General features: G+C 70.2%; 225 protein-coding genes, 3 tRNA genes and 1 pseudogene (2 of these 229 only partly in view). 114 read left to right on the forward strand and 115 right to left on the reverse strand.

The features are described from left to right. The 17 genes from KAF39_RS03695 to KAF39_RS03775 form a co-directional block, all read right to left on the reverse strand. Window positions 1-109, reverse strand: the start of a protein-coding gene (locus KAF39_RS03695; RefSeq protein WP_210676018.1) for a cytochrome c oxidase assembly protein. It extends 1,904 nt beyond the left edge of the window; only the first 109 of its 2,013 coding nucleotides appear in the window; it begins with the start codon at window positions 107-109; its stop codon lies beyond the left edge, outside the window. An 83-nt stretch (window positions 110-192) separates the two neighbouring features. Continuing rightward, window positions 193-480: an HU family DNA-binding protein gene (locus KAF39_RS03700; RefSeq protein WP_017203554.1), complete on the reverse strand. Its 288-nt coding sequence runs from the start codon at window positions 478-480 to the stop codon at window positions 193-195. Window positions 481-806: 326 nt separating this feature from the next. Beyond that, window positions 807-1,112, reverse strand: coding sequence for a 30S ribosomal protein S14 (gene rpsN, locus KAF39_RS03705; protein WP_017829734.1), 306 nt, complete (start codon window positions 1,110-1,112; stop codon window positions 807-809). 3 nt (window positions 1,113-1,115) lie between these two features. After that, the gene (gene rpmG, locus KAF39_RS03710; protein ID WP_017203558.1) at window positions 1,116-1,286 is read right to left on the reverse strand and encodes a 50S ribosomal protein L33; all 171 of its coding nucleotides are present in this window, start codon (window positions 1,284-1,286) and stop codon (window positions 1,116-1,118) included. After that, a complete protein-coding gene (gene rpmB / locus KAF39_RS03715; protein WP_017203559.1) occupies window positions 1,286-1,522 on the reverse strand; it encodes a 50S ribosomal protein L28 in 237 nt (78 codons plus the stop codon). The genes rpmG and rpmB overlap by 1 nt, the downstream gene beginning before the upstream one ends. Before the next feature lie 204 nt (window positions 1,523-1,726). Beyond that, the gene (locus KAF39_RS03720) at window positions 1,727-2,449 is read right to left on the reverse strand and encodes a DNA-3-methyladenine glycosylase (RefSeq protein ID WP_210676019.1); all 723 of its coding nucleotides are present in this window, start codon (window positions 2,447-2,449) and stop codon (window positions 1,727-1,729) included. A 1-nt stretch (window position 2,450) separates the two neighbouring features. Then, complete coding sequence (locus KAF39_RS03725; protein WP_246878219.1) at window positions 2,451-4,298, reverse strand: Ig-like domain-containing protein; 1,848 nt, start codon at window positions 4,296-4,298, stop codon at window positions 2,451-2,453. After that, on the reverse strand, window positions 4,288-5,094 hold the full coding sequence (locus tag KAF39_RS03730; RefSeq protein ID WP_210676020.1) for a TIGR03943 family protein: 807 nt from the start codon (window positions 5,092-5,094) through the stop codon (window positions 4,288-4,290). The genes KAF39_RS03725 and KAF39_RS03730 overlap by 11 nt, the downstream gene beginning before the upstream one ends. Next, complete coding sequence (locus tag KAF39_RS03735) at window positions 5,087-6,127, reverse strand: permease (protein WP_210676021.1); 1,041 nt, start codon at window positions 6,125-6,127, stop codon at window positions 5,087-5,089. Before KAF39_RS03735 ends, KAF39_RS03730 begins: the two co-directional genes overlap by 8 nt. After that, complete coding sequence (locus KAF39_RS03740; protein ID WP_210676022.1) at window positions 6,124-6,540, reverse strand: Fur family transcriptional regulator; 417 nt, start codon at window positions 6,538-6,540, stop codon at window positions 6,124-6,126. The genes KAF39_RS03735 and KAF39_RS03740 overlap by 4 nt, the downstream gene beginning before the upstream one ends. Window positions 6,541-6,658: 118 nt before the next feature. Continuing rightward, window positions 6,659-7,531, reverse strand: coding sequence for a metal ABC transporter permease (locus KAF39_RS03745; RefSeq protein WP_246878220.1), 873 nt, complete (start codon window positions 7,529-7,531; stop codon window positions 6,659-6,661). Further along, on the reverse strand, window positions 7,528-8,373 hold the full coding sequence (locus KAF39_RS03750) for a metal ABC transporter ATP-binding protein (RefSeq protein ID WP_374093331.1): 846 nt from the start codon (window positions 8,371-8,373) through the stop codon (window positions 7,528-7,530). Before KAF39_RS03750 ends, KAF39_RS03745 begins: the two co-directional genes overlap by 4 nt. Next, window positions 8,370-9,386, reverse strand: a complete 1,017-nt coding sequence (locus KAF39_RS03755) for a metal ABC transporter solute-binding protein, Zn/Mn family (protein WP_210676023.1) — start codon at window positions 9,384-9,386, stop codon at window positions 8,370-8,372. The genes KAF39_RS03750 and KAF39_RS03755 overlap by 4 nt, the downstream gene beginning before the upstream one ends. A 64-nt stretch (window positions 9,387-9,450) precedes the next feature. After that, window positions 9,451-11,142 (reverse strand): glycoside hydrolase family 13 protein, encoded by a 1,692-nt coding sequence (locus tag KAF39_RS03760; protein ID WP_210676024.1) that lies wholly within the window; start codon window positions 11,140-11,142, stop codon window positions 9,451-9,453. A gap of 37 nt (window positions 11,143-11,179) precedes the next feature. Continuing rightward, entirely contained in the window at window positions 11,180-12,058 is an 879-nt protein-coding gene (locus KAF39_RS03765; RefSeq protein WP_210676025.1) for a carbohydrate ABC transporter permease, read from the reverse strand. Then, window positions 12,058-12,990 (reverse strand): carbohydrate ABC transporter permease, encoded by a 933-nt coding sequence (locus tag KAF39_RS03770; RefSeq protein WP_210676026.1) that lies wholly within the window; start codon window positions 12,988-12,990, stop codon window positions 12,058-12,060. The genes KAF39_RS03765 and KAF39_RS03770 overlap by 1 nt, the downstream gene beginning before the upstream one ends. Next, window positions 12,987-14,312, reverse strand: a complete 1,326-nt coding sequence (locus KAF39_RS03775) for an ABC transporter substrate-binding protein (protein WP_210676027.1) — start codon at window positions 14,310-14,312, stop codon at window positions 12,987-12,989. The genes KAF39_RS03770 and KAF39_RS03775 overlap by 4 nt, the downstream gene beginning before the upstream one ends. A gap of 96 nt (window positions 14,313-14,408) precedes the next feature. Here KAF39_RS03775 and KAF39_RS03780 point away from each other — a divergent pair, with 96 nt between their 5' ends. Next, the gene (locus tag KAF39_RS03780; RefSeq protein ID WP_210676028.1) at window positions 14,409-15,623 is read left to right on the forward strand and encodes an ROK family protein; all 1,215 of its coding nucleotides are present in this window, start codon (window positions 14,409-14,411) and stop codon (window positions 15,621-15,623) included. Between the two features lie 477 nt (window positions 15,624-16,100). On the opposite strand, the gene KAF39_RS03785 is transcribed toward KAF39_RS03780, so the two are convergent. The 4 genes from KAF39_RS03785 to KAF39_RS03800 form a co-directional block, all read right to left on the reverse strand. After that, on the reverse strand, window positions 16,101-17,465 hold the full coding sequence (locus KAF39_RS03785; RefSeq protein ID WP_210676029.1) for a dihydrolipoamide acetyltransferase family protein: 1,365 nt from the start codon (window positions 17,463-17,465) through the stop codon (window positions 16,101-16,103). Between the two features lie 122 nt (window positions 17,466-17,587). Further along, window positions 17,588-18,553 (reverse strand): alpha-ketoacid dehydrogenase subunit beta, encoded by a 966-nt coding sequence (locus KAF39_RS03790; RefSeq protein ID WP_210677936.1) that lies wholly within the window; start codon window positions 18,551-18,553, stop codon window positions 17,588-17,590. 11 nt (window positions 18,554-18,564) lie between these two features. Further along, window positions 18,565-19,692: a thiamine pyrophosphate-dependent dehydrogenase E1 component subunit alpha gene (locus tag KAF39_RS03795; RefSeq protein ID WP_247641564.1), complete on the reverse strand. Its 1,128-nt coding sequence runs from the start codon at window positions 19,690-19,692 to the stop codon at window positions 18,565-18,567. A 105-nt stretch (window positions 19,693-19,797) separates the two neighbouring features. Next, window positions 19,798-20,865, reverse strand: a complete 1,068-nt coding sequence (locus KAF39_RS03800; protein WP_210676030.1) for a histidinol-phosphate transaminase — start codon at window positions 20,863-20,865, stop codon at window positions 19,798-19,800. A 67-nt stretch (window positions 20,866-20,932) separates the two neighbouring features. Here KAF39_RS03800 and KAF39_RS03805 point away from each other — a divergent pair, with 67 nt between their 5' ends. The 3 genes from KAF39_RS03805 to KAF39_RS03815 are packed head-to-tail and all read left to right on the forward strand — an operon-like array spanning window position 20,933 to window position 21,965. After that, window positions 20,933-21,139 carry a ribbon-helix-helix protein, CopG family gene (locus KAF39_RS03805; protein WP_029989149.1) on the forward strand — a complete coding sequence of 69 codons (207 nt, stop codon included), beginning with the start codon at window positions 20,933-20,935 and terminating at the stop codon, window positions 21,137-21,139. 3 nt (window positions 21,140-21,142) lie between these two features. Next, window positions 21,143-21,526 (forward strand): type II toxin-antitoxin system death-on-curing family toxin, encoded by a 384-nt coding sequence (locus KAF39_RS03810; RefSeq protein WP_082750084.1) that lies wholly within the window; start codon window positions 21,143-21,145, stop codon window positions 21,524-21,526. A gap of 34 nt (window positions 21,527-21,560) precedes the next feature. Then, window positions 21,561-21,965 (forward strand): phage holin family protein, encoded by a 405-nt coding sequence (locus KAF39_RS03815; protein WP_210676031.1) that lies wholly within the window; start codon window positions 21,561-21,563, stop codon window positions 21,963-21,965. Window positions 21,966-21,970: 5 nt separating this feature from the next. On the opposite strand, the gene KAF39_RS03820 is transcribed toward KAF39_RS03815, so the two are convergent. Together KAF39_RS03820 and KAF39_RS03825 are read right to left on the reverse strand one after the other, a co-directional pair. Further along, window positions 21,971-23,266 (reverse strand): hypothetical protein, encoded by a 1,296-nt coding sequence (locus KAF39_RS03820; protein ID WP_210676032.1) that lies wholly within the window; start codon window positions 23,264-23,266, stop codon window positions 21,971-21,973. Further along, the gene (locus KAF39_RS03825; RefSeq protein ID WP_210676033.1) at window positions 23,263-23,517 is read right to left on the reverse strand and encodes a hypothetical protein; all 255 of its coding nucleotides are present in this window, start codon (window positions 23,515-23,517) and stop codon (window positions 23,263-23,265) included. The genes KAF39_RS03820 and KAF39_RS03825 overlap by 4 nt, the downstream gene beginning before the upstream one ends. Before the next feature lie 165 nt (window positions 23,518-23,682). Here KAF39_RS03825 and KAF39_RS03830 point away from each other — a divergent pair, with 165 nt between their 5' ends. After that, entirely contained in the window at window positions 23,683-24,222 is a 540-nt protein-coding gene (locus KAF39_RS03830; protein WP_210676034.1) for a low molecular weight protein-tyrosine-phosphatase, read from the forward strand. Then, window positions 24,219-25,601, forward strand: coding sequence for an adenylosuccinate lyase (gene purB / locus KAF39_RS03835; RefSeq protein ID WP_210677938.1), 1,383 nt, complete (start codon window positions 24,219-24,221; stop codon window positions 25,599-25,601). The genes KAF39_RS03830 and purB overlap by 4 nt, the downstream gene beginning before the upstream one ends. A 13-nt stretch (window positions 25,602-25,614) precedes the next feature. Here the strand turns inward: purB and KAF39_RS03840 are convergent, their stop codons facing one another. Then, the gene (locus tag KAF39_RS03840) at window positions 25,615-26,943 is read right to left on the reverse strand and encodes an alkaline phosphatase family protein (protein WP_210676035.1); all 1,329 of its coding nucleotides are present in this window, start codon (window positions 26,941-26,943) and stop codon (window positions 25,615-25,617) included. A gap of 319 nt (window positions 26,944-27,262) precedes the next feature. Here KAF39_RS03840 and KAF39_RS03845 point away from each other — a divergent pair, with 319 nt between their 5' ends. Further along, window positions 27,263-29,449 (forward strand): PQQ-binding-like beta-propeller repeat protein, encoded by a 2,187-nt coding sequence (locus KAF39_RS03845; RefSeq protein ID WP_210676036.1) that lies wholly within the window; start codon window positions 27,263-27,265, stop codon window positions 29,447-29,449. Window positions 29,450-29,468: 19 nt separating this feature from the next. Here KAF39_RS03845 and KAF39_RS03850 read toward each other — a convergent pair whose 3' ends face one another. After that, window positions 29,469-30,443, reverse strand: coding sequence for an Lrp/AsnC family transcriptional regulator (locus KAF39_RS03850; RefSeq protein ID WP_210676037.1), 975 nt, complete (start codon window positions 30,441-30,443; stop codon window positions 29,469-29,471). 167 nt (window positions 30,444-30,610) lie between these two features. On the opposite strand from KAF39_RS03850, the gene KAF39_RS03855 reads away from it, so the two are divergent. The 5 genes from KAF39_RS03855 to KAF39_RS03875 are packed head-to-tail and all read left to right on the forward strand — an operon-like array spanning window position 30,611 to window position 37,377. After that, the gene (locus KAF39_RS03855) at window positions 30,611-31,987 is read left to right on the forward strand and encodes an ABC transporter substrate-binding protein (RefSeq protein ID WP_210676038.1); all 1,377 of its coding nucleotides are present in this window, start codon (window positions 30,611-30,613) and stop codon (window positions 31,985-31,987) included. Then, window positions 31,984-32,946, forward strand: coding sequence for a carbohydrate ABC transporter permease (locus KAF39_RS03860; protein ID WP_210676039.1), 963 nt, complete (start codon window positions 31,984-31,986; stop codon window positions 32,944-32,946). Before KAF39_RS03855 ends, KAF39_RS03860 begins: the two co-directional genes overlap by 4 nt. Continuing rightward, a complete protein-coding gene (locus tag KAF39_RS03865; protein ID WP_210676040.1) occupies window positions 32,943-33,812 on the forward strand; it encodes a carbohydrate ABC transporter permease in 870 nt (289 codons plus the stop codon). The genes KAF39_RS03860 and KAF39_RS03865 overlap by 4 nt, the downstream gene beginning before the upstream one ends. Beyond that, entirely contained in the window at window positions 33,809-35,197 is a 1,389-nt protein-coding gene (locus KAF39_RS03870; protein ID WP_210676041.1) for a Gfo/Idh/MocA family protein, read from the forward strand. The genes KAF39_RS03865 and KAF39_RS03870 overlap by 4 nt, the downstream gene beginning before the upstream one ends. Next, window positions 35,194-37,377, forward strand: a complete 2,184-nt coding sequence (locus tag KAF39_RS03875; RefSeq protein WP_210676042.1) for an alpha-N-acetylglucosaminidase — start codon at window positions 35,194-35,196, stop codon at window positions 37,375-37,377. The genes KAF39_RS03870 and KAF39_RS03875 overlap by 4 nt, the downstream gene beginning before the upstream one ends. Here KAF39_RS03875 and KAF39_RS03880 read toward each other — a convergent pair. From KAF39_RS03880 to KAF39_RS03890, 3 genes are read right to left on the reverse strand one after another with little or no spacing between them, the layout of a single operon-like run. Beyond that, complete coding sequence (locus KAF39_RS03880) at window positions 37,340-38,761, reverse strand: MDR family MFS transporter (RefSeq protein WP_210676043.1); 1,422 nt, start codon at window positions 38,759-38,761, stop codon at window positions 37,340-37,342. The two genes, KAF39_RS03875 and KAF39_RS03880, sit on opposite strands and share 38 nt — an antisense overlap. A gap of 49 nt (window positions 38,762-38,810) precedes the next feature. Then, on the reverse strand, window positions 38,811-39,170 hold the full coding sequence (locus tag KAF39_RS03885; protein WP_210676044.1) for a hypothetical protein: 360 nt from the start codon (window positions 39,168-39,170) through the stop codon (window positions 38,811-38,813). Further along, a complete protein-coding gene (locus tag KAF39_RS03890) occupies window positions 39,167-39,817 on the reverse strand; it encodes an acyl-CoA synthetase (protein WP_210676045.1) in 651 nt (216 codons plus the stop codon). Before KAF39_RS03890 ends, KAF39_RS03885 begins: the two co-directional genes overlap by 4 nt. Window positions 39,818-40,105: 288 nt before the next feature. Between KAF39_RS03890 and KAF39_RS03895 the strand changes: the two genes are divergently transcribed. Beyond that, window positions 40,106-41,032: a hypothetical protein gene (locus KAF39_RS03895; protein WP_210676046.1), complete on the forward strand. Its 927-nt coding sequence runs from the start codon at window positions 40,106-40,108 to the stop codon at window positions 41,030-41,032. On the opposite strand, the gene KAF39_RS03900 is transcribed toward KAF39_RS03895, so the two are convergent. Further along, window positions 41,020-41,859: a sulfurtransferase gene (locus KAF39_RS03900; protein ID WP_210676047.1), complete on the reverse strand. Its 840-nt coding sequence runs from the start codon at window positions 41,857-41,859 to the stop codon at window positions 41,020-41,022. The genes KAF39_RS03895 and KAF39_RS03900 overlap by 13 nt on opposite strands. Window positions 41,860-41,975: 116 nt before the next feature. Here KAF39_RS03900 and ribA point away from each other — a divergent pair, with 116 nt between their 5' ends. The 3 genes from ribA (at window position 41,976) to KAF39_RS03915 (ending at window position 43,526) form a co-directional block, all read left to right on the forward strand. Then, window positions 41,976-42,626, forward strand: coding sequence for a GTP cyclohydrolase II (gene ribA / locus KAF39_RS03905; protein ID WP_210676048.1), 651 nt, complete (start codon window positions 41,976-41,978; stop codon window positions 42,624-42,626). A gap of 17 nt (window positions 42,627-42,643) precedes the next feature. After that, window positions 42,644-43,114 carry a MarR family winged helix-turn-helix transcriptional regulator gene (locus KAF39_RS03910; protein ID WP_210676049.1) on the forward strand — a complete coding sequence of 157 codons (471 nt, stop codon included), beginning with the start codon at window positions 42,644-42,646 and terminating at the stop codon, window positions 43,112-43,114. A gap of 61 nt (window positions 43,115-43,175) precedes the next feature. After that, on the forward strand, window positions 43,176-43,526 hold the full coding sequence (locus KAF39_RS03915; RefSeq protein ID WP_210676050.1) for a helix-turn-helix domain-containing protein: 351 nt from the start codon (window positions 43,176-43,178) through the stop codon (window positions 43,524-43,526). Between the two features lie 115 nt (window positions 43,527-43,641). Here the strand turns inward: KAF39_RS03915 and KAF39_RS03920 are convergent, their stop codons facing one another. Next, window positions 43,642-44,244, reverse strand: a complete 603-nt coding sequence (locus tag KAF39_RS03920; RefSeq protein WP_210676051.1) for a ClpP family protease — start codon at window positions 44,242-44,244, stop codon at window positions 43,642-43,644. Next, complete coding sequence (locus KAF39_RS03925; protein ID WP_210676052.1) at window positions 44,241-44,855, reverse strand: ClpP family protease; 615 nt, start codon at window positions 44,853-44,855, stop codon at window positions 44,241-44,243. Before KAF39_RS03925 ends, KAF39_RS03920 begins: the two co-directional genes overlap by 4 nt. A gap of 138 nt (window positions 44,856-44,993) precedes the next feature. Here KAF39_RS03925 and KAF39_RS03930 point away from each other — a divergent pair, with 138 nt between their 5' ends. Next, window positions 44,994-45,464: an acyl-CoA thioesterase gene (locus KAF39_RS03930; RefSeq protein WP_210676053.1), complete on the forward strand. Its 471-nt coding sequence runs from the start codon at window positions 44,994-44,996 to the stop codon at window positions 45,462-45,464. A gap of 98 nt (window positions 45,465-45,562) precedes the next feature. Here the strand turns inward: KAF39_RS03930 and KAF39_RS03935 are convergent, their stop codons facing one another. Further along, complete coding sequence (locus KAF39_RS03935; protein ID WP_210676054.1) at window positions 45,563-46,969, reverse strand: hypothetical protein; 1,407 nt, start codon at window positions 46,967-46,969, stop codon at window positions 45,563-45,565. Between the two features lie 150 nt (window positions 46,970-47,119). After that, complete coding sequence (locus tag KAF39_RS03940; protein WP_210676055.1) at window positions 47,120-48,358, reverse strand: PLP-dependent aspartate aminotransferase family protein; 1,239 nt, start codon at window positions 48,356-48,358, stop codon at window positions 47,120-47,122. 112 nt (window positions 48,359-48,470) lie between these two features. Between KAF39_RS03940 and KAF39_RS03945 the strand changes: the two genes are divergently transcribed. Next, window positions 48,471-48,938, forward strand: a complete 468-nt coding sequence (locus KAF39_RS03945; protein ID WP_210676056.1) for an Lrp/AsnC family transcriptional regulator — start codon at window positions 48,471-48,473, stop codon at window positions 48,936-48,938. Window positions 48,939-48,980: 42 nt separating this feature from the next. Further along, window positions 48,981-50,690 carry an AMP-binding protein gene (locus tag KAF39_RS03950; RefSeq protein ID WP_210676057.1) on the forward strand — a complete coding sequence of 570 codons (1,710 nt, stop codon included), beginning with the start codon at window positions 48,981-48,983 and terminating at the stop codon, window positions 50,688-50,690. 3 nt (window positions 50,691-50,693) lie between these two features. Here the strand turns inward: KAF39_RS03950 and KAF39_RS03955 are convergent, their stop codons facing one another. Together KAF39_RS03955 and KAF39_RS03960 are read right to left on the reverse strand one after the other, a co-directional pair. After that, window positions 50,694-51,101, reverse strand: a complete 408-nt coding sequence (locus tag KAF39_RS03955; RefSeq protein WP_210676058.1) for a hypothetical protein — start codon at window positions 51,099-51,101, stop codon at window positions 50,694-50,696. A gap of 114 nt (window positions 51,102-51,215) precedes the next feature. Beyond that, on the reverse strand, window positions 51,216-52,688 hold the full coding sequence (locus KAF39_RS03960; RefSeq protein ID WP_210676059.1) for an MATE family efflux transporter: 1,473 nt from the start codon (window positions 52,686-52,688) through the stop codon (window positions 51,216-51,218). A 203-nt stretch (window positions 52,689-52,891) separates the two neighbouring features. On the opposite strand from KAF39_RS03960, the gene cycA reads away from it, so the two are divergent. Further along, window positions 52,892-54,355 carry a D-serine/D-alanine/glycine transporter gene (gene cycA / locus KAF39_RS03965; protein ID WP_307805054.1) on the forward strand — a complete coding sequence of 488 codons (1,464 nt, stop codon included), beginning with the start codon at window positions 52,892-52,894 and terminating at the stop codon, window positions 54,353-54,355. Between the two features lie 6 nt (window positions 54,356-54,361). Here cycA and KAF39_RS03970 read toward each other — a convergent pair whose 3' ends face one another. The 3 genes from KAF39_RS03970 to KAF39_RS03980 form a co-directional block, all read right to left on the reverse strand. Then, window positions 54,362-54,814: a DUF2871 domain-containing protein gene (locus KAF39_RS03970; protein ID WP_210676060.1), complete on the reverse strand. Its 453-nt coding sequence runs from the start codon at window positions 54,812-54,814 to the stop codon at window positions 54,362-54,364. Window positions 54,815-54,891: 77 nt separating this feature from the next. Then, window positions 54,892-55,515, reverse strand: coding sequence for a response regulator transcription factor (locus KAF39_RS03975; protein WP_210676061.1), 624 nt, complete (start codon window positions 55,513-55,515; stop codon window positions 54,892-54,894). Then, window positions 55,512-56,756 carry a sensor histidine kinase gene (locus KAF39_RS03980; RefSeq protein WP_210676062.1) on the reverse strand — a complete coding sequence of 415 codons (1,245 nt, stop codon included), beginning with the start codon at window positions 56,754-56,756 and terminating at the stop codon, window positions 55,512-55,514. The genes KAF39_RS03975 and KAF39_RS03980 overlap by 4 nt, the downstream gene beginning before the upstream one ends. Window positions 56,757-56,832: 76 nt before the next feature. Here KAF39_RS03980 and KAF39_RS03985 point away from each other — a divergent pair, with 76 nt between their 5' ends. From KAF39_RS03985 to KAF39_RS04010, 6 genes are all read left to right on the forward strand, one after another. Continuing rightward, window positions 56,833-57,486 (forward strand): YigZ family protein, encoded by a 654-nt coding sequence (locus tag KAF39_RS03985; RefSeq protein WP_210676063.1) that lies wholly within the window; start codon window positions 56,833-56,835, stop codon window positions 57,484-57,486. A gap of 66 nt (window positions 57,487-57,552) precedes the next feature. Beyond that, a complete protein-coding gene (locus KAF39_RS03990; RefSeq protein ID WP_210676064.1) occupies window positions 57,553-58,470 on the forward strand; it encodes a DnaJ domain-containing protein in 918 nt (305 codons plus the stop codon). A 63-nt stretch (window positions 58,471-58,533) separates the two neighbouring features. Then, complete coding sequence (locus KAF39_RS03995; RefSeq protein WP_025102779.1) at window positions 58,534-58,953, forward strand: Fur family transcriptional regulator; 420 nt, start codon at window positions 58,534-58,536, stop codon at window positions 58,951-58,953. A 66-nt stretch (window positions 58,954-59,019) separates the two neighbouring features. After that, the gene (locus tag KAF39_RS04000) at window positions 59,020-60,489 is read left to right on the forward strand and encodes a catalase (protein WP_210676065.1); all 1,470 of its coding nucleotides are present in this window, start codon (window positions 59,020-59,022) and stop codon (window positions 60,487-60,489) included. Between the two features lie 232 nt (window positions 60,490-60,721). Then, window positions 60,722-61,339 (forward strand): helix-turn-helix domain-containing protein, encoded by a 618-nt coding sequence (locus KAF39_RS04005; RefSeq protein WP_210676066.1) that lies wholly within the window; start codon window positions 60,722-60,724, stop codon window positions 61,337-61,339. A gap of 38 nt (window positions 61,340-61,377) precedes the next feature. Continuing rightward, the gene (locus KAF39_RS04010; protein ID WP_210676067.1) at window positions 61,378-62,178 is read left to right on the forward strand and encodes an alpha/beta fold hydrolase; all 801 of its coding nucleotides are present in this window, start codon (window positions 61,378-61,380) and stop codon (window positions 62,176-62,178) included. An 87-nt stretch (window positions 62,179-62,265) separates the two neighbouring features. Here KAF39_RS04010 and msrA read toward each other — a convergent pair whose 3' ends face one another. Both msrA and msrB read right to left on the reverse strand, forming a co-directional pair. Continuing rightward, window positions 62,266-62,808, reverse strand: a complete 543-nt coding sequence (gene msrA / locus KAF39_RS04015) for a peptide-methionine (S)-S-oxide reductase MsrA (RefSeq protein ID WP_025102782.1) — start codon at window positions 62,806-62,808, stop codon at window positions 62,266-62,268. Further along, complete coding sequence (msrB, locus tag KAF39_RS04020; protein ID WP_210676068.1) at window positions 62,805-63,272, reverse strand: peptide-methionine (R)-S-oxide reductase MsrB; 468 nt, start codon at window positions 63,270-63,272, stop codon at window positions 62,805-62,807. The genes msrA and msrB overlap by 4 nt, the downstream gene beginning before the upstream one ends. Window positions 63,273-63,424: 152 nt before the next feature. Between msrB and KAF39_RS04025 the strand changes: the two genes are divergently transcribed. The 4 genes from KAF39_RS04025 (at window position 63,425) to KAF39_RS04040 (ending at window position 67,021) form a co-directional block, all read left to right on the forward strand. Then, window positions 63,425-64,342, forward strand: a complete 918-nt coding sequence (locus KAF39_RS04025; RefSeq protein ID WP_210676069.1) for a DUF808 domain-containing protein — start codon at window positions 63,425-63,427, stop codon at window positions 64,340-64,342. A 2-nt stretch (window positions 64,343-64,344) separates the two neighbouring features. Further along, the gene (locus KAF39_RS04030) at window positions 64,345-64,872 is read left to right on the forward strand and encodes a GNAT family N-acetyltransferase (protein WP_210676070.1); all 528 of its coding nucleotides are present in this window, start codon (window positions 64,345-64,347) and stop codon (window positions 64,870-64,872) included. A gap of 2 nt (window positions 64,873-64,874) precedes the next feature. After that, a complete protein-coding gene (gene pnuC / locus KAF39_RS04035; RefSeq protein WP_210676071.1) occupies window positions 64,875-65,582 on the forward strand; it encodes a nicotinamide riboside transporter PnuC in 708 nt (235 codons plus the stop codon). Window positions 65,583-65,656: 74 nt separating this feature from the next. Then, on the forward strand, window positions 65,657-67,021 hold the full coding sequence (locus KAF39_RS04040) for an LLM class flavin-dependent oxidoreductase (RefSeq protein ID WP_210676072.1): 1,365 nt from the start codon (window positions 65,657-65,659) through the stop codon (window positions 67,019-67,021). Between the two features lie 66 nt (window positions 67,022-67,087). Here KAF39_RS04040 and KAF39_RS04045 read toward each other — a convergent pair whose 3' ends face one another. Then, window positions 67,088-67,264: a hypothetical protein gene (locus KAF39_RS04045; protein WP_025102796.1), complete on the reverse strand. Its 177-nt coding sequence runs from the start codon at window positions 67,262-67,264 to the stop codon at window positions 67,088-67,090. A gap of 9 nt (window positions 67,265-67,273) precedes the next feature. Continuing rightward, complete coding sequence (locus KAF39_RS04050; RefSeq protein WP_210676073.1) at window positions 67,274-67,639, reverse strand: DUF4406 domain-containing protein; 366 nt, start codon at window positions 67,637-67,639, stop codon at window positions 67,274-67,276. Between the two features lie 54 nt (window positions 67,640-67,693). Here KAF39_RS04050 and KAF39_RS04055 point away from each other — a divergent pair, with 54 nt between their 5' ends. The 6 genes from KAF39_RS04055 (at window position 67,694) to KAF39_RS04080 (ending at window position 72,367) form a co-directional block, all read left to right on the forward strand. Beyond that, complete coding sequence (locus tag KAF39_RS04055; protein ID WP_210676074.1) at window positions 67,694-68,443, forward strand: DeoR/GlpR family DNA-binding transcription regulator; 750 nt, start codon at window positions 67,694-67,696, stop codon at window positions 68,441-68,443. 9 nt (window positions 68,444-68,452) lie between these two features. After that, window positions 68,453-68,983: a putative immunity protein gene (locus tag KAF39_RS04060; RefSeq protein ID WP_210676075.1), complete on the forward strand. Its 531-nt coding sequence runs from the start codon at window positions 68,453-68,455 to the stop codon at window positions 68,981-68,983. Between the two features lie 57 nt (window positions 68,984-69,040). Continuing rightward, complete coding sequence (locus KAF39_RS04065) at window positions 69,041-69,718, forward strand: response regulator transcription factor (RefSeq protein ID WP_210676076.1); 678 nt, start codon at window positions 69,041-69,043, stop codon at window positions 69,716-69,718. Next, window positions 69,711-71,036: a HAMP domain-containing sensor histidine kinase gene (locus KAF39_RS04070; protein WP_307805056.1), complete on the forward strand. Its 1,326-nt coding sequence runs from the start codon at window positions 69,711-69,713 to the stop codon at window positions 71,034-71,036. The genes KAF39_RS04065 and KAF39_RS04070 overlap by 8 nt, the downstream gene beginning before the upstream one ends. A gap of 169 nt (window positions 71,037-71,205) precedes the next feature. Further along, a complete protein-coding gene (locus tag KAF39_RS04075) occupies window positions 71,206-72,111 on the forward strand; it encodes a hypothetical protein (RefSeq protein WP_246878221.1) in 906 nt (301 codons plus the stop codon). A gap of 28 nt (window positions 72,112-72,139) precedes the next feature. Then, on the forward strand, window positions 72,140-72,367 hold the full coding sequence (locus KAF39_RS04080; protein WP_025102805.1) for an RNA-binding S4 domain-containing protein: 228 nt from the start codon (window positions 72,140-72,142) through the stop codon (window positions 72,365-72,367). Here the strand turns inward: KAF39_RS04080 and KAF39_RS04085 are convergent. Next, window positions 72,307-73,305 (reverse strand): DMT family transporter, encoded by a 999-nt coding sequence (locus KAF39_RS04085; RefSeq protein WP_246878222.1) that lies wholly within the window; start codon window positions 73,303-73,305, stop codon window positions 72,307-72,309. The two genes, KAF39_RS04080 and KAF39_RS04085, sit on opposite strands and share 61 nt — an antisense overlap. 32 nt (window positions 73,306-73,337) lie before the next feature. Here KAF39_RS04085 and KAF39_RS04090 point away from each other — a divergent pair, with 32 nt between their 5' ends. After that, entirely contained in the window at window positions 73,338-73,943 is a 606-nt protein-coding gene (locus tag KAF39_RS04090; RefSeq protein WP_210676077.1) for a TetR/AcrR family transcriptional regulator, read from the forward strand. Window positions 73,944-74,014: 71 nt separating this feature from the next. Further along, a complete protein-coding gene (locus KAF39_RS04095; RefSeq protein ID WP_210676078.1) occupies window positions 74,015-74,662 on the forward strand; it encodes a helix-turn-helix domain-containing protein in 648 nt (215 codons plus the stop codon). On the opposite strand, the gene dnaB is transcribed toward KAF39_RS04095, so the two are convergent. After that, on the reverse strand, window positions 74,655-76,028 hold the full coding sequence (dnaB, locus tag KAF39_RS04100) for a replicative DNA helicase (protein WP_062637804.1): 1,374 nt from the start codon (window positions 76,026-76,028) through the stop codon (window positions 74,655-74,657). The two genes, KAF39_RS04095 and dnaB, sit on opposite strands and share 8 nt — an antisense overlap. A gap of 529 nt (window positions 76,029-76,557) precedes the next feature. Here dnaB and KAF39_RS04105 point away from each other — a divergent pair. Further along, window positions 76,558-77,619, forward strand: a complete 1,062-nt coding sequence (locus KAF39_RS04105; RefSeq protein ID WP_210676079.1) for a hypothetical protein — start codon at window positions 76,558-76,560, stop codon at window positions 77,617-77,619. Between the two features lie 99 nt (window positions 77,620-77,718). Next, window positions 77,719-79,431 carry a hypothetical protein gene (locus KAF39_RS04110; RefSeq protein WP_210676080.1) on the forward strand — a complete coding sequence of 571 codons (1,713 nt, stop codon included), beginning with the start codon at window positions 77,719-77,721 and terminating at the stop codon, window positions 79,429-79,431. Between the two features lie 190 nt (window positions 79,432-79,621). Here KAF39_RS04110 and KAF39_RS04115 read toward each other — a convergent pair whose 3' ends face one another. From KAF39_RS04115 to rpsF, 5 genes are all read right to left on the reverse strand, one after another. Further along, window positions 79,622-79,987: a cupin domain-containing protein gene (locus KAF39_RS04115; RefSeq protein WP_210676081.1), complete on the reverse strand. Its 366-nt coding sequence runs from the start codon at window positions 79,985-79,987 to the stop codon at window positions 79,622-79,624. 67 nt (window positions 79,988-80,054) lie between these two features. Then, on the reverse strand, window positions 80,055-80,507 hold the full coding sequence (gene rplI / locus KAF39_RS04120) for a 50S ribosomal protein L9 (RefSeq protein WP_210676082.1): 453 nt from the start codon (window positions 80,505-80,507) through the stop codon (window positions 80,055-80,057). Window positions 80,508-80,518: 11 nt separating this feature from the next. Then, window positions 80,519-80,773, reverse strand: coding sequence for a 30S ribosomal protein S18 (rpsR, locus tag KAF39_RS04125; RefSeq protein WP_017829850.1), 255 nt, complete (start codon window positions 80,771-80,773; stop codon window positions 80,519-80,521). A 71-nt stretch (window positions 80,774-80,844) separates the two neighbouring features. Continuing rightward, window positions 80,845-81,345 carry a single-stranded DNA-binding protein gene (locus tag KAF39_RS04130; RefSeq protein ID WP_149083942.1) on the reverse strand — a complete coding sequence of 167 codons (501 nt, stop codon included), beginning with the start codon at window positions 81,343-81,345 and terminating at the stop codon, window positions 80,845-80,847. Between the two features lie 5 nt (window positions 81,346-81,350). Beyond that, complete coding sequence (gene rpsF, locus KAF39_RS04135; RefSeq protein WP_021201450.1) at window positions 81,351-81,719, reverse strand: 30S ribosomal protein S6; 369 nt, start codon at window positions 81,717-81,719, stop codon at window positions 81,351-81,353. A 225-nt stretch (window positions 81,720-81,944) separates the two neighbouring features. On the opposite strand from rpsF, the gene KAF39_RS04140 reads away from it, so the two are divergent. Continuing rightward, complete coding sequence (locus tag KAF39_RS04140) at window positions 81,945-82,649, forward strand: hypothetical protein (protein ID WP_210676083.1); 705 nt, start codon at window positions 81,945-81,947, stop codon at window positions 82,647-82,649. Window positions 82,650-82,707: 58 nt separating this feature from the next. On the opposite strand, the gene KAF39_RS04145 is transcribed toward KAF39_RS04140, so the two are convergent. The 5 genes from KAF39_RS04145 to KAF39_RS04165 are packed head-to-tail and all read right to left on the reverse strand — an operon-like array spanning window position 82,708 to window position 87,915. Continuing rightward, window positions 82,708-83,547, reverse strand: coding sequence for an ABC transporter ATP-binding protein (locus KAF39_RS04145; RefSeq protein ID WP_210676084.1), 840 nt, complete (start codon window positions 83,545-83,547; stop codon window positions 82,708-82,710). Further along, entirely contained in the window at window positions 83,540-84,355 is an 816-nt protein-coding gene (locus KAF39_RS04150) for an ABC transporter ATP-binding protein (protein ID WP_210676085.1), read from the reverse strand. Before KAF39_RS04150 ends, KAF39_RS04145 begins: the two co-directional genes overlap by 8 nt. Next, window positions 84,352-85,263: an ABC transporter permease gene (locus KAF39_RS04155; RefSeq protein ID WP_210676086.1), complete on the reverse strand. Its 912-nt coding sequence runs from the start codon at window positions 85,261-85,263 to the stop codon at window positions 84,352-84,354. Before KAF39_RS04155 ends, KAF39_RS04150 begins: the two co-directional genes overlap by 4 nt. After that, complete coding sequence (locus tag KAF39_RS04160; RefSeq protein WP_210676087.1) at window positions 85,260-86,321, reverse strand: ABC transporter permease; 1,062 nt, start codon at window positions 86,319-86,321, stop codon at window positions 85,260-85,262. Before KAF39_RS04160 ends, KAF39_RS04155 begins: the two co-directional genes overlap by 4 nt. 10 nt (window positions 86,322-86,331) lie before the next feature. Next, complete coding sequence (locus tag KAF39_RS04165; protein ID WP_210676088.1) at window positions 86,332-87,915, reverse strand: ABC transporter substrate-binding protein; 1,584 nt, start codon at window positions 87,913-87,915, stop codon at window positions 86,332-86,334. Window positions 87,916-88,066: 151 nt separating this feature from the next. On the opposite strand from KAF39_RS04165, the gene KAF39_RS04170 reads away from it, so the two are divergent. Next, the gene (locus KAF39_RS04170; RefSeq protein WP_246878223.1) at window positions 88,067-88,654 is read left to right on the forward strand and encodes an Lrp/AsnC family transcriptional regulator; all 588 of its coding nucleotides are present in this window, start codon (window positions 88,067-88,069) and stop codon (window positions 88,652-88,654) included. A 130-nt stretch (window positions 88,655-88,784) separates the two neighbouring features. After that, on the forward strand, window positions 88,785-89,105 hold the full coding sequence (locus KAF39_RS16220) for a LuxR C-terminal-related transcriptional regulator (RefSeq protein ID WP_307805061.1): 321 nt from the start codon (window positions 88,785-88,787) through the stop codon (window positions 89,103-89,105). 16 nt (window positions 89,106-89,121) lie between these two features. Here KAF39_RS16220 and KAF39_RS04180 read toward each other — a convergent pair whose 3' ends face one another. Further along, entirely contained in the window at window positions 89,122-89,481 is a 360-nt protein-coding gene (locus KAF39_RS04180; RefSeq protein WP_307805062.1) for a hypothetical protein, read from the reverse strand. Between the two features lie 109 nt (window positions 89,482-89,590). On the opposite strand from KAF39_RS04180, the gene KAF39_RS04185 reads away from it, so the two are divergent. The 4 genes from KAF39_RS04185 (at window position 89,591) to KAF39_RS04200 (ending at window position 93,216) form a co-directional block, all read left to right on the forward strand. Continuing rightward, entirely contained in the window at window positions 89,591-90,367 is a 777-nt protein-coding gene (locus KAF39_RS04185) for a VOC family protein (RefSeq protein ID WP_210676090.1), read from the forward strand. A 79-nt stretch (window positions 90,368-90,446) separates the two neighbouring features. Next, on the forward strand, window positions 90,447-91,349 hold the full coding sequence (locus tag KAF39_RS04190) for a hypothetical protein (protein ID WP_210676091.1): 903 nt from the start codon (window positions 90,447-90,449) through the stop codon (window positions 91,347-91,349). Next, window positions 91,346-92,449, forward strand: coding sequence for a hypothetical protein (locus KAF39_RS04195; RefSeq protein ID WP_210676092.1), 1,104 nt, complete (start codon window positions 91,346-91,348; stop codon window positions 92,447-92,449). Before KAF39_RS04190 ends, KAF39_RS04195 begins: the two co-directional genes overlap by 4 nt. Window positions 92,450-92,754: 305 nt before the next feature. Next, window positions 92,755-93,216 carry a hypothetical protein gene (locus tag KAF39_RS04200; protein WP_210676093.1) on the forward strand — a complete coding sequence of 154 codons (462 nt, stop codon included), beginning with the start codon at window positions 92,755-92,757 and terminating at the stop codon, window positions 93,214-93,216. A 41-nt stretch (window positions 93,217-93,257) separates the two neighbouring features. On the opposite strand, the gene KAF39_RS04205 is transcribed toward KAF39_RS04200, so the two are convergent. Beyond that, on the reverse strand, window positions 93,258-94,583 hold the full coding sequence (locus KAF39_RS04205; RefSeq protein WP_210676094.1) for a glycosyltransferase: 1,326 nt from the start codon (window positions 94,581-94,583) through the stop codon (window positions 93,258-93,260). Between the two features lie 63 nt (window positions 94,584-94,646). Here KAF39_RS04205 and KAF39_RS04210 point away from each other — a divergent pair, with 63 nt between their 5' ends. Next, entirely contained in the window at window positions 94,647-95,285 is a 639-nt protein-coding gene (locus KAF39_RS04210; RefSeq protein WP_210676095.1) for a TetR/AcrR family transcriptional regulator, read from the forward strand. 4 nt (window positions 95,286-95,289) lie between these two features. Here KAF39_RS04210 and KAF39_RS04215 read toward each other — a convergent pair whose 3' ends face one another. After that, entirely contained in the window at window positions 95,290-96,036 is a 747-nt protein-coding gene (locus KAF39_RS04215) for a 3-hydroxybutyrate dehydrogenase (protein WP_210676096.1), read from the reverse strand. Continuing rightward, window positions 96,033-97,415, reverse strand: coding sequence for an MFS transporter (locus KAF39_RS04220; RefSeq protein WP_210676097.1), 1,383 nt, complete (start codon window positions 97,413-97,415; stop codon window positions 96,033-96,035). Before KAF39_RS04220 ends, KAF39_RS04215 begins: the two co-directional genes overlap by 4 nt. Before the next feature lie 103 nt (window positions 97,416-97,518). On the opposite strand from KAF39_RS04220, the gene KAF39_RS04225 reads away from it, so the two are divergent. Continuing rightward, a complete protein-coding gene (locus KAF39_RS04225) occupies window positions 97,519-98,430 on the forward strand; it encodes a LysR family transcriptional regulator (RefSeq protein WP_210676098.1) in 912 nt (303 codons plus the stop codon). Window positions 98,431-98,437: 7 nt separating this feature from the next. On the opposite strand, the gene KAF39_RS04230 is transcribed toward KAF39_RS04225, so the two are convergent. The 6 genes from KAF39_RS04230 to KAF39_RS04255 form a co-directional block, all read right to left on the reverse strand. Then, entirely contained in the window at window positions 98,438-98,842 is a 405-nt protein-coding gene (locus tag KAF39_RS04230; protein ID WP_374093332.1) for an arsenate reductase ArsC, read from the reverse strand. An 82-nt stretch (window positions 98,843-98,924) separates the two neighbouring features. Further along, window positions 98,925-99,314 (reverse strand): DUF779 domain-containing protein, encoded by a 390-nt coding sequence (locus KAF39_RS04235; protein WP_210676099.1) that lies wholly within the window; start codon window positions 99,312-99,314, stop codon window positions 98,925-98,927. A 74-nt stretch (window positions 99,315-99,388) separates the two neighbouring features. After that, window positions 99,389-100,939 (reverse strand): aldehyde dehydrogenase family protein, encoded by a 1,551-nt coding sequence (locus KAF39_RS04240; protein ID WP_210676100.1) that lies wholly within the window; start codon window positions 100,937-100,939, stop codon window positions 99,389-99,391. Window positions 100,940-101,109: 170 nt separating this feature from the next. Then, window positions 101,110-102,432, reverse strand: a complete 1,323-nt coding sequence (locus KAF39_RS04245) for a GAF domain-containing protein (RefSeq protein WP_210676101.1) — start codon at window positions 102,430-102,432, stop codon at window positions 101,110-101,112. Window positions 102,433-103,163: 731 nt separating this feature from the next. Further along, window positions 103,164-104,348, reverse strand: coding sequence for an AAA family ATPase (locus tag KAF39_RS04250; RefSeq protein WP_210676102.1), 1,185 nt, complete (start codon window positions 104,346-104,348; stop codon window positions 103,164-103,166). Between the two features lie 25 nt (window positions 104,349-104,373). Next, on the reverse strand, window positions 104,374-104,940 hold the full coding sequence (locus KAF39_RS04255) for a TetR/AcrR family transcriptional regulator (RefSeq protein ID WP_210676103.1): 567 nt from the start codon (window positions 104,938-104,940) through the stop codon (window positions 104,374-104,376). A gap of 72 nt (window positions 104,941-105,012) precedes the next feature. On the opposite strand from KAF39_RS04255, the gene KAF39_RS04260 reads away from it, so the two are divergent. From KAF39_RS04260 to treZ, 5 genes are all read left to right on the forward strand, one after another. Next, window positions 105,013-105,582, forward strand: a complete 570-nt coding sequence (locus KAF39_RS04260) for a dihydrofolate reductase family protein (protein ID WP_210676104.1) — start codon at window positions 105,013-105,015, stop codon at window positions 105,580-105,582. Window positions 105,583-105,687: 105 nt separating this feature from the next. Then, a complete protein-coding gene (locus KAF39_RS04265) occupies window positions 105,688-105,972 on the forward strand; it encodes a hypothetical protein (RefSeq protein ID WP_210676105.1) in 285 nt (94 codons plus the stop codon). Further along, entirely contained in the window at window positions 105,969-108,143 is a 2,175-nt protein-coding gene (gene glgX / locus KAF39_RS04270; protein WP_210676106.1) for a glycogen debranching protein GlgX, read from the forward strand. The genes KAF39_RS04265 and glgX overlap by 4 nt, the downstream gene beginning before the upstream one ends. After that, complete coding sequence (gene treY, locus KAF39_RS04275) at window positions 108,140-110,488, forward strand: malto-oligosyltrehalose synthase (protein WP_210676107.1); 2,349 nt, start codon at window positions 108,140-108,142, stop codon at window positions 110,486-110,488. Before glgX ends, treY begins: the two co-directional genes overlap by 4 nt. Next, a complete protein-coding gene (gene treZ, locus KAF39_RS04280; RefSeq protein WP_210676108.1) occupies window positions 110,485-112,242 on the forward strand; it encodes a malto-oligosyltrehalose trehalohydrolase in 1,758 nt (585 codons plus the stop codon). Before treY ends, treZ begins: the two co-directional genes overlap by 4 nt. Window positions 112,243-112,330: 88 nt before the next feature. Here treZ and KAF39_RS04285 read toward each other — a convergent pair whose 3' ends face one another. Then, window positions 112,331-113,758, reverse strand: a complete 1,428-nt coding sequence (locus KAF39_RS04285; RefSeq protein ID WP_210676109.1) for a CCA tRNA nucleotidyltransferase — start codon at window positions 113,756-113,758, stop codon at window positions 112,331-112,333. Window positions 113,759-113,904: 146 nt separating this feature from the next. On the opposite strand from KAF39_RS04285, the gene KAF39_RS04290 reads away from it, so the two are divergent. From KAF39_RS04290 to KAF39_RS04330, 9 genes are all read left to right on the forward strand, one after another. Beyond that, window positions 113,905-116,466: a metallophosphoesterase family protein gene (locus tag KAF39_RS04290; protein WP_210676110.1), complete on the forward strand. Its 2,562-nt coding sequence runs from the start codon at window positions 113,905-113,907 to the stop codon at window positions 116,464-116,466. A gap of 202 nt (window positions 116,467-116,668) precedes the next feature. Beyond that, the gene (locus KAF39_RS04295; RefSeq protein ID WP_149083971.1) at window positions 116,669-117,694 is read left to right on the forward strand and encodes an Lrp/AsnC family transcriptional regulator; all 1,026 of its coding nucleotides are present in this window, start codon (window positions 116,669-116,671) and stop codon (window positions 117,692-117,694) included. Window positions 117,695-117,803: 109 nt separating this feature from the next. After that, the gene (locus KAF39_RS04300) at window positions 117,804-119,300 is read left to right on the forward strand and encodes an aldehyde dehydrogenase family protein (RefSeq protein WP_246878224.1); all 1,497 of its coding nucleotides are present in this window, start codon (window positions 117,804-117,806) and stop codon (window positions 119,298-119,300) included. Then, window positions 119,297-120,055, forward strand: coding sequence for a gamma-glutamyl-gamma-aminobutyrate hydrolase family protein (locus tag KAF39_RS04305; protein ID WP_210676112.1), 759 nt, complete (start codon window positions 119,297-119,299; stop codon window positions 120,053-120,055). Before KAF39_RS04300 ends, KAF39_RS04305 begins: the two co-directional genes overlap by 4 nt. Then, window positions 120,052-120,522 (forward strand): DUF3830 family protein, encoded by a 471-nt coding sequence (locus KAF39_RS04310; protein WP_149083974.1) that lies wholly within the window; start codon window positions 120,052-120,054, stop codon window positions 120,520-120,522. Before KAF39_RS04305 ends, KAF39_RS04310 begins: the two co-directional genes overlap by 4 nt. A 42-nt stretch (window positions 120,523-120,564) precedes the next feature. After that, window positions 120,565-121,647, forward strand: coding sequence for a polyamine ABC transporter substrate-binding protein (locus KAF39_RS04315; protein WP_210676113.1), 1,083 nt, complete (start codon window positions 120,565-120,567; stop codon window positions 121,645-121,647). Beyond that, window positions 121,644-122,471, forward strand: coding sequence for an ABC transporter permease (locus KAF39_RS04320; RefSeq protein ID WP_149083976.1), 828 nt, complete (start codon window positions 121,644-121,646; stop codon window positions 122,469-122,471). The genes KAF39_RS04315 and KAF39_RS04320 overlap by 4 nt, the downstream gene beginning before the upstream one ends. A gap of 2 nt (window positions 122,472-122,473) precedes the next feature. Continuing rightward, the gene (locus tag KAF39_RS04325) at window positions 122,474-123,274 is read left to right on the forward strand and encodes an ABC transporter permease (protein WP_246878225.1); all 801 of its coding nucleotides are present in this window, start codon (window positions 122,474-122,476) and stop codon (window positions 123,272-123,274) included. Beyond that, window positions 123,274-124,317 carry an ABC transporter ATP-binding protein gene (locus KAF39_RS04330; protein WP_210676114.1) on the forward strand — a complete coding sequence of 348 codons (1,044 nt, stop codon included), beginning with the start codon at window positions 123,274-123,276 and terminating at the stop codon, window positions 124,315-124,317. Before KAF39_RS04325 ends, KAF39_RS04330 begins: the two co-directional genes overlap by 1 nt. A gap of 50 nt (window positions 124,318-124,367) precedes the next feature. Here KAF39_RS04330 and KAF39_RS04335 read toward each other — a convergent pair whose 3' ends face one another. Continuing rightward, complete coding sequence (locus KAF39_RS04335; protein ID WP_210676115.1) at window positions 124,368-124,826, reverse strand: hypothetical protein; 459 nt, start codon at window positions 124,824-124,826, stop codon at window positions 124,368-124,370. 102 nt (window positions 124,827-124,928) lie between these two features. After that, complete coding sequence (locus KAF39_RS04340) at window positions 124,929-125,645, reverse strand: Crp/Fnr family transcriptional regulator (protein ID WP_210676116.1); 717 nt, start codon at window positions 125,643-125,645, stop codon at window positions 124,929-124,931. Window positions 125,646-125,771: 126 nt separating this feature from the next. On the opposite strand from KAF39_RS04340, the gene KAF39_RS04345 reads away from it, so the two are divergent. After that, the gene (locus tag KAF39_RS04345) at window positions 125,772-127,535 is read left to right on the forward strand and encodes an alkaline phosphatase family protein (RefSeq protein WP_210676117.1); all 1,764 of its coding nucleotides are present in this window, start codon (window positions 125,772-125,774) and stop codon (window positions 127,533-127,535) included. An 8-nt stretch (window positions 127,536-127,543) separates the two neighbouring features. Here the strand turns inward: KAF39_RS04345 and KAF39_RS04350 are convergent, their stop codons facing one another. The 3 genes from KAF39_RS04350 to KAF39_RS04360 form a co-directional block, all read right to left on the reverse strand. After that, complete coding sequence (locus KAF39_RS04350; RefSeq protein WP_210676118.1) at window positions 127,544-128,194, reverse strand: dihydrofolate reductase family protein; 651 nt, start codon at window positions 128,192-128,194, stop codon at window positions 127,544-127,546. A gap of 108 nt (window positions 128,195-128,302) precedes the next feature. Continuing rightward, a complete protein-coding gene (locus KAF39_RS04355; RefSeq protein ID WP_210676119.1) occupies window positions 128,303-129,361 on the reverse strand; it encodes an LLM class flavin-dependent oxidoreductase in 1,059 nt (352 codons plus the stop codon). Window positions 129,362-129,389: 28 nt separating this feature from the next. Continuing rightward, a complete protein-coding gene (locus KAF39_RS04360) occupies window positions 129,390-130,898 on the reverse strand; it encodes a methyltransferase (protein WP_210676120.1) in 1,509 nt (502 codons plus the stop codon). 97 nt (window positions 130,899-130,995) lie between these two features. On the opposite strand from KAF39_RS04360, the gene KAF39_RS04365 reads away from it, so the two are divergent. The 4 genes from KAF39_RS04365 to trxA all read left to right on the forward strand — a co-directional run bounded on the left by KAF39_RS04365 (window position 130,996) and on the right by trxA (window position 136,245). Continuing rightward, on the forward strand, window positions 130,996-133,191 hold the full coding sequence (locus tag KAF39_RS04365; protein WP_210676121.1) for a DUF6049 family protein: 2,196 nt from the start codon (window positions 130,996-130,998) through the stop codon (window positions 133,189-133,191). Continuing rightward, window positions 133,184-134,800 (forward strand): murein biosynthesis integral membrane protein MurJ, encoded by a 1,617-nt coding sequence (murJ, locus tag KAF39_RS04370; RefSeq protein WP_210676122.1) that lies wholly within the window; start codon window positions 133,184-133,186, stop codon window positions 134,798-134,800. The genes KAF39_RS04365 and murJ overlap by 8 nt, the downstream gene beginning before the upstream one ends. Before the next feature lie 79 nt (window positions 134,801-134,879). After that, the gene (trxB, locus tag KAF39_RS04375) at window positions 134,880-135,854 is read left to right on the forward strand and encodes a thioredoxin-disulfide reductase (protein WP_210676123.1); all 975 of its coding nucleotides are present in this window, start codon (window positions 134,880-134,882) and stop codon (window positions 135,852-135,854) included. Window positions 135,855-135,921: 67 nt separating this feature from the next. Then, the gene (gene trxA, locus KAF39_RS04380) at window positions 135,922-136,245 is read left to right on the forward strand and encodes a thioredoxin (protein WP_025102859.1); all 324 of its coding nucleotides are present in this window, start codon (window positions 135,922-135,924) and stop codon (window positions 136,243-136,245) included. A gap of 52 nt (window positions 136,246-136,297) precedes the next feature. Here the strand turns inward: trxA and KAF39_RS04385 are convergent, their stop codons facing one another. From KAF39_RS04385 to rpmH, 12 genes are all read right to left on the reverse strand, one after another. After that, entirely contained in the window at window positions 136,298-136,843 is a 546-nt protein-coding gene (locus KAF39_RS04385) for a GrpB family protein (protein ID WP_210676124.1), read from the reverse strand. Between the two features lie 5 nt (window positions 136,844-136,848). Then, a complete protein-coding gene (locus KAF39_RS04390) occupies window positions 136,849-137,184 on the reverse strand; it encodes a tryptophan synthase subunit alpha (protein ID WP_210676125.1) in 336 nt (111 codons plus the stop codon). 9 nt (window positions 137,185-137,193) lie between these two features. Next, window positions 137,194-138,642, reverse strand: a complete 1,449-nt coding sequence (locus tag KAF39_RS04395; RefSeq protein WP_210676126.1) for a sugar porter family MFS transporter — start codon at window positions 138,640-138,642, stop codon at window positions 137,194-137,196. A gap of 58 nt (window positions 138,643-138,700) precedes the next feature. Continuing rightward, entirely contained in the window at window positions 138,701-139,675 is a 975-nt protein-coding gene (locus KAF39_RS04400) for a ParB/RepB/Spo0J family partition protein (protein ID WP_210676127.1), read from the reverse strand. Further along, on the reverse strand, window positions 139,675-140,547 hold the full coding sequence (locus KAF39_RS04405; protein ID WP_282595483.1) for a ParA family protein: 873 nt from the start codon (window positions 140,545-140,547) through the stop codon (window positions 139,675-139,677). Before KAF39_RS04405 ends, KAF39_RS04400 begins: the two co-directional genes overlap by 1 nt. Window positions 140,548-141,357: 810 nt before the next feature. Beyond that, the gene (locus KAF39_RS04410) at window positions 141,358-141,699 is read right to left on the reverse strand and encodes a hypothetical protein (RefSeq protein WP_210676128.1); all 342 of its coding nucleotides are present in this window, start codon (window positions 141,697-141,699) and stop codon (window positions 141,358-141,360) included. A 1,928-nt stretch (window positions 141,700-143,627) separates the two neighbouring features. Next, window positions 143,628-144,275, reverse strand: a complete 648-nt coding sequence (gene rsmG / locus KAF39_RS04415; protein ID WP_307805066.1) for a 16S rRNA (guanine(527)-N(7))-methyltransferase RsmG — start codon at window positions 144,273-144,275, stop codon at window positions 143,628-143,630. Window positions 144,276-144,292: 17 nt separating this feature from the next. Next, window positions 144,293-144,784, reverse strand: a complete 492-nt coding sequence (locus KAF39_RS04420) for a R3H domain-containing nucleic acid-binding protein (RefSeq protein ID WP_210676129.1) — start codon at window positions 144,782-144,784, stop codon at window positions 144,293-144,295. Further along, window positions 144,781-145,851, reverse strand: coding sequence for a membrane protein insertase YidC (gene yidC, locus KAF39_RS04425; RefSeq protein ID WP_210676130.1), 1,071 nt, complete (start codon window positions 145,849-145,851; stop codon window positions 144,781-144,783). Before yidC ends, KAF39_RS04420 begins: the two co-directional genes overlap by 4 nt. A 3-nt stretch (window positions 145,852-145,854) precedes the next feature. Then, complete coding sequence (gene yidD / locus KAF39_RS04430; protein ID WP_210676131.1) at window positions 145,855-146,205, reverse strand: membrane protein insertion efficiency factor YidD; 351 nt, start codon at window positions 146,203-146,205, stop codon at window positions 145,855-145,857. Next, complete coding sequence (gene rnpA / locus KAF39_RS04435) at window positions 146,202-146,552, reverse strand: ribonuclease P protein component (protein ID WP_210676132.1); 351 nt, start codon at window positions 146,550-146,552, stop codon at window positions 146,202-146,204. Before rnpA ends, yidD begins: the two co-directional genes overlap by 4 nt. A 6-nt stretch (window positions 146,553-146,558) precedes the next feature. Next, complete coding sequence (gene rpmH / locus KAF39_RS04440) at window positions 146,559-146,696, reverse strand: 50S ribosomal protein L34 (RefSeq protein ID WP_022879826.1); 138 nt, start codon at window positions 146,694-146,696, stop codon at window positions 146,559-146,561. Between the two features lie 313 nt (window positions 146,697-147,009). Between rpmH and dnaA the strand changes: the two genes are divergently transcribed. The 7 genes from dnaA to KAF39_RS04475 all read left to right on the forward strand — a co-directional run bounded on the left by dnaA (window position 147,010) and on the right by KAF39_RS04475 (window position 157,024). Beyond that, window positions 147,010-148,401: a chromosomal replication initiator protein DnaA gene (gene dnaA, locus KAF39_RS04445; RefSeq protein ID WP_210676133.1), complete on the forward strand. Its 1,392-nt coding sequence runs from the start codon at window positions 147,010-147,012 to the stop codon at window positions 148,399-148,401. 485 nt (window positions 148,402-148,886) lie between these two features. After that, window positions 148,887-150,029 carry a DNA polymerase III subunit beta gene (gene dnaN / locus KAF39_RS04450; protein ID WP_210677947.1) on the forward strand — a complete coding sequence of 381 codons (1,143 nt, stop codon included), beginning with the start codon at window positions 148,887-148,889 and terminating at the stop codon, window positions 150,027-150,029. Between the two features lie 52 nt (window positions 150,030-150,081). Continuing rightward, window positions 150,082-151,293, forward strand: a complete 1,212-nt coding sequence (gene recF, locus KAF39_RS04455) for a DNA replication/repair protein RecF (protein WP_210676134.1) — start codon at window positions 150,082-150,084, stop codon at window positions 151,291-151,293. Next, window positions 151,286-151,795 (forward strand): DUF721 domain-containing protein, encoded by a 510-nt coding sequence (locus KAF39_RS04460; RefSeq protein WP_210676135.1) that lies wholly within the window; start codon window positions 151,286-151,288, stop codon window positions 151,793-151,795. Before recF ends, KAF39_RS04460 begins: the two co-directional genes overlap by 8 nt. Before the next feature lie 118 nt (window positions 151,796-151,913). Then, window positions 151,914-153,995, forward strand: coding sequence for a DNA topoisomerase (ATP-hydrolyzing) subunit B (gene gyrB, locus KAF39_RS04465; RefSeq protein ID WP_210676136.1), 2,082 nt, complete (start codon window positions 151,914-151,916; stop codon window positions 153,993-153,995). Between the two features lie 72 nt (window positions 153,996-154,067). Further along, window positions 154,068-156,623 (forward strand): DNA gyrase subunit A, encoded by a 2,556-nt coding sequence (gene gyrA, locus KAF39_RS04470; protein WP_210676137.1) that lies wholly within the window; start codon window positions 154,068-154,070, stop codon window positions 156,621-156,623. Continuing rightward, window positions 156,620-157,024 (forward strand): DUF3566 domain-containing protein, encoded by a 405-nt coding sequence (locus KAF39_RS04475; RefSeq protein WP_025102877.1) that lies wholly within the window; start codon window positions 156,620-156,622, stop codon window positions 157,022-157,024. The genes gyrA and KAF39_RS04475 overlap by 4 nt, the downstream gene beginning before the upstream one ends. A 58-nt stretch (window positions 157,025-157,082) precedes the next feature. Here the strand turns inward: KAF39_RS04475 and KAF39_RS04480 are convergent. Beyond that, window positions 157,083-157,649 (reverse strand): annotated as a pseudogene (locus KAF39_RS04480) (VIT family protein); the annotation flags it as partial. A gap of 77 nt (window positions 157,650-157,726) precedes the next feature. Here KAF39_RS04480 and KAF39_RS04485 point away from each other — a divergent pair. From KAF39_RS04485 to KAF39_RS04505, 5 genes are all read left to right on the forward strand, one after another. After that, the gene (locus tag KAF39_RS04485; protein ID WP_210676138.1) at window positions 157,727-159,004 is read left to right on the forward strand and encodes a histidine kinase; all 1,278 of its coding nucleotides are present in this window, start codon (window positions 157,727-157,729) and stop codon (window positions 159,002-159,004) included. Next, window positions 158,992-159,681, forward strand: a complete 690-nt coding sequence (locus KAF39_RS04490; RefSeq protein ID WP_210676139.1) for a response regulator transcription factor — start codon at window positions 158,992-158,994, stop codon at window positions 159,679-159,681. Before KAF39_RS04485 ends, KAF39_RS04490 begins: the two co-directional genes overlap by 13 nt. After that, complete coding sequence (locus KAF39_RS04495; protein ID WP_210676140.1) at window positions 159,678-160,580, forward strand: DUF4097 family beta strand repeat-containing protein; 903 nt, start codon at window positions 159,678-159,680, stop codon at window positions 160,578-160,580. Before KAF39_RS04490 ends, KAF39_RS04495 begins: the two co-directional genes overlap by 4 nt. A gap of 85 nt (window positions 160,581-160,665) precedes the next feature. Further along, a tRNA-Ile gene (locus KAF39_RS04500) sits at window positions 160,666-160,739 on the forward strand. Window positions 160,740-160,765: 26 nt separating this feature from the next. Further along, window positions 160,766-160,841: transfer RNA gene (locus tag KAF39_RS04505), tRNA-Ala, on the forward strand. Window positions 160,842-160,860: 19 nt separating this feature from the next. On the opposite strand, the gene KAF39_RS16225 is transcribed toward KAF39_RS04505, so the two are convergent. Both KAF39_RS16225 and KAF39_RS04515 read right to left on the reverse strand, forming a co-directional pair. Next, on the reverse strand, window positions 160,861-161,982 hold the full coding sequence (locus tag KAF39_RS16225) for a Xaa-Pro peptidase family protein (protein WP_210676141.1): 1,122 nt from the start codon (window positions 161,980-161,982) through the stop codon (window positions 160,861-160,863). A 51-nt stretch (window positions 161,983-162,033) separates the two neighbouring features. Then, a complete protein-coding gene (locus KAF39_RS04515) occupies window positions 162,034-162,480 on the reverse strand; it encodes an iron chaperone (RefSeq protein ID WP_210676142.1) in 447 nt (148 codons plus the stop codon). 136 nt (window positions 162,481-162,616) lie between these two features. Between KAF39_RS04515 and KAF39_RS04520 the strand changes: the two genes are divergently transcribed. Continuing rightward, entirely contained in the window at window positions 162,617-163,039 is a 423-nt protein-coding gene (locus KAF39_RS04520; RefSeq protein WP_210676143.1) for an NUDIX hydrolase, read from the forward strand. 18 nt (window positions 163,040-163,057) lie between these two features. Here KAF39_RS04520 and KAF39_RS04525 read toward each other — a convergent pair whose 3' ends face one another. Further along, complete coding sequence (locus KAF39_RS04525) at window positions 163,058-163,540, reverse strand: YbaK/EbsC family protein (protein ID WP_307805071.1); 483 nt, start codon at window positions 163,538-163,540, stop codon at window positions 163,058-163,060. Then, on the reverse strand, window positions 163,537-164,034 hold the full coding sequence (locus KAF39_RS04530; RefSeq protein WP_210676144.1) for a DNA helicase: 498 nt from the start codon (window positions 164,032-164,034) through the stop codon (window positions 163,537-163,539). The genes KAF39_RS04525 and KAF39_RS04530 overlap by 4 nt, the downstream gene beginning before the upstream one ends. Before the next feature lie 146 nt (window positions 164,035-164,180). Between KAF39_RS04530 and KAF39_RS04535 the strand changes: the two genes are divergently transcribed. Both KAF39_RS04535 and KAF39_RS04540 read left to right on the forward strand, forming a co-directional pair. Then, the gene (locus KAF39_RS04535; RefSeq protein WP_210676145.1) at window positions 164,181-164,738 is read left to right on the forward strand and encodes a peptidylprolyl isomerase; all 558 of its coding nucleotides are present in this window, start codon (window positions 164,181-164,183) and stop codon (window positions 164,736-164,738) included. A gap of 21 nt (window positions 164,739-164,759) precedes the next feature. After that, on the forward strand, window positions 164,760-165,653 hold the full coding sequence (locus KAF39_RS04540) for a rhomboid family intramembrane serine protease (protein WP_210676146.1): 894 nt from the start codon (window positions 164,760-164,762) through the stop codon (window positions 165,651-165,653). A gap of 155 nt (window positions 165,654-165,808) precedes the next feature. Here KAF39_RS04540 and KAF39_RS04545 read toward each other — a convergent pair whose 3' ends face one another. Beyond that, window positions 165,809-166,048 (reverse strand): cell division protein CrgA, encoded by a 240-nt coding sequence (locus tag KAF39_RS04545; protein ID WP_025102888.1) that lies wholly within the window; start codon window positions 166,046-166,048, stop codon window positions 165,809-165,811. A 103-nt stretch (window positions 166,049-166,151) separates the two neighbouring features. On the opposite strand from KAF39_RS04545, the gene KAF39_RS04550 reads away from it, so the two are divergent. Genes KAF39_RS04550 through KAF39_RS04560 form a run of 3 tightly spaced genes read left to right on the forward strand, consistent with a single transcriptional unit; the run spans window position 166,152 to window position 167,756 of the window. Beyond that, the gene (locus tag KAF39_RS04550; RefSeq protein WP_210676147.1) at window positions 166,152-166,946 is read left to right on the forward strand and encodes a class E sortase; all 795 of its coding nucleotides are present in this window, start codon (window positions 166,152-166,154) and stop codon (window positions 166,944-166,946) included. Window positions 166,947-166,971: 25 nt separating this feature from the next. Then, window positions 166,972-167,127, forward strand: a complete 156-nt coding sequence (locus tag KAF39_RS04555) for a hypothetical protein (RefSeq protein WP_210676148.1) — start codon at window positions 166,972-166,974, stop codon at window positions 167,125-167,127. Beyond that, a complete protein-coding gene (locus KAF39_RS04560; protein WP_210676149.1) occupies window positions 167,124-167,756 on the forward strand; it encodes an aminodeoxychorismate/anthranilate synthase component II in 633 nt (210 codons plus the stop codon). The genes KAF39_RS04555 and KAF39_RS04560 overlap by 4 nt, the downstream gene beginning before the upstream one ends. Before the next feature lie 18 nt (window positions 167,757-167,774). On the opposite strand, the gene pknB is transcribed toward KAF39_RS04560, so the two are convergent. The 7 genes from pknB to KAF39_RS04595 are packed head-to-tail and all read right to left on the reverse strand — an operon-like array spanning window position 167,775 to window position 176,647. Continuing rightward, complete coding sequence (gene pknB / locus KAF39_RS04565; protein ID WP_210676150.1) at window positions 167,775-169,466, reverse strand: Stk1 family PASTA domain-containing Ser/Thr kinase; 1,692 nt, start codon at window positions 169,464-169,466, stop codon at window positions 167,775-167,777. Window positions 169,467-169,511: 45 nt separating this feature from the next. Continuing rightward, the gene (locus KAF39_RS04570; protein WP_246878230.1) at window positions 169,512-171,263 is read right to left on the reverse strand and encodes a serine/threonine-protein kinase; all 1,752 of its coding nucleotides are present in this window, start codon (window positions 171,261-171,263) and stop codon (window positions 169,512-169,514) included. Further along, entirely contained in the window at window positions 171,260-172,714 is a 1,455-nt protein-coding gene (locus KAF39_RS04575; protein ID WP_210676151.1) for a penicillin-binding protein 2, read from the reverse strand. Before KAF39_RS04575 ends, KAF39_RS04570 begins: the two co-directional genes overlap by 4 nt. A gap of 1 nt (window position 172,715) precedes the next feature. Beyond that, window positions 172,716-174,101, reverse strand: a complete 1,386-nt coding sequence (locus KAF39_RS04580) for an FtsW/RodA/SpoVE family cell cycle protein (protein ID WP_210676152.1) — start codon at window positions 174,099-174,101, stop codon at window positions 172,716-172,718. Continuing rightward, window positions 174,098-175,402, reverse strand: a complete 1,305-nt coding sequence (locus KAF39_RS04585) for a PP2C family serine/threonine-protein phosphatase (RefSeq protein ID WP_210676153.1) — start codon at window positions 175,400-175,402, stop codon at window positions 174,098-174,100. The genes KAF39_RS04580 and KAF39_RS04585 overlap by 4 nt, the downstream gene beginning before the upstream one ends. 7 nt (window positions 175,403-175,409) lie before the next feature. Continuing rightward, window positions 175,410-175,925: an FHA domain-containing protein gene (locus KAF39_RS04590; protein WP_210676154.1), complete on the reverse strand. Its 516-nt coding sequence runs from the start codon at window positions 175,923-175,925 to the stop codon at window positions 175,410-175,412. Next, window positions 175,922-176,647: a DUF3662 and FHA domain-containing protein gene (locus KAF39_RS04595; RefSeq protein WP_210676155.1), complete on the reverse strand. Its 726-nt coding sequence runs from the start codon at window positions 176,645-176,647 to the stop codon at window positions 175,922-175,924. The genes KAF39_RS04590 and KAF39_RS04595 overlap by 4 nt, the downstream gene beginning before the upstream one ends. Before the next feature lie 144 nt (window positions 176,648-176,791). Here KAF39_RS04595 and KAF39_RS04600 point away from each other — a divergent pair. The 12 genes from KAF39_RS04600 to KAF39_RS04655 all read left to right on the forward strand — a co-directional run bounded on the left by KAF39_RS04600 (window position 176,792) and on the right by KAF39_RS04655 (window position 190,756). Next, window positions 176,792-176,874: transfer RNA gene (locus KAF39_RS04600), tRNA-Leu, on the forward strand. Window positions 176,875-177,257: 383 nt separating this feature from the next. After that, entirely contained in the window at window positions 177,258-177,536 is a 279-nt protein-coding gene (locus KAF39_RS04605) for a hypothetical protein (RefSeq protein ID WP_210676156.1), read from the forward strand. After that, a complete protein-coding gene (locus tag KAF39_RS04610) occupies window positions 177,533-178,165 on the forward strand; it encodes a hypothetical protein (RefSeq protein ID WP_210676157.1) in 633 nt (210 codons plus the stop codon). The genes KAF39_RS04605 and KAF39_RS04610 overlap by 4 nt, the downstream gene beginning before the upstream one ends. Window positions 178,166-178,182: 17 nt before the next feature. Next, window positions 178,183-178,611, forward strand: coding sequence for a hypothetical protein (locus tag KAF39_RS04615; protein WP_210676158.1), 429 nt, complete (start codon window positions 178,183-178,185; stop codon window positions 178,609-178,611). Between the two features lie 68 nt (window positions 178,612-178,679). Then, window positions 178,680-179,714 carry a hypothetical protein gene (locus tag KAF39_RS04620; RefSeq protein ID WP_210676159.1) on the forward strand — a complete coding sequence of 345 codons (1,035 nt, stop codon included), beginning with the start codon at window positions 178,680-178,682 and terminating at the stop codon, window positions 179,712-179,714. Window positions 179,715-179,725: 11 nt separating this feature from the next. Further along, complete coding sequence (locus KAF39_RS04625) at window positions 179,726-180,319, forward strand: ABC transporter ATP-binding protein (RefSeq protein ID WP_210676160.1); 594 nt, start codon at window positions 179,726-179,728, stop codon at window positions 180,317-180,319. A 13-nt stretch (window positions 180,320-180,332) separates the two neighbouring features. Continuing rightward, window positions 180,333-181,367, forward strand: coding sequence for a hypothetical protein (locus KAF39_RS04630; RefSeq protein WP_210676161.1), 1,035 nt, complete (start codon window positions 180,333-180,335; stop codon window positions 181,365-181,367). A gap of 491 nt (window positions 181,368-181,858) precedes the next feature. Then, a complete protein-coding gene (locus KAF39_RS04635) occupies window positions 181,859-182,467 on the forward strand; it encodes an RNA polymerase sigma factor (RefSeq protein WP_210676162.1) in 609 nt (202 codons plus the stop codon). Continuing rightward, complete coding sequence (locus KAF39_RS04640; protein ID WP_210676163.1) at window positions 182,464-183,438, forward strand: hypothetical protein; 975 nt, start codon at window positions 182,464-182,466, stop codon at window positions 183,436-183,438. The genes KAF39_RS04635 and KAF39_RS04640 overlap by 4 nt, the downstream gene beginning before the upstream one ends. A gap of 31 nt (window positions 183,439-183,469) precedes the next feature. Continuing rightward, window positions 183,470-183,619 carry an LPXTG cell wall anchor domain-containing protein gene (locus tag KAF39_RS04645; protein ID WP_210676164.1) on the forward strand — a complete coding sequence of 50 codons (150 nt, stop codon included), beginning with the start codon at window positions 183,470-183,472 and terminating at the stop codon, window positions 183,617-183,619. Window positions 183,620-183,935: 316 nt separating this feature from the next. Further along, the gene (locus tag KAF39_RS04650; protein ID WP_210676165.1) at window positions 183,936-190,220 is read left to right on the forward strand and encodes a GEVED domain-containing protein; all 6,285 of its coding nucleotides are present in this window, start codon (window positions 183,936-183,938) and stop codon (window positions 190,218-190,220) included. 65 nt (window positions 190,221-190,285) lie between these two features. Next, on the forward strand, window positions 190,286-190,756 hold the full coding sequence (locus KAF39_RS04655; RefSeq protein WP_210676166.1) for a hypothetical protein: 471 nt from the start codon (window positions 190,286-190,288) through the stop codon (window positions 190,754-190,756). 6 nt (window positions 190,757-190,762) lie between these two features. Here KAF39_RS04655 and KAF39_RS04660 read toward each other — a convergent pair whose 3' ends face one another. The 4 genes from KAF39_RS04660 to KAF39_RS04675 form a co-directional block, all read right to left on the reverse strand. Further along, window positions 190,763-191,902 carry a calcium:proton antiporter gene (locus KAF39_RS04660; RefSeq protein ID WP_246878231.1) on the reverse strand — a complete coding sequence of 380 codons (1,140 nt, stop codon included), beginning with the start codon at window positions 191,900-191,902 and terminating at the stop codon, window positions 190,763-190,765. 123 nt (window positions 191,903-192,025) lie between these two features. Beyond that, the gene (locus KAF39_RS04665) at window positions 192,026-192,829 is read right to left on the reverse strand and encodes an SDR family oxidoreductase (RefSeq protein WP_210676168.1); all 804 of its coding nucleotides are present in this window, start codon (window positions 192,827-192,829) and stop codon (window positions 192,026-192,028) included. Next, window positions 192,826-193,299, reverse strand: coding sequence for a MarR family winged helix-turn-helix transcriptional regulator (locus tag KAF39_RS04670; RefSeq protein WP_210676169.1), 474 nt, complete (start codon window positions 193,297-193,299; stop codon window positions 192,826-192,828). Before KAF39_RS04670 ends, KAF39_RS04665 begins: the two co-directional genes overlap by 4 nt. A gap of 46 nt (window positions 193,300-193,345) precedes the next feature. Continuing rightward, window positions 193,346-193,675: a hypothetical protein gene (locus KAF39_RS04675; protein ID WP_210676170.1), complete on the reverse strand. Its 330-nt coding sequence runs from the start codon at window positions 193,673-193,675 to the stop codon at window positions 193,346-193,348. A gap of 393 nt (window positions 193,676-194,068) precedes the next feature. Here KAF39_RS04675 and KAF39_RS16105 point away from each other — a divergent pair, with 393 nt between their 5' ends. Continuing rightward, a complete protein-coding gene (locus KAF39_RS16105) occupies window positions 194,069-194,203 on the forward strand; it encodes a hypothetical protein (protein WP_256209374.1) in 135 nt (44 codons plus the stop codon). Between the two features lie 146 nt (window positions 194,204-194,349). Then, the gene (locus KAF39_RS04680; RefSeq protein ID WP_210676171.1) at window positions 194,350-194,643 is read left to right on the forward strand and encodes a hypothetical protein; all 294 of its coding nucleotides are present in this window, start codon (window positions 194,350-194,352) and stop codon (window positions 194,641-194,643) included. A gap of 8 nt (window positions 194,644-194,651) precedes the next feature. On the opposite strand, the gene KAF39_RS04685 is transcribed toward KAF39_RS04680, so the two are convergent. The 3 genes from KAF39_RS04685 to KAF39_RS04695 form a co-directional block, all read right to left on the reverse strand. Next, entirely contained in the window at window positions 194,652-195,629 is a 978-nt protein-coding gene (locus KAF39_RS04685; protein WP_210676172.1) for an SRPBCC family protein, read from the reverse strand. Beyond that, entirely contained in the window at window positions 195,626-195,871 is a 246-nt protein-coding gene (locus tag KAF39_RS04690) for a hypothetical protein (protein WP_210676173.1), read from the reverse strand. Before KAF39_RS04690 ends, KAF39_RS04685 begins: the two co-directional genes overlap by 4 nt. A gap of 82 nt (window positions 195,872-195,953) precedes the next feature. Then, window positions 195,954-197,273, reverse strand: coding sequence for a cytochrome P450 (locus KAF39_RS04695; protein ID WP_210676174.1), 1,320 nt, complete (start codon window positions 197,271-197,273; stop codon window positions 195,954-195,956). A 147-nt stretch (window positions 197,274-197,420) separates the two neighbouring features. Between KAF39_RS04695 and KAF39_RS04700 the strand changes: the two genes are divergently transcribed. Further along, entirely contained in the window at window positions 197,421-197,858 is a 438-nt protein-coding gene (locus tag KAF39_RS04700; RefSeq protein ID WP_210676175.1) for an SRPBCC family protein, read from the forward strand. A 9-nt stretch (window positions 197,859-197,867) separates the two neighbouring features. On the opposite strand, the gene KAF39_RS04705 is transcribed toward KAF39_RS04700, so the two are convergent. Both KAF39_RS04705 and KAF39_RS04710 read right to left on the reverse strand, forming a co-directional pair. Beyond that, window positions 197,868-198,566: an aspartate/glutamate racemase family protein gene (locus KAF39_RS04705; protein WP_210676176.1), complete on the reverse strand. Its 699-nt coding sequence runs from the start codon at window positions 198,564-198,566 to the stop codon at window positions 197,868-197,870. Between the two features lie 4 nt (window positions 198,567-198,570). After that, window positions 198,571-199,392, reverse strand: coding sequence for a shikimate 5-dehydrogenase (locus KAF39_RS04710; protein ID WP_210676177.1), 822 nt, complete (start codon window positions 199,390-199,392; stop codon window positions 198,571-198,573). A gap of 480 nt (window positions 199,393-199,872) precedes the next feature. Between KAF39_RS04710 and KAF39_RS04715 the strand changes: the two genes are divergently transcribed. Beyond that, window positions 199,873-200,079, forward strand: a complete 207-nt coding sequence (locus KAF39_RS04715; RefSeq protein ID WP_017203899.1) for a cold-shock protein — start codon at window positions 199,873-199,875, stop codon at window positions 200,077-200,079. A 92-nt stretch (window positions 200,080-200,171) separates the two neighbouring features. Here KAF39_RS04715 and KAF39_RS04720 read toward each other — a convergent pair whose 3' ends face one another. Then, on the reverse strand, window positions 200,172-200,837 hold the full coding sequence (locus KAF39_RS04720) for an HAD hydrolase-like protein (RefSeq protein ID WP_210676178.1): 666 nt from the start codon (window positions 200,835-200,837) through the stop codon (window positions 200,172-200,174). Between the two features lie 144 nt (window positions 200,838-200,981). On the opposite strand from KAF39_RS04720, the gene KAF39_RS04725 reads away from it, so the two are divergent. Then, window positions 200,982-201,230 carry a response regulator gene (locus KAF39_RS04725; RefSeq protein ID WP_210676179.1) on the forward strand — a complete coding sequence of 83 codons (249 nt, stop codon included), beginning with the start codon at window positions 200,982-200,984 and terminating at the stop codon, window positions 201,228-201,230. A 2-nt stretch (window positions 201,231-201,232) separates the two neighbouring features. Here KAF39_RS04725 and nucS read toward each other — a convergent pair whose 3' ends face one another. After that, entirely contained in the window at window positions 201,233-201,928 is a 696-nt protein-coding gene (gene nucS / locus KAF39_RS04730) for an endonuclease NucS (RefSeq protein ID WP_149084039.1), read from the reverse strand. Between the two features lie 35 nt (window positions 201,929-201,963). Further along, complete coding sequence (locus tag KAF39_RS04735) at window positions 201,964-202,794, reverse strand: GAP family protein (protein ID WP_210676180.1); 831 nt, start codon at window positions 202,792-202,794, stop codon at window positions 201,964-201,966. A 116-nt stretch (window positions 202,795-202,910) separates the two neighbouring features. Here KAF39_RS04735 and KAF39_RS04740 point away from each other — a divergent pair, with 116 nt between their 5' ends. Together KAF39_RS04740 and KAF39_RS04745 are read left to right on the forward strand one after the other, a co-directional pair. Continuing rightward, window positions 202,911-204,107 (forward strand): sensor histidine kinase, encoded by a 1,197-nt coding sequence (locus KAF39_RS04740; RefSeq protein ID WP_210676181.1) that lies wholly within the window; start codon window positions 202,911-202,913, stop codon window positions 204,105-204,107. Further along, window positions 204,104-204,748: a response regulator transcription factor gene (locus KAF39_RS04745; protein ID WP_210676182.1), complete on the forward strand. Its 645-nt coding sequence runs from the start codon at window positions 204,104-204,106 to the stop codon at window positions 204,746-204,748. Before KAF39_RS04740 ends, KAF39_RS04745 begins: the two co-directional genes overlap by 4 nt. A gap of 3 nt (window positions 204,749-204,751) precedes the next feature. Here KAF39_RS04745 and KAF39_RS04750 read toward each other — a convergent pair whose 3' ends face one another. Beyond that, the gene (locus tag KAF39_RS04750; protein ID WP_210676183.1) at window positions 204,752-205,990 is read right to left on the reverse strand and encodes an MFS transporter; all 1,239 of its coding nucleotides are present in this window, start codon (window positions 205,988-205,990) and stop codon (window positions 204,752-204,754) included. Between the two features lie 60 nt (window positions 205,991-206,050). On the opposite strand from KAF39_RS04750, the gene KAF39_RS04755 reads away from it, so the two are divergent. After that, on the forward strand, window positions 206,051-207,115 hold the full coding sequence (locus KAF39_RS04755; RefSeq protein WP_210676184.1) for a LacI family DNA-binding transcriptional regulator: 1,065 nt from the start codon (window positions 206,051-206,053) through the stop codon (window positions 207,113-207,115). A gap of 15 nt (window positions 207,116-207,130) precedes the next feature. On the opposite strand, the gene KAF39_RS04760 is transcribed toward KAF39_RS04755, so the two are convergent. Continuing rightward, entirely contained in the window at window positions 207,131-208,633 is a 1,503-nt protein-coding gene (locus KAF39_RS04760; protein ID WP_210676185.1) for a hypothetical protein, read from the reverse strand. Window positions 208,634-208,753: 120 nt separating this feature from the next. Between KAF39_RS04760 and KAF39_RS04765 the strand changes: the two genes are divergently transcribed. The 7 genes from KAF39_RS04765 to KAF39_RS04795 all read left to right on the forward strand — a co-directional run bounded on the left by KAF39_RS04765 (window position 208,754) and on the right by KAF39_RS04795 (window position 216,293). Beyond that, on the forward strand, window positions 208,754-211,726 hold the full coding sequence (locus KAF39_RS04765; RefSeq protein WP_210676186.1) for a Na+/H+ antiporter subunit A: 2,973 nt from the start codon (window positions 208,754-208,756) through the stop codon (window positions 211,724-211,726). After that, window positions 211,726-212,313: a Na(+)/H(+) antiporter subunit C gene (locus KAF39_RS04770; RefSeq protein ID WP_210676187.1), complete on the forward strand. Its 588-nt coding sequence runs from the start codon at window positions 211,726-211,728 to the stop codon at window positions 212,311-212,313. Before KAF39_RS04765 ends, KAF39_RS04770 begins: the two co-directional genes overlap by 1 nt. Continuing rightward, a complete protein-coding gene (locus tag KAF39_RS04775; protein WP_210676188.1) occupies window positions 212,310-213,863 on the forward strand; it encodes a Na+/H+ antiporter subunit D in 1,554 nt (517 codons plus the stop codon). The genes KAF39_RS04770 and KAF39_RS04775 overlap by 4 nt, the downstream gene beginning before the upstream one ends. Next, complete coding sequence (locus tag KAF39_RS04780; protein WP_210676189.1) at window positions 213,860-214,453, forward strand: Na+/H+ antiporter subunit E; 594 nt, start codon at window positions 213,860-213,862, stop codon at window positions 214,451-214,453. Before KAF39_RS04775 ends, KAF39_RS04780 begins: the two co-directional genes overlap by 4 nt. Further along, window positions 214,450-214,719, forward strand: coding sequence for a monovalent cation/H+ antiporter complex subunit F (locus tag KAF39_RS04785; protein ID WP_210676190.1), 270 nt, complete (start codon window positions 214,450-214,452; stop codon window positions 214,717-214,719). Before KAF39_RS04780 ends, KAF39_RS04785 begins: the two co-directional genes overlap by 4 nt. Further along, the gene (gene mnhG / locus KAF39_RS04790; RefSeq protein WP_210676191.1) at window positions 214,716-215,105 is read left to right on the forward strand and encodes a monovalent cation/H(+) antiporter subunit G; all 390 of its coding nucleotides are present in this window, start codon (window positions 214,716-214,718) and stop codon (window positions 215,103-215,105) included. Before KAF39_RS04785 ends, mnhG begins: the two co-directional genes overlap by 4 nt. Before the next feature lie 240 nt (window positions 215,106-215,345). Further along, window positions 215,346-216,293, forward strand: coding sequence for an endonuclease domain-containing protein (locus KAF39_RS04795; protein ID WP_210676192.1), 948 nt, complete (start codon window positions 215,346-215,348; stop codon window positions 216,291-216,293). Between the two features lie 14 nt (window positions 216,294-216,307). Here KAF39_RS04795 and KAF39_RS04800 read toward each other — a convergent pair whose 3' ends face one another. From KAF39_RS04800 to KAF39_RS04820, 5 genes are all read right to left on the reverse strand, one after another. Further along, complete coding sequence (locus tag KAF39_RS04800; RefSeq protein WP_210676193.1) at window positions 216,308-217,069, reverse strand: alpha/beta fold hydrolase; 762 nt, start codon at window positions 217,067-217,069, stop codon at window positions 216,308-216,310. A 35-nt stretch (window positions 217,070-217,104) separates the two neighbouring features. After that, window positions 217,105-219,744, reverse strand: coding sequence for a penicillin acylase family protein (locus KAF39_RS04805; protein WP_374093865.1), 2,640 nt, complete (start codon window positions 219,742-219,744; stop codon window positions 217,105-217,107). 136 nt (window positions 219,745-219,880) lie between these two features. Further along, window positions 219,881-221,716, reverse strand: coding sequence for a YhgE/Pip family protein (locus KAF39_RS04810; RefSeq protein ID WP_210676195.1), 1,836 nt, complete (start codon window positions 221,714-221,716; stop codon window positions 219,881-219,883). Beyond that, window positions 221,713-222,471, reverse strand: a complete 759-nt coding sequence (locus tag KAF39_RS04815; protein ID WP_210676196.1) for a hypothetical protein — start codon at window positions 222,469-222,471, stop codon at window positions 221,713-221,715. The genes KAF39_RS04810 and KAF39_RS04815 overlap by 4 nt, the downstream gene beginning before the upstream one ends. Then, window positions 222,468-223,094, reverse strand: coding sequence for a TetR/AcrR family transcriptional regulator (locus KAF39_RS04820; RefSeq protein WP_210676197.1), 627 nt, complete (start codon window positions 223,092-223,094; stop codon window positions 222,468-222,470). The genes KAF39_RS04815 and KAF39_RS04820 overlap by 4 nt, the downstream gene beginning before the upstream one ends. Before the next feature lie 178 nt (window positions 223,095-223,272). Here KAF39_RS04820 and KAF39_RS04825 point away from each other — a divergent pair, with 178 nt between their 5' ends. Continuing rightward, window positions 223,273-223,971: a GntR family transcriptional regulator gene (locus tag KAF39_RS04825; protein ID WP_210676198.1), complete on the forward strand. Its 699-nt coding sequence runs from the start codon at window positions 223,273-223,275 to the stop codon at window positions 223,969-223,971. A 54-nt stretch (window positions 223,972-224,025) separates the two neighbouring features. On the opposite strand, the gene argG is transcribed toward KAF39_RS04825, so the two are convergent. Continuing rightward, window positions 224,026-224,897, reverse strand: the 3' portion of a protein-coding gene (argG, locus tag KAF39_RS04830) for an argininosuccinate synthase (protein WP_210676199.1). It continues 574 nt past the right edge of the window; the window shows 872 of its 1,446 coding nt (coding positions 575-1,446); the start codon falls outside the window, past its right edge; it ends in the stop codon at window positions 224,026-224,028.

Genomic DNA, 224,897 nt, shown 5'->3' on the forward strand with positions numbered 1-224,897 from the left:
CGACCAGGAGCGCCCAGACGAGGGCGGCGCCGGCGGCGACGAGGAGGATCACGATGCCGGCGAGACGATACGCCGACGTCGAACGCGGCGTCTCGGTGCGGGAACTCACCCCTCCAGCCTAGGCGCGCGCGGCAGGGAGAACGCACGAAGGCCGCCCCCCGTGCGGGGAGCGGCCTTCGAAAGGGTGCGGTCTTACTTGACGGCAGCCTTGAGCTTGGAACCGGCGGTCACCTTGACGCGCTTGCCGGCCGGGATCTTGATCTCGGCGCCGGTCTGCGGGTTGCGGCCCGTGCGGGCGGCCGTGTCGACCTGCTCGAACGAGATCCAGCCCGGGATGGAGACCTTGCTGCCCTTGGCGACGGCGTCAGAGACCGTGGCGAACAGCGAGTCGAGGACACCGGAGACGGTGGCCTGGCTCTGGCCGGTGGCGGAAGCGATGCTCGCGACGAGCTCGGTCTTGGTGATGGACTTGTCAGCCATGTCATCCTCCAGCGACGACGGACCGTCGCATCGTGTGTGTGGGTCCGAGGAGCGGGTGCTCCCCGTTGGTCGTATGACCGCCTCGAATGTACCAACGGCCACCCGGATTTCCGCGTCATTTCGCGGGTTTCGACCGATTTGACGGCGTGTCGCGCCACATTGGCCACTCGTGTCACAGGATTTCGGGTGCGCGTTCGCGCCGTCAGGCGCTCGCGCGACATCAGGCACCCCCTGGCATACGCGCCTGATCCGGCGTGATCGCCTGCCTTCCCGGACATGCAGAAGGGGCGAGGATCCGAAGATCCTCGCCCCTTCTCGCTCGGTGCTTACCAGCTCGACTTGGTCACGCCGGGCAGCTCGCCACGGTGCGCCATGTCACGGAAGCGGACACGCGAGATGCCGAACTTCGTGAGGACGCCACGGGGGCGGCCGTCGATGACGTCGCGCGAACGCACGCGCGCCGGCGACGCGTTGCGCGGCAGCTTCTGCAGGCCGACGCGGGCGGCCTCGCGGGCCTCGTCGGTGGCGTTCGGGTCGACCAGGGTCTTCTTCAGCTCGGCACGACGCTCGGCGTAGCGCTCGACGATGACCTTGCGCTGCTCGTTGCGCGCGATCTTGCTCTTCTTAGCCATGGATCAACGCTCCTCTCGGAATTCGACGTGCTGACGGATGACCGGGTCGTACTTCTTGAGCACGAGGCGGTCGGGGGTGTTGCGGCGGTTCTTCTTGGTCACGTACGTGTAACCCGTACCCGCCGTCGAACGCAGCTTGATGATCGGACGGACGTCCTGAGCCTTCTTGGCCATTAGAGCTTCACACCCTTCGCCTGGAGGTCCTTGACGACGTTCTCGATGCCGCGCACGTCGATCACCTTGATGCCCTTGGCGGACACGTTGAGCGTGATCTTACGACCGAGCGAGGGCACGAAATAGGTCTTCTTCTGCACGTTCGGGTCGAAGCGACGCTTCGTCCGGCGGTGCGAGTGCGAGACGTTGTGACCGAAGCCGGGAACAGCTCCGGTCACCTGGCACACTGCTGCCATGATGATGACTCCTTCATTACCGTGAGACCGGACGGCCTCACCCAAGATCCCTTGTCTGCACACGACCACGACCCGCCGCCCATCGACAAGCTCAGGGACCGATTGGAGGGGAAGCATGCGAACTGCGCACAGGAGCGTGCGCAGACAAAGAGTCAGTCTAGCACGGCCTCGGTCCGCCCTTCGAATCGCGCACCCGGCTCCCTCTCAGCCCGAGACGCCGCCATTCGCGCGACTCGAAGCGTCGGCAGCACCCCGCCCCCACCGGAAGGCGGACACCGTGGGGTCCCCGGGGATCCAGAAGCGCCAGGGGAACGCGTCCGTGCCGGCGACGCCCGCCACACCGACCCGTGGGCCCTGCGCCACGTCGACCACGGGCGGGCCGAGCCACAGCTGGGCGCGGGCGTCGTGCTGCTCCTCCCCCGTGATCGCGTCGAGACCGTCGTGCAGCGGATGCCGCAGCCCCGCGGCCTGCCCCAGCCGCCCCGGGCCACGCGCGAGGTCGCGGAGCGCCGTACGACCCAACGGCAGGACAGCGCGCCGTCTCCGCGCCGCCGCCTCCACCCCCGACACCACCTCTCCGGCCCGCAGCAGGACGCCGTCGCCCTGTCCTTCCGGGCCGCAGGCCACGTTGACGCAGGAATGGATGCCGTGACTCAGGTACACGTACAGATGCCCGGGCTCGCCCCACATGGTCGCGTTCCGCGCCGTCCGGCCCATGCGCGCGTGCGACCCCGGGTCCGCGACGGTTCCCGTGCCCTGGCCGTGATACGCCTCCACCTCGGTGATCCGCACGCGGACCTCGACCGGGACGCCGTCCTCGAGGACCACCGTCCGCAGCTCGGCACCCAACAAAGTGGGCGCGACCTCCACGGCCGAGCGCTGCACGTCGTCGCGGGTCGCGCGCCGCAGGGCGCCCGGATCCGTCATGTCAGAACCGCGGTGCCGTCTGGCACCAGGACGCGTCGAACCCGGTCAGCGCCACGATCTCGTCGCCGGTGCGCATGTCGATCAGGTGCGTCTCCAGCTTCTCCGGCAGCGGCAGCAGCATGCCGTCGTAGGGGTTGTCGGCCATGTCCGGGGCGATCACGACGGCGGCGTACTGTCCGCTCGGCGAGGCGCACGCCTGGAGGATCGAGTCGGACGAGCTCACCTCCACGAGCGGCGTGGCCTTCCCGGAATCGTCGACGCGGATGACGGCCTGCCCCACCGGGAGGCCGCCCTCGTCACGCGCGACGACATGGCGGAGGGTCCCCCCGGGGAACGGGGTGATGGAGGTGGCGGCACCGTAGTCGGGCTCGGACGCGGCGAGCGGCTGCTCCGACCCGTCGGCGAGGTCGAGCTCCACCACCGACCCGTCGAGCCGCTCCACGATCGCGGTGTAGGTGCCGCGGGAGATGCCCTGGATGGTGGTCGCCAGACCGAGGGACTGCACGCCGGTGTCGGTGGACTGATCGACGAGCGAGAGCGCGCCGTCGAAGTCGATGAAGAGGACGGCCGCGCTGTCGGGCACGAACTGCCACACGAAGACGCTCGCCTCCTTGTCGCCGACCTCGATGATGCGGGGCTTGCTGTCGCCGCTCAGCGACTGGGTGACGAGCACGCTCGCGCGGCCCTCGGTGTCGCTGAGCTCGCGGTCGGAGTAGCTGTAGCCGACGAGGTTGCCGCGCTCGGACACCTGGATCGCCCCCACGTAGCCCTCGCCGGGGAGTTCGAGCTCGCGCTCGTCGGTGCCGTCGCGGTCCATCACCAGCAGTCGCGACCCGTCGTCCTCCTCCACCGAGGCCACGAGCTGCGAGGACGTGGCACGGAAGTCGTTGATGCGGGGGTGGGAGAACACCGGCTGCGCGTTCTCCCCGCTCAGATCGGTGCGGAAGATGATGTCGTCGCCGTCCGGGTCGCGCCGCAGGAGGAAGATGGACGACGCCGGAGTGCGGAACGAGGTGGTCAGGTCGGCGGCGGGGCCACCCCCCGCGCCGGTCACCCCGTCGACGGTGATCGTGTACTTCGTGTCGTCGTCGAGCGGCACGGTGAAGCGCACGCCGACACCTCGCCCGGCGGCGTCGACTGTGAACGGCACCGAGGGCTCGACCGTGACCTGCTCCGGGTCGATCGCCGACAGCGGCTGATTCGTCGTGAGGATCACGCGGCTGCCGGACGACTCGATGGCCTGCTCCGCGTCGACCTGCACGTCGGTGATCCGGGGCCCCTGCAGGAGGCTGACGATTCCGAGGCCCGTGCCGACGAGCACGAGTACGCCGATGACGGCACCGATCGTGACGAGGAAGCGGCGGCGCGACCACGGGGCGGGCCGCGTCGCCTCGTCGTCGGCGGGAACGTCGGTGGTGGGCGTCCAGCCGGGCTCCGACGCGCCTCCCCCGTCGCTGTCCGTCGAGGGAGGAGAGGCCGGCCCTGCCGGGGCGAACACCGGCTCGGGGGCCTGGGGGATCGCGGGAATCCGCGCGGCCGACTTGGCCGCCTCCCGCTCGGCGGCTTCACGTTCGGCGGCCTCGCGCTCGGCAGCCTCACGTTCCGCGGCCTCACGTTCCGCGGCGGCCTCGCGATCGACCGCGGCCTGCTCGGCGGCGACCTCGGCGGCCATCCGTTCCACAGCCGCACGCTCCGCGGCGACCTGCTCCGCCTCCGCCTGCTCGGCTGCCGCGCGCTCTGCCGCGGTCTGCTCCTCGGCCGCGCGCTCCTCGGCCTCCCGGGCGGCGCGCAGCTCGGCGCGGGTCCGCGGGACGGCGGGCGGCTCGGGCCGCTCGTCGTCAGTACTCATACGGATCCTTCGGCTCGTCGATCGCGACGACATCCGTCGGCTCGATGTGCAGGGAGCCGTCGTCGTCCGCCCGGACCTTCCCCGTGACCTCGACCCACTGACCGGTCTTATAGGCGTCCTCGTCGACGCTCACCGGCAGGGCCGCCGTCTGCGCGTCGATGACGCAGTGCGTGATGACGAGGCGGGTGAGGTTGACGCCGTCCCCGTCGCCGGGGGTGACGAAGCCGGTGAGGGTGACGTCCGCGCCGTCGTAGGCGGTGGTGTTGGTCGCGGCGGCGAACACGCTCGCCCAGTCGCCCACACCGAAGGTCGAGGTGTCGGCGACGCCGAGGGCGACGGTGTCGGCCCCGGCGAACAGGGCGGTGTCCTCCCCGGCCCGGGACATCGCGAGCTCCACCGAGAGCGAGGCGGGCGGCAGCACGAGCGCCGCGGCGACGACCCCGGTGGCCACGACGCCGCCGGCGAGCGCGCCGACCCCCGCGAGGGTGCGTCGCGACGGGCGCGCGGACTCCCCGTCGCCGACGGCCGGCTCCTCGTCTGCGCCCCGGGAGGCCGCGGGACCGTGATCGTGCCCGTGGTCCTCCTCGGCACCCAGCGGCAGGGCGCACGACCAGATCGCCCCGGCGAGCGTCACGACGGCGGCGGCACACGCGAACCACACCGACTCCGGGCTGATGTAGAGCGTCAGGCGGTCGGTCACCGCGAGGCCGAGGGTGACGACCGCGACGATGGCGGCGAGGCCGACCCCCAGCCAGCGGGTGGCGAGGGCGCGGGAGCGGGCGGAGAGCTCAGGCAAGGACGTTCACCCCGATCCCGATCGCGAACGCCGCGGCCAGCACGACCCCGGTGATACCGACGAGCGTGCGGGTGGTGAACGTCGTCCGCATGAGGGCCAGCATCTTGATGTCGACGAGCGGCCCCACCAGGAGGAACGCCACGAGGGCACCCGACGAGAACGTGGACGCGAACGAGAGCGCGAAGAACGCGTCGACGTTGGAGCAGATGGCCACGACGATCGCGAGCAGCATCATCGCGACGATGGACAGCACGGGGTTGGCGCCGATCGTGAGCAGCACGTCACGCGGGATGAGCACCTGCACGGCTCCCGCGAGCGCCGAGCCGATCACCAGCGCCGGCATCACGGCCCGCAGCTCGACCAGGAACTGGGTCAGGCTCCGGCGCACCGGGGTGCCGGGTTCGTGCGTGACGCGCTCGCACGTGTCGACGAAGCGCTGCGTCAGCAGGGAGTCCGGCGCCGGGTGGCGGCTGTAGATCCAGCCGATCAGGTTCGCGATGAGGTAGCCGCCCACGAGGCGTGCGACGAGGATCCCGCCGTCCCAGCCGAACGCGGCATGGGTGGTGAGGATCACGATCGGGTTGACGATCGGCGCGGCGATGAGGAAGGTGAGCGCCTCCGCCGGGGCGAGGCCGCGCATCATGAGACCGCGGGCGAACGGCACGTTGCCGCACTCGCAGACCGGGATGAGCATGCCCAGGAGGGAGAGCACCGCACGGCGTGCCCACGCGCGCCGCGGCAGCCAGCGATGGATGACGCCGGCGGGCAGCCACACCTGCACGACGATCGACAGCAGCACGCCCAGCACCACGAACGGCAGCGCCTCGATCAGCACGCTGAGCGCGAGCGTCAGTCCGTCCTGCGCGCGGGTCGGCAGCGAGGCCGGGAAGAGGGTGGGCAGGAACGCATCGATGAGGAACAGCGCCACGACGATCGCTGCGCCGATGCCGACGGCGATCCCCGTCGAGCGCGGCGAGGGCGCTCGACGGTGCGTGTGGCCCGGACGGGTGGCCGTTCGTGCCGGGGCGGTCACGCTGTCGCGGCCCTCTCGGCGTCGCGCTTGTTCGCGCAGGGGGTGCAGAGACCGAAGATGTCGACGACGTGCGCCGCCTCGGTGAAGCCGTGCAGCGCCGCCGTCCGCTGCGCCCACTGCTCCACGTCCTTCGCCTCGATCTCGACGGTGAGGCCGCAGGAGCGGCAGATCAGGTGATGGTGGTGACCCTGGGTCGTGCACGCGCGGTAGAGCGCCTCGCCTTCGGGGCTCTGCAGCGAGTCGGCGTCGCCGGCGGCCGCGAGGCCGGCGAGCGCGCGGTAGACGGTGGCCAGGCCGATCCCGGTGTTCTCGTCGCGGAGGGTCGCGTGCAGGCTCTGCGCGCTCACGAAACCGCGCGCGTCGGCGAGTGCTTCGCGCACGCGTTCGCGCTGCCAGGTGTTCCGCTGAGCCATGCGTTCGATTCTAGGCCGCCGGGATCAGCGAGGGCTGGGAGCCCCCACCCCGCTTCGAATCGCGCATATGGCGGCATCCCCGGGGGAGATGGGACGAAGGGCGCGATTCGACACGGGGTCAGACACGGGTGACCCGGGATCGGACGCGCTGCACGATCCAGCACACGACATAGATCGTGAAGGACAGGGTCGTGATGTACGGACTCACCGGGAGGGTTCCGGCGAGCGCGAGCAGGATCCCGCCGACCGCCGAGACGAAGCCGAACAGCGCCGCCAGCAGCGGCACCGCCACCGGGCCGGCCGTGAGCCGCATCGCCGCGGCCGCCGGGGTCACCAGCAGCGCCATCACCAGCAGCGCGCCGATGATGTGCACACTGACGGCGACGATGAGGCCCAGCAGCACCATGAACAGCAGGCTCACGGTCCGCGTGGGCACCCCGCGGGCGGCCGCCGACTCCGGATCGAGCGAGTCGAAGCGCAGCGGATTCCACATCACGAGCAGGCCGAGCAGCACCACGAGGCTGATGCCGATGAGCCAGCCGAGGTCGGGGCTCGACACCGACACGATCTGCCCCGTCAGGAGGCTGAATCGATTGGCACTCCGGCCGTCGTAGAGCGACAGGAACAGGATGCCGAGGCCGAGACCGAACGGCATGAGCACACCGACGATCGAGTTGCGATCCCTGGCCTTGGCCCCGAGGACCCCGATGAGGATCGCCGCGACGAGCGCCCCGCCGAGCGAGCCGGCCACGACGCTGCCGCCGAACAGCAGCGCGGCGGCGGCGCCGGCGAACGACAGCTCGCTCACCCCGTGCACGGCGAACGCCAGGTCGCGCTGCATGACGAAGACCCCGATGAGACCGCCGACGATGCCGAGCACGGCACCCGCGATGATCGAGTTCGCCAGCAGGGCGACGAGCTCGCCGTAGTCCTGGAACGAGAAGACGTCGTCCCAGCCGACCGCGGGGACGAGGGCGGACACCCCGGTCATGCGGCTCCTCCGTGGTCGTGGTCGTGGTGGGGCTCCGCATCGGGGACGCCGACGACGACGAGCCGGTCGCCGGCGCGCAGCACGAACACCGGCGTGCCGTAGAGGTCGGTCAGCACCCGGCTCTGCAGCACCTCCTCCGGGGTTCCGAGGACGAAGCGTCCGCCGGCGATGTAGAGGATGCGGTCGACGCGGTTCAGGATCGGGTTGACGTCGTGGGTGACGAAGAGCACGGCGGCTCCGCGCTCGCGGCGCTGCCGATCGATGATGTCGGTGACGGCGACCTGATTGGCGAGGTCGAGGTTCGACAGGGGCTCGTCGCAGAGGAGCAGCGCGGGTTCGTCGGCCAGAGCCTGCCCGACCCGGAGGCGCTGCTGCTCCCCGCCGGAGAGCAGGCCCGCCCGGCGGTCCGCGTACGAGGTCGCCCCGACCGCGGCCAGCAGTGCGTCGACCTTCGCCCGGTCGCCGCGGTGCGGGACGGGGAAGCCGAAGCGGCTGCCCTGCACGCCGAGGGCGACGAGATCACGGGCCCGCATGCTCGTGTCGGGCGCGAGCGAGCGCTGCTGCGGGATGTACCCGATGCGGGCGTTGCCGCGGTGGACGGGCTCGCCGGCCACGCGGATGCTGCCGCGGGAGAGGGGCTGCAAGCCGAGGATGCTGCGCAGGAGCGTCGTCTTCCCGGAACCCGACGGCCCGAGCACGGCGATGAACTCGCCGGGCTGCACCGTGAGGTCGAGTCCCGACCAGAGCTCCCGGTCGCCCCGCTGGAGGGCGCCGTCGACGATCTCGAGGACGGGACCGGTCTCGCTCGTGGAGCCGCGCGCCTGTCGGCGGGCTCCGCTCACGACCGGACGGCGGCGGCGAGGCTCTGGATCGCGTCACTCATCCACTCAGAGTACGACGATCCGTCCTCGAGCAGCTCCGTGAAGGCGACCACCGGCACACCGGCGTCCTCCGCGGCCTTCTCGACGCGCTCCGTCTCCGCTCCGCCGGTCTGAGCGTTGGTGAGGACGGCGGTCACCTGACCGGAGGCCACCACCTGCAGTGCTTCGAGCAGCACGGCCGGCGCGACGTCGCTGCCCTCCTCGACCGACTCCGCGAAGCCGTCGGGGGTGACGTCGGTGAGGCCGGCGGCGGTGGCGAGGTAGCCCGGCAGCGGCTCGGTCATGAACACCGTCGCACCGGCGGCATCCGCCTTGATCGCCTCGAGGTCGCCCTCGAAGCCCTCCAGCTCCGCGACGAGCTCGTCCGCGTTCGTGCGGAACGTGTCGGCGCCGTCGGGGTCGATCTCGGTGAGCTCGTCGGCGATCGCCTCGACGACATGGATCATCGTGTGCGGGTCGAACCAGACGTGCTCGTTGAAGCCCTCGATGTGGTCGTGACCGGCGTGCTCGTCCTCGCCCTCGGCGTGCTCATGATCGTGCGGCTCGTCGGTCGCGGCCTCGTCCTCGGCGTGGTCGTGGGCGTCGCCCTCCTCCTCGTGCCCCGCGTTGCCGGGGTAGTCGTGCGAGAACTCCACGGCCGTGACGACGTGCGGGTCCTGCGCATCCTGCAGGAGGCTGTCGATGAACGCGTCGTAGCCGCCGCCGTTCTCGACCACGAGGTCGGCCTTCTGCAGCGTGAGGCGGTCGCGGGCGCTCGCCTCGTAGGAGTGCGGGTCCTGCGTGACGGAGTCGATGATCGAGGTGACGTCGACCCGGTCGCCCCCGACCTGCGCCGCGATGTCGCCGTAGACGTTGGTGCTCGCGACGACCGTCACCGCGCCGTCGTCCTCCGCCGCACCGGAGGTCGACGAGCATCCGGCCAGCGAGAGGGCGGCGACGGAGGCGAGGGCGAGGGCGACAGCGGGCTTCTTCATGGCTCCACTCTAAACGCTAATGAGAACCATTATCAAACTGGGCGCCCCCGCCCGTCGTCCACGGTCAGCTCGCCAAGGACGCCGGAGCCAGCCAGGCCGTGGCCTCGCCCGGCAGGAGGGAGCCGTCGAGGGCCACCGTCGACAGCACGGCGTCGTCCGCCGCCGCACCCAGATCGAACGGCGCGGTGCCGAAGTTCGTCACGACCTCCCAGCCGTTCGGACGACGGAACCGCAGCACGTCCTCCCGTCCGGTGTCGACCCACTCGAGCGTCTCCTCCGTCTGCAGCAGCCGTCGCAGCCGCAGCGCCTCGCGGTACAGGTTGAGGGTCGAGTCGGGGTCGGCGTCCTCCACCTCGACCGCGTGCCGGGCGAACCAGGCGGGCTGCGGCAGATGCGCGCCCGCCGCGCCGAAGCCGTACGAGCTCCCCGACGCCGTCCACGGCAGCGGCACGCGGCAGCCGTCGCGGCCGAGGCCGTCGAAGTCGGCACCGCGGAAGAACCCGGGGTCCTGACGCTGGTCGGGGGCGATCTCCGCGACCTCGTGCAGGCCCAGCTCCTCACCCTGGTAGAGGTAGGCGCTGCCGGGGAGGCCGAGCAGCAGCAGGGTCGCGGCGTGCGCCCGGCGCAGGCCGCCCTCGCGGTCGAGGCCCTCCTCCGGGCCGCCGGCGCGCACCCACTCGGTGCCCTGCTTGACCGCGCGACCGCGCAGCGGGGGCAGGCCGTACCGGGTCGCGTGTCGCGTGACGTCGTGGTTCGAGAGCACCCAGGTCGTCGACGATCCCGCGGCCTGCGCCTGGGCGAGGTTGTCGGCGATGATGCGCTGGAAATCCGCCGCATCGAAGTCGGCGACGAGCAGGTCGAAGTTGAACGCCTGCCCGAGCCCCTCCGCCGAGGCGTACTTCGCACGGCGCTCCGGGGTCTCCACCCACGCCTCGGCGACCGCGGTGCGCGGCGGGTCGTACTCGTTGAAGACCGCGCGCCACTGGGCGTAGATCTCATGCACGTCGTCGCGGTCGATCATCGGGTGCGTGCCGGAGGTGCGGTCCATCGCGTCGAGCTCGGCGCGGGACGGCAGCGGCTCGGTGAGGTCCTTCGTCAGCATGTGGGCCACATCGATGCGGAATCCGTCCACGCCACGGTCCGACCAGAAGCGGAGCGTGGTCAGGAAGTCCTCGCGCACCTCCGGGTGGTCCCAGTTCAGGTCGGGCTGCTCGACGGCGAAGTTGTGCAGGTACCACTGGCCGTCCGCGACGCGCTCCCAGGCGCTGCCGCCGAAGACCGAGACCCAGTCGGTGGGCGGCTCGGTGCCGTCGGGACCGGTGCCCTCGCGGAAGATGTAGCGCTCCCGGGCGGCGGATCCGCGGCCGGCGGCCAGCGCCTCCTGGAACCAGGCGTGCTGGTCGGAGGTGTGGTTCGGGACGATGTCGACGACCACGCGGATGCCCCGCGCGTGCAGCGCCTCGACCATGGCGTCGAAGTCGTCGAGGGTGCCGAGACGGGGGTCGACGTTCCGGTAGTCCGCCACGTCGTAGCCGCCGTCGGCCAGTTCCGACGGATAGAACGGGCTCAGCCACACCGCGTCGATGCCGAGCTCGGCGAGGTAGTCGGCGCGCGAGACGATGCCGGGGATGTCACCCAGGCCGTCGCCGTCGGCGTCCGCGAAGCTCCGCGGATAGATCTGGTACACGGCGGCCTGGCGCCACCAGGTCGCGGTCTTGTCGTCTTCGCGGGTCGCGGTGAGCAGCGAATCGGTCATGAGGAAGAGGCTCTCCTTGTTTCTTGCGGGGGTCGGGTCAGCCCTTGACGGCACCCTGCGTGACGCCCTCCATCACCCAGCGCTGAGTGAAGAGGTAGGCGACGATCGCGGGCGCCATGGCCATCAGGTACGAGGCGAAGGCGACGTTGTAGTTGTTGCTGAACTGGTTCTGGAAGAGGTTCTGCCGCACCGGGAGCGTCTGCAGCGCCGGGTCGGAGATGATGAGCGACGGCATCATGAAGTCGTTCCAGGCGTAGAGGAAGGCGAAGATGCCGACCGTGGCACTCATCGGCGCGAGCAGCGGGAAGATGAGCCGCCAGAACGTCTGCCAGGTGGTCGCGCCGTCGATCCGCGCGCTCTCCTCCAGCTCGATCGGGATCGAGCGCAGGAACGCCGTGAACAGCAGCACGCTGAAGCTGAGCTGGAACATCGTGGCGAGGATGATCACGCCGAACGGGTTGTCGAGGCCGACGCGTCCGGTGAGCTGGATCTGCGGGAGCGCGACGACGGGGAACGGGATGAACATCGCCGCGAGCAGGTAGAAGAACGAGTAGCGGAACAGGCGGCGGTCCCAGTTGCGCACGATCGCGTACGACGCGAAGGCGGCGAGGACGATGGTCGCGATGACGGTGCCCGCCGTGACGAGCAGCGAGATCGCGGCGCCCACCGGGAACTTCGTCAACGTCCACGCCTGCACGAAGCCGTCGATGCTGAACGGTGCCGGCAGCGAGAACGCGTTGCCGTCGACCGCCTGCCCGGTGGTCTTGAACGCCATCGAGATCGTCACGTACAGCGGGATGAGGATCGTCGCCGTGCACAGGATCAGGATGATGGTGCCCGACCAGTTGACGCGCTCCATCCTCTGCCGCTTCCGGCGTCCGTCCGCGGGGATGGTGGTGAGGGTCTCCGTCGACATCAGAACGTGTTCCTTCCGCGGGTCAGCGAGAGCTGGAGGACGGAGATGAGCACGGCGACGATGAAGAAGATCGTGGCGTTGGCCATCTGGTAGGCGTAGTCGCCGCCGTTGAAGCCCGCGATGATCGTCATCGCGACGCTGCGGGTGGCGGTGCCGGGGCCGCCGTTGGTGAGGCCGACGATGATGTCGTAGGCGTTGAGGAAGCCCTTGAAGCCGAGGATCACGTTGATGACGACGTATCCGGCGACCAGGGGGATCGTGATGCGGGTGAGCTGCTGGGTGCGGCTGGCGCCGTCGATGCTCGCCGCCTCGTACACCTCACCCGGCACCGACAGGAGCCCGGCGATGTAGATGAGGAGCGTGCCGGGGACCGCCTGCCAGGCGGTGACGATGACGATCGCGACCCAGGCGAGGTCGGGATTGGCGAGCAGGCTCGTCTCCAGCCACGGGATGCCGGTGGCCGCGCCCGCCGCGGGGATCGAGTTCGAGAACAGGAAGTTGAAGACGTAGGCGATGATGATGCCCGAGATCACCATCGGGATCACGAAGATCGTCCGCAGCCCCGTCTTGAACCGGATGCGGGAGGTGAGGCCGACCGCCAGCAGGAACGCGATGACGTTGACGACGATCACGGTCGCGATGGAGAACCCGAAGGTGAAGAGGTAGCTCTGCAGGATCGCCGGGTCGCTGAACAGCGCGATGTAGTTCGTCAGCCCGTTGAAGCTCCATTCGCCGATGCCGATGGAGTCGGTGAAGCTGAAGAAGATGCCGATGACGCCGGGGACGGTGATGGCGAGCGTGAAGATCACCAGGGTCGGCAGCAGGAACAGGTAGTAGATCGGCTCGACGCGGCGCGTATGGCGGCGGATCTTCCGCCCCTCGCCCGTGAGGATCGCGGTGGTGCTGGTGTCGGTGGTCGTGCTGGTGCTCATGGCGCGGACTCCTCCGTCTCGCCCGATGCGGAATCGTCGGAGCGCGGGATGGGGGCGCGGAAGGCGATGCGCGCCCAGTCCGCGTCCATCGTGCGCAGGACGGACGACGGATCGGCCCCGAGCACCATGGCCTGCGCGTAGTTGTTCATCGGCAACGTCTTCGGGACGAGCACCGACGGGCCCTGATAGATGCGTCCCTCGTCGTAGTACTCGATCATCCCCTCGACGCGCGGGTCGTCCGGCGGGGTCGCGTCGGTCGTCGGGGTGAAGCCGAGCTGCGAGGCGTTGTACTCCTCGATGTTCTCCGGAAGGTAGAGGTACTCGAGGAAGTCGCGGGCGGCGTCCTGGTGCTGCGACTCCTCGGGGATCATGACCGCGAGGTCCATGTTCACCCGGACGGCGAGGTCGTCCGGGTCGTCCGTCATCGGCAGCGGGAAGGTGCCGAGGTCGAGGTCGGGATCGGTCTTGGCGATCTCGCTGAACGCCCACGGGCCCTGCAGGTACATCGCCGCCTCCCCCTTCGCGAAGGCGAGGTTGCCGTCTCCGTACGCGCGGCTCGCGGCGTCCTCGTTCGTGTAGGTGCTCGCGAGCTGCATCATCCTGTCCATCGGCTCCGCGAAGTCCTTCTCGAACGAGACCTCGGAGTCGGGGCCCACCTCGGCGCCCTCCGTGGCGAGCGCGTCGAAGAAGGCCAGCACGTCGAGCGAGCCGCCGACCGCGTAGTCGTACCAGCCCTGGGCGACGGTCCAGTCATCCTTGAACGTGGCGTAGAACGGGTCGATCCCCGCCTCGCGGAGGCTGTCGCTGACGGCGATGAGCTCGTCCCAGGTCTGCGGCACCTCGAGCCCCTGCTCCTCGAAGATCTGCTTGTTGTAGATGACCGAGGCAGCCATGACCGAGTACGGCAGCGCGCTGGTGCGGCCGGCGCAGGAGCCGTACTGATCCATCAGCGGCTGCAGGTCGTCGCGGATGCCGGCAGCTGCCGCGGTGTCGGCGAGGTCGGTGAGCGCGCAGCGCTGGACGAACCGGGCGACCTCGTAGTTGTAGTTGGCGAGCATGATGTCGGGTGGATTGCCGCGGACGAAGCTCGCGGAGACGACATCGACGCCGGACGTGTCGATCTCCACCCTGACGTCGTCCTGCGAGGCGTTGTACTCCGCGACGAGCTCCGTCATGAAGGGGATGGCCTCGCGTTTGCTGAACGTGAAGCGGATCGTCTCCGCGCCCCCGCCGGCGGCGCAGCTGGCGAGCGCCGCGCCGGTCAGCGCGAGGCCGAGCGCTCCGGCGGTCCAGCGCACCGCCCGTGATCGTGTGGCAGACACCGTTGTCCTTTCGTAGATGCGCGGAGTAAATCTAGTGAGCGAATTTAGTCCGTCTAGAGGTACTGTCTCATCTGGGCGACAGAAAGGTCAAGGGGAGTGACAGAGGTCTCGACGGGACTCGGCACCGGCCGCGCGAGCGTGAGCGCGGTGCTCGACTTCGCCTGGACGGCGGGCGAGTTCACCGCCACCGAGGCCATGGCCGGCACCTCGCTCACCCGCTCCACGGCCATCGACGCGATCGACACCCTCGTCACCGCCGAGGTGCTGCGCGAGCTGCCGAACGCCCGTGCCATCGGCGAATACCGCTCCGGACGTCCCGCCCGTCGCTTCGCCCTCGCCGCGGATCTCGGCGTGGTGCTGGGCATCGACGCCGGCGACACCCACCTCGCGGTGACCGTCGCCGACCTCCTCGACCGCACACTCGTCCACCACCGCGTCGAGCTCGACCCCGCCCAGAGCGCCGGCGACCGCCGCGCGACGATCCTGCGGCACCTCGCCGCCGCGCGCGACGAGGCCGGGGTGCCCCCGGAGCGCGTGCTCGCCGTGTGTGCCGGCGTCGCCGCCCCCGTCAACCGTGACGGCATCTCACCCCCGCACCCCGAGGGGTTCTGGGAGCGCACGAACCCCGGCCTCGCCGAAGCCCTGCGCGACTGGGCTCCGGTGGTCGAGGTCAAGAACGACGCCCAGCTCGCCGCGATCGCCGAGGGGACGCTCGGGGTGGCCGTCGACTGCCGCGACTACGTGGCCCTGCTCGCCAGCGAGCGCTTCGGCGGCGGGGTCGTCGTCGACGGTCACGTGCTGCACGGGGCGCACGGCGGCGTCGGCGAGGGCGTGGTGTTCGACCACATCGTCGGCGTCGGCTCGGCGTTCGGACTCCGCTACGCGCTGGAGGAGCAGGCCCGCGGTGCCGTCGAGGACGGCGAGGTCGCCCCCGACGGAACCATCGCCCGCCTCGTGGCGGACGGGCCGGTCGATCCCCGGCTGGTGCTGACCCTCGCCGCCTCCGGAGACGCCGACGCCCTCCGCGTCACCGAGCGCGTGGGCGCCACCCTCGCCCGGGTCGTCGGCGTGCTCGGCAGCATGTACGACCCGGCCCGCGTGATCATCTGCGGCGCCGTGGCGGAGAGCATCGAGCCGGTGCTGGCCGCCGCCCGCCGCATCCTCCCCGACGAGCTGCACCTGCCCGCACCCGAGATCCTCGCCTCCACCCTCGGCGCGGAAGTCGTCTCGGCCGGGGCCGTCGCGACCGCCCGGAAGGCCGCCAGGGAACGTGCCGTCCCGCGCCTCGCGGAACAGCGCCTCACCGCCTGACCCCGCTCCCCCGCGCCTCCTCTCCCCGCCCTCGCCCGCGCCCGCGGCCGCGCCCGCGAGAACAGGCAAGCGCGCAGGTCCAGGCCCTCCCACCCCTGACAGCCTGTCCTCGCGCGAACGCCTGTCGCCCGGCCCCACACCGCGAGAACAGGCACCCACGCAGAGACAGGCCAACACGCGAGCACAGGCCTTCCCACCCCTGACAGCCTGTCCACGCGCGAACGCCTGTCGCCCGGCCCCACACCGCGAGAACAGGCCCCCACGCAGAGACAGGCCAACACGCGAGCACAGGCCCTCCCACCCCTGACAGCCTGTCCTCGCGCGAACGCCTGTCGCGCTGCCGCGCACCGCGAGAACAGGCCCCCACACAGAGACAGGCCCCCAGGCACCATCAGGCCAAGATCGGAGTTCAGGCTTTCCCACACCCCGGCGCATGTCGTCGCGCGGGTGCCTGTGGGGGCGCAGGGGGCTCGCGGGTCAGTCCACCAGGAGCGCGGGCTCCTCGAGGATGGAGGCGACGTCGGCGATGAAGCGGCTCATGCCGTCGCCGTCGATCACGCGGTGGTCGAACGAGCCGGCGACCGTGGTCACCCAGCGCGGGCGCACCTCGCCGTCGACGACCCAGGGCTTCTGGCTGATCGTGCCCATGGCGACGATGCCGGCCTCCCCCGGGTTGATGATCGGAGTACCCGCGTCCATCCCGAACACGCCGATGTTCGTGATGGTGATCGTGCCGTTCTGCTGATCGGCCGGCGGAGTCTTGCCCTCGCGTGCCGTGAGCGTGAGACGGTTCAGGGCGCGGGCGAGGTCCTTCATGCTGAGGTCCTGCGCGTCCTTGATGTTCGGCACGAGAAGGCCGCGGGGCGTGGCGGCCGCGATGCCGAGGTTCACGTAGTGGCGCACGGCGATCTCGGCCCCGGCCTCCGTGTCGATCCAGGCCGCGTTGACCATCGGCGTCCGGCGGACCGCCCAGATCACCGCGCGGGCCATGATGAGCAGCGGCGAGACCTTGATGTCGGCGTAGTCGGGCGAGGCCTTGAGGCGCTTGACGAGCTCCATCGTGCGGGTGGCGTCGATCTCCTTCCACACCGTCACGTGCGGAGCGGAGTACGCGCTCTGCACCATCGCCGACGACGTCGCCTTGCGCACGCCCTTCACGGGGATGGACTCGGTGCGGTCGTCGCCGGCCGCTGACGGGCGCACCGGCGCGAGGCCGCGGGCCAGGCCGGACGGGGCCTGCGGTGCAGGCACCGTCTCCTCGCGCACGCTCCCCCACTCCGGGGTCTCGATGTTGCGGAAGACGCTGGCCTGGGACGCGTGCTTCATCACGTCGTCGCGGGTGACCTCGCCGTCGGCGCCCGTGGGCGTCACGCTCGTGAGGTCGACGCCGAGGTCGCGGGCGAGCTTGCGGATCGGCGGCTTCGCGATCACGCCGACCGACGACCGCACGGGACGCTCGGCCGGCCGCTTGCGCCGCGAGGTCGCGCCGCTTCCGGAGCCGTAGCCGACGAGCACCGACCCGCCGCCCTCCTCAGGCGCTGGCGCCTCGGCCGTCGCGACGGTGCCGGGTGCGACCGAACCGGTCCCCGAGCCCGCCGCAGGGTCGGTCACGAAGGTGATGATCGGGGTGCCGACCTCGACCGTCGCCCCCTCCTCGACGAGCAGCTCGCCGACGACGCCCGCATGTGGAGAGGGCAGCTCGACCAGGGACTTCGCTGTCTCGATCTCGCAGATGACGTCGTTGATGGCGACCCGGTCGCCCGGCGCCACCTTCCACACGACGATCTCGGCCTCGGTCAGCCCTTCGCCGACGTCCGGAAGGGGGAAGTTCTGCGTGCTCATGCGGAGTCCTTTCGTGGGCCGCGTTCATAACTCAGGAGACTCGAACTGTTGCGCGCCCCTGCGCCCGCGCTGGACGGGTGAAGGGGGCGGTTGTCCTGAGTTGTGAACATGGAACGTCGGTGTCAGTAGGCCAGGGAGCGGTCGACGGCTTCGAGGATGCGGTCGGCATCCGGCAGGTAGGCGCCTTCGAGCTTCGCGGGCGGGAACGGGGTGTCGTAGCCGGAGACGCGCAGCACCGGAGCCTCGAGGGCGTAGAACGCGCGCTCCATGACGGTCGCGGCGATCTCGCTGCCGAGGCTCGTGAATCCCGGCGCCTCCTGCGCGTAGACCATGCGACCGGTCTTGCGCACCGACCCGAGGATCGGCTCGTAGTCCACCGGCGACAGCGAACGCACGTCGACGACCTCGCAGCTCGTGCCCTCGGCCTCGGCGAGCGCGGCCGCCTGGAGCAGCGTCGTGACCATCGCGCCGTGCCCGACCAGCGTCACGTCGGTCCCGGTCCGCACCACCCGGGAGGAGTGCAGCGGCACGGCGGGCGCGTCGAGCTCGACCTCGCCCTTCGGCCAGTACCGGCTCTTCGGCTCCAGGAAGATCACCGGGTCGTCCGACGCGATGGCCTCCTGGATCATCCAGTAGGCGTCGTTCGCGGTGGACGGCGACACCACCCGCAGACCGGGGGTGTGCGTGAAGTACGCCTCCGGGCTCTCCTGGTGGTGCTCGACCGCCCCGATGTGCCCGCCGTACGGGATGCGGATCACGACGGGCAACCGCAGCGACCCCTCGTGCCGGTTGGTGAGCTTGGCGAGCTGGGTGGTGATCTGGTCGAACGCGGGGAAGACGAAGCCGTCGAACTGGATCTCGACGACGGGACGGAACCCCGCCATCGCGAGGCCGATCGCGGTTCCCACGAGGGCCGACTCCGCGAGCGGGGTGTCCAGCACACGCTTCTCGCCGAAGTCGCGCTGCAGGTGCTCGGTGATGCGGAAGACGCCGCCGAGCTTGCCGATGTCCTCGCCCATGAGGAGGACCTTCGGGTCGTCCTCCATCGCCTTGCGCATACCGGCGTTCAGCGCCTTGCCGAGCGGCATGGTCTCCCGGGTCACTGGCCCTCTCCTTCGAACGACGCCTCGTAGCGGGCGCGCCAGGCTTTCTGCTCCTCGATCAGCGGATGCGGCTCGCTGTACACGTGGTCGAACATGAGGTCGGCACGGGGCGGGCCGAGCTGCACCGTCCGGGCACGGAGGTCTTCCGCGGCGTCGGCGGCCTCGGCGTCGACCTCGGCGAAGAAGCTCTCCTCGGCGCCGCGGTTCTCCAGGAAGGCGCGCATGCGGACGATCGGGTCGCGCCCCGCCCACGCGAGCTCCTCATCGTCGCCGCGGTACTTCGTCGGGTCGTCGCTGGTCGTGTGCGCGCCGAGCCGGTAGGTCACGGCCTCGATCGCGCGCGGGCCGCCGCCGGCGCGCGCCTCGTCGAGGGCGACGCGGGACACCGCGTAGCTGGCGAGCACGTCGTTGCCGTCCACGCGGACGCTCGGGATGCCGTACCCGGCGCTGCGCTGCACGAGCGGCACCCGCGACTGCGTGGTGACGGGGACCGAGATCGCCCAGTGGTTGTTCTGCAGGAAGAACAGCGTCGGGGCCTGGTAGCTCGCAGCGAACACCATGGCCTCGTGCACGTCGCCCTGGCTGGAGGCGCCGTCGCCGTAGTAGACGACGACGGCCTCGTCGCGCTCGGGGTCGCCCGTACCGGTGCGTCCGTCGAAGGTGAGCCCCATCGCGTAGCCGGCGGCGTGCAGCACCTGGGAGCCGAGCACGAGCGTATACAGCCGGGTGTTGCCGTTCTTCGGGTCGGTCGGGTCCCAGCCGCCGTGCGAGACGCCGCGCATGAGCTTGATGATGTCGACCGGGTCCACGCCCCGAATGCGGGTGACGGCGTGCTCGCGGTAGGAGGGGAAGATCGTGTCCTGCGCGCGGGCGGCCCGACCGGAGCCGACCTGCGCCGCCTCCTGTCCGCGGCTCGGCGGCCACAGGGCCAGCTGCCCCTGCCGCTGCAGGTTGGTGGCCTGGGTGTCGATCGCGCGGATGCCCACCATGTCGCGGTAGAACTGCGCGAGCTCGGCATCGGGAATGGCCTCGATGAGCGGCAGGTACTGCTCCGCGGCCGGCGTCGGGGCGACCTTTCCGGTCTCGTCCAGAACGCGCACGAGGGGGGTCTCAGAGGTGCTCACCGCCCCCACGCTACCCGCGTCGGCATGCCCGGTCACGCATACCTAGGACACCCTCGTATCTCCCCGGAACCCCGAGATTACGCGGTTCCCGGGGTGTCGCCGCCGTCAGCGGAGGGCCGCGGCGACCTCCAGCACGCGAGCGACGGCCGCCTCCTCGCCGACGGAGATCCGGATGCCGTCGCCGGAGAACGGACGCACGATCAGGTCGGCGTCGACGAAGGCCGTCGCCACCTCGTCGGTGCGCGCTCCCGTCGGCAGCCACACGAAGTTGCCCTGAGCGTCCGGCACGTCCCAGCCCTGCGCGCGGAGCCCCTCGACGAGGAGCGCACGCCGCTCGACGATCACGGCGACGCGCTCCAGGAGCTCGGCTTCGGCGTCGAGGCTCGCGATGGCGGCGTTCTCGGCGGCGGACGTGACCGACAGCGGGATGCCGGTGGTCCGCGCCGCGTCGAGCACCTTCTCGTGACCGATCGCGTAGCCGACCCGGAGCCCGGCGAGACCGTAGGCCTTGGAGAACGTGCGGAGGACGACCACGTTCGGGTGCGCCTCGAAGACGCGCTCGGCAAGGCCGTCGACGGCGTCGGGGGCGGTGACGAACTCGGCGTAGGCCTCGTCGAGGATGATGAGCACGTCGGACGGCACGCGATCAACGAACGCCGCGAACTCGGCGGACGTGATGATCGGACCGGTCGGGTTGTTCGGCGTGCAGACGATGATCGCCCGGGTGCGGTCGGTCACCGCGTCGGCCATCGCGTCGAGGTCGTGACGGGAGTCGGCGGTCAGCGGCACCTGCACCCCGGTCGCACCGGCGACCAGCGGCAGGCTCGGGTACGCCTCGAACGACCGCCAGGCGTACACGACCTCGTCGCCGACGGAAGCCGTGGCGAGCACGAGCTGGTGCAGGATCGCGACGCTGCCGGAGGCGACGTGGACCTGCTCGGGCTCGACCCCGTAGCGCGCCCCGAGCCGCGCACGCAGGCGGCCGGCAGTGGCATCGGGATACCGGTTCATCGGCGTCGTGTGCTGCAGCGCGTCGAGGACCGACGGCAGCGGATCGAACGGGTTCTCGTTGCTGGAGAGCTTGAAGGCTTCGGGACCGGCCTGCTTGCCCTGGCGGTACGGGGCGAGGGAGGCGATGGCGGGACGGATGCGGGGCAGGGTCGGCTCGGTCACGCGTCGAGTCTAGGACGTGGGCGCGGCCGCCCTTCCGAGGCCGCGGGTGCGGTGGTACCATTCTGGTATGGCTATGACGGTGCGACTCCCTGAGGAACTCGATGCGCGGCTCGAAGACATCGCACGAGCCCGGCACGTCTCCAAGCACGCCGTGATCATCGAGGCGGCCACCCGGTTCGCGAACAGCGAGTCCAAGACCGATCGAGTTCTGGCGCTCGCGGACGAGGTGACCGAACGCTACGGCGACGCCATCACGCGCCTCGAAGACGCCTGATCGATGGCCACCGAGTACATCGAGCCCGAGCAGGCCCTCGCGCTGATCGCGAAGCTCGGCCTGCATGTGCGCGACGAGGGGCTGCTCTTCTCCGCTCTGGCGCGACCCGCCGCCGGCATGTTCGGCGTCGATGCGTATCCGACGTTCGCGGAGAAGGCGGCGGCCCTGATGAGCTCCGTCGCCCAGAATCACGCACTGTTCGACGGGAACAAGCGCACAGCGCTCTATCTCACCTTCATCTTCATCCGGCTGAACGGCTACGACATCACCTTCACGAACGACGAAGCCTTCGAGTTCGTGATCGATGTCGCGCAGAGCCGGATGGATCTCGGGGAGATCGCCCAGGTTCTCGCCGCCCACATCCGTCCCGTGGACGACCGCGGCTGACACCGCGAGCCGCGCATGGGAGACTGAACGCATCATGCGCTTCATCATCCGGGTCGTCGTCAACGCGTTCGCCATCTGGGTCGTCACGCTCATCCCCGTGCTCCAGGTCACGGTGCGGGCCTTCCCTCCCGGGGAGACGCTGCAGCTCGTCCTGACGCTTCTGGCGGTCGGCGCCATCTTCGCGCTGGTGAACACGATCATCGGGACGGTCGTGAAGATCGTGGCCTTCCCGCTGTACATCATCACCTTCGGCCTCATCGGCTTCCTCATCAACGGCTTCCTGCTCTGGCTGACCGCCTGGATCACCAGCAGCTTCGGCTGGGGCCTGGCGGTCGAGTCGTTCTGGTGGGGTGTGCTCGCGGCCCTGATCATCTCGATCATCAACGGCATCTTCGGCTTCATCCTGCGCCCGCAGAGCAAGCGCTCCCGCCGCGACTGACACGCTCACGGCGCCGACGCCACGCGCTCAGCGCGGTACTCGGTGCGCTCCACGGCGACCGCGCGATCGAGCTCCGTCCAATAGGCGTCGAGCGCGACGGCGCGAGGATCGTCGGACGCGTCCACCTGTTCCGCGGTCTCGATGTACGTCTCGAGCGCATGGGTCTGCAGCGCGAAGTCCTGCGGGCCGGGGTCGGGGTCGCCCACCCGGCTCGCGATGAAGCTGTCGGGCGCTCCCGTCCCCTCCGGCGAGCCGCCGGCGGCGAGCGCGGAGACGACGTCGTCGGTGTGCCGGAGCTGCACGAGGGTCTGGTCGGTCGAGAGCACGGGCTCGACCGGGCTCCCGGCGGTCAGCTGCGTCGTCACCGCGAACCCGCTCTCCCGCGCGAGGTGCGCCGCGATCATCCCGCCCTGCGAATGGGCGACGACGTCCACCCGGTCCCCGGGTCGCGCACCGGCGGCGGCCAGCGCGTCCAGCGTCGCCTGATACGACGCGGACCGACCTCCGGTGTAGAGCTCGACGTTGGACTTCATGTCCCAGGGCTCCGTCCCACCCGCGTCCCCCGGCGCCATCGACCGACTCCCGCCCAGGTACGCGACGTACCTCGTCGCCCCGCCGGGCATCGTGTACCTCTCCACCGCCACCTGCGCGCCCGCGGACGCCGGCATCCGCCGGAGCGCGCCCGCCAGCCCGCTCGGCGCCGAATTCGGCCGCGAGCTCGCCACCACCCCGACGCGCACCGGATCCGCCGTCCCGCTGAGCGTCATCCCCGGTCGCACGCGTCCGAGGCCCGAGGTCATGCCGACGACGGCACCGGCCGAGAAGAGCGGGGGAAGGAGCCCGCCGGCGTCGAACTGATCGTCCAGGCCCCGGAATCGTCGATCCTGGGCCCGCCGTTCCAGGGCGTCGGCGAGAGGACCCAGCCTCTCATCGGCGGCGAGGAGCCGGCGCAGTCGCGCCTCCCGTGCGGCGGCCGCCGCGGCGTCGGTCTGCGCCAGCACCTGCGCCTGCGCGCGCAGCTCGACCACGTCGTACACCTCCGCGGTGAGGAGGAGATCGGCGGCCGCGGCCTCGATGTCGGTCACGAGCTCTCCCAGCGCGGCCACCGCCGCCCGGAGTGACCACGCGATCGGGAAGAGATCGGACCAGGCGCCGGCGGAGAGCACCGCCTCGGCCCGCGCGACGGCGTCCTCCGCCGCCGTGGACGATGGCAGGAGGCCCCGTACGCGGGTCGCGAGGTCGCGGAGCTGCCCGGTGTCCACCGCGATCGCGCCGCCGTGATCGATGCTCAGACCGCTCACGCCGCCTCCGTCCTCATCCGGCACTCGGCCACCATCGCCCGCGCCCCGGCGGCATCGTCCGCCAGCCGCGCCAGGGCCAGTCGCAGCGCGCGCGCCCCTTCGGACTCCCAGGAGCCCGCCTCGCGCAGCGGTCCCAGCGCACCGACCACCTCGTCGAGCCGCGCGAGGGCGGCATCCAGCTCCGCCAGACCGGCGGCCCGCAGCGCGGGGTCGACGCCGGGCGAGGGGGAGGTGAGCGGGGAGAAGGACATGCCCCACAGCCTTCCCTCGTCCTCGTCTCGCCCCGGTCGGAGGGGTCGCGAGCGACGCGTCCGGTGGACAGCCGGACCGTCGGAACCACGGTGCAGGAAGACCGGCGGTCGCCTCCGCTCCGACGGCCGCTGTGCAGGAACGGCATCGACCGGCAGAATGGACCCGTGACAGCCCGAGATCCCTTCCGCGTGATCTTCGTCTGCACGGGCAACATCTGCCGCTCCCCCATGGCGGAGGTCGTGTTCCGCGATCTCGCCGAGCGCCAGGGACTCGGGTCCCGGATCGTGTCGCGGAGCGCCGGCACCGGCGACTGGCATCTCGGCGAGCGCGCCGACCACCGCACCATCGACTCACTGGCCCGGCGAGGGTACGACGGGTCGCAGCACCGCGCCCGGCAGTTCACCGCGGCGTCGTTCGCCGAGAACGACCTCGTGGTGGCACTGGACCGCACCCACGAGCGCATCCTCCGCGAGTGGGCCAGGGACGAGGACGAGGACGGCAAGGTCACGCTGCTGCTCGCCTTCGACCCGGAGGCCTCGACGCAGGACGTGCCCGATCCCTACTACGCGGGCCCCGAGATGTTCGATTCGGTGCTCGGTATGATCGAGACGGCGACTCGTGGCTTGTTCCGCCAGCTCGAACCCGCCCTGCGCCCGCCCCGCTCGCCCCGAACCTTCGGGGCCTCATCAGGAGGACTCCCCTGACTTTCCAGCCCTCGCTCCCGCCGCAGCCGCTCAGCCCCCTCGACGGTCGGTACCGTGCCGCCGTCACCGGGCTCGCCGACTTCCTCTCCGAGGCCGGACTCAACCGTGCGCGGGTCGAGGTGGAGGTCGAATGGCTCATCGCCCTCACCGACCGGTCGTTGTTCGAGACGTCGCCGCTGGCCGATACGGACAAGGAGCGCCTGCGCGCGCTGTACCGCGACTTCGGACAGGCCGAGATCGACTGGCTCGCCGAGAAGGAAGCCGTCACGCAGCACGATGTGAAGGCCATCGAGTACCTCGTGCGCGACCGACTGTCGACGCTGGGCCTCGACCGCATCGCCGAGCTGACCCACTTCGCCTGCACGAGCGAGGACATCAACTCCACCTCCTACGCCCTGACCGTCAAGCGCGCGGTCGAAGAGGTCTGGCTCCCGGCCCTCGACACCGTGATCGCGAAGCTGCGCGAGCTCGCGGGCGAGCACGCCGACGCCGCGATGCTCTCCCGCACCCATGGCCAACCCGCGACCCCGTCGACCATGGGCAAGGAGCTCGCCGTGTTCGCGTGGCGTCTGGAGCGGGTGCGCGCGCAGATCGCCGGCTCCGAGTACCTGGCGAAGTTCTCCGGCGCGACCGGCACCTGGTCCGCTCACCTCGCCGCCGACCCGGACGCCGACTGGCCGACCATCGCGCGCGAGTACATCGAGGGGCTCGGACTGGGGTTCAACCCGCTGACCACCCAGATCGAGTCGCACGACTGGCAGGTGGAGCTGTACGACCGGGTGCGTCACGCCGGCGGCATCCTGCACAACCTCGCGACCGACATCTGGACCTACATCTCGCTCGGCTACTTCGCGCAGATCCCGGTGGCCGGCGCCACCGGCTCGTCGACGATGCCGCACAAGATCAACCCGATCCGCTTCGAGAACGCCGAGGCCAACCTCGAGATCTCCGGCGCCCTGCTCGCGTCGCTCGGGCAGACTCTCGTCACGAGCCGTCTGCAGCGCGACCTCACCGACTCCACCACGCAGCGCAACATCGGCGTCGCGTTCGGGCATTCGCTGCTCGCCCTCGACAACCTGCGTCGCGGCCTGAACGCGATCTCCCTGTCGCGCGACGTGCTGCTCGCCGACCTCGACGTGAACTGGGAGGTGCTCGCCGAGGCGATCCAGACGGTCATCCGCGCCGAGGTCGTCGCCGGCCGGTCGAGCATCCAGGACCCGTATGCGCTGCTCAAGGAGCTCACGCGCGGGCACCGCGTCGGCGCCGCCGACCTCGCCTCCTTCGTGGAGGGCCTGGAGATCGGCGACGCCGCCAAGCAGCGCCTTCTCGCTCTGACGCCGGCGACCTACACCGGCATCGCGGAGCGCCTCGCCCGCTGACGCGCCCGCGTGGTCAGTGCGGTCGGAGCGCCTCGACGAGCACGCGCCCTTCCGCAGCGGAGGGCGCGTCGAAGCCCAGCAGCGCGGAGATCGTGGGGGCGATGTCGATGTGCCGCGGGTCCTGTGCGCTGTGGTGCGGACGCACGCCGGAACCGGCGAGCGTGAGCACGGTGGACATGGTGCGGGACACCCCGTGCACCCCGGACACACCGTCCGACGGTGCGGCGCCGAGGCTCCACCCCTCCTCGGGCTCGATCACCAGCTCGCCGTACTTCTCCGACATGTGCATCGCCTGCTGATCGGCCTCGTCGTACACGGCAGCGACGTGGGGAAGAGCGGAGACCGCGGCCTCGATCGCGGCAACGGCTGCCGGGTCTCCCGCCGCGTCGCCGACGAGGTGCAGGGAGCCCACCCCGCCGACGACGATCACCGCATCCGTCGCGGCTTGCGGTGACTGTCCGGCCGTCAGCATCTCCGCCTGATACCCGGCTCCGGCGATCGCGGCGAGCAGCTCGTTCCGCATGCCCTGGGTGAAGGTCTCCATGCCGTGGTCACCGGTCACCACGAATGCCGTACGCCCGAAGATCCCGGCATCCTTGGTCGCCTGCACCAGACGCCCGATCTGCGCGTCGACCTCGGCGATCGCCGCCGGCATGTCCGGCGCGTCCTTGCCGTCGGCATGGCCCAGGGCGTCGAGACGGTCGCAGTAGACCGCGATGAGGTCGGGGATGCCGGCCATCTGCACCGGGGTGCCCGCACTCATGACCGGCTGCCCCTGCAACACCGCGACGGCGTCGTCCGTGCGGCGTGCGCAGTCCCCGCCGGGCTGCGTGTACAGGCCGGCGGGGTCGCCGAACGCGGTGCCGTGGTTCTGCACGATGAACCACTGGGACGACAGCACGGTTCCCCCCTGGGCCCTGATCGACTCGGCGATGGTCGGCACCGCCAGATCGCGCTGCTGTCCGACCGCCGTCCCCGTCGCGGGGTCGAAGAAGTAGGCCGCGTTGTCGTGGGTCTCCGGCCATGCTCCCGTCGCGATCGACGACCAGGACGGGTTCGTGATCGACGTCATAACCCCCGTGGACTCGCTGATCGCGCCGCGGGTGGCGAGAGCGCGGAGGTTCGGCATCGCACCCCCGGCCAGATAGTCCGGGTCGAAGCCGTCCAGCGCGATGAGCACCACGTGATCGGCGAGCGGCGGGCGCTCCCCCGGTCCGCCCCCGGGAGCTCCCGGTGCCGCGACCGCCGGCCCGGCCACCGCCGCTGCTCCCACGGTCACCGCCGCGGCGAGCAGCCCGAGCCCGCCCACCGTCCGCGTTCTTCTCCTCGTCGCGAATCCCATGCTGATCCTCCTCACGTCGCCGGGCCGGCGTCCGTCGCCGCCCGTGCGACCGACGGTGTCCGGTTCCCCGGCGGGGGATCAAGCGACGGACGTCCGGGCGCAAGAGATCGTCCATGCCACCGGCTCCGGTGAGCGAATCGGGCACGATGCCGGCCGCGCGGATGGCCGATTTCTTGCGAGCCGCCCCGCCTCGATGTCGATCCATCGCATTCCCCTCCGCACGGAGACCGGCCGGGACGCGGTCCCGCTTGGGTGCTGCGGAGACGCCCACGACGAGGAGGAGCGGACAGTGGAGAGAACGGCAGGAACGAGACCCCCGGTGCAGACGCCCCTGACCAGGCGGGGATTCCTCGGCCTGTCCGCGGCCGGGATCATGCTCGGAGCAGCGGGCGGCTGGGGACCGTGGCCCGGCGGGAGCGTCGGTGCCGCCGCCGCGGATGACGAGACCGCGGGCACCCTCCGGTTCGCGGTCCTGACGGACACGCACGCCAACGAGGACGAGACCGAGCGGATGGCGAACCTCCGCCGCATCTTCGGCGCGATCCAGGCGGAGGATCCCGCCTTCGTCCTGCACTGCGGAGACATCACCGACTACGGCAGCGACGGCTCGTTCGCGGCCTACCGCGACCTCATCCCGGCCGCGCTCTGGGAACGCCTGCGCCACGTCCCCGGCAACCACGAGATCCGCTGGGACACCAGCGCGCGCCGCCGTTTCCAGCACTGGTTCGGCCCCACCAGTTACGGTTTCGACGCCGGCGGCGTGCACTTCCTCGCCCTGGACCCCACCCAGCTGCTGCAGGAGCCGGGGCTCTTCGGCGATGAGCTCGCCGTGCTCGAGGAGGAGCTGCGCGCGGTCGGCGACCGTCCGTCCGTCCTCTTCCTGCACTATCCGCTGGGCGGGGCGAACTACTACGTGAACGATACGGACGCGCTGCTGCGCACCCTCGCGCCCTTCCCCGTGCGCGCGATCTTCGCCGGCCACCGGCACCTCAACGAGATCGATCGCTTCAACGGCCTCACCCAGGTCACGACCAACGCCGCGCGCCCCGGCCCGTTCTATCTGCGGGTCACCGAACGACGCGGGCAGACGGGGCGCACGCTGCTCGTCGAGCACGTGACGCTCGGCGCGACCGATGCCGCCGCACCGACGGTCGAGACACTCACCGAGATCCCCCTGGACGCGCCGTCCGCTCCCACCGCGCCGATCCGCATCGCACCCCGGCCCGGTTCGACGGGGATCGCCCTCACCGCGGTCACCACCGGCGCGGCCGTCGCCGTCGATGCGCGGCTGCACCCGCAGGACGTCTTCGGCGCACGCGATGAGAGCGCCTGGACGCCGCTCACGGCCCGAGGGCGCTCCTGGCATGGCACCGTCGACCGCGCGGGGGTCGCACCCGGACGCCACCGCGTGCAGGTCCGCGCCGTCGACGACACGGGAGCGCGACGAGAGGAATGGGCGGAGGTGGAACTGCCCGGTCCCACGCGGGCCCGGGCAGCCTGGGAACTCGAGATCGGCGGTCAGATCCAGGGCGCGCTCGCGGCGCGAGGGGGGACCGTCGTCGCGTGCTCCACGTCGGGCCGGGTGGTGGCCGTCGACGCCGGCGGACGCGGCCGGCCCCGACCGCGGTGGACCGCCGACACCGGCCCGATCCATCGCGGCGCCGCGTTCACACCCGACGGACGACTCGTGCTCGTGCCCAGCGCCGACGGCCTACTGCTCGCCCTGGACGCCCGCACCGGACGCACCGTCTGGACCAGCCGGTTCCCGAAGCCCGTGCTCACCACACCTCTCGTCGCCGCCTCCGACGGCGCGACCCGCATCCTCGTCTCCGCCGAGGACACGCTGCGCTGCCTCGACCGGGACGGCACCACCCTGTGGGAGGCGCCGGTGCCGGTCCGCACCGCCGGACGGGCCGCCTGCGACGGCGAGCGTGTGTTCGTCGGGGCGGGCGACGGCCGCGGCTACGCCTACGACCTGCGCACGGGCGCCGTCCTCTGGTCGGTGCTCACGACCGACCGCCCCGATCGCTACCGCCAGCTCATCTACGGTCCGTGGGACGACTGGGTCGAGGTGCTCCCGACGGGGGCCGTGCTGTTCAGCACCGTCGTGGATGCGATCGCCGTCGACCCGCGCACCGGTGGGGTGATCTGGCGCACGCCCGGCAGCTACATCTTCGCCCCCGCGCTGTCGCTCCCCGACGGCGGGCTCCTGCTCACATCGGAATGGGGAGTCGTCGCCGTCGTCGATCAGGCCTCCGGGGCGGTGCGATGGAGCGCGCCGGCCGTGCCCCGCGCCGTGAACGCCGGCCCGGTGATCGACCCCCGCACGGGGACGGCCTGGCTCGTCTCGGTCGGCGGGCTGCTGGCCGGGATCCGCCCGGCGGATCGCACCGTCGCGGTCGATCGTCAGCTCTTCACGGCGAACACGTTCTCGACCCCGGTCCTCGCCGCCGACCGGCTGGTGGTCGGCGCGCAGGACGGCGTGCTCCGCGCGTACTCCCTGTGAGCTCGTCGCGGTCCCGCCGTCACGCGGCGGGACCGCGGACGAGCCCGGCGCGTTTGACGGATCGCAGCGCGACGGCCACGTCGGCGTGCTGGAGTCCCGGCAGGCCGCCGATCGTCGCGGAGATGAACTCGTAGAGCGCCGCGTCCGACGCGAGAGCGACCTCGCCGCAGAGATTCCGATCGCCGGTCGTCGCCGAGATCATCAGCACGGACGGGTGCTGCGCCAGCATCTCGCCCACGCGCCCCAGCTGCGTCGGGTTCACGCTCAGGGAGACGAAGGCGTTCACGGGGAGACCCACCGTCTCGGGATCGACGACAGCGCGCATGCGCAGCGCCCCCGACGCCAGCATCGCCTCGGTGCGCCGCCGGACCGTCACCGGGCTCGCCTCGCATCGCACGGCGAGCTGCTGCCACCCGAGCCGCCCGTCGGCGCCGAGCGCCTCGGCGATCCGCAGGTCGAGCGCATCGAGCCGCACCGGGTCGCCGGGGAGCGGGTCCTGCCAGGGGTCCAGACGCTGGGAGCGCAGCTGCGCGGCGATCTCCTCGGGCAGCAGCTCGGGCAGCCAGCTGTGGGGCGTCGCGAACCGGCGCACCACCTGGTTGCTCCACACCGCCAGCACGCCGTCCAGCGACGGCAGCTGTTCGAGCGTGATCGCCAGCAGGTGGTCGTTGGAGGTGTAGTTGATCTCCGCGATGCAGTCGACGCTGCCGGTGACGAGCTTCACGGATCCGCACTCCGGCCAGGCCGCTAGCCGCAGCGCCGACCGGTTGCCGTCGCCGGGACGGCAGCGGAGCCGCACGAACAGGGACCGCGAACGCGCGGTGGCCTCGCCGTCCAGCACACCGATCACCCGCACGGCACCCTCGCCGATGAGCCGGACCACGCGACGCGACACCGTCGCCTCCGACGTGAACACCGCGTCGCTGATCTGCGCGTTCGTGGCACGAGGATTCGCCATCAGGGCACCGATGATGCGGCGGTCGAGGTCATCCACGAACCGTACGTTACCTTCACGCTGACCATTCCAGAAGACGATTTCTTGCATCACGGTCGGGTATCTCACCCGAATCGCTCGCACTACGGGAGGATCGCAGCATCGCCGCGGCACCGCCGCCCGGCGATTCTCCCGGCGCCTGGCGCCACGACCCGAGGAGTGTTGACGTGACCCGTTCGTCAGCGCCGCGCATCGCGGCTCCCCTTGCGGCTCTCGCCGCACTGTCCCTGCTCGCCGGTTGCTCCGCCGCGACCGACGACGCATCGTCCGACGACCGAAGCATCGTCTTCTGGACGCCGCAGACCACGCCCGAACGACTCGCCGCGCAGGAGGCGGTGGCCGACGCCTTCACGGAGAAGACCGGCATCGCCGTGGAAGTCGTGCCGATGGCCGGCGCGGACCAGGACCAGGCGCTCGTGACCGGAGCCGCGAGCGGCGACGTGCCCGATGTGATCCTGCACGCCTCCACACAGACCGGCGCCTGGACGTCGCAGGGCCTGCTCGACACCGCGGCGGCGAGCGCCGTCGTCGATGCTCTGGACCGCACGACCTTCAACGAGAACGCCCTCTCCGCCGTCACCATCGACGGCGAGGTCTCCGCCGTGCCCAGCGACGGCTGGTCGCACGTGATCGCCTACCGCACGGATCTGCTCGAGGAGGCCGGCGTCGAGGTGCCGACGTCGGTCGAGGAGCTGGCCGCCGCTGCGACCACGATCAAGGAGGAACTGGGGATCACCGGTCTCGCGTTCGGCACCCAGGCGGGGACCGCGTCGGCGACCGAGGGCATCCAGTCGCTGTTCCAGAGTGCCGGCTGCGAGCTCGTGGAAGACGGCGAGGTCACCGTCGACTCGGCTGCGTGCACCGCCGCCGCCGAGCAGTTCCTCGCGCTGCGCAACTCCTCCACGGCGGGGGACTTCGACGTCACCAGCGCGCGGGCGGCCTACCTCAACGGCGACGCGGCCATGCTCCTGTTCTCCACGCACATCCTGGACGAGCTGGCGGGCCTGGATCCCGCGACACCGGCGACCTGCCCCGAGTGCACCGACACCCCTGACTTCCTGGCGCAGAACACCGGGTTCGTGACCGCGCTCGGCGACGAACCGCGCCAGTACGGTGCCGTCCTGAGCTACGGCATCCCCACCGGCGCCGACGCGGAGGCCGCGCAGGAGTACATCGAGTTCGTGCTCGACGAGGGCTATGCCGACACGCTGGGCGTCGCCACCGAGGGACGCATCCCGCTGCGCAACGGTACCGCCGACGACCCCGAGGCCTTCGCCGCCGCCTGGGGCGGGCTGGGGATCGGGCCCGCCCACGACCGGACGTCGGCCGAGATCTACGGCGACGAATTCGTCGAGGGTATGAGCGAGGGCATCAACTCCATCTACCTGTGGGGCATGGGAACGGACGACGCCACCCTCGCCGGGCTCGTGTCCAGCCAGGGCGTGCTGGCGAACCAGATCGAGGCGCTGTACAACGGCACCCCCGCCGCGGAGGTCACCGCCGCGATGAAGGCGGCCGTCGAGGAGGTCAAGGCGGGCCTGTGAGCACGACACCTCTGGATCATCGCCGGGAGCGGGAGCGTCATTCCCGCTCCCGGCGGGACGCCCGCAACGGCCTCCTGCTCACCGCCCCGACATTCCTCGTCATCCTGCTGGCGTCGATCATCCCGCTGCTGCTGGTGATCGTCTTCGCGTTCAGCGAGGTCCGCCTCGTCGACATCCCCCGCCTCGGCTCCGAGCCGATCGAATGGACGCTCGACAACTTCCGCCGTGCACTCGCGAATCCCTCGTTCTGGCAGGCGCTCGGCACGACGCTGCTCTACTCCACACTCACCATGGTGGGGTCGGTGGGGGTCGGCCTGATGCTCGCCCTCGCTCTGCGCCGACCGTTCCGCGGTCGGGGCCTCGTACGGGCGCTGCTCCTCGTGCCCTACGTGCTCCCCCTCATCGCCGCCGTCACGATCTGGCAGACGATGCTCAACCCGCAGTACGGCCTCGTCAACGCGTTCGGCCGGGAGGTGCTGGGCTGGGATCAGGCGATCGGCTTCCTCAACACGTCGTCCGCGCAGGTCTTCGGCGTCGCGGTGCCGCTGTCGCTGCTCGTCGTGGTGGCGTTCGAGATCTGGACGTCCGCGCCCCTCGCATTCCTCTTCCTCACCGCGCGGCTGCAGGGCGTCTCGCCCAGCATCGAGGAGGCTGCCGCCCTGGACGGGGCCACGCCCCGACAGGTCCTGTGGAGCATCGTGATGCCACAGCTCAAGGGCGTCATCCTGCTGCTCTGCCTCCTGCGCTTCATCTGGACCTTCCAGAGCTTCAGCGAGGTGTACCTGCTCACGGAAGGAGCCGGGGGCACGCAGCTCATGGCCCTCAAGGTGTACACCGAGCTGGTCACGCGCGCCGACATCGGCAGCGCCTCCGCGTACGGCCTCCTCATGTCGGTGGTCCTCGTCGCCCTGCTGACCGTGTACGTCATCGCCACCCGCAGAAAGGTCGACACCGAATGACCCGCCGTCGCTCCCCGCTGCGCCCGAGCCGTGCCGCGACCGTGGCCCGGGTCGTGCTCATCGCCGTCGCGCTCATCGTCGCGATCGGACCGGTGCTGTACGGGTTCATCCTGTCCGTCCGGCCGTACTCGTCGATCGTCCAGGCGCCGCTCGATCTGATCCCCGCGCTCGACGAGCTCGACTTCTCCGGCTACACCACGGCCATGCTCGACCCCGACCAGGGCGGATTCGGCCTCGGCCGTTTCGTGCTCAACTCGCTGCTCGTCGGGCTGGGAACGGTGGTCCTGTCGGTCCTCGTCTCGATCCTCGGCGCCTACGCGGCCGCCCGGTTGCGCTACCGCGGTCGTCGAGGGATGAACGCGATCATCCTCGCGGTGTACCTCTTCCCGGGGATCGTGCTGTCGGTCCCGCTGTTCGTACTGCTCGCCCGTGCCGGACTGACCGGATCACTGCTCGGCCTCTTCCTCGTCTACGTGGCGACCACCGTGCCCGTGTCGATCTACATGCTGCGCAACTACTTCCAGGCGCTGCCGGAGAGCGTGGAGGAGGCGGCGATCGTGGACGGCGCCTCCCTGCCGCAGATGCTGCGGAGCGTGGTGCTGCCGATCGCCCTTCCCGGTGTGGTCGCCACCTCGATCTACGTCTTCATGATCGCGTGGAACGAGTACTTCTACGCGCTGCTCTTCCTCGTGCGCGACCGCACGCTGTGGACCGCTCCGCTCGGCATCTCGCAGCTCGCCGACTTCAACGTGCCCGTCACGGTCCTGCTCTCCGGCTCGATCGCGGTCACCGTCCCCATCGTCATCCTCTTCTTCCTCGCGCAGCGCTATCTCGTCGAGGGACTCACGGCAGGAGCCGAGAAATGAGCGCACCAGCCCGACCGCAGCGGATCGTCATCATCGGCGCCGGCGGCCGCGGACGCGACGCCTACGGCCGCTGGGCGATCGCCCACCCCGACCGTGCGACGGTGGTCGCCGTCGCCGACCCGTCGCCCGAGCGCCGGGAGGCGCTGGCAAACGAGGCCGGCGGAGCGCGCACCTATGACGACTGGCGCGCCGTCGTCGCCGATCTCGCCGTGCTCGACGCCGACGCCGTCGTGATCGCCGTGCCCGACCGGCTGCACGTGGATGTGGCGATCGCCGTGGCGGACGCGGGCCTGCCGTTCCTGCTGGAGAAGCCCGCCGCCCCGGATCTGGAGGAGCTGCGCCGGCTCGCACAGCACATGCGGCGGACGTCGTCGTCCCTCGCGATCGGTCACGTGCTGCGCTTCACCCCGTTCTGGCGCTCGGTCAAGGCGCTCCTCGACTCCGGCGCGATCGGCCGGATGATGACCCTCGAGATCCGCGAGAACGTCGGCTACTGGCACTTCGCGCACTCGTACGTGCGCGGCAACTGGCGCAGCAGCCTCACCTCGGGGCCGATGGCACTGACGAAGACCTCGCACGACCTCGACCTCATCCGCTGGCTGGTGGGTGCACCGCCCGAGAGCGTCTACAGCGTCGGCGAGCTCAGCTGGTTCCGCGCGGAGAACGCTCCCGCCGGCGCGCCGGATCACTGCGTCGAGGGATGCCCTGTGGCACAGAGCTGCCCGTTCTTCGCCCCCCGCTACTACGTCGACGCCCTCGCCGGTGTCACGGGGCACCCGGTGCATCTGCTCGGCCCTGACACCTCTCCCGAGGGACGGATGCGCGCGCTCCGCGACGGCGACTACGGACGATGCGTGTATCGCAGCGACAACGACGTGGCCGACCATCAGCAGACGACGATGCGCTTCCCCGCCGGGGTCACGGCGACACTAACCGCCTCGGCCTTCACCGCGGAGAACACGCGTCACCTGACCATCACCGGATCGGCGGGCCAGCTCTCCGGGCACATGGAGGACGGCGAGATCGTGGTCGACCTCTTCTCCCCGACGGCGCGGATCCCGGAGGGGCTGCCGCTGGACTCCCACGTGGTGCGGCCGAAGTCGCCGCTCGCGCACGAGCGCCACACGCTGCGGGTGACGCTCCCGAACCCCGATCTCGGCGACCACGCCGGGCACGGGGGCGGGGATGCCGGGCTGATGGCGGCGTTCGTGGAGGCGGTGCGCCTCGGCACGGTCGGCACCGGCGAGCTCTCGTTCGAGACGGCCCTGGACAGTCACCTGATGGCGTTCTGCGCGGAGGAGTCGCGGCGCTCAGGCGCCCCCGTCGACTTCCCCGCGTGGAGTGCCGACGTCGCGGTGCGGCCCGGTGATCGGCAGCGCGCATGAGTCATGCGGCGGCGATGCGCCGGCTGATCGCCCGTATCGGGGGTGACGCGTCGTCGGTGCGGATCGAGGACGACCCGGGAGGGGAACCGGGCACGGCGACCTTCCACGCACGGGACGGCGTGCTGACGCTGCGGGGGACGGACGTCCCCGCCCTGGCGAGCGCCTTCGCCCGGGCGCTGCACGCACGCGGAGAGCGGGTCACGTGGGACACGCCGCGTATGGCGGGCGCGCTCGCACCGTGGCCGGACGCGGACACGACCACGCTGCGCACGCCGTTCGGCATCCGCTACTACCTGAACGTGGTGACCCACGGGTATTCGATGCCGTACTGGGACTGGGCGCGCTGGGAGCAGGAGCTCGACGGCATGGCGCTGCACGGCGTGACCCATCCGCTCATCCTCACCGGATACGAGGCGGTCCTCGCCGAGACGCTGCGACGGGCGGGTGTCGATGAAGATGAGGTGCGGGACTGGATCGGCAGCGCCGCACACCTGCCGTGGCTCTCGATGGGAGGGCTGCACGGCTTCGGCGGCCCCCTGCCCGCACGCTGGAATGAACGGCGGATCGACCTCGCCCGTCGGATCCTCGCGCGAGCACGAGAGCTGGGGATGACGCCCGTGCTCCCGCTTCCGGGCGGACACGTCCCGCCGACGATCGCAGGAGCGGACGCCGCGGAGATCGAGTGGCAGGGATGGCGCACTCCGATGCTCGACCCGGCCTCCCCCGCGTTCTCGCGCTTCCTCCGGTTGTTCCTCGAAGTTCAGCGCGAGATGCTCGGCGACCCGGGATCAGAGCCCGTCTTCGCGGTCGATCCGTACATCGAGTCGCTTCCCCCGTCCGCCGATCCGGACGACCTGGCGGCGGCCGGCGCCGGAGTGCACGCGGCGATCTCCGGCGTCCACCCCACGGCGACCTGGCTGCTGCAGGGCTGGCCCTTCCACTATCACCGGGCGTTCTGGACACCGGCGCGGGTGGCCGCCTACCTCTCGCGCGTCCCGCACGAGCGCCTGCTGCTGATCGACCTGTGGGGCGAGCACGCGCCGATGTGGCGGGACGGCATGCACGGGCGGCGCTGGCTGTGGACGGCGGTGCACAACTTCGGCGGCCGGTTCGCGCTCTTCGGCGATCTCCGCGGTCTGGCCCGGGACATCGCCGAGCTCCGCCGCGAGCAGCCGGACCGCCTGGAGGGCATCGGCGTGGCACCGGAGGCGATCGAGAACAACACGGTCTTCTACGAGCTCGCTGCCGATCTCGTGTGGGACGACATCGCTGTCGACTCCTGGCTCGACGCGTTCGCCGCGCAGCGTTACGGCGTGGACGACCCTGCTGCGCGCGAAGCCTGGCGACTGCTCGGGTCCACCCTCTACGGACGAGGGCGCACCCGTTCCATCCCGTCGCCGGTGTTCGCGCGGCCGTGGAGCGCGGCACTGCCGTTCGCCGCGCAGCGCCTGGCGGGCGAAGCGCTGCCCGTCGCCCCCGCGCGCGTGTCGGCGAACATCGACGCGGAGAACGACCCGTCGGTCCTCGGCGACCTTCCGACCATCGCCCGCGCCGCCCGGCTGCTGCTCGCACTCGACGTTCCGCCGCCGCACCGCTCCGTGCGCGCGCACGATGCCGTCGAGCTCACCGGTCATGTGATCGCCCAGGGCACGCGACGACGGATCCGGGGGGCGCTCCGGGCCTTCACGGCCGGCGACGCGGCGGCACTGCGGCGCGAGGGAGCCGCGCTGCACGCCGACCTGCTCGCCCTCGACCGGCTGGCCGCCACCCGCCCCGAGTCCCGGGTGTCGACCTGGATCGCGCAGGCCCGCGCCTGGGGCGACACCCCGTCGGAGCGCGACCGGATGGAACGGGACGCCCGCAGCCTCGTCTCGGTGTGGGGGTACCAGGACAGCGGCCTGCACGACTATTCCGGGCGACACTGGTCCGGACTGATCCGCGACCTGTACGCCCCGCGCTGGGCGGCCTGGGTGTCGTGGCTGGCCGATGCGGTCGACCGCGGCGTCGAGCCGGACGACGAACGCCTGCACCGGACCATCGTGGAGATCGAGGAACGCTGGCGGAACGGGCATGACGCCGACGACGGCACCCCGGAGGACCCGCTCGCCGTCGCGGCGGAGCTGCTCGCCCGCGACGGCTCCCTCAGCCCGAGTGGTCCTCCACCCGGTCCTTCGGCATGAACGACGCCGCCAGCAGGGTGAGGAGGGCCGTCGCGGCGACCGCGATGAACACCCCGACTGAGGCGTGCACGATGGTGGCGGGGTCGTCGGCACCCGCACCCTGGGCGATGAGGGCGTTGGAGATCGCTCCGAACACGGCGACGCCGACCGCGCTCCCCGCCGAGCGGGCGAACGCGTTCATCCCGGTGACGACTCCGCGCTCCCCCCACTCCACCGAGGACTGCGCGGCGATCAGGGTGGGCGCGGCGGTCCAGCCCAGCCCGAAGCCGAGCACGAAGGCGATCACGCTGAGGACGTAGGGGTTCGGCCAGGAGGCCACCGAGGCCAGGACGATCGCGGAGACCGAGGCGATGCTCATGCCGATGAGCGTGGTCCGCCGGAATCCGATCCGCAGGTAGAGGCGCCCCACGTTGGCGGCGGCGATGGGCCACCCGAGCGTGAGGGCGGCGACCGCGAGTCCGGACAGCAGCGGGGCGATGCCCAGCGAGCCCTCCAGATAGGCGGGCGCGAAGCTGGTCACGCCGATCATGAGCGCCCCGACTCCCAGGGAGACGAGGGTCGTGGTGAGGATGAGACGGCGACCGATGAGGCGGAGATCGATGATCGGCTCCGGGGCGCGGCGCTCGACGACGACGAACAGCGCGAGGGCGATCGCCCCGATCCCGAAGCACGCCGCGCTGGGGAGCGACAGCCACTCCCAGGCGTTGCCGCCCTCGAGCATGCCGAGGATCAGGCCGGTGAGGCCCACCGTCAGCAGCACCGCTCCGGCGTAGTCGATGCGGTGCCGCTGGGTCTGCTTCTGCTCGCGGTAGCGGCGCAGCAGCATCCACCCGGCGATGAGGCACAGCGGGATGTTGACCCAGAAGATCCAGCGCCAGGCGTCGAGCTGCGCGAACACCCCGCCGAGAGCGGGCCCGACGACGGAGGAGACCGCCCAGACGCTGGCGATGTACCCCTGCACCTTGGCGCGTTCCGCCACGGTGTAGATGTCACCGACGATCGTCATCGCCATGGGTGCAACCGCCCCCGCGCCGAGGCCCTGGACGACCCGGAAGGCGATGAGGGCCGGCATGCTCCAGGCGATGCCGCAGAGGACAGACCCGAGCAGGAACAGCGCGATGCCCAGGAGAATGATCGGCTTGCGCCCCACGGTGTCGGCGAACCGCGAGTAGATGGGCACGCTCACCGCCTGCGCGAGCAGGTACACCGAGAACAGCCAGGGGAACTGCTGGTAGCTGCCGAGATCGCGCACGATGCTCGGCACCGCGGTCGCGAGGATCGTCGCGTCGATCGCGATGAGTCCCGTCGCAAGCATGAGGGCCCCGAGCACGGGGCCCCTCTCGGAGCGGAGTCCGATGGTGGCGCGATCGACGGGGGAGCTCACGTGAGGCACAAGCCGATCGGCCGCCGCTTCATTCCGTCCGCGCCCCGCGTCATGTCGAGGAGGGGCGTCCGGGCTCCTCCGCCGTACCGTCGGCGTCCCCGTCGTCCTCCGCGTCGTACAGCACGGGGCGGTCGACGGTCTTGGTGACGTCGGCGGGGTCGACCGCGAGCATCAGCATCGCGAGGATGAGGAGGGTCGCGATGAAGGCGCCCCCGCCCACGACGAGGCTCAGCGCGAACGGGGTGAGCCCTTCATAGGTGCCGTTCGCGATGGCCGTGTTCACGCGGAGGGTGAAGGCCCCGGTGGAGACGAGGGTGACCACGAGAGCGAACACGCCGCAGCCCAGGGCGATGCCGAGCAGGTGGAGGGGACGCAGGATGTCCCGTCGGGTGGGCTTGTCGTCGCTCATCGCTCTCCTCCGTGCTCCACAGGAGCCGCATCGTGCTCGGGGGCGGCAGCGACGTCTTCGGCGTCCGCACGCTTCGGTGTGAGGCCCGCGATGCCGAGGAACACGGCGACGATGGCCGCGTACCCTCCGAACATCCCGACGCCGAGGATGATGCCGGACAGCTCGAACGTGCCCGCCTTCTCGATGGTGTACTCCTGCACGAAGCCCGAGGGGATCAGGAGCAGGACGACGGCGAGGAGGATTCCCAGTGCGCCGACGGTGATGGCGTCGGTCGCGAGCGCTCCCCCGGCCCGGCGGGCACGGATGCCGGCGAGCAGCTCGATCCCGCCGCTGAGCACGCCCCACGCGATGAGGACGATGAAGAACATGTCCTCCGTGCGCCAGGCGGGGACCCCGCTGGCCATCCCGGCGATCGCGCTCACGACGGCGAGGAGGATCGCCGACCAGCGCGACCCGGCGGGCAGAACGAGCCAGGCGGCCAGCACGTGGACGAGTGCGGTGACGAGCGCGAAGCCGCTGAAGACGGCCAGCCCGATGGGCGCGGAGTGGTCCGACGAGAAGGTGATCATCAGGGCGGCGACGGCCGCGAACAGCGCGCGCAGCAATTGCACGTGGCGCAGAGTGAACGCGCGAGCAGGGGCAGACATGACGGCCAGATCCTCCGGGGTTTCCCGACCAGTCTACGCGGGGGCGCGAACCGGAAGCGCCCCGGGATGCTCGTGAAGCCCGGCTGATCTCCCCAGATCGATTGCCGGGCTTCACGACATACGCAGCAAGGGGGGCATCACTGCGCTGGACTGCTGTCGCAGGGTCGGGCACCCCCCGCGGCATCGCAGCCCGGTGACCCACAGCGCCCACCTGTCCCCTGAGGTGCGCGTGTACGGTCTTATGCTCACTGTAGAGGTGTGTTCTTCACATACCGGGCGGGGGCTGTGATGGATTTCGGGGACGGTGAGAAGAGGGCGGCGGCACCGGATGCGTTCGCCGCCGCACTGCGTGATGCGATCAATGCCAGACCGGTCACCCTGTCGTGGCTGCAACGGCAGCTCCGCGATCGGGGCAACCGGGTCTCGATGGCGACGCTGAGCTATTGGCGGTCCGGGGCGCGCCGGCCGGAGGGGCCCCAGTCGCTGGCCGCCCTCGCCGACATCGAGGACATCCTGTGCCTGGAGAGGGGGGAGCTGAGCCGGCTGCTCCGCCCGAACCGCACCGGCCCCCTGGGTCCGCAGGGCTTCCCGCTGGAGCAGGTGGACATGGAGCGCGTCGTGCGCGAGGTGTATCTCGCGCTGGGCGCCGCGTACCCGGACACGTCGCGCGAGCTGACGGTGCACTCGATCACGGACGTGGGCGCCGACGGCGAGGTGACCTCGTGCCTGACGCGGAGCATCGTGCAGTCGACCACCGGGGTGCTCACCGCGATCCCCGTCCTCGACCTCACTCCCGGCGTTCCCGGCCCCCCGCCGCGTCTGACGGCGGTGGCCGGCGGACGCATCACCGCCCGGTACTCCCACCCGAACGGCGAGGCGCACGGCGCGCTGTTCGAACTGGACGTGCCGCTCGAGGCGCCGGACACGGCCGTGGTGGAGTGGGCGGTGCAGTACGAACCGGGCCACCCGTCGGATCGGGAGACGGGCCATGCCCTGACCCGGCAGGCGCGGGAGCTGCTGGTGTGGACGCGCTTCCACCCCGATGCGGTGCCGGACTGGTGCGAGGAGCTGGTCGAGACCTCCGAGGGCACGACGATCACGGCGCTGCCCCGTCCGCGGGGCACCTCGGTGCATCAGGTCCGTCGGGCGTTCGGCCCCGGCGCGCTCGGCCTGCGCTGGGGCTACGGCCCGCGCGAGGGCGGTCAGCCCGGCTGATCGCCCGTCGCGACGGGACGTCCCGGCGTGTTCGACCATTGGCTCCAGGAGCCGGGGAACACCTGCACGGGGATTCCGACCTCCTCCAGGACGAGCGCGGTGTGCGCCGCCGTGATGCCCGATCCGCAGTACGCCGCCACCGGCGTCCCGGCCGTGATGCCGACCTCGGCGAGCGTCGCGCGCACGGTGTCGGCGTCGCGGAGGCGCCCGTGCTCGTCGAGGTGCCGGAACGTGGGCAGATTGCGGGCACCGGGGATGTGGCCGGCGACGGGATCCAGGGGCTCGCTGTCGCCGCGGTAGCGCTCCGGAGCGCGCACGTCGAGGAGCACGCCGGACTCGGGGAACGCGGCGGCCTCGTCGATGGACAGCGCGTCCCACGCCGTGACGGCGAGCACCACGTCGCCCGTCTCGGGTACCACGTCGTCGGTCGAGACGGGGTACCCGGCATCCGTCCAGGCCCGCAGCCCGCCGTCGAGCACGCGGACGTCGACGCCCGCCTGACGCAGCAGCCACCAGGCCCGCGCCGCGGCGAGCCCGCGGGCGTCGTCGTAAGCGACGACCGTGTCCCCCTGCCGCACCCCCCACCGCCGGGCGGCCGCCTGCACGGTGTCCGGCGACGGAAGCGGATGCCGTCCCTCCGACGGAGCGCCGGGGGTGGACAGCTCGCGATCCAGCGACGCGAACACCGCGCCCGGGATGTGCCCGGTGAGGTAGTCGGCGTGCCCGGCCTCCGGACGATCGAGGCGCCACCGCACGTCGACGACCCGCAGGGGGGCGCCGTCCGCGAGGAGGTCGTGGAGGTCTTCCGCGCTCACGAGGTGACTCATGGAAACGAGGCTATCGACAGGACGATGCCGCCTGTCGGCGCGCGTCATGGGCGGACACGGTCCGCCCGCCGCGCAGGGCGCGGGAATAGCCACGCGCCCACGGCGTTTCCCCTCACATGATTGAAACTTCAACGGTCGCCGTCGAACGCACCCGGGTGCGGGTGCCCCTGCGCTTCGCGGACGGTTTCGCCACCACCGCCGACGTCGTCACCTTCGACGGCCTCGTGGACGGACGAGAGCACCTCCTGCTCGGCCTCGGCGACTGGCAGGCCGCCCTCGCCCGGGCGGCCGACGGCGGCGACGCCCCGCTCGTCCGGCCGCACAGCGAGTGCCTCACGGGCGACGTGTTCGGTTCCGAGCGCTGCGACTGCGGACCCCAGCTGCGGGAGGCCGTCGAGCGGATCGCCGCCGAGGGCGGATTCCTCCTCTACCTGCGCCAGGAGGGGCGCGGCATCGGCCTGTACGCCAAGCTCGACGCCTACGCGCTGCAGGACTCCGGCCTCGACACCTACGAGGCGAACGTGGCACTCGGACACGGCGAGGACGAGCGGGACTACACCGTCGCGGCACAGATGCTGCGGGCCCTGGGCGCCGACAGCATCCGTCTGCTCAGCAACAACCCCGACAAGGCGGCCCAGCTCGACGCCCTCGGCATCCGCGTCACGGAGCGGGTGCGCACGGAGGTGCACCTGTCCGAGGCGAACTCGCGCTACCTGCAGGCGAAGCGCGATCACACGGCTCACACGATCGACCTGACGGCGGCGTGACCCCCGGGGAGGACGACATGACCGAGACGCGGCACCCGCGGCGACTCGACGACGAGGAGCTGGCGACCTGGCTGCCGATCATCCGGTTCGTGCAGCTGCTCCCCCAGGTGCTCGATCGGGCGCTGAAGGACGAGGTGGGGCTCAACCACGCCCGCTACGCGATCCTCGTCACGCTCGCCGGTCAGGGCGAGGGCGCCGTCACGATGACCGAGCTCGCGCGCATCGCCGGGCTCAGCCGGTCGCGGCTGAGCCATGCCCTGGACTCCCTCGAAGAGCGCGGCTGGGTGGCGCGGACCTCGTGCAGCACGGACAAGCGCACCCTGTCCGCGACGCTGACCCCCGCGGGCCGGGAGATGCTCCGCGCCGCCGCGCCCGTCCATGTTGCGCAGATCCGCGAGCTCATCCTCGACCCGCTGTCCGCCGAGGATCGGGAGCGCCTGCAGGACATCCTGGGCACGCTGCTCCCCGGCGTGACGGCGGCGCTCTGACCGCGTTCTGCTCTGAGCAGAACGTCTCGATCGCGCCGGAGCCCGCGACGTATCGTGAGGCATGGCCGACATCGTCCCGTTCCCCCGCGCCCCGCGTCCCGTCCGTCCTCCGTCGAACGGCCCCGAACCGCTGTGGCGCGAACTGCTCGGCGACCAGCTCCGGCGGCGACGTCATGAGCGCGGCGAGACGCTCACCGAGACCGCGGAGAAGGCCGGCGTCTCGCCGCAGTACCTCTCCGAGGTGGAGCGCGGTCGCAAGGAGCCGTCGAGCGAGATGATCGCCGCGATCGCCGGCGCGCTGGACTCCACCCTCATCGATCTTACGAGCGCCGTCGCCGACGATCTCCGACAGGCCGCCCCGAGGACGGCCGTGGTCTCCGCCTCCCGCGGCGCCTTCGCCCTCGCCGCCTGACCCGTTTCACCCGCACGACCCGGGTCCGGGTGCACGACCCGGGGCCCCGTTCCACCTGCACGACCCGGGTCCGGGTGCACGACGGTTTCCGGGAATCCGTCGTGCACCCGTCACGTCATCGTGCGTCCGGATCGCGCGGGCCGAGGACGGTGTCGATGAGGCCGTACTCGAGAGCGCCGGCGGCGGTGAAGACCCGGTCCCGGTCGGTGTCGGCGCGGAGCTCCGCCAGCGAACGCCCGCTGTGCCGGGCAAGGACCGTCTCCATGTCCGCGCGCACCCGCACGACCTCGTCGGCCGCGAGGATGAGGTCCGGGATCGCCCCGCGTGACTGCCCGGCCGGCTGATGCAGCACGATGCGCGCGTGGGCGAGGGCCGCCCGCTCCCCCGTCGCTCCCGCCGCGACGAGCAGCGCCGCCGGGCCGATGGCTTGGCCGACGCACGTCGTCGCGATCCGCGGACGGATGTGCTGCATGGTGTCGTAGATCGCCAGCGCGGCCCCCGGATCCCCGCCTTCGCTGTTGATGTAGAACTGGACGCCGGTCTCCGGGCTGTCGGCGTCGAGGTGCAGGAGTTGCGCGATGAGCGCATTGGCCACCCCCGCGTCGATGCCGGTGCCGAGGGAGATGACGCGTTCCGCGAGCAGGTGCGAGTAGACGTCCATGACGCGCTCGCCGCGCGGATGCTGCGCGATCACGTTCGGGATCGTGTAGCCGCTCATGCGTCCGCCCCCAGCCCGACCCGCGCCCGTCGTCGGGGCAGGATCTCGTCGGACGACTGCACGATCCCGTCGATGAACCCGTAGGTCTGCGCCTCGACCGCCGTGTACCAGCGGTCGTGGAGCGAGTCCTCGAAGATCCGCTCCGGCGGCTGGCCGGTGTCGGCGGCGATGAGTCCGAGGACGGTGTCACGCATGTGCCGGAGGTCGTCGGCCTGCGCCTCGATCTCCACCGCGGAGCCGCCGATGCCCGCCGACCCCTGATGCATGAGGATGCGGGCGTGCGGGAGCGCGCGCCGTTTGCCCTTCGCGCCGGCGGACAGCAGGAACTGCCCGGCGCTGCAGGCGAGTCCGAGAGCGAGGGTGGAGACGTCGTTCGGGATGAGGTGCATGAGGTCGCGGATCGCGAGCATCGACGGCACGGAGCCGCCGGGCGAGTGGATCCAGAGGGCGATGTCGGCCGTCGGGTCCTCCGCCGAGAGGGTGAGGAGCTGCGTCATCAGCAGCGTGCCGTTGTCGTCGTCGAGGGCCCCGTCGAGCACGAGCACGCGTTCGTGGAACAGCGCGCGCCGCGCCTCGGGGCCGAACTGCGGGAGGGGGGTGTCTTCGCTCATGCCCCCAGCCTCCGACGGGTCGGCGGCGCGGGTGCGGGAATCCGCCCGGAGCAGATCCGCTGTGAGCGGCGCGGCCGTGCACCCGCCGGAAAACGCGACGTAACACCGCCGACGCACAGCCCGCCTAGCCTCGGGGGCATGGCGAAACAGAAAGCACCCGCATGGCAGTCCGAGGACGGCCTGAACTTCCGCACCCGCAAGTGGGTCCGGCCGGAGGACCTCAACGCGAACGGCACCCTGTTCGGCGGGAGCCTGTTGAAGTGGATCGACGAGGAGGCGGCGATCTACGCGATCGTGCAGCTCGGCAACTATCGGGTCGTCACCCGGCACATCTCCGCGATCACATTCGAGGCCTCCGCCGTGCAGGGCGACCTCATCGAGATCGGCCTCCAGGCGACGCGCTTCGGGACGACGTCGCTCACGATGCGCGCCGTCGCGCGCAACATGATCACGAGGAAGCGCATCCTGACCATCGACGAGATCGTGTTCGTCAGCATCGGCGAGGACGGCCTGCCCACCCCGCACGGCTACGACGAGATCACCTACGACCGCGACCGCATGCCGACGGAGCGCATCGCGACCGGCACGATCGCCCTTCCGAAGCGCTGACCTTTCACCCGTCGACCCACCCCCTTGGAGACGACCCACCCCCTTGCGTAACGCACTTTGCGGGGTGGGTCGCGCGGAAGGGGGTGGGTCGACGACGGTCAGCGGTGGGTGACGCGGTGGCCGATCCAGAATCCGACCGCGATCAGCCCGACGAGACCGATCCCGAGGATCCACGGGAGCAGGGAAGGCGCGGCTCCCGCGGTCGCCGCCGCGAGCGTGCCGGAGCCGTCCGCGATGCGACCGTTGCCGTCCGCGAGATCCGCGGCACCGGCATCGAGCATCGCGCTTCCGGTCGCGAGTGTGCCGGAGCCTTCGGCCACCGCCTCGGCACCGGTGCGGAGCTCGCTCATGCCGGAGCGGAGGTCGCCGGCACCGGTCTGCAGGGCGCCGACGCCGGTCGCCAGCGAGCCGGCGCCGTCGTCGAGCCGGGCCGCTCCCGCACTGAGGTCCGCGGTGCCGGAGTGCAGGGCCGACGCCCCGATCGAGAGCGTCTGCAGCCCGGCCGAGAGGTCCGCTGCTCCCGCCGCGAGGCGGGCGGTGCCGTCCTGCAGCGTCCGCGCTCCGGCGACGAGCGCGGGAGCCCCCTTCGGCGACACCAGCGCCACGGTCCCCGGCCACCCCATCGACGAGTCGCCGTTGATGAGCGCGCCGACGCCCGCCGTGACGCGCGCGGAGCCGTCGGCCGCGCCGATGAGCCCTTGGGCCAGCCCCGGCGCGGCGGCAGCCGGCGCGGCGAGCGCCCCCACCTGCTTCTCGACGCCCGCCGCGAGCGTCGCGAGCTGCTGGAGCTGTGCGTTCTGGGGGTCGGCGGCGAGGAGGTTCTGGAGGCCGGCCGCGAGGGTGCGCGCGTTGCCGGGAGCCGTCGTGGCGACACCCGTCAGCACGGCCTGCGTGTCGGGATGGGCGAGCTTCTGCACATCGGCGTTCACCCCGGCGCGCAGGGTGTCGCTCAGGGTCGTCGCTCCCGCGAGCACGCCGTTCGCATAGCGGTGGGCGCCGTCGACCCCCGCGGCCAGCGTGGTGGCACCGTCGACGAGCGTGCGCGCCCCGGCGTCCGCCGTCGCCATCTTCGCGGCGAGCTCCTGCGATCCGGCGAGCGCCGTCTGTGCGCCGCCGCTCACCCGGCCGGCGCCGTCGAGGGCGGTGGCGGCTCCGGCCGCCAGGCTGTCGGCGCCTTCGGCGAGCGTGGCGGCGCCCGCCGCGGCCGTGGTCGCGCCGTCGCTGAGCTTCTCCGAGCCCTCCTGCGCGGTCGCCGCACCGGCCGCGAGATCCTGCGTGCCCGCCGCCAATTCGTCCGCGCCGGCGGCGAGATCCGCGGCGCCGGCGGCGAGGTCGGCGGATCCGCCGTGCGCCGTAATCGTGCCGTCGGCGAGCTCGGACGCGCCCGCCGCGACCTTGCTCATGGTGGCGAAGAACAGCAGCACCATCGCCGCCAGCAGGAGGCTGAGGGCGATCGCGGCGATGCGCATGCCGAGGCCGTGCGCGTGGGTCTTTTCACTCGTCATTGAGGACTCCCGAGGTCAGTGGCGTCGTTGCCACCCGCGACTGTAGGCCCGCACCCTCCGCGACCCGCCGGTTTTGCCGCCGGGCACTAAGTCTCAGGTCGGCCGAGACTCAGTTTCTTGTCGTCCTCACACAATCGCCGCCCCGGCCCCTTATGTGCGAGCCACCCCCATATGTGACGCACTTTCCGGGGTGGGTCGCACGGAAAGGGGTGGGTCGGGGAGGGTGGCGAAGGCGTCCGCGAGGTCGGCGAGGAGGTCGTCGACGTTCTCGAGGCCGACGGACAAGCGCAGGACGTCGGCGGCGGGACGCGCCTCCGCGGGCACCGGGCGGTGCGTGAGCGCGGCGGGGTGCTGGATGAGGGAGTCCACACCCCCGAGCGAGACGGCGTGCGTGAAGAGGCGGGTCGCGCCCGCCACCGCCGCGGCCGCCGCGTAGCCGCCCCGGAGCCGCAGAGCGATCATCGCGCCCGGCCCGCGCAGCTGACGGCCGAGGATCCCCCGGGGATCCCCGTCGAGTCCGGGATAGAAGACCTCGGCGACCTCGCGCCGGTCGACCAGCCACTGCACGATGCGGCGCGCACTCTCCTGCTGGTGCCGCACACGGACCGGCAGCGTCGTGAGACCACGGTGCAGCAGATACGCGCCGAGCGGGTGCAGGAGCCCCCCGGTCACCGCACGCACGCGGCGCAGCGCCTCCGCGGTCCTCTCGTCGCAGGCGACGACGCCGGCGATGACATCACCGTGGCCGCCGAGGTACTTCGTCGCGCTGTGCAGCGCCATCGCCGCCCCGTGGTCGAGGGGATTCTGCAGCACGGGGGTCGCGAACGTGTTGTCGACCACCACCGGCACCACGCCCGCCTGACGCACCACGTCCGCGATGTCCGCGACCTCGAGGGTCGGATTCGCCGGGGTCTCGACGACGATGAGCCCGGTGTCGGGCCGGAGGGCGGCGGCGACCTCATCGGGCCCGCAGTACGTCGTCTCCACGCCGAGCAGTCCGGAGCCGAGCAGGTGGTCGGTCCCGCCGTAGAGCGGGCGCACGGCGACGACGTGCCGGGACCCGGTGGCCCCGGTGTGCGCGAGGATCACCGCGGTCATCGCCGCCATCCCGGAGCCGAAGGCGACGGCGGCCTCGGCGTGCTCGAGCTCGGCGAGCGCGTCCTCGAAGCGCGCCACGGTCGGGTTCCAGAGCCGGGCGTAGACCATGCTGCCGTCCTGGGGCGGACGGCCGCCGGTGGCCATCGCCTCGTACGACTCGCCGCCACGCTCGACGTCGGGCAGCGGGTTGGTCGTGGAGAGGTCGATCGGCAGGGCGTGGACCCCGAGCGCCTCGAGGTCGGCCCGGCCGCTGTGGACGGCGACGGTGTCGGGATGCAGCGGAACGGTCATCCTTCCACGGTGGCGGAATCGCGACGTTCGCGCTGATCTGCGACAGAACAGCTTGCCGAATCGACGATGCTCGCTATTCTGTGCAAGATCCGGCCCCATCAAGGAGGACACGTTGGCGAAAGCGCAACTCGACGAGATCGACCTGGAGCTGCTCGCCGCCCTCAGTCGGGACGCGACGGTCACCAACAAGGCGCTGGCGCATCGCCTCGGCCTGGCGGAGTCCACCTGCGCGCACCGCATCCGCGCGTTGCGGGACCGGGGCGTGATCCGCGACACGCGCGTCCGCCTCGACGGCTCCGCCCTCGGCTACCCGCTGCAGGCCATCATCAAGGTCCGCCTCGCGCATCACACCGGGCCGAAGGTGACCGCGCTCTTCGACGCGCTCGTCGCGATCCCGCGCGCGCTCCAGGTGTTCCATGTCGCGGGCGTGGACGATTTCCTCGTGCATGTGGCCGTCCAGGATGCGACGGCCCTGCGCGACATCGTGCTCGAGCACATCACCGTGCATCCGGTGGTCCGCGGCACCGAGACCCAGCTCGTGTTCGAGCTGCGCGACGGGACCGGTTTCCTCCCCCGCTGAACGAGGGGGCAGGATGGAGGGACGCCGCTGCAAAGGAGCATCATGAGCCGTCGCGCCACCCCCGCCACCGAAGCGATCCGCGAGATGAGGGATCTCCTCTTCACACACGCCACGGACTACGACGCCGCACGCCGCGACTTCGCCTGGCCCCGCCTGAGCGCCTTCAACTTCGCGCTCGAGTGGTTCGACGTCGTCGCCGGGGAGAACCCCGACCGCCCGGCTGTGCAGATCGTGGAGGCCGACCTGAGCCTCCGCTCCTGGACCTACGGCGAGCTCTCCGCGCGCTCCGACCAGGTGGCCGCGTGGCTCCGCGGCCTCGGCATCGGCCGGGGCGACCACGTGATCGTCATGCTCAACAACACGATCGAGCTGTGGGAGGTGATGCTCGCGATCACGAAACTGGGCGCGGTCTCGATCCCCACGTCGACGCTGCTCTCGGCGTCCGACCTCGCGTACCGCATCGAGCACGGCCGCGCGGGCGCGGTCGTCACCCTCGGCACCCTCGCCGACCGCCTCGAGGACATCGACCCCGCCGTGCTCCGCATCGGCGTCGGCGCGACGGTCCCCGCGGACTGGAAGCGGTTCGCGGACGCGGCCGCCGCGCCGGAGGAGTTCGTCCCCGATGGCCCGACCCCCGCCGGTGACACGGCGCTGCTGTATTTCACCTCCGGGACGACGAACCGGCCCAAGCTCGTGCAGCACACGCACGTGTCGTACCCGGTCGGCCATCTGTCGACGATGTGGTGGCTCGGCGTCCGCCCCGACGACGTGCACCTCAACATCTCCTCGCCCGGCTGGGCCAAGCACGCCTGGTCGAGCTTCTACTCGCCGTTCCTGGCCGAGGCGACGGTGTTCGTCTACAACTACGACCGCTTCGACGCGAACACCCTCATGGAGGTCATGGACACCCACCACGTGTCGACGTTCTGCGCCCCGCCGACGGTCTGGCGCATGCTCATCCAGGCCGATCTGTCGCGGCTGGCGCATCCGCCGCGCGAGCTGGTCGGCGCAGGCGAGCCACTCAACCCCGAGGTCATCGACCGGGTGCGCGAGGCCTGGGGCGGCACGATCCGCGACGGCTTCGGACAGACGGAGATGACGGCGTGCATCGGCAACTCCCCCGGGCAGCCGGTGAAGGTCGGCTCGATGGGCCGCCCGCTGCCGGGGTACCCGGTGGTGCTGCTGGACCCGGTGACCGGGGAGGTCGTGGACGGTGAGGGAGAGATCGCCCTCGACCTCGCGCAGCCGCCGCTGGGCCTCATGGCCGGGTACTACGACGACCCGGAGAAGACCGCGGAGTCGCGGGCCGGGGGCTTCCACCACACGGGCGACATCGCCGTGCGGGATGCCGACGGCTACCTCACCTACGTCGGCCGCTCGGACGACGTGTTCAAGGCCTCCGACTACAAGATCTCGCCGTTCGAGCTCGAGTCGGTGCTGCTGGAGCACGAACTCGTCGTCGAGGCCGCGGTGATCCCGAGCCCCGACCCCACCCGCCTGGCCGTACCGAAGGCGTACGTGTGCCTGACCCCGGAGGCGGGGGCGGATGAGGCGGCGGCCGCCCGGGCGGTGTTCGGCTACGCCCACGAACGGCTCTCGTCGCACCTGTGGGTGCGCATCATCGAGTTCGTCCCGGAGCTGCCGAAGACGATCTCCGGAAAGATCCGTCGCGTCGAGCTGCGGGCGCGCGAGAGCGCCCGCGTGGCGGCGGGCGACGAGGCGCGGCAGCACCGCGACCGCGACTACCGCTGAGCGCTAGGAGACGATCGCGACCGGCGCCGTGGGCGTCGCGGTCGAGCCGGTCTTGAGCGTCGCGGTGGTCGTGGTCGTGGTCGCCGGCGCCGCCTCGGTACGCGCGGCCCGCGGTCGGGGCTCGATGCCCCCGGCCGACAGCATCGCCCGCACGATCCCTCCGATCACGAGCATGCCCACCAGCGCCGCCCCCGACACGATCAGCGGGAGCCACTGGTTCCCGAAGCTCGCGGTGAAGCTCATCAGCGCGGCCACGATCCACAGCCCGACCGAACCCCCGGCGAGACCGCCGGCCCCGCGGATGATCGCGATCGCGGCCACGATCGCGCAGACCACGGCCAGCGCCGCGCCCACGTACCCCATCGGTACCAGGACCGAGGCCAGATCCCTGGCCACTCCCAATGTCGTCATGACGACCCCCCGTCCGGCGGAACCCCTCCGCACCTTCGACATTAGAAGTGTCTCGCCAGGAACCCATCCGTCTCAAGTCCGATCCGGGTCATCCTTCCGGCGGATATCCGCGGATCAGCGCCGGACCGGCCACCGGAGGCGACGCGGCCGCACGACACGGACCGGGCGGGTGACGACGGCGTCGACGACCATGGATCCGTCGGACGGTCCGACGATCGCGATGGCGGACGTCTCGGTGGCCTCGGCCGGGGCCACCGGCTGGGTGGCCAGAGCGCGGTGCGCGCGGACGTACGCCGGCACGAGGAGCACGATCGCCCCGACCCAGGCGAGCGGGTTGCTGAGGGCGACGCCGTCGAAGCCGATCAGGGCACCGAGGACCACCGCGGCCACGACGCGCATCACGAGCTCGATCACCCCGGTCACCGTGGGCACGAGCGTGTGGCCGAGGCCCTGCAGCGCCCCGCGCAGGACGAAGAGCATGCCGAGCGCCCAGTAGCCGCAGCCGTTGATGATGAGCATGCGGTGCGCCATGGCGACGACGTCGTCGGAGCCGTCGCCGACGAAGAGCCGCACCATGGGGGCACCGAAGGCGATCAGCAGCCCGCCGAGCACGACGGCGGCCGCGACGGCCATCCAGGTCGCCTCGACGACGCCGCGGCGGATGCGGTCGGGGCGGCGCCCGCCGTGGTTCTGGGCGGCGTACATCGACACGGCGAGTCCGAGCGAGGAGAGCAGGGCGACCGCCAGGCTGTCGACGCGGGACGCGGTCGTGTAGGCGGCGACCGCGTCGGCGCCGAGGGTGTTCAGCGCGACCTGCACGGTGAGCGTTCCGATCGCGATGATCGAGGCCTGGAATCCCATGGGGAGGCCGAGGCGCAGATGGTCGGCGATGTCGGAGCGGGAGATGCGCCAGTCCGCGCGGCGCAGGTGGAGCATCGGCAGCCGCCGGCGCACGAAGTCCAGGCAGAGGATCACCGAGACGGCCTGCGCGACGACGGTCGCGAGCGCGGCCCCCGCGACGCCCCATTCCAGCGGGCCGACCATGAGCACCACGAGGCCGACGTTCAGCGCGCACGACACCGTGAGGAAGACCAGCGGCGTCTTGGAGTCGCCGATCGCGCGGATGATCGCGGAGAGGTAGTTGAAGAACATCGTCGCGCCCGCGCCGAGGAAGCTGATCTGCGTGAACACCGTGGCCTCGGCCATGAGCTCGGGCGGCGTCTGCAGCAGCGCGAGGATGGGTCCCGCGATGAGGGGGGCGACCACCGTCAGGACGACGCTGGTGATGCCGCTGAGGAGCACGCCGGTCGCGACCGAGCGGCGCACCGCGGCGTCGTCGCGCGCACCGAAGGCCTGGGCGATCGGGATCGCGAAACCGCTCGTGAGGCCCCACGCGAAGCCGAGGAGGAGGAAGAGGAGGCTTCCCGTGGCGCCGACGGCGGCGAGCGACTGGACGCCGAGGTGGCGTCCGACGACGATCGCGTCGGCGAACTGGTAGAGCTGCTGCACGACGTTGCCGAGCAGGAGCGGGATCGCGAAGGCGAGGATGACGCGCCACGGGCGGCCCGTGGTGAGGGTGGTGGCCATGAAGGAGTGGGCTCGCAGGGAAAGTGGGGGTGGATCGGGGGTGCGCCCAGTTTATCGAATCGTTTCGGCCCGAGGGAACACCCACCGACGGAATACCGGTCGCCGCTCCTCGATTTCGGGCGAGCGCACCGCGGTGGTTACTCTGCATCAATCGCCGCCCGCGAGTGGGGCGACGGCGTCGACGAGGACCGGAGGAGAAGAGCGTGACGAAGGAAGACACGGGGGCGATCCGCCAGGGGCAGACCGGAGCCGAAGGCGAGGAGCACCTGCGGCGCGCGCTCAGCAACCGGCACATCCAGCTGCTCGCCATCGGCGGGGCCATCGGCACCGGCCTGTTCATGGGCAGCGGCAAGACGATCTCCGTCGCCGGACCATCCGTGATCTTCGTCTACATGATCATCGGGTTCATGCTGTTCTTCGTCATGCGAGCGATGGGCGAGCTGCTGCTGTCGAACCTCAAGTACAAGTCGTTCAGCGACTTCGCGAGCGACCTCCTCGGCCCGTGGGCCGGCTTCTTCACCGGATGGACCTACTGGTTCTGCTGGGTGGTCACGGGGGTGGCCGACGTGATCGCGATCGCGGGATACACCGACGCGCTCATCCCGGGCGTCCCGCTGTGGATCCCCGGCCTGCTCGTCGTCGTGATCCTCCTCGCGCTCAACCTCCCCACCGTCGCGGCCTTCGGCGAGATGGAGTTCTGGTTCGCCCTCATCAAGATCGTCGCGATCGTCGCCCTCATCGTCACCGGCCTGGTGATGATCCTCACCGGCTTCTCCCACGACGCCGGCACCGCCAGCTTCGCCAACCTGTGGGATCACGGCGGCATGTTCCCGCACGGCTTCCTCGGCTTCGTCGCCGGCTTCCAGATCGCCGTGTTCGCCTTCGTCGGCATCGAGCTCGTCGGCACCGCCGCCGCAGAGACCAAGGACCCGACGCGCAACCTGCCGAAGGCCATCAACGCCATCCCCATCCGCGTCCTGCTGTTCTACGTCGGCGCGCTCATCATCCTCATGTCCGTGACCCCGTGGACCGAGTACGTCGCCGGTGAGAGTCCCTTCATCGCGATGTTCGCCCTCGCGGGCCTCGGCATCGCCGCCACCGTCGTCAACCTCGTGGTGCTCACCTCGGCGATGTCCAGCGCGAACTCCGGCATCTACTCCACGTCGCGCATGGTGTTCGGACTGGCGCAGGACGGCGACGCCCCTCGCCTGTTCGGCCGGCTCTCGAAGCGCCGCGTCCCGCAGAACGCCCTGTTCCTGTCCTGCATCCTGCTGCTGTCCGGCGTCGTCCTGCTCTACGCGGGCAAAGACATCGGCACGGCGTTCGAGATGGTCACCACGGTGTCGGCCGTCTGCTTCATGTTCGTGTGGACGATCTTCCTGTGCAGCTACCTCGTCTACCGGCGCCGTCGCCCGGAGAAGGCGGCGACCTCGGCGTTCAAGATGCCGGGCGGCGTGTTCATGGTCTTCGTGGTGCTCGCGTTCTTCCTGTTCATCCTCTGGGCGCTGACCACCCAGCCGGACACCCTGATCGCGCTGCTCGTGACGCCCATCTGGTTCGCGATCCTCATCGTCGCGTGGCTGTTCGTGCGCAAGTCCCCGCATCACCTGCAGCGTCACGCCGCGCACATCGCGTACATGCGCGACGACTCGATCCCGGCCGACTAGGTCGCCTCAGGCCACCGACTCGAGGGTCGCGCGCTCCCGGGCCGCGGCCTTCGGGCCGAACACGCGAGGGCGGAGCGCGAGGAACAGCAGCACCATGCCGGCGGCGAGCAGCATGTGCCCCACGCCCGCGATGCCGGCGATCATCTTCGTCGACTCCTGGCCGAGCACCGTGAGGCAGCCGTGCCAGACGAGCATCGCGGAGGTCAGCACGAGCCCGGCCGTGTAGGTCCAGAAGAACCAGCCGAACAGGCGGCTCTCCGACAGTGCGAACGCCTTCTCCAGCAGCATCACCACGAGCAAGACGACGAAGCCCAGCACGAGCAGATGCGTGTGCACGAGTCCGAGCTGCGTCGGCGCCCCCTCCGGGAAGCCGTTGATCTTGGTGAACTCGCGGTAGAAGAGTCCGGAGGCGACGCCCACCAGCATGGAGGCGAACGCGGCGGTGAAGAGCCTGCGCATGAGTGTCCTTTCTGTCTGCCTCCAGCCTCGTCGCGGGACCCGCGCCGAGGATCCATCGAACGGTTGAGACGGATGGGTCAGAGCAGACCGGTGTCCCGGGCGATCGCGACCGCCTTCGCGCGGCTGTCGGCCCCGAGCTTCTCGAAGACGTGCACGAGGTGGGTCTTCACCGTCGCCTCGGTCACGAACAGCGCCTTCGCGATCTCCCGGTTCGAGGCGCCGGTGTCGAGCAGCCGGAGCACGTCGAGCTCGCGCCCCGTGAGCTGCACCCGCGGGGCGCGGAGAGCCCGCCCGACGCGCGCGGTCAGCTCCGGCGTCAGCACCTGCCCGCCGGATGCGGCCTGACGCACCGCCCGGATGATGTCCTCCGGGTCGACGTCCTTGAGCAGGTACCCGGCCGCGCCCGCCTCGATCGCGCCGAGGATCTGGGCGTCGCGGTCGAACGTCGTGAGCAGGAGCACCGCCGGGGCCGGGTCGAGGGCGCGGAGTGCGGCCGTCGTCTGCACCCCGTCCATTCCCGCCCCCAGCCGGAGATCGCAGAGGACGACGTCGGGGCGCAGATGACGGGCGAGCGCGACAGCCTCCTCCCCGGACGCCGCCTCGCCCACGACCTCGGCGTCGTCGCGGTGGTCGAACAGCGAACGGACGCCGGCGCGCACGATGGGGTGGTCGTCGACGAGCAGGATCCGCACGGGGGTCACGACCGGCCCCCGAGGGGCAGGTGAGCGGAGAGGGCGGCGCCGTCTCCGGGGGCGCTCTCCACGTCGAGGCCGCCGCCGAGCTCGCGCAGCCGGGCCCGCATCGCCCGCAGACCGTACCCTCCGCCCGGCCCCGGCGACTCCAGCCGGGACGGGTCGAAGCCACGCCCGTCATCCACCACGTCCAGCCGCACCGCGTCGCCGGCGTCCGCCAGCGTCACCACCACGCGAGTGGCGCCGGCGTGGCTGCGCACGTTGGCGAGCGCGGACTGCGCCGTCCGCAGCAGGGCGACCTCCGCGTCGAGGCCGAGTGCGGGCAGCTCCTCGTCGGCGTGGAAGGCGGTCGCGATCCCGGTCTCGGCCGCCAGGCGGTCCACCATGCGGGCGAGGGCCTCGCTCAGCGCGGAGCCGTCGAGCTCGGCGGGCATGAGATCGTCCACGATGCGCCGGGCATCGGCGAGCCCCTCCGCGGCGAGCGCCCCGATCTGCGCCAGCGCCCGCCCCCGGCCCTCCTCGTGCTCCTGCGCCGACCGGGCCAGCAGGACGATGGACGACAGGCTCTGGGCGACCGTGTCGTGGATGTCGCGCGAGACCCTGGTGCGCTCGGCGGCAGCGCCGGATTCCCGCTGGGTGCGGGCGAGCTCGTCCTGGAGGGCCGCCATCTCCTGCTGCGTGGCGACGAGGGAGGCGATGAGCCGCCGCCGCTCCCGCCCGTCGCGGACCAGCTCGAGATAGCCGCGGGAGATCCCGAGCGCGAAGAGACCGCCCACCAACGGCCCGATCACGTTCGCGTACGTGGTCGTCCCGGTGTGCAGCAGGGGCGCGACGATGACCACGACGAGGATGAGGATGCTGAGCAGCACGGCCCCGCGCAGTCGCAGCAGGAAGCCGGCGAGCAGCCACAACGAGAACGCGAGCCAGACGAACTCCGGCGACAGCGCCACGGCGGCGAGCCAGATCACCGTGAGTCCGAGAAGCCAGCCCGCGGCGAGAGCGCGGTCGTCCGTCCGGGAGGAGAGCAGGAGGCCGCCGCCGTACCAGCCGAGGAAGGCGAGGGCGATCGCGAGCAGACCCGGCACCGGGAGCCCGTCGGCGAGCGAGCGGAGGACGCCGACGACCGTGAGTACGACGGTGATGACGGCCTGGCCGATCCGGAGCGAGGCGACCAGGCGCCCCCACGAGCGTCCGCGCACTCCGAGCCGCCCTCCCGGGAGGTCGGGCTCGGCGGTGTCTCCGGTCGGCATGCTGACATTCTCGTCCGCCGGGCCGCGGTCCGCCTCCATCGTTCGGTCGACCCGGTTCGAAGGTATTCTGAGGCCGATGTCGACTCCGCACCCGTTTCCGGCGACGATCGCGGCGGCCGTCGACCACGAGCTCGTGATCCGGAAGTCGCGCTTCCTCACCCATGTCGCACCGGTGTCGTCGGTGGCCGAGGCCGAGGCCGTCATCGCGACGATCCGGAAACGTGCGTGGGACGCGAACCACAACTGCACCGCGATGGTCACCGGGCTGCACGGCGACCAGGCGCGCTCCTCGGACGACGGCGAACCCTCCGGCACCGCCGGCGTCCCGATGCTCGAGGTGCTGCGGCGCCGCGGCCTCACCGACGTCGTCGCGGTGGTGACCCGGTACTTCGGCGGGGTGAAGCTCGGGGCGGGCGGCCTCATCCGCGCCTACTCGTTCGCCGTCTCCGAGACGCTCGACCGCGCCGCCCTCGTGCGTCGGGCGGCGCTCACCCAGGCGACGGTCGAGGTGCCGCATGCCGATGCCGGCCGCTACGACAATCTGCTCCGCGACTGGGCGGCCTCCCACGGCTCGACGCTCGGTGACCCCGCGTACGGCGCCGCCGCGCGCCTGGAGCTGTGGGTGCCCGCAGCGGAACTGCCCCGACTGACCGCCGACCTCGCCGCCGCGTCCGGCGGGACGGTGGTTCCCGTCGCCGGCGTCGAGCGGATCGTCGACGTCGCGGACTGACCCGCTCCCGGCGCGCGCACACCGTGCGGCGGCTATCCTGGACGCCGCGGTCGCGGAAGGAGAGCGATGTCCGACAGTCCGCTCTCAGCCTCGCCGTACGAGATCCTCGGCGTGGACCCGGCCGTCGACGACGCCGAGCTCCGTCGGGCGTATCGGCTCCGACTGCGGCAGACGCATCCCGACACCGGCGGCGATGCCGCCGTGTTCATCCAGGTGCAGCGGGCGTGGGAGCTCATCGGCACCGCGGAGGACCGCGCCGCGTACGACCGCCGCGCGGGCGTGACCGACGACGGCGGCGAATGGAGCGGCTGGCGTCCGCAGGCCGCGCGGACGGACACCCGCCCGCGTGCCCGCTCCTACGGGCACCCCGGCGGCTGGCGCCGGGAGCGCTACCTCTCCTTGATCCGCGAGTGGGCGGGTCACGGGGTCGAGGTGCCCGATCCGTACGCCCCGGCCCTGGTCCGCGCGGCCCCACGGGAGCTCCGGCGGCTGCTCGCCGACGCGCTCGCGGAGGAGGCCACGGCCCGCACGGTCTCCGACCTCGGGATGGGCTTCACGGTGTGGCACGACGTCGCCGCGGGGCAGACCCCCGAGGACAAGCTCGATCACGTCGTGCTCAGCCCCTCCGGCCTCTACGGCGTCATGTCCGAGGACTTCGGGGGCGTGGTGGGCTTCCGCCGCGGGGAGATCACCGGCCCGAGCCTCGGCACGAGGGCACCGGTCACCGCCGCCCTTGCACGGATGCGCGCGGTCGCGAAGGCGGCCAAGGTGAAGTTCGGCGGTGCGATCGTCGTGCTCCCGGACGACGATCTCGCCCAGGCGGTCACCCCGCTGGGCAGCACCCGCGGGGTCCCGGTCGTCGTGGTGCGCCGCAGCGCCCTGGCGATGGTGCTGCGTCAGGGTGTGCCGGGCGCGCGGGCCATCGGGGGCAACGAGCTGTTCGATGTCCGCACCCGCCTCCAGCAGACCGTCCGCTTCGTCTGACAGCGCGGCGACGCGCCCGGCATGCTCTTTTGAATCATTCAAAAAACGTGTAGAGTCGAGGGCATGGAGACGGAACTCGACTCGGCGTTGCGCGACGCCGGGCTGCGTGCGACCGCGGGCCGCGTCGCCGTTCTCGAGGCGCTCGGCTCCATGGCCCATACGGATGCGGAGCGGGTCTACCGCGCCGTGTCCGACGTGCTCCCGACGACGTCGATCCAGTCGGTGCACAACATCCTCGCGGACCTGACGACGGCGGGCCTCATCCGCCGGATCGAACCGGCAGGCTCCGCGGCGCTGTACGAACGGCGCATCGACGACAACCACCACCACGTCGTCTGCACCTCCTGCGGTGCGGTCGGCGATGTGGACTGCGTCGTCGGCGAGGCGCCGTGTCTCACCCCGTCCTCGACGGGGGGCTTCACCGTGCAGACAGCTGAAGTCACCTTCTGGGGCCTCTGCCCCAGCTGCCAGAACGCCGCATAGGAGCATCCGCCGCTCCCCTCTCCGGACGGGGTCGGTCGGCATGCCCACGCGCAGAAGGAGAACACCATGACCAACCCCACCGACGCGGCCCGTCCGGCCACGACGACGCAGGCGGGCACGCCCATCGCGAGCGACACCCACTCGCTGACCGTGGGCCCCGACGGCCCCACGGTGCTGCACGACCACTACCTGGTCGAGAAGATCGCCTCCTTCAACCGTGAGCGGGTGCCGGAGCGCAACCCGCACGCCAAGGGCGGCGGCGCGTTCGGCGAGTTCGTCGTCACCGAGGACGTCTCGCAGTACACCAGCGCTGCCGTGTTCCAGCCGGGCGCCACCTCCGAGACGCTCATCCGCTTCTCCTCCGTCGCCGGCGAGCAGGGCTCCCCCGACACCTGGCGCGACGTGCGCGGCTTCTCGCTGCGGTTCTACACGACCGAGGGCAACCTCGACATCGTCGGCAACAACACCCCGACCTTCTTCCTCCGCGACGCCATGAAGTTCCCGGACTTCATCCACTCCCAGAAGCGCCTCGGCGACTCGGGCCTGCGCGACGCGGACATGCAGTGGGACTTCTGGACCCTCTCGCCCGAGAGCGCGCACCAGGTCACCTACCTCATGGGCGAGCGCGGTCTGCCCCGCAGCTGGCGCCACATGAACGGCTACGGCTCGCACACCTACTCGTGGGTCAACGCCGCCGGCGAGGTGTTCTGGGTGAAGTACCACTTCATCTCCCACCAGGGCGTCGAGGCGATGAGCCCGGAGGAGGCCGAGAAGCTGGCCGGATCCGACGCCGACCACTACCGTCGCGACCTGTTCCAGTCCATCTCCGAGGGCGACTTCCCGAAGTGGGACCTCTACGTGCAGATCATGCCGTACGACGAGGCGAAGGACTACCGCTTCAACCCGTTCGACCTCACCAAGACGATCTCCAAGAAGGACTACCCGCGCATCAAGGTCGGCACGCTGACCCTGAACCGCAACCCGGAGAACTTCTTCGCGCAGATCGAGCAGGCCGGCTTCGCCCCGGGCAACCAGGTGCCCGGCACGGGCCTCTCGCCCGACAAGATGCTCATGGGTCGCGTGTTCGCATACCCGGACGCCCAGCGTCACCGCATCGGCCCGAACTACAACCAGCTGCCGGTCAACCAGCCGCACGCCGCCGAGACCCGCAACTACCAGCACGAGGGGTCGATGCGGTACCACTACAACGACGCGGCACACCGCACGTACCAGCCGAACTCGTTCGGTGCGGCGGGCGGCCCCGAGGCCGACCCGGTCAAGGGCGTCGAGGTCAACTGGGCCGCGGACGGCGAGCTCACCCGCTCCGCCGCGACGCTGCACGCCGAGGACGACGACTTCGGTCAGGCCGGCACGCTGTACCGCGAGGTGTTCGACGGCCCGCAGCGCGCCCGCTTCCTGGAGGTCCTGACCGGTCAGGGCCGTTCGATCACGGTCGACGCCATCCGCGAGCGCTTCTTCCAGTACTGGACGAATGTGGACGCCGAGCTCGGCGCCGCCCTGCGCGACCGCGTCTGACCCGAGACCCCGGGTTCTCCTCGAAACCCCCTCCCCGCGACACCGCGGGGAGGGGGTTTCGGCGTCTCCCCGCGGTTTCGCGTCGGGACGGCTTCTTCTTCCGTCAAGGGCGAACCGCGGTCGTCAGCCGGAGTGATGGCAATGAAGCTGTCAATTAACAAATGGTGTCATTTGTCGCGAAATGTGAAGTCATGGCTTGATCCGAGATATCGCGAGTCTCTAGACTCGGCACATGCCCCCTCCCGACAGCCCCCTCACCGAGGAGGATCGCGTGCTGCACGTCGGCGCGCGCGTCCGTCACCTGCGCACGCGCCGAGGCATGTCGGCGCGCGCCCTCGCGACAGCGCTGGACATCTCGCCCAGTGCTGTCTCCCAGATCGAGCGCGGGGTGCTGCAGCCGAGCATCTCTCGGCTGATCGCCATCGCCGACGCGCTCGAGGTGCCGCTCGCCACGGTGTTCGACGACGCCACTCTCCCGGCTCCGGTCGCCGCCCCCGTGGCGGAGGCAGGCTTCGTCCTCCAGCGGTCCGCACAGTCGTCGTCCGTCGAGCTCGACGGCGGCGTGACGCTCCGCCCGCTCTCCCCCGTCCCGTGTCCCGGCATCGACTACTTCGAGTCGACGTATCCGCCGGGAACGGCGGCGCACCAGGACGGCGAGCTGTTCCGGCATGACGGGTACGAGGTCGGCACGGTGACCGCGGGCGAACTGACGATCGACTTCGATGCGGAACGGGTGATCCTCCGCCCGGGCGACTCGATCAGCTATGCGAGTTCGCAGCCGCACCGCATCCACAACACGGGCACCGCCGACGCGGTGGCACGATGGCTCATCGTGCACTCGGGCTCGTGAGCGGTCCCGATCGCCCGCCGAGGGCGGAGGATGGTCGGGTGGCCGTTCCCCTCTCCGACCTGACCGAGATGCCCGCCCCGCAGCACGTCTACGCAGCGGACGGCACGCGACTGGCGACCTATACGTGGGGCGAGCTCGACGCTCCCGTCGTGGTGACCGTGCACGGCTTCGCCTCGGGCGCCCGCGACAACTGGGTGCTGACCGGCTGGGTGCGCGAGCTGACCAGGGCCGGGTACCGCGTGCTCGCTCTCGACCAGCGGGGCCACGGGCAGAGCGACAAGCCGCACGAGTCCGACGCGTACGCCATCCGGAACCTCGTGACCGACGTCGAGACCGTCATGGACACGTATCTCGTCGACGACGCGTTCTACCTCGGCTACTCCCTCGGCGCCCGCGTGGGCTGGGAGGTCGCGCGGAAGCTCCCGCATCGCATCGGCCGGGCGGTGCTCGGCGGCGTGCCCGACGGCATCCCGCTCGCACGCCTCGACCTCGACCAGGTGCGCGCGTACATCGCCGACGGGACACCGGTCGAGGACCGCACGACGCAGAACTACATCGCCCTCACCGAGCGCGTGCCGGGAAACGACCTGCGTGCGCTCATCGCCCTGGCGGAGGGACTTCGGGGCTCCGGGACGATCGACCCCGATCCCGCGGACGCCCCGGTCGTGCCGCTGCTGTTCGCGACGGGCTCGAAGGACGCGATCATCGAGGGCTCGCGCGCGCTGGCCGCCGCGGCTCCCGACGCCCGTTTCGTCGAGCTTCCGAACCGCCACCACTTCAACGCCCCCGGTTCGCGCGACTTCAAGGACGCCGCGCTCGCGTTCTTCGCCGGATCCTGACCCCGCCGAGACCCCTCTACGCGCGGAGACCCCCTCCTGCACGCGTGTGCGGGAGGGGGTCTCGACGTGGAAGCGGGGTCTCGGGAATCAGGCGGTGGCGTCCTCGCGCTTCGGCAGGACCCAGCCGGCGCGGGGGAAGTGGCACGTGTAGCCGTTCGGGTACTTGATCAGGTAGTCCTGGTGCTCGGGCTCGGCCTCCCAGAACGGGCCGGCGGGCTCGATCGTCGTGACGGCCTTGCCCGGCCAGAGACCGGAGGCATCGACGTCGGCGATCGTGTCGCGGGCGACCTGCTCCTGTTCGGGGGTGAGCGGGAAGATCGCGGACCGGTAGCTCGACCCGATGTCGTTGCCCTGACGGTTCAGGGTCGACGGGTCGTGGATCTGGAAGAAGAACGCCAGGATGTCGCGGTAGGTGGTCGCACTCGGGTCGAACACGATCTCGACGGCCTCCGCGTGACCGGGATGGTTGCGGTAGGTGGCGTGGTCGTTCTCCCCGCCCGTGTAGCCCACGCGGGTGTCGATGACCCCGGGCTGGCGACGGATGAGGTCTTCCATTCCCCAGAAGCAGCCGCCCGCGAGGACGGCCGTCTCGGTCCCGGGGGTGCGGGTGATGGTTCCGGTGTCGGTCATGACTGCTCCTCATTGGTGTCGGTGGCGAAGAGGGGGCTGTAGCGACCGTACCCCTCCTTCTCGAGATCCTCCGCCGGGATGAAGCGGAGGGCGGCCGAGTTCATGCAGTAGCGCAAGCCGCCCTCGGCGCGGGGCCCGTCGTCGAAGACGTGACCCAGGTGGCTGTCGGCCCCCGAGGATCGCGCCTCGGTGCGGGTCATCCACAGCGTGCGGTCGGTCTTCGTCGTGACGGCGTCGGCATCGATCGGACGGGTGAAGCTCGGCCAGCCGGTACCGCTGTCGTACTTGTCCCGGGAGGAGAACAGCGGCTGCCCGGAGACGACGTCGACGTAGATGCCGTCGTCGTGGTTGTTCCAGTAGGCGTTGCGGAAGGGCGGTTCGGTGGCGTCCTGCTGCGTGACCTCGTACTGCAAGTTCGTGAGACCGCTGACGGCCTCGGGGGTCCTGCCGTAGTCGTTCGACATGAGTGGCTCCTTGTCCGACGCCGCTGGCTGCGGCGTCATCTAGGAGAACCAGGGACGGGCCCGTTTTGGTCCCGCGGGGCTGGGAGCGGGCTGGGAGTTTCGCGCACTCGATAGAGTTGCCTCCGCACCGCACACCCGGAAAGAGGACCCGCATGTCCGTTGGACTGCTCGCCGTCGTCGACGACATCCTGAGCGCCGCGATGAAGGCGTCGGCGAAGGCCGCGGGCGTCGTCATCGACGACGCCGCCGTGACCCCGCAGTACGTGCAGGGCATCACGCCCGCGCGTGAGCTCCCCGTCGTCGGCAAGATCGCTCTCGGGTCGCTGGTGAACAAGTTCGTCATCATCATCCCGATCGCGCTGCTGCTCACCGCGTTCGCCCCGTGGGTGCTGCCGTACCTCCTCATCCTCGGCGGGTCCTACCTGTGCTTCGAGGGCGCGGAGAAGGTGCTGGAGTGGTTCGGCGTGCAGCACGGCCACGCCGACGAGGGTGCTCGCGACGAGAGGAAGCTCGTGCTCGGCGCCGTCCGCACCGACCTCATCCTCTCCACCGAGATCATGCTCATCTCCCTCGCCAGCCTCGACAAGGGCCTGGGCATCTGGTCGACCCTCGCGATCCTCGCCGTGATCGCGGTGCTCATGACCGTGGCGGTGTACGGGGCCGTGGCCCTCCTGGTGAAGATCGACGACATCGGCCTGAAGATGGCGAAGAACCCGGTGCAGCGGGTGCGGCACACCGGCACCCGCATCGTCCGCTCCATGCCCGCGGTCTTCCGCTTCATCAGCGTGCTCGGCACCGTCGCGATGCTCTGGGTCGGTGGCCACCTGGTGCTCATCAACCTCGGCGAGGTCGGGCTGCACGCGCCCGCCGATCTGCTGCACGCGGTCGAGCACGCACTGGAGCCCCTCGGCGGCTTCGTCGTGTGGCTGGTCGACACGATCATCTCCGCGATCGCGGGACTGGTCTGGGGCCTCGTGATCGTCGGCATCGTCCTCGGCATCGCGAAGCTCTTCGGCCGGACGCCGAGCTTCCATGAGGGCGAGGCCTCCCCCGCCGACATCCACGTCTGACGATGACCGCCGTGCACCTCCGGGCCGCCGAGAGCGCCGACCTCGACACGATCACCGAGATCCACAACCACGCCGTCGTGCACACGACCGCCATCTGGAACGAGGAGGCCGTGGACCGCGCCGACCGGGAGGCGTGGCTCGCCGACCGGACCGCGCGCGGCTACCCCGTGATCGTCGCCGCCGACGACAGCGGCGTAGTGGGCTACGCGTCCTACGCGCAGTGGCGTCCGCACAGCGGCTACCGGCTCACCGTCGAGCACTCCGTCTACGTGCGCGGCGATCAGCGCGGCCGCGGCATCGGCACGACGCTCATGAGGGAGCTCATCGCCCGGGCCAGGACCGACGGGATGCACGTGATGATCGGCGGTATCGAGAGCGGCAACACCGCCTCCATCGCCCTGCACGAACGCCTCGGGTTCCGCGAGGTGGGTCGCATGCCGCAGGTCGGCGCGAAGTTCGGCCGGTGGCTCGACCTCAGCATGCTGCAGCTCGTGCTCGACGAGCGGCCGACCCCCGATGCGGTGCCCTAGCGATGGGCTTCCTGCAGTGGCTCGTCGACGCCTTCTCCTCGTCCTGGGTGCTGCCGGGCGGGCAGACCCTCCTGGTGCGTGAGGTCGTCGGGAACGCGTTCGGGCTCGCGAGCGCCCTCGGCGGCATGCGGCGGAAGGTCTGGGCATGGCCGGTCGGCATCGTCGGCAACGTCCTGCTGCTGACGGTGTTCCTCGGCTCCGCGCTGAGCCCGGACCCGTCGCTCCCCCACCTGCTCGGCCAGGCGGGGCGGCAGATCATGTTCATCGCCGTCGCGATCTACGGGTGGATCCGCTGGCGGAACGCCGACGGCGGTCGCATTGTGCCGCGGTGGGCGCCGACGCGGGCCCGGATCGGCCTCGTCGTCGTGCTCGTCGTCGGCACTGTGGCGCTCACGCCCCTGTTCCGCGCCCTCGGCTCGTGGGAGCCGGTGTGGGCCGACGCCTGGACCTTCGTCGGGTCGCTGCTCGCGACCTACGGCATGGCGAAGGGCTGGACCGAGTTCTGGCTCATCTGGATCGCCGTGGACGTGGTGGGGGTGCCGCTGCTGTTCAGCTCCGGCTACTACGCGACCGGCCTCATGTACGTGTTCTACGGCGTCTTCACCGCGGTCGGGTTCGTGATCTGGTGGCGAGCGCAGCGACAGGCCGCGCGCCCGATCGAGATCCTTCCTCCCGACCCGAGCCCCCGCCGTCCGGACGACGAGGTCTGACCCGCACCGCGGATTGTTTCGGTGCGTGTCGCCGTCGCTCGCCTCGACGCGCTCCGGTCCCGTTTCATGGGGGCATGACCCGGCAGATCCGTTTCAACGCCTTCGACATGAACTGCGTCGCCCACCAGTCGTCCGGCCTGTGGCGGCACCCCGACGATCGGTCGCGGCAGTACAACACCCTCTCGTACTGGACAGACCTCGCGAAGCTGCTGGAGAGCGCGACCTTCGACGGCATCTTCATCGCCGACGTCCTGGGCACCTACGACGTCTACGGCGGCACGAACGAGGCCGCCATCCGCAACGGCGCCCAGGTGCCCGTGAACGACCCGATCCTCCTGGTCAGCGCGATGGCCGCGGTGACCGAGCACCTGGGCTTCGGGGTCACCGCCGGCACCGCGTTCGAGCACCCCTACCCGTTCGCGCGCCGCCTCAGCACGCTTGACCACCTCACCCAGGGCCGTGTCGGCTGGAACGTCGTGACCGGCTATCTGCCCAGCGCCGCGCGCAACATGGGCCAGGAGGACCAGCTCGCCCACGACGACCGCTACGACCACGCGGACGAGTACGTCGAGGTGCTCTACAAGCTCTGGGAGGGATCGTGGGAGGACGACGCGGTGGTGGAGGACCGCGAGCGCGGCATCTTCACCGATCCGTCGAAGGTGCATCCGATCCGGCATGAGGGGAAGCACTTCAGCGTTCCCGGCATCCACATCTCCGAGCCGTCGCCGCAGCGCACGCCGGTGATCTATCAGGCCGGCGCGAGCCCGCGCGGGGTGCGGTTCGCGGCCGAGAACGCGGAGGCCATCTTCGTCGCGGCCCCCTCCAAGGAGGTCCTCGCCGGGACGGTGAAGCGCATCCGCGATGCTCTCGAGGCCGCGGGCCGTGATCGGTACGACGCCCGCATCTACACGCTGCTCACGGTGATCACGGCGGCGACGAGCGAGGAGGCGGCCGCGAAGCACGCCGAGTACCTCTCCTACGCGAGCCCGGAGGGGGCGCTCACCTTCATGTCGGGGTGGATGGGTGTCGACCTCTCGCAGTACGCCGAGGACGAGCCGGTCGGGAACGTCGAGTCGAACGCGATCCAGTCCGTGCTGCAGCATCTGAAGGAAGAGGCCGATCTCGGCCGCGAGTGGACGGTGGGCGACTTCGGTCGCCACAACGCGATCGGCGGGCTCGGCCCGACGATCGTCGGATCCGGGGTCGAGATCGCCGACGAGCTGCAGTCGTGGGTCGAGCAGACCGACATCGACGGCTTCAATCTCGCCTACGCCGTCACCCCCGGCACCTGGCAGGACGTCATCGAGCACGTCATCCCCGTGTTGCGGGAGCGCGGCGCCTACCCCGAGGAGTACGTGCCCGGCACGCTCCGCCACAAGCTGCACGGCCGCGGCGACCGGGTCGCCTCCACCCACCGCGCCGCCCGGTACCGCCTCTGACTTCCGAGTCGCGCACTGTGCGGCAGAACGGCCGGTTCGGCCGCGAAGTGCGCGATTCAAAAGGGGTCAGTCGGCGTCGCGGGTGAAGAGGCTCCGCAGCACGAGGAAGACCACCACGGCCACGACCGCGACGATGGCGAGCTTCGCGATGAACCAGAGCACCGAGAACAGCGCGCTGACGATCCACCACGCGATCACGACGGCGAGGATGACGCCGAGGACGGTCCAGATGTTCTTGGTCATGCCTCCAGCCTACGGAGTCATGGCGACCGGGATCTCCTCCACCGAGCGGTAGACGGGCAGTCCGCGCTCGCGGGCGATGGCGACGTCCTGGTCCGCGCCCGCCGATTCCCCCGGCAGACGCAGCACCGCGTCGCAGTGCTGGAGGAGGCGGTGGGCAGTCTCGTACATCACGTCGCCGTCCGCCGCCCCGCCGTCGTCGAGCGTGCGCAGGACCGGCAGGGCCACCCACTCCCCGATCATCGGCACGTGGCCGAGCCGGAAAATCGGACCGGCGGCCTCCTCGAGGGTCGCGAGGTTGCGGGCGATGAGGGCCGGGTCGCCGCCGGTGCCGGAACGATAGGGGCCGGCGATGAGGATGAGGAGTGGTTTCGTCATGCCGATGACTGTAGTCTGAAACATGCAAGAACGTGCAATTTCGTGAGGAAACACATGCTCGCCGCTCAGCGCAAAGACCATCTGCTCGCTCTTCTCGACCGCGAGGGCCGGGTCGTAGCGAAAAACGTCGCCGCCGACCTCGGCGTCTCGGAGGACGCGATCCGTCGCGATCTCCGCGAACTCGCCGACGAGGGCCGCCTGCTCCGCGTCTACGGCGGCGCCATCCCGGTGCCCGCCGCAGACCGGCCGGTCGGCGAGCGCGCCACCGTGGCCACCGAGAGCAAGGAGCGCGTCGCCCGCGCAGCGGTCGCCCACATCCGCCCCGGGTCCACCATCGTGCTGGACGGCGGCACCACCACGCTGGCCCTGGCCCGCCTGCTCCCCGCCGCTGCGAGCCTCACGGTGATCACGCCGAGTCCCGCGGTGGCTCTGGCCGTGGCCGCGCACTCCGACGCGCGACTGATCCTCGTCGGCGGAGAGCTGTCCCGGCACTCGATGGTCACCGGCGGCGCCCTGGCGATGGAAGCGGTGCAGCACCTCGCGGCGGACGTCTTCTTCCTGGGCGTGACCGGCGCCGACCCCGTCGCCGGCTTCACCACCGGCGAGCTGGACGATGCCGTCACCAAGCGGGCTCTCGCCGCACGGTGCGCGGAGACCGTCGTGCTGGCGAGCGAGGAGAAGATCGGCGCGGTCTCGCGATATCCGGTCGTGGCGTTCGACGCCGTGGACGCGGTCATCACCGACCCCCTCGACGGGAATCCGCTGATCGCCGAACTCCGGGCGCGCGTCGCAGGCTCCCGCTAGCGTGTCCCCGTGGGCACGACACAGGGCATGACCGAGGCGGAGCGGCAGAGGGTCGCCGTCTGGGCGGCGGAATGCGCGGAGCGCGTGCTGCCGCTCTTCGAACGTGAGGCCCCCGCCGACGACCGGGCCCGCGACGCGATCACGCGCACACGGGCCTTCGCCCGCGGGGAGCTGACGGCGGCGGAGGAGATCCGTCGGCGGTTCGTCGCCGGCCGTGCCGCGGCGAGCGCGCAGACCCCCGTCGGCCGTGCCGCCGCCCGGTCGGCCGCGCAGGCTGCGGGGGTCGCGCACATGGGGGCACACGCGCTGGGGGCGGCGGCGTATGCCGCGGTGGCCGTCGGACTCGCACGTCCCGACGACCCCACCGCGACCGCCACCGAGATCGAAGCGCAGCTCGACCTGCTCCACCCCGACGCAGCCGCTGCCCTCCGCGCCCTTCCGCCCCTCGGCACGGACGCCGCGGGACCGCTCGGCCCGGGGCTGCTCGCGTCGGGGGCGCTCGGCGATGTCATCCGCACCCTGCAGTCGCGGCTCGGCTGACCGCACGCGCGCGGGCGCTTCAGCCCGGCTTCAGCGATCACCGGCCACACTGGGGGGATGCGGATCCTGGTGGTGGACGACGAGGTGCGGCTGGCCGAGGGCGTGCGCCGCGGGCTCGAGGCCGAGGGCTTCGCCGTCGACGTCGCCCACAACGGCGTCGACGGCCTGTGGCGCGCACGGGAGACCCGCTACGACGCCATCGTGCTCGACCTGATGATGCCGGGCATGAGCGGCTGGAAGGTGTGCGAGGCTCTGCGCGCCGAGGAGAACTGGACTCCCGTGCTGATGCTCACCGCCAAAGACGGCGAATGGGATCAGGTGGAGGCGCTGGAGAGCGGCGCCGACGACTACGTCACCAAGCCCTTCTCGTTCGCGATCCTCGTGGCCCGGCTCCGGGCACTCGTGCGCCGCGGTGCGGTGGCACGACCGACGATCCTGGAGGCCGGCGACCTGCGGCTGGATCCCTCCGGACACCACGTCTGGCGCGGCGAGACCCCGATCTCCCTCACAGCCCGCGAGTTCGCGGTGCTCGAGCATCTGATGCGGCACCGGGGGCAGGTGCTGTCGAAGCGCGACCTCCTCGCCGGCGTCTGGGACGACGATTTCGACGGTGACCCGAACATCGTCGAGGTGTACATCGGCCACCTCCGCCGCAAGGTCGACAAGCCCTTCGGACGCGAGGCGATCGAGACCATCCGCGGCGCCGGTTACCGACTGGCGGCGAACGGTGGCTAGGCGGGTGTGGCGTTCGGTGCGCGGCCGGACGACGCTCGGCGCCACCCTCGTCGTGGCGGTGGCCCTGCTCGTCGGGGCGTTCTCCTTCTACGGGGTGCTGCGCGCGAGCATCCACGGCAGCGCCGAACGGGCGGCGGAGCAGCGGCTGGAGGAGCTCGCCGGGCGTTTCGACGGTCCGGGTCGCCGCGGACCCGACCAGCTCGATGACGACCTCGTGCAGCTGCTCGGCCGGGACGGGACGGTCCGCGCCTCCAGCGAGGAGGCCGCGGATGCGCTCGGCACCACCCCGCTGCCCGTGGACGACGACCCGCAGGTCATCCGGGTCGACGGGGAGCCGATGATCGTCGTATCGGAAGAGGTCCAGGGCGACCAGACCCTCGTTCTGGCGGTGTCGATGGAGGAGGGCGACGAGACCCTGGGGACCGTGGCGACGCTGCTCGTGATCGCCGTCCCCACCCTGCTGCTGCTCGTGGCCGTCACGACCTGGCTCGTCACCGGGCGGGCATTGCGCCCGGTGACCCGCATCCGTCAGGAGGTCGAGGGCATCACGGCCGAGCGCCTGGATCATCGGGTGCCCGTTCCCGACACCGCGGACGAGATCCACTCCCTCGCCATCACGATGAACGGCATGCTGGATCGTCTCGATGCGGCGGCGACCGCGCAACGGCGCTTCGTCTCCGATGCGTCGCACGAGCTCCGGTCTCCGCTGGCGACGATCCGTCAGCATGCCGAGCTCGCGCAGGCGCATCCGGAGGTGACGAGCATCGATGAGCTCGCCGAGGTCGTGTCCGAGGAGGGGCTGCGCCTCCAGGGCATCGTGGAGTCCTTGCTGCTGCTCGCCCGCCTCGACGAAGGCGCCACCGGTGCCACGGAGCCGGTGGATCTCGACGATCTCGCCCTCGCAGAGGTGCGCCGGCTGCGCGCCGCGGGGCTCGACGTCGACGGCTCCGGTATCGGCGCGGCCCGTACGTCCGGCGACCCGCGTCTGCTCGGTCAGCTGCTGCGCAACCTCGCCGACAACGCCGCCCGGCACAGCAACGGCCACGTGGCGATCGGGGTGCACCAGCAGGCGGGTCATGTGGTCGTCACGGTCGAAGACGACGGCGCCGGGGTCCCGCCGGAGGAGCGGGACCGCATCTTCGAACGCTTCGTCCGGCTCGACGAGGCGCGCAGCCGCGATGCGGGGGGCAGCGGGCTCGGTCTCGCGATCGCCCACGGCATTACCACCGCCGCCCACGGCTCGATCACGGTCGACACGTCCCGCTGGGGCGGCGCCCGCTTCACCGTCACCCTCCCCCTGGCCGCCCCTCTCTCCTGACCCCGCGCCCGCGCACAGCTTCGGAGATCTCCGCCGACACCCCGGCGGCGGCCCACCCCGGACGGCGTGTCGTTCCCGAGCTCCGAAGTCGTGCCCGAGATATCGGTTCCTGAACGGGGCTTCAGGTGGCTTCAGGGTGGCTTCAGCGCCCCCGGGAGAGCATCGGAGCATGAACGACAAGACTCCTGCTCCCGACCAGAACCCCGCGCCGGACGAGAACGACGCCGCGGGTCAGAACTCGGCACCCGCCGGCCCGAGCGCGGGCCAGGACCAGAACGCCGGACTGGGCTCCCCCGCCGGCCATGACACGACCGCCGACGCGAACCCCGACGCCCCGACCGTGCCGGTCACGCCGAGCGCCGACCCTGGCGCACCCGCACCCGCCGCGCCGGAGGCCCCGGCCGCCGCCGCGACACCGGCGAAGCCCGGACGCAAGCGCGCCCTGCTCATCGGCGGCGGGATCGCTGCCGCGGTGCTGCTCGCCGGCGGAGGCGTGGCGGTGGGCGCCGCGATCGGTGACGAGTTCGGCGATGACGACGATCGTCCCGCCCTCGAAGGACCCCGCCATGACGGCGGTCACGGTCCGCGCAGCGAGCACCGCGGTGACCGCCCCGGCGGCGACGTCCGCCCCAGCGGAGACCGCGGCCCTGTGACCGGCATCGGCACCGACGACGCCGACGAGCTCGTCGCGATCGCCGCGGCCGCTCAGGACGCCGCGGACGGCGAGGTGACCTCGATCGACGCGAAGCGTGACGGCACCTGGGAGGTGCAGCTGACCGCCGCCACCGGCGACGAGACCGAGGTGCGCGTGGACGACGATCTCGCGGCGACCGTGGTGTCGACAGATGCCGCGGACGATGACGACAAGGGTCCGACGCTCACCCTCGACGAGGAGACCATCCGCACGCTCGTCGACGCCGCTCTGGCCGAGGCAGAGGGCATGATCACGGATCTCGACGTGGACGCCGACGATGTGAGCCCCTACGACGCCTCCGTCCTCACGACCGACAACCGCTCGATCGACATCTCCTTCGACGCCTCGTTCGCCGTCGTCGGCACCGACGTCGACGAGTGACCGCACGCCCGACGGCTAGCATGCAAGGATGACGAACTCCGATCCGATCGACGAGGTCTCCATCGGCGGCGAGGTCATCCGCCTCGGGCAGTTCCTCAAGTTCGCTGGTCTGCTCGATTCGGGAGGCGACGCGAAGGAGGTCATCATCGATGGCTACGTCACCGTGAACGGCGAGGTGGACCGGCGCCGCGGGCGTCAGCTCCGCGACGGCGACGTGGTGACCTTCGAGGGCCGGGCCGTCCGCGTCCGGCCCTGAGGGTCGCGCGGCTGCTCGTCCTCCGGCGCTGCCTCCGCCCGGGTCGCCCTCGCCTCGCTCACCAGCACCGCGGTCACTCCCGCGCCGCAGAGGGCGAACCCCGCCAGCGTCGTGACGGTGAGCGGTTCGCCGAGCAGCAACGCACCGCCGATCGCGGTCGCGGGAGCGACGAGGAAGAGCAGGGCCTGCAGCGCGGTGATGCCGATGCGGCGCAGCAGCCACCAGTACAACCCGTACGCACCCAGGGTGGGGAAGATCGCGGTCAGCACCACGGCGATCCAGAAGGAGGGACGGGCCGGCGGAACGAGCGCTCCGGACAGGGCCCCGACGATCACCAGCAGCACGGCGGTCGCGGTGACGTGGATCGTGAGGGTGAGCAGCACCCCGGTGCGCACGGCGGTGCGGCGCTGCACCAGGGTGCCGATGACGAGGCACACCATCGCGATCGCGGGCAGGAGATAGGCGACCGGCGGTGCCGACCCCGCCCCGAACTGCGACTGCACGACGAGCAGCACGCCCCCCGCGCCGACCACGAGACCTGCCACCTGGGCTCCGCGCACCCGGAGACCGAGCACGGGGCCCACGAGGACGGCGACGAGGAGCGGCTGGACGGCATCGATGAGCGCGACGGTGCCGGTGGCGATCCCGGCGGCGACGGCCGCGTACACGGCCACGCAGTACCCGAACTGCGCGAGCAGCCCGATGACGGTCTGGATCCCGTACTCCCGCGCACGCACCCCTCTCCCGGCGCGGGTGACGGCGGAGACGGCGATCAGCACGACCGCGACCGGGGCGAACCGCCAGACGAGCAGCGTGAGCGGATCGACATCGGTGGTGGCGACGGCCGGGATGAGGAAGCCCGAGCTCCAGGTGAGCACGAAGGCCGCGGCCGCCCCCACGGTCACGGCCGTCCGGAGTATACCGATCTGTCTACTCATTCCTCGACTATACAGGTAGGTATACTCGGCGCATGACCCTCCCCGTCCCGGAACTCGCCCCGCTCACCCCCGGCGCGCGCCGGGTTCTCGACGCCGCCTCCGCTCTCTTCTACGAACGCGGCATCCATGCGATCGGGGTCGACACCATCGCCGCGGCCGCCGGGGTCACCAAGAAGACGCTCTACGACCGCTTCGGGTCGAAGGAGGCGCTCGTGGTGTCCTATCTCCAGCATCGGGATGCGCGGTGGCGGGAACACCTCGACGGACACCTCGCGACCGTGCCGGAACCGGGTGCCGCGCGGATCCTCGCCGTCTTCGACGCCGCCCTTTCCTGGGTTCCGGGGAACAGCGGCAAGGGCTGCAGCGCGATCAACGCGCGCGCGGAGATCGACGGCGCCGGCGACTCCCCGCTCGTGCTCGCCGAAGCCCGCCGCGAGAAGGAGTGGCTGCTGGCCGTCTTCGCCCACCTCTGCACGGAGGCCGGCTTCCGCGATCCGTCCCGCCTCGCCGAGACCCTGATGCTCCTCTACGAGGGCGCCATCGTCACCGTCGGCATGGGGACGTTCGCCGCCCCCTTCGTCCTCGCCAGGGACACCGCGCAGCTCGTCCTGGAGTCGTCGCCGATCGACGTCGCCTAGGTCGACGGGCGCGGCACCGCGGGCCGGGGAGAACGACCCCCGAACGCGCGAGTCGGCGGATAATGGGTAACATGCCACGTCCTACCGATGCTTACCGCGGGCTCGCGCAGAGCAGCCGGCTGCGCGTCCTCGCCGCCCTCATGGACGCCCCGGGCGCCGGTCTCGCCGATCTCTCCCCGCGTCTGGGGCTGCACGTCAACACGCTGCGCGATCACCTGCGCGTCCTGGAGGGCGAGGGTCTCGTGCGCTCCGAGATCGAGCACACCGGACGCCGGGGGCGGCCTCGGCTGCGCTTCTCGCCCGTGCTCCCGACCGAGCCGAACGAGGTGGAGGATCGTCGCCTCCAGGAGGCCATCCGGCAGGGCGAGCTCATGCGCGCCGTCCTGCCCGCCACCCGGTCAGGGCTCCCACTGGCGGCGACGCATCAGCTCGACGCCCTCGTGCATCACCTCGACGACGTGGGCCTCCGGCCGAAGGTCGACGAGAAGGCGCTGACGGTCGAACTCTTCCCCTGCCGGTTCCACGTGCTCCTGACCGACGACCAGTCCGTGATCTGCCGCGTCCACGAGGAGCTGATGCGGTCAGTGCTGGCCCGCGCCGGCGGACCGGTGGAGATCGATCACGTGACCGCATTCTCGACGACGCGTCCGTGTCGCGTGCGACTCCGCCTCCGCGAGGAGGCGGGAGACTTCGCCGGGAACCGCCGACAGCTCAGTTGAAGTCGCCGCCCGGGGCCATGTCGGCGAACCGGGAGTAGTGCCCCTGGAAGGCGACGGTGATGGTCGCGGTCGGACCGTTACGGTGCTTGGCCACGATGAGGTCAGCCTCGCCCGGACGGACGTCCTTGTCGTAGACCGAGTCGCGGTGCAGCAGGATGACCATGTCGGCGTCCTGCTCGATCGAGCCGGACTCTCGGAGGTCGCTGATGGCGGGCTTCTTGTCCTGGCGCTGCTCGGGACCACGGTTCAGCTGCGACAGCGCGATGACCGGCACCTGCAGCTCCTTGGCGATGAGCTTCAGGCTTCGCGAGAACTCCGAAACCTCCTGCTGACGCGACTCGACGCGCTTGCCCGACGTCATCAGCTGCAGGTAGTCGATGATGACCATGCGCAGACCGGCGCGCTGCTTCAGCCGCCGGCACTTCGCGCGGATCTCGACCAGCGTCATGTTGGGGCTGTCGTCGATGTAGAGCGGAGCGTCGTTGATGCGGCCGCGGGTCGCGGCGACCGTCGTCCAGTCGCGCGGGTCGAGCGTCCCCTTGCGCATGTTCTGCAGCGGGATCGCCCCCTCCGCGCTGAGCAGACGCATCGCGATCTCGCTCTTGCCCATCTCGAGAGAGAAGAAGATCGAGGGGAAGTCGTGACCGATGGAGGCGGCGCGCGCGAAGTCGAGGGCCAGGGTCGACTTTCCCATCGCGGGTCGCGCGGCGACCACGATCATCTGCCCGCCGTGCAGGCCGTTGGTGAGCTCGTCGAGTTCGCGGAATCCGGTCGGGATGCCGGTCATGGAGCCGTCGCGGCCGTTCGCCGCCTCGATCTCCTCGACCGCCGCGTCGACGGCGACGGTCAGTGGCACGTAGTCCTCGGCCGTCTCCGAGCCGGTCACCGAGTAGATCTCGGCCTGCGCGTTGTTGACGATGTCGGTCGCGTCGCCCTGGCCGTCGTAGCCGAGCTGCACGATGCGCGTCCCGGCGTCGACGAGGCGGCGGAGGATGGCGCGCTCGGAGACGATGCCGGCGTAGTACCCGGCGTTGGCCGCGGTCGGGACGATCGAGGTGAGGGTGTGCAGGTAGTCGGCGCCGCCGGCCTTGCTGAGTTCGCCCGTCTTGATGAGCTCGTCGGTCACCGCGACGACGTCGGTCGGCTCGCCGTGCGAGTAGAGCGAGAGGATCGCCTCGAAGATGAGCTCGTGCTTGGGGATGTAGAAGTCGGCGCCCTTTAGCGTCTCGATCACGTCGGCGACCGCATCCTTCGACAGGAGCATGCCGCCCAGGGCGCTCTGCTCGGCGAGGAGGTCGTGCGGAGGGGTGCGCTCGGGCGGGCGCTGCCCTCCCAGGCGCTCCTCGGAGATGTCGGCGATCGACACTGTGTTCCCTTCGATGCGACGGTTCTGAGGCGGACCCCGGCGCGCGCATCCGCGGATGCCGGTGCGGGGGCCGCGGCCGCTCGGCGGCCATCCCCAGACAAACAGGAGCCCCCGACATTCGGTCGCTCGACCACGCTATGAGCGGTCTCCACACGGTGCAACACAGCCTGTGGATAACCATGTGGACAGCGTGCGGAGAATCTCGGAGTGTCTGTGCAGAACGGGTGTGGATAACCCGGTGGATGATGTGGGAAGGAAACTTTTTTCTGCTACATGAACAGGGATTAATCGTTTCCCCAGGCTGTGGATGAAAACGAGCTTAAATTGCGCGTTGAAGGTTTCCCCTCCGCGAGGGACATGTGCAGAACCTGGGGAAAGTCAAGCCGGGATTTCGCCGGGCGCGTCACGATCTGACACGACCCGAATCGGATGTAAACGCCCCTGGACAGGCAGGGGGTCGGCGAGTATTCTGCTCCCCATCGACGCACCCGTGTCGAATGGACGTTGACCTTCAGAGGGGGAGGACGACGTGGACGCTCGGACCACCCGGCGCGGCGTACCCACCGCCGTCCTTTGGGGTGGGTTGGGCGCGCTCGCCTGGGCCGCGCTGACGGTCCTCACCGGCGGCGGCTCCGCCCAGGCGGATGAGCAGCCGAAGGGTCCGCTCGACAGCCTCACGTCGGTCGTGTCCGAGACGGTGACCGCGGTGACGAAGCCGGTCGTGAGCGACGTCGTGGCTCCGGTCGTGAACCAGGTCGCCACTCCCGTCGTGCAGGAGGTCGTCGCCCCGGTGGTGCAGCAGGTCGTCGCACCGGTGGTGCGCGAGACCGCCGCCCCCGTGCAGCAGGCCGCTCCCGAGGTCGTCCAGACGGTGACCGAGACGGTCGCCCAGGTCCCCGTCGTCGGGGACACCACTGCTCCCGTTCTCGACGCGGTCGCCGACACCGCCGAAGCGGTCGTCGAGCCCGTGACCGACCTGCTCGGCTCCGCCCCGGTCTCCCAGATCACGGACCCGGTGCTCGATCTCGTCGGCGGTCTTCCGATCGTGGGCGGCATCGTCGTGGACTCGGGTGCGATCGACCTCGTCGGCGACGTGGTCGGCGTCCTTGACGGGACGACCGGTCTGATCGGCGGCATCGCCGAAGAGACCGTGCCGCCCGTGCTCGAGGCACTGACCCCGCAGGACCCCGCGTCCCCGCCGGCCGCTCCCGGCGGCGGGGTCCCGGTCGCCGCCCCGCTCATCCGCGGGGCGGTCACTCCGGCGCCGTCCACTCCCGTGACGGCGAGCACCGCGCGTGCGGGCCAGGACTCCGCGCTTCTCGCGGCGTCTGCGGCCGCCGTCGCCTCCGCTCCCGGGGAAGCCGATGCCGCGCCCGGTGACCCCTCTCCTGAGCCGTTCGGCGCGCCTCCCGGTGCCCCGAGCATCCCCGCTTCTTCCTCCGCCACCTCGGCCGGAGGCCTCTCCGCCGCCCACGCTCGCCTCGGCGACACGGGCGTCACCCCGCTCCGTGCCTGGGAGCGGGTCTCCGGTGCCGTCGACGACGCCCTTCCGGGCGCGCCGGTCGCCGACACCGACGTCTCTCCCGACTGACGGAGTGTCACGTCATCCCACGGGATGACAGATGCCGTGCTGCGCGCGCACTTCCTCGCGCGCACCCATCAGACACTCGTACACGTCAGGAGAACCATCATGCGTACCTACGCGAAGCGCGTCCTCTGGGGCACGCTCATCGCCGGCGGGATCACCCTGCTCGGCGCGACGGCTGCGAACGCAGCCGAGACATCCGGAGACGACGGACTGCTCTCCGGCACCCAGGCCGTGGCGCCGATCACGGCCCCGATCACGGTCGTCGACAACGCGATCAGCGTGCTCGGCGATGCGGCAGCGGCACCCGCCCCTGCACCCGCACCCGCTCCGGCACCCGCCCCGGCACCGGCCCCCGCACCGGCACCCGCTCCGGCACCGCAGACCAGCGGCGCCGACGGCACCGCCTCCGGCACCCAGGCCGTGGTGACGGTGAACCTGCCCGTCACGGTGACGGACAACGCCGTCAGCCTCACCGACGACTCCTCGACCAGCACCCCGGCCGCCGCTCCTCCCCAGAGCGCGGCTCCCCAGGCCCCTGACGCGGCCGGGGTGCTTTCCCTCGACACGGACGGCCTGGAGGGCGTGCTCTCGGGCACCCAGGCCCTGGTGGCGGTCAACGCGCCGGTGACCGTGTCGGACAACGCCATCTCGCTGCTCGGTGACTCCGAGTCGGCCGCCGAGGGAGAGAGCGCCGCAGCACCGGCGTCTGCTCCGGCGACCGTGTCGAGCACCTCGGGCGAGGACGGCACCGCGAGCGGCACCCAGGTCGTCGCTCCGGTGACGGCCCCCATCGGCGTCACCGGCAACGCGATCTCGCTCCTCGATGACGCCACCGTCTCCGGCTCCACCGGTGGCTCCACTCCGACCGCACCGGCGGCCGGCGGCAGCACCACCGGCGGAGACGACAGCATCCTCGGCGGCTCGCAGGTGGTCGCGCCCGTGACGGCCCCCATCGGCCTCACCGGCAACGCCATCTCCGCCACCGACGACGCCACCGTCACCGGCACCACCGGCGGCAGCACCCCTGCACCGGCCGCACCCGCGACCGGGTCGACCACCTCGGGCGAGGACAGCACCGCGAGCGGGACGCAGGTCGTCGCTCCGGTGACGGCCCCCGTCACGGTGGGCGGCAACGCCATCTCGCTCCTCGGCGACAGCGATGTGTCCCGCACCGGCGGTAGCGCCAGCCCGACCGCACCTGCGGCCGGCGGCAGCACCACCGGCGGAGACGACAGCATCCTCGGCGGCTCGCAGGTGGTCGCGCCCGTGACGGCCCCCATCGGCCTCACCGGCAACGCCATCTCCGTCACCGACGACGCCACCGTCACCGGCACCACCGGCGGCACCGCCCCCGCACCGGCCGCACCCGCGACCGGCGGCAGCACCACCGGCGGAGACGACAGCATCCTCGGCGGCACCCAGCTGGAGCTCCCGGTGACGCTGCCGATCACGATCGGCGGGAACGCGATCTCCATCGTCGGTGAGAGCACGGTCACCGATCCGGGCACGAACCCCGGCACGGACCCCGGCACGGACCCCGGCACCGACCCGGGTACGAACCCCGGAACCGACCCGGGCACGGACCCCGGCACCGACCCGGGCACGAACCCCGGAACCGACCCCGGTACGAACACGGGAACGACCCCGAGCGCCGGCTCCGGCACGACCAGCATGCCCTGGGCTGCCGGTGCCGCCGCGACGGGGGAGGTCAGCGGTCTCGCGATGACCGGTGGCGCTCCCGCCGCGTGGATGTGGGTGCTGGCCGCCCTGCTGATGCTGGGAGGTGCGGGCCTGCTGCGCCGTCGCACGGCGTGAGCGCTGAGCCCCGGCGGCGGCGATTCCTCGGGGGAGGAGACTCGCCCCCGCCGGTGCGCGGCAGCGTCCGTTCGAACGGTGCAGCTGGCTGCACCGCTGCCGACCCTGACCGCCGCGCAAGTGGCGGATGCCCCGCGGTCCCCCACCGCGGGGCATCCGTGCGCCCGATTCCGGCCGGAACCGCTCGCGGCTAGGAGAGCTCTCGCAGGGCCGCGGTCATGTCGCCGCCCGCGTCCCCCGTGTTGACGGTGCCCTTCGGCTCGATGAGGATCGCCTGCACCTCGCCCTCGGCCTTCGGGCAATGTTCAACGCCCCGAGGAACGACGAAGACATCGTTCGGGTTCAGGACCACATCCCGGTCCCGCAACTGGATCGTCAGCCGGCCGCTCACCACGAGGAACAGCTCGTCGGTCTCCGGGTGCGTGTGCCACACGAACTCGCCCTGCAGCTTCACGACCTTCACGTCGTAGTCGTTGACGCTCGTGAGCCGGTGCGGCTGCCAGTGCTCATGGATGGTGGAGAGGGCTTCCTGCACATTGCGAACGTCATCCGTCATGAGGAGAAGCCTAGGATGACGAAAGCCCCCCGTCCCGAAGGACAGGGGGCTTTCGACGCATCGTGCCTTACTTGGCGGCGATGACCTGCAGCGTGATGACCGCGGTGACGTCCTCGTGCAGACGCACGGTCGCCTCGTGCTCACCGGTCACCTTGATGGGCGACGTGATGTGCACCTTGCGCTTGTCGATCGAACCGAGGCCCGCAGCCGTGACGGCCTCCGCGACGTCGGCGGTCTTCACCGAGCCGAACAGACGGCCTTCCTTGCCGGCCTTCACCGCGAGGCGCACCTTGGTGCCCTCGAGCGTGTTCTTCAGCGCCACGGCCTCGTCGCGGTCGTGGATCGCGCGTGCCTGACGCGCGGCCTGGATCGACGCGACCTGCTTTTCGCCACCACGGGTCCACGCCGTAGCGAAGCCCTGGGGGATGAGGTAGTTGCGGGCGTACCCGTTCTTGACCTCGACCACGTCACCGGCGCTACCCAGCCCGGCGACCTCGTTCGTGAGAATCAGCTTTGCCATCTCAGTACCCCTTACCGGCCGGCGCCAGCGTAGGGCAGGAGCGCCATCTCGCGCGCGTTCTTGATCGCGGTAGCGATCAGACGCTGCTCCTGCACCGACACACCGGTGATGCGACGGGCACGGATCTTGCCGCGCTCCGACACGAACTTGCGGAGGGTGGCGACATCCTTGTAATCGATGACCCCGACCCGGATGGACTTCGCGGGAGCGGTGGGCTTGCCACCCTTCCGCGGCTTGCGGCGGTCGCCGCTCGACTTTCCAGCCATTGTTTTTCCTTAGTGATGAGCGGGGTGCGGCCCTTCGACAAGCTCAGGGACCCACCCGTGAAGAAGTGTTTTCAGAAGGGGGTGTCGTCGCCGAAGCTGCCCGGAGTGCTCCAGGCATCGGCGCTGGTCGACGAGCCGGGAGTGGACCACGGCTCCTCCGACACCTGCTGCTGCTGCGCGGGACGGGACTGTCCGCCGCCCCCGCCCGAAGCCGCACGGGTGACCTGCGCGGTCGCGTACCGAAGCGAGGGGCCGATCTCGTCGACCTCCAGCTCGATCGCGGTGCGCTGGTTGCCCTCGCGGTCCTGGTAGGAGCGCTGACGCAGACGGCCCTGCGCGATCACGCGCATGCCCTTGGTGAGCGAGCCCGCCACGTGCTCGGCGAACTCGCGCCACACCGACGCCCGGAGGAACAGCGCTTCGCCGTCCTTCCACTCGTTCGCGGCACGGTCGAAGTTGCGAGGCGTCGATGCGATGGTGAAGTTCGCCACCGGCAGCCCGTTCTGCGTGTAGCGCAGCTCGGGGTCGGCGGTGAGGTTGCCCACCACGGTGATGACGGTTTCGCCGGCCATGAGACTTAGGCCTTCGCAGCCTTGGCGGCCTTGCGGGCAGCCTTCTCTTCGGAGCGCTTGGCCTCGGAAGCGATCATCGCCTGAGCCTCTTCGGCGCGGAGCACCTTGGTGCGCATGATCTGCTCGTTCAGCTTGAGCTGACGGTCGAGCTCCTGCGTGGCGGCGCTGGTCGCGGTGAAGTTGACGACGGCGTAGATGCCCTCGGTCTTCTTCTGGATCTCGTAGGCGAGACGGCGCTTGCCCCAGATGTCGACGTTCTCGATCGAGCCACCATCGTTGGTGATGACCTTCAGGAACTTGTCGAGCGTCGGGGCGACCTGGCGCTCGTCGATCTCGGGGGTCAGAATGACCATGAGTTCGTACTGGTGCGTCACTTACCCACCTCCTTCGGACTAGAACGGCTCTCGGGACTTTCCCGGGAGCAGGAGGGTGTGTGCACGTGTCCGCCGTGGGCACCCGAGTGGGTGCCGGAAGGCAGACAACCTGCACAGTCTAGCGGAGAATCCTCGGAGTTGCCTCCCGCGGATCCCGACGGATCTTGGCATGCTGGAGGGCGTGCCTGGTGACGGTCATCGGCACAGGACCTGGAGGGGGGCGCCATGCGCGTCAACAAGTGGGGGGTCGGCGTCGTGCTCGCCGCCGCCGTCATGCTCACCGGCTGCACGGCGGGAGCGTCGGACAAGCCGGCGGAATCGAAGCCGAGCGGAGCCGCGTCGCAGGAGGCCGAAGCGCCGTCCAGCGACTGCCCCGAGCTCAGCGAGGGCGCATCGGTCGACGGCTCGGCGCTCGGTGCCTGCATCGCCGAGGCCATGACCGACACCGCCGGCTACGCCGCCAAGACCACCGTGATGGGCATGGAGTCCACCACGCGCTTCAACCCGTCCGAGAAGGCTCTCGAGTCGCTCTCCCCGATGGGCTCGATCGTCGCGATCGGCGACGACGTGTGGGTGAAGTCGCCGTCGAGCGACTGGCAGACGGCCGACCCGTCGTCGAGCGACCCGATCATCGCCGGCCTCAGCACCACCGCGAAGGACGTCACCGCGATGGACCCCGCCGAGACGGCGAAGGCCATCACGGGCGAGTTCACCGTGACCGGCACCGGCGAGCGCCTTGGCCAGAAGGTCTACCTGGTGAGCGGTTCGGTCGAGCAGGGCGGCACCCCGGTCGACGTCGTGTTCGAGGTCACCGACGACTACGTCAACCTCGCCTCCACCAGCTCCGCCACGGTCGAGGGACAGTCGTTCGACATCGCCCTCGAGATCACCGAGTGGGACGTGAAGCAGGACATCGTCGCGCCGCTCTGATCGGACGAGACACGCGAAGGGCCGGAGCGCACGCTCCGGCCCTTCGCTGTATCCGGCGTCAGTAGGCGACGGGAGGCACCTCGGCCCAGACCGCGCGGTCGTCGGCGGAGGGGGCATCGGGGATGCGGCCGGTGCCGTCCGGTTCCGGGATCGCGGCGAGCAGCGCCTGCGTATAGGGATGACGCGGCGCCGCCCACAGCTCGTCGGTGGGCCCGGATTCGAGAACCCGCCCGCCGAACATCACGAAAGTGCGGTCGGCGATGCGACGCACGACGGCGAGGTCGTGGGAGATGAAGAGCATCCCGGCACCGGACTCCGCCACGAGGTCGCGCATGAGTCCCGCGACACTCGTCTGCGTGGAGGCGTCGAGCGCGGAGATGGGCTCGTCGGCCACGAGCAGGGAGGGCCGCGCGGCGAGTGCTCGGGCGATCGCGATGCGCTGCTTCTGACCGCCGGAGAACTGGTGCGGGAAGCGGGTGCGCACCGCCGCGGGCAGTCCCACGCGCTCCAGCCACTCCTCCACGGTGGAGCCGGCGGCACCGCGCGCGCGAGCGGTCGCGATGCCGTCGGAGATCTGGTCGCCGATCCGCCGTCGCGGGTTCAGCGAGGTCGCCGGGTCCTGGAAGACCATCTGGATGCCGGTGAGTGCCGTCGCGCGCCGACGGATGCCCAGCGGCGCGACGGGGGCACCGCGGAACGACACGGTTCCGGCGGCGGTCTTCTCGATGCCGACGACGGCGCGGGCCAGGCTCGACTTACCGCTGCCGGACTCGCCCACGAGGGCGACCGTCTCACCGGCCGCCACGCTCAGCGAGACGCCGTTCACCGCGATCACGGGCGGGTTGCCGGGGTAGCGCACCACCACGTCGCGCGCGTCGAGGACGCTGACCTCACTCATCCGCGGCCTCCTCCGGGCTCTCGTCGATGCGCGACCCGGGCAGGGCGGCGAGCAGCATGCGCGTGTACTCGTGCTGCGGGTCGCGGAACAGCGTCTCCCGATCGGCGAGCTCGACGATGCGGCCGTCCTTCATCACAGCCACGGTGTCGGCGATCGCGCTCATCACGCCCAGATCGTGCGTCACCAGCAGGACCGCGAGGTTCCGCTCGGTCGCGAGATCCCGCAGCAGCTTCAGGATGCCCGCCTGCACGGTCACGTCGAGGGCGGTCGTCGGCTCGTCCGCGAGCAGCACCTCCGGGTCGCACGCGAGGGCGCACGCGATCGCGATGCGCTGTCGCTGTCCGCCGGAGAACTGGTGCGGATACCGCTTCAACGCCTCCACCGGATTCGGCACCTGGACGGTCTGGAGCAGCTCCACCGCCCGGTCGCGCGCGGCCGCGCCCTTGAGTCCGAGGTGCACGCGCATGTGGTCGGTGAGCTGGCGGCCCACCGGCAGCTGCGGGTGCAGCGAGGCCGACGGATCCTGGAAGACCATCGCGATGCGCTTCCCGCGGATGCGGTTGAACCCGCGTCGGGTGCGGCCGACGAGCTCCTCCCCCGCGAGGAGGATGGAGCCGCCGGTCTTCGCCTGCCGCGGAAGCAGCCCGAGCACCGCAAGAGACGTGAGCGTCTTGCCGGAGCCGGACTCCCCCGCGAGCCCGTGGATGCGCCCGGGTTCGAGCTCGAGCGACACCCCCTGGACGAGCGGGCGGCCGATGTCGATCGTGAGGTCGCAGATGCTGAGCGCGGCCGTGGTCTGCGCGGTCATGCGGGCACCCCCGTCGCGGAGGCCTTGTGCTCGGCCTCTTTCTCGTGCGTCATCTCGGCGGTCGGGTCGAGCACGTCGCGCATCGCGTCGCCGAGGAAGTTGAAGGCGAGGACCACGGTGAGGATCGCGAGGCCGGGGAAGACTCCGAGCCACCAGGCGTCGAAGTTCTGCATCGCCCCGGAGATCATCGACCCCCACTCCGCCGTCGGCGGCTGCGCGCCGAGACCGAGGAAGGAGAGGCCGGAGAGGAGCAGGATCGCGGCGCCGATGTCGAGCGTCGCGAGCACGAGGACCGGGCCGGCGATGTTCGGAAGGATGTCGACGAAGAGCGTCCGCAGCGGCGAGTGGCCGAGCAGGCGGCCCGCGATGACGTAGTTCTGTCCGCGGAGGCCGAGCACGATGCTCCGCGTGACGCGGGCGTACTGCGGCCACGACACGACGATCGCGGCGATGACGGCGTTGAACAGCGAGGGACCGAGCGAGGCCGCCACGACCATCGCGAGGATCACGGTCGGGAACGCCATGAAGAGGTCGGTGATGCGCATGAGCGTCTCGTCGACGGCGCGCCCGAAGTACCCGGCGACCGCGCCGATGAGGGTGCCGATGATGAGGGCGGCGATCACGAGCATGAGGGCGAGCGGCAGGCTGACCGTCGCGCCGGTCATCAGGCGCGAGAAGATGTCGCGGCCGTTGCCGTCCGTGCCGAGGATCGTGTCGATGCCCGGCGGCTGCAGACGCGGCAGCACCTGCGCGTTCGGCGGGTACGGCACCCACCACTGCGCGGTGAACGCCACGATGATCCACGCACCGGCGATGACGGTGCCGATGATGCCGAGCGGCGTGCGCCAGGCACGGGGCCAGCGGAACCGGAAGCGTCCGGCGGGGGTCGCGGCGGCGATGCGGCTCATGCGATCCTCACTCTCGGGTCGAGCACGCCGTAGAGCAGGTCGACGATGAAGTTGATGAGGAGGTAGATGACGCCGACCACGAGACCGACGCCCATGATGCCGGGGAGGTCGAGGTTCGCGGCGGAGTTGTAGGCGTACGTGCCCAGGCCCGGCCAGGCGAACACCGACTCGACGAGCACCGTTCCGGAGAGCAGGGCACCGAACGCGACACCCACCACGGTGAGGATCGGCAGCGATGCGCCGCGGAGCACGTAGTCGAGGATGACGCGCATCGCCGGCAGGCCCTTGGCCCTGGCCGCGCGCACGTAGTCGCTGCCGAGGACCTCGAGCACCGAGGTGCGGATGAAGCGGGTCAGCAGTCCGATGGTGACGAGCGAGAGCACCATCACCGGCAGCGCGAGGTGAGCGAGGGCGTCGAAGAAGCCGACCGCGTCGCCGTTCAGGAGGTAGTCGACCGTGTAGAGCCCGGTCACGCGCGGCGGCGGGGTGATCGACGGCGAGATGCGCCCGGAGCCCGGCGCGATGCGCAGCTCCAGGAAGAAGACGTAGAAGCTGACCAGCGCGAGCCAGAAGGTCGGGACGCTGAGCCCGACGAGCGTGACGACGCGGATGACCTGGTCGGTGACGAGCCCCCGGCGGTAGGCCGCGAGCGTGCCGAGCACGATGCTGACCGCGAGGCTGACGATGATCGCGCCGATCGCGATCTCGATCGTCGCGGGCACCGCGGTGGCGAGGTCGCTGGTGACCGGGCGTCCGGTCACCAGCGACGTGCCGAGGTCCCCGCGGAGCAGGTTCCCCATATAGATGAAGTACTGCACGAACAGTGGCTGGTCGAGTCCGTTCGCCTTGATGAACGCCTCGCGCGTCGCGGGGTTCTGCGACGCGCCCTCACCGAGCGCGGCCGAGACCGGGTCTCCCGGCACCAGGTTGGTGAGCGCGAACGTGACGACGGTCACGCCCACCAACAGGAGCAGAGAGGTCCCGGCCCGCCGCAGCAGGTATCCGACGAGAGGCGAGCGGCGCCGCTGCGCCTGCCTCTGCACGGCCACTGTCGTCATGGCGGTCCGCTCAGCCGGCCGGCTGGATCTCGGCGATGTCCATCTCCCACACGGAGTTGTAGACGGCGCCGGACACGCTGGAGGCGGAGGAGATGTTGCGACCGGGGACGATCAGCGGCACGAACGGGCCCTCGGCCTGCATGGCCTCGGCGAACTCGGTGAAGGCCTCGGTGCGCTGCTCGGGGTCGGTCGCCGCGGCCGCACCGGCCGCGATGCCCGCGATCTCCGGGTTGGCGTCGGCCGCCCAGCCGGCGCGGAGACCGACCTTCAGACCGGGCGCGAAGGGCAGGAAGTTCGCCGAGTCGGCATAGTCCGGACCCCAGAACCACAGGCCGAAGCCCTCGGTGCCGTTGACGTAGGCGTCGAGCTCGGTCGCGAACGGGGCCGGAGCGAGGTCGACGGCGATGCCGGCGTCCTCGAGCTGCGCCTGGATGCGCTCCGCGAGCGGCGTGAACTCCACGCCGCCGACGGGGTAGTCGTTCGGGAACTGGAGCTTGAGGGTCTGACCGGTGTATCCGGCCTCCTCGAGCGCGGCCTTCGCCTTATCGAGGTCCTGCTCCACACCGCTGTCGAGCGCGCCCTCGAACCCGGGCGGGATGACGCCGGTCGCCTGGACCGCACCGGCGCCCGCGAGCTCCAGCAGCGCGTCGTAGTCGAGCGCGTAGCGGATCGCCTCCGCGATCTTCACGTTGGCGAGGTCGCCGCCGGCCTTGCCCTGGTTCAGGAGCAGGAAGATCGTCTGACCGGACGGGACCGAGTCGACGCTGATGTCGTCGCCGAGGCCGGCCACCTGATCGCCGTTGAGGTCCATCGCGACCATCGAGTCGCCACCCTTGAGGTTCGCGAGCTGGGTCGCGCTCTCGGAGACGTTGCGCACGACGACGCGGCTGAAGGCGGACTCCTCGTCGCCGTTGTACTCGTCGTTGCTCTTCAGCACGACCTGCGAGCTGAGGTCGAGCGTGTCGAGCACGAACGGTCCGGATCCGGCGGACTCGCCGTCGAGGAAGCCCTGTGCACTGTCGGTGCCGTCGGTGGCGCCGCCGTTCTCCATGACGACGTCGGCGTTGACGATGCCGAGCGCCGGGTTCGCCAGGATGGCCGGAAGCTGCAGCAGCGGGGTCTCGGAGGTGAACCGGATGGTCTTCTCGTCGACCTCCTCGATGGTGAGGCCGCCGAGGAGGAAGTTCGGCTTCGCGTCGGCCATGCCCTGGATGCGCTGGAGCGAGAACACGACGTCCTTGGCCTCGATGGGCGAGCCGTCGGAGAACACGCGGTCGCCTTCGAGCGTGAAGGTGAACTCGGTGGCCTCGTCGTTCTGCTCCCACGACGCCAGGCCGGGGACGGGAGTCGACACGTCGGAGCCCTCGAAGTCGACGAGGGTCTCGTACAGCGCCTTCGCGATCATGTTCCCGGTCGGGTCGTACGTGTGACCCGGGTCGGCGGTCTCGATGGAGAACGCCGTGTCGATGACGAGGGAGTCGGTGCCCTGGGACGACTCGGAGTTGTTCGCCGAGTTCCCTCCCGAGCAACCTGCGAGCGTCAGGAGCGCGACGGCTCCGAGCGCGATGACCGGCGTGATACGGCGTGACGACATCAGGGCCTCCAGGGGCGAGGAGTACATTCGGGTTCGATCGCCTCAAATGTGGACGACCAGGGATCAGATTCGCATCATATGCGACGATGTGTCCAGCAAGTGCGCGTCACACAGGCACGCATTGTCATCGACCTCGGACGTGAGGAGCAATATGTCCAGCAAGGACGCGGATTCGCCGAAGCGATCTGGACGAAGTGCCGCCCCCTTGGATGAGACGGCGTACAGAATCCTCGACGTGCTCCGCGATAACGGTCGCGTCTCGATCGCCGCGCTCGCCGAGAAGGTCGGCATCTCGCGTGCCAGCGCCTACACCCGCGTCGAGTCGCTCGTCCACGACGGGGTCATCACCGGCTTCAGCGCCCGGGTCGATCAGGCCAAGGCGGGACTGTCGATCGGCGCACTCGTCTTCGTGACCGTCATGCCGCAGGCGTGGGCCTCGTTCCGGGAGCGCATCATCGAGATGCCGGACGTGGAATGGTGCGCCATCACCACCGGCGAGCACGACGCCATGCTGCTCATCCGCGCCGTCGACGTCAGCGGGGTGCACGAGTTCTCGACCGGTGTCATCGCCCAGCTCCCCGAGGTGCGGACGGTGGTGAGCGTCGTCGTCCTCGATGAGGTGATCCGGCGCCCGTACCTGCTCCCCGGCGACCTCCCCGAGCGCCAGACCGAGGTGCCGCTGGGCATGACCCGCTGGACTCCCGCCTCCCCCGGGCGGGACGCGCTGCCTCCGCGCTGAGGCGGCGGGCGACGGCCTCCGCGCGGCCGCACGCACCCGATCTCCGTCTCCGCACGGTAACGTGTTACCCGTAGAGTGTTCCGCCCCACCCGAGGGGCGACGTCTTTCCCACTCGCATGGAGGAATTGTGGTGTCGACAGCGACCACAGCATCCGCGGTCCCCGCCCCGGTGAGCGCCCGGCTCATCGCCGCGCAGACCGCGACGACCGCGCCCCTGTGGGCCACGGAGCCGCCGACCACGCCGGCCGCGGCATCGGGCGGAGAACTGACGGAGCGCGAGCGCGTCGTCCTGGTCGCACTCGGCCGCGGTTCGACGCTTCGCGAGATCGCGACCCGCGAGTTCGTGTCCTACAACACGGTGAAGACGCACGTCAGGAACATCTATCGCAAGCTCGGCATCGACGACCGCGCGGGCGCGCGGAGGGCGGCACGGTCTCTCGGTCTGCTCTGACGTCGGGCGGGCGCCCTCAGCCCGCGACGATCTCTTCCACGACGCTGAGCTGGGGCAGGCCGTGCATCTCGTAGTGCTCGACGAGGCGGATGCGGCCGTCGTCCGTCAGCTCCAGCTCGCTCTCGCCGTCCCCCGTCACCACCGTGCCGTCGGCCTTGAGCACATGGACGAAAGAGACCCAGATCGTGTCACCGGTGCGCGTGCCGACGAACTTCCCGAAGGTGACGGTGTCGCCCTCGTAACCGCCCCAGATCGCACCGTCGCGCTCGAAGTACTCGAAGACGCTGGGGGCATCGGGGTCGACGGCGGAGGTCGTGGACGAGACCATGCGGAATCGTCGGCCGTCGAGGGAGGGAAGGGTCGCGGTGGCAGTCACTCCTCGATTATGGGGGATCACCGATCCGCCGACCGCGCGTAATGAGATGGCCGATCGCGCGTCTCTCCGGTGCGCCCGATCGGATCGGCGCCTGAGAAAAGGAGATCCCATGACCACTCGCACTGACCCCTGGCCGGCCGGAACGCCCACCTGGGTCGACCTCGGCGCGGGCGACGTGACGGCCGCGACGGCCTTCTGCGCCGCCCTCTTCGGATGGGAGTACTCCTCCGGCGGCGAGGAGTCCGGCGGCTACCTGCTCGCCACCCTCGACGGGGCCGCCGTGGCCGGGATCGGCCCGAAGCAGGACCCGGGTGCGCCCACCGTGTGGACCACGTACCTGGCCACGGACGACGTGGACGCCTCCGCCCGTGCCGTCACCGCGGCCGGCGGTCAGGTGATCGCGGAGCCGTTCGACGTGATGACCTCGGGGCGCATGGCGATCGTCGCCGATCCGGGCGGCGCCGTGCTCGGGCTGTGGCAGGCCGGCGACCACATCGGTGCGGGCCGGGTGAACGAGCCGGGCGCCCTGGTGTGGAACGAGCTCCACGCGCGGGACGACGCCGCAGCGCGCGCCTTCTATGCGGCCGTCTTCGGCTACGAGTACCGCGACGTCGGCGGTGAGGGATTCGTCTACGCGACCTTCACCCGTGCGGGCGACCGCGCCGAGGTCGGCGGCATCCTCCGCGACGGCGAGCTGCCGGCCGGCGCGCCCGACCACTGGCTCACCTGGTTCGCCACCGCCGACGTCGACGCCAGCGCCGCGCGCGCCGAGGAGCTGGGTGCGCAGCTGCGGGTTCCGGTGTCGGACACCCCCTTCGGACGCGCCACCGTCGTGCAGGGACCGCAGGGCGAGGTCTTCGGCCTGATCGCCCTCGCCACGAGCTGAGCGACCCGGCACCGGTGCGGCGCGGGCCGCGCCGGTGCCGCACCGGCCGGCCGGGCATGCCCCCGGTAGCGTGTGTGCAATGGAGTGGATCGCAGACCCCGGCGTCGGCACGTGGCTGCGCCAGACCCTCGACGACGGTCTCGGCAGCATGCACGCAGTCGTCCCCCGCGGCTTCCCCGCATACGCCCGGATCTTCCATCCCGCCACCGTGCGGGAGACCCCGTCGGCGGATTCGGACGTGCGCGTGAGCTGGGCGGAGACGGCCGCCGCCTTCGGCACGACGATGCACGCAGAGGCGCAATGGCACCGGATCGTGCGCACGCCCGCCGACGCCGATTGGCGGTCCCGCATCGCTCCGGACGGCCGCGAGTTCACGGCACCGCTGGAGGGCGCGCTCGACAGCGACCTCCTGGCGATCCTGGCCGGGCACCTCGCCGCCCATACCGCGACGCCGGACGACGGCGTCGTCGCGCTGTGGGAGGGGTTCGGCGGGCTGGTCGGCTTCTTCGGGGGCGGGCCGTCCCGCGTCTTCCTCACGTCCAGCGAAGACCCGCACCATCAGGCGATGCTCGACCGGAGCATCCACGACCCCTTCAACAACGTCTTCCGCAAGCCCACCTGGCAGGACGGCATCCTCTCGCGTGAGATCTCCGAGGGGCCGCGGCTGCAGCTCCCCGGGCGCGACTACGTGCTGTTCTCCGGGGGCGCCAGGGCCTTCGCCGACCCGGACTGGGTGCTCGGCGTGCCGTGGCGCGACCGGGTCGGCGAGGAGCACGGCTTCCCGCCCGCCGCGCAGAGCCCCAACCTTCTCTGGCCGCAGGACCGCGCCTGGGTGATGGTGTCGGAGATCGACTACGACTCCACGATCGTGGCGGGCACCCCGGACCTCATCCGCGCGATCTGCACGGATGAACGGCTGGAGGCGAAAGCTCTGCGCGAGGGCGCCGACCTCACCTGGGACGCCGACGAGGTCAACCGATGATGTCGCCGCAGGCATCGGCCTCGTTCGACGCCCGCCCGCTCACCGACCCGGTCGACCCGTCCGCCGTCCGTGCCTTCACGAGCGCCCTGCGCTCCCGTCGGACGAGCGGCCCAACCGCGTCGACGATCATCGCGATCGTGGCCATCGCACTCGCCGGGATCGTGCTGCTCCCGATCCTCGTCTCGGCGGTGTTCGCACTCGCCGCGACCAGTGGCTCCCCCACCGCCGCGGCGATCCCCCTCGCGCTGCTCGTGCTCGTGGCGGCCGGGGTCGGGGCCCTCATCTGGATGGGCGTCCGCAACGGACGCATCCGGCGGTATCGCCTGCACCGATTCGCCGAGGCGAACGGCATGACCTACGAACCACGGATCGACGATCCGCCCCTCCCCGGCATGATCTTCCATCTCGGCCGTTCCCGCCTGGCCACCGATCTCGTGCGAGGGACCACTCCCCGTTTCGTGGAATTCGGCAACTATCAGTACACGGTGCAGTCCGGGAAGAACTCGACGACGTATCGGTGGGGCTACGTGGCCGTGAAGCTCGACGTGCCGCTGCCGAACATCGTGCTCGACGCGAAGGGCAACAACGGCTTCGGCTCCAACCTGCCGGCGTCGTTCCAGCGGGCGCAGCGGCTGTCCCTCGAGGGCGACTTCGACCAGCACTTCACGCTGTACTGCCCCGAGGGCTACGAGCAGGATGCGCTCTACCTCTTCACGCCCGACATCATGGCGCGGTTCATCGACAATGCCGCGCAGCTCGACGTCGAGATCGTCGACGACTGGCTGTTCCTCTACACGCCCCGCCGCGCCTCCACGCTCGACCCCGCGACCTGGGCCTGGCTGTTCGGAGCCGTCGGAGCGCTCCTGACGAAGCTCGACCAGTGGGCGCGATGGCGCGACGACCGCCTCGCCGCCGCGCACCCCGGGATCGCGGCGCCGGCGGGCGGACACGCCCTCCCGTTCGCCCCGCCGGCCGGAATGCTCACGCCCCCGCCGGGCGTCGCTCCGCAGGGGCGACGCCTCAAGCGCACCGGCACCTGGGTGCCGATCCTGGTGATGATCGGCGTCACGGTGGTCTGGATGCTCAGCCGCTGGAACTGACGGCGAGACCGATGTGGGGGTGGGTGTCGTTCTGGGGAACCGACGCCCACCCCATCCCCCCTCGGGATCGAAAGGAATTCGACGTTCCCTCCGCAGTGACGGCTCTGCCGTCCCGCCCGTGGTCAGCTGGGGACTGACGCTGCGCGGCGGTACCCGGATGGTATACCAGCGGACGTTGCACCCGGTTGCGTCCATGCGCGGGAATGCTCTTTCCCGCGGATCAGCGCCAGAGGATGCCTTCGCGGTCAGCGCGAACGTGAGAGGCTCGCACGTATGGAGCCCGTGAACAGCCACGCAGCGAGATCGTGACCGGCAGAATCGGTCCCCGGGCCGCAGTCTGGGCGTTGATCCTCTCGTGGGGAGCCGGCTCGGCAGTGCAGCTCGGGGTCCTCGTGCACGGAGTGCCCTTCGACCTCGCATCGACGCTCGGCATGATGGGCGTTTACCAGATTTTCAGCATCCCGCTGGCCGTGTGGTCCGTCGCCGCACCTCTCCTGGCGATGGTCGCCAGCGGTCGTTGGGGACGCACGGGGGTGACCGTCGCCATCGGCTTCCTCGCGGCGCTGGTCGGAGGAGGCATCAGTACCGCGATCATCGTGCAGCTCACACTGTCCAGCTCTGACACAACGACGTTCTCGACGCTCCCCGAGACGGTTGTCGCACTGGGAGCGTTCCACTTCATCGCATGGGGTGTGCTCGCCGCCGTGCAGTCCGGAGCGGCGCGGAGCCGACGCACGACACAGGCGAGAGGCACACGCCTCACCTGAGCCACTTCCGAAGGGGGACCGGATGCACCGCCAGGTCCCCCTTACCGTTCCGAAGAACGGCTCGGAGCCTGCTCCATCGCAGGCCGCCGTGTCGTCATCCCGGCCAGCACCGCATCGAGCGTCCCCCAGGCATCCGCAGTGCGCATGGCCTGCCCGACCTGCCGGGCGCGGTCGCGGAACATCGGCTCGGACAACACGCGGTGGACCGCCTCGGCGACCTGCCGCGGCTTCGGCGCATTCGTCCGCAGGTTGACGCCGACGCCGGTCCACCCGACCCGGGCGGAGACCTCGACCTTGTCCTCCGTCTGCCCCGCGACCACCAGAGGGACGTCGTGGGCGAGCGCCTGCTGCACCCCACCGAATCCGCCGTTGGTGACGAACACGTCCACCTGCGGCAGCAGCCGGTCGTAGGGCAGATACTCGGCGACGCGGACGTTGCCCGGCAGCTCCGCCGGGAGCGCGTCGACAGGACGGCCGCCCGTAGAGACCACGACGAGCACGTCCGCCCGGGCGAGCCCGGCGACGGTCGGCAGCACGAGCTGACCGAAGTCCGTGTTGGCGATGGTGCCCTGGCTCACGTGGACCACGCGACGCCGCCCGTCCAGGTCGGACCACCAATCCGGCAGCGGCACGGCCGAGGGCGCCGTCGGGAGAGGACCGGCGAAATGCACGGACGCCGGAAGGTCGGAGCGCGGGTACTCGAAGGCGGACACCGAGAACTGCACGTACGCATCGGCACGACCGGCCCAGTCGAGCACGAACCCGCCGAGATCGCGGCCGACCGCCTCGCGGGCCATCGCATCGGCCTCCTTCTGCACGCCGCCGAAGATCGCCCGCTCCGCGACCGCACGAAGGAACGCATTGCGCATCCGGCCGAGGGGGCCACCCATCGGCGTGACTCCGAGCCCGAACGGGGCCGTGTCGACACTGCGCGCACCGAGCGGGAAGATGCCGAGGACCACGACGGGCGGCCGCTCGGTCGTCGGTAGCCGCTGCAGCAGCGCGGCACCGACGAACAGCGGCTCGGTGAGCACGGCGTCGATGTGGTTCTGCGCCAGCTCGACACGCACGGCCTCGAGCTGCGCCCGCCCGGGCCGGATGAAGAGCGTGCTCATGTCGAACCGGAGCGCGGCCGCGCCGGTGAGACCTTCGCGCTCGGGGAACGCGCCGTTCGCGTCGTCGAGGTCGACGTCGGCCCCGGCCGGCAGCGGACGGAACCGCGCGCCCGCGGCCGCCACCTGCTCCGCGTAGCGGGCACTGGTGAGGAAGAGCACCTCGTGCCCGCCCGCGACCAGGTGCCTGGCGACCTGCAGCAGCGGGAGCACGTGCCCGTGGGCCGGGGTGCAGGTGAGGAGGTAACGGGACATGGCGGCTCTCTCGATAGGGTTGGTTGTACTGCTGAAGTATTCATCACCCTCTGAGGAAAGTCAATGAGTTCATCCGCACGCCCCTACCGCTCCGCCCTGCGGACCCGCCAAGCGGAAGAGACCCGCGCGCGCATCGTCACAGCGGCAGCCCGCCTGTTCGCCGCACAGGGATACCAGGCGACGACGATCTCCGCGATCGCCAGGGAAGCCGGCGTCTCCGCGGAGACGGTGAAGACCACGGCGGCGAAGGCGGAACTCCTCATCGCCGCGTTCGAGGTCACCTTCTCCGGCTCGGAAGCCGCGGAGACCCTCGCCGACACCGAAGCCGGATCGGGGCTGACGTCCCTGCCCGACGACGTCTTCCTCGACGCGGTCATCACGCAGATCGGCGCCGCGAACGAACGCGGGCATGCACTCTGGACGGTCCTCCTGGGCGCGGCGCTCTCCGACCCGATCGTCGATGCCGCCCTGCAGCGCATCCTCGCAAACCGGGCCGCGGACTACCGCGGGTTCGCGTCCGAACTGCAGCGCCGCGGAATCGTCGGCTCCGACCACGACAGCGACGCCCTCGCCGACGTGCTGTCGTTCCTGCTCTCGCCGGAGAGCTACCAGCAGCTCGTCGTGCAGTCCGGATGGTCGCCGGAGCGCTATCGCTCCTGGCTGCGGAGCGCTGTGCTCGCCGCGGCCTCTCCGTCGGCGTGACGGCTCACCGCGCGGACCAGCCGCCGTCCATCGTGTAGCTCGCCCCCGTCACCATCCCGGCGGCGTCGGCGGCGAGCCACACGGCGAGACCGGCGACCTCCTCCGGCTCGACGAGGCGCTTGATCGCCGCTTCCGTGAGCAGCACCTTCTCCAGCACCTCGCTCTCGGGGATGCCGTGCACCCGCGCCTGGTCGGCGATCTGCCGCTCCACCAGCGGCGTCCGCACGTAGCCCGGATTGATGCAGTTGCTCGTGACGCCGTGCGCGGCACCCTCCAGCGCCGTCACCTTCGACAGGCCCTCGAGGCCGTGCTTGGCCGCCACATAGGCCGCCTTGAACGGCGAGGCGCGGAGACCGTGGACGCTCGACATGTTGATGATCCGCCCGAAGCCCCGCTCGTACATCCCCGGCAGCACTGCGCGGGTCAGCAGGAACGGCGCCTCCAGCATCAGCTGCAGCAGGAGCGAGAAGCGGGCCGGGTCGAAGTCCTCGATCGGGCTGACGTGCTGCACGCCGGCGTTGTTGACGAGGATGTCGGTGTCGAGGCGGACCTCGGCCAGTGCGTCCCGATCGGTGAGGTCGATCGCCCAGGCGCTCCCGCCGATCTCGTCGGCGAGCACCTCGGCCGCTGCGCCGTCGATGTCGGCGACCGTCACGCGGGCTCCCGCCTGCGCGAAGGCCCTCGCGCAGGCGGCGCCGATGCCGCTCGCCCCGCCCGTGACGAGAGCACGCCGGCCCTGGAGAGCCGTCATCCGGCACTCGCCGTCGCCGCACGGGCGTTCATGCGGGCGGCGTCCGCGTCGTCGATCGCCTGGAGCGACGCCCCCTTCGTCTCCCGCAGCGAGAGCACGGCGATCGCCGTGACGATGCAGGCGAACACGATGTAGAGCGCGATCGGCAGCCAGGAGCCGAAGTCCCGGAGCCACTGGATGGCGAGGATCGGTGCCAGCGACCCGGCGAGGATCGCGGTGACCTGCGACCCCAGCGAGACGCCGGAGTACCGCATCCGCGTCGGGAAGAGTTCGGCCATGACCGCGGGCTGCGGCGCGTACATGAACGCGTGGAAGCAGAGGCCGATGGTGACGGCGAGCACGATGAGCGCCGGATTCAGGGTGTCGAACATCGGGAAGGCGAAGAAGGCCCAGGTGGCGCTGAGGACCGCACCGGTCAGGTACACCGGCTTGCGGCCCCAGCGGTCGGCGAGCCGCCCCGCCTGCGGGATGATCGCGAAGTGCACGACGTGCGCGATGAGCAGAGCGAGCAGCAGCTGGCTGGTGTCGTACTCGTGAACGGTCTTCAAGTACACGATCGTGAAGCTGACGACGATGTAGTACACGATGTTCTCGGCGAAGCGGAGCCCCATCGCCTGCACGATCCCGACGGGGTACCGGCGCAGCACCTCGACCACGCCGTAGGACGTCGCCTTCTCGGCCTCGACCTGCGCCTTCGCCTCGAGGAAGATCGGTGCCTCCTCGACGTTCCGGCGGATGTAGTAGCCGACGAGGACGATCACCGCGGAGAGCCAGAACGCGATGCGCCAGCCCCACTCCAGGAACGCCGCCGAGCTCATCGCCCACGAGCTCACGAGGAGCACGAGCGTGGCGAGGAGGTTGCCGACGGGGACCGCCGCCTGCGGCCAGCTGGACCAGAACGCCCGGGACCGGTCGGGACTCTGCTCCGCGACGAGGAGGACGGCACCGCCCCACTCGCCGCCGACAGCGAAGCCCTGGATGAACCGCAGCGCGACGAGCATCGCAGGCGCCCAGTAGCCGATGCTCTGGAATCCGGGGAGGCACCCCATGAGGAACGTCGCGGCACCGACGATGATGATCGTCGCCTGGAGCGTGGGCTTGCGGCCGAAACGGTCCCCGATCTGACCGAAGACGATGCCGCCGAGCGGCCGCGCGATGAAGCCGACCGCATACGTCACGAAAGCGGCGATGATGCCGTCGAGCGGCGATCCGGTGGCCGGGAAGAAGTAGGTGCCGAAGACGAGGCTGGCGGCGGTCGCATAGAGGAAGAACTCGTACCACTCGACCACGGTGCCGGCCATGGAGGCGACGACGACGCGCCTGAGCTTCGAGGAGGACGGGGCGGCGGGGTGACCGGAGGCGCGGGTGGGGGCGGTCATTTCTCTCCTTCGGTGTCGACGGTGACACATCCGTTCCAGTGTCGGCACGGGGACGAGTTGCAGCAATGCCCAGTGACGCGCAGCGGCTGTGCATAATTGCAGCATGGATGCGGCGAAGAGGCCTCGAGCCGACGATCTGCTCGTACTGCTCGCGGTCGCCCGCACCGGCCGGTACACCAGCGCCGCCGCGCACCTGGGCCTCGACCACACGACCGTCGCGCGCCGCATCGCCGCGCTGGAGGACGCGCTCGGCGGACGGGTCGTCGCGCAGTCCGCGTCCGGATGGGAGCTCACCGACCTCGGGCGCACCGCCGCCGAGACCGGGGGACGCATCGAGGCGGCGCTGTCCCAGCTCGACTCCGCACCCGGCGAGACGCCGGACCCGATCGCGGGCGTCGTCCGCATGTCCGCCACCGACGGGTTCAGTGCGTACATCGCCGCCCCCGCGATCGCAGAGCTGCGCCGCGCGCACCCGCGGCTGACCGTCGAGATCGTCGCCGCCACACGAAGAGCCGCCGAGCACCGCGCCGGGCTCGACCTGGAGGTGGTCGTGGGCGCCCCGCAGACCCGCCGCGCGCAGGCCGTGCAGCTCGGCACGTACACGCTCGGCATGTACGCCGCGCGGGACTACCTCGACCGCACCGGCACCCCGGCATCGCGCGCCGAGGTGGAGCAGCACCGCCTCGTGTACTTCGTCGACTCGATGCTCCAGGTGGACGCGCTCGACCTCCCCCGCCGGCTCGTCCCCGGCATGCAGGACGGCCTCACCTCCACCAACGTCTTCGTGCACGTCGAAGCCACCCGCGCGGGCGCCGGGATCGGTCTGCTGCCGTGCTTCGCGGCCGACCGGCACCCGGACCTGGTGCGTCTGCTGCCCGAGGTCTTCGCCGAGAAGCTGCCGTACTTCATGGTCGCCCGCCCCGAGTCGCTGCGTCTGCCGGCGGTCGCCGCCCTCGCCGATGCCCTCCGCTCCCGCACGCGGGCCGCGAAGGCCATGCTCGACGGCGTCGGCTGAGGGCCGCTCAGAGCAGCTCGGCCACGAGGGCGTCGATCCGGCGGCGGATGTCGTCACGGATCGGCCGGACCGCGTCGATCCCCTGGCCGGCGGGGTCGTCGAGCACCCAGTCCTCGTAACGCTTCCCCGGGAAGAACGGGCACGCGTCGCCACAGCCCATCGTGATCACGACGTCCGACGCTTGCACGGCCTCGGTCGTGAGCACCTTCGGCTGCTCCGTCGTGATGTCGATGCCGACCTCCCGCATCGCCGCCACCGCGACGGGGTTGATCTCGGCAGCGGGCATCGACCCGGCCGAGCGCACCTCGATGCGGTCGCCGGCGAGCTCCCGCAGGAATCCGGCTGCCATCTGCGAGCGTCCCGCGTTGTGCACGCAGACGAAGAGGACGGAGGGGGTGTGCGATGCGTTCACGATGGGGCCAGCGTATCCCGTTCGAGTTGCGCACCTTGCTACGTTTCCGGCCGAGATGCGACCGATCGAGCGATTCGAACGCTCAGGCCAGCCCGAGGCCGGCCAGCTCTGCCGCGTCGAGCATCCGCGACCGGATCAGGAAGCGCATGCCCGTCGGCCCCTCGACGCTGAACCCGGCACCGCGGCCGGGGACGACGTCGATCGTCAGATGCGTGTACTTCCAGTACTCGAACTGCGCCGCCGACATGAAGACCTCGACCGGATCGTCGAGCCCGACGTCGATGGTGCCGAGGAGCACATCGCCCGGACCGGTGAGGAACATCCCCACCGGATAGCACATGGGCGCCGAGCCGTCGCAGCAGCCGCCGGATTGGTGGAACATGAGCGGGCCGTGCTGCGCGGTGAGCTCGCGGACGAGGGCGGCGGCCGCCTCCGTCACCGCGACCCGATCGGGAACGGACGAGTCGTTCATGGGGGCTCCTTCCGGGAATGCCCGGGTGCCGGACGAGGGCCGTGGCCCGCCGTCCGGCACCGCGGCGCCGACGATCAGAAGAAGCCCATCGGGCCTTCCGCGTACGAGACGAGGAGGTTCTTCGTCTGCTGGTAGTGGTCGAGCATCATCTTGTGGTTCTCCCGCCCGACGCCCGACTGCTTGTACCCGCCGAACGCGGCGTGGGCCGGGTACTGGTGATACGTGTTCGTCCAGACGCGACCCGCCTCGATCGCCCGGCCTGCGCGGTACGCGGTGTCCCCGCTGCGACTCCACACGCCGGCGCCCAGGCCGTACAGGGTGTCGTTCGCGATCGAGATCGCGTCGTCGAAGTCGTCGAACGAGGTGACCGAGAGCACCGGACCGAAGATCTCCTCCTGGAAGATCCGCATGTCGTTCGTCCCCTCGAACACGGTCGGCTGCACGTAGAAGCCCTCGCTGAGGTCGCCGCCGAGGTCGGCGCGCTCGCCTCCCGTGAGCAGCCGGGCCCCGCCCTGCTTCCCGATGTCGATGTAGCTGAGGATCTTCTCCAGCTGATCGTTCGAGGCCTGCGCGCCGATCATCGTCGCGGGATCGAGCGGGTTGCCCTGCACCACCTTCTGCACCCGCTCCAGCCCGTCGGCGAGGAAGCCGTCATAGATCGAGCGCTGGATGAGCGCCCGCGACGGGCACGTGCAGACCTCGCCCTGGTTGAGTGCGAACATCGTGAACCCTTCGAGCGCCTTGTCGTAGAACGGGTCGCTCGTGGAGCGTGCGACGTCCTCGAAGAACACGTTCGGGCTCTTGCCGCCGAGTTCCAGCGTGACCGGGATGAGGTTCTGCGACGCGTACTGCATGATGAGGCGGCCGGTCGTGGTCTCCCCGGTGAAGGCGACCTTGCGGATGCGCTTGTGCTGCGCGAGCGGGGCACCCGCCTCGATCCCGAAGCCGTTGACGATGTTCACCACACCGGCCGGCAGCAGGTCGCCGATGATGTCGAACAGGAACAGGATCGACGCCGGCGTCTGCTCCGCCGGCTTGATGACGATGCAGTTGCCCGCGGCGAGCGCGGGGGCCAGCTTCCACACGGCCATGAGGATCGGGAAGTTCCAGGGGATGATCTGCCCGACGACGCCGAGCGGCTCGTGGAAGTGATAGGCGACGGTGTTCTCGTCGAGCTGGCTGATGCCGCCCTCCTGCGCCCGCAGCACGCCGGCGAAATAGCGGAAGTGGTCGATCGCGAGGGGGATGTCGGCGGCGAGGGTCTCCCGCACCGGCTTGCCGTTCTCCCACGTCTCCGCGACGGCGATCGCCTCGAGGTGCTGCTCCATCCGGTCGGCGATGCGGTTGAGGATCACGGAGCGTTCCGCGGGGCTCGTCTTGCCCCAGCCCGCGAACGCCTTCCAGGCGACGTCCACGGCGCGATCGACGTCCTCCACGGTGCCGCGGCCGACCTCGGTGAACGGCTTGCCGTTGACGGGACTGATGTTCTCGAAGTACTGGCCCTTGACGGGTTCGACGAACTCGCCGCCGATGTAGTGGCCGTAGCGGGGCCGATAGTCCGCGACCGCTCCGGGCTGCCCGGGTGCGGCGTAGGCGAGGGACACGTCTTCTTCGACGATGGTCATGGGGTCTCCTTCGACGGGGGCGCCACGGCGTCGATGCCGCGGTGTTCCCCCGACGCTAGGCCGCCGCCCGTTGCACTCCCGATGCGCAACGTTGCAGGCGGTTGCACCCGGTTCGAATGGCGCACCTTGCTGCATCCGCGGCCGACATCGCGCGAATCAGGCGATTCGAATCAGGAGAGGCGCTCGATCCGGGTGACGAGGCCGGCTCGACGCGGCGAGCGCGCCGGCAGCATCTCCAACGCGAGCCGCAGCACCTCCGCGTCCTCGCTCCCCTCGGGGGTGTCGGCGTACGCGAGCAGCACGTCGAGACTCGCCCCCGACAGCATCACCTCGCGGAGCGCCGCGCGCACGGAGTCCCGGAAGTCCTCGACGCCGGGCGACGCCGACTCCGGCAGCACGGGGCCGCGGTAGGCGGTGAGAGCCACCCGGTGGGCACCGCGGTCGAGGAGGGACAGCACGTCGTGCGCATCGGTCTCGATCGGGACGGGGAGACGATACGGCCGGGACTCGGGCACGAGGTCCGGCGCCGCCCGATCGAGCACCCGGCGCAGTCGCACCATCTCGGGCCGCAACGTGTCGGGCGAGACCCCGGGACCGTAGACGAGTTCCGCCAGACGATCAGCCGAGAGCCCTTGGCGGTGGACCACGAGCATCAGGAGGATCGCGGCGTGCCGGGCGCTGAGCTCGGTCACCGACTCCCCGTGCGCCGACGCGGTCTCCAACCGCGCACGGTCGCGGCCGAGGACGTGCAGCCGGGCCCGCGCGGTGGGTGCGGCCGGCGGCCGGCCCGGCGGCCGTCGAGCCGGCGGCTCCGCCCGTCCGCGCAGGCGGGCGACGAGCAGCTCGGACTCGACCGCGCGCGCCGTCGCATCGACGAGCAGTCGCGCCTGCGGGGTGACCACCTCCGGCCCGCCGGTGATGTCGATCACCCCCAGCACACGTTGCGTCTCCGGATCGCGCACGGGTGCGGCCGAGCACGACCACGGATGCACGAGACGGTTGTAGTGCTCGGCGCCGCGGATCTGCACCGATCGCTCGAGCGCGAGAGCCGTGCCCGGGGCGCTGGTGCCGACCGCGTCCTCCGCCCAGTTCGCACCGGCGACGAATCCCATCCCCTCGGTGAGGGACCGCAGCTGGGCATCGCCCTCGATCCACAGCAGCCGCCCGGCCTGATCCCCCACGGCGATCACGACCCCCGAGTCGTCGGGGTCGCCGGGCAGCAGCAGGGCGCGGATCATGTCCATCGCGGAGGCGAGCGGGTGGGCCAGGCGATAGGCGTCGAGTTCGTCCTCGTGCAGGTCGAGCGGCGGGAGCCCCTCCGGCCCGACGCGACCGCGCCAGGAGCGTTCCCACGACTCCCGCACGAGGGGACGCACCTCACGGAGGCGATGGTCGTCGAGGTTGCCGGCGATGAGCTCCTCGTGGGCACGTTCGACGAGGAGGCGAGACGCCGTCGGCGACGCCTCCCGCGGATCATGCCACGTCGCAGACACGCGTTCTCCGTTCCTGGAGCCGGGAGCGTGCCCTCAGTGTACGAGCAGCACCCGTCGGGGGGAACAGCGGACGCGGAGGTGGAGCCTTCAGAGGGCCAGTACCCTCGATCTGAACCGCGAATACGATTCGGACGAACCCTGCGGTTCCAGTCCGAGCTCACGAATCTTCGCGGCGATCGCGGCCGAGTCTGACTCTGCGTACTGGTGCTGGGGCCTTCCCCCTCGAGTGAGCCGCTGTAGCTCCTTCTTGGGCGAGGTGATTCGTTCAACGTTCTGCCCTGAACGTGGCATGCAACCCCGCCAGGAAGACTTGAGGCTCTCAACTGCATCGGGGTAAAGGAACCACCAAGACTCAATCATCACTACGGGAACGACTGGCACGCCGTCAGCGTTCGCGGCAATCCTCGCGAAACTCTCCGCGATGCGCCGCTCAGACTCGATCCCATTGTCATGCCCATCCGCGTCCTGATGAATGATCACGGCCCTCACGGTGGTCCCGGACGCTTCTGCGCCAGATACGACGGCCCGGACACGACTAACCCAATCCCGCCGGGCCCGTTCACCTGCCTCACGGGTCAGGGAGACTGGGTCGCGCATCACCTTGATGGTGACTCCACTCGGAAGCCCCGGATGATGATGCTCTACTAGTTCCTTGATGGCTTTTGAATCGTTGGGATTCTCCCCAAAGATGAGAATTTCTACACGCTTGGCTCCACGAGAGCTCGATCTAGTCAATTCGGAACGCCTCCGAGACTGCCTGAGAACCACAGCTCACCGGGAAGATAGCCGGATTCCTCGACAGCAGCCGCGATTTCCGCTGCGCTCCGCGAAGGGATGATGGACTCACCGCTTTCGGCATCTCGATCGCAGACGACGATTTCGTTCGCTTCAAGCCGGTTGACCAAAGTCGGCGAGTGCGATGCGACGAGAAGCTGCGTCCTCTTGCTCGCCTCACGCATTCTGCCTACGAGCACATCGAGTGCGTAGGGGTGCAATCCATGGTCGACCTCTTCGATGACGGTAAGCGCAGGAGGATTCGGTTCGTGCAGGGCAGTCAATAGAGCGAGCAGCCGCACAGTTCCGAAGGACGCGTCGGCGAGATCGATGGGTCTTGTTAGTCCAGCCTCAACGAGAGACACGACGACAGTCTCTGCAGAACCGCCACCTTGCCTGAACTCGATGGCTTCTAGCCCTGGGAGGCAGTCCCGAAGGTCCCTCGTAAGCGCCTCAAGTCCATCCGGGTCCACGCGACTAAGTTCGTATAACGCTGCCGAGAGGTTCGAAGCCGAGTCGTCGATCGATCCCCTCTGCAGACGAGAAGGAACTCGCGCTTCGCGTACAGCGGGATCCAGGTATCGGATGTCGGTGAGGAAATCTAGAAAGTCACTAGGGCCACGCCCAACTTCGTCATCATTAAGTTGTGCGAAGGTCCCCAGCATGGTTGTCGTGGATGAAGCGAGACGACGGGTTTGTGCAGACTGATCCGATCCGTCGGCCGCGATTCTCGCAACTGCCGTTTCGTTAGCTGAAAGCGTAATCCGGCGGCCCTGACCTGCCATACGCTTATAGGTAAACTCCTCGCGCCGCGTGACCTCGCCCTTGGACGTCCCCAAGCTGAGTTGATAGCGATCAGGCGCCCCCGTGGACGCATGTGATGTCACGTTGCCGTGCAGCGTTAGCGTCACGCGCCCCTGTTTTCCGTCTTGCCGCTTGATGCGGTCGAATCCTCCTCGAGTCCTCAACGCATCCTCGATCCCAAACCGAGCCGCGTCGCGAACGAACCGGAGCACCGAGAGCAGGTTCGTTTTTCCCGAACCATTGGGTCCGACGAGAACGGTGAACGGCCCCAGCGCGACATCGACCTGTTCAAGCGACTTGTAGTTGCGCGCTTCGATCCGAGTGATCTGGGAAACCATGCCGCTCACACTATCGCGGCGGCGGTCAGGGCAGCAGCCCGGCCACGAGGTCGTCGATCACATCGTCGGTCGCGGTCTCCGGGTCGATCGGGGTGATGAGCCGGTCGAGCAGCAGACCGTCGATCGCGTAATGGAAGAGGGCGATCTCGCGCCGACCTCCCGGAAGGCCCGCCCCGGTGTGGAAGGCCACGTCGGCATCGAAGCCGGCCCGCTGCCAGGCGCCGAGCACGGCCGCGAGCTCGGGACGGCGGGCGCTCTCGAGCCGCAGCTCGAACAGGGCGATCGTCACATCGCGATCGGCGGTGAGGCGGCGCACGATGTCCCGGAGGTAGTCGGCGAACAGCTCGCGGCTGGGCGCGAGTCCGGCCCGCTGCTCGAGATCCTCGGGCGTCGGAGCCAGGCGTTCCCCGATGCGGTCGACGAGGCCTTCGATCAGCGCATCCCTGCTGCGGAAGTAGTTCGACGTCGTGCCAGCGGGGACCTCCGCCTCGGCATCGACCGCGCGATGCGTGAGCCCGCGCGACCCTTCGCGAGCGAGCACGGCCAGCCCGGCATCCGCCAAGCGGCGCCTCCGCGTCTCGTTCCTCACCATGCGTCCACCCTAGCGCAATCACTACGGCTGTTGTACTCTCAACTGCGACAGCCGTAGTGATTGGAGACAGTGATGCGAGAACTCGTGTACTACGCCGCCGTGACCCTGGACGGATTCATCGCCGGCCCGGACGGGGAGTTCGACGCCTTCCTCGTGGAGGGCGACCACATGGACGGCATCAACGCCCGCTTCGCGGACACGCTCCCGACCGTCGCCGCCGAGGCGCTCGGCATCCCGCAGCGCAACGACGTGTTCGACACCGTTCTCATGGGGTGGAACACGTACGACGTGGGCGGCCTCCCGAGTCCGTACCGGCACCTGCGGCAGATCGTCTTCAGCCGCACCCGCAGCGTCGAGGCCGAGAACCTGGAGGTGACCGCAGAGGACCCGGTCGAGGTCGTGCAGCGCCTGAAGCGCGAAGATGGTGGCGCGATCTGGCTGTGCGGCGGTGGCTCTCTCGCGGCCACGCTCGCCGACGAGATCGACCGACTCGTGCTGAAACGGCAGCCCCTGCTGTTCGGCGCGGGCATCCCGCTGTTCGGCCAGCGACCCTACCGTCCGGAACGGTTCGACGCCGTGGAGACCGTCGCCTACGAATCGGGCGTCGTGGTCACGGAGTACGTGCGACGGCGCGAGGAGTGATCCTGTCGTCATCGGGTGCATAGCCGGTCGACGCCCGGTTGGCAATACCGTTCTCTGATCCGCCCCCGGTTCCTATCGTGGTCCCATCACGAGTCAGGAGGCGCCATGAACGTCCACACCCCCACCAGCACTGGCTCCTCGCAGCGCGCCGACGCGGCCCACCCCGCCGCGACCGAGCCGGCCTGCGAGCGGATCGACTTCGATCGGTACGTCGTCTCCCACGGCGACCCGGTCGGCTACATCGAGGTCGTGCCACCCCTCTATGTCTGCTACCTCGGACACCCGTATCCTCGGGCTGTGGAGATCGCTCAGGTGTACGACTACGACCATGCCGTCGGCATCGTCAGTGCCATGGCCGCGGGTTCGCGCGACCACGCCCTCGCCGGATGAGCCGCGAGGTCTGGCCCGGGTCCGCGTACCCGCTGGGGGCCACCTTCGACGGCCAGGGGACCAACTTCGCCCTCTTCAGCGAGGGTGCGGAGCGCGTGGAGCTCTGCCTCTTCGACGACGACGGCACCGAGACGCGCGTACCCCTCACCGAGGTCGATGCGTTCGTCTGGCACGGCTACCTGCCCACGGTGCAGCCGGGGCAGCGCTACGGCTACCGGGTGCACGGCCCCTATGACCCCGCGCAGGGGCAGCGGTTCAACCCGAACAAGCTCCTCCTCGACCCCTATGCCAAGGCCGTCGCCGGCGAGATCGAGTGGGGGCAGTCCCTGTTCGGCTACGACTTCGGCGACCCCGACTCGCGCAACGACGACGACTCCGCGGCCGCGATGGCGAAGGGCGTCGTCGTCAGCCCGTTCTTCGAGTGGGGCGGCGACCGCCCCCTGAAGACCCCGTACGCCGAGACGGTCATCTACGAGGCGCACGTGAAGGGCCTCACCCAGCGTCACCCCGAGGTGCCGGAGGAGCTGCGCGGCACCTACGCCGGCATCGCCCACCCCGCGGTCATCGAGCACCTGCAGCGCCTCGGCGTCACCGCGCTGGAACTCATGCCCGTGCACCAGTTCGTCAACGACTCGGTGCTGCAGGACAAGGGCCTGTCGAACTACTGGGGGTACAACACCCTCGGCTTCTTCGCCCCGCACAACGCCTACGCGGCCGGCGGTCAGGCCGGCCAGCAGGTGCAGGAGTTCCGGGCCATGGTGCGCACGCTCCACGAGGCCGGCATCGAGGTCATCCTCGACGTCGTCTACAACCACACCGCGGAAGGCAACCACCTCGGCCCCACCCTCTCGATGCGCGGCATCGACAACGAGGCGTACTACCGGCTGGAAGAGGACAAGCGGTACTACACGGACTACACCGGCACGGGCAACAGCCTCAACGCCGGCAACCCGCACGCCCTGCAGCTGCTCATGGACTCGCTGCGCTACTGGGTGACCGAGATGCACGTCGACGGTTTCCGCTTCGACCTCGCCGCGACCCTCGCCCGCGAGTTCTACGACGTCGACCGCCTCGCCGCGTTCTTCGAACTCGTGCAGCAGGATCCGATCGTCTCGCAGGTGAAGCTCATCGCCGAGCCATGGGACATCGGCCCCGGCGGCTACCAGGTCGGCAATTTCCCGCCGCAGTGGACGGAGTGGAACGGCAAGTACCGCGACACGGTCCGCGACTTCTGGCGGGGAGAGCCGCAGGCGCTCGGGGAATTCGCCTCCCGTCTCACCGGGTCCGCCGACCTGTACGAGCACTCGGGCCGTCGCCCGGTCGCCTCCATCAACTTCGTCACCGCGCACGACGGCTTCACGCTCCGCGACCTCGTCTCCTACAACGAGAAGCACAACGAGGACAACGGCGAGGACAACAACGACGGCGAATCCCACAACCGCTCCGACAACATGGGCGCAGAGGGGCCGACCGACGACATCGACATCAACCGCCGCCGCGCACGCCAGCAGCGGAACTTCCTCGCGACGCTGCTGCTGTCGCAGGGCGTGCCGATGATCTCCCACGGCGACGAGCTCGGCCGCACGCAGCACGGCAACAACAACGGCTATGCGCAGGACAACGAGCTCACCTGGATCGACTGGGAGGCCGCCGACCTCCCGCTCGTCGAGTTCACGTCCGCCGTCGCGCGCCTGCGCCATGAGCACCCGACCTTCCGCCGCAGCCGTTTCTTCGACGGCCGCCCGGTCGCCGACGAGGACGGCGAGCGCATCCCGGACGTCGTGTGGCTGCGACCCGACGGCGCCCGCATGACGCCGGAGGACTGGGACTCGGGCTTCGGGCGCTCGGTGGGCATGTTCCTGAACGGCCGCGGCATCCGGGAGAACGACCGTCGCGGGCGCCCTGTGGAGGACGTGAACTTCCTCGTGTACTTCAACAGCGGCGACGAACCCGTCGACCTGGCGCTTCCCGACGACCGCCACGGCGCGCAATGGCTCGTCGCGGTGGACACCGCCGGCGAGCTCGGCGACCGGAACCTCCGCGCTCGGGACACCGTGCCGCTCGAGGGCAAAGCCATGCTCGTGCTGCAGGAGATCGACGGCGAGCCCGTCGACACCGACGACTCCGTCGATGCCTCCCTCCGTGCGCAGAGCGAGCAGGCCGCGTCATGACCCACAGGCCGGTCTCGACGTATCGCCTGCAGATCAGCGAGGACTTCCCCCTCGACGCCGCGGCGGACGTCACCGGGTACCTCGCGGAACTCGGCGCCTCGTGGGCGTACCTCTCGCCCCTGCTGGCCGCCGTCCGCGGCTCGAACCACGGCTACGACGTCGTCGACCACGGCCGCGTCGACCCCGACCGCGGCGGCGAGGAGGGCCTGGAGCGCTTCGCGGCGGCCGCCCGGGAGGCCGGACTCGGGATCCTCGTCGACATCGTGCCCAACCACGTCGGCGTCGCCGTCCCCCGCCAGAACCCCTGGTGGTGGGAGGTGCTGCGCCTCGGCCGGGGCACCCGCCGCGCCGCGGCGTTCGACATCGACTGGGAGGCCGGAGGCGGACGGCTCCTGCTGCCGCTGCTGGGCGCGAGCCCGGAGGAGGTCGTCGCGAACGGCGAGCTCGTCGTCGACACGACCCCCGCCGCGGACGCGCCGGACGGAGTGCTGCGCTACTTCGAGCACGAACTGCCGCTGGCTCCCGGCACCGCGGCTCTGGCCGGCGACATCCCGGCCCTGCTGGACGCCCAGCACTACGCGCTGCGGTTCTGGGAGGACCAGAACACCGACCTCACCTATCGCCGGTTCTTCGCCGTCTCCGAGCTCGCCGGTATCCGCGTCGAGCGTCCGGACGTCTTCGCCGATTCCCACCGCGAGATCATCCGCTGGATCCGCGCCGGCCTCGCGGACGGACTGCGTGTCGACCACCCGGACGGCCTCGTCGATCCCGGCGGATACCTGGAGCAGCTCGCCGACGCGACCGGCCGCGCCTACACGCTCGTGGAGAAGATCCTCGAACCGGGTGAGGCGCTGCCGGCCTGGTGGCGGACCGACGGCACCACCGGATACGACGCGCTGGCCGAACTCGACCGGCTCTTCGTCGACCGGGAGGGCGTGGCGGCACTGGATCGGCTGGATGCCCGGCTTCGCGCGGAGACCGGCCTCCCGGACGCGCTCCCCTGGCACGACCTCATCCACGACACGAAGCGGATGATCGCCGACACGCTCCTGGCCGCCGAGGTGCGCCGACTCGTCCGCACGCTCCCCCATGGGATCGTGCACGCGGACGACGCCCTGGCCGAACTCCTCGCCTGCTTCCCCGTCTACCGGTCGTACCTCCCGGAGGGCCGCGAGCATCTGCGCACGGCCTTCGCGGAGGCCCGCCCCCGACGCCCCGACCTGGCGGCCGCCTTCGCCGCCCTCGAACCGCTCCTGGTCGACCCCACCCTCGAGGTCGCGCAGCGCTTCCCGCAGGTGAGCGGGGCCGTGATGGCGAAGGGCGTGGAGGACACCGCGTTCTACCGTCTCACGCGCCTCGGAACACTGACCGAGGTGGGCGCCGACCCGTCCATCCCCGCCCTGACCGTGGAGGAGTTCCACGACGCGCAGCGGGCGCGGCTGGCCGGCTGGCCGCACGCGATGACCACGCTCTCCACACACGACACGAAGCGCTCGGAGGACGTCCGCGCCCGCCTGGCCGTGCTGTCCGAGATCCCGGAGCGCTGGGCCGAGGTGCTCGACGAGCTCCGCGGCATCGCCACCACCGGGCACGGCCCGCTCGACGCGCTGATCTGGCAGGCCGCCGTCGGCGCCTGGCCGCTGCCGTCCGACCGGCTCCTCGCCTACGCCACCAAGGCCGCCCGCGAGGCCGCCGAGGGCACGACCTGGCAGCACCCCGACGCGACGTTCGAAGAAGGGCTGGCGGCGATCGCCCGGGCCGTGGAGGGCGACGCCGCGCCGATCCTCGACCGGTTCGTCGCCGAGATCATCGGGCCGGGTCGCTCGAACTCCCTCTCCGCCAAGCTGCTCCAGCTCACGAGTCCCGGTGTGCCGGACGTGTACCAGGGCAGCGAGCTGTGGAACCTCTCCCTCGTCGACCCCGACAACCGCCGCCCCGTCGACTTCGCCCTGCGCGCACGCCTGCTGCGGCGGCTCGACGCGGATCACGCGCGGGGCGTCCTTCCCCCGATCGACGACTCCGGCGCCGCGAAGCTGCTAGTGACCTCGCGGGCGCTGCGCCTGCGCCGCGACAATCCGGAGCTGTTCCGCTTCTACCGGCCGGCCGTGGTGGAGGGCGAGGCGGCGGACCACGCCGTCGCGGTGCACCGCGGTGGGGCGACCGCCGTGGCCACCCGACTGCCGGTGGGGCTCGCGCGCCGCGGCGGCTGGGGCGACACGGTGATGATGCGTCCCGAGCTTCCGGGAACCGACCTCCTCACCGGCCGACGGATCCCGCCCGGCCCCGTGCGGCTGGCGGAGCTGCTCGACACGTATCCCGTCGCCCTGATCGAGCTTGCCCGATGATCGAGGTCTGGGCACCGCGGGCGTCGCGCGTGCGGATGCGACGGCTCGACGCCGCGGGCGCGACCGCGGAGGAGCGCGAGCTCACCTCGGCGTCCGACGGAAGCTGGACGACGGACCTCGTCCTCGCCGACGGCGAGCGCTACGGCTTCGTGCTCGACGACGGCGACGACCTGCGTCCTGACCCGCGCTCGCGTCGTCAGCCGGACGGCGTGCACGCGGCCTCGGCGGCGTTCGATCCCGCGGCCTTCGCCTGGTCCGACGCCTCCTGGACCGGGCGGCAGCTGGCGGGGGGACTGATCTACGAGCTGCACCTGGGCACCTTCACGCCGGAGGGCACGCTCGACGCGGCGATCGGCCGCCTGGCGCATCTCGTCGACCTCGGCGTCACCCACGTCGAACTGCTCCCGGTCAACGCCTTCAACGGCCGCTGGAACTGGGGATACGACGGCGTGCTCTGGTACGCGGTGCAGGAGGAGTACGGCGGCCCGGCGGCCTACCAGCGCTTCGTCGACGCCGCCCACACGCACGGACTGGCGGTCGTGCAGGACGTGGTCTACAACCACCTCGGACCGAGCGGCAACTACCTTCCGCTGTTCGGCCCCTACCTGCGCGAGGGGGAGAGCACCACGTGGGGCGACTCCCTCAATCTCGATGAGACGCCCGTGCGGGAGTACATCCTCGACAATGCGCTGATGTGGCTGCGCGACTTCCATGTCGACGGGCTCCGGCTCGACGCCGTGCATGCCCTCCACGACCGGCAGCCCGTGCACCTGCTGCAGGAGCTCTCCGAACGTGTCGAGGCATTGTCCGCACAGCAGAATCGGCCGCTGACGCTCATCGCCGAGTCCGACCTGAACGACCCGACGCTCATCCTGCCTCGGGAAGCCGGCGGCTACGGGCTCACCGCGCAGTGGTCGGACGACTGGCATCACGCCGTGCACGTGGCCCTCACCGGCGAGACCGGCGGGTACTACGCCGACTTCGCTGCGGACGATGCGGTGTCGAAGGTGACGGAGGGCGGTTTCTTCCACGACGGCACCTTCTCGTCCTTCCGCGACCGTCCGCACGGCGCCCCGATCCCGGCCGAGGTGCCGAGCTGGCGGCTGGTGACCTTCGCGCAGGACCACGACCAGATCGGCAACCGCGCGGCCGGGGATCGTCTCTCCGCCACCCTGTCCCCCGACCGGCTCGCGGTGGCCGCCGTGCTCACGCTGACCGCGCCGGGCACGCCGATGCTGTTCATGGGCGAGGAGTGGGGCGCGACGACACCCTGGCAGTTCTTCACCTCCCACCCGGAGCCGGAGCTCGGCCGCGCGGTCGCTGAGGGCCGCACCGCGGAGTTCGCCCGCATGGGCTGGGATCCGGATGCGGTGCCCGACCCGCAGGATCCCGAGACGTTCCACCGTTCCCACCTCGACTGGGCCGAGGCGGAGGAGCCGACGCACGCGCGCCTGCTGACGCTGTATCGCGATCTCGCGCGACTGCGGCGAGCGCGACCGGAGCTCACCGACCCGGACTCCGCGCACACGACGGTCGAGGTCCGCGAGACGGACGGCCGCCCCGAGCACCGTGTCTACCGCATCGATCGCGGAGGAGTGTCCGTCCTCGTGAACCTCTCCCCCACCCCCGCGTCGTTCGCGGTCCCCGCCACGTCCCAGATCCTCCTCGCCACCCTCCCGCTCGCCACCGTCCCCACGTCGCGCCCCCCCGCACTCCTGACACTCCCCCCCGACGCCGCCGCCATCGTCGCTTGAGGTCGACCCACCCCTCTGCGGTCGACCCGGCCCTCTACGTGCGGACGCAAGGGGCCGGGAGGCACGGAAGGGGGTGGGTCGACGGAGGTCAGCTGCGCGAAGCCCACCACTCGCGGAGACGCTGCTCCGCGACGGCCTCGCCCAGCACGCCCTCGTCGAGGCGCAGATCCAGGAGGAACCGGTACGCCTCGCCGACCTCGCGTCCCGGTGTGATGCCGAGGACCTCCTGGATGCGGTTGCCGTCGAGCTCCGGACGGATCGCGTCGAGCTCCTCCTGCTCACGGAGCGCCGCGATCCGCGACTCGATGTCGTCGTAAGCAGCAGCGAGGCGGGCGGCCTTGCGCTTGTTGCGCGTGGTCACGTCGGCGCGGGTGAGGATGTGCAGGCGCTCCAGCAGATCGCCGGCATCGCGGACGTAGCGGCGCACGGCGGCATCCGTCCACGCCCCCTCAGCGTAGCCGAAGAACCGCAGGTGCAGCTCGATCAGGGTCGCCACGGCATCCGTGGTCGCGGAGTCGAAGCGCAGGGCCTGCAGCCGCTTGCGGGCCATGCGGGCGCCGACCACGTCGTGGTGATGGAAGGTGACCGCTCCCCCGGGCTCCAGCTTGCGCGTGCGCGGCTTGCCGATGTCGTGGAGCAGGGCGGCGATCCGCAGCGCCACATCCGGCGCGGCTCCGGGATTCCGGGCGTGCTCGAGCGCGATGGCCTGACGCAGCACGGTGAGCGAGTGCTCGTAGACGTCCTTGTGATGGTGGTGCTCGTCGACCTCGAGCTTGAGGGCGCTGACCTCGGGGAGGAACTCGTCGATGAGTCCGGTCTCCACCAGCACCCGGATGCCGCGGACGGGGTCGTCGGTCTGCATGAGGCGCACGAGCTCGGACTGCACACGCTCCGGGCTCACGATCGTCAGGGTCTCGCGGAGCTCGGTGATCGCCCGCTCCGTGTCCTCCTCGACCGTGAAGCCGAGCTGCGCGCTGAAGCGGGCGGCCCGCAGCATCCGCAGCGGGTCGTCGCCGAACGACACCCGGGGGTCCGTCGGCGTCCGCAGCACTCCCGCCACGAGGTCCTCGACACCGCCGGTCGGGTCGACGAGCTTCACCGCGGGCACCTGGAGGGCCATCGCGTTGACCGTGAAGTCGCGGCGCACCAGGTCGCCGTCGATCGAGTCGCCGAACTCCACCGTCGGCTTGCGGGTGACGCCGTCATAGCTGTCGGCGCGGTACGTCGTGATCTCGACCTGCTCACCCCGCACCCGGGCGCCGATGGTCCCGAACGCGCGACCGATGTCCCAATGCGCGGAGGCCACCGGCTTCACGATCGCGAGGATCTCGTCGGGCGAGGCGTTCGTCGTGAAGTCGAGGTCGTGGGTCTCCCGGCCGAGCAGCGCATCGCGGACCGGGCCGCCGACGACGGCGAGCTCGAAACCGGCTTCGTCGAAAGCCTCCGCGAGGGTGCGGACGACGGGATTCTCGGCGAGCGCGCCCAGGCGGGCGAGGCCGTCGGCCATGTTGAGCATGGGTTCCAGCGTACCGGCCCGGCTTTCCCCCCTCCCGGCTGCGTTCACCTGCCCGTCGCCTCGATGTCAGTCGGTCGTCATCCGGCTCCGCTGGGCTGGGGGCGCCCCGTGCGGCTGAGCACGGACTCCCACCACGAAGGACAGACATGACCTCCTCCACCCCTGCGGTCCGGTGGCGTCGTCGCGGACTGACGTCCGTCGCGCTGCTCGCCGTGCTCGGCGGCGCCGTCGTCGCTCCCGCGGCCCTCGCCGCGCCGGACCCCGACGTGCCGACCGGCTCGCTCATCACCGGCGACACCGCCTGGCACTACCTCGACGACGGCTCCGACCCGTCGCCCGCCCCTGCCGCACTGCGCGACTGGACGCTGCCCGCGTACGACGACAGCGCCTGGAAGACGGCGCCCGGCAGCTTCGGCGCGAAGAACGGCGCGCTCGCACCGGTCGGACCGCAGACCCCGAAGACGCTGCTCACCCACTACCTCGACGGCGTGAAGGCGCCGGCCGTGCCGACGTACTTCTTCCGCACGACGTTCGAGCTGGAGCCCGGGGTCGCCGCGCAGGTCGCCGCCCTGCAGAGCACCGTCACCTTCGACGACGCGATCATCGTGTGGATCAACGGCACCGAGGTGGCCCGCTACGTCGACGGGCGCATCACCGACACGGCCAACGTGGAGTACGCCGGCGATTCGAACGGCGACCCCCTGACGAGCACGTTCAGCGCCGAGGGCGACCTCCTCCACGACGGCACGAACACCATCGCGGTGTCGCTGTTCCAGGACCGCGCGACGAGTTCCGACATCTACTTCGACATGTCGTCGCTCACGCTCGTCGAGGCCGCCGACCCCGGTGCGCCGGTCGTCGCCCCGCCCACGCGCGTCATCCTCACCCCGACCGAGAAGCCCGAGGTCTCGCAGTCGTTCTCGTGGCTCGCCGGCGACGCCTCGCACACGATGGGGCAGGTCGAGATCGGCCTCGCGTCCGGCGGCGACACCCGCACGGTCGACGCGTACGATGCCGGGGTCGTGAACGGCAACCCGAACAAGCACTTCTCGGCGACGGTCACCGACCTCACCCCCGCCACGGCGTACCGCTACCGGGTGGGTCTGCCCGGCAGCTGGAGCGACTGGTACGAGTTCCGCACGGCGGACCCGAAGGCGAGCGACTTCCAGTTCATCTACTACGGCGACGCGCAGATCGGTCTCGACACCACGTGGCCGAGCGTCGTGAAGCAGGCCGAGGCGAACGCGCCGCGATCCATCGGCTCCGTGCACGCGGGTGACCTCATCAACACGTCCAGCAACGAGAACGAGTGGGTCAACTGGTTCAAGGGCATGAAGGACTCCGCCGTGCGCACCAACGTGATGGCGGCTCCCGGCAACCACGAGTACTCGGGCGACAAGCTCCTCACCGCCTGGAAGGCCGCGTTCGAGTACCCGCACAACAACCCCTCCACGAGCTCGATCGGGGAACTGGCGAACCTGGCGAAGGGCGATTCGGAGGTCGCGCAGCAGTACCGGGCGTTCTTCGACCACTGGAGCTCGTTCGCCGCCGAGACGGCGTACTACACCGACTACCAGGGCGTCCGCTTCATCACCCTGAACGCGACCCGCGACACGACCTTCCTCACCCCCGCCGGGCTCCCGTCCTGCACGGGCGCGGACTGCCCCTCGTCGCAGATCGGCACCCTGTGGACGCGCTTCCAGGCGGCGTGGCTCGATCTCCTGCTGCAGAACAGCCCGTCGAAGTGGAACGTCGTCACGTTCCACCAGCCGGTGTTCTCCGCGTCGGCCGGTCGTGACGAGCCGGTGCTCCGTGCCGAGTGGCTGCCCGTGTTCCAGCGCAACGACATCGACCTCGTGCTCATGGGTCACGATCACACGTACGCCCGCGGCTATGTGAACACGGACGCCACCGACACCGCCGGACTCACCACCGGGCCGGTCTACGTCGTGTCGAACTCGGGCGCCAAGCACTACGACCTGGAGACCCCGGAGAAGAACGTCTGGACCAACAACGGCGCCACCCAGGTGCTGCGCGGCGAAGGCGTCACGACCTACCAGGTCATCGACGTCTCGAAGGACCAGCTCGTCTACCGGTCGTACCTCGCGGAGAAGACCGCCGACGCGTCGACCGACCTCCCCGTCGGCGCCGTCTACGACACGTTCACGGTGACGAAGTCGGACGCGGGTGAGAAGTGGGTCACCGAGGCCGGGGTCACCCCGCCGGTCACCGAGGAGCCGGAGCCCGAGACGCCCGCGACGGTGGAGCTGGGTGCGTCGTCCGTCGCGCCCGGCGGCACTCTCGCGGTGTCGGGCAGCGGCTTCGCGGCCGGTGCTGAGCTGGCGCTCGAACTCCGCTCGGACCCGGTCTCGCTGGGCACGGTCACGGCGGCGGCGGATGGGACGTTCTCCCGCACGGTCACCATCCCCGCCGGCACCCCGGCCGGCACGCACACGCTCGCCGTGATCCGTCCCGACGGCACCGAGGTCACCGCCTCGCTCACCGTCACCGCGGCGGCGGGCGGCGGAGCGGTCGTCCCCGGCGAGAGCGGCTCGGGGGGCGCCACCGACGGCGACCTCGCGACGACGGGCGCCGACAGCATGCCGTTCGTCATCGGGGCCATCGTGCTGCTCGCCGCCGGCCTCGGCCTGTTCGCCCTGCGTCGCCGCCGTGCGACCGCGGTCGTCGAGTCGACGGACACGGAGTAACCCGTCCCCCTCCGCGGGCGCCGCCGGTCCTCCGGCGGCGCCCGTGCCGTCCCTCCCGTGCACAACTCAGGAGATCTCAGCCGACACGCCGCGCCCGGGAGGGCGGCCCCGGCGTGTCGACACGAATCTCCGGAGATGTGCACGATGGACGCGCCGCGGGACTGGGATAACCTTCACGTGCCCGACCCGCGAAGGAGAACCCGTGCCTGCGAACGATGCCCTGGCCGATGAGACCGATCGGATCGTCGCGGCGGCCCTGCAGGTGAACGGCCGCGCGTCCTGGGGGGAGATCGCCCGCGCGGTCGACCTCCCCGAGCGGACCGTCGCCCGCCGCGGGCAACGCCTGCTCGACCGGGGACTGGTGCGCGTCTCGACCTACGTCGACCCGGCCCGCGTGCTCCACGCGCGGGCGGTGCTGTTCCGCATCACGACCGAACCGCATGCGCTGTGGCATGTCGCCCGCACCCTCGCCCGGCGTGCCGACGCGTCGTCCGTATCGGTCCTCGAGGGCAGCAGCGACATCGCCGGGATGCTCCTCCCCCACGACGACGCGTCGATCCGCGAGCTGCTGTTCACGGACTTCCCCGAGGTCGAGGGCATCGCGTCGATCAACGTCACCACGGTGCTGAAGTTCTTCCGCTCCGGGCACGACTGGCGGGTGGGGGTGCTGTCGGACGAGCAGGTGCGGATGCTGGACGAGTCGTCGGGCTCCGAAGTCGATCCGGCGGATGCCCTGAGCGCGGACGAGGAGGCGCTGATCCGCCTGCTGCTGAAGGACGGGCGGATGCCGGTCGCGCAGCTCGCCCGAGCGCTCGGCCTGAACGTCACTACGACGCGCCGTCGGATGGAGTCGCTCAACCGCCGCGGACTCATGCACCCGCGGACCGAGATCGTGCCGAGCCTCTTCGGCCTCGGACTGGAGGCCCTCGTGTGGCTGCGGGTGCCGATGGACCGGCTGGAGAAGGTCGGCACCGCTCTCGCGGCGGCCCCCGAGGTGAAGTTCGTCGTCGCGACGACCGGCACGTCACAGCTGCTCATGAACGTGCTCGTGCGCGACGCGGACGAGTTCTACGACTTCCTCACCGGCCCCTCGGTCGCCGGTCATGACGGGCTGGAGGTCGTGGAGTCGCTCGTGGTGATCACGCCGGTGCTGCGCGGCTCGCTGATCGTCGACGAGGCCCCGGAGGCGCTGGCGCAGGACATGCCGACGGGAGCCATTCGCCTATAGGCCGATTCTGTTACGGACGTGTAAAGAAATGGCGAGATCGTTCGCCACACCTTGACCTAGTGGCGAAATAGGGCGAGTATCCTCTCCAGGGCCAACACCCCGGGAGAGGATGATCGTGTTCACGGCTACAGGAGACGACTGGGCGGATCGCGCGACTGCGCTGTCCCTGCGCACCGGGATGTTCATCGACGGCGCCTGGCAGGACGGCACCGCCGAGCCCCTGGCGCCGGTCAGCCCCCGTGACGGCCGTTCCCTGCCGCCGGTCGCCGCCGCCTCCCCCGCCGACGTGGACCGCGCCGTCCGCTCCGCCCGCGCCGCCTTCGACTCCGGCGTCTGGTCGCGCATCGCCCCGCGCGAGCGCGGACAGCGCCTGATCGCCTTCGCGCAGGCGATCCACGACAACGCCGAGGAGCTCGCTCTCACGATCTCTCTCGAGATGGGCAAGCCGGTCCGCGAAGCCCTGCAGACCGAGCTGCGGGCGGTCGTCACCTGCTTCCGCTGGTACGGCGAGGCGGCCGACAAGGTGCTCGACGAGCTCCCGGTCACCGCGCCCGGCAGTCTCGCCCTCGTCACCCGGGAACCCGCCGGCGTCGTCGCCGCCGTCGTGCCGTGGAACTTCCCGCTCACGATGACCGCCTGGAAGCTCGCGCCCGCACTCGCGGTCGGCAACAGCGTCGTCCTCAAGCCCGCCGAGCACACCACGTTCTCCGCCCTGCGCCTGGCCGAGCTCGCCCACGAGGCCGGCATCCCGGCCGGTGTGCTGAACGTCACCCCGGGCGCCGGTCACATCGCCGGCCGTGCCCTCGGCGAGCACCCCGACGTCGACGTCGTCACGTTCACCGGCTCGCCCGAGGTCGGCCGACGGTTCCTCGGATACTCGGCCGCGTCGAACGGCAAGCGCGTGTGGCCGGAGCTCGGCGGGAAGACCGCGAGCCTCGTGCTGCCGGACGCCGATCTGGAGCGGGCCGTCCGTGCGACCGCCGACGGCTGCTTCTACAACCAGGGGCAGATGTGCACCGCCTCGTCCCGGCTGCTCGTCCCCCGGGCGCAGCGGGACCGCGCCCTGGAGATCGCCGCGGAGGTGGCGCACACCACCCTCCCGGCCGACCCGTTCGACGTGTCCACGTCGATGGGCGCGATCGTCAGTGAGAAGCAGCTCGCCGGGATCGCCGGATTCGTCGCCCGCGCGCAGGCCGATGGCGCCGAACTCGCGGCCGGCACCGCCGAGCGGTTCGCGGCCGTCGACGGCGGCAGCTACTTCGCCCCGGTCGTGCTCGGGGTGACCCCGGAGCACGAGGTCGCGCGCCGTGAGGTCTTCGGCCCCGTGTTGTCGGTCATCGCGTACGACGACGTGGAGGACGCCCTCGCGATCGCCAACGGCACCGAGTACGGTCTCGCCGCCGCGCTGTGGAGCGCCGACCTCAACGCGGTGCACACGCTCTCCCGGCGTCTGAAGGCGGGAGTCGTCTGGGTCAACTGCTTCGAGGAGGGCGACATGACCATTCCCTTCGGCGGAGTCAAGGGCTCCGGCTTCGGGCGGGACAAGAGCCTGCACGCGATGGAGAAGTTCACCGACCTGAAGACCACCTGGATCGAGCTGTCGTGACCCGCCCGCTCATCGGCATCACCACCTGGCGCCGCTCCATCGACACCGACCTCGGCACGGGCCGGCCCGCGCACAGTCTCGGCACCGAGTACGCCGCGCCGATCGAGGCCGCGGGCGGCGCCGTCGTGCTGCTGCCCCCGACCGCCGGCGTGGACGAGGTCCTCGACCGGCTCGACGGCCTGGTGCTCTCCGGCGGGGAGGACGTGCATCCGTCCCACTACGGCGCCGAACCGCAGGACGGGAAGTCCTACGACTCGGCCCGCGACGGCTACGAGATCGCGCTGGCCCTCGGGGCCCGCGAGCGCGGTCTCCCGGTGCTCGCGATCTGTCGCGGCCTCCAGGTCTGCACCGTCGCCTTCGGCGGTTCCCTGATCGTCGACATCCCCGCCACCGAGCACCACCATCCGGTGCGCGGCGCCGACGAGCAGCTCTCCGCGCGACACCCCGTCACGTTCGCGGAGGGCAGTCGCCTCGCCGCGCTCTACGGGACGCGGTCCCGCGTCGTGAACACCATCCACCACCAGGCCGTCGATGCTCCCGCTCCCGGTCTGCGCCCCGTCGCCTGGGCGCCCGACGGCATCGTCGAGGCCGTCGAATCCGACGACGACTGGGCCTTCTGGGCGGTGCAGTGGCACCCCGAGAAGATGATCGCCCCCGAAGAGGCCGCCGAGGAGCGCCCGCTGTTCGCGGCGTACGTCGCGGCCGCCCGTGAACGCGCAGCGGAACCGTCCGCTGCCCAGAAAGGAACACGATGACCAAGCAGGTCTTCCTCGAGTACGACAACGGCGTCCGCGCCGTGGCCACCCTGTTCGAGGACCTCGCCCCTCGCACGTGCGAGGCGATGTGGGGTGCGCTGGAGAAGCCGGTCACCATGCAGGCCATGCACGCCATGTACGCCGGGCCCGAGGTCATGGTCGGCCTCCCCGAGGAGGCGCAGAACTTCGACCCGGAGGCCGTGCCCGCGGAGAACCAGCAGGTGGTGCCCGCTCCGGGCGATCTGCAGTGGTACTGGCAGCGTCCCATGCAGATGGGCGGCCTGCCGTTCGAGTGGTACGAGATCGGAGTCTTCTACGATCGTGGTGCCCGTACTCTCGGCCCCCTCGGATGGACACCCGTCAACATCTGGGCCGGCATCACCGAAGGACTCGCGGAGTTCGCTCAGGAGAGCGCCGCGATCCGCATCGACGGAGCGAAGCAGCTCACCATCGGACGCCTGGTCTAGGCGTCCACCCCCCGTGCTGGACCCATCCCGAAGGAGCAGTGCATGAACACCCGTAGAATCCTCACCGCCGGAGCGCTCGTCGCCACCGGCGCCCTCGTCCTCGCCGGCTGCGCGTCCGGCGACGGCGAGTCCTCGTCCGGTGGTGACAAGGAGTTCGCCGGCGAGACCCTGGTCGTCACGTCGTTCGGCGGCGACTGGGAGAAGGCCTTCATCGAGGCCGTCGTCGACCCGTTCGAGGAGGAGACCGGCGCGAAGGTCGAGCTGATCACCCTGTACAGCGCCGACGCTCTCGCGCAGGTCACAGCCCAGAAGGCAAGCCCCCAGATCGACGTCGTGCACTTCTCCGGCGGGCAGGAGTTCACCGCCGCGGAGCAGGGCCTCATCGCCCCGATCGCCGTCGACGACCTGTCCGAGTCGGGTGACCTCATCGACATCGCGACCGCCGGGCTCGAGCGCGGCGAGGGTCCGGTGATCCAGCTGGCCCCGATCGGTCTCGTCTACAACACCGACGCGGACGCCCCGGCGCCCACCTCGTGGGAGGACCTGTTCGACGAGGCCTACGCCGGGCACATCGCCCTGACGGACTTCTCGAACACGTACGGCGTGCTGTCGATGCTCCGCGTGGCCGACACGCTCGGGGGCGGCATCGACGACCCGTCCGCGGCCATCGAAGACCTCGGCGCGCTGGCGTCGTCGGGTGACGCGATCGTCGTCCCGACGTCGCCCGACCTGCAGACCGCCTTCGCCCAGCGCGGCACCTGGCTCGCGCCGTACGCGATGGACTACGCGGGAACCCTGCAGGACGCCGGTCTGCCCGTCGAGTTCATCGTCCCGGAGGAGGGCGCCACCGCGTCGCTCATCACGGCGAACGTCGTCGAGGGCCGGGACAACCCCGAGCTGGCGACGCTCTTCATCGACTACGAGCTGCGCCCCGAAGCGCAGGCCGTCTTCGCGGAGAACATGCGCTACTCCCCCGTCAACACGAAGGCCGAGCTGTCGGACGAGGCGGCCGAGTCCGTGCTCACCGGCGACGAGCTCGACGACGTCGTGGTCTACGCCCCGGGCGACATCGCCGCGTCGCGTCAGGCCTGGACCGATGAGTGGAATGCGCTGATCACCAAATGAGCGTCCGAACCCGTAAGGAGCCCTGGCTCCTGCTCCTGCCGGCGATCGTGCTGCTCGCGCTCGCCTTCCTCACCCCGGTGGCCGGCATGCTTCTCATGAGCGTGCAATCGCCGGCAGGCGGGTTCACCCTCGACAACTTCACCCGCTTGTTCGCGAGTGAGTATCACCTCCAGGCGGCGCTGCGCTCGCTCCGCCTGGGGGTGATCCAGACGGTGATCACCCTGGTCATCGCCATCCCGCTGTCGTACATCATGGCGCGTGCCGGATCGAAGGTGCGCTCGTTCCTCCTCATCGTCGTCATCCTGCCGCTGATGACGAGCGTCGTCGTCCGCACGTTCGGATGGGTGGTGCTCATGGGACCGGCCGGTCTGATGATGCAGATCCCCGGCGCGGAGTTCCTCGTCGGCGGCACGCAGGGCTTCCTCGGCACCGAGACCGGTGTGGTGATCGCGATGGTGCAGGTCCTGCTGCCGTTCGCGGTGCTCAGCATCCTCGGCGTGATCTCCGGCATCAAGCCGCAGCTGGAGGAGGCCTCCCGGACGCTCGGCGCCGGGTTCTGGCGCACGCTGCGCCACGTCGTGCTGCCCCTGTCCGTGCCCGGCATCGTCGCGGGCGCCTCCCTGGTGTTCGTCCTCTCCGTGAGCTCGTTCATCACGCCGCGCTTCATCGGCGGCTCGCAGATCCCCGTGTTCGCGCAGACGATCTACGTCGACGCGACCACCAACCTCGACTGGGCGTTCGCGGCCGCACAGGCCGTGCTGCTGTTCGCGGGCGTCATGCTCGTGCTCGCCGGCACGTCCCGTCTCGGGAAGCAGAAGGTGTGACCATGGTCCGTTCCGTCCCGATCCTCGGCCGCATCCTGGCGATCCTCCTCGGCGTCGTCGTGACGCTGTACATGCTCGTCCCGCTGCTGGTCGTCGCCGGCGCGTCCGTCAGCGAGAACCGGTTCCTCACCTTCCCCGGTCAGGGCTTCACGCTCGACTGGTACGTGGACGCCCTCACGTCCGACACCTATCTCGAGCCGTTTCGCCTGAGCCTGGTCGTGGGGGTGACGGTCGCGATCCTCGCGGCGGCCGTCGGCACGGCGGCCGCGCTCGCGCTCACCCGCTTCCGCATCCCCGGCGGCGCGGCGATCCAGGCGCTGCTGATGTCGCCGCTGACGATCCCGACGATCATCCTGGCGATCGGCGCGCTGTCGATCGCCTCGCTCACGATCGGCTCGCCGAACGTCGGTGTGCTCATCGCCATCCACGTCGTCATCGCGATCCCCTACGTCATGCGGACCGTGACCGGGGTGATGACGCGCGCCGACCACTTCACGGAGGAGGCCGCCCGCACCCTGGGCGCCAGCACGTGGAACCGCTACCGTCTCGTGGTGCTGCCCATCGCCCGTCCGGGCATCGCCGCCGGTGCCTTCTTCGCCTTCAACATCTCGTTCGACGATGCGGTCATCGCCCTCTTCCTGCGCACCCCGCAGCTGGAGACGCTGCCCATCGCCATCTACGGCCAGCTGGAGTTCAGCACGTCGCCCACCGTGGCGGCCGTCTCGACCCTCATGGTCCTGCTCACCGTCGTCCTCATGATCGTCCTCGAACGCATCATCGGCCTGGGAAGGTTGTTCGTCTGATGACAACGCTCACCATCACTGCTCTCACCAAGGACTTCAAGGGGACGAAGGTGCTCAAGGGCATCGACCTCTCCATGCGGTCCGGCGAGTTCGTCTCGCTCCTGGGCCCGTCGGGCTGCGGGAAGACGACGCTGCTGCGCTGCATCGCCGGTCTCGAGTCGCCCACGAGCGGCACGATCGAGATCGCGGGGCAGGACGTCACGAAGCTGCCGCCGGAGAAGCGTCATCTCGGCATGATGTTCCAGAGCTACGCCCTCTTCCCGCACATGAGCGTGGTCGAGAACGTGCGCTTCGGTCTGCGCATGTCCGGCGAGAAGCCGAAGGCGGAGCAGAAGGAGCTCGCCGTCCGGGCGCTGGAGCGCGTGCAGATGGGCCACCTCGCCGACCGGATGCCGGCGCAGCTGTCGGGCGGCCAGCAGCAGCGTGTGGCCCTGGCGCGGGCGATCGCGTTCGAGCCGCGTGTCCTCCTCCTCGACGAGCCGCTGTCGAACCTCGATGCCCGCCTCCGCGAGGACATGCAGGTCGAGCTGAAGGAGCTGCACCGCACGCTCGGCCTCACCACCGTCTTCGTCACCCACGACCAGGAGGAGGCGATGAGCCTCTCCGACCGCATCGTGCTCATGAACGGCGGGGTGATCGAGCAGGAGGGCGCTCCGGCGGAGCTCTACAGTGCGCCGCGCACCCCGTTCGCCGCCGACTTCATCGGGGCAGCGAACCTCCTCCCCGCGACGCGGTCCGGAGCGGTCGCGACCATCGACGGGACGGGCGTGCAGGTGCCGCTGACGGGTGCCGGGCCGGACGGTTCGGGTGAGGTCGTGCTGCGGCAGGAGGATCTGCGCCTGTCGGCCGTCGCCGGCCCGGATGCGCCGGTTCCGGTCGAGGTCATCGCACACGTGTATCGCGGTGCGGACGTGGTCTACATCGTCGAACTCGCCGGGCGCCGGCTCCGGGTGGTGCGCCCTCGGCACGAGGATGCCCTGCCGGAGGGTGCCGCCGGGCTCGGCTGGCGCGACGGCGCCGTCCTCTGGATCCCGGCCGCGTGAACACCGGAGGGCCCGGTCGGCAGCGCCGACCGGGCCCTCGTCTGTCGGGATCAGCCCGCGGTGATGACGTTCGCGTCCCACGCGAGCCAGCTGCTGCCGCCCGCGGTCGCCTGCACGGTCACCGAGTTGTTGAGATTGCCCAGGGTCGAGCCGATCGTGGCGGTCACGGGGATCGTGACGGTCTGCCCGGCCGGGACGACGACCGTGCCCGTCGCACCCGCGGCGGTCGCCGTGAGGCCGCCCGCGTCGACGACCGTGGCGCGGTCGGTCTGCAGGAAGGCCTGCTTCACCGCGACCGTCTCGGCCTGCGCGCCGTCGTTGCGGACGACGATCGAGAACGTGTACGCGGAGCCCGACGGCACCGTGACGGTGCCGTCGACGATGCGTGCCGACACCTGGTGCGTGACGGTGGTAGAGGTCGTCTCGGCGGCCTGCGCGGCCGGCGCGAGCGCGACGACAGCGGTGGCGGCGAGGCCGACGGCAGCAACGGACAGGAACTTCTTCTTCATCGTGTCAACCACTTTCTCCGGATGGTCCGGACGGCCACGGTACGTCCGGTCGGCGGGGCCCGTCCGTGATCCGGCTCACACGGGAGCGAGATCGTTCGCGCGTCACGCGACGAGGCCGGTGCTGCGGTGCTCGGCCGCCGGCGCGAGGTCACGGGCGTGGGCGGTCAGCCGGCGCCGATCGAGCACGATGACGCTGCCCCGGCGGCGGACGATGAGGCCTGCGGCGGCGAACTGCGCGAGGATGCGGCTCACGCTCTCCCGGGTCGCCCCGAGCAGATCCGCGAGCTGCGCCTGCGTCAGACGGACGAGCACTCGGTCGCCCTGCCGCCGCTCGCCGGCGTCGATGAGTGCGGCCGCGATCCGCGCGGCGAGAGGACGGAAGGAGATGTCGGCCAGCCGCGTCTCCAGGCCCTCGATCCGCTGGCTCAGGAGCGTGACGATCCGGAGGGCGATCCGCCCGTCCGCCAGCAGCAGTCGGCGGACGTGGGCCGTGTCGAGGAGGCAGAGTTCGGTCGCCTCCAGCGTGTCGGCACCGTTGCCCCCCATGTGCTGACCGAAGAGCGACATGTCGCCGAAGATCGATCCGGGGCCGAGGATCGCGATGGTCAGTTCACGCCCCTGCTCCGATCGCCGGAAGATGCGCACCCGGCCGCGGCGGACGACGAACAGCGCCTGCGTCGTCCGTCCCTGGTCGATCACCGTCTCGCGCGCGAGGTACGTGCGGGTCAGGAGCTGCCGATGGAGGTCAGCGAGCTCTGTTGCCGACAGGTCCGCGAAGAGGTCCACATCCCGGAGGCAGTCGAATCCGCAATCGCCCATCGTCTCTCCCTCTCGGTGCCGGCACGTGCGCCGGCACCACCGGAGAGACGCGGTGAAGCCCGGAACATGACGCGAAAAGCAGTATTTCGCACCGGAGGCGCAGACCCGTGGTCGTAGGATCGCGGCATGGTCGACGACGACGACACCCCCGGTCCCTCCCCTCGTGACGCCTCCCGTCGCGGATTCCTGAAAGCCGGCGGAGCCGCCCTCGCCGGCGCGGTCATCGGGGGCGCGGGCGGGGCGGCGATCGGGGCGACGGTGGCCGGGGGCGGCACCAGGAGCGGCTTCGCGGACGAGCCCGATCCGTTCGCCGCACTGACGCCGCGCAGCGAACCGGGCTTCGACCATGTCGTGGTGGTCATGGGTGAGAACCGGTCCTTCGACAACCTGCTCGGGTACCTCTACACGGCCGAGACCCTGCCGTCGGGCGAGAAGTTCGAAGGGTTGGCGTTCGGGTCGCACAGCAACACGGCGGCCGACGGGACGGTCGTCGAGGCCCACGTGTATCGCGGCGACACCGACCGCATCATGAGCCTGCCCGACCCCGACCCGGGCGAGGAGTACCCGCACGTCAACACCCAGATCTTCGGCACCGTCGATCCGAAGTCGAACGCCGACCTCTTCGTCGACGAGATGAGCGCCCCGTTCAACGCGCCCGCCCACGGGGAGGAGGCCACGATGTCCGGTTTCCTCGACGACTACCTCATCAACTTCCGGCGTCTGCGCGGCGGGAAGGAACCGAGCCTGGATGAGGCCCGCCACATCATGGGCTCGTTCTCGCCGGAGATGCTCCCCGTGCTGTCGACCCTCGCCGCGGAGTTCGCGGTCTTCGACCATTGGTATGCCGCGGTGCCCTCGCAGACCTTCTGCAATCGCTCGTTCTTCCACGCCTCCACGTCACACGGCTTCGTGACGAATCAGGGCGGCGGCGGATACCGCAAGTGGCTCGACGCGCCCGCCGCCCCCACGGTGTTCAACCGCCTGGAGGACAAGAAGGTCAGCTGGCGCATCTACATCGACCGGCTCCAACTCGTCTCCTTCACCGGGATGCTGCATGCGGCGGTGCTGGAGAAGCACTGGCGCACGGATCACTTCGGCACCATGGAGGACTTCTACGCCGACGCGAAGAACGGCACCCTGCCCGCGTACGCCTTCATCGAGCCCCGCATGGTCTACGACCACAACGACTTCCACCCGCCGTTCGGGAAGCCGCGGGACAGCATGATGGCCGGCCGGCCGGTGTACGACAGCGCCATCTCCGATGTGCGCGCGGGCGATCGGCTCATCCACGACATCTACGAGGCTGTGCGCACGAGCGCGACACCGGGCGGATCGAACGCCGTCAACACCCTCCTCCTCATCACATTCGACGAGCACGGCGGCTGCTATGACCATGTGCCCCCGCCGGCGGTCACCACACCAACGCCCGACACGGGCGCCGGGGAGATGGGCTTCACCTTCGATCGTCTCGGCTGCCGCGTGCCGGCGATCGCAGTGTCGGCGTACACGCGTCGGGGCACGATCATCCACGACGAGATGCACCACGGCTCGGTCACCGCGACGCTCTCGCGCCTGCACGGGCTGCAACCGCTGAACGACCGGGACCAGTCCGCCAACACACTCATGAACGTGGTCAATCTCGACAAGCCGCGGCACCCGGCGGACTGGCCGGTGACGACGCCCGCGTACACACCGCCGAACCCGGAGGACGGCGCCCCGCAGCCGAACGAGGACGACCACCTCAAACCGCTCACGCCGCCGGCTCGCGGCCTGCTCGGACTGCTCCTCGCGCGCTACGGCGCGCCGGGAGAGCCGGAGCCGGAGACGTTCGCGGACGCGTACCGTCTCCTCCACGAGCACGGTGAGGAGCTGTTCGGGCCTCCCCGCTGAGGTCTCGCCTAGCCCTCGCGGGAGAACGTGACGTGGGTGACGCCGGACTCCGCCACCTCGGAGGTCACGCGATAGCCGGTCTCGAGGCCGCGCAGGTCGTCCCACAAGCGGATCCCGCTGCCGGTGACGATCGGGGTGATGCCGACGTGCAGGTCGTCGACGAGGCCGGCGCGCAGGAACTCCCGGACCGTGCGGGCGCCCCCGCCCACCCGGACGTCGGCGTCTCCGGCCGCGGCCACGGCCTCCCGCAGCGCCTCCTCCGGGCTCGCGGAGAGGAAGCGGAAAATCGTCCCGTTCGCGAACTCGATCGGTGGGCGCGGCGTGTGGGTGAGGACGAACACCGGCACCTCGAACGGCGGCTCCTCGCCCCACCATCCGCGCCAGTCCGGGTCGTCGGGGTTGGCGTGCAGCCCGAACATCCCGGCACCCATGATCTCGGCGCCGATCCCCTGGAAGTACCGGGCCGCGTACTTCTCGTCGACGCCGGTGGTGCCGGCACCGCTGATGTCGTGGAAGACCCGCTCCCGGAACGTCCGGGTGGCCGTGTATGCGGCGGTGAGCCGCCCCCAGTCCTCACCGAAGGGATTCTCGGGGGTCTGGTCGGTCGTCGTGGCGAAGCCGTCGAGGGTGATGTTGAGGTCGACGCGCACGCGGGTCATGATGCCTCCGAAACGAGGGGGACGGGCGCCGGTCGGCGCACCGTCCCCAGGGTCGGGGGTGCCGGAGCCGCTGTCAAGAGCGGAGCGCGGACCCCGTCGCTCACTCGATCAGGCCACGGGGTCGCCCTGGACCGGGCCCTCCGTGTTCGGCTTCCACCCCAGTGCCGGGGCGACGTGCTCGGCGAACGCCTCGAGCACGTGGAGGTTGTACTCCGGGCCGAGCTGGTTCGGGATCGTCAGCATGAGGGTGTCGGCGGCCATGACCGCCTCGTCCTGCCGGAGCTGTTCGATGAGCACGTCGGGCTCGGCGGCGTAGGTCTTGCCGAACGTGGAGCGGAACCCGTCGATGATGCCGATCTGGTCGGCGTTCTCCTCGCTGCGCAGCCCGAAGTACGCACGATCCGTGTCGGAGACGAGCGGGAACACGCTGCGGCTGACCGAGACGCGCGGCGTGCCGGTGTGGCCGGCCTCACGGTAGGCCGAACGGAAGAGGTCGATCTGTTCGCGCTGCAGCTCGTGGAACGGCTGGCCGGTGGCCTCGGTCACCAGCGTCGAGCTCATCATGTTGAGGCCCTTGCGGCCGGTCTCCTCGGCCGTGGCACGGGAGCCGGACCCCCACCAGATGTGGTCGCGCAGTGTGGCCGACTGGGGCTCGATCGCGAGGTACTGCCCGGCACCGACCATCCGGGGGTCGCCGGGGGCCAGGCGCTCGCCATCGATGGCACGCAGGAAGATCTCGAACTTCTCCCGCGCGAGCACGCTGCCGCGCTCCGGGTCCTCCTCGTCGCGGAAGCCGAACGTCTCGTAGCCGCGCAGCGCCGTCTCGGGTGACCCCCGGCTCACGCCGAGGGCGATGCGGCCGTCGGCGATGAGGTCGAGCGCGGCCGCCTCCTCCGCGAACTGGAAGGGGTTCTCGTAGCGCATGTCGATGACACCGGTGCCGACCTCGATGCGCTCCGTGCGGGCCGCCATCGCGGCCAGCAGCGGCATCGGCGACGCGGCCTGGCGCGCCCAGTGGTGCACGCGGACGTACGCGCCGTTGACCCCGAGCTCATCGGCGCCCTCGGCGATCTCGATGGTCTGCTTCAGCATGTCGCCGGCGGTGCGCGTGGCCGAGCCCGGCACGTCGGCGTAGTGCCCGAACGAGAGGAATCCGAAAGCCTTCATGGTGTATTCGAACGCATGGAAGCCGGGACTATTCCCCCGGGAGGAGGAAGCCGTCGAGCACGAGTCCCCGGATGCGCGGCTCGAGCTCCGCCCACAGCTGCGCGAACGGCACCTCGAAGAGGTCGGCGAGGGCGGGCGCGATCTGCAGCACCTGCAGCTCGCCGTCACAGGCTCCGACGAAGCCGGCCAGCGCCGGGTCCACCGCCACGGTCCGTGCGAAGCCGCCTCCCTGCCGCAGCTCGATCACGCTCGGGTCGTCGTTGCCGGGCAGCAGGTGCCGCGCCTCGGTCACGTCCGCGGCGACGACGAGCGTCTCGGGCAGCCCGGCGGCGAGCGCGTCGTGCGCGGTGAGGCCGAGCGCGAGCGCCGCGCCCACCCCAGACACCGGCTGCGAGATCCGCTCCGATCGGCGCAGCGGCCCTCCCTGCCCGCGGCGCAGGAGCACGTACCCGAAGCCGATCGCGGTCACCCCTCGGTCGTCGAAGTCGTCGAGCCACGCCCGCAGCAGGGGAGTGAAGGCGGGGTCGCGCGGCGTGGTGCCGCCGTCGCGGATCCACAGCTCCGCGTAGCCGAGAGGCGTCAGCTCCTCGCGCTCCACCACCCACAGATCGAGGTCGGCCGGCACCCACGCGTCGAGGCGGGCGAGGCCGGCGACCCCCTTCCGCGACTCCCAGTTGCCGAGCAGCTGGGCGATGCCGCCGGGAGTCAGATGCGCGGGGGCCGCGCGCACGAACTGCTCGACCAGCGCGTCGCCGACCAGACCGCCGTCGCGGTACTCGTACGCCGGCACGCCCTGCGAGCGCGGCGTGATCACGAACGGCGGGTTCGAGACGATGAGGTCGAAGGCCTCGCCGGCGACGGGTTCGAACATGCTGCCATGACGGAAGTCGATGGTGGTGACCCCGTTGAGCTGCGCGTTCAGCTCTGCGTAGGCGAGGGCCCGGTGCGAGATGTCCGTGGCGACCACCGCGCGCGCACGGCGCGCGACCAGAAGCGCCTGGATGCCGCATCCCGTGCCGAGGTCGAGCGCACGATCCACCTCGAACGGCACGATCGTCTCCGCGAGCGTACGGGAGGCACCGCCGACACCCAGGACGTGGTCGGCGGGCAGCGGGCCGTCGAGGGCGACCTCGTCGAGGTCGCTGGCGATCCACCATTCGCCCACGCCGTCCTCGTCGACGAACGACTGCGGGCGCAGCAGCGCCACCGGGGTCACCGTGTCCGCGTCGACGACCGCCAGGCCCAGCGCCGCCAGCCCGTCGGCGCCGAGGGTCGGCAGCGCACGCTCCACCGCCGCGCGGGGCTGCGGCAGGCCGAGTACGAGAAGCCGCCCGAGGGTGGCCAGAGGCCCCTCGTCTCCGGCGATCGCCCGCAGGATGGGCTCGCGGAGGCCGCGGGCCAGCGCATCGTCCGCCTCCTCGCCCCAGAGGCGCCGCAGCGGCTCGGAACGGAGGTCGGCGGCGTCGAGATCCGCGGCGAGCGCGGCACTGCGGAGGGGGTCGGGACGGGGGGTGGGGGTGTCGGACACGGCCGTCACTCTACGCGTCTTCAGGGTTCTCCTCTGTCCGGCCTCCTAGAATCACAGGGTCAGTACTCACGATCCGCCTCCTCCCCGGCGTTCGAGGAAGACCTTCATGACCGCGACCACTCCCGACACGGGCCTCCGCGCGCGCGTGCGCCGGCTCGCGGCTTTCGTGGTCGCCGCGGGCGTCTGCGCCCTGGGGGTTCCCGGCTCGGCGCTGGCGGCCGATCAGCCGGCGGCCGATGACGACAAGCGGGTGGAACTGCACGTGTCGGCGGGTCTGCGCGGCACGGTCGCTCCGGGTACGTCCACGTCGGCGGTCGTCACGATCGACAACGAGACGGATTCCGAGCTCTCCGCCGGGCGCGTCGAGATCGAGCTGGGGAGCACGCCGCTCGCCGACGACGACGCGGTGACCGCGTGGCTGGACGACGGGCAGGCCTCCGGAGCCTTCCTCCCCCTCGGCGACGAGGCCACGAAGGCGGCGGAGGCGGGCGGGTCCGCGACCACCACCGTGTTCGTGCCGGAGGAGACGCTGGGAACCCTCACGCCGGGGGTGTACCCGCTGCGGGCCGCTCTAAGCGACGCTCGCACGGACGACGGGGACGGACAGCGCGGCACCACGTGGGACACCACCGCCACGAGCGTGCTCGTCGTCACGTCCACGCCGACGAGCACGATCGGCGTCCTCGTCCCCATCACGGCGACCCCCGCCGGCGGCGCCCTCCTGAGTGCGGAGGAGCTCACCGAGCTCACCGCGCCGGATGGGCACCTCACCGCGCAGCTCGACGGCGTCGCCGGCACGACGGCCGTGCTCGCGATCGATCCCGCCATCCTGGCGTCCATCCGCGCGCTGGGCAACGCCGCCCCCTCGTCCGCGACCGACTGGATCGCCCGGCTCGACGAGCTCCCGAACACGCGTTTCGCCCTGCAGTTCGGCGATGCCGACCTCACGGTGCAGGCCCAGGCCGGTCTTCCGGAGGCGCTGGCGCCCCTGCCGCTCACATCGCTGCTCGACCCGGCGGCCTTCCCGCAGCAGCGGGCGGTCACCCCCACGAGCACGCCGGGACCGACCGAGAGCCCCTCTCCCCTGCCGACCGAGGGTCCCGCGCTTCCGACCGATGAGGAGCTGGGAGAGATCGAGGGGGCGATCCCGGGGATCGTGTGGCCCGAGAGCGACCTCACCCAGACCGACCTGGCCGCGTTCTCGCGGTACCTGGGTCGGAATGCCACGACCGTGGTGTCGTCCGAGACGGTCGGCGGGCAGAGCGCGGCGCATGCGACCGCCGGTGGACAGGATCTCCTCGTCACCGACGCGGCGACCTCCTCGGCGCTCTCCGCCGCTGCCGCCGAGTCCGCATCGGCGCCCCGCCAGGGACTCCTCGCCGAAGCGGCGGCGCGCCTGTTCCTCGCCGGTAAGCGAGCGCCGGGCATGCCCCTGCTCATCGGTCTGGAGCGCGACGAGAACCGTTCCGCCGAAGCCCTTCGGGATGCCGTCTCCGCGGCGGACTCGATCGGGTTCGAACTCTCCAGCGTGCGGGCGACGACCGCCGTCCCGGTCACAGTGCCGGAGACCGCGGCCGCGCCGCGCGCCGCCGACCTGTCGAACCTCCTCGCCGACGAGGGCTCCCTCACCGCGTTCGCCACCATCCTCGACGACCCCCTCGTGCTGCTGAGCCCGGAGCGCCTGCGCATCCTGCGCACGATCGCGGTCGGCTCATCCGCGGAGGCGTTCGCCGAGAAGGTCGCGGCCCACCGCGCCCGCACCGTGGAGACCCTCGACGCGGTGAACATCCCCGCCTCCAGCACCATCCAGCTCCTCACGGCCAACGCCGATCTCCCGATCGCCGTGCGCAACGACCTCCCGTGGCCGGTGACGGTGCGCCTGTACGCCTCACCCAGCGATCCGCGGCTCGAGGTGACGCCGGTGATCGACGTGGAGGTGCAGGCCAACTCGACCACCCGCGCGAAGGTGCCGGTATCCGCTCGTGTCGGCAGTGGCGAGCTCGATCTGCGCCTCAGCCTGACCAGCCCCACCGGCGTGCCCATCCAGTCCGAGCAGACCATCCGTGTCGCCGTGCGGGCGGAATGGGAGACCATCGGCCTCGTCGTCTTCGGCGGCCTCGCCGTGCTGCTCATCGCCCTCGGCGTGGTGCGCACGGTGCGCCGGAAGCGTCGGGAGGCCATCGAGGAGCAGGCCGTGGAGGCCGCCGTCGAGGAACTGATCGAGGAGAAGGAAGCGGAAGCCGCGGTGCAGGAAAGCCCCGACGGCCCGGATGCCCCTCCCACGAAGGAGTCGCGTGAGTAGTCTCGGGCGCGCCAGCGCCATCATCGGCGCCGGCACCATGGTGTCCCGCGTGACCGGGCTGCTGCGCAGCATCATCCTCGTGGCGGTGATCGGCTCGTTCGGATCGGGTCCGGCCGACGCCTTCGCCGCGGCGAACACCCTGCCGAACAGCGTCTTCTCCCTCATCTCCGTCGGCATTCTCACCGCGGTGATCGTGCCGCAGATCGTCAAGGCCACCGCCGACGCCGACGGCGGCAACGCCTTCATCTCGAAGCTGTTCACGCTCGGCACCGTCGTGCTGGTCGCCGTCACTGCGGTCGCCACGATCGCCGCTCCCTGGCTCGTGGAGATCGTGGCCGGCGGGTTCTCGCCCAGCACCGAGGCCCTCGCGACCGCACTCGCCTACTGGTGCCTCCCGCAGATCCTCTTCTACGGTCTCTACGCGCTGCTGGGCGAGGCGCTGAACGCGCGGCGCATCTTCGGGCCGTTCACCTGGGCCCCCGTCGTCAACAACATCGTCTCCATCATCGGATTCCTGATCCTGGGATGGGCGTTCTCGCCGGTCTCCCGCGATTCCGCCGACTGGACGCCGGAGATGATCGCCACTCTCGGCGGCACGGCGACCCTCGGCATCGCCGTGCAGGCGCTCATCCTGCTGCTGTTCTGGCGGCGGACCGGCCTCTCCCTGCGCCCGGACTTCCAGTGGCGGGGCGTCGGGCTCGGCAACGTGGGCAAGCTCGCCGGATGGACGTTCCTGATGGCATTCGCCTCCCTGGCTGCGGGCGTGCTCCAGGGCAACATCGTCAGCAACGCGTCCGGGACCGGGGCGTCCCTCGCCGTGACCACGAACGCGTGGCTCATCTTCATGCTGCCGTATTCCGTCATCGTCCTGTCGATCGGAACCCCGTACTTCACGCAGATCAGCGAACACGCCGCCGCAGGTCGCGATGACGAGGTCCGGGGGGACATCTCGCGCAGCATCCGCACGCTGCTGTTCTTCATCGTCGCCGCCGTCGCCGCGGTGGCCGCCGCGGCGATCCCCGCCTCCCGCGTGTTCACCGAGAGCCCCTCGGATGCCGAGGGCGCCGCCATCGTCCTCCTCTGCTATCTGATCAGCCTCATCCCGCTCACGATCCTGTTCATCGTCCAGCGCACCTTCTACGCCTACAACGACACGCGCACCCCCTTCTGGTTCACGATCTTCCAGTGCACGTTGATCGTCGTGACCGCGCTGGGCGCGGCCGCGCTCCTGTTCGCAGAGGTCATCGCCCTGACCCAGCTGGCTGCCGCCGTGGCTCTCGGCCAGTCCATCGCCAGCACGTTGCAGACGATCGTGGCGACCTGGCTGCTGCATCGCAAGATCGGCGGACTGGGCGTCCTCTCGTGGATGCGTGCCCTCGCGCTCTTCGCGATCGCCGCGATCCCGGCCGGTGTCGCCGGCTGGGGCACCTTCCTCCTCCTCGGCGGGACGACGGGATGGGCGACATCCGGCGTCATTCCCGGCACCCTGGCGACCGCCGTCATCGGCCTCGTCGTCGTGCTCGTCTACGTCGCGATCCTCGCTGTCTTCCGCGCCCCGGAGCTGAAGGCCGGCGGACGGCTCGTGCGCCGCTTCCTCCCCGGCCGCTGACGCGGGAATGCCCCGCGGTTACCATGGGTTGAAGCAGTCGGACGTCTTTCGACGGCACCGCTTTTCTAACGGAGATCACATGCGTCAGGTCATCATCATCGGCTCCGGCCCCGCCGGATTCACGGCTGCCATCTACGCCGCGCGCGCGAACCTCGAGCCGCTGCTCATCGCCAGCTCCGTCGAGGTCGGCGGCGAGCTCATGAACACGACCGAGGTCGAGAACTACCCCGGCTTCCCGGAGGGCATCCAGGGCCCCGAGCTCATGGCCAAGTTCCAGGAGCAGGCCGAGAAGTTCGGCACCGAGGTCCTGTACGACGACGTGACCGAGCTCGACGTCGCCGGCCCCGTCAAGAAGGTCACCCTCGGATCGGGCGCGACCCACGAGGCCAGGACCATCATCTACGCCACCGGTTCCGCCTACCGCAAGCTCGGCATCGAGGGCGAGGAGCGCCTCTCCGGCTTCGGCGTCTCCTGGTGCGCCACCTGCGACGGCTTCTTCTTCCGTCAGAAGACCATCGCGGTGGTCGGCGGCGGCGACTCGGCGATGGAGGAGGCCACCTTCCTCACGCGCTTCGCCGACAAGGTGTACGTGATCCACCGCAAGGACACCCTGCGGGCCTCCAAGATCATGCAGGAGCGCGCCTTCGCGAACGAGAAGATCGAGTTCGTGTGGAACAGCGAGGTCGTCGAGATCCTGGGCGACAACGCCGTCTCCGGCGTGCAGCTGCGTTCCACGGAGGACGGGTCGCTGCGCGACCTCCCCCTCGACGGCCTGTTCATCGCCATCGGCAACGACCCGCGGACGCACCTCGTCCACGAGAAGCTCGAGCTCACCCCCGAGGGCACCATCTGGGTCGACGGCCGCTCCTCGCGCACGTCGGTCCCCGGTGTCTTCGCCGCCGGCGACGTGATCGACCCGACCTACCGCCAGGCCATCACCGCGGCGGGGACGGGCACGATCGCCGCCCTCGACGCCGAGCACTTCCTCGCCGACCTCGAAGACCCGTCGGTCGAGGTCCCCGCGGCCGAGGCCGCCGAGGTCATCACGGCCTGATCGGGCCGGGAACACTTTCCCCTCGCCCGTTGTTGCAACAGGCGAACCTCGAACAAGGAGAACTCTGATGAGTGCAAAGGCAACGAGCCAGGCGACCTGGGAGCAGGACGTGCTGCAGGCCGACGGTCCCGTGCTGGTGGACTTCTGGGCCGAGTGGTGCGGTCCGTGTCGTATGGTCGCGCCGGTGCTGGACGAGATCCAGTCCGACAACCCCGACAAGATCACCATCCTCAAGCTCAACGTGGACGAGAACCCGGAGCTGGCCATGAAGTACCAGATCACGTCGATCCCGGCGATGAAGGTCTTCCAGGGCGGAGAGGTGAAGACGACGATCATCGGCGCGAAGCCGAAGTTCGCCCTCGAGCAGGATCTCGCCGCTTTCCTCGGCTGATCCCCCACGACGACGAAGGGCCGCACCTCCGGGTGCGGCCCTTTTCGCATGCTCAGCGCATGAAGGGGCCCGCGCGGCGCTTGTCGTCCACGTCCACCGGCTCGAGACCGCGCGCTTCCCGTGCCTTGTCGACGATCTCCTGGATGACAGCGGTCTTCGCTGCGTTGTACGAGATCTGCCGCTCCGACGCAGCCCGCGCCGCCTCGCGCTTGACGCGTTCGTAGCGTTCCGCGTCATCCGGGTGCGTGCGCAGCCAGTCGCGCAGCAGCCGCTGCGGCACGAGATCCCAGTCCCCTGCAGTGAAGAAGTGCGCAATGGCGAGGCGCTCCCCGGCCGGGGCCATGATCATCACCGGATGCGTGCGGACACCGCTGCCGGCGCGCCACCCGACCGCCTCCAGCTCGGAACGGGAGGCTTCATACTCTCCTGGTGTGTTCATGCGCACCGCGAGGTCGATGATCGGTTTCGTGCTCATCCCGGGGATCGCCGTCGAACCGATGTGCTCGACGACCCAGCCGTCGGCGCCGGCAGCGCGGATCGACGCCGCGAACTCCTCGAATCGCTGCGGCCACGACGGATCGGAGGGCACGAGGAGCATGGGGGTCAGGAGGCGTCGGCGATCCGGGGGTCCCAGCGCCGGTAGCGCTGCTTCTCGTCCAGGAGACCCCAGACCGCAGGAGTGAGCTCCGGGTAGTCGAGCGCGATCTGTCGCAGCACGCGGTAGTGTCGCGCGGCGTTGGGACGCACGCCGTCGTTCGCCGCGATGTTGTCGGCCCGGAGCAGATAGACCACGAGCTCGTCCACGCTGGGCAGCTCCTCCATGAACTCCCAGGGGTCCTCCCCACCGAGCAGACGTTCCTGCACGAGGACGGCGAGTTCGTCCGACGCCTCAGCGCGCAGCACTTCCAGGCTGGCACGGCGGGGGACGGACTCGGTCATCCCTCCAGCCTACGCGCGTGCGCGGCGGGGTCGGCGCTCGACCTTCGCATCCTCCTTCATGTCCTCGAGTTCGCGGCCCTTGGTCTCGGGGACCTTGAAGAACACGAAGAAGAACGACAGCAGCGCGAAGAACGCATAGAAGCCGTACGCGAAGGTGAGGCCGATCTCGGCGAACGCGGGGAAGGTCGTCGAGATGAAGAAGTTGGCCACCCACTGCGCGGCAGCCGCGACGGCGAGGGCACCCGCGCGGATCGAGTTCGGGAAGATCTCCCCGAGGAGCACCCACACGAGCGGGCCCCAGCTGGCTCCGAAGAAGACGACGAAGCCGTTCGCGCAGATCAGGGCCACGGTCGCCCACGGGTCCGGGAGAGTCGCCGTTCCCGAGGCGTCCAGCGTGCCGAACGAGAACGCGAGGGCCATGAGCCCGAGCGTCACGGTCATGCCGACGGAGCCGACGAGGAGCATGATGCGGCGGCCGACCCGATCGACGAGCAGGATCGCGACGATGGTGACAACGATGTTCGTCACGGACGTGATCACCGAGGTGAGCAGGGCGCTGGACTCATCGAAGCCGACCGACTGCCACAGCGTCGTGGAGTAGTAGAAGATGACGTTGATGCCGACGAACTGCTGGAAGACGGACAGCAGGATGCCGACCCACACGATCGGCTTGAGCCCCAGACGGTTCCCCCGCAGGTCGCGCAGCGATTCGGAGCGCTCCGTGTCGATCGTCCCGGTGATCTCCTTGATCTTCGCGTCCGTGTCGATCGTTCCCGTGACGGTCTGCAGCACCTCCGCGGCCCGCTTCACCTCACCCTTGCGCACGAGGTAGCGCGGGGATTCCGGGAGCCGCAGCGACATGAGCCCGTAGACGAGGGCGGGGATCGCCGCGACCATGAACATCCACCGCCAGGCGGTCAGTCCCCACAGCGGCTGATCGGCCTCCCCCGCGATCCCTGCGAGGAGGGCGTCGGAGAGCAGGGCCGCGAAGATGCCGAGCACGATGGCGAGCTGTTGCAGCGAGCCGAGGCGGCCGCGGATGGCTGCCGGCGACACCTCGGCGATGTACGCGGGTGCGATGACGGAGGCCGCTCCGACACCGAGACCGCCGATGACACGCCAGATGATCAGGTCGACGACGCTGAAGGCGAGGCCGGAGCCGATCGCCGACACGAAGAACATCGCCGCGGCGACCACCATGACCGGGATGCGTCCGAACCTGTTGGACACAGGCCCCGCGAACCAGGCGCCGACGGCGCAGCCGATCAGGGCCGACGATACGGCGAAGCCCTTGAGGCCGGTGCCGAGATCGAAGCCGGAGACGTCTCCGGCCAGAGCGTCCACCGCGCCGTTGATCACCGCGGTGTCGAATCCGAAGAGGAATCCGCCCAAAGCCGCCGCGATACTGACGGCGATCACCCGACGCTTGATACTCGCTGGATCAGCTGGTTTGGACATGACATCCCCTCGCCTCGTCAAGGAGAAGAGTCTATGTCACCCGCGGGTGACGAGGGGGTCACCGCGCGGAGCCGTAGCCTTCCTGCCCGAGCTCCTCCAGGATGCGGTTCAGGTCCTGAATCGAGGCGAAATCGATCGTGACCTGGCCTTTCCGCGTGCCGAGCGAGATCTTGACGCGGGTGTTCAGGCGGTCACCGAGGGTGCTCGCGACCTCATCCAGGTAGGCACGACGCGCGCCCGGCGTCGGCTTGGGCGCCTTGCCGGCGGCGGGCTGCGCCTTCGCGGCCTCCTCCGTCGCCCGGACGGAGAGGTCCTCGTTGACGACCTTGTCCGCCAGGCGCTGCATGGCCTCGGGTGAGTCGAGGCTGAGGATCGCCCGGGCGTGACCGGCGGTCAGCACTCCGGCGGCTACTCGCTGCTGCACCGGAACCGGGAGCTTGAGAAGCCGGATGGTGTTACTGATCTGCGGGCGGGAGCGGCCGATGCGCGTGGCCAGCTCCTCCTGCGTGATGCCGAAGTCGTCCAGCAGCTGCTGGTACGCGGAGGCCTCTTCCAGCGGGTTGAGCTCTGACCGGTGGAGGTTCTCCAGCAGCGCGTCGCGCAGCAGGTCTTCATCGGCGGTGTCGCGGACGATCGCGGGGATGGACGCGAGGCCGGCCTCGCGGGCGGCCCGAGTGCGCCGCTCCCCCATGATGAGCTCGTACTCACCGTCGCCGTTCTTCCGCACGACGACCGGCTGGAGCACACCGAACTCGCGCACGCTGTGCACCAGTTCGGCGAGGTCCTCCGGATTGAAGTGTGTGCGCGGCTGCCGCGGGTTCGGCACGATCGCCTGAGGGTCGACCTGGATCAGATGGATGCCCGGCACCGCCTCGAGATCGGCGTCGCCGGCCACGGTGCTCTCCGCTGCTGCGGCATCGGCCGTCGCAGCGATCTTCGCGCCGGGGAAGAACACGTCCACGGGGCGTTCGGACTGGTCGGCCGTCGGGATGAGGGCTCCGATGCCCCGGCCGAGTCCCGTGCGCTTCGCCATTATTTCTCCTTGCTCTGCGTCTGTCGTGACGCGATCTCGACGGCGGCCTCGCGGTACGCGATCGCTCCGGCGGACTGACCGTCGTAGGCGATGACCGTCTGGCCGAAACTGGGGGCTTCCGACACGCGTACGGACCGGGGAATCACTGTGGCCAGCACCTGGGACGGGAAGTGGGATCGCACTTCCTCGGCGACCTGCTGCGCCAGGCGCGTGCGTCCATCGAACATCGTGAGGAGGATGGTCGAGAGGTGAAGGCCGGGGTTGAGGTGCTTCTGGATCATCTGGATGCTGCCGAGCAGCTGGCTCAGGCCTTCCAGTGCGTAATACTCGCACTGGATCGGGATGAAGACCTCGTTCGCCGCGGTGAAAGCGTTGATCGTGAGGAGGCCGAGCGACGGTGGGCAGTCGATGATGACGAAATCGACGGGGTTCTCCGCGAGGTAGTCCTCCAGCGCTCGGCGCAGTCGATGCTCGCGCGCCACCTGGGCCACGAGCTCGATCTCGGCGCCGGCGAGGTGGATGGTGCTCGGAGCGCAGAAGAGGTTCGGGCTCTCCGGACTGGGCTGGACGATGTCAGCGAGCGGGAACTCGTCGATGAGCACGTCGTAGACGCTCGGAGTATCCGCGTTATGGGGCACCCCGAGCGCGGTGGAGGCGTTGCCCTGAGGGTCCAGGTCGATGACGAGCACCTTCGCCCCCAGCCCGGCGAGAGCGGAGGCGATGTTCACGGCACTCGTGGTCTTCCCGACGCCGCCCTTCTGGTTCGACACCGTCAGGATGCGAGTCTCGCCGGTGAACTCCACCGTGACCGCGTCGAGCGCGCGCCGCCGAACGGAGAGATCCGCGAGTTCTCGCGCGAGGGGGGTATCCATCCCGAACGAATCGTTCGATGATGCCTTCTCGGACTGTTTCACGTGAAACATCCACTCCTTTCGGGGCCGCGTTCCACTCTAATCGCAGGGACCGACCTCCGATCGCCGTCGGGCCGCTTCTGTGGGATGCGCACATGCTGCCGGTGCGGAGTTCCCGCCCTCGACCAGTGTCGTTTCACGTGAAACGGAGACTGCGCAGACGCGGTGCGTCTCGTCGCTACGACGGATCGTTGCTCGTCGCGCCCACGCCCGCATGAAGCCATCCGATCGCGCCGCGGCCCACCGCCGGCCGGCGACACGCACCACTCCCTTGCCCGCGCTTCGCTTCGTCCTTGTGACCAAACCCCGACGGTGTCCATACACCTGCAGCAGGGCCCACAAGCGACGGGCGGGGTCAAGCCGTCGTGGGATGCGCGGTCACAGCGAGAGGCAGCGACGTCGCCAGCCTCGAGCAGCAATCACAGTCAGCTCTACGTTCACAGACCGTCCGCCCGTTCTCATCTGCTCGCTGCGCTCATGGGGACAGCCGATGTCGTCCACCGCCTGTGCACCACGGCTTTCGTCTGCCCGGTTGCAGCGGCCTGCTCATCAGCCGGTGCCACACGGGACCACCACATACCACCGTCGGGCCAGGCATCCCGCTGGTGAACTCTCCGGAACGGCGGCACGGCGACGTTCGTGCTGCACCCATCTGCCATCGAGGGCATCCGCACGCCGCCCTCTCCATGGGCCGCGGATGTCCTGAGCCGTCAGCGCGGAGCGCGAGGTGAGTCTTCGCTTGCCGATCGGATCAGCGGCCGATGGTGGGACTCATCCCGCGGACAGAGCCGTCTCGATCAGCGGGCGGAGTCTTCCGTAGTCCGGATGCCGGCCCGTTTCGTAGGGCTCCCAGCGATCGAGCTGAGACAACACCCATTCCCAGTGTGCCCGGCGGAGCGTGATGGGCAGGGTCCAGTCCGCAGGGGGCCAGCCGTAAGAGTCTCTCTCACCGTTGTAGGCCGCAGCCGTACGCCAACCGGCATCTCGGACGCATGCCCCCGTTGCCACCGTCTCGATCACGCCGTCGACGACGTCGATCGACGTCGAATTGTCGACGCATCCATCGATGAGCTGCCACCACCGCACCGGGAAACCGATCGTCAGATACTGCATGAGGCAATCCTGGCATCCTGGTGCTCCCCTCCGCCGGACTCCGAGGCTCGATGTTTCACGTGAAACAGAACCGGAGCGCGCGCGAAGAGATCGCGTTGAGGGGGGTGTGGGAGAGCTTGCCTTGCGCTGCCCTGCCCAGTCCGGCTGCTCGGGGCGCATTCCCCCAGACGAACGCCTCACATTGCTTCACGTGGAACACGCGCCTCGACAAACGCCGCTCTACGCATTGTCCGCTGTCACTCCGCGCCGGCACCAGCCACCGCAAGACGGTATCGGCTCCGTTTCACGTGAAACATGTGCAGAGCAGCTGGCCTATTCGCAGCTTGCAATGCGGAACGGGAGCCACAGGCGATCGACCACGCCGGGAGGACGCTGACTCGCTGATCCCCGCGGCCCTGGCCCCCAGGTCTCGCTCACCATGCCCGCGAGTTGTGTGGGATCTCGAGGCATGGACCGCTCAGTGGGAGCGAGGAATCACACGCCTGGATGACCAGCGCCCATTCCCCCGGAGTGTGCGGCACCTCCGCGAGAGCATGCCCCAGTCGACGGGAGATCACAGGAGGTAGCCCCCACCCCCACTCCAGGGGGCTGGCCGTTCGACGCTGCTCTGGACGGCGTCGCACGACGACCGGACACCACGAAACCGGGGGTACAACGGGGCCCGGAAGCAGACGAGTCGGCGTCACACCCTCGGGACACACGCCCCAACATGCACGGCACGAACCCCCTCGCCACGGACCGACCCCGTCCGGACACGCACCCCGGAGCGCCGCCAATACGCGAGCGCGTGGGGGCACGCCTCCGGCCCCCTACCCCTGGACGCACCCCGCACATCTGGTCACAGACACCGCGCCAGACCCGCGCAGCACGACGCAGGGCGCACGCAGGATGAAAGACCGCCCACTATGGACCACACACAAGGGACCGAGTGCGACGCACCACGCAGCACCCATCAAGCGGGACGCACCAAGCGAGGCCCACCAAGCGGGACGCACCAAACGAGACGCACCAAACACAACAAACGAAGCAGAGCTCACCAAGCAGGACCGACCAAACAAGACCGACCGAACAGGACCGAACGCGCGGCGCTGAGAATGGGAACCGGACTCCGGCTCCCCCGAAGCCCCGGTACTCGGCACCGTGAGCGCCCGGGCCGGCGAGCCAGCACTCAGCGAGCCTCACCCACCCTCCCCGGACGTCGACCGTCCCGCACCACACCACGCCACGCCACGCCACCACACACACCGCACGACACCACACCACACCACACCACACACACCGCACAAAGCGGACCCCGGCGCGCGACCACCTTGCCTCACAACGCCACCGCGTCGGCCCCAAGACGCCGCTCGGACTCCAATGTGCGACTGAGGCCCCGCACGAGAACACCGACCTCTCCGGGCATCCGCTCATCGCGCTTACGGCACGAAGGCCCATCGCGAAAGATGAAGAACGTGCCTGACGCTGCCCCATGCGCACAGTTCTGATCCCGGATGAGGGCGCCGGGAGCTGCACCGCGTCCCGCGCCCGTCCACCCCTTTCGCTCCATCCCACGGGCACATTGACGACCTGAGGAACCCGAACCGATCGCCGCTGGCGACTAAGACTCCCCTGCCCCGCGTGACGACCATCCCGCAGCATCGGGTTCAGGGGCCACACGGGACGACGAATGCAGCGAGGGGACCCCTCCCTCTCCCCTATCGCTCCGACGCGCGTGTCCAGTGCGCGCGAATGGGTGGAGGTGCGGGGAATCCCACAACCCACCGCAAGTGAGTGAGTCCACCGACTGCATCTGCCGGGCCGTCGTGCTCTCGCACCGCCAGCCCAGTCATCCACGCGGTGCCGCTCCATTTCGGCGGTGTTTCACGTGAAACATCGCCGCATAAGCGGCGGCCGAACAGACCGTTTCAAGTGAAACGGTCGTGTGGCTACCGGACGCGAGCTCGGACGACGCGGGTCGTCTCGGGGAGCACGCCCTCGCCGAGGACCTGCACACGGACGTCAGACAAGCGGAACTTCGCGATCTGCTTCCGCGCCGCCTCGATCTCGTTCTCCGCGTTCATTCCCTTGAGGAGAGTGAGCTCCCCTCCATCGCGGACGAGCGGTGCGGTCAGAGGAATCAGCGTGCGCAATGCGCTGACAGCCCGTGCGGTGACGACATCGAACGCTTCACGCGCCCGCACATCTTCCGCACGCGCCCGGACGATCGTGACGTTCGACAGCTCGAGATCCGACACCTGTTCCGTCAACCAGGTGATGCGTCGCTCCATCGGCTCGATCAGCGTCCAGGACACATCCGGGCGTGCGATCGCGAGCACGAGGCCGGGGAGCCCGGCACCGGAGCCGATATCCGCCACCGACCCGTGGAAGAGCGGCGCCGCGATCACGCTGTTCAGAATGTGCCGGGTCCACAGGCGGGGCAGTTCGAGCGGACCGATCAGTCCGCGCTCCTCCCCTTGGCGCGCGAGAGAGTCCGTGAAACGACGGGCGACGTCGATACGATCGCCGAAGAGTTCAGCCGCAACCGCGGGCTCTGGCTCGACCGTCTTGTCCACGGATTCGCTGGGCTCGAACACCGGCACTCGCCTGCGGGTCAGTGACGACGCAGGACCGTGTGACGGTCCGCGCCCTCGCCATACGACTCGGAGACCAGGCCACGCTCAGCCGCGATATCATGCACCAGCTTGCGCTCGTAGCTCGACATGGCGGGAAGCGACGCCTGCGACGATCCCTCATCCAGCTTGGCCGCCGCGGCCTCCACGAGCGTGACGAGCTGCTGACGACGCGTGTCGCGGGAGCCTCCGATGTCGAGGATCAGACGCGAGAACGAACCGGTCTTGTTCTGGACCGCGAGACGGGTGAGCTCCTGCAGAGCCTGCACCGTGTCCGGCGCGGAGAGCAGTGCCAGCCCATCCCCCTCGGCCTCCACCGAGACATATGCGCGTCCCTGACGGACATCGAGGTTGAGGTCGCCGTCGATGTCGGCGATGTCTAGCAGCTCCTCGAGGTAGTCCGCGGCGACATCGCCCTCGTTCTCGAGCTGCGCCACCGTGGGCTCCGTGTTGCCGGTCACGACCTCACTCATGACGCGTTCCCCTTCTTCTTCGCACGCTTCTTGCCGACCGGCTGCTGCCGCTTGGGCGCCTCCGCCTTCGCCTTCTCCGCCTGCTCCAGCAGACGCTGCTGCTCGGCCTCGTACACCGACATCGGCACGACCTTGCCGGACGAATCGATCGCCTTGCCCTTGCGCGCGAGTCGCTCCTCGCGGGCCTTCGCCGCCTCGGAACCGGGGGTCGGCATCTCGCGGATCACGAGGAACTGCTGGCCCATGGTCCAGAGGTTCGAGATGAACCAGTAGACGACGACACCGAGCGGGAAGAAGATACCCGAGAAGATGAAGCCCAGCGGCAGCACGTAAAGCATGATCTTCTGCATCTGGTACGCCTGGCCGGTCTTGGCCTCGGGCGACAGGTTCTTCGAGATGATCTGCAGCTGGGTGAAGAACTGCGACGCGATCATCAGCACGACGAGCGTCACCAGGATGATGATCGCCGTGACGTTCTGGGCCTCGATCGCGTTACCCAGGTTCTCGTGCAGCGAGGCGACGCCGAACAGCTTCGCGTCGTAGAACTCCTGCGTCAGCTCGGGGCTGAGCAGGCCCACACCACCGACACCCTGCGTGGCGTGTTTGCTGACGTCGCTGAGCACGCTGTACAGCGAGAAGAAGATCGGCATCTGGACGAGCAGCGGCAGACAGCTCGACATCGGCGTCGTGCCGTGCTTCTTGTACAGCGCCATCGTCTCGCGGCTCATCGCCTCGCGAGACAGCTGGTCCTTCTTGCCGCGGTACTTCTCCTGAACTTTTCGCAGTTCAGGAGCAATTTCCATCATCTTCCGCTGGCTCTTGATCTGCTTGACGAACAGCGGGATGAGCGCTGCACGCACCACGACAACGAGGCCGACGATCGAGAGGACCCAGGTAACGCCGGACGCGGCGGGAAGACCCACGGCGGTGAGCAGCCAGTGCCACGCGACGAGGATCAGCTCGACGACCCACTTCAGCGGCCACAGGATCGTTCCGAGCAGATCGAATCCGCCGGATGCCGGTTCCGGGCTGGGGGTGGCACTGGCGAACAGAAGGTCAAGACCCACCGATCAGTCCTTTCGGGAGGGGACGACGAAACCGTGAGCGGTCAGGTCGTAGCGGAAGTGTCGATGCGGTGTGACGTCGTCGACGCCTCCGCGAGACCAGGGATTGCAGCGGAGGATGCGCCACGCCGAGAGCAGAGCCCCCCGCACGGCGCCGTGCTGCTGCACCGCACCTACAGCGTAGGCGGAACACGAGGGGTAGTACGCACACACGTCCCCGTACATCGGCGAGATCACCTTGCGGTATCCCGCCAGAAAGGCGAGGACGGCATTGCGCGGGAGAAGCGGGATGCTCCGGACGACATCGCGTCCGTGCAGCTCCCCCGTGCCCACGGACGACGCCGGCAGCGCGGTCATGATGCGACCTCGGTCGGCGTGAGCCGTCCCAGGCAGCGGTGCACGTCGCTGCGGAGCTCCGCGTAGGACGCGGTGGCGGACGCAGGAAGGGCACGGATGACGACATCCGTGCCCTGAGGGACACCCGGGAGCGCTTCCGCACAGACGGCTTTGAGTCGCCGACGGACGGTGTTGCGCACCACAGCGGTGCCCACCTGCTTGCTGATGATGAAACCGAACCTCGCGGCTCTGTCCTCACCGGTCGACAGCATAGAGGTGAGGACGCGCGCCCCGCCACAACGTGATCCGCGTCGAACGACCAGTCGGTAGTCGCTCCCGCGGGTCAGTCGGAACGGGCGGGCGAGCACAGCTGCTTACGCGGAAAGCTCGGTGCGGCCCTTCGCGCGGCGTGCCGAGAGGATGGCACGGCCGGCGCGGGTGCGCATGCGGGCGCGGAAGCCGTGCTTCTTGGCGCGACGACGGTTGTTGGGCTGGAAGGTGCGCTTGCTCATGAGATCACTCCGGGAATGCTGTCACCGGATTCACTTCGACCGGAGACATGGGGAACTGCCGTACAGGCATAAGTCAACCGACTAAGGGTACGTCTTGGCGGCGCACAGGGCAAATCTGCGACCTGCAGCGCTTGTCGTTCCTTCCGTACCGCACAGCCATTATCCACAACCTCCGCACGCCCGGCCCGCACAACACGCGCGCGTGTTTTCAAGGGCAGGTTGCCGTTCGGAGCGCGTGTGACTACCGTGGCATCCGAAGTTATCCACAGGGGAACAGCATGTCGACCCCGCCCGATCCGTCGTCCGGAGCACCATGTCCTCACCAGCCCAGCCCGACGTCCCGATCTGGACCACGGTGCAGGAGCTGCTGGAAGCCGATGACCGGGTCACGCCCCAGCTCCAGGGGTTCCTGAGTCTCGCCGTGCCGGCCGGCGTGATGTCGGCGACGCTGTACCTCGAGGTGCCGAACGACCTCACCGCCGCACAGATCAACAAGCGCCTCCGGTTGCCCATCATGGAGGCGCTGTCGCACATCGGCGACGAGGTCACCTCGTACCGCGTGGTCGTGAACCACGAGCTCGCCGAACAGCCCACCGCACCGATCGCCGTGGCGGACTTCGGTCGTCAGGAGCAGGTGCGCGCCGAGTCGCCGATGGAGCAGCCCACGCCGCTGCGGCACGAGTCACGACTCAACCCCAAGTACACCTTCGACAACTTCGTCATCGGCCAGTCCAACCGGTTCGCCCATGCCGCCGCCGTGGCGGTGGCCGAAGCGCCGGCGAAGGCCTACAACCCGCTGTTCATCTATGGCGACTCCGGTCTGGGCAAGACGCACCTCCTCCACGCCATCGGGGACTACGCGCAGTCCCTCTATGCCGGCGTCAAGGTGCGATACGTGTCGAGCGAGGAGTTCACGAACGACTTCATCAACTCGATCGCCAACAACCGCGGTGCCGCCTTCCAGGCCCGCTACCGCGACGTCGACATCCTCCTCATCGACGACATCCAGTTCCTCCAGGGGCGTGCTGAGACGCAGGAGGCGTTCTTCCACACCTTCAACACGCTGCACGACCACAACAAGCAGGTGGTCATCACCAGCGACGTCGCCCCGAAGCATCTGACCGGGTTCGAGGACCGCATGCGCAGCCGGTTCGAGTGGGGTCTCATCACCGACGTGCAGGCGCCCGACCTCGAGACCCGCATCGCGATCCTCCGCAAGAAGGCGCAGAGCGAGGCGCTCCACATCCCCGACGAGGTGCTCGAGTACATCGCCACCGTGGTGTCCTCCAACATCCGCGAGCTGGAGGGGGCGCTCATCCGCGTCTCCGCGTTCGCGAGCCTGAACCGGTCGGCCCTCGACATCTCGCTGGCCCAGACGGTGCTGCGGGACATCATCGACACGGCCGAGGACAACATCATCTCGCCAACCGACATCATCACGGCGACCGCGCAGTACTTCAAACTCACCGTCGACGACCTCTACGGCTCCAGCCGTTCCCAGCAGATCGCGACAGCTCGGCAGATCGCGATGTACCTGTGCCGCGAGCGGACGAGCCTGTCCCTGCCGAAGATCGGGCAGCTCTTCGGCAATCGCGACCACACCACGGTCATGTACGCCTACAAGAAAATCAGCGAGCTCATGAAGGAGCGTCGCTCGATCTACAACCAGGTGACCGAGATCACCACGCAGCTCGGCCGTCGCTGACGGCCCGCCACCCGAGGGACGCCGCATCCGACACCGGACGGCGTCCTTTTCGCGTCCTCCGAGGCTGCCGCGGGTCGACGATAGATGCGTCTATGCACATGTGGATAACTTGTGGATGACCGTGGAACGCGCCGTCGTGAATGTGGGTCGATCGGGGAAACCTGTGGATAACCGTCGGGAACCGGGTCGGACCCCACAGCCTATCCACCCGCGGATTCCTCAGGGTCTCCACAAGTGACAACTGTGTAGTTCCTTACTCGCGCCTGCTTTCCACCGAGTTATCCACAGTATCCACAGGTGTTAACACCGTTAAGGAGTTAAGTCATTCAGGGTGCGATCCGATCACCAGACGGTGGGGAGAACCGACCCGAGGCATGACAAGCACTCTGGCGTAGGGAACCGCGGGACTGTGGGGCTAGCATGGGAAGCCCTGCAGTGGCAGGACCCGACGACGACCCGTCATGTTCGACGACAAGGGAGCACCCGTGAGGTTTCAGGTCAACCGCGATGTCTTCAGCGAGGCAGTGTCCTTCGTCGTCAAGCTCCTCCCTCAGCGCAATCCTCAACCGATCCTCGCGGGCGTCCTGATCGAAGCCGACGGTTCCGGGCTGACGCTCTCCGCATTCGACTACGAAGCGTCCGCGCGGACGACGATCGAGGCGACCGTCGAGACCCCCGGCACGATCCTCGTCCACGGGCGCCTGCTGTCCGACATCGCGAGCCGACTTCCCAACGCTCCGATCGAGATCGCCGTCGAGGACGACGGCGGCATCGCGGTCACCTGCGGCTCCGCCCGCTTCACCCTCGCCGCCATGCCGGTCGAGGAATATCCGTCGATCCCCGAGGTGTCCGGCTCCTCGGGCGTCGTCCCGGCAGACGAGTTCGGAACCGCGATCGCGCAGGTCGGCTTCGCGGCATCCCGCGATGACGTGACCCCGGTGCTCACCGGCGTGCAGCTCGAGGTGACGGGCCAGACCCTCAGCCTCGTGGCGACCGACCGCTACCGTGTCTCGCTCCGGGACGTGCCGTGGGACGGCGAGGCCGTCGAGGCCACCGCACTCGTCCCCGCTCGCACCCTGGTCGAGGTCGGGAAGACTTTCGGGCACGCCGGCACGATCCAGATCGCGTTCTCCGGTGCCGGCGACCGCGAGATCATCGCGTTCACGGCGGGCAACAAGACCGTGACGTCGCTGCTCATCAAGGGCAACTTCCCCCCGGTCCGCCGGCTCTTCCCGGAGCAGACCGACCATTACGCCGTCGTCAACACCGCGGATCTCATCGAGGCGGTGCGCCGTGTGTCGCTCGTCCTGGACCGCGCCGCGCCGCTGCGCTTCACGTTCTCGAGCGACAGCGTCACGATGGACGCCTCGGGTAGCGAGCACGCCCGTGCCTCCGAGTCGGTCGACGCGATCCTGTCCGGTGGTGACGAGGTGACGCTGGGCCTCAACCCGCAGTACCTCATCGAAGCCCTCGGTGCGGTGAAGAGCGAGTTCGTGCGGGTGACGTTCACCTCGAGCGACAACGCCAACAAGCTGAGCCCGGTCCTCATCACGAGCCAGACCTCGGTGGACCAGGCGGGTCTCGACTCGTTCAAGTACCTCCTCCAGCCCAACCTCCTCCTGCGCTGATCCCCGGTTCACGCCTCCGGGGAGTGTCCGACCCGAAAGGTAGGCTGGCTCCGTGATTGTGGAGCATCTCAGCCTGGTCGATTTCCGCAATTACGCGACCGCCGAACTGGCCCTGCACCGCGGACCGAACGTCCTCGTCGGGCGGAACGGTCAGGGCAAGACCAACCTCGCCGAGGCCGTCGTCTTCCTCGCGACGCTCGGCTCTCATCGGGTGTCGTCCGATGCACCGATGGTGCGGGACGGCCAGGAGTTCGCCGTCATCCGTGCGCGGCTCTCGCATGGCGAGCGCCGGGTGCTCGTCGAAGTGCAGATCAACCGGCAGGGCTCGAACAAGGCACGCATCAACGGCTCTCCCTCGAAGACGAACGAGCTGCCGCGGTACGCGCACGTCGTGCTCTTCGCCCCCGAAGACCTCCAGATCGTGCGCGGCGACCCGTCTGCCCGCCGCCGATTCGCCGATCAGCTCCTCATCCAGCGCACCCCGCGTCTCGCCGCGGTGCTGGGCGACTACGACCGGGTGCTCAAGCAGCGCAACGCCCTGCTCAAGTCGGCCAGGGCGCGGGGTATCCGCGGCGACGCACTGAGCACCCTCGACGTCTGGGACGACAAGCTCGTCTCCCTCGGGTCGGAGATCATCACCGCGCGGCAGCGGTTGGCGGCGGATCTGCAGCAGCCGGTCGCCGACGCCTACGCGGCGATCGCCGGTGCCGACCACCGCCCGCGACTCGACTGGGCGCTGTCGGTGGCGGGCGGTGACCCCGAAGACGACGACGACCGCGATGAGGCCGACGGTGCGTCCCCGGCGGAGGATGTGCGTGGGGACGCGCGGCGCATCGCCGAGATGTTCCGCGCCTCACTCGCAGCGAAGAGATCCCACGAGCTCGACCGGGGCCTCACCCTCACCGGGCCGCACCGCGACGACCTGGTCCTGAAGGTGCGTGACCTGCCGGTGAAGGGGTACGCCTCGCACGGCGAGTCGTGGTCGGTCGCGCTCGCGTTGCGCCTGGCGTCCGCCGAGCTGCTGCGCAGCGAATCCCCCGCCGGCGATCCCGTGCTCATCCTCGACGACGTGTTCGCGGAGCTCGATGCGGATCGGCGTCAACGGCTGGCCGCGCTCACCGCCGGGTATGAGCAGGTGGTGGTCACGGCGGCGGTGGAGGAGGATATCCCCGACGTGCTCCACGCCCATGTCGTCCGCATCGCAGCGGGCACCATCACCGACGAGCGGGATCGTCCGCAGGCAGAGGAGGCGCCGGATGAGTGACGTCGTCGCCGAGACGGCCGCCGCCGCGGAGGCTCCGGAGACCGTCGCCACCTATCTGCGACTGCGGGGGCTGAAGCCGAGCGCCAAGAACTGGAAGCGCAAGCGACGGATCACCGTCGACGACGACAACGCGCCGTTCAGCCCGGGTCGCGACCCCGGGACCCTCGGCGCGGTCCTCGACACGTTGACGCGCGAGTCCGGGTGGGAGACGACACTCGCCCGGGAAGACCTCGTCCGGCAATGGGCCGACCTCGCCGGTGCGGACACCGCGAAACACTCGGAGCCGGTGTCGCTCGAGCGCGGACTGCTCACCGTGAAGTGCGATTCGACGGCCTGGGCGAAGAACCTCCAGTTCATGCGCGCGACCATCCTCACAGAGATCGGGCGACGGTATCCGGAGGCCGGGGTCGAGAACCTCCGCTTCATCGGACCGGACGTCCCCTCGTGGAAATGGGGTCCCAGAGCCGTTCCAGGGCGGGGCCCGCGCGATACCTACGGGTAGGGCACCATGCAAGGGGTCCCAAACGCTCAGAGGGCCACACGCGGCCGTTGAGCGGCATTTCGACTTGAAACCCGGCTAGAATGGGAGTTCGAGATATCGATCTGGAGAATGCCCTCTGATGACGCCTGAATCCCCTGCTGACGAGACGGAACCGAACAACGACGCTTCGTCGGGCTCACAGGCCGGAGGATCGGCGGCACCCGCACCGAAGAAGCAGCAGCCCGGTGAGTACGGCGCCGACTCGATCCAGATCCTCGAAGGACTCGAGGCCGTCCGCAAGCGCCCCGGCATGTACATCGGCTCCACCGGTCCTCGGGGTCTGCACCACCTCGTCTACGAGATCGTCGACAACTCGGTCGACGAGGCACTGGCCGGCTACGCCGACACGATCCTCGTCACGCTCCTCGCGGACGGCGGCGTCCGCGTGGTCGACAACGGCCGCGGCATCCCGGTCGACCCGCACTCCTCCGACCCGTCGAAGTCCACCGTCGAGGTCGTCCTCACGATCCTCCACGCGGGCGGCAAGTTCGGCGGCGGCGCCTATGCCGTCTCCGGCGGCCTGCACGGCGTCGGCTCTTCGGTCGTGAACGCCCTGTCGACCCGTTTCGACGTGGAGGTCAAGCAGAAGGGCTTCGTCTGGCGGCACCGCTTCGCCGAGGGCGGCGTCCCGCAGCAGAAGCTCGAGAAGGGCGAGGCCACCGACGAGACCGGCACGAGCATCACGTTCTGGCCGGATGCGGAGATCTTCCAGGAGACCGTCGAGTTCGACTACGACACGCTCCGCACCCGCTTCCAGCAGATGGCATTCCTCAACAAGGGGCTGCGCATCGAGCTGTCCGACGAGCGTCCGGAGTCCGCGTACGAGACCGAGGAGGACGGCCAGGCGGTCACGAAGCAGCCGGCCGACGTCTTCTACTACGAGCGCGGACTGGTCGACTACGTCGAGTACCTGAACAAGGTGCGTCACGCCGAGGTCGTCAACGACGAGATCATCGCGTTCGAGTCGGAGGACACGGACCGCAAGATCTCGCTCGAGGTCGCGATGCAGTGGACCACGTCCTACACCGAGAACGTGTTCACCTACGCCAACACGATCAACACCCACGAGGGTGGCACCCACGAGGAGGGCTTCCGCGCGGCGCTCACGACCCTCGTCAACCGCTACGCCCGGGCGAACAACCTCCTCAAGGAGAAGGACGACAACCTCTCCGGCGACGACGTGCGCGAGGGTCTCACGGCTGTCATCTCCATCAAGCTCGGTGAGCCCCAGTTCGAGGGGCAGACCAAGACCAAGCTCGGCAACACCGAGGCGAAGGCGTTCGTGCAGAAGGTCGTCGGCGACCAGCTCGGCGACTGGTTCGACCGCAACCCGAACCAGGCGAAGAACGTCATCCGCAAGGCGATCGATGCGGCGACCGCCCGTCTCGCCGCCCGGAAGGCACGCGAGACGGCTCGACGCAAGAGCGTCTTCGAGTCGGCGGCCATGCCGGACAAGCTCAAGGACTGCACGAGCAAGGACCCGTCGATCAGCGAGATCTTCCTCGTCGAGGGAGACTCGGCCGGCGGTTCGGCCGTGCAGGGGCGCGACCCGCACACCCAGGCGATCCTCGCGCTGCGCGGCAAGATCCTCAACGTCGAGCGCGCGCGTCTCGACAAGGCGCTCGGCAACAAGGAAGTCCAGGCGATGATCCAGGCCTTCGGCACGGGCATCGGCGAGGAGTTCGACATCGAGAAGGCGCGGTATCACAAGATCGTGCTGATGGCCGATGCCGACGTCGACGGCCAGCACATCACCACGCTGCTGCTCACGCTGCTGTTCCGGTACATGCGCGGACTCATCGAGGCCGGCTTCGTGTACCTCGCCATGCCCCCGCTCTACCGCCTGAAGTGGTCGAACGCGGCGCACGAGTACGTGTTCAGCGACGCGGAGCGCGACGCCCTGCTCGCGTACGGCCTGGAGAACGGCAAGCGCATCCCGAAGGACGCGGGCATCCAGCGGTACAAGGGTCTCGGCGAGATGAACGCGAAGGAGCTGTGGGAGACCACGATGGACCACACCACGCGGACCCTGCGCCAGGTGACCATCGAGGACGCAGCCGCGGCGGACGAGATCTTCAGCGTGCTGATGGGCGAGGACGTGGAATCGCGTCGGAGCTTCATCCAGCGCAACGCCAAGGACGTCCGCTTCCTCGACATCTGATAGCGACGGGTCCCGGAGCTCGTCGACGGGCACCCCGACGCATCGACACGCTCGGCCAAACAGGAAAGACACATGACTGACGAAGAACGCCCCGACATCAACGAGGGCCACGACCACGGCAAGATCGACCAGGTCGACCTGCAGTCGGAGATGCAGCGCAGCTATCTCGACTACGCCATGGCCGTGATCGTGGGCCGCGCGCTCCCCGACGTGCGTGACGGCCTCAAGCCGGTGCACCGCCGCGTGATCTACGGCATGTACGACGGCGGCTTCCGTCCCGACAAGTCGTTCTCCAAGTGCGCGCGCGTCGTCGGCGAGGTCATGGGGCAGTACCACCCGCACGGTGACTCCGCGATCTACGACGCCCTCGTCCGCCTCGTGCAGCCGTGGTCGCTGCGTTACCCGCTCGCCCTCGGCCAGGGCAACTTCGGTTCCCCCGGCAACATGGGGGCGGCGGCACCGCGGTACACCGAGACGAAGATGGCCCCGCTCGCGCTCGAGATGGTGCGCGACATCGAAGAGGACACCGTCGACTTCGCCGACAACTACGACGGCCAGACCCAGGAGCCCACGGTCCTGCCGTCGCGGTTCCCGAACCTGCTCGTCAACGGCTCCGTCGGCATCGCCGTCGGCATGGCGACCAACATCCCCCCGCACAACCTCCGTGAGGTGTCCGACGCCGCCCTCTGGGCTCTCGACAACCCCGACCTCCCCCGCGAGCAGCTGCTCGAGGGCCTGCTCCAGCGCATCCCCGGCCCGGACTTCCCGACCGGCGCGCAGATCCTCGGAACCAAGGGCATCCACGAGGCGTACCGCACCGGCCGCGGATCGATCACTATGCGCGCGGTTGTCAACGTCGAGGAGATCCAGGGACGCACGTGCCTGGTCATCACCGAGCTGCCGTACCAGGTGAACCCGGACAACGTGGCTGTCAAGATCGGCGACCTCGCGCGCGACGGCAAGATCACCGGCATCGCCGACATCCGCGACGAGTCCTCGGACCGCACGGGCCAGCGGCTCGTGGTCGTGCTCAAGCGCGACGCGGTCGCGAAGGTCGTGCTGAACAACCTGTACAAGCACACGCAGCTGCAGGAGAACTTCGGCGCGAACATGCTCGCCATCGTCGACGGGGTCCCGCGGACCCTGGCGATCGACGGCTTCATCTCCCACTGGATCGGTCACCAGATCGACGTCATCGTGCGGCGGACGCAGTTCCGTCTCAACGAGGCCGAGAAGCGCATGCACATCCTGCGCGGCTACCTGAAGGCGCTCGATGCACTCGACGAGGTCATCGCGCTCATCCGCCGGTCCCAGACGACGCAGGATGCGAACGAGGGACTGCAGAAGCTCCTCGACATCGACGACATCCAGGCCGACGCGATCCTGCAGATGCAGCTCCGCCGCCTCGCCGCCCTCGAGCGGCAGAAGATCATCGACCAGGCCAACGAGCTCGAGGCGCTCATCGCGGACTACAAGGCGATCCTCGCCGACGAGGGCCGTCAGCGCACCATCATCCGTGAGGAGCTCACCGCCATCGTCGACCGGTTCGGCGACGAGCGACGCACGCACATCCTCCACGGATTCGACGGCGACGTGTCGATGGAAGACCTCATCGCCGAGGAGGAGATGGTCGTCACCATCACCCGCGAGGGCTACATCAAGCGCACCCGGAGCGACAACTACCGCTCCCAGCACCGCGGCGGCAAGGGGGTGAAGGGCGCGCAGCTCCGGGCGGACGACATCGTCGAGCACTTCTTCGTCACGACGACCCACCACTGGCTGCTGTTCTTCACCGACAAGGGCCGGGTCTACCGGGCGAAGACCTACGAGGTCCCCGAGGCCGGGCGCGATGCGAAGGGCACGCACGTTGCGAACCTCCTCGCCCTGCAGCCGGACGAGAGCATCGCGCAGGTGCTCGACATCCGTGACTACGCGGTGGCGGACTACCTGGTGCTCGCGACGCGCGACGGTCTGGTCAAGAAGACCCGTCTGGACAACTACGACACCAACCGTCAGGGCGGCGTCATCGCCATCCGCCTGAACGATGAGGACGAGCTGGTCAGCGCGCTGCTCGTCAACGCCGAGGACGACATCCTCCTCATCAGCCGCAAGGGCATGTCGGTGCGGTTCCAGGCGACCGACGAGGCCCTGCGCCCGATGGGTCGGGCCACCGCGGGCGTCAAGGGAATGAAGTTCCGCGAGGGCGACAGCCTGCTGTCGGCCTCCGTCGCCGCACCCGGAAAGTACGTGTTCGTGGTCACCGACGGCGGGTATGCGAAGCGCACCGCGGTCGAGGAATACCGCGTCCAGGGACGCGGCGGATACGGCATCAAGGTCGCCAAGCTGAACGACGATCGGGGCACGCTCGCGGGCGGTCTGATCGTCTCCGAGGACGACGAGGTCTTGGTGGTTCTGTCCAGCGGCAAGGTGGTACGCTCTGCCGTGGCCGAGGTCCCCGCCAAGGGTCGCGACACCATGGGAGTGGTGTTCGCCCGGACGACGGAGGCCGACCGCATCCTCGCCATCGCCCGGAACGGCGAGCGTGGTCTCACCGAAGAGGAGACCGAGGCGGATGCCGAAGCCGCGGCCCCCGACACGACTGAGACACCCGAGGATACAGACGCATGAGCACAGTGGCCGACAAGCTGGCGAAGAAGTCGACACGCAAGACCGGCGGCAAGCAGGTCCGTCTGCGCCTGGTCTACGTCGACTTCTGGTCCGCGGTGAAGCTCTCATTCCTGGGAGCGGTCGCCCTCGCCGTCGTCACCATGGTGTCGTTCTTCCTCATCTTCCTCGTGCTCCAGGCCACCGGGATCATGTCCACGGCCGACGAGTTCGTCCGCAGCTTCACCGACGGCGCCATCCCGCTGTCGGAGTTGGTGGGTCTGCCGCAGGTCATGGCGTTCGCGGCCGTCGTCGCGATCCTCAACCTCATCGTCTTCACGGTGCTCGGCGCGGTCGTGGCCGGCATCTACAACCTGGCAGTGAAGGTCACCGGCGGTCTGCTCGTCGGCTTCATGTCGAACTGATCCTCACGGTCGACGGAAGGGCGGGTGCTGCGGCACCCGCCCTTCCGCGTGTCCGGGGTCAGACGACGCCGGTGGATCCGAGGAGCGAGCCGATCAGCCAAGTCGCGGCCAGTGCCAGTGCTCCACCGACGACGAGCCGGAGGGCGGCCCGGAGCGGGGGTGAACCGCCGATGCGCGCCGACACCGTGCCGGTGAGTGCCAGTGCGAGGAGGACGGCGACGAAGGTGACGGGCACTCGTGCCTCCGGCGGCGGGAGGAGGATCGCGAGGAGCGGGAGGAGTGCCCCGAGCGTGAATGCGATGGCGGAGGATGCGGCGGCATGCCACGGATTGACCAGATCGTCCTGATCGATACCGAGCTCCACCTCGAGGTGTGCGGCGAGGGCGTCATGGGCGGTGAGCTCCTCCGCCACCCGCTCGGCCGTCTCCTCGGAGAGTCCGCGTCGGCGGTAGAGCGCAGTCAGCTCCGCCAGCTCCTCCGCCGGCATGGTCCGCAGCTCTTCGCGCTCCTTGGCGATGAGAGCCCGCTCGCTGTCGCGCTGACTGCTCACCGAGACGTACTCCCCGAGGGCCATGGAGATCGCGCCGCCGACGAGACCCGCGACGCCGGCGGTGAGCAGCGCGGCGCCGGTAGGGAAAACCCGAAAGCGAGTGTCCGGCTGGCTCGGTGGGCGGCGCCGCGGCCCGGCCCTACCGTGGAACCATGACCACACAGAATGCCACCCCGGCCTCCGCGGCAGCGGCCTCGCCGCCGTTGCGCCTCCCCCTCACCATCCTGCACCTGGCGGGTGCGGGGGTGATCGGCGGCGGCGTGATCGGCGTGCTCGGCGGGCTCCTCGGAGCGGGGATCGGCCTCCTCATCGTCTTCGGCATCGGCGTCTTCCTCCTCGTGGGACTGGTGTACGCCCTCTTCGGCGTCGGCTGGTTCGAGGTGGAGCGCGTCGCCGGCCTCTACCGGGTGCCCACTGTTCCGCTCCGCCTGCGACCGCGCGAGCGCCCCGGCTTCGGCGGGTGGCTCCGTACCCTCGGACGGCAGTCGATCGACGGTCGGATGTGGCGAGCGGTCGCGAACTTCGTCATCACCGCCGTTCTCGGCTTCTTCGTGCTGCGGCTGTTCTGGACGCTCGTGTGGTCGGCGATCATCGCGTTCGCGCCGCTGACCCCGGCCGAGACCATCCGGGCGCCGTTCGGCGGGGCGGAGATCCCGGTGTCGTGGGCCCCGCTCATCGGCATCCTCGGTGTCGTCGTTTCGGTCGGCGCGATCATCGGCCTCGCCTTCCTGGCGCGGACGCTGGCCCTGGCGATCGTGGCGCGGGCCCGGGAGGCGGAGCTCACCGAACGGGTGCGTGCCTCCACCGCCCAGCGGGAGGGAGCCGTGCGCGCCGCGGATGTCGAGCGCACCCGCATCGAGCGGGATCTGCACGACGGCGTCCAGCCCCGACTCGTCTCGGTGGGCATGACGCTCGGGCTCGCCCAGCAGAAGATCGACAGCGATCCCGCCGCGGCGAAAGACCTGATCTCCGAGGCGCACACCTCCACGAAGGCGGCGATCACCGAGCTGCGGCAGCTCGCCCGTGGCATCCACGCCTCCGTCCTCGATGATCGCGGACTCGATGCGGCGCTGTCCGCGCTCGCCAGCCGCTCCCCCATCCCGGTGCAGCTCGACGTGCGGATGGATCCGTCGGCGCCGCGGCCGGCGCGGGAGGCGGAGGCGGCGGTGTACTTCTCCATCGCCGAGTCGCTGACCAACGCGGCGAAGCACTCCCGAGCGAGCGAGGCGCGGGTCACCGTCCGCCTCCGTGAGGGGAACATCCTGTGGGCACGGGTCGAGGACAACGGCATGGGCGGCGCGCAGGTGCTCCCGGGCGGCGGCCTCGACGGCATCGCCAACCGGATCCTCGCCGCCGGCGGGACCTTCCGCCTCGACAGCCCGCAGGGCGGTCCGACCAGCCTGGAGGTGAACGTGCCATGCGCATCCTGATCTGCGAGGACTCGGTCCTGCTGCGCGAAGGGCTCGTGCGTCTGCTCGAGGACGCCGGTCATGAGGTGGTCGCCGCACTCACCGACACCACCGACCTCCGCGCCACCGTGGCGTCCGAGTCACCGGACCTCTGCATCCTCGACGTGCGGCTCCCGCCGACGTTCACGGACGAAGGCATCCGCGCCGCGCTCGACCTCCGGGCCGTGCATCCGTCGCTGGCGATCCTCGTGCTCTCGCAGTACGTGGAGGAGCGCTACGCGTCCGACCTCATCGCCGCTCAGGGCGGGCCGCTCGGATACCTCCTCAAGGATCGGGTGGCCGACGTCGCCGAGTTCATCGACTCGGTGCAGCGGATCGCCGACGGTGCCACCGTCCTCGACCCCGAGGTCGTCGCGCAGCTGCTGACCCGCCGCAACCGTGACGACCGCATGATGCGGCTCACGGAGCGCGAGCGGACGGTGCTCGCGCTCATCGCGGAGGGGAAGTCGAACCAGGCGATCGCGGGGCTCCTCTTCCTCTCGGAGGCGAGCGTCGAGAAGCACATCACCTCCATCTTCCAGAAGCTGGGCTTCGAGCAGGGCGAGTCGGGCAACCGCCGGGTCCTCGCCGCTCTCGCCCACATCGAGAACACGGGCGGCACGTCGCCGTCGAACGGCCAGACAGGAGCCACACGATGACTACCGAGAACCCCGGAGCACAGGGCGGGCACACCCCGCTCACTCCCCCGTCGTCGCCGGCGACGTCCCCCGCGCCGGGTGCGCCCGAGCCGGGTCGGTCGTCCGGCGCGACCGCGATCCTGGTCGTCACCGCCGTCGTCGGAGGCATCGCTCTCCTCGGGGCCGGCGGGACGGCTGCGGTGGCCGCGACGGGTACCCTCCTCTCGTCGAACCGGGCGGACGCCGTCCAGACGCTCGATGTCGACGGGCTCACGGCGATCGACCTCGACGCCGACGCGAGCATGGTCCGCATCGAGTTCGCGAACGTCGACGAGGCCGAGCTCTCGGTCGCCAACGGCCGCGGGACGGGCTGGACCTTCGAGCGCGAGGGCGACGAGCTGGTCGTCCGCAGTCCCCAGCCGGTCTTCGGCTGGTGGTTCGGCAACTGGTTCGGGGAGGAGGAGCGCGTGGTCCTCACCCTGCCGGAGGAGCTCAGCGGGACCGACCTCGGGGCGAACCTCACGCTTGACGCGGGCTCTCTCGACGTGTCCGGCGAGTTCGGGACGCTGGAGGTGCAGGTCAATGCGGGATCGCTGGACATCGCGGGCGCGGCGGAGGTGTTCGACGTGCAGATGAACGCCGGTCGCGCCGACGTCCTCCTCGACGGCGTGACGCAGGCGGACCTCGGGATCGCGGCGGGCGACCTCACGGTCGAGCTCACCGGCGAGGGGCCGTCCGCGACCACCATCGATGTGAACGCCGGGTCGCTGAACCTGACCCTCCCGGACGTCGACTACCGCATCCGGCAGGACGTCAGTGCCGGGTCGTTCGACGCCACCGTGGACGAGTCCTCCGGTGCGCGGCGCACGATCGATGTCTCCCTCGCCGCGGGCCGCATCAGCATCCAGCCGGGTCGGTGAACGGAGCGAGGGCGAGGACCCCGGGAGGGGCCTCGCCCTCGATTCGGATTTTCGCGGAATCTCCGGTAAAGTTCTGGAGGTTGACGGGGCTATAGCTCAGGCGGTTAGAGCGCTTCACTGATAATGAAGAGGTCCCAGGTTCAAGTCCTGGTAGCCCCACCCTTTCAATTCAAGAATTCCCTCACGGGGCCTTAGCTCAGTTGGTAGAGCGCCTGCTTTGCAAGCAGGATGTCAGGAGTTCGAATCTCCTAGGCTCCACCATCCTCTCCCTCGCCTCGCCTCACCGATCGGCCGTCGTGAGTTCGTGTGGTGCCGTGTTCAGGCGTTCGGCGCCGTCCGCGGTCACGACCACGATGTCCTCGATGCGGGCGCCCCAGTCCCCGGCAAAGTAGATGCCGGGTTCGATGCTGAACGCCATCCCCTCGCGGAGCACGAGGTCGTTGCCCGGGGCGATGTAGGGCTCCTCGTGCACGGAGACGCCGATGCCATGACCGGTGCGATGGAGGAAGACGTCGCCGAGTCCGGCGTCGGCGAGCACCGCGCGCGCCGCCGCGTCCACCTCCGCGGCGGTCACACCGGGACGGACGGCGTCGACCGCGGCCTGCTGCGCGCGCACGAGCGTCGCGATCCGGTCCGCCGCTTCCCGGCGGGGCGTGCCGACGACGTAGGTCCGTGTGCTGTCCGAGTTGTAGCCGCTGGGCACGGCTCCCCCGATGTCGACCACGACGATGTCGCCGTCCTCGATCACCCGGTCGGAGACCTCGTGATGGGGGTCGGCGCCGTTCGGCCCCGAGCCGACGATCACGAACTCGACGGTCCGGTGGCCCTCGGCCACGATCGCCTCGGCGATATCGGCGGCGACCTCGCGCTCGGTGCGTCCCGCACGCAGCCAGGTGGGCACCCGACGATGCACGGCGTCGATCGCCGCTCCGGCGCGTCGCAGCTCCGCCACCTCGTCGGCGTCCTTGATCATGCGTCCCTCACGGAGGACGGGGGTCGCGAGTTCGACCCGCACCCCGAGCTTCTCCCCGATCGGCACGACGTGCAGGGCGGGGAGAGCATCGGAGACGCCGACGCGGGACACGGCACCGGTCGCGGCCGCGAGGAGGGCGTACGGGTCGTCGCCGTCGACCCAGTCCGCGACGGTCAGGCCGAGACCCCCGACAGCCGTGCTGCGCACCTTCGCCAGTTCCATCCGCGGGACCACTACTGTGGCCGCGCCCTGGGCGGGAAGCACGAGGGCGGTCAGCCGCTCGATCGTGTCCCCTTCCACACCGACGAGGTACTGGAGGTCCGGCCCCGGTCCGACGACGATCGCGTCGAGACCGGCGGTCCTCGCCAGCTCCTGCGCGCGATCGAGGCGACGGGCGTATACGGAGACGGGGAACGGAAGGGTGCTCACAGCCCCCACGCTAGTCCGCGAGAGCCCTCCGTGTCCCCTCTGCCGGTGCGTTCAGCTGATCGCCTGGCGGAGGCGTCCGCCCAGGAACTCGAGGTCCTTCTCCGTGAGGTCGGTCACCGCGTAGGCGGTCGGCCAGACGGTGCCGTCATCGAGGTTCGAGATCGGCTCGAAGCCGAACGTGCCGTAGCGCACCTTGAACTTGCTGGCGGGCTGGAAGAAGCACAGCACCTTCCCGTCGCGGCCCCACGCCGGCATCCCGTAGTACGTCCGAGGCACCAGTTCCGGCGCCACCTCGGAGACGAGCGCATGCAGCTTCTCCGCGAGGACCCTGTCCTCGTCGGTGAGCTTGGCGACGGCCTCCTTGAGGTCCGCCTCCCCCGCCGCCCGCAGCTCCTCCGGCGACTTCTTGGCCCGCGAGCGTCGCGTGCGCGCCTCCTTCGCGGCCGCCTGCATGGCCTCGCGTTCCTCGGCGGTGAAGTTCTTGTCGTTGTCGGCCATGATGATCCTCTCGTGCGGCCTCGATGATGCTCCCAGAGTAAGGATCTCGGGCGCTCCCCCGCTTCTCGATTCGTGATCGATCCGGGGCGACGTCATGCGGGCGTCCGGGCCCTCCGACCCCGGATAAGGTGTGACCATGGACCTGCGCGTCGCCGCATACGGGGTCGTCACCGATGAGGGTGGTCGCCTCCTTCTGGCGCGATGGACCGAGGGGCGGCGCATGGCGTGGACGCTGCCGGGCGGCGGACTGGAGCCCGGTGAGGCTCCGGAGGACGCGGTCCGTCGCGAGATCCGTGAGGAGACCGGCTACAGCGTCCGGGTGGGCGAGCTGCTCGGAATCCACTCGCGGGTCATCCCCGCAGGGCGCCGGGTGCAGAAGGCGTCCGATCCGTTGCACACCCTGCGCATCGTCTACCGCGCCGAGGTGACGGGCGGGAGACTGCGGTACGAGACGGACGGATCCACCGACCGGGCCGAGTGGTTCCCGCTGTCGGCGGTCGCCGGCTTGCAGCGCGTGCGTCTGGTCGACATCGCGCTGCGGATGGCCGGGATCCTCTGAGTCGGAGCGGTCCGACGCTCAGCGCTCTTCGGGCACCGATATGTCCGCCACCGTCGCGTCGTACGCGGCGATGAGGTCGTCGGCGTCGACGAACAGGCTGTATCCGTGGGTGCCGGCGCCCATTGCGACCCGCTGGCCGACGATGGACGCGTCGGCGTAGACGGGCCAGTCGGTCGTGCTGCCGATCGGGACGATGGTGCCCCGTTCATACCCCGTGGCTGCGAGAGCCAGTTCCGGTTCCGGCAGGCGCAGCTTGTTCACACCGACGAGAGCGCGCAGCTTCGGCCACGAGATGGCGCGGCCGCCCGGGACGAGCGCGAAGAGGTACGTGTCGTCCGCGCGCTTGACGACGAGCGTCTTCACGATGCCGGACGGCGGGATGCCGAGGATCTCGGCGGCCTCGACGAGGCTACGCGCCGGCGGCCGCTCACGGATCTCGATGTCGAGACCGCGGGCGGCCGCAGCGTCCCTCACCCGCGCGTGCGGGTCGGGAGTGGTCACGCGTCGGGAGCCGACAGCGGGTCGTCGGCGACCCAGAGCTCGTCGTCGGCCCGGAGCGCCTGCCATGCGGCGTAGAGCACACCGACCGCCGCAGCGGCACCCAGGACGATGGCGACGACGGAGCCGAGGCCCGGCCCCTTCTTCTGAGGGGCGGCCTTGCGCGCCTTGTAGGCGATGCCGTGGCGCTTGGCGTTCGCGACATCCCAGGCGGTGAGCGCCGTGCCGACGACACCGCCGACGATCGGGACGACCTTGTCGTCCACCACGTGCTTGCCCATCTTCACCGAGCGGTCGACCACGGGGGCGACACGACGGTTGTAGGTGTCCTGAACCACCGGCACGACCTGCTCGCGATTGAAGTTGCCGAGCTGCCGGCCCGCCTCACGAGCGACGTCGGCGGCGTGGCCGACGAGCACCTGCTGGTCTTCCCAGAGCTGGTTCGCGTCCTTCTGAAGACGACGAAGCTGCTTCTTCCGCTTGCGGCTGAGGCTCACGATGCTCTCCTGTCCATTGGAGTACGGGTTCCCCATCTTGCCACGTGAGCCTGGATGCGGGGAGGGAATCGCCCGCCCCTTGCATCATCGGCCCCGGCGATGTACGAGCCCGGCCCGTTCATCGGAAGCTCTGCGAGAATGAAGGCATGGTTCACGCTTCCCATGTCGCAACTCTGCACACCAACCACGGTGACATCGTCATCAACCTCTTCGGCGACCACGCCCCGAAGACGGTCAAGAACTTCATCGGCCTCGCCGACGGGTCCCAGGAGTGGACCCACCCCGCCACCGGCAAGCCGGGTGAGGGTCCTCTCTACAAGGACGTCATCTTCCATCGCATCATCCCCAACTTCATGATCCAGGGCGGCGACCCCCTCGGTCAGGGCGTCGGTGGCCCGGGCTACAACTTCGACGACGAGATCAACAACGAGCTCAACTTCAACGAGCCCTACATCCTCGCCATGGCCAACGCCGGCCTCCGCCGCAACGCCATCACCGGCAAGGTCGAGGGCACGAACGGGTCGCAGTTCTTCATCACGACCGACCCGACGCCGTGGCTGCAGGGCAAGCACACGATCTTCGGCGAGGTCGCCGATGACGCGTCGCGCAAGGTCGTGGACGCCATCTCCGCGGTTCCGACTCAGGCGGGCGACCGCCCGATCGAGCCCGTGGTGCTGCAGTCGATCGACATCGTCGCCGCCTGACGACAGCGACGGCCGATCCGGATGACGACGCCCGAGTTCACGAACAACCGTGAGAACTTCTGCTACCGGCATCCGGATCGGCAGAGCTTCGTGCTCTGCCAGCGGTGCCTGCGCACCATCTGCCCCGAGTGCCAGACGCCCGCCCCGGTCGGTGTGATCTGCCCCGAGTGCATGGACGCGGAGCGCAAGAACCGCACCCCGGCCCAGAAGAAGGCCGCGCGACGCTGGCGCGGCGGCGGGGCGACGACCATGGGCACCGTGCGCAGCGGTAAGCCCGTGGTGACCTACGTCCTCCTCGCGGTGACGTCGTTCATCGGCCTGGTGCAGCTCATCCCCGGGATGAACCAGCCGATCATCCAGGCGCTCGGCTTCTTCGCCCCGTATCTCTACCCGAACCTCTTCGCCATCCCCTTCGAGCCGTGGCGCCTGCTGACCGCGCTCTTCGTGCACGGCGGTTTCATCCACCTCGCCCTCAACATGCTGGCGCTGTGGATGCTCGGGCAGAGCCTCGAGCCGATGCTCGGCCGGGCCCGCTACCTCGCCCTGTACCTCATCAGCGGCCTCGGCGGCTCGGTCATGGTGGCCGTCCTTGCGCCGACCACCTGGACCGTCGGCGCATCCGGGGCGATCTTCGGGCTCCTCGCGTCCCTCCTGATCATCGGCCGCCACATCGGCGCGAACGTCACCGGCATCCTCGTGATCCTCGGCATCAACTTCGCGTTCGGCTTCTTCGCCGGCGGCATCTCGTGGCAGGCGCACCTGGGTGGTGCCATCACGGGTGCGCTGGTGGCGCTCATCTACGTTCGTACGAAGCGTCGGGATCAGCGCATCTGGCAGATCGTCGCGCTGTCCGCCCTGGTGATCCTGTTGCTCGTCGTGGTGGCCGTCGTGCCGCCTCTCCTCCTTTTGGCCTGATCCCGAGTTGTTAACAGGGTTGTTAACCCCTGTGAATAACATCGGTGTAATTCTCCCCAGAGTGGGGATAACCTGTGGATAACTTCGGTCGGTCCGCAGACACGAAGAACCCCTCGCCGCTGTGGCGAGGGGTTCTTGTCGTTCGTGGCGGTGGGTCAGCGCCACCGGGTGGTCATGAGGAAGCCGATGAGCGCGATACCCAGGCCGATGGCCAGGTTCCAGTTGTCGAGACCGGGGATCGGGAACTGCATGCCCGAGATGTAGAACACGAGGATCCACGCCAGACCGAGGAGCATGAAGCCGATCATCACCGGCTTGAACCAGACGGCGTTGGGAGCGGCGTCGCCTTCGGCGCGCTCGACAGCGGGTTCTTCGGTCTTGCGGTCACGTGCCATGTCGTCATTGTACCCGGGAGACCTCGGCGCCGCCGAGAGCGAAGATCAGCGGCCGCGGCCGTCGGGTCCCTTCTCCACAGGTGGGAGGGATATGATCGCGCGCATGACTGCATCTGTCGTGCCTGGGGGGCGACGCGGACGGCGGCAGCGACCACGGTCGCGCGCGACGTTCGCGAGCGTGCTCGGCGAACTCCTGCTGACGGCCGGCGTCGTCGTCCTCCTCTTCGTCGCCTGGCAGATGTGGATCGGCGACATCATCATCGCCGCCCAGAAGAACGAGGAGGGCGCCGCCATCTCGCAGCAGCTCGCCGCCGCCGAGGCTCCGGAGCCCCCGCCCCTCATCGAGACCGACGACGGCGAAACGGTCTACGAGGCTCCCGTCCCCGCGGCGCCTGCCGACGGCGAGTGGTTCGGGCAGATGCACATCCCGCGGTTCGGCGCCGACTACAACTTTGGCATCTACGGAGGGACGAGTCGCGCACGCACGCTCGACCAGAAGGGCATCGGGGTCTACACCCAGTCGAAGATGCCGGGGGAGGTGGGCAACTTCTCGCTGGCGGGCCACCGCACGACCTGGGGGAAGCCGTTCAACCAGCTCGACAAGCTCCACGTGGGCGACGCCATCGTCGTCGAGACGCCCGACGGCTGGTACACCTACCGGTTCCGCACCCTGGAGTACGTGAAGCCGTCGCAGACGGACGTGCTCGCGGATGTCCCGCAGATGCCCGCGCAGCAGACGGGGGAGCAGTACATCACCCTGACCGCCTGCTCGCCGCTGTACTCCCTCGCCGAGCGCATCGTCGCCTACGGCGTGTTCGAGAGCTTCCAGCCGCGGGCCGAGGGGCCCCCGCCCGCCCTCACCGATCCGCCACCGCCGCCGGCCGCGCCGTCCGTGTGACCCGCCTCCAGGAGAGAGAAGAACCATGTACGCCGCACTCTGGCGCCTGCTCCCCGGTCCGTGGTGGCTGCGGGTGATCATCCTGCTCGTGCTGATCGCCGCCGTGCTCTACGCGCTGTTCTGGTTCGTGTTCCCGTGGATCAGTCCCATCGTCGCGCCGGGCGAGGTCGACGTCGAATGACGCGAGTGCTCGTCGTGGACAACCACGACAGCTTCGTGCACACCCTCGTCGGCTACCTCCGCGAGCTCGGTGCCGATACGTCGCTCGTGGAGTCCGATGCGATCGATGCCGCCGGGATCGCGCGGCTGCTGGACCGGCACGACGCCCTTCTCCTCTCCCCGGGACCCGGTACGCCCGCGGATGCCGGGGTCTCGGTCGACGCGGTCCGCATCGCGCTGCGCCAGGGTGTGCCGACGCTCGGCGTCTGCCTCGGTCATCAGGTCATCGGGGCCGCCTTCGGCACCGCCGTGCGCTCGGCGCCGGAGGTGATGCACGGGATGGTCTCGGCGGTGCGCCACGACGGCTCCGCGCTGTTCGCCGGCATCCCCTCCCCGTTCGACGTGGGCCGCTACCACTCGCTCGCCCTGGCGGCGGACGAGCTCCCCGCCGAGATCGCACCGACCGCGGTCGCGCCGGACGGCACCGTGATGGCCCTCGCCCACCGGGCGCTCCCGCTGCACGGCGTGCAGTTCCACCCGGAGAGCGTGCTCACCCAGGGGGGCTACCGTCTGCTCGCGAACTGGCTCCGACTCTGCGGAGACACGGAGGCCGTCGCACGGTCCGCGCACCTCGATCCGCTGTCGCGCTGACCGGGCCGTGCGGCCGGGTCAGGAGCCGGTGCAGTAGCGGAGTTCGACCGACGAGCCCACCGGCACGTCCCCCGGGGCCACGGACATCGAGTGGACCGTCGCGGGATCCGTTGCCGGGCACTCGGGGGCCTCGGTCGGCACCGGCGTCAGCCCCAGATCCTCGAGCGCCTGGGTCGCCGAGTCCATCGACCAGCCCACGACGTTGTTGAGCGTCACCTTGCCGCTCGCCACCTCGAGGTTGACCACGGTGCCCGGAGCGACCTCGGCGTCCGCCTCTTCGCTCGCCGTCATGACGGTGTTGGCGGCCAGGCCCTTGTCGTTGCGCTGCGTGACCGTTCCGAGCTCCAGGCCCGCGGCCTTCAACGCCTTGGTCGCCCCGTCCAGCGACATGCCTTCGAGCTTGGGCACCACGACCGTCTCCTCGCCGGAGGAGACGTAGAGCGTGACGGTCGACCCCTGCTCGACGGACACGCCGCCCTCGGGATCGGTGCGGATGACATTGCCCTCGGCGATCGTCGCGCTCGACTCGATCACGATCTTGGACGAGAGATCCAGTTCGGCGAGATCATCCTGCGCGCGTTCGGACGCGACGTTCACGAGGTCGGGGATGACGCGCGACGTGCTGGGCACATCGGACGGCCGCATGCTGATCGTCCACACCCAGAACAGCACCGAGGCCAGGAGGACCGCCAGCAGGGCGACTCCCGCCCAGATCCACGCCACCGGCGGACCGGACTGCGTGCGGGTCATCGTCGTGTCGGTGCTGAGCTGCCGGAGCGACCGCGCCGTCTCCTGCGCTTGGCGCGGGCTCGGGCCGTAGAGCTCGCTGGTCAGCGCGCCGATCTGCTTGCGCGTGGGGGCGGCGCCGGTGACCGCGGCATCCAGGGCGGCGCGGAAGTGCGCGGCGTCCGGGTAGCGCTGATACGGGTCCTTGGCGAGGGCGCGGAGGACGATCGGGTCGAGGGCCGCGGGCGACTCCTCGTTGACCTCGGACGGCGGGACCGGCGTCTCGCTGACGTGCTGGTACGCGACGGCGACCGGGGACTCTCCGCGGAACGGCTGCCGACCGGTCAGCAGCTCGTAGAGCACGACACCGGTGGAGTAGAGGTCGGCGCGGGCGTCGACCGGCTCACCCTTGGCCTGCTCCGGCGAGAAGTACGCGGCCGTGCCGATGATCTGGGTGGTCTCGGCGACGGTGGAGGAGGAGTCGGACACCGCGCGGGCGATGCCGAAGTCCATCACCTTCACCTGGCCCTTGTCGGTGACCATGACGTTGCCGGGCTTGATGTCGCGGTGCACGACGCCGGCACGGTGCGAGTAGTCGAGCGCCTCGAGGATCCCGTCGACGTAGCGCACGGCGTCCTCGACCGGAACGGGCCCGTCGGCGATGATCTTCTTGAGCAGCGTGCCCTTGACCAGCTCCATGACGATGTACGGCGGCTCATCCGACGAGCTGTCGACGGTCGACGGGTCGCCCGCGTCGTACACGCGGACGATCGACGGGTGGGACATCCGGGACGCCGACTGCGCTTCCAGACGGAACCGCGTCCGGAAGCTGGTGTCCCGTGCGAGCTCCGGATCGAGGATCTTGATCGCGATCTCGCGACCGAGGGTCAGGTCGTACCCGCGGTACACCTTCGCCATCCCGCCGTGCCCGATGAGCTCGTCGACGCGGTACCGGCCCGCGATGACTCGTGGCTCTGTGGACACGGATGACCCCCTGGAAAACGACTTCGGCTGGATTGGATACTCAGGCTACCCTTGGGCGCCGTTTCCCCCGTCACCCTCGCCGTCCTGCGGAGCGACGATGGTGACGGACAGCGGAGGCGAGGCGTTGGAGGTGCGCTGGTCGCCTCCCGAGCAGAGGCCCTGGTAGGTGGCGATGAGCTGCTGGCCGACCGCGTCGCCGACGGTCACCTGCGCGTTGCGCTGGGTCGGCTGGAAGTTCGGTCCGCCCGAGGCGAAGCTGCCGTTCTGGAGCGACACCACGTATCCCGAGAGCGTCGTCCCGCTGGGGCAGGTGAAGCCGGTGCCCCAGGAGATCGTCACCGTGCTGCCGGCGACCGGGTCGCCGGTGATCGTCGGCTGGTCGGTCGGGGTGGGCAGCGGCGTGCGGCCCGCGTAGACGGTGAGCGCGATCGGCGTGGTCGTCTCGACGTTGCCCGTCGGCTGCACGCGGTAGACCTTGCCCACGTCGCCATCGGTGGGCGCGGGGTCGCCGTCGCCACACGTGATGTCGCTGAAGCCGGCGTCCTTGAGCGTGGCCGTCGCCGTCGCGCAGTCCATCCCCGTGAGGTTGAGCGCCGTCACGTCGACGCGCGTCTCCTCCGGGGTGGGCTCCTGAGAAGGCGTCTGGGTCTGGGTCTGCGTGGGGGTGCGGGTCGCGGAGCCGGTCGGGTCGGGATCCGCCTCCTTGCCCTGGTTGCCGAACAGCGCCCACAGCGTGCCGGCGACGACGATGAGCAGCAGTACGAGCAGGGCGATGAGCGGCCAGGTCCACGCGCTGCGCTTCTTCTTCTTCTTCTCCTCCTCGTCCGTCGCCGCCGCATCGGTGGGCAGCTGCGCGGTGGTGGGGAGGATGCGGGTCGTGCCGTCGTCACCCGTGGAGGTGAGCATCCGCGTGGCGTCGTCGTCGCCGGCGATGCCTCCGGTCGCGATGGCAGGCACGGCGATGGCGGCCGAGTTCAGATCGCCACGGCGCAGGGCCTGTGCGGCACGGGCCACCGTCGCCGACGAGGACGGGCGGTCCGCAGGCTTCTTGGCGATCATCGCCATGACGAGGTTCTGCACCGGGATCGGGACCGTCGGGGGCAGCGGCGGCGGCTGCTCATTGATCTGCGCCATCGCGATCGCGACCTGCGACTCGCCCGTGAACGGGCGCTTGCCGGCGAGGCACTCATACGCGACGATGCCGAGCGAGTACGTGTCGGTCGCGGGGGAGGCGGGGTGACCCGACGCCTGCTCCGGAGACAGGTACTGGACGGTTCCCATCACCTGACCGGTCGCGGTGAGCGGCACCTGGTCGGCGATGCGTGCGATGCCGAAGTCGGTGATCTTGACGCGGCCGTCGGGCGTGATCAGGAGGTTGCCGGGCTTGATGTCGCGGTGCACGAGGCCCGCGGCGTGAGCCGCCTGCAGGGCGGAGGCGGTCTGCGCGACGATGTCGAGGGTCTTGTCGGCGCTCAGCGCGCCGTCGCGCTCCAGGATCGTCGAGAGCGCCTCGCCGGGCACGAGCTCCATGACGAGGTACGCGCTGCCGTTCTCCTCGCCGTAGTCGAACACGCTGGCGATGCCCTCGTGGTTGACGAGCGCGGCGTGACGCGCCTCCGCGCGGAAACGCTCGAGGAACCCGGGGTCCCCCATGTACTCGTCCTTGAGGATCTTGATGGCGACGGTGCGTCCGATGACGTGATCCGTCGCCTCCCACACCTCGCCCATGCCGCCGATCGCAATCCGCGACTGCAGCTCGTAGCGACCACCGAACGACACACCCTGCGTCGGTCTCATCTGCCCAGCACCGCCTCTATGACCTTCTTCGCAATCGGAGCGGCGATGGTGTCCCCGCTTCCTGATTGACCCTGTCCGCCGCCGTTCTCGACGACGACCGCTACTGCGACCGCGGGGTCGTCCGCGGGGGCGAACCCCGTGAACCACAGCGTGTGCGGCCTGTTTCCGTTCTCCGCCGTTCCCGTCTTACCGGCCACGTCGACCCCGTCTATTCTTGCACCCTGGGCCGCGCCGTTTGAGACGCTCGCGACCATGGCGGAGGTGACGTCGTCCGCCACATCCGCCTCCATCGCCCGGCCGAACTCGGTGCTGTCGAACGACCGGATCACCGAGAGGTCGTTGCCGATCACGGCGTCCACCATCTGCGGGTTCATGACCACGCCGTCGTTGGCGATGCCCGCCGAGACCATGGCGATCTGGAGGGGCGTCGCGGTGACCTGCCCCTGGCCGAAGCCGGTGAGCGCGGTCTGCGCGTCGTCCAGGCCCTGCGGGTAGCTGGAGGGCGTCGAGGTGAGCGGGGTGTCGAAGCTGCGGTTGAAGCCGAACTTCTCCGCCATCTCCCGGATCGTGTCGTCGCCGAGCTCGACGGCGAGCTCGGCCATCGGGATGTTGCAGCTCAGCCGGATGGCCTCGGCGATCGTGACGGTCGCACCGGAGCCGCAGGTGCCGCCCCACGCGTTGGACACGCGGCTGGACGAGCCGGGCAGCGTGTAGGAGGCCGGGTTCGGCAGCGTCGACTGCGGAGTCCACTCGCCGCTCGCGTACGCGGCTGCCGCCACGACGAGCTTGAAGGTCGAGCCCGGGGGATTGAGGTCGCCGGCGATCGCGCGGTTCGATAGGGGCTTACCCGGGTCTGCGACGAGCTGGTCGTACGTCGCGTTGGCCGCGTTGGCGTCGTGCGTGGCCATGAGGTTGGTGTCGAAGCCCGGGGTGGAGGCCATCGCGAGGATACGCCCCGTCTTCGGGTCCATCGCGACGACGGCACCCTGCAACCCGTCGAGGGCGTCGGTGGCGGCCCGCTGTGCGGCGGTGTTCAGCGACAGCTCGACGCTGAAGCCGCGCTGCGGCTGGCCGGAGAGGATCCGCTCGATCTCCGCGAAGAAGGCGTTGGATCCGGTGCCGGAGAGGTCGGCGTTCATCGCCTTCTCGATCCCGGTGCTGGAGCCGAGGGCCGGGTTGAAGTACCCGGTGACGGGCTCCCACATCGTCGGATCGGTGTACACGCGCTGGAACCGGTACTGGTCGTCGCTGGGGACCGAGCTGGCGATCGCGTTGCCGTCGACGATGATCGCGCCTCGCTGGATCTCGTAGCTGTCGAGCCGCGTGCGCTTGTTGTGCGGGTTCTGCGCCAGTTCATCGGTCTCGACGACCTGGATCCAGCTCGTCGCGGCGAACAGCGCGACGAACATGAACAGCATGATCACGCTGAGTCTGCGGAGTTCTTTGGTCATGTCAGCCGATCACCACCCGGGGCTGACGGCGGACGCCGTCGGAGATGCGGAGCAGGAGTGCCACGATGAGCCAGTTCGCGACCAGCGACGACCCGCCGGCGGCGAGGAACGGCGTGGTCAGACCGGTCAGCGGAATCACCCGGGTGACACCGCCGACCATGATGAAAACCTGCAGGGCGATCGTGAACGAGAGGCCGGTCGCGAGCAGCTTGCCGAAGTCGTCCTGGCCGGCGAGGCCGATGCGGATCCCGCGGCTCACGAACACCATGTAGAGGCACAGGATCGCGAACAGGCCGATGAGGCCGAGTTCCTCGCCGAGGCTGGTGATGATGTAGTCGCTGTGGGCGAGCGGGGTGATCTCGGGCCGGCCCTGACCCCAGCCCGTCCCCATGAGTCCCCCGCGAGCGAGGCCGAACAGGCCCTGCATGGGCTGGTAGCCCGGACCGTCCGGATCGACCTTCGAGGAGTCGAAGAGGAACAGCCAGTTGGTGAAGCGTCCCTGCACGTAGCTGAGGATCTGCGTCGCCACGGCCACCCCGGCGACCACCAGTCCGAGGCCGATCAGCACCCAGCTGGTCTTGCCGGTGGCGACGTAGAGCATGGCGACGAACATGCCGAAGATCAGCGTCCCGGTGCCCAGGTCGCGCTGGAAGACGATGATGCCCAGGGAGATGAGCCACACGACCAGGACCGGACCGAGTTCGCGCATGCGCGGCCAGGTGATCCCGAGCACGCGCTTGCCGACGGAGGTGAGGCTCTCCCGTGTGCGGACGAGGTAGCCGGCGAAGAAGATCGCGAGACAGATCTTGGCGAGTTCGCCCGGCTGGAAGGCGAACATGCCGCCGAGCGACACCCAGACCTGCGCGTTCGCGTCCGGGATCCGCAGTCCGGGGACGAACGGCAGCAGGAGCAGCAGGATTCCGGCGAGGCCGAAGATGTAGGTGTACCGGAAGAGGATCCGGTAGTTGCGCAGCAGGATGACGACCGTGATCGCGCCTGCCAGCGAGATGGCCGTCCACGCGAGCTGCTTGGTGGAGTACGCGTTCCACCCGGTGTTCCCGTAGGCGATGTCGATGCGGTAGATCATCGCCACGCCGAGGCCGGTGAGGAGCGTCGCGATCGGCACGACGAACGGGTCGGCGTCGGCGGCGACGAAGCGGAGCACGATGTGCAGCGCGAAAGCGAGAGCGGCGAGCCCGCCGCCGATCGCGAGGATCATCGGGTCGATCGTGCCGAGGGCGCCCAGCTGGACGAGGGTGAGGGCCGCACCGCTGAGTGCGCAGGCGAACAGGAGCAGCCAGAACTCGCGGTTGCGCTGGGTCTGCGGCATCCGCAGGCGGCGCAGCGCCTTGATGACCGTGGTGTCGGCCTGCACGTCGGTGCTCATCCGGCACCCCCCGACGGGGTGGCGCTGGGGCTCGGGAGGGGAGTGGGCAGGGGCGTCTGCTCGATGATGTTGGCCTCGGCGCCGGTGCGCAGCCGCTCGACGATGGCCATCGCGTCGGAGAGGGACCGCGCGCTGATGGTGCGCTCGACCGAGGCCCGCTGGTAGGGCGGCAGGTTCGCGAGGAGGATCTCGGTGTCTTCCACCGGGGTGGAGAGGGTGATCGGCCCGATGTTCTGCTGGACGCCCTGGAAGATCACGACGCTGTCCTCATCGGCGCCGATGAAGTACCGCGTCTGCGTCCAGCTGTAGGCGGCGAACGCCGCGAAGCCGAGCATGGCGAGCACGACGAGGGTGCCGGCGATCCAGCCGAGCCGGCGGCGCTTGGCGCGACGACGGTCCTCCTCGATGAGCTCCTCGAGGTACTCCGGCGCCGGTTCGAAGTGGCTCGGCTCGTTGGCCGCCTGTCGCACCGGGTGCAGCCAGTTGCTGCGCGGCGCGCGCACCGGCGGCACGTAGACACCGGAGGGGTTCGACGCGGCGCCGACGATCGTGGCGGTGCCGGAGTGGACCGGATGCTGCCCGCCCACGTCGACCAAGACGATCGTGACGTTGTCCGGGGCGCCGCCGTCGAGGGCCTGCTTGAGGAGGTTGTCGGCCGTGCGTCCGGGGGCGAGCCCGAGCTGCATGGTCTTGAGGATCCGCGCCTCGTCCACCACGCCCGAGAGACCGTCGGAGCACAGCAGCCAGCGATCGCCCGGCTGCGCGTGCATGACGAACATGTCGAGCTCGGGGTCGGCGTCCATGTCGCTGAGCACCCGCATGAGCACCGAGCGCCGCGGGTGGTACCGGGCTTCCTCCGGCGTGATGCGACCGGAGTCGACCAGCCGCTGCACGAACGTGTGGTCGGCGGTGATCTGCGTGAGGGCGTCGTCGCGGTAGAGGTAGATGCGGGAGTCGCCGATGTGGCCGATGACCGCATACTCGTCGACCATGATGATGGCGCTGAGCGTGGTGCCGAGACCGGCGAGTTCGGGGCGGTCCTTGGCGGCGCGGATGAGGTCGCCCGCGGCGGTCGTCGCGGCCGCCTGCAGCGCGGCCTGCGCGTCCTCCGTCGAGGCGTAGGGCTGATCGAGCGGCTCCATGCGCTGGATCGCGATGCTCGAGGCGACATCGCCGCCCGCGTGGCCGCCCATGCCGTCGGCGACGACGAACAGGTTCGCCCCGGAGTACCCGGAGTCCTGGTTGTTGGAGCGGACCTTTCCCGTGTGGGAGATCGCGGCGCTCGAGCCTTCGAAGACCATGCCGGCGTCAGGCCCTCAACTCGAACGTCGTGGCGCCCACCTTGACGGGCGTGCCGAGACTGAGCGCAACCGGCCCCCCGGTCACCCGCTGCCCGGCCACGAACGTGCCGTTGGTCGAGTCGAGGTCCTGGATCGCCCAGGTGTCGCCGCGGAGGAGCAGCCGGGCATGGTGGCTGGACGTGTAGTCGTCGCGGATCACCAGGGCCGATTCGCTGGAGCGGCCGATCGTCATCGCGTCGGCGCCGAGGGGGAGCTCGAGACCGGCCTTCGGGCCCGACGTGATCACGAGGCGCTTCGCGGTGGCCACGGTCGCCGGTCCGGACGACGGCCGCGACGACGAGGGACGCGCGGGGGAGGCCGGTGCTGCGGCTGCCGCCGGCGCTCCGGCCGTGGCCTCGACCGGCAGCTTGCGCGCGCGGACGCCGAACAGGTCGGCCCGGAGGGAGTAGACCACGCCGAACACGAAGAACCACATCAGCACGAGGAAGCCGATGCGGAGGAGAAGGAGGACCAGTTCGCTCATCCGAGGGCTCCGAACGCGCGGGTCGCGTCGTCGCCCGGGCGGGACGCGCGCGACGGAGTGGCGACGGGGACGATGCGGAACACCAGGTCGGTGCGCCCGATGGTGATCGTCGTGTCGGAGGGGAGGGCGGCCTCGCGGAGCTTCTGACCGTCGACCTTGGTGCCGTTCGTCGAGCCCATATCGCGGAGCATCGCGCGCTCGCCGTCCCAGAGGATCTCAGCGTGGCGACGGCTCGATCCGGCGTCGGCGATGGTGATGTCGGCGTCGGATCCCCGTCCGATGACCGTGCGCGCTCGCGTCAGGGTGTGCCGGCGTCCGTCGACGTCGACCACCGCCTGCCAGCTCACGCGTCCTTCGACCGCACCGGACGTCACGCGCACGGTGCCGGTGGCGACCTTGTCGTCCGCGTCGAGAGTGATCGACAGTGGGCCGGCGAAGCTGTAGCCCTGCGACTTCGCGTGCTTCGTGAGGAGGGCGTGCAGCTCGTCCGTCAGCGCACCGCCGAGTCCGCGCATCCGCTCCGCGTCGTCGGGGCTGAGGCGCACGACGAAGTTGTTGGGGGCGATGATGCGGTCGCGACTCACCACAGCCGCGGTCGTGTCCGCCTCGCGCCGCAGCGCCGAGGCGATCTCCACGGGCTGGATGCCGCTGCGGAAGGTCTTCGCGAACGCGCTGTTCACCGCGCGCTCGAGACCCTTCTCAAAGCTGTCAAGTAGTCCCACTGGGCTCCTCTGGCATGCCGACCGTTAGCCACATCGTAGCCAGGTGAGCTGGGGGAACGCCGCCGACGCCCCTCGCCGGGTGTGCATCGGGGGCGAAATCGCGTGATATCCTCGGAAAGTTGAGTTCTTCGGAGCGAGACACTCGCGCGAGTGGCGGAATGGTAGACGCGCTGGCTTCAGGTGCCAGTGTCCTTATGGACGTGGGGGTTCAAGTCCCCCCTCGCGCACGCGAAGGTGTGGAGGTCATGCACCCGATCTGTTTATGAAATTGGTCCGGTTTCGTTACGAAACCGGACCAATTTTGTTTTACGGCCGCTAAACGCGCGATCTGTGGGTCCGCGAGGGAGATCGGCTGCCCCAGAACGGGGAGCCTCTTTGCGCAACCCGAACCTTCCTTACACACCTTTTCGGATGTGTTCAGGGGGCGGGACAACGGCCCGGGGGCCGTGCCACGATGAGGGCTCCATCGACTATCCAGGGGGCATTCATGGCCACGACGATTGAGCGCACATCGACACGGCGGGTGGGTGTGTTCGCAGCTGTCGCAGCGGCGGTCGCACTGTGCTTCGCGCTTGTCGCATCTCCGGCGTATGCCGCAGGATCCTTCAATGTGAAGGCGACGCCCGGCGGATGTACTCAGACGGACTTCAAGGGGTCCAGCAGCGGTAACACCGGATACACCCAGCACGCCAATGTCATCTGCGCCACGCACCTGCTGGTGAGTGTGCAGCTCACGAAGAACGGCGCTACTGCACCGAGGCAGACGTCGACGGGCGGCTACATCTCGTCCACCCTCACCGGCTCGGGCACCATCACCGGTAAGCACCAGCTCTGCGTCTGGCAGGCCGCATCGTTCTGGTACAACTGCGACTTCACGCGGAACACGTGACTCGGAAGGCAGCAGCCGCCTTCACGGGTCTTGCGGTCGTTCTCGTCTGTCTTGTCGGTTGTACCGGCGTGGCGGACGGGGGCGACCCTTCCGCGAGTCGGGGGCCGGACGAGATCCGCGCAGAGATCCAGGGCTCGGCGGGGGTGATGGCTGATCAAGGCCGAAAGGAGCAGGCGGAAGCGTTCCGTGATGGCGTGGTCGATGAGGATGAGTACCTGCAGGCTCTGCGCAGCCTGCGCTCGTGCATCGAGGAGGGTGGATACGGCTTCAGTGAGCCAGCTTTGAGTCCGGTGACCGGGCTGAACTACGAGTTCGTCTACTACTCGAACGGACGCGACGAGGAGAAGGCCGGCAAGGACTACGCCGAGTGCGAGGCCCAGTACTGGCAGCCGCTCCAGGGCTATTACTTCTCCACCCACGCGCAGCGGATGGACGAGCAGCTGAAGAATGCCGTGCTGCAGTGCATGGATGACAAGGGGCACCCTGGCGTCGCGGACGGCACGAACCTTGTGGAAATCTCACCCATCATCGGCGACGACGAGGATGCCAGGGTTGCGGCGCGCGAGTGCGCGACCAAAGAAGCTGAACGGCTGTATCCGGAGCTGCCTTCGGTCACAGTCTTCGACTGAGTTGCGAGGGAATCAGGATGAACAAGTACCTCCGATGGGTTGCGGTAGTGGGAGGGATCGTCATCGCGCTGGTGTCCGTGGGACTTCTCATCAGCGGCTCCACGCTTGAGGCGGCGAGCGAACGCGGGACTCTGATCGATGCGTCCGGCGTTGCCCCGAGCGCGGAGATGGTGGCGGCGGTCGCGCAGCCGCGAATCGTGCTGGGGATCGCGGGTGTGGTCCAAGCAGTAGCGCTCTTGCTGCTTGTGTGGGTGAGGTCGAGGGCGATGGTGGTTATCGGAGTCATTGTCAGCGCCGCGGCGCTTGCCGCGCTCGTCGTCGTCGCGGTCATCTGGCCGTTCGAGGGGATCAACATCCCAGCGATCCTCCCCGTGGCCATCGCCGTCGTGCTCACGGTGATCGTTACTGGGAGTCGGCTACGCGCTCGACTCCCCGCGCAGCGGTAGTAGCGATGACGGATGACGCAGCGCAGAGAGGGCGCACACATCGCCACGGGTGGCGGGCCGGTGTCGTCGTGCTGGTTTCCGCCATCTGGGCCATAGTCCCCATCGGGACGGCCGCGTATCTGCTGCACCAGTCTTCCTTGGTCGAGCTTCCCAGTGAGCAGCAAGTGTGGGAACCGATTCGGCCGGCGCCGTCGTCTGTCGAGGAGCAGTCCGGGCTCGCACTTACATGGTCCCCGCCGGCCGACATCATCGCCCCGGCGTGGAGCGGAATCGTTCAGTCTGTCGGGATTGAAACGGGCGGGGCGCTCGACTCGGGGGTGACGGTCGCCAAGATCGGGGGCATCCAGCGGCTTGCGTATGCCTCGGCCGAACCTTTCAGTAGGTCGTTGTCGGTGGACGACCGCGGCACTGATGTCGCGGACTTGAACAGGCTCCTGGCTTCTCGTGAGCTCAACCATGCCGGGGGGGACTACTTCACGTGGGAAACGCGCCTCGGAGTGCAGAAGCTCGCGGAATCACTCGGAGCGGGCAGGAACGTCACGACGTTCGATCCTTCATGGGTGATCTATCTGTCGGCACCCGTGAGCATTGAAACGGTTGACCTCGTGGTGGGCGCCCCGGCGCCCACTGAGGGAACCGTCATCGCGACGGGATACCCGAGACTTTCGGCGGCTACTCTGACGACGTTCTCCGCGGCGAAGGACCTGCTCTCCGATGAGCAGGCCGCTACGCCAGAGGCAGTTCCGCTTCCCGACGACGCCGCCCTCGTTCTCGACGATCAGGAGCTCGTGTTGGCTGCGGACCGGGCGTCGGTCGCGCCCGAGTCGCTCCCGGCTGTCGAGGCGGTGGTGAGCCAGGGTGCGCGCGCAATAGTGGTGAAGACCCGGATTCCGGGCGTCGAGGGGTGGTCCGTGCCGTCGGTCGCGGTGTATGTCGATGCGGCGGGGTCATCCTGTGTGCTCGTGCGCACCGACGGTGACACGCGCGCGGTCCTCGTGACACTCGCATCGACCGGGGACCAGACAGCGATTGTGAGTGGCGCTCTCTCTCCGGGGGACGACATCGCGACGAACCCATCCTTGGACCCGCAGTCGTGTTCGTAGAGTTCGCCGGGGTGTCGAAGCGGTTCGGAGAGCGTCAGGTCCTCGATGAGGTGTCCTTTCGCGCCGTTGGGCCCGCGATGGTCGGTCTCGTGGGACCGTCCGGAGCAGGCAAGAGCACAGTGCTCGGGATGATTGCCGGAATGGAGGCCTCGGACCGCGGCCACGTTCGGACCAGTGTCGAGACTTCCGGTGGCGCACTCGGGTGGATCGTCCAGTCCTCGCCTCTCCTGACCAGGCGCACAGTGTGGGACAACGTGGCGCTGGGTGGCCGCTGTCTTGGTTTCTCACCTGACATGCAAAAAGTGACGAGCATCCTTGAGCGCCTACGCATCGACGGGCTTGCGCAGCAGAAGGTGAAACGACTGTCGAGAGGTGAGCGTCAGCGTGTGGCGGTCGCGCGTGGTCTCGTTGCTCGGGCGGAGATCCTGCTCGCGGACGAACCCACCGCGTCACTGGATGCGGTTGCGCGGGATGCAGTCACTGACGCCTTGAAGGAGGCGGGGCGGAGCTGCTTGGTGCTTGTCGCGACGCACGATCCGCGGGTCGCTGCAGCGTGCGATGTGGTGTTCAAAGTCGACGGTGGGGCGATCCTCGATGCGCGCTAGGGGGACGTTGCGTGTGCGAGATGCACTCGACGAGACGCTCGCGAACCTCCGCGCACGCTGGGCGTCGTCCCTGTTCGTGTTCCTCGCTGTTCTTGTGCTGGCCTTCGCGTCGATGGCAATGGTCGTCAATGAGGCGTCGTCGATAGCGAGCGATCAGCAGGACCTTTTCGACAGGGGCGGGACGGGCTTCATCATCTCGGACGGGGATGCGGGTGCCAGTCTTTCGGCGGTGCGCTGTGAAGAGCTGAACCATGTCGCCGGAGTGGCATCCGCGGGCGCGCGCGGATCCCTCACTCCAACTGTCGGCGGCTTCCCTGCACGGCTCGTCACCAGCGGGTACGTCCGTTCCGTGCACCCGGGCGTCGACGCCACGGCAGCTACGGTCGCTGGCGCGAGCATTGCCTCTGCCTGGCACTTCGTGGAGGGCAGCGGGATCCGGCTGAGTGACGGTGGGGTCGTGAGCCTTGACGCCGTGCCTGCGAAGTCCGACCGGGATCCTCGCGTAGACGGAGAGGTCTTGGTCGTGGCTCCTGCGTCCTCGATGCAGGCTTCGGAGTGTGTGGTCATCAGTGCGATCTCCTCCCGGGCGGGGGTGGAGGCTCTTGCGACGAACTGGTTCGCGCCGCAGGCCACGTCGGTGTCTCCGCTCGCACCGCAGTTAGGTGCGGCGTCCGGTGTGCACGACCGCTTCATGGGCCGCTCGAGCATCGCTGTTCTTTTGGCAACGGGAGGTCTTGCCGTGCTCATGCTTGTGGGAGTGTGGATCTCGCGGCGCTCCGACTTCGCGCTCTACCGGCTGCTCGGCGCGAAGCGCGGTGCGTTGACCGCCGGGTTGCTGATGGAGTGCGCGCTTCTTCTCTGGATCCCGTCTCTGGCCGGTATCGGGTTTGCCGTCGCTGCTCGACCAGAGTTCGTTTCCGGCCCGGTGTTCGAGGCAGTGACGTTGGCTGCGTTGCAGTTTGTGGTGATGGGATGTGCGGCGCTGCCGCTTGGTGTCCTGCTTTTGTTGACGAAGAACCCGTCGGGCCTCATCCGCGAAGGGGCATGACCGGGGATCCGGCCATATCGTCGGCGCATGCCTCAGACGAGCCGTCCGCCGCCTCCGAAAAAGGTCTGTAAGGATTCCGCGGGATCCGCAAGGGACTCGTTCGCCTCCGATACTGGACATTGATCGACAGCCCGGCGGTATCGCCGTCAATGAGAGCACGGTGGTGTGGCCCGAACTGGGGATGACTCTCACCACCGGGGCGACGATAGCCCGCGGCGTCGGGAACTGCGCTACGGGCACCTACTGTGCATACAGCGGAAGCGGGATGGGCGGATCGAAGCTGACGTTCTCTGTCTGCACGAACGTCAGCACGTCGGCGCTTCGGACCGTGGGGTCCATCGCGAACGGGCGTGGTTCTGGATTGGTCCGTGCCCGCAACTCCGCCGGTACCGTCCTCGGCACGGCCGGTCCGAACAGCTCGACCGATGTCGGACTGGGGACGACGAACCTCCGCTGCACTCTCTGAGCGGGCTAGCCTGAGGGCACGAGCGATGAGTGAGGCGGCTGTAGATATGCGACGGAGGTTGGGGGCGAACCCCTCAGCTGTATCCGCTGCCGCAAAGCAGTACCCACTTGTCACCATAAGCACCACCGCAGGTGCGCCATCATCGAACAAGGCAGTGGTGTTCCGGTCGTTGTTCGACGAGTACTGGCCGAAGGTACACCGGCATCTGTCGTGCTATCTCGACAACAGCGAGGAAGTCAACGAGATCGCCGCAGAGGTGTTCGTCGTGGCATGGAAGAAGTTGGATGCGGGTAAACCGATGAGCCTGCGATGGTTCATTCGCACCGCCGACAACAAGTTGCGCGACGTGGACCGAAAGGCGCATTCGCGCAGCAGGGCGATGGAAGCTCTGTCGCGGGGGTTGAGAAGCGCGGCCGACGCGATTCACCCGCTTGACGCGCTGGCATTGCAAGAGGCGTTGAGGTCGCTGAGCGCTCGCGAGCGACAAGTCGTCGTCCTCACCTACTGGGATGAGCTCAGCGCTGGCGAGATCGCCGATATCCTGCGTTCCAGCCAACCGGCCGTGTGGACGACCCTCACTCGGGCGCGAGCCAAACTGCGTGCACAGTTGGAACCGAGGGAGGGCAGATCGTGAACATCTCCGACGATGAGATTGACCGCTTGTTCCGTGCTGCCAACCCGGCTCCGGCGTCCAGCGAACGGCTGAGTGCTCACGCTATCGCTGTGCGCGAGAGCATCATCAGAGGGACACACGCTCCCGCGCAGGAGCGGCAGGGGTGGGCCTGGGGCCGCTTCGCTGTTGCGGTGGCGGCCATCGTCGCTATCGTCGTCGTCGTAACCAACGTTATCGCTCCGACGCAGCAGGCCATCGCGCTCACACCGCCTCCTCTTCAGTACACGAACCCTCAGCCGCTCTCATCAGTCGTGCAGGAGGCGAAGGATCGACTCGGATCGACGGTGCCCGTGGACCAAGAACGCCGAGTCTCCTCGCTTGTCTGGGGATGGAGCATCGATATGGCGAAAGAGAAGATCGAATCCGTCCCTCAGGTCATCATGTTCGAATGGGCGCCCGCGACCGGGTCCCGCAGCACCATCGTCGCCGGCGAGCCGTACTGGCCGGACGGGGTTCGACCGGAGGGTATCGAGGCGAGTCCGTATAAGCCGGGGGACACCATTACGGAGCTCATCACCGCGCCCGAGGACTTGAAGATCCCGGCCGACGTCGTGAACTTGAATGACGCGTCGCGCGAGTCAGTGGATAGGGCGCTCACTAGCCTTGGCGTGAGGCCCTCCTCTCCATCGGGTGAGGTCCTGGTTGGTATCGGGCGGCTACTGAGTTACTGGACTCTGACGAACGAACAGCATGCCGCCCTCATTGACCGGCTAATCGACGCCGGCGGTGTGACCGTGTTGGGAAGCTCGACGGACAGGCTCGGGCGGGACGTAATCGGGCTGCGGGTGACCGACCCTGCTACGGACTACCAGGACACCGTCCTCATCTCCCGCGATACGGGCCGGATCGTCGGTATGGAGAATGAGCTGACCGTCGCCCAGGACGTCATTCCTGCGGGTGTGGTCGGCTATACACTCTGGGACGTCGAGTAGGCGCCTCTCGAGCGAGCAGTCGTCTTCGGCGTTGCAGACCGGTGGCGCGATCCCGGCCATCGCGATCGTCACCATGGTGATCCTGCTGGTCGCCGGCCTGCTCCTAATCCTCTTCGCTCGTCGGCGGCGGGCGGATCAGGTCTTCGAGGATCGGGCGTGCGATGCGGCCCGGCCCCCGTGATCCGGGCCGCATCGGGGTAGCCGGGGCACGCAGGGGGGATCTCCGTCGACGTCTTACGTCGATCATCATGCACTTTCAGGTAGATTGCTGACCCTCTTCGCGGAAGAAAGTCGCGTAACCATAGACGAAAGCACCTCTGGTGCCCGCTTCGGCGGGCTATTATTCTCTGCGTTATCTCAGCTTGGTGGGCGGGCCGGTTGGGCGATGCACAGGAGTGCTCATGCGGTTTTCACTGCGTCCGCTGTCCGAAAACGGAACGAGGGGCCGGGGAACCAGGGGGAGGCCATCTCGGCGCGCGCCCTGGGCTGTGGCGACGATGCTCGCCCTCGTCCTCGGGTCGCTCGTCGCGCCCGTGACCCCGGCCACCGCGGCCCCCGGCGACCCGGCCCAGCTGTATCTCGGGCCGTCGTACGAGGCGACGACGATCGGCTCCAACAAGGACCTCGTCGCACCGACGGAGTGCCCGGCGAACACCGTGCTTACCGGGGTGCAGACCGAGAACCGGCAGAACGTGGATCCCACCAATGCGAATTCGATCCTGGTGCGGCTGAGCCTGCAGTGCGCCACGATCACGGTCTCCGACACCGGCGCGATCACGGGGGTGGTCAATCCCACCTGGCTGACCGGTCCGACGTGGGATCAGAGCCGTGGCAACGTGCAGACCGCGACCTGTCCGGCGAACACCTACGTGCACCGCATCACCGGCACGACCTTCGTCGGTGTGGGCACGAGCCGGTGGCCGTCCTCCGTGCAGATCACCTGCCGCCCGCTCGTGTTCACCGCGGCCGGAGAGCTGCGCGTCGACCTCTCCGCCACGCCGACGATCCTCACGGCGGGTGAGAACTTCAACACGACCGGCGGGCTGGACACACCCACCCCGCAGTGCGGGCCCGGGGGCACCTCGGGGACGAGCGACATCCTCGTCCGGGGGTACCGCGCCCAGGGCGGTGGCGAGGGCATCGACGGATTCACGCCCTCCTGCACCACGATCGCCGACGACTTCGGCGACGCGCCGGCCAGCTACGGGTCCGTCTCGCAGGAGCTGAATGCCGCGACCTACCTGGGCTGGTCGGCCGACCCCGAGACCGCGATGCAATCGAACGCCACGGCCACCGGCGATGACGCGGTCGGCGGCACCGCCCCCAACCAGACCATCGACGACGAGACCGGCGTCTCCGCGTTCGGGGAGATCATCGCGGGCGTCACCGACTCCTACTCGGTCTCGGTGCTGGCCTCGAACAAGCTCTCCGCGGTTCCGGCCACCCTCGTCGGCTGGGTGGACTTCAACCGCAACGGCGTCTTCGACGCGAACGAGGGCGCGTCCGTCGTGGTGCCGGCCGGGACGCCGGACGGGTCGTCCTTCACACTGACGTGGTCGGGGATCGCCCCGCAGACCGTCGCCGGTCCCACGTTCGCGCGCTTCCGGCTCGGTGCCGGGTCGACGCTCACGACCTCGACGCCGACCGGCACCGGCGGCCCCGGTGAGGTGGAGGACTACGCGCTCACGATCACTGCCGCGGCACCCGTGCTGGAGCTGACGAAGACGGCCACCCCGACGACCATCACCGCGGCGGGGCAGACCATCACCTACAGCTTCGCCGTCGCCAACACCGGGAACGTGGCGATCTCGGACATCGGCATCACCGAGACCTCCTTCAGCGGCACCGGCACCCTCGGCGCGGTCAGCTGCGCCGCGAGCACGCTCGACGTCGGGGAGAGCACGACATGTACCGCGACGTACGCCGCGACGCAGGCGGACGTCGATGCGGGCACCATCACGAACACCGCCGTCGCCACCGGCACCTCCGCAGCAGGTTCCGGCGTCGAGAGCAACCCGAGCGACGCCGTCGTCACGGCGACGCAGAACACCGCGCTCACCGTGCTGAAGTCGGCATCGCCGTCCGGCCCGGATGACTTCGTGGTCGGCCAGGTGATCGACTACTCCTTCGTCGTCACCAACACGGGCAACGTGACGGTGACGGACGTCTCGATCGACGAGACCGCCTTCGACGGGTCCGGCTCGCTCTCGCCCGCCGTGTGTCCGTCGACGCCGCTCGCGCCCGGGGCGCAGATGACCTGTACGGCCACCTACACCCTGACCCAGGCCGACGTGGACAACGGATCGGTCAGCAACACCGCCACCGCGACCGGCGTGCCTCCGGGGTCGCTGGTGCCGCCCGTCTCCCCGCCGTCGACCGTCCGGGTGCCGGTCGATCCGGCACCGGCGATCACGCTCGAGAAGTCGGCGGACACGACCGCCATCACCGGCGCCGGGCAGACCATCGTCTACTCGTTCCTCGTGACCAACAGCGGCAACGTCACGCTCACCGACGTCACGGTGGATGAGGGCGCGTTCTCCGGCACGGGCCCGCTCGATGTGACGTGTCCGGCCGGGGCCGCCTCGCTGAGTCCCGGCGCCCAGGTCACGTGCACGGCGACCTACACGGTCACCGCGGCGGACTACAACACGTCCGCGCTGACCAACACGGCCACCGCCACCGGCACCCCGCCCGACGGCACGCCGCCGGTGTCCCCGCCCTCGTCTGTCGAGATCCCGGTCACGCCGGCACCGGCCCTGACGGTGGTGAAGACCGCCGATCGGAGCGAGATCACCGCGGCAGGACAGACCGTCAACTACTCCTTCGTGCTCACCAACACGGGGAACGTGACGCTCACCGACGTCACGGTCAACGAGGTGTCGTTCTCCGGGACGGGTCCGGCTCCGGTGGTGACCTGCCCCGCGGGTGCCGCTTCGCTCGCTCCCGGTGACTCCGTGACCTGCACGGCGCCCTATGTGGTGACCCAGGCGGATATGGACGCCGGAGTGCTGACGAACACCGCCACCGGCACCGGCACCCCGCCGGGAGGCGGCGAGCCGCCGGTGTCGCCGCCGTCGTCGGTCGTGGTGCCGGCCATCGAATCGCCGGCCATCACGGTCGTGAAGTCCGCCGATCCCGCCACCGTGTCGACGGTCGGCACGCCCATCACGTACTCCTTCCTGGTGACCAACACGGGCAACGTCACGCTCACGGATGTCACCGTGACCGAGACGGCCTTCACCGGGACCGGGACGGCTCCGGCCATCACGTGCCCTGCCGGTGCGGCATCTCTTGCGCCCTCCGCGCAGATCACCTGCACCGCGACGTACACGACCACGCAGGCCGACATCGATGCGGGACAGATCACCAACACGGCCACCGCGACCGGGACGCCCCCGGGAGAGGGTGAGCCGCCGGTGTCCCCGCCGTCGACCGCGATCGTCACGGTCCCGCCGGCCCCGGCTCTGACCGTCGCCAAGACGGCCGACCGCACGGAGATCACCGCGGCCGGGCAGACCATCACTTACTCGTTCCTCATCACGAACACGGGCAACGTGACCCTGACCGACGTCGCCGTCACGGAGACCGCGTTCACCGGCACGGGCGCCGCGCCGGTCGCGACCTGTCCCGCCGAGGCCGCCTCGCTGGCTCCCGGAGCCACGGTGACGTGCACCGCGCCATACGTGGTGACCCAGGAGGACGTGGACGCCGGGGGTGTCACGAACACCGCCACGGTGACGGGCAACCCGCCCGGTCCCGGCACGCCGCCGGTGTCGCCACCGTCCACGGTCGTCGTGCCGTCGATCGAGTCGCCCGGGATCACGGTCGTGAAGTCGGCCTCTCCGAACACCGCGGCAGACTACGACGTGGGCCAGGAGATCACCTACTCGTTCGTGGTGACCAACACGGGCAACGTCACGTTGACCGACGTGACCGTGAACGAGACGGCGTTCTCCGGGTCGGGCGACATGTCGCCGATCACCTGTCCGGCCGATGCGGCGTCGCTCGCTCCGGGCGCACAGGTCACCTGCACCGCCACGTACACCCTCACGCAGGCGGACGTGGATGCGGGCCGGCTCACCAACACGGCCACCGCGACCGGCACGCCGCCCTCCGGCGAGCCGCCGGTGTCGCCCCCGTCGTCGGTGGAGCTGCCGGGAGACCCGCAGCCGGCGATGACGGTCGTGAAGAGCGCCGATCGCACCACGATCACGGCTGCGGGGCAGACGATCACGTATTCGTTCCTCGTGACGAACACCGGGAACGTGACGATCACGGATGCGACCGTGACCGAGACGTCGTTCTCGGGTACGGGGACGGCTCCGGTGGTGACGTGTCCGTCGGAGGCGTCGTCGCTGGCGCCGGGTGCTCAGGTGACCTGCACGGCGGAGTATGTCGTGACGCAGGCGGATGTGGATGCGGGTGGGGTGACCAATGCCGCGACGGTGACGGGGAACCCTCCGGGTGGTGGTGAGCCGCCGGTGTCCCCGCCGTCCGAGGTCGAGGTCCCGTCCGATCCCCAGCCGGCGATGACGGTCGTGAAGAGCGCCGATCGCACCACGATCACCGCCGCGGGCCAGACGATCACGTATTCGTTCCTCGTGACGAACACCGGCAACGTGACCATCACGGATGCGACCGTGACGGAGACGTCGTTCTCCGGCACGGGCACTCCGCCGGTCGTCACCTGCCCGTCCGAGGCGTCGTCACTGGCGCCCGGAGCCCAGGTCACCTGCACGGCGCCGTATGTCGTGACCCAGGCGGACATGGACGCCGGACAGCTTTTGAACACCGCGACCGTCACGGGCACCCCGCCCGGCGGCGGTGAGCCGCCGGTCTCCCCTCCGTCGACCGTGCTGGTGCCGGGTGAGCCCGCGCCCGGGCTGTCGGTGGTGAAGACGGCGGATCGCACCACGATCACCGCCGCGGGCCAGACGATCACGTACTCCTTCCTCGTGACGAACACCGGGAACGTGACCATCACCGATGCGACCGTGACGGAGACCTCGTTCTCCGGCACCGGGACTGCGCCGGTCGCCGAGTGTCCGGCGGGAGCGGCATCGCTCGCGCCGGGTGCCCAGGTGACCTGCACCGCGGAGTACGTGGTGACCCAGGCGGATGTGGACGCCGGGGGCGTGACGAACGCCGCCACGGTCACCGGCACGCCGCCGGGTGGCGGTGAGCCGCCGGTGTCGCCGCCGTCCGAGGTCGAGGTCCCGTCGGATCCGCAGCCGGCCCTCACCGTGGTGAAGACCGCCGATCGATCGACGATCACCGCCGCGGGGCAGACGATCACGTACTCCTTCCTCGTGACCAACACCGGCAACGTCACGCTCACCGATGTCGCGGTGGACGAGGGGGCGTTCACCGGGACGGGCACTCCGCCGGTCGTCACGTGTCCGGATGCGGCGTCGTCGCTCGCGCCGGGCGCCCAGGTCACCTGCACCGCTCCCTACGTGGTGACGCAGGCGGACATGGACGCGGGACAGATCACCAACGCCGCGACCGTGACGGGCACCCCGCCGGGAGGCGGCGAGCCTCCGGTGTCGCCGCCGTCGACCGTCGTGGTCCCCGGCGACCGCACACCGGCGATCACGGTGGTCAAGTCGGCCACCCCCGACAGCCCCGATGCCTACGAGGTGGGCCAGGAGGTGACCTACTCCTTCGTCGTGACGAACACGGGCAACGTCACCCTCACGGACGTCACGGTGGACGAGGGGTCGTTCTCCGGGACGGGCACGATGTCCGACATCGTCTGCCCGGCAGGCGCGGCGTCGATGGCTCCGGCAGCGCAGATCATCTGCACCGCCACGTACGAGCTCACGCAGGCCGACATCGATGCGGGTCAGGTGACCAACACCGCCACGGCGACCGGTGTGCCGCCCGGCGACCTGGTTCCGCCGGTGTCTCCGCCGTCGCAGGCGCGGGTTCCCGCGCTTCCGGCGCCGGACCTGAGCATCGTCAAGTCGGCGACGCCCGCGACGATGACCACGGTGGGCCAGACGCTCCGGTACGACTTCGTCGTCACCAACACCGGCAACGTGACGTTGACAGACGTCGCGGTCGACGAGGGCGACTTCTCGGGAACCGGCGGCCTGTCGCCGGTGGATTGCCCGGAGGAGGCGAGCAGCATGCTCCCCGGCCAGACGGTGACGTGTTCGGCGACGTACACGACCACGCAGGCCGATGTGGATTCCGGGGCTCTCACGAACACCGCCACGGCGACCGGCAACCCGCCGGGCGGCGGTGAGCCGCCGGTGTCGCCGCCGTCCACCGTGCGGGTTCCCTTCGACGGGACCAACGGGCTCGACATCGAGAAGCGGGCCACCGCGGTCGATGTGAACGGCAACGGCCGCACCGACCCGGGCGACCGGGTGGAGTGGACGATCATCGTCACGAACATCGGTGCGCAGACGGTCGACGACATCGTCGTGACCGATCCGACCGCCGGTCCCGTGACGTGTCCGGCGACGAGCCTCGCCTCGGGAGAGGAGATGACGTGCACGGTGCCCCTGCACACGGTCACCGCGGATGACGTCCGCCGCGGGGGCGTGCGCAACGTGGCGACGGCCACCGGGAACACCCCGGGCGGACCCGTCGACCCGCCGTCGTCGCAGACGTTCACCCGCGTGCTGCCTCCGCCCCCGTCCGGACTCGCGGTCACCGGCGGTGTGCTCTCGGCCGGGGGATTGCTCCTCGGCGGGCTGATGATCCTCGCGGGTCTCGGCCTCGGACTCACCCGAGGACTGCGCCGCCGCGAAGAGGATCACGAGCAGCAGTAACCGAGTCCGCCGTCCGCGACGAGTCGAAGGCACTCGTCGCGGACGGCGGCACGAGAGGAGGACCCATGTCTCGCAGAGCTCACGTCCGTCGGACGGCGGCCGCGCTGGTGCCGCTCGTGGCCATCGGGATCGCGCTCGCCGCGTGCACCTCGGCGCCCAACGACCCTCAGCCCACGCCGACCACCGCGTCCGGTGCGCCGCAGATCCCCGGAGAGGGCCCGGGCGTGGTCGCCGCCACGAGCGTCCCTGACGATGTCCCGGACAGCCCTGAGGTGCGCGCGGGAACGCAGATCACCTCCTGCGAGTCGGACGAAGGGACGGGCACGGCCACCGGTGTGGTCGGCAATCCGACGGACGACGACGCCACCTACGTCGTGACGGTGTTCTTCACGACCGACGCCGCGACCGTGGTGGGCTCCGGCCAGACCACGGTGGACGTCGCCGCGGGGGAGGAGGAGAAGTGGACGGTCACCGCCGACTTCACCGCGCCGAGCACCACCCTCTGCGCCCTCCGCGGCGTCGGCGCGGCATCGTGAGGCGCGTCAGCTGAACAGGATGAGGACGTAGACGGCGAAGGTCGCCAGGTGCGCGGCGCCGTGCATCGCGGTGACCCGCTTCGCCGCGAACGTCGTCACCGACAGGAGGAGCGTCACCGCGAGCATGAGCAGGTTCGCGGGGGACTCGGCGAGCACGACCTGCTGCCCGGTGAGCATGCCGATCAGGAGGACGGCGGGGATGGTCAGGCCGACCGTCGACACGAGGGCCCCGTGGCAGAGGTTGCTCACGCGCTGCGCCTCGCCGTTCCGGGCGGCACGGATCGCGGTGATCGACTCCGGCAGGAACACGATGCCCGCGATGAGGAGGCCCGCGAGGGCCACGGGAGCACCGAGCCGTCCGAGACCGTCGTCGAGCAGTGCCGCCATGTCATGGGAGAGCAGCACGATGGGCACGACGGTCACGACGAGGAGGACGAGGCGGGTCAGCACCTCCGTGCGATGGGTGGCGAGCACCTGCCCGATGGGGAGCCGCGGTGCGGCCGTCTCCGTCGCGGCCGCGGGGCCTCGCAGTCGTTCGTCCACCTCGGTGAAGTCCTCGGCCTGCGCACCCATCTGCCGGAACAGGAAGAACGCGTACAGCGCGAGGGTCAGCGCGATGATCGGGATCTCCTGGGGGATCGTGTACGCCCCGTCGTCACCGATGAGCCCGGGAAGCCCGAACGCCACCGCGACGAGGACCACGAGCATCGACAGGTAGGCCGACGTGCCCGTGCGGTTGTGCGCCATCCCGCGGTGGCGGAGTCCGCCGAGGAGCAGCGCCAGACCGATGATGAGGTTGAGGATGATCATCGACACGGCCATGACCGAGTCGCGCGCGATGGTGGCGTGCTCGCCCGGGCCGAGCATGACCGCGGAGATGAGGATGACCTCGATGAGCACGATCGACAGGGTCAGCACGAGGGAGCCGTACGGATCGCCGAGCCGGTGGGCGAGGGCCTCCGCCTGCTGCACCACACCGAACGCGCACACGAGGATGACGGCGACGATCGCCACCAGGGCGACCACCAGCAGGGGCCCGGCGACCGGCGGCGCGAGCAGCGGGTGCAGGACGAGCACGGCGACGAACGCCCCCCACCCCAGGGCCACGCGCAACACGTCGGCGCGGGTGATGAACGACCGGATCATGACGGACTCCTTCATGAGGCAGTCGTCGGTGGCGGGTACTGCTCCCTCGTCCGCTGCTCCGGGTGCCGGAGACCCCTCAAGGATACCGGCGCTCCCGGAACAACGGCTGAGCAGCGCGGGACCTCAGCCCTGCGGGGCGTCGTTCCAGGACCAGATGTCGTCGCCGCGCAGCACGGCGTCGGCACCGCCGTCGCAGTAGATGGTCTGGCCCGCCATGTGGGTGTTGACCGGGCTCGTCAGCCAGACGAGCAGTTCGGCGATCGACGACGCCGGCTGGTGGTAGTTCAGGGGCATCGGCACCGCGGCGTCGACCATGGCCAGGCCCTCGGGCGAGGAGAGCAGGCCGGCCGTCATCGCCGTGGTGACGGTGCCGGGGGCGACGGCGTTCAGCGGGATGCCCGCTCCCGCCCAGGCCGGGGTGATGCTCTCGCGACGGACCCAGCGCGACAGCGCCCGCTTGCTGGAGGAATAGTTGAGGAACCCGGCTTCCGGCGTCGTGGCCAGCCGGTCTCCGATCTCGATCGCGCGCGCCTCGTCGCCGGCGAGCGCGGCATCGACGAGCTCGGGCGAGACGGGCTGGAGCGAGGCCATCGACGACACCACGGCGGCGCGCGGTGCGTCCGCGAGGCTGAGGGTGGGCTGCAGCGCCGTGAGGAACTCGGTCACGCCGAAGAAGTTGATGGACATGGTCTTCGAGATCGGGGCCGAGATGCCGGCGCAGGCGATGACCGCGTCGATTCCGTCGTCGGCCGTCTCGACGGCGGTGCGCGCCGCAGCCAGGCGGCCTTCCTTGGTCGACAGGTCGCCCTCGACCTCCGCGCCGGCGAGGTCGACGCCGATGACGGTGTGGCCCTGCGAGCGGAGCAGCTCGGTGGTGGCGGCGCCGATGCCGGATGCGGATCCGGTGACGACATACGTGCGGGTCATGAGGTTTCCTCCTTGGTGGTCACGCCCGGCTCCGTGCCGGACAGTGCGGTGACGAAGCGGGTGAGCTGACGGCGGAAGCCCTCGATCTCCTGCGGCGACCAGTCGGTGAGGGCGTCGACGACCAGGCCGTGGCCGGCGGAGACGAGCCGCTCGTACGCCCGGCGGCCCGCGGGGGTGAGCCGGACCTCGACGCGACGTCCCGCGCGCACGGGATCGACGACGCCCTGGGCGGTCATCCGGGCGACGAGCTTCGATGTCGTCGGACGGGACATCGCGGCATGGGCCGCGAGTTCGCCCGAGCGGAGGGAGCCGCCGTTCCGGCCGAGCAGGTACAGCGCCCGGATGGCGGACGGGTCGAGGGCGACGTCGACCGCGTCGGCGACCTGCTGCTGCAGGTCGCTCTCGCTCCATGCCGACACCACGCGGACGAGGGCCTCGTGGATGTCGGCGACATCTCCGCCGACGGTCACGCCTTCATCGTACGCCGCAAAGTTGCCTCAGGCAACTATCCGGCCCTCAGGAGGCGAGGGCGGGACGGATGTCGCTGACGTAGCCCGCGGTGGCGGTCTCCTCCACGAGTGTGAAGAAGGGTCGGTCGCCCGTGCGCCGGGTGCGGCGCCACCGGCGCTGGTGCCCGTCGGCGTAGTCGAGCACGATCCAGGCGGGAGGCGGAGTGCCCTGCGGTCCCAGCACGAACGAGCAGGCGCCGAGCGCGGGCGACGCGAGCTCGGCGACGAAGCGGTCGCCTTCCGGGGCGAAAGGGGCGGTCGCGTACAGTTCGGCCGGTCGCAGACGCAGCACGGCTTCGGTGTGCTCCGCGACATCGGTCCGGCTCCGGCGCCTCATGCGGCACCTCCTCGGCGGTCGCAGGTGTGCGGGGCGGGCTGCGCTCCGCCGTGATCGATCCGGCGTGTCTTGTCCATGGGATTCCTCTCTCAGGGTCGGGTGGGCAGGCTCCCGCCGAGGGACCGGGGTCCCTCGCGATGCGCACGCCGAAGCGGGTGATGTCCTCGGTGGTGGCGGACCCGGTTCGCTGTCGCGTCTGGGACGATGACCGTCTGTGTGACGGGGAGCGCGCGACCCGACCGGCGGTGTGTCTCGACCATACCACGCTATTTTTAGTCATTCAAAACAAGGGTTTTCTCCCCCCGTTTTTTCCCGTTCAGAAGGCAATTTGACTTCCCTGGGCTTCCGGGTATGGTCAGGGGTTACGCCAGCCAGTCACGAAGGGGAAGCGCCATGTCAGGAAAGTCCACACCCGGTCGCGCCGGAAAGAAGGAGCCGCAGCTCTCGCTCAAGGAGAAGCGGGCCGCGAAGCGCGCGAAGAACGCCCCGGACGAGTTCCTCAAGCCTCGCAAGGGCGCGAAGAGCTGAGGACTCGAGCCGGCGGGTGCGAGGTCTTCCTCCGCGCCCGCCGGCGTCGGGGCCGCGCGATCTACCCGGAGGACACGGTGCTGTCAACGGGCCTGCCCCGCGCGCCGATGCGCCGCACGCTGGAGTCCTCACGAGAGGAGTGCGTCATGTCGAACCCCGAAGCCCGCCCGCATCCGGATGAGCCGTCGCTGCCCGAGGAGGAAGACCTCCGGGAATCCGCCGGCGAACCCTCGCGGGACGGCGTGGCGGCGCACCTCGCCGAGCGCGGCGGCGATGACCCCGCGGGGGTGCAGGACGTCCCGGCCGGTGGTGCCGGCGCTGATGCCGGAGCGGGGAGCGCGGCGCGCGTGGACCCCGCATCGGAGAACCCGCCCGAACCCGCCTACGAGTCCACCCACAACGACGAGCCGGGCGTCGGCCCCCGGCACGGCGAGGACTGAGGCTCCGGTCAGCGGAACACCCTGCTGATCCCGCTCTCGACCTGGCCGAGCTGGATGAAGACGAGCCCTCGGAGAAGCGGGCGCAGCGGGGCACGCAGCATCCGGAGGAACCAGCCGCGGGGCCGCGTCTCCCACGTCAGCGTCGCGCGCAGCTGGGTTCCGCCGGCGGCCGGCTCGAGTTCCAGGGAGAGCAGGCGCGGGTTCCCGCGGGGCACGTCCGGATGCTCGAAGCGCCAGGCGACCCGCACCGGTTCCTGCCGCTCGACGCGCGTCACCCGCATGCGCGCGAGAGAGGGCTTGCGGGTGAGGGGCCGTCCGTCAGGCGCCGTTGTCGGGGCGAACGCCTCCCACGGGCCGTCGGCCGGTCCGGGATGCACACTCTCGACGCTCTGCTCCCACTCCGGAAGACGCTCCGCCGTCGACACCAGAGCCCAGACATCTGCTCCCGTGGCCGGCACGAACATCGAGCGGGTGCCGGTGATGCCGGACGCGCGGTGCGGTGGCCGTGCGGAGCCGGCCACGGCTTCGACTTCGTCCAGGTCGGCGGCGAGACCGTCCGCGGTGACGGCGAGCCGGCGGAGGATGGCGGCGATCAGGCCGCTCGGCTCGGCGAGGAGGGCCCTCAGCACCGCCGCGGAATCACCGCGACGCCCGCCGCTCGAGGCGGCCGTGAGCACGGCGAGGGCCCGGTCTGTCCAGTCGTATCCGTCGGTCTCGTGGAAGACGATGCGGCCGGGACCGAGGGAGGGGGCGTCCACGCCCACGGCCTGCAGCTGTCCGGCATGCTGCGCTTCGACCGCAGCGCGGGCGGCGTCGAGATGCACGCCGGCCCGCCGCAGCACCTGTCCGCCGAGGTCGGCATCGAGGGTCAGGGCGAGCAGCAGGTGGTCGATGTCGGCGTCCCGCACCCCGAGACGAGAGGCTTCCTCCATCGCCGCGAGCGAGAGGGTGTGCATGGTGGCGGCCGCCTGCGTGAACCGGCTCATGCGTTCCTCCGCGGCACCGGGATGGTGGGGTCGATCCGGCGGCTGTGCTTCTTGTGCACGGCCTGTCGTGTGACGCCGAGGGCGTCGGCGATGGCCTGCCAGCTCATCCCGGCGCGGAGGGCCGCCTCCACCTGACGCAGTTCCAGTGCGTCGGCCAATGTGCGCAGTGATGCCACGGCGCGCAGGCCAGTCTGGGGGTCGGCCGTGTCCGCGGCGGCGCGGGCGATGTCGAGGGACTCCATGCTGTCAACCTAGGTTGCTTCTGGGCGGTCTGTCAACTCAGGTTGCTCATGGGCCCATCGAACCGTGTGAGGCGGCCGCTCTCTACCCGGCCGTCAACCGGGTGATGGGGCAGACCCGTCCTCCGGACGCGGGCTTGGTGGGGAGGCGGCGGCGATTGACGTCGAGGCCGTCGCCGAGCACCGCGAGCTCCGGGTCGCTCAGCACGGCGACAGCGGCGGAGAGGCCCGCGATGACGAGCTTCTCCCCGGGGCAGCGATGGCCGGTGGCGACATCGCCTCCGCCCTGGGGGATGAACGTCGTGATCTGCTCGTAGTCGGTCACGTCGGTGAACCGCTCCGGGGCGAAGCGTTCCGGATGAGACCACGAGCGGGCGTCCGTGTCGGTACCGAGGATGTCGAGCACCACCCGGCCGCCCTTCGGCACCGTCACACCGTCGATCTCGACCGCGGCGGTGGTCCGCCCCGGCAGCATGGGCACGAACAGCCCCGTCCGGCGCACCTCCTGCGCGAACATCGTCGCGAGCGTCCCACCCACGAGCGATCCCCGCTCGGCGGTCTCGGCGGCGATCCGGGTGCGCCACTCGGGGTGGTCGTGCAGCTGCTTCGCGGCGAACGCCACGAATCGTGCCGCCGCGATCATCGGACGGATGCTGTTCTGCAGTTCGACCCCGGCGACCCGGGCGGGCAGCAGCTCGCCGTTCTCGTCCCGATGCGCCGCCCACAGCGCGAGCGCGGTGCCCTCGCGGGCCGGGAGCCGGCCCTCGCGAACCGCTTCGATGAGCCGTCGCGCGTGACGGTCCGAGAAGATCCGGTTCGCGAAGGCCTCGACGTAGGCGGGGGAGTACGGCGCCCCGAAGCCGTCCACGATCTGCGCGAGTCGGGCGGACCAGCGGGTCTGGGCCGCCGCCGTGCCGGGGAGCCCGGCCCAGCGCATCATCGCGCGCCCGAACGCCCCGACGGCCGCGTCGTACGCACTGCGGGTGCCGCCGGCCCGCCATGCATCGCGCTCTGCGGCCCACTCCTGCTCGAGGAAGGGCGTGAGCCGTTCGACCTGCGCGTCCTCGTACGCCGCCTCGACGAACGTGGCCTTGCGGTGCCGGTGGGCGGTGCCGTCGAGAGAGTGCACCGACCCGTGACCGAACAGGGGTTCGCGGATGAGGCCCGGCATGGCCCCGTCCCGCGCGATGCGGTTCTCGTCGTAGAACAGCTCCACCCCCTCGGCCCCGCGGACGAAGGCGGCGGGGTGGCCCAGGAGGCGCATCGGGGCGGAACGGGCGCCCGGGCGGACGCGGCGCCAGATGCGCTCGCCGAAGTCGTAGCCACGGAGGAGCAGCGACGGTGAGTCCTCGTGCAGGATCGCATCGACGCCGGCGGACAGTCGGGAAGTCAATCGCTGAGGCATGGATCGACCCTGACACGGGTCGGGACGGCGCCCCAGGGGGAGGCGTTCTCCGGCCGATTGTGCTAGCCGGGCGGTGGGGGCCGCCGATGTCAAGCACCTGTGCCCCGACCGTGCCGGTGCGGAGGATGGACGCGGAACGGAGGAACCATGGCCACCAACACCCGCGACCTGACATGCACGACCCATGACGTGTTCCGCGTGCTGGCGAACGGCTGGCTCTACCCGGCGTGGGTCGTCGGTGCCTCGCGCATGCGCGACGTCGACGATTCCTGGCCGGCGGCCGGGGCACAGCTGCATCATTCCGTCGGTACGTGGCCGGCGCTGCTCGACGACACGACCGAGCTCCTGGAATGGCATCCGCCGCATCGGGCGGTGATGCGGGCGCGCGGGTGGCCCGTGGGGGAGGCGCAGGTGACGATCCGTGCGCGCACGACGCCGACCGGGTGCCAGGTGCGCATCGACGAGGAGCCGGTCAGAGGACCGGCGACGCTGCTCCCCCGATTCCTGACCACGCCGATGCTCCGCTGGCGTAACGCCGAGACCCTGCAGCGCCTCGGCTACCTCGCCGAGGGCCGCGCGTCCTGACGCGGATACTCAGCGCGTCGGCCCCATCGCGGCCGCGACGGCCGCCTCCACATGCAGGGCGGTCGTCGGGAACACCGGCACCGACGTATCCGCCGCGGAGACGAGGAGTTCGATCTCCGTGCACCCCAGGATCACGCCGTCCGCGCCGCGGGCGACGAGCCGGTCGATGACCTCGACGAAGCGTCGACGCGATTCGTCGCGGATGATGCCGTGGACGAGCTCGTCGTAGATGACCGCGTGCACCACGCGGCGGTCGTCCGCCTCCGGCACGAGGATCTCGATGCCGTGGGCGGCGAGGCGTTCGGTGTAGAACGGCCGCTCCATCGTGAAGGCGGTGCCCAGCAGCCCGACCCGACCGAGCCCCGCGTCGGTCACCGCGGCGGCCGTCGCGTCCGCGATGTGGAGGAACGGGATGTCGACGGCGGCAGCGATGCGGTCGGCGACCAGGTGCATGGTGTTCGTGGCGAGGACGAGCAGTTCGGCGCCGGCGGTCTGAAGCGCCCGTGCGCGGGCGGCGAGCAGTCCGGCGGCGGCGTCCCAGTCGTCTCGAGCCTGCATCGCCTCGATGTCGGCGAAGTCGAGCGAGTCGAGCAGGATGCGGGCCGAGTGGTGTCCCCCGCGCAGGGCGCGGACGCGTTCGTTGGCCAGGCGGTACCACTCCAGCGACGACTCCCAGCTCATGCCGCCGAGCACGCCGATGGTCTTCATCGGGTCACGCCCCCGCCCGCATGTACTCCTCGGCGGCGCGCACCTGCTCCGCCGAGGGGCGGATGCCGGTGTAGAGGACGAACTGCTCCAGTGCCTGCCGAGTCGCGACCTCGGCTCCCGAGATCACGGTCTTGCCTGCGGCCCGCCCGGCGGCGATGAGCGGGGTCTCTGCCGGCAGCGCGACGACGTCGAACACCACCGTGGCGGCATCGATGGTCGGCGGCGGGAACGCGAGCGCGTCTGCTTCCGTTCCTCCCGCCATGCCGATCGGGGTGACGTTCACGATCACGTTCGCCGTCGCGTCCCCGACCTCCGGACGCCAGGCGAATCCGTACAGCTCTGCCAGGGCGCGACCCGCGGTCTCGTTGCGGGCGACGATCGTGACGTCGGTGAATCCGGCGTCGCGGAAGGCCGCGACCGTGGCTTTCGCCATGCCGCCCGACCCCCGCAGGAGGACCGAGGCCGCGGGATCGATGCCGGCGCCGGCCAGGAGCTGCGCGATCGCGGTGTAGTCGGTGTTGTACGCCGTGAGGACGCCGTCGTCGTTCACGATCGTGTTGACGGACTCGATCGCCCGGGCGGAGGGATCCATGCGGTCCACGAGGGCGATGACGTCCTCTTTATAGGGCATCGAGATCGCGCACCCGCGGATCGCGAGTCCGCGCACGCCGGCGATCGCCTGCGCCAGGTCCGTCGGCGCGAAGGCCTTGTAGATCCAGTTCAGGCCGAGCGCCTCGTACAGGTGGTTGTGGAAGCGCGTGCCGTTGTTGCTCGGCCGTGCCGACAGCGAGATGCACAGCGTCATGTCCTTGTTCAGCATGGTCACCGGATCAGGCTACCGCTGCCGATGTCAAGGTCCGTGGCGGGAGATCCCGTCCTCCCCTAGGGTGAAGGTGCATGCAAGGGGATCGATCGTCTACGCCTCTCCCCAGGAGGCGGAGGCCCTCCCCACGGGCCGGACGATCCGTGCATGCGATTGGGCCCTCTCGAGTAGTTCAGTCCCCAATGGACTCCTCGAGAGGGCCGCTCTCTCTTCGATGGTCCCGAGGTTTTTCAGATTTGTCCCCCAAAAGGGGGACAAGAACGCCGCGGAGGGGTTAGGCTGTTCCTGACGCACCCTCCGGTCGTCTTCGGCCCTCATCGCTCCCCCCGCGGTGAGGGCCACACCATTTTCCGGGCACTTCCGCTCGTGCAACATTTGGATTACCTTCTCGTGACGTCTATTCCGCGAGGGGTCCCCTCCACTAGCGTTAGCGATGTCGGTGCACCCCTGCGTCGGCTTCTACATCAGCAGAACAGGCAGTACATGAGCACCCAGGGCACGGTCAAGTGGTTCAACTCGGAGAAGGGCTTCGGCTTCATCTCCCCCGACGACGGAGGCGCTGACGTCTTCGCGCACTACTCCGCCATCCAGTCATCCGGCTACCGCTCTCTCGAAGAGAACCAGCGGGTCGAGTTCGATGTGGCGCAGGGCCCCAAGGGCCTGCAGGCAGAGAACATCCGCCCCGTCTGAGGCGGACGGAACACCGGGAACTCCCCGTCGGATTCACGCGCAGGCGCTGATCCGGCGGGGAGTTTCGTCTTCCTGAGGGCCGCTCGGGCCGGTCAGGGCAGGAGGAGTGCGCGCAGTTCGGCCACGGACGTCACGCGGAATGCCGCGTCGTCGCCCTCGTGCGGGTCGCTGAAACCCCAGCCGACGAAGATCACCGGCACGCCGTTCGCGCGTCCGCCCTCGACGTCGTGGTGCCGGTCGCCGACGAGCACCGGACGCGATGTGTCGGCCCCGAGTTCCCGGAGCCGGCGGAGGGCCTCGGCGACGATGTCGGTCTTGGATGCGAGCGTCGCCTCGTCCGGCGTGGCCCCCACGGTCGTGAGGAACGACGGCCGGAGCCCGAAGTGGTCGACGAGGGCGTCGACCTGGTTCTCCGGCTTCGAGCTCGCCGTCGCCTGGGGCACGCCCGCCGCGTGCAGGTCATGGATCAGCTCGGCGACCCCCGGATACGTCTGCACGTCGGTCGTGTACCCGTCCGCCTTGCCGAGGGTGCGGTAGAACGCCACGGCCTCGGTCGACTGCTCCGGCGTCATCCCCGCCTGGTCCTGGAAGGACTGGAACATGGGAGGGCCGATCCAGTGCACGAGCTCCTCGCGCGTCGGCGCCGGGTGGCCGAAGTGCGTCAGGGCGATGTTCAGGCGACGCAGGATCCCGACCGAGGCGTCGACGATGGTCCCGTCGACGTCCCAGAGCACACACGAGTATGGCGAAGAGGGCATGCCTCCAGCCTAGGGTCCCGCGAACGGGTGCCCGCCCATCCTGCACAGGTGTGCACGAAGCGGGTCCATCCACCGAACGCGGTAACGCCCTTCACGCCGATCTAGAGTCGTGACAGCGGCGGGATCACGGGTGAGAATGGGGGCATGTACGTGTCGGTGGAAGTCATCACGATGCTGGCGACGGCCGCGACGACTCTCGTCGCGATCATCAGCGGATTCGGCTGGATGATCGGTCGGATGGACACGCGGTTCGCCGCGATGGAGACGAAGGTCGACGCGAGGTTCGCGATCCAGGACGCGAAGTTCGACCGGATCGAGCACGAGCTCACCGAGGTGAAGATCGCGATCGCGCGGCTGGAGGGGCCGCAGCGTCGCCTGGTCTCAACGCGCTGAGGTCAGAAGAGGCGGGGGATGCCCGACTCGATGCCCTTCATGTCGTCGTAGTCGAGCACGAGGCAGCGGATCCCGCGATCCTCGGCGAGGACGCGGGCCTGCGGCTTGATCTCCTGGGCGGCGAACACGCCCTGCACCGGGGCGAGGTGGGGGTCGCGACCCAGGAGCTCGAGGTAGCGGGTGAGCTGCTCGACGCCGTCGATGTCGCCGCGGCGCTTGACCTCGACCGCGATCGCCACGCCGTTCGCATCGCGGACGAGCAGGTCGACCGGTCCGATGGCCGTGGGGTACTCACGACGGACGAGCGTGGCCCCGTCGGAGATGCGCTCCACCTGCTCCGCCAGGAGACGCTGCAGGTCGGCTTCGACGCCGTCCTTCTGCAGGCCGGGGTCGATGCCGAGTTCGTGGCTGGAGTCGTGGATGACCTCGTAGATCTGGACGCGCAGGGCGTCGCCGGTCTTCTTGTGGGTCACGCGCCACACCTCGACGACGCCGGCTCCGGCCTCCTCCTCGCCGGGCTCCTCGGTCGAGAGGGCGCACGGCGGGCTCATCCAGTTCAGCGGCTTGTAGCTGCCGCCGTCGGAGTGCACGAGCAGGCTCCCGTCACCCTTGTGCACGAGCAGGCGGGTGGCGAGCGGAAGATGGGCGTTGAGTCGGCCGGTGTAGTCGACCGAGCAGCGGGCGATGACGAGACGCACCCGACGAGCCTACTTCGTCGGCGGCCGTGCGCAGGTCAGAGGAACGCGTCGAAGAGCCCGAGTTCGGTCGCGGCGGAGCGCGCGATGAGGAACCCGATGATGCCGATGATCCACGCGGTGTTCTCGGCTCCCGTCCGTTCCATCCAGGCCGCGAAACGCTCGAGCGGCCGCTGCACGAGCGGTGCCGCCACCAGTCGCAGCACGAGCAGGACGACGGCCGGCGCGATCATGAGCGCGCAGTATCCGGCCAGGGACAGCACCCGGAACGGGGTGTCGACGCCGGCGTCCGCGAGCATCGTCATGGCCACGAGATAGGGCAGCATCGTCGCGAGTTCGACGAGCCCCGCGGCGATGGCGACAGCCATCACCGCGAACCCGCGGGTCGTCGGGTCCAGCAGGCGCGCGCGCCACCGGGTGATCCGGCCGGGCCGGGCGACCGGCGGCGCGGGGGAGGCCGGCGGAAGCGGGACAGACGCCTCCGGCGTCGCCGCCTGCCCGCCGCCCGCCGCCATCCCCGTCGATGCCGCAGGGACGGCGCTCGCCGTCTCGGCCGGCGTCGTCGGCATCACGAACGCGGCGACGAGCAGGGCCACGCCCACGAGCAGGCGGACGATCATGCCCGTGGGCGAGCCCAGGAAGTCGGAGGCGACATCCACGAGGTTGACCATGCCCCAGAGGAAGAGGAGCCCGACCGCGAGGTAGAAGGCCGCGATCGTACCCAGGTAGAGGAGGATCCGCCCTGCCCGCACCCGCCCGGGGTGCAGCAGGAGGAAGACGGGGATGAGCAGGGTGCCGACGCTCAGGCCGTCGATGAGGGCCAGCACGGCGAGGGACAGGGGCAGCGGCAGCCCGCCGAAGAGTTCCATGGCCTCCACGATCCCGGCGCGGCCGCCTCGGCGGATCGGGCGAAAGTCGCGGCCGTGCGCCCCTCCTCATCCTTTGGTCGGATGCGACGCCGCCGGGAGCGTGGTTGCATGAGGTCATGCACGATCCGGCCGACGGAGGGACCGCCGCCTGGTACCGGCGGCACCGGTGGTGGGTCGACCCGGCCGGCATGGCCTTGCTCGCGACCCTCATGGCGGCGCTCGGCTTCCACGGCATCTGGGGGCCGTTCTCGCTCCTGCCGGACGGCGTCTCGCCGTGGTGGGCGCTGGCGCTGGCGCTCCCGGCCTGCGCACTCGCCCTCGGCAAGCGCCGCCACCCGTGGACCGTGCTCGCGGCGGTGGCCGCGCTCTTCGTCGCAGACCTCTTCACCGTGGGCGGGGTGGGCACGCTGGTGGTCCTGCTGGACGTGCTGTGGACCGCGGCCTTCCTCGCCGGCCCTCGGGGCCGCCGGGTGCTGCTCGCCCTGCTCGGTGCCGCCACCGTCGCCCTGTTCCTCGGGGCGCTGTTCGCCTCGGAGGCGACACCCCCGGTCGCGGTCTTCTTCGCGGTGCAGTTCGGGGCGATCTTCGGCACCGACTATTGGTGGGCGGTGGCGGTGTCGCAGGCGCACGAGCTCGCGGAGCTGCATCGGCAGCGCGCGGAGGATGCCGCGGCCACCGCCGCCCGCGACCGCGCCGAGGCCGTGCAGCGCGAGCGGGAGACGATGGCGAGGGAGCTGCACGACGTGGTGGCGGGGCATGTGATGGCCATGGCGATCCGGGCCGAGGCGGCGCTCGCTGCCCCGCCGGATCGGGCCGACGACCGCGCCGCCCTGCAGGCGGTGCGGGATGCGGGACTCGACGCGCACGGCGCGCTGCGCACCATGATCGGGGTGCTGCGCCGGGGGGACGGGGCGCTGGCCCCGACGCCGGGGTGGGCCGATCTCGACCGTCTCGTCGCGGAGGCCCGGCGCTCCGGACTCGACGTCCGCTTCACCGCCGACGACCCGGGTGCGCTCGGCGGCGGGCGGGAGCAGGCGGTCGTGCGAGTGGTGCGGGAGGCGCTCGGCAACTGCGTCCGGCACGCGAACGGCGCCGCCGTCGACGTGACGATCGGCGCGCTCGACGGCGCGGCACGGGTCGTGGTGCGATCGCGCGGTGGTGCGCCCACCGCGACGGCCGGGCAGGGCGGCGACGGCTGGGGGCTGCAGATGCTGCGGGAACGCGTCACGGCTCTCGGCGGCACGTTCCGGGCCGGACCGGAGGCCGACGGCTGGCTCGTCGAAGCCCGCCTCCCGGCAGAGGTACGGGCATGACGGCGCCCACCGTCCTGCTCGCCGATGACCACGGGGCGATCAGGGCCGGCCTGCGCATCATGCTCGAGACGCACGACATCATCGTGGTCGGGGAGGCCGCAGACGGGGAGGTGGCGGTGCGCAATGCGGCCGCGCTCCGCCCCGACGTGGTCCTCATGGACCTGCGCATGCCGGGGCGTGACGGCGTCTCGGCCACCCGCGAGATCGTCGAGCGCGGACTCGGCGACGTCCTGGTGCTGACGAGCTTCGACGAAGACGATCTCGTGCTCGCGGCCATCCGGGCCGGGGCCGTCGGATTCCTCCTGAAGACCGTCGATGCTCCTACGCTCGTGCAGGCAGTGCGTGCGGTGGCGGCCGGTGACGGCGCCCTCGACCCCCGGGTCACGCGCCGCGCGCTCGCCGCGGTCGCCGGTGCGCCGACGGATCCCCCGCCGTCCACGGGCTTCGTGCTGCCGGAGCTGACGCCCCGCGAACGCGACGTGCTCGACGGAATCCTCCAGGGATGGTCGAACGCGCAGCTCGCCACGCGCCTGCACATCTCGGTGCCGACGGTGAAGACCCACGTGTCGAACGTGCTCACCAAGCTCGGGGCCCGCAGCCGGTCGCACGCCGCCGCGCTGGTGCGCGGCGGCGAGGACTGACGATCAGCCGTCGACCGCGCCGGCGACGGGCGTCTTCTCGTCCGCGCGGAGCGGCCGGGCGGCACCGGAGAAGAGCCCGGAGAGCACCACGAGCCCGACCAGGATGAAGAGCGTGTTGAGCAGCCCGATGTGCTCGCTGATGACGCCGAGCACGGGAGGTCCGCCGAGGAACGCCACGTAGCCGATGGTTGCCGCGGCGCTGACGCGGGCGGCGGCCTTGACCGGATCGTCCGCCGCCGCCGACATGCCGAGCGGGAAGCCGAGCGAGGCGCCGATGCCCCACAGGGCGGCGCCGACGAGGACGAGTGGCAGGGACGGCGCGAGGATGAAGAGCAGGATCCCGGCGGCGGCGGTCGCGGCGAGGACCCGCAGCACCGGGACGCGGCCGAAGCGGTCGACGAGCGGTCCGCCGAAGAGCCGCACCACGGTCATGCCCACGGAGAACACCGCCAGCGCGACGGCACCCGATCCCTCCGTGAAGCCGTGGCCCTGCTCGGTGCCCAGGGCGATCCAGTCGTTGGCGCCGCCCTCCGCGAACGACATGCCGAGCATGACCGTGCCGAGGAGGTACGTGCGCGGCTCTCGCCAGGCTTCGAGCGCCGTGTGCATGCGCTCGCGGAACGGCGGCTTCTCGTGGTTCTCCGGGTCGAGCGCGGCCTCCCGCACGGGCACCTGGAAGAAGCAGACGACGGCGATCACCGCGATCAGCACGCCCATCGCCACGGCGTGGGTACCCACATCGATCCGGAGGGCCGCCGCGAGGGCGCCGATCCCCGCACCGAGCACGGTGCCGAAGCTGAAGAACGCATGGAAGACGGGCAGGATCGTGCGCCCCATCTGCTGCTCGATCGCCGTCGCCTCGACGTTCATCATCACGTCGACACAGCCGTTGCCGAAGCCGAACAGCACCATGCCGATGAGCACCACCGGCACCGATCCGAACACCGTCGCGCCGAGCCCGACGAGGGCGATGCCGGTGGCGAAGGTGAGCATTGCGAGGAGCATGCCGCGCCGCGCCCCGGTGCGCGCCATGACGGCGGGGCTCGTGGAGATGCCGAGGATGGACGCGACGCCCATGCCCAGGAGGATCAGCCCGACCTGGGCGTTGTCGAGGTCGAGAGCGGTCTTGATGCCCGGCACGCGGGAGGCCCAGGTCGCGATCGAGAGACCGCTGGCGAGGAAGATGGCGAAGATCGCGGTGCGCCAGCGCACGAACTGCGAGCGGGTGAGGGCGGTGTCCATGGCGGACAGCCTATCGAATCGATTCGACCTCAGGGAACCGAACCGGGCTATCCTCGGAGTATGAGCAGCAGGGAGACCCCGCGCCGACCCACGATCGCGGATGTCGCGCGCGAGGCCGGTGTCGCCACGTCGACGGCGTCCGTGGTCTTCAGTGGCAAGGCCAAGGTCGCCCCCGCCACCCGCGACCGCGTGCTCGCTGCGGCGACCGCGCTCGGCTACACCGGACCGGACCCGCGTGCCGCCTCGCTGCGCCGCGGCCGCAGCGGGATCGTCGCCGTGGTCCTGGAAGGGCACCTCCGCGCCGCCTTCCTCGATCCGGTCACCACCGCGATGATGGACGGCCTCACTGACGGGCTGGCGGAGCTGAGCGCCGGAATCCTCCTGATGCGCGACGAGCCCGGCGAAGACGGCGCCGCCATCGCGAGCGCCCCCGTGGACGCGGTGGTGCTCATCGGCTGCTCCGCGCGCACGCGCACCTCCCTGGAGATCGTGCGCGGACGCGGCCTGCCGGTGGTCGTCATCGAGGGCGACGCCGGGTTGGACGTGCCGCGCATCACCTTGGACAACGTCGCGGCCTCGGCCGACATCGCCCGCCACGTGCGCGACCTCGGCCACCGCGACGTGGCGCTGGTCACGCTCGCCCTGGACGCGGAGCGCGAGCGCGCGCTCATCACCCCGGAACGCCTGGCTCACGCCACCGTCGACGTCACCGTCGATCGTCTGGCCGGCGTGCGGGAGGTGTTCCCGGACGCTCCGGCGATCTCGGCGGCGGGAAGTCTCATCGACGAGGGCATCCTCGTCGGACGCCTGCTCCTGAGCGACCCCGACACCCGCCCGACCGCCGTGCTCGCGCAGAGCGACCTGCTGGCGGTCGGCGTCATCCGCGCGGCGGAGGAGCTCGGCCTCCGCGTGCCCGAAGACCTCTCGGTCGCGGGGTTCGACGGGATCCCCCTCGACGGGCTGGGCGACCTCACCCTCACCACGAGCGTGCAGCCCGCGGTCGAGAAGGGCAGGGCGGCGGGGGAGGAAGTCGCCCGGATGCTCCGCGGCGAGCCCGGGCGCACGCAGGACCTGCACTGCGTCTTCCGCGCTGGCACCACCACCGCGCCGCCACCGGTGCGCTGAACGGTCGGTCCGCGCTCAGGAGTGCGCGGGCCCGAGCGGGAGCGTCTCCGGTGCGTAATCGAGGATGCGGTACCGCCCGCACTCGATGACCGCCGCAGGCTCCCCGGCGGTCGGAAGGTGCCAGGGGACGGTCTGCGCGTCCTCGACGAGGAACGACACCGTACCGACCGCGAAGTCCCGCCGATCCACGAGCCATGCGTACCCGCGGAGCTCATGGTCGACCTGGACGAGCCGGGCCGCGTCGGCCGCATGCAGCTTCGGCAGCCGCACGGTCCAGAACTGGCCAGCGCCGGTGCGTCCCGAGGCGTCCACCCAGTCCGTCACGCAGGCGAGGTCGGGGTCGGGCGTCGTCGCCGCCTGGACGATCCGCGGTGCGGCGACGGCTCCGGCGACGAGGAGCACGACGCCGACGCCGGCGGCCACGGCGCGGGCGAGCGCTGGTCGCAGCGTCACGGCGCGCGGGACGGCCACGAGGGCGAGGACGGGCGCGAAGGCGAGCGGCTGCAGGTAGCGGGCGGCGTGCGTCCCCGCCGCGATGCCACCCACGACCACGACGAGGGGGAGGACCCACGCGGCGGCGGACACGAGGCGGCCGCCGGCGTCCGCGGTCCGCACGGTCCGCACGACGGCGAGCCCGAGGAGGGCCAGCACGAGCACGGCCGCGAGCACCCCGGCGGGCGTCGACAGCCGCGCGGCGGCCAGCCCGCCGTAGTAGCCGGCCGCGTGCATCCACTCCGCCGGCTGCACGTAACCGTCGCCTGTGTTGGCGATCCATGCCGCGAACGGAATACGAGCGACGAAGCCGAGAACGGTGCCGCCGACGAGGGGAGCGACCAGCACGAGCGCGCGGCGGCGGTCGGCGCGGCGGAGCACGGCGAGACCGGCGAGCACCAGGGCGAGCGGCACCGTGGCCCAGGCGGCGAAGAGGGGGTTGCTCAGCGTCGACACGGCCGCCGTGGCCGCGAGGGCGACGGGTAGGGCCGCACCGCGGCCCGCATGGTCGAGGGACCGTCTCGACAGCCCGACGGCCAGCACCACCCCCACGACCGTGGCGGAGTAATAGGTCGTGGTGAGCAGGAGGGACGCGAGCTCGAGCGCATCGCGGGACGGCGATGTCTCCGTCAGCACGAGGAGGCCGAAGACCGCGAGAGCGGCGACGGACCAGGCCACCGGCGCGGCCCCCGCCCGCCGCCGGCCCGCGGCGAGGCGGATCGCGCCGTACAGGGCGAGGAGATTCGCGACGGCGTTCGCGGCGAGCACCCCGTCCACCGGCAGGGGGAGCACGAGGTCGAGGCCCGCGAACACGGCGATCTCGGGGAGGAAGAGGACACTGGACATCGCCCAGTCGCCCCCGCCTCCGTCGGCGAGTGAACGCGCCACCAGCGCGACGATCAGGGAGTCGCCGTCGTCGAAGAGCAGGGCGGATCGCGGCGACGAGGCGAGCGCCGCCACCACCACGAGCGCCAGGCCCAGAGCGGCGGCCCAGCCCGCCAGCTCGCGTCTCCAGACCCGCCGCATGCGACCACTCTGGCACGCATCTCGCACCCCGCGGCGCCGACAGGCCTCTCGGCCCGGTAAACTGGACGGACACCGCCCGCCTGAGCCGCAAGGCCGACGAGCCCCCGAGGAGCCGCGTATATGCTGATGCTCCTCGCAGTGTTCCTCCTCGGGTCGCTCTTGATGCCCGTTCTGGTGCGCTGGCTGGGAGCTCAGGCCTTCGCCGTCGCGGCCCTCGTCCCGGCCGCCGCGTTCGTCCACGCGCTGGTGCTCACCCCGCAGGTGCTCGACGGGCCCGTCCCGTTCGTCTCCGTGCCGTGGATCCCGCAGCTCGGACTGAACCTGTCGATGAACATGGACGTCCTCGGCTGGGTGCTCACCCTCATCGTCACCGGCGTCGGGGCGCTCGTGCTCCTCTACTGCCGCTGGTACTTCCACGACGAGGCCGCCGGGATCGGGCAGTTCGCGGGCGTGCTCCTCGCCTTCGCCGGCGCGATGTACGGGCTCGTCCTCACCGACGACCTCGTGATGCTCGTGATGTTCTGGGAGGCGACGAGCATCCTCTCCTACCTCCTCATCGGGCACTACCGCCGTCGTGCCGCGAGCCGTCGCGCCGCCCTGCAGGCTCTCCTCGTCACCACGCTGGGCGGACTGGTGATGTTCGTCGGCGTCGTGCTGCTGGTCGTCGACACCGGGACGTCGAGCATCCGCGAGATCCTCGCGCTCGCCCCGACGGGCCCGATCGTCGACGCCGCGATCGTGATGCTCCTGATCGGGGCGATCAGCAAGTCCGCCCTGTTCCCGTTCCACTTCTGGCTCCCCGGGGCGATGGCGGCGCCGACCCCGGTCAGCGCCTATCTGCACGCCGCGGCGATGGTGAAGGCGGGCATCTACCTCATCGCGCGCTTCGCGCCCGTCTTCGCGTTCAGCCCGACGTGGCGGCCGATCATTCTCACCCTCGGCATCCTCACCATGCTGCTCGGCGGCATCCAGGCGCTGCGCGAGACCGACCTCAAGCGCGTGCTCGCCTTCGGCACGGTCAGTCAGCTGGGGTTCTTCGCGGTCGTCGTCGGCTACGGCACGCAGGCCGCCGCCCTCGCCGGTGTCGCGCTCGTGATCGGGCACGCGCTGTTCAAGTCGGCGCTCTTCCTCATCGTCGGCGTCATCGACCGGCAGCTCTCCACGCGTGACGTCACCGAGCTCTCGGGCGTCGGCCGTCAGGCGCCGGTGATGGCCACGGCCGCGTTCATCGCCGTGGCCTCGATGGCCGGCGTCGCTCCGACGATCGGATTCGTCGCCAAGGAGTCGACGCTCACGGCCCTCCTGGACGACGCCCTCGGCGGCTCGGTCTGGGGGCTCGTGGCGCTGATCGGCGTCACCCTGGGTTCCATGCTCACCGCGGCATACGGCGTCCGCTTCCTCTGGGGGGCCTTCTGGACCAAGCGGGATGCGGACGGTGAGCGCCAGCCCGACACGGTCTGGCCGGACCCGCCGGTCGGCTTCCTCTCCGCCCCGATCATCCTCGCCGGGGTCACGCTCGCCGCCGGGATCGGCGCCCCCGCCCTCGACATCGCGCTGCAGCCGTACGCGCTCACGGCGACACCGGGGCTGGACCACGAGGGTGCCGCCGTCGAAGGGCCGGGGCACCTGGCGCTCTGGCACGGCTTCGAGCCCGCGCTCGGCATCTCGATCCTGTCGATCCTGCTCGGCATCGGGCTCTTCCTGCTCACGCGCCGCACCGGGTGGGACCGGCGCCCGCGCCTGCTGCCGTTCACCGCCGCCGACGTCTACTACGCCGTGATGCGCGGCGTCGACCGCCTCTCCGTCCTCAGCACGACGATCACCCAGCGGGGCTCGCTCCCGGTCTACGTGGGGACGATCTTCGTCGTCTTCGTCGCCGCGGAGGTCACCGCCCTGGTCGCCAGTGACATCGACCGGTATCAGCTCTCGCTCTGGCACACGCCGGCCCAGCTCGCCGTCGCGCCGATCATGGCCGTCGCCGGCGTCGTGGCGGTCCGGGCCCGCAAGCGCTACACCGGCGTCGTGCTCGCCTCGGTCACCGGCCTGGGCATGGTCGTGCTCTTCGCCACCAGCGGGGCACCGGATCTCGCGCTCACGCAGATCCTCGTGGAGACGGTGACGATGGTGACGTTCGCCCTCGTCCTCCGCCGTCTGCCGGCGCGGATGGGCGAGCACAACGAATCCGTCAGCCGGATCCCCCGGGCGCTGCTCGGCATCGGCGTCGGTCTGACCATGGCGTTCGTCGCGGTGGTCGCGACCCAGTCCCGGGTCGCCGACCCGATCTCCGCGATCTTCCCCGAGATCGCGTACGAGATCGGCCACGGCAAGAACGTCGTGAACGTGGCGCTGGTCGACCTCCGCGGGTGGGACACGATGGGCGAGCTCTCGGTGCTCGTGCTCGCCGCCACCGGTGTCGCCTCGCTCGTGTTCGTCACGCACCGCGCCGACCTCCTCGCGGCCACGAAGACCCTGCCGCGCTCTGTGCGCAAGTCCGCCCGCAGCCGCCCGCTCGTCGAGACCACCGACGGCGTGCGCTTCCAGACCGCCGAGAATCGCTCGGCTCCGCGGGCCTGGCTCGTCGGCGGCCAGAAGATGAAGCCGGAGAACCGGTCCATCCTCCTCGAGGTGATCGTCCGCATCCTGTTCCACACGATCATCGTGGTGTCGATCTTCCTGCTCTTCGCCGGGCACAACCTCCCCGGCGGCGGCTTCGCGGGCGGGCTTGTCGCGGGCATGGCCCTCGTCATGCGCTACATCGCGGGCGGACGCTGGGAGCTGGGAGCTGCGGCGCCGACCGACGCCGGCCGCCTCCTCGGCACCGGACTCATCCTCGCCGTCGGCACCGCCGTCGTCCCCTTGTTCTTCGGCATGGCTCCGCTCACCAGCACCTTCTGGGAGTGGGAGATCCCCGGTATCGGGCACATGGAGTTCGTCACCTCGACGATCTTCGACATCGGCGTCTACCTCGTCGTGATCGGCCTCGTTCTCGACGTGCTCCGCAGCCTCGGCGCGGAGGTCGACCGGCAGGCGGCCCTCCGCCCCGGTGAGAGCACCGCGGTCGACTTCTCCTCGCGGACCGGGGGGAACGGCTGATGGACGTCTCGCTCGCCCTCATCGCGATCATGGCCGTGCTCTTCGCCTGCGGCGTGTACGCGATGCTGGAGCGCAGCCTCACCCGCGTGCTCATCGGCTTCCTCCTGCTCGGCAACGCGACGAACCTGCTGCTGCTCATCGTGATGGGCGTGCCGGGCAACGCCCCGTTCTTCGGCACGGAGGGGGAGCTCAGCGATCCGCTGCCGCAGGCGCTGACCCTCACCGCCATCGTCATCACGTTCGCGGTCTCGGCCTTCCTGCTCGCGCTCATCTACCGGTCGTGGCAGCTCGGCCAGGCGGACACGGTCGAGGACGACGAGGCCGACATCGCGCTGCGCGAGCGCACCGACGAAGACGAAGACCTCATGGACGACGAGTCCGAGACGGACGACGACGAGGCCACGACCGACTTCGTGGGCGTGCAGACCGCGCCCATCACCGTCCTCCACATGCGCGACAACCCGGCGATCCAGGACGACGCCCCCTACGACGCGCCCGCCGTGCCGCAGCCGGAGCCTGAACCCGACGGCGAGGACGACGCCGCGGACCAGGACGACCAGACGACAGACGGGGAGGGCAGGTCATGACCACGCTCGTCCCGCTCCTCGTCGCCCTGCCCCTCCTCGGTGCCGCGATCACCCTCGTCTTCGGCCGCAACGCGCGCCTGCAGGTCTTCGTCACCGTCGCCACGCTCGCGGTCGTGTCCGTCATCGCGGCCGTCCTGCTCGTCGTCGTCGACGCGGGCTCCCCACTCGCGGTGTCGGTCGGCGGATGGCCGGTGCCGTTCGGCATCGTCCTCTACGTCGACCGCCTCGCCGCGCTGCTGGTGCTCGTCTCCAGCGTCGTGCTGCTCGCGGTCCTCCTCTTCTCGATCGGTCAGGGTGTGGCCGACGGACCGGACGAGACCCCGATCTCGATCTTCAACCCCTCGTACCTGATCCTCGCCGCCGGCATCTTCAACGCCTTCATCGCCGGCGACCTCTTCAACCTGTACGTCGGGTTCGAGATCCTCCTGGTGGCCTCGTACGTGCTCATCACCCTGGGCAGCACCGAATCGCGCATCCGCACCGGCGCGGTCTACATCGTCGTCTCGCTCGTCTCGTCGATCCTCTTCCTCGCCTCGATCGCGATGATCTACGGCGCGCTGGGCACGGTGAACATGGCGCAGATCGCCGAGCGCATGTCGGAGCTGCCGCAGGACACGCAGCTCGTGCTGCACCTCATGCTCGTGGTCGCCTTCGGCATCAAGGCCGCGATCTTCCCGGTGTCGTTCTGGCTGCCGGACTCCTATCCGACCGCACCCGCGCCCGTCACGGCCGTGTTCGCCGGCCTGCTGACCAAGGTCGGCGTGTACGCGCTGATCCGCACCGAGACGCAGCTCTTCGCCTCGAACAGCATCGACACGCTGCTGCTCATCATCGCGCTCGCGACCATGGTCGTCGGCGTCCTCGGCGCCGTCGCGCAGGCAGAGCTCAAACGGATCCTGTCGTTCACGCTCGTCAGCCACGTCGGCTACATGATCTTCGGTCTCGCGATCGCGACCCCGGCCGCCATCGGCGCGACGGTGTACTACATCGTCCACCACATCGTCGTGCAGACCACCCTGTTCCTCGCCGTGGGGCTCATCGAACGCCGGGCGGGCAGCACGTCCATCCTCCGGGTCAAGGGGCTGCTGAAGATCGCCCCGGTGATCGCGCTGCTGTACTTCATCCCCGCGATCAACCTCGGCGGTCTGCCCCCGTTCTCCGGGTTCATCGGCAAGTTCGCGCTGTTCGAGGCGGCCGCCTCGGTCGGCACTCCGCTGATGATCGTGCTCATCTTCGGCGGCATCATCACCTCGCTGCTCACCCTGTACGCGCTCATGCGGGCCTGGAACCTCGCGTTCTGGCGCGAGGAGGAGGACTCGACCGAGACCGAGGGGCGCATCTCCTACCTCACCGGGGCGCCCGCCGCGGATGAGCAGCAGGAGCGCCGGCACATCCCGAAGATCATGACCGTCGCCACCGCCGGCATGGTCACGGTGACGGTGGCCCTGACGATCTTCGCCGGACCGCTGTACGCTCTGTGCGACCGTATCGGGGCGGGCCTGCTGCAGCCGGTCAACCTCGTCCAGCTGGAAGACGAGGTGGAGGGATGAGTCCGGACACCAAGCGCGTCTGGCGGGACATCGGCATGCAGCTGCCGTTCCTCGCCTGGCTGATCGTGCTGTGGATGCTGCTGTGGGCGCAGTTCACGGTGCTCTCGTTCCTCACGGGACTCGTGGTGGCGATCTTCGTGACCCGCGTGTTCCGCCTGCCGACGGTCGAGCTCTCCGGGCGCATCAACCTCTGGTACGGCGCGCTGTTCGTGGCCCAGTTCCTGTTCGCGATCCTCCGCGGCGCGCTCTCGGTGACCGCCCAGGTGTTCGACTTCCGCCGGCAGCCCGGCACCGCCATCGTCGCGGTGAACCTGCGGTACGCGGACGACCTCGTGATGACGCACGTCGCGGTGGTGTCGTCCCTCATCCCGGGGTCGCTCGTGGTCGAGGCCGATCGCGACCGCGGCATCCTGTACCTGCACGTGATCGGGGTGCGCAGCAAGGAGGACGTCGAGATGCAGCGACAGGGCGTCCTCGGCTGGGAGAAGCGCATCGTGCGTGCGCTCGGCAGCCCGGCCCAGTACCGGGCCCTCAAGGCCGACGAGAAGGCCGGTCGGATCGACCCGGCGACGATCGGCGGTGCCCGATGAACACGCTGCTCCTCATCATCCTCGCCGTGTTCGCCGTCGCCGCGATCCTCGCGGTCGTCCGCATCGTGCGCGGCCCGTCGATCCTCGATCGCGCCGTCGCGGCCGACGTCCTCCTGACCGAGGTGATGTGCGTGCTCGGCGCCGAGATGGCCATCAACGGTCACACCCGCAACATCCCGGTGCTCCTCATCATCGCGGCGGTCGGCGTGTTCGGGTCGATCGCGGTCGCCCGCTTCGTCGCGAGAAGGGACAACACGACACCATGAACGTGTTCGGTCTGATGATCCCTGATCCCGTCGTCGACGTGGCGGTGCTCGTCCTCATCCTGCTCGGGGCGATCCTCTGCCTCTCCGCAGCGGTCGGCCTGCTGCACTTCCGTGACGTCCCCACGCGTCTGCACGCGGCGACGAAGCCGCAGGTGCTCGGCCTGCTGCTCATCTGCCTGGCGATCGCCCTGTCACAGCGCTCGATCGGCGGATTCCTCTTCGGACTGGTGCTCGTCGCGCCGGTGGTGCTCATGCAGTTCGCGACCGCGCCGCTCTCGGCGCACATGGTCGGTCGTCAGGCGTACCGCAACGGCACGATCGAGCAGCGGGGTCTCGTCGTCGACGAACTCGCCGAGTCGAAGCAGACCCCTCCCGCCGCCGGCTGACCGCTCCTCTGCCCCGCCGGCTGACCGCTCCTCTGCCCCGCCGCCCGTTCACAACTCAGGAGAACCGCGCGGCCATCGCGCTGCGCGTGCGCCCGCGGCGGATATCGGACCGAAACTCCTGAATTGTGAACGACGGGCGCCGCCTTCTCGTCTCCTCCACCGTCGGAGGATCGGGGGCAGCGAGTCCACATCCGGCCCGACGCCCGGTCCTGCCGTGCCGCGCCGGGCATCCTCCGGGATGTGAAGACGGACTCCGCACATCCGCGCGCCGCCGAGGTGTTCGCCTCGACGGTGTTCACTCGAGCGGAGCTCCGCGCCTCGGGGCTGAGAGGGCGCGAGCTGACGGCCCTGGTGAGGAGTGGGCGGCTGCTGCGACTGCGCCGAGACCGATACGCCCGTCCGGACGTGGACCCCGTCGTCGCGGAGGCCGTCCGGATCGGTGGTCGCGTCACCTGCGTCTCCCTCCTCCGGCTGCTCGGGGTGTTCGTGCTCGAGGCGCAGGGGGTGCACGTGCAGGTCGAGCCCCATCGCTCGCGTCTGGGGTGTCGCGATGCGGCGGCACACAGGGTGCATTGGGCTGAGGATGTCGCGGCGAGTGCGCTGCACGTCACCTCCCTGGATGCGGCGGTACGCCATGCCGTGCGCTGCCAGTCCCCTCGCGCGTCGGTGGCCACCATGGACAGCCTGCTCCATCAGCGTCTCCTCACGATGGACGAGCTGCGCGCGATCTTCGCCGGGCTGCCGCAGCGGTTCGGCGCCGTGCTCGCGCTCGTCGACGCATCAGCCGAATCCGGACCGGAGACCTTCGTCCGGCTCCTCCTCCGGTCGCTGGGGGTCTCCTTCGAGACGCAGGTCTCGCTGGCCGGCGTGGGTCGCGTCGACTTCGTCGTCGACGGATGGCTGATCGTGGAGTGCGACAGTCGTGCCTTTCACGAGGGATGGGCGAAGCAGCAGCGAGATCGTGCGCGGGACATCGCGGCCGCCCGCCTCGGCTACGTCACGATCCGTCCACTCGCCGCCGACATCCTCTCCGACCCGGCAGGCACGCGCGACGCGCTGCGGGAGGTGCTGGAGGTGCTCGGCCCCCGGTTCGTCGGCGCTCGACGTTCACAACTCAGGAAAACGGGCGGCCGCAGCCTCCTTCCGCCACCGAATCGCGCGAACGCGCGGCGATCTCCTGAGTTGTGAACGGCGACGCGGGGTCAGGTGCGGGCGGCGAAGGCCTCGATGAGGCGGGCGGCGGGCTCGGAGTCGCTGATGAGCGTGCCGTGCCCGTGGTCGGGGATGACGGCGAGCTCGGCCCCCGGGATCGCGTCGAGGATGTCCTGGCACCAGCTCATCGGTGCCAGCGGGTCGTCCTCGCCCCGGAGCACGAGCACCGGGCAGGCGATGCGGACGAACGCCTTCTCCGGCTTGTGGACGATGGTGGCCCGCATCTTGCGGATCAGGTGCGGTCCGCCGCGGAGGTACTCGCGGGCGCCGCGCCAGATGACGAGGGGACGCTCGCCCACGAGGTCCTGGAGGAGGTAGCGGGCCTGGGCGCCGATGTTGCGTTCGGCCTTGTCGACGGTGGGGCCCGCGAGCACGACGCCGGCCACGAGGGACGGGTGCCGGGCGGCGAGCTCGGCGGCGATCTGGCTGCCCATCGAGTGCCCGATGACCACGACGGGGTCGGCGTCCACGTGGCGGAGGTAGGCGGCGACGAGGTCGGCATGCCGCTGCATCGTCAGGGTGCGCGTGGGTTCGGGTGCCTCACCGAAGCCGGGGAGGTCGAGGGCGATCACCCGCCCCTGCAGCCGCTGGGTGAGGTCGAGGTAGACGCTGCGTCCCATGCCGATGCCGTGCAGCAGGAGGTAGGTGGGCGGTCCGTCGCCGAAGGTCTCGGCGATCAGGGTCGCTCCGGCGTGCTCGAACTCGAGGAGGGTGGCCGGCGTCCCCTTCGGGGCGAGGTAGCTGGTGGGCACCCGTCCACGCTAGCCGAGCACCCTCCACGCGCCTCTCAGCCGGCGGGGGTGAGCGTGAGGGTGTCGACGGCGGCCGCCGTCACGGCCTTCGCGCTGAACGCCCAGGGGCGCTGCACCCCGGTGGACCAGTCCGTCGTCTGATCGACGTAGTGCTCGTGGAAGGCGTGACCGGAGGCGCCGGTGAGGTGGATCCAGGTGGAGTCGTCGAAGTCGGCGAGGTCGACGACCATCCGCATGGAGGGGACCGTCGTGGTCGCGTAGGACTCGCCGAGCTGCCAGCCGGTCGCGTCGACCACCGATGCGCCGCCGCCGACCGGGTACGGGCCGCGGTTGAACAGCGCCTCGATGGGGGCGATGCCGGAGGAGCCGAACGTGTCGCTCGTGAGGGTGAGGGCGTGCAGGTCGCCCCAGTTCCAGCGCGCGACGTCCGTGCCCTGGAGGGCGGACAGTTCGTCGTACGCCTGTTCGGCGGACAGCGCGAGCATCTCGTCCCTGCCGTCGACGTCGATCTCCTGGTTGGTCCAGAGGGGGTCGGCGGGGTCGTCCAGCAGGGCGCCGACCACCGTGAAAAGCCGGCCCTGACCGCCGATGGGCAGCGGCTGCTCGCGTTCGGAGAAGAGGTTCTGGACGAGGTGCGACCACAGCACGTTCGCGTAGGCGGCAGCGGCCGAGGAAGCGCTGTTCTGCGCATCCCAGCCGCGCAGGAGCTCGACGGCCTGCTGCGGACCGGCGCCCTCGACCTCGACGTCGGTGAGCGCGGTGACGAGCTGCTTGCCGATCCACATCTCGCCGTCCATCTGGATCTCGCGCATGTCGTCGGCCGTCAGCGGCCCGGCGGCGGCCCGGCGTTCGATGAGGTGGGCGATGCGCGCGGCGCGGTAGCCCTGATCCCAGTCCCGGGAGAGGAAGTGCTCGTAGTCGTCGGTGACGATGGCGTTGTTCGCGGTGACGATGTAGCCGGAGCTCGGGTTGTAGGCCACGGGGAGGTCTTCGAACGGGATGTACCCGGTCCAGTCGTAGCTGCTGTCCCAGCCGGGCTGCGGCATCCAGCCGTCGCCGGCGCCGCGGATCGGGAGGCGCCCGGGTGTCTGGTACCCGATGTTGCCGTCGACGTCGGCGTAGATGAGGTTCTGCGCGGGGACATCGAAGAGGGAGGCGGCGCGGCGGAAGTCCTCGAAGTCCTGTGCCGTGGACAGCGCGAAGATCGCGGTCGCCGCGGTGCCGGGGTCGAGCGCCGTCCACCGCAGGCTGACGGCGTACTCGGCGGGGTCGGGCCCGGGTGCGGTCGGAGCGGTGCCCTCGGCGGTGAGCCCGGGGACGGGGTCGTCCGCGATCCCGGTGAAGTCGTCGGTGAGGCCGGAGATGATCGGGCCGTGCACGGTGGAGCGGATCGTGAGCTCGATGTCGTCCCCGCCGGCGACCTTGATGGTCTCGGTGCTCTCCTCGAGCGGGACGAGCGCGCCGTCGCGCCAGTAGGAGTCGCCCTCGACGCGTTCGATGTACAGGTCGGTGACGTCGGTGGTGAGGTTGGTGAAGCCCCAGGCGACGCGCTGGTTGTGCCCGATGACGATTCCCGGGAGGCCGGAGAAGGAGAAGCCGCCGACGTCGAACGGGCAGTCCTCGTCGACCGTGGAGCACCGGAGCTGCACCTGGTACCAGACGGACGGGAGCGCGGCGCCGAGGTGCGGGTCGTTGGCCAGCAGCGGCATCCCGGATTCGGTGAGGTCTCCGGAGACGACCCAGGAGTTGGATCCGATGCCCTCGCCGGCGTCTCCGACGAGCACGCTGGCCGCTTCGATGACCGACGACGTCTCCTGCCATTCGACCGTGGTGATCGCCGCCTGTGCGCCGCCGTCGTCTTCGGGGACGGGGAAGGCCGCGGGCTCGGCGCTGGTCTCCAGCGGCGGGACGGTGGAGATCTTGGGAACGATGACCGGGTTCCGGTCGAAGGGGTAGGCCGGGTACAGGGTCGCGAGGAGGCCGTCGACGTCCGCCTCGGGGTCGTCGGCGAGCTGCGCGGCCAGGAGTGCCCGCTCGGTCTCGTCCTCGACGTTGGTGCGGAGGTCCCATGCCATGGCCTTCAGCCACGCGACGGAGTCGGCGGGCTCCCACGGCTCCGGCTCGTAGTCGGGGTTCTGCAGTCCGAGGACCGCGTATTCGAGGGAGAGCTCGGCGCCGGAGCGCGAGGACAGGTAGGCGTTGACGCCGTCCGCGTAGGCCTCGTAGTAGCTGCGGGTGACGTCGTCCATCGCCTCGACCTCCGCCTCGGCGGTCTTGCGCCAGCCGAGGGTGCGCAGGAACGCGTCGGTGCCGGCCTGGGAGGCGCCGAACAGCTCGGCGACGCGGCCGGAGGTGACGTGGCGGCGGAAGTCCATCTCGAAGAAGCGGTCCTGGGCGTGCACGAACCCTTCGGCGAAGAACAGGTCCTCCGAGGAGTCGGCGGTGATGGTGGGCACGCCGCTGGCGTCGCGCTGCACCGTGACGTCGGCCTTCAGGCCCGCGAGCGCCGTCGACCCCGACGTCTGCGGGAAGGAGCGCTGGATGGTCCACGTCACGAAGAACGCGGCGGCGACGGCCAGCACGACGACGGCGGCCACCACGAGGAACGCGATGCGGCCGATACGGGCGCCCAGCGGGAGGCGCGGGGGAGTGGCGGACGCCGGCGAATCGGTCATCATCGTCGAGAACTCTTTCGGGTAGACAGGTGGGACTCAGTCCCACAGAGCCCCAGTGCGCGTTTCACGGGTGCGCGCCTTCGCATCATAGCCGCACCGCGCTCGCCGCGGGATGCCCCACGGCGAGCAGCGGCGTTCAGCCGATGAGACTGGGCTGGAGATCGCGCAGCGTGCGGCGGTGCGTCATACGGGTCACCCCGATCATCGCCAGCACGAGCGCCACGGCCAGCCAGCCCCCGAGCACGACCACGTCCCAGCCGGCGCGGGCGTAGTCGCCGCCGTACATGAGCTGTCGCATGGCGTCGACGACGTAGCCGAGCGGCAGGACGTGATGCAGCGCGGCGAGCGGTGTCGGAAGGGTCTGCCACGGGAAGGTGCCGCCCGCGGTGACGAGTTGCAGCACCATGAGGACGAGTCCGAGGAACTGCCCCACCGAGCCGAGCCAGATGTTGAGCGCGAGGATGATCGCGGCGAACGTCGCCGACGCGAACATCAGCACCCCGAGCGTGCCGAGTGGGTGGTCGAAGGTGAAGCCGAGCGTGAGGGCGAGGATGCCCATCAGCCCGAGCATCTGCACGCCGCCGAGCGCGGCGGGGGTCAGCCACCCCGCCAGGGTGACCCGGATCGGGGAGTGCAGCGCGGTGACGGCGCGGCGGGAGATCGGCTTCACGATGAGGAACAACGCGTAGATGCCGATCCAGGCGGAGAGCGCGGCGAAGAAGGGGGCCAGACCGGCACCGTAGTCCTGGGCGGCGGCCACCTTGTCGCTGGACACCTTCACCGGGTCGGCGATCGTGTCGGCCTGCCGGGTGCGCAGTTCGGGGGTCGAGGCGGGGATGGCCTGCACGCCGTCCGCGAGTCCGTCGCGCAGTTCCGCGGTGCCGGACGACAGGGTCTGGAGGCCGTCGCGGAGCTGGGTGGCTCCCGTATTGGCCGCGGCGGCCCCGGACGCGAGGGTGCCGGCGCCGCCGGCCAGCTCGTTCGCCCCGGAGGCCACGGAGGCGGCGCCGGCGGCGAGCTCATCGATCTTGCCGACCGCGTTCTGCACCTGGGCGTTGCCCTCCTGGATCTGCGTGCCCAGCGGGTCGAGGCGCGTGAGCACGTCGTCGATCTCGTCCGGCGTGAGCCCCTGCTGCGACAGGACGTCGGCGATGTCCGTCCGCACCTGGGGGAGCGCATCGGTGGCCTGCTGCACGACCGCACCCGCCTGGTCGGCGATGTCGGCGAGCTGGCGGTTTCCCGCACTGACCTGCTGCGCGCCGTCGGCGAGCGTCCGCGCCCCGGAGGCCAGTTCGGCGGAGCCGGAGGCGAGCTGGGCGGTCCCGTCGGCGAGCGTCGCACTGCCGGAGGCGGCGGTGCTCGCCCCGTCGGCGAGCTGCGTCGCGCCGTCGGTGGCGGTGATGAGCTTGTCCCGCACCTCGCTGAGGCCGGTGAGCAGGCGTTCCGCGGCTTCGCTGCCGACCATCTGGGCGACCGAACTGCGGATCCTCTCGACCGCCTGCGACCCCATCGAGGAGGCGAGGTAGTTGTTCGCGTCGTTGGTCTCCAGGTCGATCCGGGCCTGCTGCGGGTCGTCGCCGCCGGCGGAGGTGAGCGCGGCGGAGAAGTCGGCGGGGATCGTCACGGTGAAGTCGACCACGCCGTGGCGGAGGGCCTCCGTCGCCTCGTCCTCGGTCATCCTCCGCCAGTCGAAGGCATTGCCCTTGAGAAGGTTGTCCGCCACGTCCTCGCCGTAGTTGACGGTCTCGCCGGACGCCGCGTCGGTGCCGGTGGTGGGCGCGGGAGCGCCCTCGTCATCGACCACCAGGGCCACCGGCACCTCGGAGAACTTGCCGTACGGGTCTTGATTCGCCCAGAGGTAGAGGCCTCCGTAGAGGATGGGGACGCACAGCAGCGCCACCAGCGCGAGGATGCCCATGCGGGTCGCGGTCAGGCGGCGGAGTTCGGCGGCGATCATCGCGGGGATCTTCATCGCGCTTCTCCTTGCTCGGTCGAGGCGTCTTCGTGTCCGAGGTCGTCGTCCTCGTCCGCGGCCGGCTGCCCGTCATCGAGGTCCTCCGCCGCCTCCGCGGGGGCGTCGGGACGTTCGAGGACGAGGGGCTCGATGGGACCGGAGGCGTTGACCGCGTCGAGCTCGTGCATGCGCTCGAGCGCGACCGCGGCCGACCCTCCGACGATCACGAGCATGGCGTAGCCGCGGTCGGCGAACTCGGCGGCGATGCGCCACCAGCCGTCGGGGCTGCCGCCGTGACGATCCGGTGAGACGAGGACGACGCCGTCCACGCCTTCGCGGAGCACCGCGAGTTCGCACTGGATGCGGACGCGGGCCGCCGGGTCGACCGAGCCGACGGGAACGGAGGCGAGGTCTTCGAAGCCCATCCGCCGCAGCCAGCGCCGGGCGTGGAGCGGGGTGGCTCCGCGCCCGGCGAACATGAGCTCTTCGCCCACCATCCCGGCGAGCGTGATGTCGGGATGCGGGTCGCTGACATCGGGGGCGTCCACGAGGGCGACCCGCCGCCGCAGCTCCTTCGGGCTCGCGGCGGCGTCGATCGTCACGCGACCGGTGTCCGGGCGCATCCGCCCGCTCGCGATGAGACCGAGCACGGTGGGCCGCTGTTCGGTCTCGGCGAGGGCGTAGCGGACGGCTCCGGAGTGGAACTCGAGGCTCATGGTCGGGAGCGCCTGACCGGCGCGGCCCTTGCTGACGTCGTGCAGTGCGATCCTCATACGCGGACCTCCTGGTCGTCGGCGACGATGTCCGGATGGGTGGCGAGGAGCTCGTCCGCTTCTCGCCAGGAGAGCCCGGCGATGCTGAGGACGGCGCGGACGGCGAGGCTGCCGGCGCCGCTGCTGTGTGCGTCGGTGCGGGAGACGACGGTGCGGGCGATCTCCTCGATCAGCCGCGCGAGCGCGGGCGCGGTCAGATCGGTGCGGAAGCCGCCGTCCTCCTGGCCTCGCTGCACCAGGGCGGCGACGCGCTGCCGCAGCGGGGCGAGCGCGACGGCGGTGTGCTCGACGTGGGCTTCGTCGAGGGCGAGCGCGGCGGCGACCTGGATGTGCGCGGCTTCCTCCCACAGGCGGGAGACCAGGCGGGCGAGCGCCAGGCGGGGGTCCGGATCGTCGATCGTGGCGGCGATGGCGTTGAAGCGTTGGGCCCCCGTGGAGACGAGCTCGCGGATCAGGGCGTCCCGATCCTCGAAGTGGCCGTAGAGCGTGCGGCGGGAGAGGCCCGCGGCCCGGGCGATCGCGTCGACGGAGGCATGCGGGTCGGCGGCGAGGGCGGCACGGGCCGCGGCGAGGATGCCGGCGCGGTTCTCCACCGCGTCGCGACGAAGAGCGCGAGTGGTCATCCCCCCATGCTAATAACGTGCACAGACATGTGCAAGATCATTCGGGGTGAGGGCATGAAGGTTTCTCGGGGCTGCGGTGTGTTATGTTACGCGTCGCGCTACGGCGCATCACTCAGAGCAGAGACCGGTCCGGACCGGCGGCTCCGGCGGGCCGGTCCGGGGATCGGCGGGGGGCGCCATGATCGAGAAGGACTTCACGTTCGCGGACAGCGCGACACCGGGGGCGACGCGCTGCGGGCTGCAGGATCGGCTGACGGAGGCGATCCTGTCCGGGACCCTGCCGGCCGGGATGGTGTTGGACGACGCGCGGCTCGCCGCCGCGTTCGGTGCGGGGGTCGGAGACATCCGCCGCGCTGTGGATGCGCTCACCGCCGCCGGACTGGTCGCGGTGCGCCGCGACGGCAGGCGCCGGGTGACGACGTTCGACGGTGACCGCGCGCGCGACGTCGTGGCGCTGTTCGGCGATGTCTGGATCGGGTCCATCCGGCACACCATGACGATGATCCATGAGGATGACGTCGTCTATCTGGCGGAGCTCGTCGACGATGTGGATCTGGCGGTGCGGGCACGGGACGTCGCGGCCTTCACCGCGGGGGTGCGCGCCCTCGCGATCGCGTTCGCACGGATCGAGGGCAACACGGACCGGGCGGAGCTGCTGGCGAGCCTGGGCGCGCTCCTCGGATGCTTCGCACGCCGGGTGGGCGGCGCGTTCGACTGGTCGGACGTGCGCGCCGCCGTCGCCGGGATCGCCCGTGTGCTGCCCGCCCGCGACGCCTGTGCGATGCGGGCCGCGGTCATCACCCTGTTCGACGACGTGCTGCCGGGGGTCGTCGACCGTGCGGTGTCGCAGGCGCGCCCGCTCGCCGCGGCATCCTGACCGCCCGAGCCGGACGGCGGAGCGCCCGGTGAGACCGGGGCGCCGCCGACCGGCTCAGTCGGTGCCGGAGTCGAAGGCCGCCCGCTCGGAGGCCGTGTCGACGGCATCGGCGAGGGTCTCGTCCGCCTCGGAGATCGAGCCGTGCACCGACTCGGTGATCTCGGCGGACTCGCCTGCGGTCACCCGGCCGAGGAGCTCGCCGGTCGCGCCGCCGACGAGGCCGAGGCCCGCGTACTGCTCCAGGCGAGCCCGGGAGTCGGCGATGTCGAGGTTGCGCATCGTGAGTTGACCGATCCGGTCCACCGGGCCGAACGCGGCGTCGCCGACGCGCTCCATCGACAGCTTCTCCGGGCCGTACGACAGGTTCGGGGAGACCGTGTCGAGGATCGTCCAGTCGTCGCCGCGGCGCAGCCGGATGGTCACGGTGCCCGAGATCGTCGAGCCGACCCAGCGCTGGATGGACTCGCGGAGCATGAGCGACTGCGGCTCGAGCCAGCGGCCCTCGTACATGAGGCGGCCGAGGCGGCGCCCCTGCTCGTGGTACGTCGCCAGGGTGTCCTCGTTGAGGATGCCGTTGACGAGGCGCTCGTAGGCGACGAACAGCAGCGCCATGGCCGGAGCCTCGTAGATGCCGCGCGACTTCGCCTCGATGATGCGGTTCTCGATCTGGTCGCTCATGCCGAGGCCGTGGCGTCCGCCGATCGCGTTCGCCTCCTGCACCAGCGCGACCGGGTCGCCGAACTCGACGCCGTTGATCGCGACGGGGCGGCCGCCCTCGAAGGTGACCGAGACATCCTCGGTCTCGATCGAGACCGACGGGTCCCAGAACTTGACGCCCATGATCGGGTCTACGGTCTCCAGCGAGACGTCCAGGTGCTCGAGCGTCTTCGCCTCGTGGGTCGCACCCCAGATGTTCGCGTCCGTCG

It is taken from the genome of Microbacterium sp. BLY (genome assembly GCF_017939615.1).
In the GTDB taxonomy this organism is placed as follows: domain Bacteria; phylum Actinomycetota; class Actinomycetes; order Actinomycetales; family Microbacteriaceae; genus Microbacterium.

Bases quoted from the DNA above. Each gene is read 5' to 3' on its own strand.
- KAF39_RS04820 (WP_210676197.1), bottom strand. From the start codon at position 223,094: ATGACCACTCGCGCTCTTCGTCGCGACGCGGTGGAGAACCGCGCCGGC.
- KAF39_RS04390 (WP_210676125.1), bottom strand. From the start codon at position 137,184: ATGACCGAGTCCGTCCCCCGCCGTGCCAGCCTGGAAGTGCTGCGCGCT.
- KAF39_RS03990 (WP_210676064.1), top strand. From the start codon at position 57,553: ATGTCCGACAGTCCGCTCTCAGCCTCGCCGTACGAGATCCTCGGCGTG.
- KAF39_RS04825 (WP_210676198.1), top strand. From the start codon at position 223,273: ATGATCGAGAAGGACTTCACGTTCGCGGACAGCGCGACACCGGGGGCG.
- KAF39_RS04700 (WP_210676175.1), top strand. From the start codon at position 197,421: ATGGCCACCAACACCCGCGACCTGACATGCACGACCCATGACGTGTTC.
- KAF39_RS04410 (WP_210676128.1), bottom strand. From the start codon at position 141,699: ATGCAGTATCTGACGATCGGTTTCCCGGTGCGGTGGTGGCAGCTCATC.
- KAF39_RS04780 (WP_210676189.1), top strand. From the start codon at position 213,860: ATGAGTCCGGACACCAAGCGCGTCTGGCGGGACATCGGCATGCAGCTG.
- KAF39_RS04775 (WP_210676188.1), top strand. From the start codon at position 212,310: ATGACCACGCTCGTCCCGCTCCTCGTCGCCCTGCCCCTCCTCGGTGCC.
- KAF39_RS04130 (WP_149083942.1), bottom strand. From the start codon at position 81,345: ATGGCCGGCGAAACCGTCATCACCGTGGTGGGCAACCTCACCGCCGAC.
- KAF39_RS04705 (WP_210676176.1), bottom strand. From the start codon at position 198,566: ATGAAGACCATCGGCGTGCTCGGCGGCATGAGCTGGGAGTCGTCGCTG.
- trxA (WP_025102859.1), top strand. From the start codon at position 135,922: ATGAGTGCAAAGGCAACGAGCCAGGCGACCTGGGAGCAGGACGTGCTG.
- KAF39_RS03760 (WP_210676024.1), bottom strand. From the start codon at position 11,142: ATGACCGATTCGCTGCTCACCGCGACCCGCGAAGACGACAAGACCGCG.
- KAF39_RS03940 (WP_210676055.1), bottom strand. From the start codon at position 48,358: ATGACCGTTCCGCTGCATCCCGACACCGTCGCCGTCCACAGCGGCCGG.
- KAF39_RS04740 (WP_210676181.1), top strand. From the start codon at position 202,911: ATGCACGATCCGGCCGACGGAGGGACCGCCGCCTGGTACCGGCGGCAC.
- KAF39_RS03785 (WP_210676029.1), bottom strand. From the start codon at position 17,465: ATGAGCACGCAGAACTTCCCCCTTCCGGACGTCGGCGAAGGGCTGACC.
- KAF39_RS04520 (WP_210676143.1), top strand. From the start codon at position 162,617: ATGGACCTGCGCGTCGCCGCATACGGGGTCGTCACCGATGAGGGTGGT.
- KAF39_RS04250 (WP_210676102.1), bottom strand. From the start codon at position 104,348: ATGGTTTCCCAGATCACTCGGATCGAAGCGCGCAACTACAAGTCGCTT.
- KAF39_RS16105 (WP_256209374.1), top strand. From the start codon at position 194,069: ATGTCAGGAAAGTCCACACCCGGTCGCGCCGGAAAGAAGGAGCCGCAG.
- KAF39_RS03935 (WP_210676054.1), bottom strand. From the start codon at position 46,969: ATGACGAGTGAAAAGACCCACGCGCACGGCCTCGGCATGCGCATCGCC.
- msrA (WP_025102782.1), bottom strand. From the start codon at position 62,808: ATGACCGACACCGGAACCATCACCCGCACCCCCGGGACCGAGACGGCC.
- KAF39_RS04570 (WP_246878230.1), bottom strand. From the start codon at position 171,263: ATGAGACCGACGCAGGGTGTGTCGTTCGGTGGTCGCTACGAGCTGCAG.
- KAF39_RS04555 (WP_210676148.1), top strand. From the start codon at position 166,972: ATGTACGCCGCACTCTGGCGCCTGCTCCCCGGTCCGTGGTGGCTGCGG.
- KAF39_RS03740 (WP_210676022.1), bottom strand. From the start codon at position 6,540: ATGGCTCAGCGGAACACCTGGCAGCGCGAACGCGTGCGCGAAGCACTC.
- KAF39_RS04310 (WP_149083974.1), top strand. From the start codon at position 120,052: ATGACCAAGCAGGTCTTCCTCGAGTACGACAACGGCGTCCGCGCCGTG.
- treY (WP_210676107.1), top strand. From the start codon at position 108,140: ATGACCCACAGGCCGGTCTCGACGTATCGCCTGCAGATCAGCGAGGAC.
- KAF39_RS04720 (WP_210676178.1), bottom strand. From the start codon at position 200,837: ATGCCCTCTTCGCCATACTCGTGTGTGCTCTGGGACGTCGACGGGACC.
- KAF39_RS04365 (WP_210676121.1), top strand. From the start codon at position 130,996: ATGACCGCGACCACTCCCGACACGGGCCTCCGCGCGCGCGTGCGCCGG.
- KAF39_RS04695 (WP_210676174.1), bottom strand. From the start codon at position 197,273: ATGCCTCAGCGATTGACTTCCCGACTGTCCGCCGGCGTCGATGCGATC.
- KAF39_RS03910 (WP_210676049.1), top strand. From the start codon at position 42,644: ATGACCGAGACGCGGCACCCGCGGCGACTCGACGACGAGGAGCTGGCG.
- KAF39_RS04350 (WP_210676118.1), bottom strand. From the start codon at position 128,194: ATGACCCGCGTGCGCGTCGACCTCAACATCACCCTCGACGGCTTCGCC.
- KAF39_RS04495 (WP_210676140.1), top strand. From the start codon at position 159,678: ATGACTACCGAGAACCCCGGAGCACAGGGCGGGCACACCCCGCTCACT.
- KAF39_RS04680 (WP_210676171.1), top strand. From the start codon at position 194,350: ATGTCGAACCCCGAAGCCCGCCCGCATCCGGATGAGCCGTCGCTGCCC.
- KAF39_RS04515 (WP_210676142.1), bottom strand. From the start codon at position 162,480: ATGGCCGACAACGACAAGAACTTCACCGCCGAGGAACGCGAGGCCATG.
- KAF39_RS04345 (WP_210676117.1), top strand. From the start codon at position 125,772: ATGGTCGACGACGACGACACCCCCGGTCCCTCCCCTCGTGACGCCTCC.
- KAF39_RS03950 (WP_210676057.1), top strand. From the start codon at position 48,981: ATGAGCCGTCGCGCCACCCCCGCCACCGAAGCGATCCGCGAGATGAGG.
- gyrB (WP_210676136.1), top strand. From the start codon at position 151,914: ATGACGCCTGAATCCCCTGCTGACGAGACGGAACCGAACAACGACGCT.
- KAF39_RS04805 (WP_374093865.1), bottom strand. From the start codon at position 219,744: ATGACCGATTCGCCGGCGTCCGCCACTCCCCCGCGCCTCCCGCTGGGC.
- KAF39_RS04150 (WP_210676085.1), bottom strand. From the start codon at position 84,355: ATGACCGCGCAGACCACGGCCGCGCTCAGCATCTGCGACCTCACGATC.
- KAF39_RS04745 (WP_210676182.1), top strand. From the start codon at position 204,104: ATGACGGCGCCCACCGTCCTGCTCGCCGATGACCACGGGGCGATCAGG.
- KAF39_RS04090 (WP_210676077.1), top strand. From the start codon at position 73,338: ATGACCCTCCCCGTCCCGGAACTCGCCCCGCTCACCCCCGGCGCGCGC.
- KAF39_RS03895 (WP_210676046.1), top strand. From the start codon at position 40,106: ATGGATTTCGGGGACGGTGAGAAGAGGGCGGCGGCACCGGATGCGTTC.
- rpmG (WP_017203558.1), bottom strand. From the start codon at position 1,286: ATGGCCAAGAAGGCTCAGGACGTCCGTCCGATCATCAAGCTGCGTTCG.
- msrB (WP_210676068.1), bottom strand. From the start codon at position 63,272: ATGTCGAACGACTACGGCAGGACCCCCGAGGCCGTCAGCGGTCTCACG.
- KAF39_RS04725 (WP_210676179.1), top strand. From the start codon at position 200,982: ATGTACGTGTCGGTGGAAGTCATCACGATGCTGGCGACGGCCGCGACG.
- KAF39_RS04475 (WP_025102877.1), top strand. From the start codon at position 156,620: ATGAGCACAGTGGCCGACAAGCTGGCGAAGAAGTCGACACGCAAGACC.
- KAF39_RS04025 (WP_210676069.1), top strand. From the start codon at position 63,425: ATGTCCGTTGGACTGCTCGCCGTCGTCGACGACATCCTGAGCGCCGCG.
- KAF39_RS03875 (WP_210676042.1), top strand. From the start codon at position 35,194: ATGAGTCATGCGGCGGCGATGCGCCGGCTGATCGCCCGTATCGGGGGT.
- KAF39_RS04210 (WP_210676095.1), top strand. From the start codon at position 94,647: ATGAGTTCATCCGCACGCCCCTACCGCTCCGCCCTGCGGACCCGCCAA.
- KAF39_RS03980 (WP_210676062.1), bottom strand. From the start codon at position 56,756: ATGCCGACCGGAGACACCGCCGAGCCCGACCTCCCGGGAGGGCGGCTC.
- KAF39_RS04255 (WP_210676103.1), bottom strand. From the start codon at position 104,940: ATGGTGAGGAACGAGACGCGGAGGCGCCGCTTGGCGGATGCCGGGCTG.
- KAF39_RS04190 (WP_210676091.1), top strand. From the start codon at position 90,447: ATGGAGTGGATCGCAGACCCCGGCGTCGGCACGTGGCTGCGCCAGACC.
- treZ (WP_210676108.1), top strand. From the start codon at position 110,485: ATGATCGAGGTCTGGGCACCGCGGGCGTCGCGCGTGCGGATGCGACGG.
- rpsN (WP_017829734.1), bottom strand. From the start codon at position 1,112: ATGGCTAAGAAGAGCAAGATCGCGCGCAACGAGCAGCGCAAGGTCATC.
- KAF39_RS04755 (WP_210676184.1), top strand. From the start codon at position 206,051: ATGAGCAGCAGGGAGACCCCGCGCCGACCCACGATCGCGGATGTCGCG.
- KAF39_RS03805 (WP_029989149.1), top strand. From the start codon at position 20,933: ATGGCTATGACGGTGCGACTCCCTGAGGAACTCGATGCGCGGCTCGAA.
- KAF39_RS04000 (WP_210676065.1), top strand. From the start codon at position 59,020: ATGACCAACCCCACCGACGCGGCCCGTCCGGCCACGACGACGCAGGCG.
- KAF39_RS03755 (WP_210676023.1), bottom strand. From the start codon at position 9,386: ATGAAGAAGCCCGCTGTCGCCCTCGCCCTCGCCTCCGTCGCCGCCCTC.
- KAF39_RS04320 (WP_149083976.1), top strand. From the start codon at position 121,644: ATGAGCGTCCGAACCCGTAAGGAGCCCTGGCTCCTGCTCCTGCCGGCG.
- KAF39_RS04485 (WP_210676138.1), top strand. From the start codon at position 157,727: ATGACCACACAGAATGCCACCCCGGCCTCCGCGGCAGCGGCCTCGCCG.
- KAF39_RS04660 (WP_246878231.1), bottom strand. From the start codon at position 191,902: ATGATCCGGTCGTTCATCACCCGCGCCGACGTGTTGCGCGTGGCCCTG.
- KAF39_RS04285 (WP_210676109.1), bottom strand. From the start codon at position 113,758: ATGCTCAACATGGCCGACGGCCTCGCCCGCCTGGGCGCGCTCGCCGAG.
- KAF39_RS04050 (WP_210676073.1), bottom strand. From the start codon at position 67,639: ATGACGAAACCACTCCTCATCCTCATCGCCGGCCCCTATCGTTCCGGC.
- KAF39_RS04590 (WP_210676154.1), bottom strand. From the start codon at position 175,925: ATGAGCGAACTGGTCCTCCTTCTCCTCCGCATCGGCTTCCTCGTGCTG.
- KAF39_RS03920 (WP_210676051.1), bottom strand. From the start codon at position 44,244: ATGAGCGGCTACACGATCCCGAACGTGATCGCGCAGCATCCGCGCGGC.
- KAF39_RS03765 (WP_210676025.1), bottom strand. From the start codon at position 12,058: ATGTCGACGGAGACCCTCACCACCATCCCCGCGGACGGACGCCGGAAG.
- KAF39_RS03995 (WP_025102779.1), top strand. From the start codon at position 58,534: ATGGAGACGGAACTCGACTCGGCGTTGCGCGACGCCGGGCTGCGTGCG.
- mnhG (WP_210676191.1), top strand. From the start codon at position 214,716: ATGAACGTGTTCGGTCTGATGATCCCTGATCCCGTCGTCGACGTGGCG.
- KAF39_RS04675 (WP_210676170.1), bottom strand. From the start codon at position 193,675: ATGAGGCGCCGGAGCCGGACCGATGTCGCGGAGCACACCGAAGCCGTG.
- KAF39_RS04225 (WP_210676098.1), top strand. From the start codon at position 97,519: ATGGATGCGGCGAAGAGGCCTCGAGCCGACGATCTGCTCGTACTGCTC.
- KAF39_RS03790 (WP_210677936.1), bottom strand. From the start codon at position 18,553: ATGCCGCTCGGCAAGGCGCTGAACGCCGGTATGCGCAAGGCGATGGAG.
- KAF39_RS04115 (WP_210676081.1), bottom strand. From the start codon at position 79,987: ATGACGGATGACGTTCGCAATGTGCAGGAAGCCCTCTCCACCATCCAT.
- KAF39_RS03955 (WP_210676058.1), bottom strand. From the start codon at position 51,101: ATGACGACATTGGGAGTGGCCAGGGATCTGGCCTCGGTCCTGGTACCG.
- KAF39_RS04065 (WP_210676076.1), top strand. From the start codon at position 69,041: ATGCGGATCCTGGTGGTGGACGACGAGGTGCGGCTGGCCGAGGGCGTG.
- KAF39_RS04665 (WP_210676168.1), bottom strand. From the start codon at position 192,829: ATGACCCGCACGTATGTCGTCACCGGATCCGCATCCGGCATCGGCGCC.
- KAF39_RS04750 (WP_210676183.1), bottom strand. From the start codon at position 205,990: ATGGACACCGCCCTCACCCGCTCGCAGTTCGTGCGCTGGCGCACCGCG.
- KAF39_RS04235 (WP_210676099.1), bottom strand. From the start codon at position 99,314: ATGAACGACTCGTCCGTTCCCGATCGGGTCGCGGTGACGGAGGCGGCC.
- glgX (WP_210676106.1), top strand. From the start codon at position 105,969: ATGAGCCGCGAGGTCTGGCCCGGGTCCGCGTACCCGCTGGGGGCCACC.
- KAF39_RS04170 (WP_246878223.1), top strand. From the start codon at position 88,067: ATGTCCAGCAAGGACGCGGATTCGCCGAAGCGATCTGGACGAAGTGCC.
- KAF39_RS04550 (WP_210676147.1), top strand. From the start codon at position 166,152: ATGACTGCATCTGTCGTGCCTGGGGGGCGACGCGGACGGCGGCAGCGA.
- gyrA (WP_210676137.1), top strand. From the start codon at position 154,068: ATGACTGACGAAGAACGCCCCGACATCAACGAGGGCCACGACCACGGC.
- KAF39_RS04005 (WP_210676066.1), top strand. From the start codon at position 60,722: ATGCCCCCTCCCGACAGCCCCCTCACCGAGGAGGATCGCGTGCTGCAC.
- KAF39_RS04110 (WP_210676080.1), top strand. From the start codon at position 77,719: ATGCGTACCTACGCGAAGCGCGTCCTCTGGGGCACGCTCATCGCCGGC.
- KAF39_RS04395 (WP_210676126.1), bottom strand. From the start codon at position 138,642: ATGTCCAAACCAGCTGATCCAGCGAGTATCAAGCGTCGGGTGATCGCC.
- rplI (WP_210676082.1), bottom strand. From the start codon at position 80,507: ATGGCAAAGCTGATTCTCACGAACGAGGTCGCCGGGCTGGGTAGCGCC.
- KAF39_RS03970 (WP_210676060.1), bottom strand. From the start codon at position 54,814: ATGCGCAGGCTCTTCACCGCCGCGTTCGCCTCCATGCTGGTGGGCGTC.
- KAF39_RS04545 (WP_025102888.1), bottom strand. From the start codon at position 166,048: ATGGCACGTGACCGCAAGACCGAAGAACCCGCTGTCGAGCGCGCCGAA.
- KAF39_RS04330 (WP_210676114.1), top strand. From the start codon at position 123,274: ATGACAACGCTCACCATCACTGCTCTCACCAAGGACTTCAAGGGGACG.
- KAF39_RS03925 (WP_210676052.1), bottom strand. From the start codon at position 44,855: ATGAGCGAAGACACCCCCCTCCCGCAGTTCGGCCCCGAGGCGCGGCGC.
- KAF39_RS04220 (WP_210676097.1), bottom strand. From the start codon at position 97,415: ATGACCGCCCCCACCCGCGCCTCCGGTCACCCCGCCGCCCCGTCCTCC.
- KAF39_RS03720 (WP_210676019.1), bottom strand. From the start codon at position 2,449: ATGACGGATCCGGGCGCCCTGCGGCGCGCGACCCGCGACGACGTGCAG.
- KAF39_RS04030 (WP_210676070.1), top strand. From the start codon at position 64,345: ATGACCGCCGTGCACCTCCGGGCCGCCGAGAGCGCCGACCTCGACACG.
- KAF39_RS04580 (WP_210676152.1), bottom strand. From the start codon at position 174,101: ATGAGCACCGACGTGCAGGCCGACACCACGGTCATCAAGGCGCTGCGC.
- KAF39_RS03840 (WP_210676035.1), bottom strand. From the start codon at position 26,943: ATGGGATTCGCGACGAGGAGAAGAACGCGGACGGTGGGCGGGCTCGGG.
- KAF39_RS04240 (WP_210676100.1), bottom strand. From the start codon at position 100,939: ATGACCATCGTCGAAGAAGACGTGTCCCTCGCCTACGCCGCACCCGGG.
- KAF39_RS04260 (WP_210676104.1), top strand. From the start codon at position 105,013: ATGCGAGAACTCGTGTACTACGCCGCCGTGACCCTGGACGGATTCATC.
- KAF39_RS04045 (WP_025102796.1), bottom strand. From the start codon at position 67,264: ATGACCAAGAACATCTGGACCGTCCTCGGCGTCATCCTCGCCGTCGTG.
- trxB (WP_210676123.1), top strand. From the start codon at position 134,880: ATGCGTCAGGTCATCATCATCGGCTCCGGCCCCGCCGGATTCACGGCT.
- KAF39_RS03900 (WP_210676047.1), bottom strand. From the start codon at position 41,859: ATGAGTCACCTCGTGAGCGCGGAAGACCTCCACGACCTCCTCGCGGAC.
- KAF39_RS04635 (WP_210676162.1), top strand. From the start codon at position 181,859: ATGAGTGAGGCGGCTGTAGATATGCGACGGAGGTTGGGGGCGAACCCC.
- KAF39_RS04160 (WP_210676087.1), bottom strand. From the start codon at position 86,321: ATGACGACAGTGGCCGTGCAGAGGCAGGCGCAGCGGCGCCGCTCGCCT.
- KAF39_RS04265 (WP_210676105.1), top strand. From the start codon at position 105,688: ATGAACGTCCACACCCCCACCAGCACTGGCTCCTCGCAGCGCGCCGAC.
- KAF39_RS04315 (WP_210676113.1), top strand. From the start codon at position 120,565: ATGAACACCCGTAGAATCCTCACCGCCGGAGCGCTCGTCGCCACCGGC.
- KAF39_RS04420 (WP_210676129.1), bottom strand. From the start codon at position 144,784: ATGAGTGAGGTCGTGACCGGCAACACGGAGCCCACGGTGGCGCAGCTC.
- KAF39_RS04735 (WP_210676180.1), bottom strand. From the start codon at position 202,794: ATGGAACTCTTCGGCGGGCTGCCGCTGCCCCTGTCCCTCGCCGTGCTG.
- KAF39_RS04715 (WP_017203899.1), top strand. From the start codon at position 199,873: ATGAGCACCCAGGGCACGGTCAAGTGGTTCAACTCGGAGAAGGGCTTC.
- KAF39_RS04655 (WP_210676166.1), top strand. From the start codon at position 190,286: ATGTCTCGCAGAGCTCACGTCCGTCGGACGGCGGCCGCGCTGGTGCCG.
- KAF39_RS04095 (WP_210676078.1), top strand. From the start codon at position 74,015: ATGCCACGTCCTACCGATGCTTACCGCGGGCTCGCGCAGAGCAGCCGG.
- KAF39_RS04085 (WP_246878222.1), bottom strand. From the start codon at position 73,305: ATGAGTAGACAGATCGGTATACTCCGGACGGCCGTGACCGTGGGGGCG.
- KAF39_RS04145 (WP_210676084.1), bottom strand. From the start codon at position 83,547: ATGAGTGAGGTCAGCGTCCTCGACGCGCGCGACGTGGTGGTGCGCTAC.
- KAF39_RS04335 (WP_210676115.1), bottom strand. From the start codon at position 124,826: ATGAAGAAGAAGTTCCTGTCCGTTGCTGCCGTCGGCCTCGCCGCCACC.
- KAF39_RS04765 (WP_210676186.1), top strand. From the start codon at position 208,754: ATGCTGATGCTCCTCGCAGTGTTCCTCCTCGGGTCGCTCTTGATGCCC.
- KAF39_RS04770 (WP_210676187.1), top strand. From the start codon at position 211,726: ATGGACGTCTCGCTCGCCCTCATCGCGATCATGGCCGTGCTCTTCGCC.
- KAF39_RS04340 (WP_210676116.1), bottom strand. From the start codon at position 125,645: ATGGGCGATTGCGGATTCGACTGCCTCCGGGATGTGGACCTCTTCGCG.
- KAF39_RS03770 (WP_210676026.1), bottom strand. From the start codon at position 12,990: ATGAGCACCAGCACGACCACCGACACCAGCACCACCGCGATCCTCACG.
- KAF39_RS04810 (WP_210676195.1), bottom strand. From the start codon at position 221,716: ATGAAGATCCCCGCGATGATCGCCGCCGAACTCCGCCGCCTGACCGCG.
- KAF39_RS04355 (WP_210676119.1), bottom strand. From the start codon at position 129,361: ATGAAGGCTTTCGGATTCCTCTCGTTCGGGCACTACGCCGACGTGCCG.
- KAF39_RS03810 (WP_082750084.1), top strand. From the start codon at position 21,143: ATGGCCACCGAGTACATCGAGCCCGAGCAGGCCCTCGCGCTGATCGCG.
- KAF39_RS04385 (WP_210676124.1), bottom strand. From the start codon at position 136,843: ATGCTCCTCGTGCCCTCCGATCCGTCGTGGCCGCAGCGATTCGAGGAG.
- KAF39_RS04540 (WP_210676146.1), top strand. From the start codon at position 164,760: ATGACGACGCCCGAGTTCACGAACAACCGTGAGAACTTCTGCTACCGG.
- KAF39_RS04585 (WP_210676153.1), bottom strand. From the start codon at position 175,402: ATGGTCTTCGAAGGCTCGAGCGCCGCGATCTCCCACACGGGAAAGGTC.
- KAF39_RS04165 (WP_210676088.1), bottom strand. From the start codon at position 87,915: ATGTCGTCACGCCGTATCACGCCGGTCATCGCGCTCGGAGCCGTCGCG.
- KAF39_RS04815 (WP_210676196.1), bottom strand. From the start codon at position 222,471: ATGAGGATCGCACTGCACGACGTCAGCAAGGGCCGCGCCGGTCAGGCG.
- KAF39_RS04290 (WP_210676110.1), top strand. From the start codon at position 113,905: ATGACCTCCTCCACCCCTGCGGTCCGGTGGCGTCGTCGCGGACTGACG.
- rpmH (WP_022879826.1), bottom strand. From the start codon at position 146,696: ATGAGCAAGCGCACCTTCCAGCCCAACAACCGTCGTCGCGCCAAGAAG.
- KAF39_RS04075 (WP_246878221.1), top strand. From the start codon at position 71,206: ATGAACGACAAGACTCCTGCTCCCGACCAGAACCCCGCGCCGGACGAG.
- KAF39_RS04785 (WP_210676190.1), top strand. From the start codon at position 214,450: ATGAACACGCTGCTCCTCATCATCCTCGCCGTGTTCGCCGTCGCCGCG.
- KAF39_RS04690 (WP_210676173.1), bottom strand. From the start codon at position 195,871: ATGGAGTCCCTCGACATCGCCCGCGCCGCCGCGGACACGGCCGACCCC.
- KAF39_RS04215 (WP_210676096.1), bottom strand. From the start codon at position 96,036: ATGACGGCTCTCCAGGGCCGGCGTGCTCTCGTCACGGGCGGGGCGAGC.
- KAF39_RS03960 (WP_210676059.1), bottom strand. From the start codon at position 52,688: ATGGCCACCACCCTCACCACGGGCCGCCCGTGGCGCGTCATCCTCGCC.
- KAF39_RS04460 (WP_210676135.1), top strand. From the start codon at position 151,286: ATGAGTGACGTCGTCGCCGAGACGGCCGCCGCCGCGGAGGCTCCGGAG.
- KAF39_RS03885 (WP_210676044.1), bottom strand. From the start codon at position 39,170: ATGAGCGACGACAAGCCCACCCGACGGGACATCCTGCGTCCCCTCCAC.
- KAF39_RS03985 (WP_210676063.1), top strand. From the start codon at position 56,833: ATGTCGACTCCGCACCCGTTTCCGGCGACGATCGCGGCGGCCGTCGAC.
- KAF39_RS04040 (WP_210676072.1), top strand. From the start codon at position 65,657: ATGACCCGGCAGATCCGTTTCAACGCCTTCGACATGAACTGCGTCGCC.
- KAF39_RS04195 (WP_210676092.1), top strand. From the start codon at position 91,346: ATGATGTCGCCGCAGGCATCGGCCTCGTTCGACGCCCGCCCGCTCACC.
- KAF39_RS04205 (WP_210676094.1), bottom strand. From the start codon at position 94,583: ATGTCCCGTTACCTCCTCACCTGCACCCCGGCCCACGGGCACGTGCTC.
- KAF39_RS04535 (WP_210676145.1), top strand. From the start codon at position 164,181: ATGGTTCACGCTTCCCATGTCGCAACTCTGCACACCAACCACGGTGAC.
- KAF39_RS04560 (WP_210676149.1), top strand. From the start codon at position 167,124: ATGACGCGAGTGCTCGTCGTGGACAACCACGACAGCTTCGTGCACACC.
- KAF39_RS03865 (WP_210676040.1), top strand. From the start codon at position 32,943: ATGACCCGCCGTCGCTCCCCGCTGCGCCCGAGCCGTGCCGCGACCGTG.
- KAF39_RS04760 (WP_210676185.1), bottom strand. From the start codon at position 208,633: ATGCGGCGGGTCTGGAGACGCGAGCTGGCGGGCTGGGCCGCCGCTCTG.
- rpmB (WP_017203559.1), bottom strand. From the start codon at position 1,522: ATGGCAGCAGTGTGCCAGGTGACCGGAGCTGTTCCCGGCTTCGGTCAC.
- KAF39_RS03725 (WP_246878219.1), bottom strand. From the start codon at position 4,298: ATGAGTACTGACGACGAGCGGCCCGAGCCGCCCGCCGTCCCGCGGACC.
- KAF39_RS04055 (WP_210676074.1), top strand. From the start codon at position 67,694: ATGCTCGCCGCTCAGCGCAAAGACCATCTGCTCGCTCTTCTCGACCGC.
- KAF39_RS04615 (WP_210676158.1), top strand. From the start codon at position 178,183: ATGAACAAGTACCTCCGATGGGTTGCGGTAGTGGGAGGGATCGTCATC.
- KAF39_RS04185 (WP_210676090.1), top strand. From the start codon at position 89,591: ATGACCACTCGCACTGACCCCTGGCCGGCCGGAACGCCCACCTGGGTC.
- KAF39_RS03870 (WP_210676041.1), top strand. From the start codon at position 33,809: ATGAGCGCACCAGCCCGACCGCAGCGGATCGTCATCATCGGCGCCGGC.
- dnaA (WP_210676133.1), top strand. From the start codon at position 147,010: ATGTCCTCACCAGCCCAGCCCGACGTCCCGATCTGGACCACGGTGCAG.
- KAF39_RS04400 (WP_210676127.1), bottom strand. From the start codon at position 139,675: ATGGCGAAGCGCACGGGACTCGGCCGGGGCATCGGAGCCCTCATCCCG.
- rpsR (WP_017829850.1), bottom strand. From the start codon at position 80,773: ATGGCTGGAAAGTCGAGCGGCGACCGCCGCAAGCCGCGGAAGGGTGGC.
- KAF39_RS03815 (WP_210676031.1), top strand. From the start codon at position 21,561: ATGCGCTTCATCATCCGGGTCGTCGTCAACGCGTTCGCCATCTGGGTC.
- KAF39_RS04575 (WP_210676151.1), bottom strand. From the start codon at position 172,714: ATGACCAAAGAACTCCGCAGACTCAGCGTGATCATGCTGTTCATGTTC.
- KAF39_RS03930 (WP_210676053.1), top strand. From the start codon at position 44,994: ATGGCGAAACAGAAAGCACCCGCATGGCAGTCCGAGGACGGCCTGAAC.
- KAF39_RS04080 (WP_025102805.1), top strand. From the start codon at position 72,140: ATGACGAACTCCGATCCGATCGACGAGGTCTCCATCGGCGGCGAGGTC.
- KAF39_RS04300 (WP_246878224.1), top strand. From the start codon at position 117,804: ATGATCGTGTTCACGGCTACAGGAGACGACTGGGCGGATCGCGCGACT.
- KAF39_RS04650 (WP_210676165.1), top strand. From the start codon at position 183,936: ATGCTCGCCCTCGTCCTCGGGTCGCTCGTCGCGCCCGTGACCCCGGCC.
- KAF39_RS03825 (WP_210676033.1), bottom strand. From the start codon at position 23,517: ATGTCCTTCTCCCCGCTCACCTCCCCCTCGCCCGGCGTCGACCCCGCG.
- KAF39_RS03745 (WP_246878220.1), bottom strand. From the start codon at position 7,531: ATGACCGGGGTGTCCGCCCTCGTCCCCGCGGTCGGCTGGGACGACGTC.
- ribA (WP_210676048.1), top strand. From the start codon at position 41,976: ATGATTGAAACTTCAACGGTCGCCGTCGAACGCACCCGGGTGCGGGTG.
- KAF39_RS03915 (WP_210676050.1), top strand. From the start codon at position 43,176: ATGGCCGACATCGTCCCGTTCCCCCGCGCCCCGCGTCCCGTCCGTCCT.
- KAF39_RS04405 (WP_282595483.1), bottom strand. From the start codon at position 140,547: ATGGATACCCCCCTCGCGCGAGAACTCGCGGATCTCTCCGTTCGGCGG.
- KAF39_RS04325 (WP_246878225.1), top strand. From the start codon at position 122,474: ATGGTCCGTTCCGTCCCGATCCTCGGCCGCATCCTGGCGATCCTCCTC.
- pnuC (WP_210676071.1), top strand. From the start codon at position 64,875: ATGGGCTTCCTGCAGTGGCTCGTCGACGCCTTCTCCTCGTCCTGGGTG.
- KAF39_RS03890 (WP_210676045.1), bottom strand. From the start codon at position 39,817: ATGTCTGCCCCTGCTCGCGCGTTCACTCTGCGCCACGTGCAATTGCTG.
- KAF39_RS04685 (WP_210676172.1), bottom strand. From the start codon at position 195,629: ATGAGCCGGTTCACGCAGGCGGCCGCCACCATGCACACCCTCTCGCTC.
- yidD (WP_210676131.1), bottom strand. From the start codon at position 146,205: ATGACCGCGCTGCCGGCGTCGTCCGTGGGCACGGGGGAGCTGCACGGA.
- KAF39_RS04140 (WP_210676083.1), top strand. From the start codon at position 81,945: ATGCGCGTCAACAAGTGGGGGGTCGGCGTCGTGCTCGCCGCCGCCGTC.
- KAF39_RS03700 (WP_017203554.1), bottom strand. From the start codon at position 480: ATGGCTGACAAGTCCATCACCAAGACCGAGCTCGTCGCGAGCATCGCT.
- KAF39_RS04490 (WP_210676139.1), top strand. From the start codon at position 158,992: ATGCGCATCCTGATCTGCGAGGACTCGGTCCTGCTGCGCGAAGGGCTC.
- KAF39_RS04155 (WP_210676086.1), bottom strand. From the start codon at position 85,263: ATGAGCCGCATCGCCGCCGCGACCCCCGCCGGACGCTTCCGGTTCCGC.